Origin of the sequence: Citrobacter freundii complex sp. CFNIH4, assembly GCF_002934505.1 — a bacterium.
GTDB classification, from domain to species: Bacteria; Pseudomonadota; Gammaproteobacteria; order Enterobacterales; family Enterobacteriaceae; genus Citrobacter; species Citrobacter freundii.
In genome coordinates this window covers 115,343-346,028 of sequence record NZ_CP026231.1, presented here as the reverse complement: position 1 = coordinate 346,028, position 230,686 = coordinate 115,343, and the positions used below count along the sequence as shown (strand labels likewise).

At 52.6% G+C, this 230,686-nt stretch carries 201 protein-coding genes, 4 tRNA genes, 3 rRNA genes, 3 pseudogenes and 1 riboswitch (2 of these 212 cut by a window edge); of the genes and pseudogenes, 82 read left to right on the top strand and 129 right to left on the bottom strand.

The window, feature by feature from the left end; translation table 11 throughout:
* The 6 genes in view from C2U41_RS01680 to C2U41_RS01655 are tightly spaced (at most 42 nt apart) and all read left to right on the top strand, a layout consistent with a single transcriptional unit that may run on beyond the window.
* Nucleotides 1-607, top strand: the 3' portion of a protein-coding gene (locus C2U41_RS01680) for a hypothetical protein (protein WP_103849083.1). Its footprint begins 125 nt before the window's first position; 607 of the gene's 732 nt are visible here — the last part of the coding sequence; its start codon lies beyond the left edge, outside the window; it ends in the stop codon at nucleotides 605-607.
* Complete coding sequence (locus tag C2U41_RS01675; RefSeq protein ID WP_103849082.1) at nucleotides 604-762, top strand: DUF1317 family protein; 159 nt, start codon at nucleotides 604-606, stop codon at nucleotides 760-762. Before C2U41_RS01680 ends, C2U41_RS01675 begins: the two co-directional genes overlap by 4 nt.
* Nucleotides 759-3,329, top strand: coding sequence for a Dam family site-specific DNA-(adenine-N6)-methyltransferase (locus tag C2U41_RS01670; protein WP_103849081.1), 2,571 nt, complete (start codon nucleotides 759-761; stop codon nucleotides 3,327-3,329). The genes C2U41_RS01675 and C2U41_RS01670 overlap by 4 nt, the downstream gene beginning before the upstream one ends.
* Nucleotides 3,330-3,331: 2 nt before the next feature.
* The gene (locus C2U41_RS01665; protein ID WP_029139424.1) at nucleotides 3,332-3,571 is read left to right on the top strand and encodes a DUF4060 family protein; all 240 of its coding nucleotides are present in this window, start codon (nucleotides 3,332-3,334) and stop codon (nucleotides 3,569-3,571) included.
* Nucleotides 3,572-3,613: 42 nt separating this feature from the next.
* Complete coding sequence (locus C2U41_RS01660; protein WP_074147367.1) at nucleotides 3,614-3,961, top strand: helix-turn-helix domain-containing protein; 348 nt, start codon at nucleotides 3,614-3,616, stop codon at nucleotides 3,959-3,961.
* Nucleotides 3,844-5,001 carry a site-specific integrase gene (locus C2U41_RS01655; protein ID WP_230133458.1) on the top strand — a complete coding sequence of 386 codons (1,158 nt, stop codon included), beginning with the start codon at nucleotides 3,844-3,846 and terminating at the stop codon, nucleotides 4,999-5,001. The genes C2U41_RS01660 and C2U41_RS01655 overlap by 118 nt, the downstream gene beginning before the upstream one ends.
* A gap of 14 nt (nucleotides 5,002-5,015) precedes the next feature.
* On the opposite strand, the gene C2U41_RS01650 is transcribed toward C2U41_RS01655, so the two are convergent.
* The 3 genes from C2U41_RS01650 to C2U41_RS01640 form a co-directional block, all read right to left on the bottom strand.
* Nucleotides 5,016-5,091: transfer RNA gene (locus C2U41_RS01650), tRNA-Thr, on the bottom strand.
* Nucleotides 5,092-5,255: 164 nt separating this feature from the next.
* Nucleotides 5,256-5,585: a methyltransferase family protein gene (locus tag C2U41_RS01645; protein ID WP_230132418.1), complete on the bottom strand. Its 330-nt coding sequence runs from the start codon at nucleotides 5,583-5,585 to the stop codon at nucleotides 5,256-5,258.
* 327 nt (nucleotides 5,586-5,912) lie between these two features.
* Nucleotides 5,913-7,361: an EAL domain-containing protein gene (locus C2U41_RS01640; protein ID WP_016149624.1), complete on the bottom strand. Its 1,449-nt coding sequence runs from the start codon at nucleotides 7,359-7,361 to the stop codon at nucleotides 5,913-5,915.
* Nucleotides 7,362-7,448: 87 nt separating this feature from the next.
* Between C2U41_RS01640 and C2U41_RS01630 the strand changes: the two genes are divergently transcribed.
* Nucleotides 7,449-8,146, top strand: a protein-coding gene (locus tag C2U41_RS01630) for an IS1-like element IS1B family transposase (RefSeq protein ID WP_095033700.1) whose coding sequence is annotated in 2 segments (ribosomal slippage) — nucleotides 7,449-7,698 and nucleotides 7,698-8,146 — 699 coding nt in all. Because the reading frame shifts where the segments join, the coding sequence is not laid out codon by codon here.
* 218 nt (nucleotides 8,147-8,364) lie between these two features.
* On the opposite strand, the gene C2U41_RS01625 is transcribed toward C2U41_RS01630, so the two are convergent.
* The 3 genes from C2U41_RS01625 to proB all read right to left on the bottom strand — a co-directional run bounded on the left by C2U41_RS01625 (nucleotide 8,365) and on the right by proB (nucleotide 11,723).
* The gene (locus tag C2U41_RS01625) at nucleotides 8,365-9,084 is read right to left on the bottom strand and encodes a Crp/Fnr family transcriptional regulator (RefSeq protein ID WP_103849131.1); all 720 of its coding nucleotides are present in this window, start codon (nucleotides 9,082-9,084) and stop codon (nucleotides 8,365-8,367) included.
* A gap of 270 nt (nucleotides 9,085-9,354) precedes the next feature.
* The gene (proA, locus tag C2U41_RS01620; RefSeq protein ID WP_003031370.1) at nucleotides 9,355-10,608 is read right to left on the bottom strand and encodes a glutamate-5-semialdehyde dehydrogenase; all 1,254 of its coding nucleotides are present in this window, start codon (nucleotides 10,606-10,608) and stop codon (nucleotides 9,355-9,357) included.
* An 11-nt stretch (nucleotides 10,609-10,619) separates the two neighbouring features.
* Nucleotides 10,620-11,723 (bottom strand): glutamate 5-kinase, encoded by a 1,104-nt coding sequence (gene proB, locus C2U41_RS01615; RefSeq protein ID WP_003031373.1) that lies wholly within the window; start codon nucleotides 11,721-11,723, stop codon nucleotides 10,620-10,622.
* 289 nt (nucleotides 11,724-12,012) lie between these two features.
* On the opposite strand from proB, the gene phoE reads away from it, so the two are divergent.
* On the top strand, nucleotides 12,013-13,068 hold the full coding sequence (phoE, locus tag C2U41_RS01610; protein WP_003843783.1) for a phosphoporin PhoE: 1,056 nt from the start codon (nucleotides 12,013-12,015) through the stop codon (nucleotides 13,066-13,068).
* Nucleotides 13,069-13,123: 55 nt separating this feature from the next.
* Here the strand turns inward: phoE and crl are convergent, their stop codons facing one another.
* From crl to gpt, 3 genes are all read right to left on the bottom strand, one after another.
* Nucleotides 13,124-13,525 carry a sigma factor-binding protein Crl gene (gene crl / locus C2U41_RS01605; RefSeq protein WP_003031376.1) on the bottom strand — a complete coding sequence of 134 codons (402 nt, stop codon included), beginning with the start codon at nucleotides 13,523-13,525 and terminating at the stop codon, nucleotides 13,124-13,126.
* A gap of 57 nt (nucleotides 13,526-13,582) precedes the next feature.
* Nucleotides 13,583-14,827: an esterase FrsA gene (gene frsA / locus C2U41_RS01600; protein ID WP_032937059.1), complete on the bottom strand. Its 1,245-nt coding sequence runs from the start codon at nucleotides 14,825-14,827 to the stop codon at nucleotides 13,583-13,585.
* 100 nt (nucleotides 14,828-14,927) lie between these two features.
* On the bottom strand, nucleotides 14,928-15,386 hold the full coding sequence (gene gpt / locus C2U41_RS01595; protein WP_003031380.1) for a xanthine phosphoribosyltransferase: 459 nt from the start codon (nucleotides 15,384-15,386) through the stop codon (nucleotides 14,928-14,930).
* A 261-nt stretch (nucleotides 15,387-15,647) separates the two neighbouring features.
* Between gpt and pepD the strand changes: the two genes are divergently transcribed.
* Nucleotides 15,648-17,105, top strand: coding sequence for a cytosol nonspecific dipeptidase (gene pepD, locus C2U41_RS01590; RefSeq protein WP_003031381.1), 1,458 nt, complete (start codon nucleotides 15,648-15,650; stop codon nucleotides 17,103-17,105).
* Nucleotides 17,106-17,205: 100 nt separating this feature from the next.
* Here the strand turns inward: pepD and dinB are convergent, their stop codons facing one another.
* From dinB to lafU, 3 genes are all read right to left on the bottom strand, one after another.
* Nucleotides 17,206-18,261 carry a DNA polymerase IV gene (dinB, locus tag C2U41_RS01585; RefSeq protein WP_016149619.1) on the bottom strand — a complete coding sequence of 352 codons (1,056 nt, stop codon included), beginning with the start codon at nucleotides 18,259-18,261 and terminating at the stop codon, nucleotides 17,206-17,208.
* Between the two features lie 66 nt (nucleotides 18,262-18,327).
* The gene (locus C2U41_RS01580) at nucleotides 18,328-18,969 is read right to left on the bottom strand and encodes a hypothetical protein (RefSeq protein WP_003838789.1); all 642 of its coding nucleotides are present in this window, start codon (nucleotides 18,967-18,969) and stop codon (nucleotides 18,328-18,330) included.
* A 56-nt stretch (nucleotides 18,970-19,025) separates the two neighbouring features.
* Nucleotides 19,026-19,940 (bottom strand): putative lateral flagellar export/assembly protein LafU, encoded by a 915-nt coding sequence (lafU, locus tag C2U41_RS01575; protein ID WP_197090006.1) that lies wholly within the window; start codon nucleotides 19,938-19,940, stop codon nucleotides 19,026-19,028.
* On the opposite strand from lafU, the pseudogene C2U41_RS01570 reads away from it, so the two are divergent.
* Nucleotides 19,852-21,570, top strand: a pseudogene (locus C2U41_RS01570) (flagellar biosynthesis protein FlhA); the annotation flags it as partial. The gene lafU and the pseudogene C2U41_RS01570 overlap by 89 nt on opposite strands.
* A 37-nt stretch (nucleotides 21,571-21,607) precedes the next feature.
* Here the strand turns inward: C2U41_RS01570 and C2U41_RS01565 are convergent.
* Nucleotides 21,608-22,369, bottom strand: a complete 762-nt coding sequence (locus C2U41_RS01565) for a C40 family peptidase (protein ID WP_032937061.1) — start codon at nucleotides 22,367-22,369, stop codon at nucleotides 21,608-21,610.
* Nucleotides 22,370-22,718: 349 nt separating this feature from the next.
* On the opposite strand from C2U41_RS01565, the gene dpaA reads away from it, so the two are divergent.
* On the top strand, nucleotides 22,719-23,459 hold the full coding sequence (dpaA, locus tag C2U41_RS01560; protein ID WP_003031387.1) for a peptidoglycan meso-diaminopimelic acid protein amidase: 741 nt from the start codon (nucleotides 22,719-22,721) through the stop codon (nucleotides 23,457-23,459).
* Here the strand turns inward: dpaA and C2U41_RS01555 are convergent.
* Both C2U41_RS01555 and lpcA read right to left on the bottom strand, forming a co-directional pair.
* Nucleotides 23,430-24,197 (bottom strand): class II glutamine amidotransferase, encoded by a 768-nt coding sequence (locus C2U41_RS01555; RefSeq protein ID WP_044702507.1) that lies wholly within the window; start codon nucleotides 24,195-24,197, stop codon nucleotides 23,430-23,432. The two genes, dpaA and C2U41_RS01555, sit on opposite strands and share 30 nt — an antisense overlap.
* Before the next feature lie 111 nt (nucleotides 24,198-24,308).
* Nucleotides 24,309-24,890 (bottom strand): D-sedoheptulose 7-phosphate isomerase, encoded by a 582-nt coding sequence (gene lpcA / locus C2U41_RS01550; RefSeq protein ID WP_003031390.1) that lies wholly within the window; start codon nucleotides 24,888-24,890, stop codon nucleotides 24,309-24,311.
* 239 nt (nucleotides 24,891-25,129) lie between these two features.
* On the opposite strand from lpcA, the gene fadE reads away from it, so the two are divergent.
* The 3 genes from fadE (at nucleotide 25,130) to C2U41_RS01535 (ending at nucleotide 29,042) form a co-directional block, all read left to right on the top strand.
* The gene (gene fadE, locus C2U41_RS01545; RefSeq protein ID WP_044702510.1) at nucleotides 25,130-27,574 is read left to right on the top strand and encodes an acyl-CoA dehydrogenase FadE; all 2,445 of its coding nucleotides are present in this window, start codon (nucleotides 25,130-25,132) and stop codon (nucleotides 27,572-27,574) included.
* A 110-nt stretch (nucleotides 27,575-27,684) separates the two neighbouring features.
* Nucleotides 27,685-28,452 carry an amidohydrolase gene (locus C2U41_RS01540; RefSeq protein ID WP_032937062.1) on the top strand — a complete coding sequence of 256 codons (768 nt, stop codon included), beginning with the start codon at nucleotides 27,685-27,687 and terminating at the stop codon, nucleotides 28,450-28,452.
* A gap of 179 nt (nucleotides 28,453-28,631) precedes the next feature.
* Entirely contained in the window at nucleotides 28,632-29,042 is a 411-nt protein-coding gene (locus tag C2U41_RS01535) for a Spy/CpxP family protein refolding chaperone (RefSeq protein WP_003838871.1), read from the top strand.
* Nucleotides 29,043-29,057: 15 nt separating this feature from the next.
* On the opposite strand, the gene C2U41_RS01530 is transcribed toward C2U41_RS01535, so the two are convergent.
* From C2U41_RS01530 to C2U41_RS01475, 11 genes are all read right to left on the bottom strand, one after another.
* Nucleotides 29,058-29,777 (bottom strand): EAL domain-containing protein, encoded by a 720-nt coding sequence (locus tag C2U41_RS01530; RefSeq protein WP_003838873.1) that lies wholly within the window; start codon nucleotides 29,775-29,777, stop codon nucleotides 29,058-29,060.
* Between the two features lies 1 nt (nucleotide 29,778).
* The gene (locus C2U41_RS01525; RefSeq protein WP_103849133.1) at nucleotides 29,779-31,446 is read right to left on the bottom strand and encodes an O-antigen ligase family protein; all 1,668 of its coding nucleotides are present in this window, start codon (nucleotides 31,444-31,446) and stop codon (nucleotides 29,779-29,781) included.
* A 1-nt stretch (nucleotide 31,447) separates the two neighbouring features.
* Entirely contained in the window at nucleotides 31,448-31,990 is a 543-nt protein-coding gene (locus C2U41_RS01520) for a fimbrial protein (RefSeq protein WP_049001902.1), read from the bottom strand.
* 9 nt (nucleotides 31,991-31,999) lie between these two features.
* Nucleotides 32,000-33,064: a fimbrial protein gene (locus C2U41_RS01515; RefSeq protein WP_003838878.1), complete on the bottom strand. Its 1,065-nt coding sequence runs from the start codon at nucleotides 33,062-33,064 to the stop codon at nucleotides 32,000-32,002.
* A complete protein-coding gene (locus C2U41_RS01510) occupies nucleotides 33,061-33,666 on the bottom strand; it encodes a fimbrial protein (protein ID WP_032948581.1) in 606 nt (201 codons plus the stop codon). Before C2U41_RS01510 ends, C2U41_RS01515 begins: the two co-directional genes overlap by 4 nt.
* Before the next feature lie 12 nt (nucleotides 33,667-33,678).
* Nucleotides 33,679-34,455, bottom strand: a complete 777-nt coding sequence (locus C2U41_RS01505) for a fimbrial biogenesis chaperone (RefSeq protein WP_003838882.1) — start codon at nucleotides 34,453-34,455, stop codon at nucleotides 33,679-33,681.
* 26 nt (nucleotides 34,456-34,481) lie between these two features.
* Nucleotides 34,482-36,953, bottom strand: coding sequence for a fimbria/pilus outer membrane usher protein (locus tag C2U41_RS01500; RefSeq protein ID WP_103849134.1), 2,472 nt, complete (start codon nucleotides 36,951-36,953; stop codon nucleotides 34,482-34,484).
* A 41-nt stretch (nucleotides 36,954-36,994) separates the two neighbouring features.
* Nucleotides 36,995-37,543 (bottom strand): fimbrial protein, encoded by a 549-nt coding sequence (locus C2U41_RS01495; protein WP_003838886.1) that lies wholly within the window; start codon nucleotides 37,541-37,543, stop codon nucleotides 36,995-36,997.
* 69 nt (nucleotides 37,544-37,612) lie between these two features.
* Nucleotides 37,613-38,062, bottom strand: coding sequence for a fimbrial protein (locus C2U41_RS01490; RefSeq protein ID WP_233901283.1), 450 nt, complete (start codon nucleotides 38,060-38,062; stop codon nucleotides 37,613-37,615).
* Between the two features lie 123 nt (nucleotides 38,063-38,185).
* Nucleotides 38,186-39,166 (bottom strand): IS5-like element ISKpn26 family transposase, encoded by a 981-nt coding sequence (locus C2U41_RS01480; protein ID WP_032170067.1) that lies wholly within the window; start codon nucleotides 39,164-39,166, stop codon nucleotides 38,186-38,188.
* Nucleotides 39,167-39,211: 45 nt separating this feature from the next.
* Nucleotides 39,212-39,361, bottom strand: coding sequence for a hypothetical protein (locus C2U41_RS01475; RefSeq protein ID WP_233901282.1), 150 nt, complete (start codon nucleotides 39,359-39,361; stop codon nucleotides 39,212-39,214).
* A 750-nt stretch (nucleotides 39,362-40,111) separates the two neighbouring features.
* On the opposite strand from C2U41_RS01475, the gene C2U41_RS01470 reads away from it, so the two are divergent.
* The gene (locus C2U41_RS01470) at nucleotides 40,112-40,795 is read left to right on the top strand and encodes a winged helix-turn-helix domain-containing protein (protein ID WP_225624048.1); all 684 of its coding nucleotides are present in this window, start codon (nucleotides 40,112-40,114) and stop codon (nucleotides 40,793-40,795) included.
* A 1-nt stretch (nucleotide 40,796) separates the two neighbouring features.
* Nucleotides 40,797-41,315, top strand: a complete 519-nt coding sequence (locus C2U41_RS01465; RefSeq protein WP_003838893.1) for a hypothetical protein — start codon at nucleotides 40,797-40,799, stop codon at nucleotides 41,313-41,315.
* Between the two features lie 157 nt (nucleotides 41,316-41,472).
* Here the strand turns inward: C2U41_RS01465 and C2U41_RS01460 are convergent.
* Nucleotides 41,473-41,549 (bottom strand) — tRNA-Asp (locus C2U41_RS01460).
* A 134-nt stretch (nucleotides 41,550-41,683) separates the two neighbouring features.
* Nucleotides 41,684-42,412, bottom strand: a complete 729-nt coding sequence (gene dnaQ, locus C2U41_RS01455; RefSeq protein ID WP_003031410.1) for a DNA polymerase III subunit epsilon — start codon at nucleotides 42,410-42,412, stop codon at nucleotides 41,684-41,686.
* Between dnaQ and rnhA the strand changes: the two are divergent.
* Nucleotides 42,366-42,944, top strand: a pseudogene (rnhA, locus tag C2U41_RS01450) (ribonuclease HI). The gene dnaQ and the pseudogene rnhA overlap by 47 nt on opposite strands.
* Here rnhA and C2U41_RS01445 read toward each other — a convergent pair.
* Nucleotides 42,941-43,663 (bottom strand): class I SAM-dependent methyltransferase, encoded by a 723-nt coding sequence (locus tag C2U41_RS01445; protein ID WP_079935334.1) that lies wholly within the window; start codon nucleotides 43,661-43,663, stop codon nucleotides 42,941-42,943. The pseudogene rnhA and the gene C2U41_RS01445 sit on opposite strands and share 4 nt — an antisense overlap.
* Nucleotides 43,664-43,696: 33 nt before the next feature.
* On the opposite strand from C2U41_RS01445, the gene gloB reads away from it, so the two are divergent.
* Together gloB and mltD are read left to right on the top strand one after the other, a co-directional pair.
* On the top strand, nucleotides 43,697-44,452 hold the full coding sequence (gloB, locus tag C2U41_RS01440; RefSeq protein ID WP_103849136.1) for a hydroxyacylglutathione hydrolase: 756 nt from the start codon (nucleotides 43,697-43,699) through the stop codon (nucleotides 44,450-44,452).
* Between the two features lie 71 nt (nucleotides 44,453-44,523).
* Nucleotides 44,524-45,882 (top strand): murein transglycosylase D, encoded by a 1,359-nt coding sequence (gene mltD / locus C2U41_RS01435; protein WP_003031421.1) that lies wholly within the window; start codon nucleotides 44,524-44,526, stop codon nucleotides 45,880-45,882.
* 49 nt (nucleotides 45,883-45,931) lie between these two features.
* Here the strand turns inward: mltD and C2U41_RS01430 are convergent, their stop codons facing one another.
* From C2U41_RS01430 to C2U41_RS01420, 3 genes are all read right to left on the bottom strand, one after another.
* Entirely contained in the window at nucleotides 45,932-46,702 is a 771-nt protein-coding gene (locus C2U41_RS01430; protein ID WP_048216822.1) for a class I SAM-dependent methyltransferase, read from the bottom strand.
* Between the two features lie 75 nt (nucleotides 46,703-46,777).
* Complete coding sequence (locus C2U41_RS01425) at nucleotides 46,778-47,578, bottom strand: endonuclease/exonuclease/phosphatase family protein (RefSeq protein ID WP_003031427.1); 801 nt, start codon at nucleotides 47,576-47,578, stop codon at nucleotides 46,778-46,780.
* Nucleotides 47,579-47,709: 131 nt separating this feature from the next.
* Nucleotides 47,710-48,885, bottom strand: a complete 1,176-nt coding sequence (locus C2U41_RS01420; protein ID WP_103849139.1) for an MFS transporter — start codon at nucleotides 48,883-48,885, stop codon at nucleotides 47,710-47,712.
* Between the two features lie 104 nt (nucleotides 48,886-48,989).
* On the opposite strand from C2U41_RS01420, the gene yafC reads away from it, so the two are divergent.
* On the top strand, nucleotides 48,990-49,904 hold the full coding sequence (yafC, locus tag C2U41_RS01415) for a DNA-binding transcriptional regulator YafC (protein ID WP_103849137.1): 915 nt from the start codon (nucleotides 48,990-48,992) through the stop codon (nucleotides 49,902-49,904).
* A 21-nt stretch (nucleotides 49,905-49,925) separates the two neighbouring features.
* Here yafC and dkgB read toward each other — a convergent pair whose 3' ends face one another.
* From dkgB to gmhB, 7 genes are all read right to left on the bottom strand, one after another.
* Nucleotides 49,926-50,729, bottom strand: a complete 804-nt coding sequence (gene dkgB, locus C2U41_RS01410; RefSeq protein WP_103849138.1) for a 2,5-didehydrogluconate reductase DkgB — start codon at nucleotides 50,727-50,729, stop codon at nucleotides 49,926-49,928.
* 164 nt (nucleotides 50,730-50,893) lie between these two features.
* Nucleotides 50,894-50,970, bottom strand: a tRNA-Asp gene (locus tag C2U41_RS01405).
* A 55-nt stretch (nucleotides 50,971-51,025) separates the two neighbouring features.
* Nucleotides 51,026-51,141 (bottom strand): 5S ribosomal RNA (rrf, locus tag C2U41_RS01400).
* Nucleotides 51,142-51,232: 91 nt separating this feature from the next.
* Nucleotides 51,233-54,139, bottom strand: a 23S ribosomal RNA gene (locus tag C2U41_RS01395).
* A gap of 219 nt (nucleotides 54,140-54,358) precedes the next feature.
* Nucleotides 54,359-54,434 (bottom strand) — tRNA-Glu (locus tag C2U41_RS01390).
* 84 nt (nucleotides 54,435-54,518) lie between these two features.
* Nucleotides 54,519-56,060 (bottom strand): 16S ribosomal RNA (locus C2U41_RS01385).
* Together the 16S, 23S and 5S rRNA genes with 2 tRNA genes alongside form the textbook arrangement of a ribosomal RNA operon.
* A gap of 366 nt (nucleotides 56,061-56,426) precedes the next feature.
* A complete protein-coding gene (gene gmhB / locus C2U41_RS01375; RefSeq protein WP_003829138.1) occupies nucleotides 56,427-56,993 on the bottom strand; it encodes a D-glycero-beta-D-manno-heptose 1,7-bisphosphate 7-phosphatase in 567 nt (188 codons plus the stop codon).
* A 189-nt stretch (nucleotides 56,994-57,182) separates the two neighbouring features.
* Here gmhB and metN point away from each other — a divergent pair, with 189 nt between their 5' ends.
* The 6 genes from metN to proS all read left to right on the top strand — a co-directional run bounded on the left by metN (nucleotide 57,183) and on the right by proS (nucleotide 62,777).
* A complete protein-coding gene (gene metN, locus C2U41_RS01370) occupies nucleotides 57,183-58,214 on the top strand; it encodes a methionine ABC transporter ATP-binding protein MetN (RefSeq protein ID WP_003018468.1) in 1,032 nt (343 codons plus the stop codon).
* On the top strand, nucleotides 58,207-58,860 hold the full coding sequence (locus C2U41_RS01365; RefSeq protein WP_003018471.1) for a methionine ABC transporter permease MetI: 654 nt from the start codon (nucleotides 58,207-58,209) through the stop codon (nucleotides 58,858-58,860). Before metN ends, C2U41_RS01365 begins: the two co-directional genes overlap by 8 nt.
* A gap of 44 nt (nucleotides 58,861-58,904) precedes the next feature.
* Nucleotides 58,905-59,720 (top strand): methionine ABC transporter substrate-binding lipoprotein MetQ, encoded by an 816-nt coding sequence (metQ, locus tag C2U41_RS01360; protein ID WP_003018474.1) that lies wholly within the window; start codon nucleotides 58,905-58,907, stop codon nucleotides 59,718-59,720.
* A 116-nt stretch (nucleotides 59,721-59,836) separates the two neighbouring features.
* Nucleotides 59,837-60,241, top strand: coding sequence for an Rcs stress response system protein RcsF (gene rcsF / locus C2U41_RS01355; RefSeq protein ID WP_003018477.1), 405 nt, complete (start codon nucleotides 59,837-59,839; stop codon nucleotides 60,239-60,241).
* On the top strand, nucleotides 60,238-60,945 hold the full coding sequence (gene tsaA / locus C2U41_RS01350) for a tRNA (N6-threonylcarbamoyladenosine(37)-N6)-methyltransferase TrmO (RefSeq protein WP_048233859.1): 708 nt from the start codon (nucleotides 60,238-60,240) through the stop codon (nucleotides 60,943-60,945). The genes rcsF and tsaA overlap by 4 nt, the downstream gene beginning before the upstream one ends.
* A gap of 113 nt (nucleotides 60,946-61,058) precedes the next feature.
* The gene (proS, locus tag C2U41_RS01345) at nucleotides 61,059-62,777 is read left to right on the top strand and encodes a proline--tRNA ligase (RefSeq protein ID WP_016149584.1); all 1,719 of its coding nucleotides are present in this window, start codon (nucleotides 61,059-61,061) and stop codon (nucleotides 62,775-62,777) included.
* Nucleotides 62,778-62,821: 44 nt separating this feature from the next.
* Here proS and nlpE read toward each other — a convergent pair whose 3' ends face one another.
* From nlpE to C2U41_RS01330, 3 genes are read right to left on the bottom strand one after another with little or no spacing between them, the layout of a single operon-like run.
* The gene (nlpE, locus tag C2U41_RS01340; protein WP_085951559.1) at nucleotides 62,822-63,520 is read right to left on the bottom strand and encodes an envelope stress response activation lipoprotein NlpE; all 699 of its coding nucleotides are present in this window, start codon (nucleotides 63,518-63,520) and stop codon (nucleotides 62,822-62,824) included.
* Nucleotides 63,521-63,550: 30 nt separating this feature from the next.
* Nucleotides 63,551-63,973, bottom strand: a complete 423-nt coding sequence (arfB, locus tag C2U41_RS01335) for an alternative ribosome rescue aminoacyl-tRNA hydrolase ArfB (RefSeq protein WP_003018489.1) — start codon at nucleotides 63,971-63,973, stop codon at nucleotides 63,551-63,553.
* Complete coding sequence (locus C2U41_RS01330) at nucleotides 63,970-64,515, bottom strand: YaeQ family protein (protein WP_003018497.1); 546 nt, start codon at nucleotides 64,513-64,515, stop codon at nucleotides 63,970-63,972. The genes arfB and C2U41_RS01330 overlap by 4 nt, the downstream gene beginning before the upstream one ends.
* Nucleotides 64,516-64,703: 188 nt before the next feature.
* Here C2U41_RS01330 and C2U41_RS01325 point away from each other — a divergent pair, with 188 nt between their 5' ends.
* Complete coding sequence (locus C2U41_RS01325) at nucleotides 64,704-64,904, top strand: YaeP family protein (RefSeq protein ID WP_003018499.1); 201 nt, start codon at nucleotides 64,704-64,706, stop codon at nucleotides 64,902-64,904.
* A complete protein-coding gene (rof, locus tag C2U41_RS01320) occupies nucleotides 64,891-65,151 on the top strand; it encodes a Rho-binding antiterminator (protein ID WP_003018503.1) in 261 nt (86 codons plus the stop codon). Before C2U41_RS01325 ends, rof begins: the two co-directional genes overlap by 14 nt.
* A gap of 62 nt (nucleotides 65,152-65,213) precedes the next feature.
* Here rof and tilS read toward each other — a convergent pair whose 3' ends face one another.
* From tilS to rpsB, 20 genes are all read right to left on the bottom strand, one after another.
* On the bottom strand, nucleotides 65,214-66,506 hold the full coding sequence (gene tilS / locus C2U41_RS01315) for a tRNA lysidine(34) synthetase TilS (RefSeq protein ID WP_086529519.1): 1,293 nt from the start codon (nucleotides 66,504-66,506) through the stop codon (nucleotides 65,214-65,216).
* Nucleotides 66,507-66,567: 61 nt separating this feature from the next.
* Nucleotides 66,568-66,957, bottom strand: a complete 390-nt coding sequence (locus C2U41_RS01310; protein WP_003018507.1) for a VOC family protein — start codon at nucleotides 66,955-66,957, stop codon at nucleotides 66,568-66,570.
* Nucleotides 66,958-67,023: 66 nt separating this feature from the next.
* The gene (gene ldcC, locus C2U41_RS01305; RefSeq protein WP_003018509.1) at nucleotides 67,024-69,162 is read right to left on the bottom strand and encodes a lysine decarboxylase LdcC; all 2,139 of its coding nucleotides are present in this window, start codon (nucleotides 69,160-69,162) and stop codon (nucleotides 67,024-67,026) included.
* A gap of 99 nt (nucleotides 69,163-69,261) precedes the next feature.
* A complete protein-coding gene (gene accA / locus C2U41_RS01300; protein ID WP_003018513.1) occupies nucleotides 69,262-70,221 on the bottom strand; it encodes an acetyl-CoA carboxylase carboxyl transferase subunit alpha in 960 nt (319 codons plus the stop codon).
* A 12-nt stretch (nucleotides 70,222-70,233) separates the two neighbouring features.
* Nucleotides 70,234-73,716: a DNA polymerase III subunit alpha gene (gene dnaE, locus C2U41_RS01295; RefSeq protein ID WP_003018516.1), complete on the bottom strand. Its 3,483-nt coding sequence runs from the start codon at nucleotides 73,714-73,716 to the stop codon at nucleotides 70,234-70,236.
* Nucleotides 73,717-73,740: 24 nt separating this feature from the next.
* The gene (gene rnhB, locus C2U41_RS01290) at nucleotides 73,741-74,337 is read right to left on the bottom strand and encodes a ribonuclease HII (protein ID WP_003845817.1); all 597 of its coding nucleotides are present in this window, start codon (nucleotides 74,335-74,337) and stop codon (nucleotides 73,741-73,743) included.
* A complete protein-coding gene (gene lpxB / locus C2U41_RS01285; RefSeq protein ID WP_003018522.1) occupies nucleotides 74,334-75,482 on the bottom strand; it encodes a lipid-A-disaccharide synthase in 1,149 nt (382 codons plus the stop codon). Before lpxB ends, rnhB begins: the two co-directional genes overlap by 4 nt.
* The gene (gene lpxA / locus C2U41_RS01280; protein WP_103849122.1) at nucleotides 75,482-76,270 is read right to left on the bottom strand and encodes an acyl-ACP--UDP-N-acetylglucosamine O-acyltransferase; all 789 of its coding nucleotides are present in this window, start codon (nucleotides 76,268-76,270) and stop codon (nucleotides 75,482-75,484) included. The genes lpxB and lpxA overlap by 1 nt, the downstream gene beginning before the upstream one ends.
* 3 nt (nucleotides 76,271-76,273) lie before the next feature.
* Nucleotides 76,274-76,729 (bottom strand): 3-hydroxyacyl-ACP dehydratase FabZ, encoded by a 456-nt coding sequence (fabZ, locus tag C2U41_RS01275; protein WP_003018528.1) that lies wholly within the window; start codon nucleotides 76,727-76,729, stop codon nucleotides 76,274-76,276.
* Nucleotides 76,730-76,832: 103 nt separating this feature from the next.
* Nucleotides 76,833-77,858, bottom strand: coding sequence for a UDP-3-O-(3-hydroxymyristoyl)glucosamine N-acyltransferase (gene lpxD, locus C2U41_RS01270; protein WP_003018531.1), 1,026 nt, complete (start codon nucleotides 77,856-77,858; stop codon nucleotides 76,833-76,835).
* Between the two features lie 3 nt (nucleotides 77,859-77,861).
* Entirely contained in the window at nucleotides 77,862-78,347 is a 486-nt protein-coding gene (skp, locus tag C2U41_RS01265; protein WP_003018533.1) for a molecular chaperone Skp, read from the bottom strand.
* A gap of 122 nt (nucleotides 78,348-78,469) precedes the next feature.
* A complete protein-coding gene (bamA, locus tag C2U41_RS01260) occupies nucleotides 78,470-80,893 on the bottom strand; it encodes an outer membrane protein assembly factor BamA (protein WP_003018536.1) in 2,424 nt (807 codons plus the stop codon).
* Between the two features lie 29 nt (nucleotides 80,894-80,922).
* Nucleotides 80,923-82,275, bottom strand: coding sequence for a sigma E protease regulator RseP (gene rseP / locus C2U41_RS01255; protein WP_044714937.1), 1,353 nt, complete (start codon nucleotides 82,273-82,275; stop codon nucleotides 80,923-80,925).
* A gap of 11 nt (nucleotides 82,276-82,286) precedes the next feature.
* Nucleotides 82,287-83,144 carry a phosphatidate cytidylyltransferase gene (gene cdsA / locus C2U41_RS01250; RefSeq protein WP_003018541.1) on the bottom strand — a complete coding sequence of 286 codons (858 nt, stop codon included), beginning with the start codon at nucleotides 83,142-83,144 and terminating at the stop codon, nucleotides 82,287-82,289.
* Between the two features lie 12 nt (nucleotides 83,145-83,156).
* The gene (gene ispU, locus C2U41_RS01245) at nucleotides 83,157-83,915 is read right to left on the bottom strand and encodes a (2E,6E)-farnesyl-diphosphate-specific ditrans,polycis-undecaprenyl-diphosphate synthase (protein WP_003018543.1); all 759 of its coding nucleotides are present in this window, start codon (nucleotides 83,913-83,915) and stop codon (nucleotides 83,157-83,159) included.
* 187 nt (nucleotides 83,916-84,102) lie between these two features.
* Nucleotides 84,103-85,299 carry a 1-deoxy-D-xylulose-5-phosphate reductoisomerase gene (gene ispC, locus C2U41_RS01240; protein ID WP_048233869.1) on the bottom strand — a complete coding sequence of 399 codons (1,197 nt, stop codon included), beginning with the start codon at nucleotides 85,297-85,299 and terminating at the stop codon, nucleotides 84,103-84,105.
* Nucleotides 85,300-85,409: 110 nt separating this feature from the next.
* Nucleotides 85,410-85,967, bottom strand: a complete 558-nt coding sequence (frr, locus tag C2U41_RS01235) for a ribosome recycling factor (RefSeq protein WP_003018547.1) — start codon at nucleotides 85,965-85,967, stop codon at nucleotides 85,410-85,412.
* 139 nt (nucleotides 85,968-86,106) lie between these two features.
* Nucleotides 86,107-86,832, bottom strand: coding sequence for a UMP kinase (pyrH, locus tag C2U41_RS01230; protein WP_003018549.1), 726 nt, complete (start codon nucleotides 86,830-86,832; stop codon nucleotides 86,107-86,109).
* Nucleotides 86,833-86,977: 145 nt separating this feature from the next.
* The gene (gene tsf / locus C2U41_RS01225) at nucleotides 86,978-87,829 is read right to left on the bottom strand and encodes a translation elongation factor Ts (protein ID WP_003018551.1); all 852 of its coding nucleotides are present in this window, start codon (nucleotides 87,827-87,829) and stop codon (nucleotides 86,978-86,980) included.
* Nucleotides 87,830-87,965: 136 nt separating this feature from the next.
* Nucleotides 87,966-88,691, bottom strand: coding sequence for a 30S ribosomal protein S2 (gene rpsB, locus C2U41_RS01220; protein WP_003018553.1), 726 nt, complete (start codon nucleotides 88,689-88,691; stop codon nucleotides 87,966-87,968).
* A 324-nt stretch (nucleotides 88,692-89,015) separates the two neighbouring features.
* On the opposite strand from rpsB, the gene map reads away from it, so the two are divergent.
* The 4 genes from map (at nucleotide 89,016) to C2U41_RS01200 (ending at nucleotide 93,948) form a co-directional block, all read left to right on the top strand.
* Nucleotides 89,016-89,810: a type I methionyl aminopeptidase gene (gene map / locus C2U41_RS01215; protein WP_003018555.1), complete on the top strand. Its 795-nt coding sequence runs from the start codon at nucleotides 89,016-89,018 to the stop codon at nucleotides 89,808-89,810.
* 113 nt (nucleotides 89,811-89,923) lie between these two features.
* On the top strand, nucleotides 89,924-92,596 hold the full coding sequence (gene glnD, locus C2U41_RS01210) for a bifunctional uridylyltransferase/uridylyl-removing protein GlnD (RefSeq protein ID WP_071696626.1): 2,673 nt from the start codon (nucleotides 89,924-89,926) through the stop codon (nucleotides 92,594-92,596).
* Between the two features lie 31 nt (nucleotides 92,597-92,627).
* Nucleotides 92,628-93,452, top strand: a complete 825-nt coding sequence (gene dapD, locus C2U41_RS01205) for a 2,3,4,5-tetrahydropyridine-2,6-dicarboxylate N-succinyltransferase (protein WP_003837532.1) — start codon at nucleotides 92,628-92,630, stop codon at nucleotides 93,450-93,452.
* 109 nt (nucleotides 93,453-93,561) lie between these two features.
* A complete protein-coding gene (locus C2U41_RS01200) occupies nucleotides 93,562-93,948 on the top strand; it encodes a DUF3461 family protein (protein WP_003018562.1) in 387 nt (128 codons plus the stop codon).
* A gap of 87 nt (nucleotides 93,949-94,035) precedes the next feature.
* On the opposite strand, the gene cdaR is transcribed toward C2U41_RS01200, so the two are convergent.
* The 3 genes from cdaR to dgt all read right to left on the bottom strand — a co-directional run bounded on the left by cdaR (nucleotide 94,036) and on the right by dgt (nucleotide 98,421).
* Nucleotides 94,036-95,193 carry a DNA-binding transcriptional regulator CdaR gene (cdaR, locus tag C2U41_RS01195; RefSeq protein WP_103849121.1) on the bottom strand — a complete coding sequence of 386 codons (1,158 nt, stop codon included), beginning with the start codon at nucleotides 95,191-95,193 and terminating at the stop codon, nucleotides 94,036-94,038.
* Nucleotides 95,194-95,340: 147 nt separating this feature from the next.
* Entirely contained in the window at nucleotides 95,341-96,774 is a 1,434-nt protein-coding gene (gene degP, locus C2U41_RS01190) for a serine endoprotease DegP (protein WP_003018567.1), read from the bottom strand.
* A 129-nt stretch (nucleotides 96,775-96,903) separates the two neighbouring features.
* Nucleotides 96,904-98,421: a dGTPase gene (gene dgt / locus C2U41_RS01180; protein ID WP_103849120.1), complete on the bottom strand. Its 1,518-nt coding sequence runs from the start codon at nucleotides 98,419-98,421 to the stop codon at nucleotides 96,904-96,906.
* 83 nt (nucleotides 98,422-98,504) lie between these two features.
* Here dgt and mtnN point away from each other — a divergent pair, with 83 nt between their 5' ends.
* Genes mtnN through C2U41_RS01165 form a run of 3 tightly spaced genes read left to right on the top strand, consistent with a single transcriptional unit; the run spans nucleotide 98,505 to nucleotide 100,657 of the window.
* Nucleotides 98,505-99,203 (top strand): 5'-methylthioadenosine/S-adenosylhomocysteine nucleosidase, encoded by a 699-nt coding sequence (gene mtnN / locus C2U41_RS01175; RefSeq protein ID WP_003018572.1) that lies wholly within the window; start codon nucleotides 98,505-98,507, stop codon nucleotides 99,201-99,203.
* Complete coding sequence (btuF, locus tag C2U41_RS01170) at nucleotides 99,196-99,996, top strand: vitamin B12 ABC transporter substrate-binding protein BtuF (RefSeq protein ID WP_003837527.1); 801 nt, start codon at nucleotides 99,196-99,198, stop codon at nucleotides 99,994-99,996. Before mtnN ends, btuF begins: the two co-directional genes overlap by 8 nt.
* Before the next feature lie 37 nt (nucleotides 99,997-100,033).
* Nucleotides 100,034-100,657 (top strand): TRIC cation channel family protein, encoded by a 624-nt coding sequence (locus C2U41_RS01165; protein WP_003018578.1) that lies wholly within the window; start codon nucleotides 100,034-100,036, stop codon nucleotides 100,655-100,657.
* Between the two features lie 119 nt (nucleotides 100,658-100,776).
* Here C2U41_RS01165 and erpA read toward each other — a convergent pair whose 3' ends face one another.
* The 3 genes and pseudogenes from erpA to clcA form a co-directional block, all read right to left on the bottom strand.
* Nucleotides 100,777-101,121, bottom strand: coding sequence for an iron-sulfur cluster insertion protein ErpA (erpA, locus tag C2U41_RS01160; RefSeq protein WP_003018581.1), 345 nt, complete (start codon nucleotides 101,119-101,121; stop codon nucleotides 100,777-100,779).
* Nucleotides 101,114-101,179: pseudogene (gene yadW / locus C2U41_RS29435) on the bottom strand (small protein YadW). Before yadW ends, erpA begins: the two are co-directional and overlap by 8 nt.
* 23 nt (nucleotides 101,180-101,202) lie before the next feature.
* On the bottom strand, nucleotides 101,203-102,624 hold the full coding sequence (gene clcA, locus C2U41_RS01155) for a H(+)/Cl(-) exchange transporter ClcA (protein ID WP_049002729.1): 1,422 nt from the start codon (nucleotides 102,622-102,624) through the stop codon (nucleotides 101,203-101,205).
* A 168-nt stretch (nucleotides 102,625-102,792) separates the two neighbouring features.
* Here clcA and hemL point away from each other — a divergent pair, with 168 nt between their 5' ends.
* Entirely contained in the window at nucleotides 102,793-104,073 is a 1,281-nt protein-coding gene (hemL, locus tag C2U41_RS01150; protein WP_103849119.1) for a glutamate-1-semialdehyde 2,1-aminomutase, read from the top strand.
* 114 nt (nucleotides 104,074-104,187) lie between these two features.
* Here hemL and fhuB read toward each other — a convergent pair whose 3' ends face one another.
* The 6 genes from fhuB to C2U41_RS01120 all read right to left on the bottom strand — a co-directional run bounded on the left by fhuB (nucleotide 104,188) and on the right by C2U41_RS01120 (nucleotide 112,213).
* Nucleotides 104,188-106,170, bottom strand: a complete 1,983-nt coding sequence (fhuB, locus tag C2U41_RS01145; protein ID WP_003018589.1) for a Fe(3+)-hydroxamate ABC transporter permease FhuB — start codon at nucleotides 106,168-106,170, stop codon at nucleotides 104,188-104,190.
* A complete protein-coding gene (fhuD, locus tag C2U41_RS01140; RefSeq protein ID WP_046670960.1) occupies nucleotides 106,167-107,057 on the bottom strand; it encodes a Fe(3+)-hydroxamate ABC transporter substrate-binding protein FhuD in 891 nt (296 codons plus the stop codon). Before fhuD ends, fhuB begins: the two co-directional genes overlap by 4 nt.
* Complete coding sequence (fhuC, locus tag C2U41_RS01135) at nucleotides 107,057-107,854, bottom strand: Fe3+-hydroxamate ABC transporter ATP-binding protein FhuC (protein WP_003845793.1); 798 nt, start codon at nucleotides 107,852-107,854, stop codon at nucleotides 107,057-107,059. Before fhuC ends, fhuD begins: the two co-directional genes overlap by 1 nt.
* 46 nt (nucleotides 107,855-107,900) lie before the next feature.
* Nucleotides 107,901-110,150 (bottom strand): ferrichrome porin FhuA, encoded by a 2,250-nt coding sequence (fhuA, locus tag C2U41_RS01130; protein WP_044714923.1) that lies wholly within the window; start codon nucleotides 110,148-110,150, stop codon nucleotides 107,901-107,903.
* 210 nt (nucleotides 110,151-110,360) lie between these two features.
* On the bottom strand, nucleotides 110,361-111,362 hold the full coding sequence (locus tag C2U41_RS01125) for a fimbrial protein (protein WP_224769938.1): 1,002 nt from the start codon (nucleotides 111,360-111,362) through the stop codon (nucleotides 110,361-110,363).
* 35 nt (nucleotides 111,363-111,397) lie between these two features.
* Nucleotides 111,398-112,213: a fimbria/pilus outer membrane usher protein gene (locus C2U41_RS01120; RefSeq protein WP_374755696.1), complete on the bottom strand. Its 816-nt coding sequence runs from the start codon at nucleotides 112,211-112,213 to the stop codon at nucleotides 111,398-111,400.
* A 25-nt stretch (nucleotides 112,214-112,238) separates the two neighbouring features.
* On the opposite strand from C2U41_RS01120, the gene C2U41_RS01115 reads away from it, so the two are divergent.
* Together C2U41_RS01115 and C2U41_RS29915 are read left to right on the top strand one after the other, a co-directional pair.
* Nucleotides 112,239-113,219 carry an IS5-like element ISKpn26 family transposase gene (locus tag C2U41_RS01115; protein WP_104427089.1) on the top strand — a complete coding sequence of 327 codons (981 nt, stop codon included), beginning with the start codon at nucleotides 112,239-112,241 and terminating at the stop codon, nucleotides 113,217-113,219.
* A complete protein-coding gene (locus tag C2U41_RS29915) occupies nucleotides 113,201-113,386 on the top strand; it encodes a hypothetical protein (protein WP_308457687.1) in 186 nt (61 codons plus the stop codon). The genes C2U41_RS01115 and C2U41_RS29915 overlap by 19 nt, the downstream gene beginning before the upstream one ends.
* 499 nt (nucleotides 113,387-113,885) lie before the next feature.
* Here the strand turns inward: C2U41_RS29915 and mrcB are convergent, their stop codons facing one another.
* Nucleotides 113,886-116,423 (bottom strand): bifunctional glycosyl transferase/transpeptidase, encoded by a 2,538-nt coding sequence (gene mrcB, locus C2U41_RS01100; RefSeq protein ID WP_003837501.1) that lies wholly within the window; start codon nucleotides 116,421-116,423, stop codon nucleotides 113,886-113,888.
* Nucleotides 116,424-116,600: 177 nt separating this feature from the next.
* Complete coding sequence (hrpB, locus tag C2U41_RS01095; protein WP_103848363.1) at nucleotides 116,601-119,030, bottom strand: ATP-dependent helicase HrpB; 2,430 nt, start codon at nucleotides 119,028-119,030, stop codon at nucleotides 116,601-116,603.
* A gap of 73 nt (nucleotides 119,031-119,103) precedes the next feature.
* On the opposite strand from hrpB, the gene thpR reads away from it, so the two are divergent.
* The 9 genes from thpR (at nucleotide 119,104) to panD (ending at nucleotide 126,263) form a co-directional block, all read left to right on the top strand.
* Entirely contained in the window at nucleotides 119,104-119,634 is a 531-nt protein-coding gene (thpR, locus tag C2U41_RS01090) for an RNA 2',3'-cyclic phosphodiesterase (protein WP_016149571.1), read from the top strand.
* A 15-nt stretch (nucleotides 119,635-119,649) separates the two neighbouring features.
* Nucleotides 119,650-120,354, top strand: a complete 705-nt coding sequence (gene sfsA, locus C2U41_RS01085; protein WP_003837495.1) for a DNA/RNA nuclease SfsA — start codon at nucleotides 119,650-119,652, stop codon at nucleotides 120,352-120,354.
* A 177-nt stretch (nucleotides 120,355-120,531) separates the two neighbouring features.
* Nucleotides 120,532-120,987 (top strand): RNA polymerase-binding protein DksA, encoded by a 456-nt coding sequence (gene dksA / locus C2U41_RS01080; RefSeq protein ID WP_003018625.1) that lies wholly within the window; start codon nucleotides 120,532-120,534, stop codon nucleotides 120,985-120,987.
* A gap of 70 nt (nucleotides 120,988-121,057) precedes the next feature.
* Nucleotides 121,058-121,954 (top strand): tRNA glutamyl-Q(34) synthetase GluQRS, encoded by an 897-nt coding sequence (gene gluQRS / locus C2U41_RS01075; protein WP_003837490.1) that lies wholly within the window; start codon nucleotides 121,058-121,060, stop codon nucleotides 121,952-121,954.
* Between the two features lie 71 nt (nucleotides 121,955-122,025).
* A complete protein-coding gene (gene pcnB / locus C2U41_RS01070) occupies nucleotides 122,026-123,423 on the top strand; it encodes a polynucleotide adenylyltransferase PcnB (protein ID WP_203237415.1) in 1,398 nt (465 codons plus the stop codon).
* On the top strand, nucleotides 123,420-123,899 hold the full coding sequence (gene folK, locus C2U41_RS01065) for a 2-amino-4-hydroxy-6-hydroxymethyldihydropteridine diphosphokinase (protein ID WP_103848362.1): 480 nt from the start codon (nucleotides 123,420-123,422) through the stop codon (nucleotides 123,897-123,899). Before pcnB ends, folK begins: the two co-directional genes overlap by 4 nt.
* 120 nt (nucleotides 123,900-124,019) lie before the next feature.
* Entirely contained in the window at nucleotides 124,020-124,811 is a 792-nt protein-coding gene (gene panB, locus C2U41_RS01060) for a 3-methyl-2-oxobutanoate hydroxymethyltransferase (RefSeq protein ID WP_032937574.1), read from the top strand.
* A gap of 121 nt (nucleotides 124,812-124,932) precedes the next feature.
* Entirely contained in the window at nucleotides 124,933-125,787 is an 855-nt protein-coding gene (gene panC / locus C2U41_RS01055) for a pantoate--beta-alanine ligase (RefSeq protein ID WP_003018638.1), read from the top strand.
* A 95-nt stretch (nucleotides 125,788-125,882) separates the two neighbouring features.
* Nucleotides 125,883-126,263 (top strand): aspartate 1-decarboxylase, encoded by a 381-nt coding sequence (panD, locus tag C2U41_RS01045; protein ID WP_003018640.1) that lies wholly within the window; start codon nucleotides 125,883-125,885, stop codon nucleotides 126,261-126,263.
* Between the two features lie 6 nt (nucleotides 126,264-126,269).
* On the opposite strand, the gene C2U41_RS01040 is transcribed toward panD, so the two are convergent.
* The 4 genes from C2U41_RS01040 to C2U41_RS01025 all read right to left on the bottom strand — a co-directional run bounded on the left by C2U41_RS01040 (nucleotide 126,270) and on the right by C2U41_RS01025 (nucleotide 129,798).
* Entirely contained in the window at nucleotides 126,270-127,499 is a 1,230-nt protein-coding gene (locus C2U41_RS01040) for a polysaccharide deacetylase family protein (protein ID WP_032937603.1), read from the bottom strand.
* Between the two features lie 61 nt (nucleotides 127,500-127,560).
* Nucleotides 127,561-128,001 (bottom strand): PTS sugar transporter subunit IIA, encoded by a 441-nt coding sequence (locus tag C2U41_RS01035; protein WP_003018644.1) that lies wholly within the window; start codon nucleotides 127,999-128,001, stop codon nucleotides 127,561-127,563.
* A gap of 103 nt (nucleotides 128,002-128,104) precedes the next feature.
* Entirely contained in the window at nucleotides 128,105-128,875 is a 771-nt protein-coding gene (locus tag C2U41_RS01030; RefSeq protein ID WP_003018647.1) for an ABC transporter permease, read from the bottom strand.
* The gene (locus C2U41_RS01025) at nucleotides 128,872-129,798 is read right to left on the bottom strand and encodes an ABC transporter ATP-binding protein (RefSeq protein WP_003837480.1); all 927 of its coding nucleotides are present in this window, start codon (nucleotides 129,796-129,798) and stop codon (nucleotides 128,872-128,874) included. The genes C2U41_RS01030 and C2U41_RS01025 overlap by 4 nt, the downstream gene beginning before the upstream one ends.
* A gap of 108 nt (nucleotides 129,799-129,906) precedes the next feature.
* Between C2U41_RS01025 and can the strand changes: the two genes are divergently transcribed.
* Nucleotides 129,907-130,569 (top strand): carbonate dehydratase, encoded by a 663-nt coding sequence (can, locus tag C2U41_RS01020; protein WP_003018654.1) that lies wholly within the window; start codon nucleotides 129,907-129,909, stop codon nucleotides 130,567-130,569.
* A 93-nt stretch (nucleotides 130,570-130,662) separates the two neighbouring features.
* Here the strand turns inward: can and hpt are convergent, their stop codons facing one another.
* The 3 genes from hpt to cueO all read right to left on the bottom strand — a co-directional run bounded on the left by hpt (nucleotide 130,663) and on the right by cueO (nucleotide 134,910).
* The gene (gene hpt / locus C2U41_RS01015; RefSeq protein ID WP_003018658.1) at nucleotides 130,663-131,199 is read right to left on the bottom strand and encodes a hypoxanthine phosphoribosyltransferase; all 537 of its coding nucleotides are present in this window, start codon (nucleotides 131,197-131,199) and stop codon (nucleotides 130,663-130,665) included.
* Between the two features lie 251 nt (nucleotides 131,200-131,450).
* Complete coding sequence (tcp, locus tag C2U41_RS01010) at nucleotides 131,451-133,106, bottom strand: methyl-accepting chemotaxis citrate transducer (RefSeq protein WP_003837476.1); 1,656 nt, start codon at nucleotides 133,104-133,106, stop codon at nucleotides 131,451-131,453.
* 184 nt (nucleotides 133,107-133,290) lie between these two features.
* Nucleotides 133,291-134,910: a multicopper oxidase CueO gene (cueO, locus tag C2U41_RS01005; protein ID WP_003845765.1), complete on the bottom strand. Its 1,620-nt coding sequence runs from the start codon at nucleotides 134,908-134,910 to the stop codon at nucleotides 133,291-133,293.
* Between the two features lie 153 nt (nucleotides 134,911-135,063).
* Here cueO and C2U41_RS01000 point away from each other — a divergent pair, with 153 nt between their 5' ends.
* Complete coding sequence (locus C2U41_RS01000; RefSeq protein ID WP_003018667.1) at nucleotides 135,064-135,411, top strand: YacC family pilotin-like protein; 348 nt, start codon at nucleotides 135,064-135,066, stop codon at nucleotides 135,409-135,411.
* Between the two features lie 30 nt (nucleotides 135,412-135,441).
* On the opposite strand, the gene C2U41_RS00995 is transcribed toward C2U41_RS01000, so the two are convergent.
* The 6 genes from C2U41_RS00995 to acnB form a co-directional block, all read right to left on the bottom strand.
* Nucleotides 135,442-136,209, bottom strand: coding sequence for a DeoR/GlpR family DNA-binding transcription regulator (locus C2U41_RS00995; RefSeq protein WP_008786221.1), 768 nt, complete (start codon nucleotides 136,207-136,209; stop codon nucleotides 135,442-135,444).
* A gap of 9 nt (nucleotides 136,210-136,218) precedes the next feature.
* Nucleotides 136,219-137,202 carry a D-threonate 4-phosphate dehydrogenase gene (locus C2U41_RS00990; RefSeq protein ID WP_103848361.1) on the bottom strand — a complete coding sequence of 328 codons (984 nt, stop codon included), beginning with the start codon at nucleotides 137,200-137,202 and terminating at the stop codon, nucleotides 136,219-136,221.
* Complete coding sequence (gene dtnK / locus C2U41_RS00985; RefSeq protein WP_103848360.1) at nucleotides 137,192-138,463, bottom strand: D-threonate kinase; 1,272 nt, start codon at nucleotides 138,461-138,463, stop codon at nucleotides 137,192-137,194. Before dtnK ends, C2U41_RS00990 begins: the two co-directional genes overlap by 11 nt.
* Nucleotides 138,460-139,413 carry a 2-keto-3-deoxygluconate permease 1 gene (locus C2U41_RS00980; protein ID WP_103848359.1) on the bottom strand — a complete coding sequence of 318 codons (954 nt, stop codon included), beginning with the start codon at nucleotides 139,411-139,413 and terminating at the stop codon, nucleotides 138,460-138,462. The genes dtnK and C2U41_RS00980 overlap by 4 nt, the downstream gene beginning before the upstream one ends.
* A 181-nt stretch (nucleotides 139,414-139,594) precedes the next feature.
* Complete coding sequence (yacL, locus tag C2U41_RS00975; protein WP_020996227.1) at nucleotides 139,595-139,957, bottom strand: protein YacL; 363 nt, start codon at nucleotides 139,955-139,957, stop codon at nucleotides 139,595-139,597.
* A 174-nt stretch (nucleotides 139,958-140,131) separates the two neighbouring features.
* Nucleotides 140,132-142,729, bottom strand: coding sequence for a bifunctional aconitate hydratase 2/2-methylisocitrate dehydratase (gene acnB / locus C2U41_RS00970; RefSeq protein ID WP_003829483.1), 2,598 nt, complete (start codon nucleotides 142,727-142,729; stop codon nucleotides 140,132-140,134).
* Nucleotides 142,730-143,177: 448 nt separating this feature from the next.
* Between acnB and C2U41_RS00955 the strand changes: the two genes are divergently transcribed.
* Both C2U41_RS00955 and C2U41_RS00950 read left to right on the top strand, forming a co-directional pair.
* Nucleotides 143,178-144,770 (top strand): DUF3300 domain-containing protein, encoded by a 1,593-nt coding sequence (locus C2U41_RS00955; protein WP_103848358.1) that lies wholly within the window; start codon nucleotides 143,178-143,180, stop codon nucleotides 144,768-144,770.
* A gap of 10 nt (nucleotides 144,771-144,780) precedes the next feature.
* Nucleotides 144,781-145,575, top strand: a complete 795-nt coding sequence (locus C2U41_RS00950) for a DUF2950 family protein (protein WP_016149562.1) — start codon at nucleotides 144,781-144,783, stop codon at nucleotides 145,573-145,575.
* A 63-nt stretch (nucleotides 145,576-145,638) separates the two neighbouring features.
* Here the strand turns inward: C2U41_RS00950 and traT are convergent, their stop codons facing one another.
* The 5 genes from traT to pdhR all read right to left on the bottom strand — a co-directional run bounded on the left by traT (nucleotide 145,639) and on the right by pdhR (nucleotide 153,660).
* Nucleotides 145,639-146,370 carry a complement resistance protein TraT gene (gene traT, locus C2U41_RS00945; RefSeq protein WP_003837465.1) on the bottom strand — a complete coding sequence of 244 codons (732 nt, stop codon included), beginning with the start codon at nucleotides 146,368-146,370 and terminating at the stop codon, nucleotides 145,639-145,641.
* Between the two features lie 194 nt (nucleotides 146,371-146,564).
* The gene (lpdA, locus tag C2U41_RS00940; protein WP_003018686.1) at nucleotides 146,565-147,989 is read right to left on the bottom strand and encodes a dihydrolipoyl dehydrogenase; all 1,425 of its coding nucleotides are present in this window, start codon (nucleotides 147,987-147,989) and stop codon (nucleotides 146,565-146,567) included.
* Nucleotides 147,990-148,164: 175 nt separating this feature from the next.
* Nucleotides 148,165-150,054 carry a pyruvate dehydrogenase complex dihydrolipoyllysine-residue acetyltransferase gene (gene aceF / locus C2U41_RS00935; protein ID WP_003018689.1) on the bottom strand — a complete coding sequence of 630 codons (1,890 nt, stop codon included), beginning with the start codon at nucleotides 150,052-150,054 and terminating at the stop codon, nucleotides 148,165-148,167.
* A gap of 14 nt (nucleotides 150,055-150,068) precedes the next feature.
* The gene (gene aceE, locus C2U41_RS00930) at nucleotides 150,069-152,732 is read right to left on the bottom strand and encodes a pyruvate dehydrogenase (acetyl-transferring), homodimeric type (protein WP_003837462.1); all 2,664 of its coding nucleotides are present in this window, start codon (nucleotides 152,730-152,732) and stop codon (nucleotides 150,069-150,071) included.
* A gap of 163 nt (nucleotides 152,733-152,895) precedes the next feature.
* Nucleotides 152,896-153,660 (bottom strand): pyruvate dehydrogenase complex transcriptional repressor PdhR, encoded by a 765-nt coding sequence (gene pdhR, locus C2U41_RS00925; RefSeq protein ID WP_003018699.1) that lies wholly within the window; start codon nucleotides 153,658-153,660, stop codon nucleotides 152,896-152,898.
* A 564-nt stretch (nucleotides 153,661-154,224) separates the two neighbouring features.
* On the opposite strand from pdhR, the gene aroP reads away from it, so the two are divergent.
* The 3 genes from aroP (at nucleotide 154,225) to C2U41_RS00910 (ending at nucleotide 158,112) form a co-directional block, all read left to right on the top strand.
* Nucleotides 154,225-155,598: an aromatic amino acid transporter AroP gene (gene aroP, locus C2U41_RS00920; protein WP_085951556.1), complete on the top strand. Its 1,374-nt coding sequence runs from the start codon at nucleotides 154,225-154,227 to the stop codon at nucleotides 155,596-155,598.
* A 157-nt stretch (nucleotides 155,599-155,755) separates the two neighbouring features.
* Nucleotides 155,756-157,162 (top strand): glycoside-pentoside-hexuronide (GPH):cation symporter, encoded by a 1,407-nt coding sequence (locus C2U41_RS00915; protein WP_003845756.1) that lies wholly within the window; start codon nucleotides 155,756-155,758, stop codon nucleotides 157,160-157,162.
* Entirely contained in the window at nucleotides 157,162-158,112 is a 951-nt protein-coding gene (locus tag C2U41_RS00910) for a glycoside hydrolase family 43 protein (protein WP_003845754.1), read from the top strand. Before C2U41_RS00915 ends, C2U41_RS00910 begins: the two co-directional genes overlap by 1 nt.
* A 92-nt stretch (nucleotides 158,113-158,204) precedes the next feature.
* Here C2U41_RS00910 and ampE read toward each other — a convergent pair whose 3' ends face one another.
* Both ampE and ampD read right to left on the bottom strand, forming a co-directional pair.
* A complete protein-coding gene (gene ampE / locus C2U41_RS00905; protein ID WP_103848357.1) occupies nucleotides 158,205-159,059 on the bottom strand; it encodes a beta-lactamase regulator AmpE in 855 nt (284 codons plus the stop codon).
* Nucleotides 159,056-159,619 carry a 1,6-anhydro-N-acetylmuramyl-L-alanine amidase AmpD gene (gene ampD, locus C2U41_RS00900; RefSeq protein WP_003018719.1) on the bottom strand — a complete coding sequence of 188 codons (564 nt, stop codon included), beginning with the start codon at nucleotides 159,617-159,619 and terminating at the stop codon, nucleotides 159,056-159,058. Before ampD ends, ampE begins: the two co-directional genes overlap by 4 nt.
* Nucleotides 159,620-159,706: 87 nt before the next feature.
* On the opposite strand from ampD, the gene nadC reads away from it, so the two are divergent.
* From nadC to hofC, 4 genes are all read left to right on the top strand, one after another.
* Nucleotides 159,707-160,600: a carboxylating nicotinate-nucleotide diphosphorylase gene (gene nadC, locus C2U41_RS00895; RefSeq protein ID WP_003837454.1), complete on the top strand. Its 894-nt coding sequence runs from the start codon at nucleotides 159,707-159,709 to the stop codon at nucleotides 160,598-160,600.
* A gap of 243 nt (nucleotides 160,601-160,843) precedes the next feature.
* Nucleotides 160,844-161,281, top strand: coding sequence for a prepilin peptidase-dependent pilin (ppdD, locus tag C2U41_RS00885; RefSeq protein ID WP_003018724.1), 438 nt, complete (start codon nucleotides 160,844-160,846; stop codon nucleotides 161,279-161,281).
* Between the two features lie 9 nt (nucleotides 161,282-161,290).
* The gene (gene gspE, locus C2U41_RS00880; protein ID WP_103848356.1) at nucleotides 161,291-162,673 is read left to right on the top strand and encodes a type II secretion system protein GspE; all 1,383 of its coding nucleotides are present in this window, start codon (nucleotides 161,291-161,293) and stop codon (nucleotides 162,671-162,673) included.
* On the top strand, nucleotides 162,663-163,865 hold the full coding sequence (gene hofC / locus C2U41_RS00875; RefSeq protein WP_032948529.1) for a protein transport protein HofC: 1,203 nt from the start codon (nucleotides 162,663-162,665) through the stop codon (nucleotides 163,863-163,865). Before gspE ends, hofC begins: the two co-directional genes overlap by 11 nt.
* A gap of 56 nt (nucleotides 163,866-163,921) precedes the next feature.
* On the opposite strand, the gene C2U41_RS00870 is transcribed toward hofC, so the two are convergent.
* Nucleotides 163,922-164,965 carry a GMP reductase gene (locus C2U41_RS00870; RefSeq protein ID WP_103848355.1) on the bottom strand — a complete coding sequence of 348 codons (1,044 nt, stop codon included), beginning with the start codon at nucleotides 164,963-164,965 and terminating at the stop codon, nucleotides 163,922-163,924.
* 225 nt (nucleotides 164,966-165,190) lie between these two features.
* On the opposite strand from C2U41_RS00870, the gene coaE reads away from it, so the two are divergent.
* From coaE to yacG, 3 genes are read left to right on the top strand one after another with little or no spacing between them, the layout of a single operon-like run.
* The gene (coaE, locus tag C2U41_RS00865) at nucleotides 165,191-165,811 is read left to right on the top strand and encodes a dephospho-CoA kinase (RefSeq protein ID WP_016149556.1); all 621 of its coding nucleotides are present in this window, start codon (nucleotides 165,191-165,193) and stop codon (nucleotides 165,809-165,811) included.
* Complete coding sequence (gene zapD, locus C2U41_RS00860; protein WP_003837445.1) at nucleotides 165,811-166,554, top strand: cell division protein ZapD; 744 nt, start codon at nucleotides 165,811-165,813, stop codon at nucleotides 166,552-166,554. Before coaE ends, zapD begins: the two co-directional genes overlap by 1 nt.
* 9 nt (nucleotides 166,555-166,563) lie before the next feature.
* Entirely contained in the window at nucleotides 166,564-166,758 is a 195-nt protein-coding gene (gene yacG, locus C2U41_RS00855; RefSeq protein WP_003018740.1) for a DNA gyrase inhibitor YacG, read from the top strand.
* Between the two features lie 88 nt (nucleotides 166,759-166,846).
* On the opposite strand, the gene mutT is transcribed toward yacG, so the two are convergent.
* From mutT to leuO, 23 genes are all read right to left on the bottom strand, one after another.
* Nucleotides 166,847-167,236 (bottom strand): 8-oxo-dGTP diphosphatase MutT, encoded by a 390-nt coding sequence (gene mutT, locus C2U41_RS00850; protein WP_032950785.1) that lies wholly within the window; start codon nucleotides 167,234-167,236, stop codon nucleotides 166,847-166,849.
* Between the two features lie 56 nt (nucleotides 167,237-167,292).
* The gene (secA, locus tag C2U41_RS00845) at nucleotides 167,293-169,998 is read right to left on the bottom strand and encodes a preprotein translocase subunit SecA (protein ID WP_003018746.1); all 2,706 of its coding nucleotides are present in this window, start codon (nucleotides 169,996-169,998) and stop codon (nucleotides 167,293-167,295) included.
* Nucleotides 169,999-170,058: 60 nt separating this feature from the next.
* Nucleotides 170,059-170,565 carry a secA translation cis-regulator SecM gene (gene secM, locus C2U41_RS00840; RefSeq protein WP_003018748.1) on the bottom strand — a complete coding sequence of 169 codons (507 nt, stop codon included), beginning with the start codon at nucleotides 170,563-170,565 and terminating at the stop codon, nucleotides 170,059-170,061.
* Nucleotides 170,566-170,849: 284 nt separating this feature from the next.
* On the bottom strand, nucleotides 170,850-171,767 hold the full coding sequence (gene lpxC / locus C2U41_RS00835) for a UDP-3-O-acyl-N-acetylglucosamine deacetylase (protein ID WP_003018750.1): 918 nt from the start codon (nucleotides 171,765-171,767) through the stop codon (nucleotides 170,850-170,852).
* Between the two features lie 100 nt (nucleotides 171,768-171,867).
* Complete coding sequence (gene ftsZ, locus C2U41_RS00830) at nucleotides 171,868-173,019, bottom strand: cell division protein FtsZ (RefSeq protein WP_003018753.1); 1,152 nt, start codon at nucleotides 173,017-173,019, stop codon at nucleotides 171,868-171,870.
* A gap of 62 nt (nucleotides 173,020-173,081) precedes the next feature.
* On the bottom strand, nucleotides 173,082-174,344 hold the full coding sequence (ftsA, locus tag C2U41_RS00825; protein ID WP_003018755.1) for a cell division protein FtsA: 1,263 nt from the start codon (nucleotides 174,342-174,344) through the stop codon (nucleotides 173,082-173,084).
* Nucleotides 174,341-175,174 (bottom strand): cell division protein FtsQ, encoded by an 834-nt coding sequence (gene ftsQ / locus C2U41_RS00820; protein WP_003018758.1) that lies wholly within the window; start codon nucleotides 175,172-175,174, stop codon nucleotides 174,341-174,343. Before ftsQ ends, ftsA begins: the two co-directional genes overlap by 4 nt.
* Before the next feature lies 1 nt (nucleotide 175,175).
* Nucleotides 175,176-176,096: a D-alanine--D-alanine ligase gene (locus C2U41_RS00815; RefSeq protein ID WP_032937536.1), complete on the bottom strand. Its 921-nt coding sequence runs from the start codon at nucleotides 176,094-176,096 to the stop codon at nucleotides 175,176-175,178.
* Nucleotides 176,089-177,564, bottom strand: a complete 1,476-nt coding sequence (gene murC, locus C2U41_RS00810) for a UDP-N-acetylmuramate--L-alanine ligase (protein ID WP_003018763.1) — start codon at nucleotides 177,562-177,564, stop codon at nucleotides 176,089-176,091. Before murC ends, C2U41_RS00815 begins: the two co-directional genes overlap by 8 nt.
* A gap of 51 nt (nucleotides 177,565-177,615) precedes the next feature.
* The gene (murG, locus tag C2U41_RS00805; protein WP_032937534.1) at nucleotides 177,616-178,683 is read right to left on the bottom strand and encodes an undecaprenyldiphospho-muramoylpentapeptide beta-N-acetylglucosaminyltransferase; all 1,068 of its coding nucleotides are present in this window, start codon (nucleotides 178,681-178,683) and stop codon (nucleotides 177,616-177,618) included.
* Nucleotides 178,680-179,924 carry a cell division protein FtsW gene (gene ftsW / locus C2U41_RS00800; protein WP_003018770.1) on the bottom strand — a complete coding sequence of 415 codons (1,245 nt, stop codon included), beginning with the start codon at nucleotides 179,922-179,924 and terminating at the stop codon, nucleotides 178,680-178,682. Before ftsW ends, murG begins: the two co-directional genes overlap by 4 nt.
* Nucleotides 179,924-181,240 (bottom strand): UDP-N-acetylmuramoyl-L-alanine--D-glutamate ligase, encoded by a 1,317-nt coding sequence (gene murD, locus C2U41_RS00795; RefSeq protein ID WP_016149555.1) that lies wholly within the window; start codon nucleotides 181,238-181,240, stop codon nucleotides 179,924-179,926. Before murD ends, ftsW begins: the two co-directional genes overlap by 1 nt.
* Before the next feature lie 2 nt (nucleotides 181,241-181,242).
* The gene (mraY, locus tag C2U41_RS00790; protein ID WP_003018774.1) at nucleotides 181,243-182,325 is read right to left on the bottom strand and encodes a phospho-N-acetylmuramoyl-pentapeptide-transferase; all 1,083 of its coding nucleotides are present in this window, start codon (nucleotides 182,323-182,325) and stop codon (nucleotides 181,243-181,245) included.
* A complete protein-coding gene (gene murF, locus C2U41_RS00785) occupies nucleotides 182,319-183,677 on the bottom strand; it encodes a UDP-N-acetylmuramoyl-tripeptide--D-alanyl-D-alanine ligase (RefSeq protein WP_003018777.1) in 1,359 nt (452 codons plus the stop codon). The genes mraY and murF overlap by 7 nt, the downstream gene beginning before the upstream one ends.
* Nucleotides 183,674-185,161, bottom strand: a complete 1,488-nt coding sequence (gene murE / locus C2U41_RS00780) for a UDP-N-acetylmuramoyl-L-alanyl-D-glutamate--2,6-diaminopimelate ligase (protein WP_003845734.1) — start codon at nucleotides 185,159-185,161, stop codon at nucleotides 183,674-183,676. The genes murF and murE overlap by 4 nt, the downstream gene beginning before the upstream one ends.
* Complete coding sequence (gene ftsI, locus C2U41_RS00775; RefSeq protein ID WP_003018783.1) at nucleotides 185,148-186,914, bottom strand: peptidoglycan glycosyltransferase FtsI; 1,767 nt, start codon at nucleotides 186,912-186,914, stop codon at nucleotides 185,148-185,150. The genes murE and ftsI overlap by 14 nt, the downstream gene beginning before the upstream one ends.
* A 15-nt stretch (nucleotides 186,915-186,929) precedes the next feature.
* Nucleotides 186,930-187,295, bottom strand: coding sequence for a cell division protein FtsL (ftsL, locus tag C2U41_RS00770; RefSeq protein WP_000625651.1), 366 nt, complete (start codon nucleotides 187,293-187,295; stop codon nucleotides 186,930-186,932).
* A complete protein-coding gene (rsmH, locus tag C2U41_RS00765) occupies nucleotides 187,292-188,233 on the bottom strand; it encodes a 16S rRNA (cytosine(1402)-N(4))-methyltransferase RsmH (protein ID WP_003018789.1) in 942 nt (313 codons plus the stop codon). Before rsmH ends, ftsL begins: the two co-directional genes overlap by 4 nt.
* Before the next feature lies 1 nt (nucleotide 188,234).
* On the bottom strand, nucleotides 188,235-188,693 hold the full coding sequence (gene mraZ / locus C2U41_RS00760) for a division/cell wall cluster transcriptional repressor MraZ (RefSeq protein ID WP_003018792.1): 459 nt from the start codon (nucleotides 188,691-188,693) through the stop codon (nucleotides 188,235-188,237).
* Between the two features lie 613 nt (nucleotides 188,694-189,306).
* Complete coding sequence (cra, locus tag C2U41_RS00750) at nucleotides 189,307-190,311, bottom strand: catabolite repressor/activator (protein ID WP_003018794.1); 1,005 nt, start codon at nucleotides 190,309-190,311, stop codon at nucleotides 189,307-189,309.
* Nucleotides 190,312-190,491: 180 nt separating this feature from the next.
* Nucleotides 190,492-190,983, bottom strand: a complete 492-nt coding sequence (gene ilvN / locus C2U41_RS00745; protein WP_003829566.1) for an acetolactate synthase small subunit — start codon at nucleotides 190,981-190,983, stop codon at nucleotides 190,492-190,494.
* Nucleotides 190,984-190,985: 2 nt separating this feature from the next.
* Nucleotides 190,986-192,710, bottom strand: a complete 1,725-nt coding sequence (ilvI, locus tag C2U41_RS00740; RefSeq protein ID WP_020996230.1) for an acetolactate synthase 3 large subunit — start codon at nucleotides 192,708-192,710, stop codon at nucleotides 190,986-190,988.
* A 318-nt stretch (nucleotides 192,711-193,028) separates the two neighbouring features.
* Nucleotides 193,029-193,976, bottom strand: a complete 948-nt coding sequence (leuO, locus tag C2U41_RS00735; protein WP_003837423.1) for a transcriptional regulator LeuO — start codon at nucleotides 193,974-193,976, stop codon at nucleotides 193,029-193,031.
* A 653-nt stretch (nucleotides 193,977-194,629) separates the two neighbouring features.
* On the opposite strand from leuO, the gene leuL reads away from it, so the two are divergent.
* From leuL to leuD, 5 genes are all read left to right on the top strand, one after another.
* Nucleotides 194,630-194,716 carry a leu operon leader peptide gene (gene leuL / locus C2U41_RS00730; RefSeq protein ID WP_048998978.1) on the top strand — a complete coding sequence of 29 codons (87 nt, stop codon included), beginning with the start codon at nucleotides 194,630-194,632 and terminating at the stop codon, nucleotides 194,714-194,716.
* A gap of 91 nt (nucleotides 194,717-194,807) precedes the next feature.
* Complete coding sequence (gene leuA / locus C2U41_RS00725; protein WP_003837421.1) at nucleotides 194,808-196,379, top strand: 2-isopropylmalate synthase; 1,572 nt, start codon at nucleotides 194,808-194,810, stop codon at nucleotides 196,377-196,379.
* Nucleotides 196,379-197,470 carry a 3-isopropylmalate dehydrogenase gene (gene leuB / locus C2U41_RS00720; RefSeq protein WP_003837420.1) on the top strand — a complete coding sequence of 364 codons (1,092 nt, stop codon included), beginning with the start codon at nucleotides 196,379-196,381 and terminating at the stop codon, nucleotides 197,468-197,470. Before leuA ends, leuB begins: the two co-directional genes overlap by 1 nt.
* A 2-nt stretch (nucleotides 197,471-197,472) precedes the next feature.
* Nucleotides 197,473-198,873, top strand: coding sequence for a 3-isopropylmalate dehydratase large subunit (leuC, locus tag C2U41_RS00715; RefSeq protein ID WP_016149551.1), 1,401 nt, complete (start codon nucleotides 197,473-197,475; stop codon nucleotides 198,871-198,873).
* 10 nt (nucleotides 198,874-198,883) lie between these two features.
* Nucleotides 198,884-199,489: a 3-isopropylmalate dehydratase small subunit gene (gene leuD, locus C2U41_RS00710; protein WP_016149550.1), complete on the top strand. Its 606-nt coding sequence runs from the start codon at nucleotides 198,884-198,886 to the stop codon at nucleotides 199,487-199,489.
* A 45-nt stretch (nucleotides 199,490-199,534) separates the two neighbouring features.
* On the opposite strand, the gene idnR is transcribed toward leuD, so the two are convergent.
* From idnR to sgrT, 5 genes are all read right to left on the bottom strand, one after another.
* Nucleotides 199,535-200,527 (bottom strand): DNA-binding transcriptional regulator IdnR, encoded by a 993-nt coding sequence (gene idnR, locus C2U41_RS00705; protein ID WP_044699207.1) that lies wholly within the window; start codon nucleotides 200,525-200,527, stop codon nucleotides 199,535-199,537.
* An 82-nt stretch (nucleotides 200,528-200,609) separates the two neighbouring features.
* Nucleotides 200,610-201,893 carry an MFS transporter gene (locus C2U41_RS00700; RefSeq protein WP_003837412.1) on the bottom strand — a complete coding sequence of 428 codons (1,284 nt, stop codon included), beginning with the start codon at nucleotides 201,891-201,893 and terminating at the stop codon, nucleotides 200,610-200,612.
* Nucleotides 201,894-201,951: 58 nt separating this feature from the next.
* Nucleotides 201,952-202,716, bottom strand: coding sequence for a gluconate 5-dehydrogenase (gene idnO, locus C2U41_RS00695; RefSeq protein WP_016149547.1), 765 nt, complete (start codon nucleotides 202,714-202,716; stop codon nucleotides 201,952-201,954).
* Nucleotides 202,717-202,994: 278 nt separating this feature from the next.
* On the bottom strand, nucleotides 202,995-204,173 hold the full coding sequence (locus C2U41_RS00690) for a sugar efflux transporter (protein ID WP_032948516.1): 1,179 nt from the start codon (nucleotides 204,171-204,173) through the stop codon (nucleotides 202,995-202,997).
* Between the two features lie 373 nt (nucleotides 204,174-204,546).
* Nucleotides 204,547-204,675, bottom strand: a complete 129-nt coding sequence (gene sgrT, locus C2U41_RS00685; protein WP_003018817.1) for a glucose uptake inhibitor SgrT — start codon at nucleotides 204,673-204,675, stop codon at nucleotides 204,547-204,549.
* A gap of 99 nt (nucleotides 204,676-204,774) precedes the next feature.
* Here sgrT and sgrR point away from each other — a divergent pair, with 99 nt between their 5' ends.
* From sgrR to thiQ, 4 genes are all read left to right on the top strand, one after another.
* Nucleotides 204,775-206,430, top strand: a complete 1,656-nt coding sequence (sgrR, locus tag C2U41_RS00680) for an HTH-type transcriptional regulator SgrR (RefSeq protein WP_003018820.1) — start codon at nucleotides 204,775-204,777, stop codon at nucleotides 206,428-206,430.
* A gap of 33 nt (nucleotides 206,431-206,463) precedes the next feature.
* A riboswitch (TPP riboswitch) is annotated at nucleotides 206,464-206,587 on the top strand.
* Between the two features lie 30 nt (nucleotides 206,588-206,617).
* Complete coding sequence (gene thiB, locus C2U41_RS00675; protein WP_032937529.1) at nucleotides 206,618-207,601, top strand: thiamine ABC transporter substrate binding subunit; 984 nt, start codon at nucleotides 206,618-206,620, stop codon at nucleotides 207,599-207,601.
* Entirely contained in the window at nucleotides 207,577-209,187 is a 1,611-nt protein-coding gene (gene thiP / locus C2U41_RS00670; RefSeq protein WP_048216839.1) for a thiamine/thiamine pyrophosphate ABC transporter permease ThiP, read from the top strand. The genes thiB and thiP overlap by 25 nt, the downstream gene beginning before the upstream one ends.
* A complete protein-coding gene (thiQ, locus tag C2U41_RS00665; protein WP_032937527.1) occupies nucleotides 209,171-209,869 on the top strand; it encodes a thiamine ABC transporter ATP-binding protein ThiQ in 699 nt (232 codons plus the stop codon). The genes thiP and thiQ overlap by 17 nt, the downstream gene beginning before the upstream one ends.
* 44 nt (nucleotides 209,870-209,913) lie before the next feature.
* Here thiQ and C2U41_RS00660 read toward each other — a convergent pair whose 3' ends face one another.
* Both C2U41_RS00660 and araC read right to left on the bottom strand, forming a co-directional pair.
* The gene (locus tag C2U41_RS00660) at nucleotides 209,914-210,681 is read right to left on the bottom strand and encodes a DedA family protein (RefSeq protein WP_003837398.1); all 768 of its coding nucleotides are present in this window, start codon (nucleotides 210,679-210,681) and stop codon (nucleotides 209,914-209,916) included.
* 119 nt (nucleotides 210,682-210,800) lie between these two features.
* Nucleotides 210,801-211,646: an arabinose operon transcriptional regulator AraC gene (gene araC, locus C2U41_RS00655; protein ID WP_003018834.1), complete on the bottom strand. Its 846-nt coding sequence runs from the start codon at nucleotides 211,644-211,646 to the stop codon at nucleotides 210,801-210,803.
* A 339-nt stretch (nucleotides 211,647-211,985) separates the two neighbouring features.
* Here araC and araB point away from each other — a divergent pair, with 339 nt between their 5' ends.
* The 3 genes from araB (at nucleotide 211,986) to araD (ending at nucleotide 216,001) form a co-directional block, all read left to right on the top strand.
* Complete coding sequence (gene araB / locus C2U41_RS00650) at nucleotides 211,986-213,695, top strand: ribulokinase (RefSeq protein WP_048241533.1); 1,710 nt, start codon at nucleotides 211,986-211,988, stop codon at nucleotides 213,693-213,695.
* A gap of 10 nt (nucleotides 213,696-213,705) precedes the next feature.
* Entirely contained in the window at nucleotides 213,706-215,208 is a 1,503-nt protein-coding gene (araA, locus tag C2U41_RS00645) for an L-arabinose isomerase (RefSeq protein ID WP_016149540.1), read from the top strand.
* Between the two features lie 97 nt (nucleotides 215,209-215,305).
* Entirely contained in the window at nucleotides 215,306-216,001 is a 696-nt protein-coding gene (araD, locus tag C2U41_RS00640; protein WP_032937523.1) for an L-ribulose-5-phosphate 4-epimerase, read from the top strand.
* 40 nt (nucleotides 216,002-216,041) lie between these two features.
* On the opposite strand, the gene C2U41_RS00635 is transcribed toward araD, so the two are convergent.
* Entirely contained in the window at nucleotides 216,042-216,425 is a 384-nt protein-coding gene (locus tag C2U41_RS00635; protein ID WP_032937521.1) for a DUF4751 family protein, read from the bottom strand.
* A 596-nt stretch (nucleotides 216,426-217,021) separates the two neighbouring features.
* Between C2U41_RS00635 and polB the strand changes: the two genes are divergently transcribed.
* The 3 genes from polB (at nucleotide 217,022) to rluA (ending at nucleotide 223,082) form a co-directional block, all read left to right on the top strand.
* A complete protein-coding gene (gene polB / locus C2U41_RS00630; RefSeq protein ID WP_044712949.1) occupies nucleotides 217,022-219,373 on the top strand; it encodes a DNA polymerase II in 2,352 nt (783 codons plus the stop codon).
* 131 nt (nucleotides 219,374-219,504) lie between these two features.
* Nucleotides 219,505-222,411, top strand: a complete 2,907-nt coding sequence (gene rapA, locus C2U41_RS00625) for an RNA polymerase-associated protein RapA (RefSeq protein ID WP_048216841.1) — start codon at nucleotides 219,505-219,507, stop codon at nucleotides 222,409-222,411.
* 11 nt (nucleotides 222,412-222,422) lie between these two features.
* Entirely contained in the window at nucleotides 222,423-223,082 is a 660-nt protein-coding gene (gene rluA, locus C2U41_RS00620) for a bifunctional tRNA pseudouridine(32) synthase/23S rRNA pseudouridine(746) synthase RluA (RefSeq protein WP_048216842.1), read from the top strand.
* A gap of 95 nt (nucleotides 223,083-223,177) precedes the next feature.
* On the opposite strand, the gene djlA is transcribed toward rluA, so the two are convergent.
* Nucleotides 223,178-223,993, bottom strand: a complete 816-nt coding sequence (gene djlA, locus C2U41_RS00615) for a co-chaperone DjlA (RefSeq protein ID WP_003845702.1) — start codon at nucleotides 223,991-223,993, stop codon at nucleotides 223,178-223,180.
* Between the two features lie 275 nt (nucleotides 223,994-224,268).
* On the opposite strand from djlA, the gene lptD reads away from it, so the two are divergent.
* The 6 genes in view from lptD to apaH are tightly spaced (at most 53 nt apart) and all read left to right on the top strand, a layout consistent with a single transcriptional unit that may run on beyond the window.
* Nucleotides 224,269-226,626 carry an LPS assembly protein LptD gene (lptD, locus tag C2U41_RS00610; protein ID WP_048216843.1) on the top strand — a complete coding sequence of 786 codons (2,358 nt, stop codon included), beginning with the start codon at nucleotides 224,269-224,271 and terminating at the stop codon, nucleotides 226,624-226,626.
* A gap of 53 nt (nucleotides 226,627-226,679) precedes the next feature.
* Entirely contained in the window at nucleotides 226,680-227,966 is a 1,287-nt protein-coding gene (gene surA / locus C2U41_RS00605; protein ID WP_003018860.1) for a peptidylprolyl isomerase SurA, read from the top strand.
* Nucleotides 227,966-228,958 (top strand): 4-hydroxythreonine-4-phosphate dehydrogenase PdxA, encoded by a 993-nt coding sequence (gene pdxA, locus C2U41_RS00600; protein ID WP_032948498.1) that lies wholly within the window; start codon nucleotides 227,966-227,968, stop codon nucleotides 228,956-228,958. The genes surA and pdxA overlap by 1 nt, the downstream gene beginning before the upstream one ends.
* A complete protein-coding gene (gene rsmA / locus C2U41_RS00595) occupies nucleotides 228,951-229,772 on the top strand; it encodes a 16S rRNA (adenine(1518)-N(6)/adenine(1519)-N(6))-dimethyltransferase RsmA (protein ID WP_003018865.1) in 822 nt (273 codons plus the stop codon). The genes pdxA and rsmA overlap by 8 nt, the downstream gene beginning before the upstream one ends.
* Nucleotides 229,773-229,774: 2 nt before the next feature.
* Nucleotides 229,775-230,152, top strand: a complete 378-nt coding sequence (gene apaG / locus C2U41_RS00590; protein WP_003018867.1) for a Co2+/Mg2+ efflux protein ApaG — start codon at nucleotides 229,775-229,777, stop codon at nucleotides 230,150-230,152.
* Nucleotides 230,153-230,162: 10 nt separating this feature from the next.
* A protein-coding gene (gene apaH, locus C2U41_RS00585; protein ID WP_044699010.1) for a bis(5'-nucleosyl)-tetraphosphatase (symmetrical) ApaH crosses the window boundary here: on the top strand, nucleotides 230,163-230,686 show its 5' portion. Its footprint extends 325 nt past the window's final position; the window shows 524 of its 849 coding nt (coding positions 1-524); the start codon lies at nucleotides 230,163-230,165; its stop codon lies beyond the right edge, outside the window.

The window sequence follows — 230,686 nt, the reverse complement described above, 5'->3', positions numbered from 1 at the left end:
CTTCGGGAAAGATGGCAGCCAGTCCCAGGCGCTCGAACTGAGCCTGGACTCGAACGGGGCAAAAGCCAATTACCTACGCATTAACTTCCTCGGAAAGGACGGTCAGCAGACGTTCGGCATGGGGCTGGTATCAGCGCTGATGTGGGTCGCCCAGGTCAAACAGGCGCAACCACAGCAGGTACAGGGTCAAAACGGCCTCGAATGGCACTGCCCGGCGCTGGTTGGCAAAAAGGTGGGCCTGTTCCTCCAGAAGGTGCTGTACACCAAAAACGACGGCGGCGACGGCTACAAGTTCGAAGTGCGCCACGTTTTCCATCCGGGAACGCGTAAGACCTACGCCGAGCACGCTGAGAATGCCCCAGCAGAAGCGATCGCCGCGCTTGAACTGTCGATGAAGGATAAGGACGAACGTATTCACGGCGGCGCGCAGTTCTCTGGACCACGCAACGCCCAACATGGCGGTAACCCTTATTCAAATCAGACAGGGGGCGCACCGCAATCGCGCTTGCAGCAGAACAGTGGTCAGCCGCCTGTGGACTTCGACGACGATATCCCGTTCGCGCCGATCGGCCTTCCGTTCCCTTCTCACTCTATCTATGCGCTATGACACACGCACATGACGAAATCAGGGTTGGCGCGGTGCGCCTTCCCTGGCTCAAAGAGAAAAACGGATGGTTGCTGCCGTGGGGTGAAGTCGTTACCAACCCACTGAAGGCGCAACGACTGGCTGAAGAATTTAACGAAAAGCAGGTAGCAGCATGAGATACGGATCTGTTTGCAGTGGGATTGAAGCCGCCAGCGTCGCATGGGAGTCGCAGGGATGGCAACCAGCATGGTTTGCTGAGATTGAAGCGTTTCCGTCTGCTGTCCTGGCTCATCACTGGCCGCAGGTGGCGAATCTCGGCGACATGACAAAAATCGCCGCTGCGGTGCGAGCTGGTGATGTTGCGGCACCAGATGTGCTGGTGGGCGGCACGCCGTGTCAGGCTTTCAGTATTGCTGGCCTGCGTAATGGTCTGGACGACGAGCGCGGACAGTTAACCCTTTCTTACGTGGAATTAGCGAATGCAATCGACGACAAACGCCGCGAGCGCGGAGAAGATGAAGCGATCATCGTCTGGGAAAACGTCCCGGGCGTCCTCAGCAGCAAAGATAACGCCTTTGGTTGCTTTTTGGCAGGACTTGCCGGAGAAAGCAGCGAGTTGCAGCCAGCAGGGGGAAAATGGACGCACGCAGGTTGTGTGTCTGGACCACAAAGGATTATCGCCTGGCGCGTCCTTGATGCTCAATTTTTCGGAGTGGCCCAACGCCGCCGCCGTGTGTTCGTTGTCGCAAGTTCTAGAAAAGACTTCGATCCCACAGCGGTACTTTTTGAGCTCAACAGCGTGCGCCGGGATACTCCGCCGCGCCGAGAAACGCAACCGGAAATTGCCAGCTATGCTGGAAAACGCTCTGATGGCGGTAGTCACTGGGACAACCCAGCAAATCCACACCCAACCCTGAACCAGTCCAACAATATTGGTGGTATTGGCGCCAGCAATCAGGAAATTTTCAGCCAGCGCGGATCTGGACTTGTATCAGACGCTTATTCCGATATTTCCCGCACATTGTTGGCGAAAGAAAACGACAGCACCGCAGAAGATTTGGACACCTACGTTTTGGCGTATGGCGGAGGCAATACTGGCGGAAGTATCGACGTAGCAACCGCATGCACCGCCCACGGTGTGAGAATGGACTTTGACACAGAGACCTTCGCTGTCCATGGCACGCAAGATCCTGACACTAATCACGAGTTGGCTCATACGTTGGGACGTAATCATGGTCAGGAAAACGCCGTGTGTTATGGGTTTAAACCCGGTCAGGGCAGTAAAGCCGGTGGCATTGGTTGGGCTGAAGAACAAGCCCCTACGCTGACTTCAGCACAATCAGGCACCAATCTGGCCCCAGCCATTGCTTTCGCGGAGAACAGTCGTGGTGAGATTCGTTTGCAGGGCGGCGACGGGCAAATAGTCGGCCCTCTATCCACTGGTGGAGGTAAACCAGGACAAGGCTTCCCGGCAATAGCTTTCAGCTACAAAGACCATGGCGCTGATGTGACCGTGGATATGTCACCAACGCTGAGAGCCGGTAATCACGATACCAGCCATGCAAACAGCGGTCAGCCGCCCGCTATTTGCATCCAGCACGCGTCTATTGGTCGCCACGATGCTGCTGGCCCTCAAGGTAAAGGCTATCAGGAAGACGTGGCCTTTACGCAGGATTCGCGTGCATCTGCTGACGTCGTTCAGTTTGGCATGCAGGTTCGCCGCCTAACGCCCGTTGAATGCGAGCGACTCCAGGGTTTTCCCGATAACCACACTCTGATTTCGTGGCGCGGAAAAGCTGCGGCTGATTGCCCGGACGGGCCACGCTATAAAGCGATCGGCAACAGCATGGCCGTCCCGGTAATGCGCTGGATTGGTGAACGTATCGCGGCAGCACTGCCCATAGCAGAACCTACGCCGCGCAGCTGGCAGCGACCGTTCCTAAAATGGGCTGGCGGTAAATATTCGCTGCTGCCGGAACTGGATCGCCTGATCCCCGCTGGTAAGCGCCTCATCGAGCCTTTTGTGGGTGGCGGCTCGGTGTTCCTAAACTCGGACAAGCACGAACGCTTCCTTCTGGCTGACGTCAACGCTGACCTGATTAACCTGTATCAGATGCTGGCGGTGGTCACCGACTCGGTGATCTATGAGGCAATGAAGGCATTCAGCCATCTGAATGATGCCGAAAACTACACGGTAATTCGTGAAGCTTTCAACGCGCAGCGGCTGGATTCGGTCGAGCGCGCAGCAGCGTTCCTTTACCTCAACCGGCACTGCTTCAACGGGCTGATCCGTTATAACCTGGACGGTTTTTTTAACGTCGGCTTTGGGAAATATAAAGCGCCATATTTCCCGGAAGAAGAGATCAGGGCATTTAAGCGGAAGGCTCACGCATGCGTATTCATGAATGCAGGCTTCAGGCGCACGCTCGCGCTGGCAGGTGATGGTGACGTCGTTTACTGCGATCCGCCTTATGAACCGCTGCCCGGCACCGCTGGTTTCACTAACTACGCGGCTGGTGGGTTCTCATGGGATAGCCAGGTAGAGCTTGCGGAAAGCTGTGTGGCAGCCCACCAGCGAGGTGCAAAAGTGGTGATCAGCAATTCTACCGCTCCGCGCGTAATTGAACTTTACGAACAGCACGGCTTCACGCTGCACCGCGTCAATGCTCGCCGGTCTATATCCAGCAAAGGCAGCACCCGCGAAACAGCGAGTGATGTCGTAGCCACTTTGGGAGTGCAGTGATGATGAAGCTGATTAATCGCAGTAAGCAATCACCTATCGGTCGCCGCGCTTGCGATGTTGCGCTGGCGGCGCACCACGCAAAATATGGCGATTATGGCAGGCAGAAACACCAGACAAATTACACCGTTGAGGTTGATGGTATGAAGGTCACTGTCGAAGTCGTCAACCGGGCAACCAGCTATGTCGCCACAGCAATGATCGGCGTTCGTAAACTTCGAAACCTGCCAGCACAGGCACACTGATTAACAATGACGGCCCCGGCTGGGGGCCACTGGAGAACATCGATGGAAGAAGAAGTATTTACCAGAGATGAGGCCGCCGCCTTCCTAAAAGTGGATAAAGGCACGATTGCCCAGTGGATAAAGTCCGGTCGCCTGGCTGCCACCCGAAAAAATCCACATAAGAAAAAAAGCCCATATCTGATCTGCAAAACAGACTGTATTGCGGCAGTGAAGAACCCGATCCACAATCAACCCGTGAATGCGGTTGATGTGCAGGAGGATAAAGCATGTCAATCAAACAACGTGCCGGTACGTGGCACTGCGACTTCGTTACGCCTGGTGGAAGTCGAATTAGACGGTCTCTTGGGACAACGGACAAAAGGCAAGCGCAGGAGCTCTATGATCAGCTGAAAGCTGAAGCATGGCGAGTTGATAAGATGGGGGAGTTTAAACCGCGAACGTTCGATGAAGCATGCGTTCGCTGGCTTAACGAAAAGCAGCACAAGAAAAGCCTGGACGATGACAAAAGCCGGATCGGATTCTGGAGGATGCACTTCAAAGGAATGGACCTGTCAGCAATCACGGAAGACAGGATCTTGTCGGCGGTGAGTTCGATGGTTAATCGCAAACATCGAATGAACTGGGAGGCTAAACGGGACAGCCTGCTGCGAAGAGGTAAGCCGGTTCCTGAATTTAAGGATAAACCAGCGTCGCTGGCGACGAAGGCGACGCACCTTGCTTTCATCCGGGCGCTGTTACGATGCGCGGCCAACGAATGGCGATGGATAGCCAAAGCGCCGAACATCAAATGCCCGGTGCCGAAAAATAAGCGTATTCGCTGGCTAACCAAAGAGGAAGCGGCGAACCTGATCCGGGAGCTTCCCGAGCATATGAAGCCAGTTGTTATTTTTGCACTGGCGACAGGACTGCGCAGGTCGAACATCACCGATCTGGAGTGGTCACAAATTGATATGCAGAGGAAGGTCGCGTGGATTCACCCCGAGGACGCGAAAGCAGGAAGGGCGATTGGGGTCGCCCTGAACGAATCGGCCTGTAAGGTGCTACGGGAGCAACTGGGGAAACATAACCGGTGGGTCTTTGTTCACACTGAATCATCCGTTCGCCCGGATGGAACGAGAACAAAGGCGGTGCGCAAAATGCGGTCTGATGCTAACACGGCATGGCGCGCGGCGTTAAGGCGGGCGGGAATAGAAAATTTCCGTTTCCATGACCTGCGGCACACCTGGGCAAGCTGGCTTGTACAGTCCGGCGTGCCACTCAGTGCGCTACAGGAAATGGGCGGGTGGGAAAGTATCGAGATGGTGCAGCGTTATGCACATCTGGCACCGAATCACCTGACGCAGCACGCCATGCAAATCGACTCATTCCTGGCGGGGAATGGCACAAATATGGCACAAGGCGCTTTTGCTGGACTGGTGAATATCGCGTGAACCCGCGTGGTTAGTGGTGCCGATAATAGGAGTCGAACCTACGACCTTCGCATTACGAATGCGCTGCTCTACCAACTGAGCTATATCGGCCCTGAAAAGGACATGTCCACGAATGTGAGCACGGGGTAGAAGGTTAAAACTAACCGGGCGACGCGTCAATGGCCTTGCGAATCAAACGCCTATTTTTGCATCATCCGGATTCAATTACGCACGAATCGTGTCGTCACAGGCATCCTGTACGCAGCAAGGGAACGCTATAACCAGCGGCGAACACGCTGCTCATAGTGTTTCCATTCCAGCCCGAAATGTTTTCGCAGTTGTTCCTCTTCAAAATCAATGTGCAATCTGGCAACCGCCAGCATAAACAGTGGTGCAACCAATATTCCAATCAGGCTACCGACGTAGAGAGCAAAAGCTAACTGGAGTCCACTCATTCCAAGATAGATTGGATTGCGGCTCCAGGCATAACATCCGCCAGTAACAAGCGTGGTCGATTTCTCTGCATGCAGTGGGTTTAGCGTCGTACGTTTCTTCCGCATCTGCCACGCGGTATGCAGTATCATCGCCAAACTGGCGCTAGCCAACAATGCACTTATTACAATAGTCGCCGCGCCAAATGTGAAACGCGGGATCGCCGTCAACGCATCCGCGATGAGGAATAATATTAAGATGAGTGGTGGTGGAAGCCAGACTCTTAATTTTGTCAGGAAATGACGCATGGCTATAGACTAACCTCGGAAGCGGTTTGATTAACGCTGATACCGCTATAAATACCCTGTAAAAGACACATAAACAAACAATGTTTCACTCAGAACAGGCTATCGTCTTCACCAGACAGGCAGGATCTGTAGTACTAACCTCGGCAAAAAAACCGGCATCAGAGGCATCCGCCCCTGATGTTCCCGACAAGTTTACGCTGAAAAAGTTGAATCCGACGCTGATTCAAACAGCCCTACAGACTGCTTGTAAAAACGCATAAAATCATCAAACATCACTGGCGGTAAAAATTGATAACCCTGCAGGTAATCCACATTATTTTTCCGCAACCATTGCTGCTGATAGCCATATTCAACGCCTTCCGCCACCATGCGTAACCCCAGGAGTCCGGAAAGATGAATGATTGACTCGAGCATAGGGATATGTTGCTCAACTTCTTTAATAGCCTTGATGAACGTTTTATCAATTTTGATTACATCCAGGTCTAACTCATTGAGATAGCAGAGATTAGCGTATCCCGTGCCAAAATCATCTAAAGCAAACAGCACCCCTCTGTTTCGCAACGATCGTATCAGCTCTTTGAGAGCTGGAGTGATAGTTAGAGTCTGATTTTCGGTTATTTCAATCATTAATTTTATCGGTAGTCTTTGCGTTATCTCCATAAAGTTAAGGCATTCCCAATAAAAAACAGGATTACTTAAACCTGATGGACTGACATTAAAGGAGACGAATAGCGTTTTATTAATATCCTCGCTTCCGTCGACCAGATTACGCGCGACGGTGGTCATTAAATAGCTCGTTAACTCATTCATTAAGCCACTTTTTTCAGCCAGAGGTATAAACTCACGCTGAGAAATCGCATAATTATGGCCCTGTGGCCACCGAGCTAAAACCTCAACACCACAAACGTCCCCATTGATATTTACGATGGGCTGAAAATAAGGAATGATTTCTTCATTCCTTATTGCCATACTCAGTCGGCCAGAATCTGAAACATCATATGCATCGCCATAAATTACATTCTCACCAGAATGACTGCTTGTCGGGTAGCCTTCATGCAATAAATTATTCCTGGTTAAAAAAATGATAGTTTCATTAAAATGAGAAAATCCCAGACGAGCGGTTATCCGCTCCCGATATCGATAAACTGACTTAGTTGTTAGTGAGTTAGCAATACAAAAGTCGTGCAATTTTTCTTTTGTGAATGATGAATACAACATTTCCTCTTCAAATTCAGTCAAATGAAAATTAAAAATCGTCGAACCTTTAGTGACCTCCACAACCTCATTGGGTGCCATTAAATTGGCTCTTAGCTGAGAAATCAATTGATCAGATAATTCTCGTCCATTAATGAAAGCATACTCCTCGTATCCTCGATTAACAGAACGAGTTTCATTCATCCGAAGAACAATACAGTTGATGTTGATAAACTGCGTGCTATTTCTCTGAAACCATTTCCTGACCAGTAGCAATGGTAACCGGTTATCGATCACCAGCAAACAGGACGGGTATCGTGGAATAACTGACTGTGTACCAGAAATAAATGATCGCGCATCAACCAGTACCAGATTTGGCAGCCACGCTTTTATCCCTGAGAAAAGAAAAATATCATAACTGAGCAGAAAAACCTTTTTCGTATTCATAGTTACCACCAACTTAAATTTATGGCATAGCAGGTGATGCTGCCAACTTACTGATTTAGTGTATGATGGTGTTTTTGAGGTGCTCCAGTGGCTTCTGTTTCTATCAGCTGTCCCTCCTGTTCAGCTACTGACGGGGTGGTGCGTAACGGCAAAAGCACCGCCGGACATCAGCGCTATCTCTGCTCTCACTGCCGTAAAACATGGCAACTGCAGTTCACTTACACCGCTTCTCAACCCGGTACGCACCAGAAAATCATTGATATGGCCATGAATGGCGTTGGATGCCGGGCAACCGCCCGCATTATGGGCGTTGGCCTCAACACGATTTTCCGCCATTTAAAAAACTCAGGCCGCAGTCGGTAACCTCGCGCATACAGCCGGGCAGTGACGTCATCGTCTGCGCGGAAATGGACGAACAGTGGGGATACGTCGGGGCTAAATCGCGCCAGCGCTGGCTGTTTTACGCGTATGACAGGCTCCGGAAGACGGTTGTTGCGCACGTATTCGGTGAACGCACTATGGCGACGCTGGGGCGTCTTATGAGCCTGCTGTCACCCTTTGACGTGGTGATATGGATGACGGATGGCTGGCCGCTGTATGAATCCCGCCTGAAGGGAAAGCTGCACGTAATCAGCAAGCGATATACGCAGCGAATTGAGCGGCATAACCTGAATCTGAGGCAGCACCTGGCACGGCTGGGACGGAAGTCGCTGTCGTTCTCAAAATCGGTGGAGCTGCATGACAAAGTCATCGGGCATTATCTGAACATAAAACACTATCAATAAGTTGGAGTCATTACCGCAATTATGCTAATTTTTTAACTTCACAAGAAAATTCTCATGAAATATTCATATGAGGGGGAATATTCTTATAAAATAATCGCCAAGCTGGAGGATTAGTATTCGAATTGATAATTATTTCATATAAATAAAACCAGGAATTTTCCATATAAAAAGAATATTCCTGGAATATCAAGAGTTATATAACGCTCAACAGGAGAGATTTAGCTGAAACCTTTTAATCCCAAATAACTATTAAGTGTTACCGTTCGCACCCGATGTAGGGTAATCAAATTTTGTTGTTCGAGGGATTTAAATGACCGGCTAACGGTTTCAATTTTAAGGTCGAGATAACTGGCAATTTCCTCCCGGGAGAATGGCAAGTGAAGCGTCGTTTCTGGCCTGCCAATACGTAAATGCATCTCGTAAAACTCCACCAGAAAAGCAGCGATCCTGGCCTCAGCATGTTTATTCGCATAGCGCCGCAGTTTTTCAACAATGAATCCATTGTCCCTGCAGAGAAACTTGATGACTGCGGCAGCAACCGACGGATCCTTTTCTGCTACTTTGAACAACCGCGCAATATCGATATGACATACCTCCGCAGCCGTTGCCGCCTTAATCGTTGTCAGGTACTTCCCCCCTTCGACAGCATCCAGCGCCATGATATCTCCCGGAACATAAAAGCGACTGATAAAATCGTTATCACCGTATTCCACGCTAGACTTGCAGTATCCCTCGTGAATAACAAAAAGCATGTTTGCGGCTTCATCCTGCCGGGCGAGTATCTCCCCTGCTTTAAACCTTCTTCTTTTGTCTATTAATCGGTGTTGATTATCACGATCAATTGCCGCTCCCTTTGGACACAGCGAACAATGGCGGGGGGGAAACGGGTTGCCGAGCGGCACTACAGGAATGCGATGTTTGTGAATATCCGATTTCACGCAACAACTCCTCATAAAAATGAGACTGATTCTAATAGATCGGGCCATGGGAACAATACGTGAACTGAAGACCAGGAAAATTCATGCTGGCAGGGAAAATTCTGTGATACATCGCCTTTCTGGCACAGGGACGCATGGGTCAAAACCAGACTGATGATGTTAAAACGCAGGATAGAAAAATGTGGCAGTGGAGTGAAGGTTGGAATTAACAGGGCGATGCCTTAATAGCCTTGAAAATCAGAGTGCTATTATGGAATCGCCCGTTTTCAATTACGCACGGATCGTGTCGTCGCCGAAGCCAACCCATTTGTATGTAGTCAGTGCTTCCAGCCCCATTGGGCCACGCGCGTGCAGTTTTTGCGTACTTACCGCCACTTCCGCGCCCAGTCCAAACTGGCCGCCATCGGTAAAACGAGTAGAGGCGTTAACGTACACAGCTGAAGAATCGACTTCATTCACAAAACGATCGGCGTTGCGTAGCGTACGCGTCAGGATCGCATCGGAATGCTGGGTGCCATGCTCGCGGATGTGGGCGATGGCATCATCCAGACTGGTGACGATTTTCACGTTCAAATCCAGCGACAGAAACTCGTCGTCATACTCTTCAGCTTTCACCGCAACCACATTAGCAGGTCCTGCCTTCAATGTAGCCAGTGCCATTTCGTCTCCGTGCAGAGTGACGCCGCTTTGTGCCATCTGCTGGCTCAATGCTGGCAGAAAACGCGCGGCGATATCCTGATGCACCAGCAGAGTTTCTACGGTGTTGCAGGTGCTCGGACGCTGGGTTTTGGCATTGACGATAATCTTCAGGGCCGGGGCGATCTCCGCGGTATCATCAACATAGATATGACATACGCCAATGCCGCCGGTGATGACCGGGATAGTCGACTGCTCACGACACAGCTTGTGCAGGCCCGCGCCACCACGAGGGATCAGCATATCGATGTACTTATCCATCCGTAGCATCTCAGCGACCAGTGCGCGGTCCGGGTTATCAATCGACTGTACGGCAGCCGCGGGTAAACCGCAGGCTTCCAGCGCTTTTTGGATAACCGCCACGGTGGCGGCGTTCGTCCGGTAGGTCTCTTTCCCACCGCGCAGGATCGCGGCATTGCCGGTTTTCAGGCACAGGGAGGCAACGTCAACGGTGACGTTTGGGCGCGCTTCATAAATTACGCCAATCACGCCCAGCGGGACGCGACGACGCTCCAGACGCAGACCGCTGTCCAGCAGCCCACCGTCAATCACCTGCCCGACCGGGTCGGCGAGATTACACACCTGGCGTACATCGTCAGCAATCGCTTTCAGACGCGCTGGCGTCAGAGCCAGGCGGTCGAGCATCGCATCGCTCAGGCCGTTGGCTCGCGCCTGCTCAACATCTTGTACGTTCGCGCTGAGGATGCTTTCGGTTTGCGCTTCCAGCTCATCAGCAATGGTTTCCAGTACGCGATTTTTTTCGCGACTGGAGAGCAGCGCCAGCTTATATGACGCGGCTTTGGCAGCAATGCCCATTTTTTCCAGCATATGCCTGTTCCTTAACGGGTGATCATGTCGTCACGATGGACAGCGACCGGGCCGTATTCGTAGCCCAGGATGGTGTCGATCTGTTGTGAGTGATGTCCGGCAATACGGCGCAGCGCATCGCTGTTATAGCGGGTGACGCCGTGGGCAATATCGCGCCCTTCGAGATTGCAGATGCGGATCACTTCACCACGAGAGAAGTTGCCTGTCACGCTTTTAATGCCTTTTGGCAATAATGAGCTGCCGCGTTCCAGAATCGCTGCGGTAGCGCCCTCATCAACAGTAATTTCTCCGGCAGGCGGCGCGCCGAAGATCCAGCGTTTACGGTTCTCCAGTGGAGATGCCTGAGCATGAAAACGCGTCCCAACGGAAACGCCTTCCATCACGTCGCCAATGACGCCCGGTTTGCTGCCTGCGGCAATTATGGTGTCGATCCCGGCGCGGCACGCGACATCGGCGGCCTGCAGTTTTGTTCCCATCCCGCCGGTTCCCAGACCCGAGACGCTGTCTCCGGCAATGGCGCGCAGCGCATCATCAATACCGTGCACGTCTTTGATCAGCTCCGCCTGCGGATTGGTGCGCGGATCGGCGGTGAACAGGCCCTGCTGATCGGTCAACAGCAGCAGCTTATCGGCTCCAGCCAGAATTGCCGCCAGCGCTGAGAGGTTGTCGTTATCACCCACTTTAATTTCAGCGGTCGCCACCGCATCGTTCTCATTAATGACCGGAACGATGTTGTTATCCAGCAGCGCGCGCAGCGTATCGCGGGCATTGAGGAAGCGCTCTCTGTCTTCCATATCCGCACGCGTCAGCAGCATCTGCCCGATATGAATACCGTAAATCGAGAAAAGCTGTTCCCATAGTTGAATCAGTCGGCTCTGCCCTACCGCTGCCAACAGCTGTTTCGAGGCTATCGTTGCCGGGAGTTCAGGGTAACCAAGATGCTCACGTCCGGCGGCAATCGCGCCTGAGGTAACGATAACAATACGATGCCCTGCGGCATGGAGCTGCGCGCACTGGCGAACCAGTTCTACGATGTGGGCGCGGTTCAGGCGGCGGGATCCGCCCGTTAACACACTGGTGCCAAGTTTTACCACCAGCGTCTGGCTGTCACTCATGATTCTCTGCCATTCAAAATTGGGGAAAATGATATCAAACGAACGTTTTAGCAGGACTGGCCCCGGTTGCCAACAACCAGCGCACAAAGCATGAAATTTTATTGCGCAGGATCAGCAAGCGTAGCGGCAGATTTTGACGCATTTATTACAGAAACAAAAAAACATCCTTTTTTAAAAATATTCTTACTTTGTCATAAAACGTTCATTGCCAGACGTTAAAAACCCTCCTGTCTTTTAACGGGGATCACACCCAGTGAATATTAGCGCGTACTTTTAATCAGGAATGAAAATGAAAAAGAGCACTCTGGCATTAGTGGTGATGGGAATTGTTACGTCGGCATCCGTACAGGCAGCGGAAGTGTATAACAAGAACGGTAATAAGCTGGACTTATACGGCAAAGTAAAAGCCATGCATTACATGACGGATTATGACAGCAAAGATGGTGACCAAAGCTATATCCGTTTAGGTTTTAAAGGCGAAACGCAAATTAACGATCAACTGACCGGTTATGGTCGTTGGGAGGCTGAATTCGCCGGCAATAAAGCTGAAAGCGATTCTAACCAACAAAAAACACGTCTGGCCTTCGCCGGTGTGAAATTAAAAGATTTTGGCTCGTTTGATTATGGTCGTAACCTGGGTGCGCTGTATGACGTGGAAGCATGGACCGATATGTTCCCGGAATTCGGCGGCGACTCCTCCGCACAAACCGATAACTTTATGACCAAACGTGCCAGCGGCCTGGCAACTTACCGTAACACCGACTTCTTCGGCGTCGTGGATGGCCTGGATCTGACCCTGCAATATCAGGGTAAAAACCAGGACCGCGATGTGAAAAAACAGAACGGCGACGGTTTTGGTACTTCCGTTACCTATGACTTTGGCGGCAGCGACTTTGCGGTGAGCGGCGCTTATACCAACTCCGATCGTACTAACCAGCAGAATCTGCAAACTCGCGGTACAGGCGATAAAGCAGAAGCCTGGGCAACTGGCTTAAAATATGATGCTAACGATATTTATATTGCAACGTTCTATTCTGAAACGCGCAATATGACGCCAATTTCCGGTGGCTTTGCTAATAAAACACAGAACTTCGAAGCGGTCGTTCAGTACCAGTTTGACTTTGGTCTGCGTCCGTCACTGGGTTATGTGCTGTCTAAAGGGAAAGATATTGAAGGCGTCGGCAATGAAGATCTGGTGAATTATATTGATCTCGGCGCAACGTACTATTTCAACAAAAATATGTCCGCGTTTGTCGATTATAAAATCAACCAGCTCGATAGCGATAATAAGCTGGGCATCAACGATGATAATATCGTTGCCGTCGGTATGGTCTACCAGTTTTGATATAGCATAAAAAAGCCGGATGGGGTTGCGCCGCCATCCGGCTTTTCACTGTTCATTATGCCGTTAACTTAACCGGTTCATCCTTAAAGTCGTCAGCAGGCTCCAGCGCCAGATTCAGCGTCGTTAACAAGCCAAGTAATTTTTCATGGAATTCACGTAAGGTGTATTCCAGTCGCTCTACCACTTCAGTCTCTTTCACCGGCACCGCAGTCCAGTTACCGTCTTTATCAAACAAACCAAACTGATAACTATACGTGAAGCGTTTTTCCTGCGCCTCCAGTTCCATCCACCAGCCCCAGAACTCGCGTTTCTCAGGGGCGGGTTTCACGTTGACGCAAACAGCCAGACAATCGAAAAAAAATCGATTATCTTCGCACTGCCCTTCCCGGATGTACGGGCCAAGCGCGGTGAATTTCTTGATCAATCTACTTTTCGGATGCCCACTCGGTAACGTCATTACGATCTCCTTAGGTGAAGCACCTGTTTTACCAAATCGATAAAATTTAGCAAACTTTTAACACAATCTCTGATTGATCCAACTGGTTATTTCCTGCAACCCTTTGTCAAAATTGCGATACACCGGATTGAAGGGGATCTCCAGTAGCTTACCGTCTGAGGATGAAGATGTGATTAAACGTGACTCTTCTTCCGGGCTAAACGGGTCGTTCTTCCAGAACCCCGAAAGCATTGGCGTCGGGCAGCGTCGCCCCAGCAGGCCCTGCACTTTTAATGAATAGCGATTAAGCTCAACGCGCAGCGCTTCATCGGAGGCGTCATGCATCCCCAGGCGGCTAGCCAGTACATCAAGATACATTTCCGGGACGCTCGCCTGACGTTGCGGGTCACTGAGCAGCGCATGAACCACTGGTCCCAGACAGGCCACCGCCTTCAGGCGTGATGATTCCAGATATGCCAGACGTACCGCTACGTTAGCGCCAAAGCGGAAACCAAAGGCCGCCACGCGAGTGTGATCCACCCAGGGAACATTAGGCAGCGCTTTTAATACATGCTGATGCAGCAGGCTGGAATCCTGAGTCAGTTTCCATTTTGATGAGAACCCAACCGACGGCATATCCAGCGTCAGCATGGCAATGCCACGTGGAGCAAAGTAGCGCTCATACAGACTGTAATAATCCGTTTGCATGGAATCGAGGCCACCGCACATCAGCACCATCGGGAACGGACCGTCGCCTTTTGGCATATGCAGGAATCCAGTGATTGGCGCGCCGCCGGTAACGGCAAATTCCATCTCGCGCAATGTCCCCGGCAGTCGCTGCGCGGCCTCTTCATAGGCGCGATTGGCCAAAGCCTGTGCCTGTTCTGCCAGCTCATCGCCTTTCAGGTGTGGGTAAGCGGCAATGTTGTACAACGTAGACGCATGCAGCCAGTGGCGTCCGCTCACCTGCGGATCCTCTTCCATAGACGCTTTCTGTTGCCAGTCCATCGCCTGCTTCGCCCACTCATAGATCCAGTTCCCACCGCGATAGCCGATAACCGTATCGTAGAGTTCTTTATCCGTACGCTCGGCTTCGCTCATCACGATACGTGCCTGCACCTCAAGGATTTCACGCGGGTCGACGCCACGCCAGATCCACATCAGACGATTCACCATGCGATACCAGTGGGGAATGGTTTTACCATCCAGGGCAGATTGTACGGACGGCTGCGCGCCGTGATTAAAACGACGAACCAGCGTTGACGTTTCAGGGTGTTTGAAGCGGGGTTTAAACAGGACTTCGCTGAGGTTAGCCTGTGACATGATTGCAGCCTCCATGAGTACTCACTAAGGCATAGTGTAACCTGACACTGCACAAAAAGAACAACGCCCGGCAGTTGCCAGGCGTTGAAAACTTTTTAGATTAGCGACCAGAGATCGGCGGGACGAACACCACGCCCATATCCCACGGCTGCTCAATCCAGGTATCCTGAGGGATATCAACAACATAATCATTCACCAGCGGGCGACCTGCCGGCTTAGCGAAGATAGTAACGAAATGCGCTTTAGGATACATTTCGCGGATCGCAACGGCGGTACCACCGGTGTCAACCAGGTCATCGATTACGATGAAACCTTCACCGTCGCCTTCGGCACGTTTCAGCACTTTCAGTTCGCGCTGGTTGTCGTGATCGTAGCTGGAGATGCATACGGTATCGACATGACGAATACCCAATTCACGCGCCAGCAATGCGCCCGGTACCAGACCACCACGGCTAACGGCAATAATGCCTTTCCATTGTTCAGAAGGCATCAGGCGGCTTGCCAGTTTACGTGCATGGATCTGCAACATGTCCCAGGTGACGACGTATTTTTCGCTCATGTGAAGTGTCCCAGCCTGTTTATCTACGGCTTAAAAAGTGTTCGAGGGGGAAATAGGTTGCGCGAGATTATAGAGATCTGACGCACTAAAAACCAGTGTTTCGCGGAATCCGCGCCTCTTTTTGCATGCTTTATGCTAGCCGTCAGCGGAGAAAGTGGTATTCTCAATCGCATCGCGCAAGCCTGACTTGTGATGTTTTTAATTCTGCTAACCCCGTGGCCTGCAAGCAAGTTTTGTAGGACATCGCCAAGGAGACTCAACGTGTCTGAACTGTCTCAATTATCCCCGCAACCGTTATGGGATATTTTTGCCAAAATCTGTTCTATTCCTCATCCGTCCTATCATGAAGAGCAGCTCGCTGAACACATTCTGAGCTGGGCCCAGGAAAAAGGTTTCCACGTCGAGCGCGATCAAGTCGGTAATATCCTGATTCGCAAACCCGCTACCGCAGGCATGGAAAACCGTAAACCGGTCGTTCTGCAGGCGCACCTGGATATGGTCCCGCAGAAAAACAACGACACCGTTCACGACTTCACCAAAGATCCTATCCAACCTTATATTGATGGCGAATGGGTAAAAGCCCGTGGCACCACGCTGGGTGCGGATAACGGTATCGGTATGGCGTCCGCTCTGGCCGTTCTGGCTGATGACAGCGTGGTACATGGTCCTCTGGAAGTGCTGCTGACCATGACCGAAGAAGCAGGTATGGATGGCGCGTTTGGTCTGCAGGCTAACTGGCTGCAGGCAGATATCCTGATCAACACCGACTCAGAAGAAGAAGGTGAGATCTACATGGGTTGCGCAGGCGGTATCGACTTTACCTCTAACCTGCCGCTGTCCCGTGAAGCAATCCCTGCTGGCTTCCAGAGCTTTAAGCTGACGTTAAAAGGCCTGAAAGGCGGCCACTCCGGCGGCGAAATCCACGTGGGTCTCGGTAACGCGAACAAGCTGCTGGTACGCTTCCTGGCGGGCCACGCTGAAGAGCTGGATCTGCGTCTGGTTGATTTCAACGGCGGTACGCTGCGTAACGCAATTCCGCGTGAAGCCTTTGCCACCCTGGCCGTGGCTGCAGATAAAGTTGATGCGTTAAAAGCGCTGGTCAACACCTATCAGGAAATCCTGAAAAACGAACTGGAAGCCAAAGAGAAGAACCTGGCTCTGCTGCTGGATGCCGTTACTCAAGACAAAGCCGCGCTGACCGCTGAGTCTCGCGACAGCTTTGTGCGTCTGCTGAACGCCACCCCGAACGGTGTAATCCGCAACTCCGACGTCGCCAAAGGCGTGGTAGAAACTTCCCTGAACGTCGGCGTTGTAACCATGACTGACGACAACGTTGAAATTCACTGCCTCATCCGTTCTCTGATCGACAGCGGTAAAGACTACGTGGTGAGCATGCTGGATTCACTGGGTAAACTGGCTGGCGCGAAAACCCAGGCAAAAGGCGGATACCCTGGCTGGCAGCCGGATGCCAACTCTCCGGTTATGCACCTGGTTCGTGAAACCTATCAGCGTCTGTTCAACAAAACGCCTAACATCCAAATCATCCACGCCGGTCTGGAATGTGGTCTGTTCAAGAAACCGTATCCAGATATGGACATGGTTTCCATCGGGCCAACCATCACCGGCCCGCACTCCCCGGATGAACAGGTTCATATCGAAAGCGTCGGCCATTACTGGACGCTGCTGACTGAACTGCTGAAGTCTATTCCGGCGAAGTAAGTCTGCGCTAAACGCCGGATGGCGCTGTGCTTATCCGGCCTACATGCTGATTTGTAGGCCGGATATAGTTTTTACGCAGCCATCCGGCAATACATCAACATCACAGCCCCAACAGTAGTTGCCTTTCCAGCTGTGGATCCAACAGCGTGACGTGTAATCCCACCAGCCTTACGCCCCGCCCTCCCCGACGTTCATTCCAGGTTTTGCGCGCCGTCGCAATTAAGTCATCTTTACTTAAGCGCGGCCAGACGTGCTCCTGAGTGGTTTGCTGAAAATCATTAAACTTGAGTTTTACTCCCTGCCGGGCGATCAACAGATCCGGTTTTACCTTGGCCAGACGTCGTTCCAGTTCGGGATATAGCCGCTCAATAATCTCCTCACATTCAGCCCACTCATGAATATCTTCTGCCAAAGTACGCTCGACGCCGACTGATTTGCGCAGTCTGTCATTGTTGACGTCGCGCTCATCAATGCCCTGGCTACGTTCCCACAACACGCGACCAAACTTACCAAAACGTTTGAGCAACATGGCCAGGTCGTATTTCTGAACATCCTCGCAGGTTCGCAACCCCATCGCTTCCAGCTTAGCGGCAGAGACTTTGCCAACGCCGGGAATTTTGCCTAACGGTAATGTTCTGAGAAATTCAGGAACATCGGCAGGGGTAATCACATATTGCCCATTGGGTTTGTTGAGATCGGAGGCTATTTTTGCCAGAAATTTGACCGGCGCAATTCCGGCAGAGGCGGTTAACTGTAGCTCGGCAAAAATTGTCTGGCGGATCTCCTGAGCGATCAGCGTAGCTGAGCCATGGCAGTGAGTGCTGTCAGTCACATCCAGATAGGCTTCATCCAGCGAAAGCGGTTCTATCAGCGAGGTATAGCGGGAGAAAATAGCCTGAATCTGGCGGGAGGCTTCTTTATAGGCCTCGTAACGACCAGGTAATAACGTGAGATGCGGGCACAGTTTTAACGCCATTCCGGTTGGCATTGCGCTGCGTACGCCAAATTTACGCGCCGGATAATTGGCCGTGCTGATAACCCCCCGGCGTTCACGACTGCCGCCGATAGCAATGGGAATATCACGCAAGGCGGGGTTGTCGCGCATTTCCACCGCCGCGAAAAAGCAGTCCATATCGACATGTATGATTTTGCGCATGACTCACCTCTCATAACACTGTTTAAGTATACAGTATTTTTATGTTGTGAGAAGTCTGTTTATGCCTTAGGCCGGACCATTCATGACGAAGCGTGCATCGCACAGGTAACGCACGATGTCCGTGATCTTATGTTCTGCGGGATTACCCGCCGTACTGACAAAAAGTTTATTCACTTTGCGAATCTTTGCCCGCAGCAATTTTTCGATCGTCATCAGGCGAAATGCATCATTTTCCACGCAGAAAAGCTCATAGTCGCCCAGACGTTCTCCACAAATTTCACAATGATTCATCCAGTAACGTAGCCCGGTAGTTTTACTTTTATCCAAATAGTAATTGCTGGCTTTGATGTTCTTTTGTATCTCTTCAGGCAGAGAATTAATGTGGAACAGAAAGGTATTCCGTCGAATAGATTGCCAGCCTTTGCCATCCTGATCTTTTCTGATAAAGCGGGTAAACATCACCCCGTGAATATGGGTGAGCTGGTGGCAGCTCCAGCAGTGCATCTTCGAGGTAATCACCAGATAGTACGGCGCAACGATGTTAAAACTGTCGGTGTTGTAGACATAGTCACGAAGCCCCTCATTTAACACATGAGGCTCGGTGTACCAGATACCTGAAACCGGGTCGAAATGCGCGCCCTGACAAGCCCCATCAGTGACGTTATCAGTATGAATATCCAATGGAATAATATGGGTTACATCTATCACATTACCTTCCTGAGGGATAATTTGCCCCCACGTTGCGTGGGGGGCGGAAAACAGAATTAATGAGTGACGGGAACAGAGGGCTGACGTAAAGAGGCCACCTGCTTTTGTTTGTCCAGCTTATCAACCAGTGGCTGAACCACTTTCTCGCCGTGCTGACCAAAATATTGATACAGCGTATCGGAAGCACTTTGCGTTAACACCATGATCTCAATACGGCGGTTGCCTGCGCTTTCCGGGTTTTTCGCATCCAGCAGCATTTGGTCCGCCATGGCGCTAACCTGCATGACTTTATCCTGCGGCATGCCGGCATCTTCCAGCACGCGTCGTGCTGACAAAGCACGGTCGCCGGAGAGGTTCCAGTTGTTGTAAATGTTGCTCTTATAGCTCATCGCATCCGTATGTCCGGTAATAATGAGCTTGTTGTCCAGCGAGTCAAACACGGGGGTCAGCTCAACCAGCAGCGATTTAAAGAACGGCATAATTTTGGCGCTGCCGCGTTCAAACATATTCCGGTTCTGGTCATCTTTAATCAGTACGCGCAACCCCTGAGGAACAATCTCCATCTCGAGGTTGGTTTCCATATGTGCGTTGCGGGCAATGACGTTAATATCGGTCGCCAGCTCGCCCAATTCACGCGCTGATTTTTGCTTCAGCAACACCGCTTTTTCATTTACATCCAGCGCTTTTTTGGCGTTATCTTCTGTGATCTTCGCCGTCTCTTGCGGGGTAACCGTTTTATCCAGCTTGTTGCGCGTGACGTTTTTCTTCTGCGCACCCGGCGCTATCGGCTGCTTGCCCAGCTTGTTTAAAGGTGCCATACCGCCACCATTAAAGATTGACTGGCCGTGCAGCGCCGCCACAATATTTTCTCGGTCAGCCTTGCTGACGCTGTTCACAATTAACTTTATCGTGGTGACCAAAGGTGCGGAGCGTATCTCCGAAGTTTCTGCCCGCTTTACGCTGGACGCCATGCCCGGTAAGCAGATGGCGATCGACGCCGATCTGAACGCAGGACTGATTAATCAGGCGCAGGCGCAAGCGCGACGTAAAGACGTAGCGGGCGAAGCGGATTTCTATGGCGCGATGGATGGTGCGTCAAAGTTCGTGCGCGGCGATGCCATCGCCGGGATGATGATCCTGGCTATCAACCTGATCGGCGGCGTCTGTATCGGGATCTTTAAATACGATTTAAGCGCCGAAGCCGCCTTCCAGCAATACGTACTGATGACCATCGGTGACGGCCTGGTCGCCCAGATCCCTTCTCTGCTGTTGTCGACAGCAGCAGCGATCATCGTCACCCGCGTAAGCGACAGCGGCGATATTGCCACGGACGTACGTAGCCAACTGCTGGCCAGCCCCTCCGTGCTGTATACCGCCACCAGCATTATGTTTGTGCTGGCAGTGGTGCCGGGGATGCCGCATTTCCCCTTCCTGATTTTCAGCGCCCTGCTGGGATTCACCGCCTGGCGCATGAGCAAGCGACCGAAGGTGGCTGAGACCGAAGAGAAAAATCTCGAAACGCTGACCAAAACCATCGCTGAAACCACCGAGCAGCAGGTCAGTTGGGAAACTATCCCCTTAATAGAACCTATCAGCCTGAGCCTGGGATATAAGCTGGTGTCGTTGGTCGATAAATCCAAAGGGAATCCGCTCACTCAACGCATTCGCGGTGTGCGACAGGTGATCTCAGACACGAACGGCGTACTGCTGCCGGAAATTCGCATCCGCGAAAACTTCCGCCTTAAACCGACCCAGTACGCCATTTTTATCAATGGGATCAAGGCCGATGAAGCCGATATTCCCGCAGATAAGCTGATGGCGCTGCCCTCCAGTGAAACCTATGGCGAGATCGACGGTGTTTTAGGCCACGATCCAGCCTATGGTATGCCGGTCACCTGGATTGTTCCGGCGCAAAAAGCTAAAGCGTTAAATATGGGGTACCAGGTTATTGATAGTGCCAGCGTCATTGCGACGCATGTGAATAAGATCATTCGTAACTATATTCCAGAGCTATTTAATTACGATGATATTACGCAGTTGCATAACCGCCTCTCTTCTATGGCGCCACGTCTGGCGGAAGATTTGAGCGCAGCGCTGAATTACAGCCAGCTCTTGAAAGTGTACCGGGCGCTGCTTATCGAAGGTGTGTCATTGCGCGATATCGTCACCATAGCCACCGTACTTGTCGCCAGTAGCACCGTGACCAAAGATCATATTTTGTTAACGGCAGATGTGCGTCTGGCGCTACGTCGCAGCATTACCCACCCGTTTGTGCGCAAAGATGAGCTGGCCGTATATACGCTGAACAGTGAACTGGAGAATCTGCTGGCGAATGTGGTGAATCAGGCTCAACAAAGTGGAAAAGTGGTGCTGGATAGTGTGCCGGTCGATCCCAATATGCTGAATCAGTTTCAGACCAATATGCCGCAGATAAAAGAACAGATGAAAGCGGCGGGGAAAGAGCCTGTGCTGCTGGTCGCACCGCAGTTACGTCCTTTGCTCGCGCGCTATGCGCGCCTGTTTGCCCCGGGCCTACAGGTGTTGTCTTATAACGAAGTTCCGGATGAACTGGAATTAAAGATCATGGGGGCGTTAAGTTAACGCCTGCCGAGGCGGTGTCATTACACCGCCTTTTTGATTACAGAATCGTATTTTCCGTAAGAATACGACGAGCGCCTAGATAATGATCCTGCCAGAAGTCATCGGATAAATTGCTCACCCGAATTGTTTCTCCTGTCCGTGGTGATTCAATAAATTGTCCCTGCCCCAAATAGACGCCCATATGATCGGCAATATCCCGGCTGTGAATATGAAAGAACACTAAATCACCACGGCGAAGATCGCGGTTAGCGACAATAGTAGCCCGTCGATAGTGATACATTTCATTCGCTGTCCGGGGCAATTTTGCCGCCAGGATTTTGTTGTAGGCATAAAAAATCAGCCCGCTACAGTCAAACCCTTCATCCGGATCGGTACCGCCCCACAAATAGGGTTTACCGAGCTGTTGCTCAAGTCGGTGGATGGCCACTTCAGTGATATTGTGTAGATGATTGCTACTGAGAAAATGGTCATTCTCAGCCAGTTCCTGCCAGCGATGGTCGCTGGCTTTTAGTGGGCCAGGGAACCACTCCGGGTGCTGTTTAATCAGCGCCCGGTTCTGCTGGCGCAGCGCGCTTTTACTTTCTGCGTTGCCTTCCACCACGTAGCTTGCCTGCTTTTTTACCTGCGCGTGATACTGCTTCAGCAGCCGGGCGCGGTTACGCATCCGCAAGTGCGCCGCATAGCTTAAATGGGCGTCAGATAAGTGGGGCTGAACTTTGGCGACAGACGGTAAAGACAGCACAACATACAAAGACAGCAGACCCGGCAAGAAGCAACGGGGTGCAGAGACAAAAAACATGAAAAGAAGAATACCTGGTCAAACACGTTCGCCGCAGTCTACCGCTATTGCCCATCATTCCTTTTTAATATTCGATTATTAAATAATTAATTTTTTAAATTCAATAGAATAGACATTCTTCACTAATAAGACGAAATGCAGTGTGCTAACCAGCAAAACAAGCCAGTGTCTGACTGCCTTTAAGCACAATTTTCCGTATAAAGGAAAACTAAAGTGTAAACGCCGCACGAGAGACTTGCGAAAAACTCTCTTGGTGCTAATGTGAGCGCTCCAGATCCAGATTTATCCGATTTGGGGACTCTTTTTGCCGTCCTGGCGTGTGTAATCGTTTTATCAAGGAATAAGCAGTATGCGTAAAATCGCATTTTTTCTTGCGATGCTTTTATTGCCGTGCGTTTCATTTGCCGGTTTGCTGAGCAGCAGCAGCCCGACTACGCCTGTCAGCAAAGAATATAAGCAGCAATTAATGGGCTCCCCCGTTTATATCCAGATCTTCAAAGAAGAGCGAACGTTGGATCTGTACGTCAAGATGGGCGAACAGTATCAATTGCTCGACAGTTATAAGATCTGTAATTATTCCGGTGGCTTAGGGCCGAAACAGCGTCAGGGTGATTTCAAAAGTCCGGAAGGATTTTACAGCGTTCAGCGTGGACAGCTGAAACCGGATAGCCGCTTCTATAAAGCGATTAACATTGGTTTCCCTAATGCCTACGATCGCGCCCACGGTTATGAAGGTAAATACCTGATGATCCACGGCGCCTGCGTTTCCGTCGGCTGCTATGCGATGACCGACAACGGCATTGATGAGATTTTCCAGTTTGTCACCGGCGCGCTGGTGTTCGGACAATCCAGCGTACAGGTGAGCATTTACCCGTTCCGCATGACCGATGCCAACATGCAGCGCCATAAGTTCTCGTATTACAAAGAGTTCTGGTCGCAGCTAAAACCGGGATACGATTACTTCGAACAAACGCGTAAGCCACCGACCGTTTCCGTCGTCGATGGCCGTTACGTCGTCAGCAAGCCGTTGAGTCACGAAGTGGTTCAGCCGCAACTGGCATCAAACTACGCGCTCCCCGAGACAAAATAATGCCCACTCGCCTGGCATAATCTTTTGCCAGGTTTCATTGCCGGTTAACGGTTGAGTGGCAATCACGGTGACCACATCATTGGGTGTGGTCTCTGAGCTAAAATCAATCTCCACATCCTGATCCAGCAATGTCGCCACGCCAAACGGCGCACGCCGCGTGATCCAAAACAAATTGGTCGAGCAGAAGGCCATCACATAACGTCCGTCAGACAACAGCATGTTGAAGACGCCCTTCTCCCGCAGTTCTCCTGCCAGCATCGCGATATATTTAAACACCGCCGCCATATTGCCAGGCGTGCGCGGATAACGCTCCGTCAGCTTGTGGAGCAGCCAGCAGAAGGCTTTTTCGCTGTCGGTTTCACCGACCGGGCGGAAATTACCGGTCTCCAGTGATTTATAACCGCTGAGTTGCCCGTTATGGGCATACGTCCAGTTACGTCCCCATAGTTCACGGGTAAATGGATGGGTATTTTCCAGCGCTACTTCTCCACGATTCGCCTGACGAATGTGGGCAATCACGGAACAGGATTTGATGGGATAGTCTTGTACCAGTTTGGCGATAGGCGAATTAAAGCTGGGTTGCGGATCTTTAAACGTACGGCAGCCCTTACCTTCATAAAACGTAATACCCCAGCCGTCTTTGTGCGGCCCGGTACCTCCGCCGCGCTGGACCAGCCCGGTGAAGCTAAAGCAGATATCGGTTGGCACATTGGCGCTCATCCCGAGCAGTTCGCACATACATCACCTACCTTAAAACCGTGAACTGCCTGATGGCGCTGCGCTTATCAGGCCTACGTGGCGCTCATGTAGGCCGGATACGGCTTCAGCCACCATCCGGCAATCGTCTTCTTATGGTTTAACCATCTCTTTTTCGATCAACTGGATCAGGATATGAATCACTTTGATATGAATTTCCTGAATACGATCAGCGTAGCCAAAGTGCGGCACGCGAATTTCGATATCCGCGCTGCCCGCCATTTTGCCGCCATCTTTACCGGTCAGGGTGATAACTTTCATCCCTTTCTCACGCGCTGCGGCAATCGCTTTAATTACGTTACCGGAATTACCCGAAGTCGAGATGCCTAACAGGACATCTCCCTCACGACCCACGGCTTCTACGTAGCGAGAGAACACATAATCGTAACCGAAATCGTTGCTGACGCAGGAGATATGGCTGACGTCAGAGATAGCGATAGCAGGGTAACCAGGACGGTTTTCACGATAGCGTCCGGTCAGCTCTTCGGCAAAGTGCATCGCGTCGCAATGGGAACCGCCGTTACCGCAAGAAAGTACCTTACCGCCGGCTTTAAAGCTGTCTGCCAACAGGACCGCCGCGCGCTGAATGGCGTGAATATTGGCGTCATCTTTAAGAAAATTAGCCAGCGTTTCCGCCGCTTCGCTCAGTTCGTTACGAATAAGATCCTGGTACATGAGGATATCCTTCAGCATGAATGTAAATGACAAGGTGCAGTGTACCGGATAGCGCTACCAGCGAGAAGTACAAGCCACAGGAATGGCTACGGCTTTTGATTTTTTGTGCCGGTTAAAACAACAACAATGTGAGCTTTGTTGTAATTATTTTGTAAACACATTGCTAAAAGAATTTACATCCACTACAACCATATCATCACAAGTGGTCAGACCTCCTACAAGCAAGGGAGCTTTTCGTTATGATGATTTTGAGTATTATCGCTACGGTTGTTCTGCTCAGCGTTCTGTTTTATCACCGCGTGAGCTTATTCCTCAGCAGCTTAATTTTGCTCGCCTGGACGGCCGCGCTTGGCGTGGCTGGCCTGTGGTCAGTCTGGCTGCTGGTTCCTCTGGCCATTATTCTCGTACCGTTTAACTTTACGCCGATGCGCAAATCTATGATCTCTGCACCGGTGTTCCGCGGTTTCCGTAAAGTCATGCCGCCGATGTCGCGTACTGAGAAAGAAGCGATTGATGCCGGTACGACCTGGTGGGAAGGTGATCTGTTCCAGGGCAAGCCTGACTGGAAAAAACTGCATAACTATCCTCAGCCGCATCTGACTGCTGAAGAGCAAGCGTTTATTGATGGTCCAGTGGAAGAAGCGTGCCGCATGGCGAACGACTTCCAGATCACTCACGAACTCGCGGATCTGCCGCCGGAACTGTGGGCATATCTGAAAGAACACCGCTTCTTCGCGATGATCATTAAGAAAGAGTACGGCGGGCTGGAATTCTCAGCATATGCTCAGGCTCGCGTTCTACAGAAACTCTCCGGCGTTTCCGGGATCCTGGCAATCACCGTTGGCGTGCCTAACTCATTAGGCCCAGGCGAACTGCTGCAACATTACGGCACCGAAGAGCAGAAAAATCATTACCTGCCGCGTCTGGCTCGCGGTCAGGAGATCCCATGCTTTGCTCTGACCAGCCCGGAAGCCGGCTCCGACGCAGGCGCGATCCCTGATACCGGCGTAGTTTGTATGGGCGACTGGCAGGGCCAGCAGGTGCTGGGTATGCGCCTGACCTGGAACAAACGCTATATCACGCTGGCGCCTATCGCTACCGTGCTGGGTCTGGCATTTAAACTCTCCGACCCGGAAAAACTGCTGGGGGGCGAAGAAGATCTTGGCATTACCTGTGCGCTGATCCCAACCTCAACGCCAGGTGTACAAATTGGGCGTCGTCACTTCCCGCTGAACGTGCCGTTCCAGAACGGTCCGACACTGGGCAAAGATGTGTTTGTACCAATTGATTACATCATCGGTGGTCCGAAAATGGCCGGTCAGGGCTGGCGCATGCTGGTGGAATGCCTGTCTGTGGGACGTGGTATTACCCTGCCATCTAACTCGACGGGCGGCGTGAAATCGGTCGCGATGGCCACCGGCGCGTATGCGCACATTCGTCGCCAGTTCAAAATCTCTATCGGCAAGATGGAAGGTATTGAAGAGCCGTTGGCACGTATTGCCGGTAACGCCTACGTGATGGACGCTGCGGCATCACTGATTACCTACGGCATTATGCTGGGTGAAAAACCGGCGGTGTTGTCGGCCATCGTGAAATATCACTGTACCCACCGCGGGCAGCAGTCAATCATCGATGCGATGGATATCACTGGCGGTAAAGGCATTATGCTTGGCGAAAGTAACTTCCTCGCCCGTGCTTATCAAGGTGCGCCAATCGCTATTACCGTTGAAGGTGCCAACATTCTGACCCGTAGCATGATGATCTTCGGTCAGGGTGCGATTCGCTGCCATCCGTATGTTCTGGAAGAGATGGCTGCGGCACAGAGTAACGATGTGAATGCGTTCGACAAGCTGCTGTTCAAACACATCGGTCACGTCGGCAGTAACGAAGTGCGTAGCTTCTGGCTTGGCCTGACGCGTGGTTTAACCAGCAGCACGCCAACTGGCGATGCGACCAAACGTTACTACCAGCACCTGAACCGTCTGAGCGCCAACCTGGCCCTGCTTTCAGATGTGTCGATGGCTGTACTGGGCGGTAGTCTGAAGCGTCGTGAACGTATCTCCGCACGTCTGGGCGATGTGTTAAGTCAGCTGTATCTGGCCTCCGCGGTGCTGAAGCGTTATGACGACGAAGGCCGTCATGAAGCGGACCTGCCGTTGGTTCACTGGGGCGTTCAGGATGCGTTGTACAAAGCGGAACAGGCGATGGACGATCTGCTGAAGAACTTCCCGAACCGTCTGGTCGCGGGCTTGCTGAATGTGGTTATCTTCCCTACCGGTCGCCACTACCATGCACCGTCTGACAAATTGGATCATAAAGTCGCGAAGATTTTGCAGGTTCCGAGCGCTACTCGTTCTCGTATTGGTCGCGGTCAATATCTGACGCCAAGCGAGCATAACCCGGTTGGTTTGCTGGAAGAGGCGCTGCTGGACGTGATTGCAGCCGACCCAATCCACCAGCGGATCTGTAAAGAGTTGGGTAAAAACCTGCCATTTACCCGTCTCGACGAACTGGCGCACAATGCGCTGGCGAAAGGTCTGATTGATAAAGATGAAGCCGCGATTCTGGTGAAAGCCGAAGCGAGCCGCCTGCGCAGTATCAACGTGGATGACTTTGAACCCGAGGAGCTGGCGACTCAGCCGGTAAAGCTGCCAGAGAAAGTGCGTAAAGTCGAAGCAGCATAACGACACTCGCACGACGTTTAGCCCCGCTTAATGCGGGGCTTTTTATTGCCACATTTTCATTAATGCTCATGCTACAGTGTCAAAATGTTGTTCAACGAGGAGCCTCGATCGTGCCTGGTTTGAAAATTACTCTGCTGCAACAACCATTGATCTGGATGGATGGTCCGGCCAACCTGCGCCATTTTGACCGACAACTGGAAACCGTCGCCGGACGTGATGTCATTGTATTGCCTGAGATGTTTACCAGCGGATTTGCCATGGAAGCGGCAAATAAATCGTTGCCGCAAGAAGAAGTTGTAAGCTGGATGCGTAGCAAAGCGCAGCAGACAAATGCCCTGATAGCAGGTAGCGTGGCGATACAGTCTGAACGGGGGCCGGTGAATCGTTTTTTGCTGGTTGAACCCGAAGGTAATGTGCATTTCTACGACAAGCGCCATCTGTTCCGCATGGCGGATGAGCACCAGCATTACCAGGCGGGTGACGCGCGCGTTATTGTTGAATGGCGCGGCTGGCGCATTCTGCCGTTGGTCTGTTATGACCTGCGTTTTCCGGTATGGTCGCGCAATCGCAACGATTACGACCTTGCGTTGTATGTTGCCAATTGGCCGGCGCCGCGTTCTCTGCACTGGCAGGTTCTGCTTGCCGCACGGGCGATTGAGAACCAGGCTTATGTAGCAGGATGTAACCGCGTGGGCACTGACGGTAACGGGCATCATTATCGCGGTGACGGCCGGGTGATTAATCCGCAGGGTGAGATTATAGCCACCGCCGAGCCGCATCAGGCCACACGCATTGACGCAGAACTGTCTCTCTCAGCGCTGCGTGAATATCGCGAGAAATTTCCCGCCTGGCAGGACGCCGACCCATTCACACTATAACTATCGCCTTCACTCCCGCTGCATAACGTTTTTCCGTGGCGGGATTGTTTCACTCCGTAACCAACCGCAAAACAAATTCGCGTGGCGACATGCGGTGGGCATCGTATCCTGCAAAAGATAATCACTCGTAACCAGCGAGTGACTGACAATGTTAATAATTCCCTTATCAGGATCTCGACATGAAGAACTTCTTACGCATGACTTTGCTGGCAGTTACCGTGGCTGGCGCTTCTTTTAGCACCCTTGCAGCAACCACATCTAATGTTCCGGCTCCAGCCCAGGATCCGATAGTACAACATCTTAAGTTGAGCACTGACCAGATTGCGCAGATTAAAAAACTGCACCAGCAGCTTGAAACCAACGTAAGCCAGATTTCGGTGAAGGATGTTAAAGACGGCGCGTTGATTGACGTCATCAAGTCCGGGAAGTGGGATGAAACAGCCGTCAAAAAACAGCTTTCGGCATTCAGCAACATCGAACAGCAGGCGCGTTATTATCGCGTGAAATACTATTTTGACCTGAACAAAGTGCTGACTCCAGAACAGCGCCAGCAGGTGCAAAAAGACATCGCACAGACGCTAAGCGAGTAATTGTCAGAGCCTGGATCAGCAATGATTCAGGCTTTTCGGTAAAATCGCCTGTTCAAACAGAAAACCCTGTACAGCATCTGCGCCGCTCATACGGCAAATGGCATAATCCTGTGGCGTTTCTACCCCCTCAATGACAACCCGTTCACCCAGCCCACGAAACTGATTGACCAGAACCCTCAACTGCCACTCCGATGTTCTGAACTGATGAAACATTCCACTTTCAATTTTGATGGCATCGAAACGGATGCCCGACAGCCGCCAGACAAAAAATAGCTCAGGTGAAACATCATCCAGCCACACGCGAAACCCGTGACGCACCAGCGTTTTTACGGCGATGCATACGGCCTGCTGCTCTGCCTTCTCCAGCCGCATCATGGAGCCCGGATCCTGAATCTCAATAACAATCCGCCCCTGATGCACCTGCTTTGTGAGACGCGTGACCCATGACAGACAGGTCAGCATCCTGACGGATAAATTCAACGAATAGCTTCCAGAAAGAGCCAGCACCCGTTGCATTTGCCATAGAAAAAGCTGCTGTTTTGCCGCAATTGAAAGGTGCTTGAAAAACAAATCCAGTGGGAGCGGAGTGCGTACCTGACTTAACACTTCACAGACATCCAGCGATACGTCATCAAAAAAATGAATGCGCTGCAAACGGATCCCAGTGATCTGCAGCAGTTCGGCGTTGCGGGGAAGTTCTGGCACATAACGGGCCTGTTCGCTGAATCTGTTCATATCATTCCATTATTTTATTAAAAGGACGTCGTGCATCCTGCAGCCACGGGATACGGCGATCGTTCGGGTATATCAGGCAAAAGCGCGTCGCCAGACGATGCGCCTCGACAAGGTCGCGCTGTTGCAACGCCAGCAAGATTTGCGTGAAGGAGACATTAGGGTCTGGGTGAACGCGCACATAGTCAGGCGCCCAGCGGCGAACCGCCTCCAGCCAACGAGCGTCCCGGGTACGCTGATACCGTTGCAGATACCCCATCTGAACATCAAACCGATAGCGACTGGTAAGAAGCCAGCCTCCTACAGGGAGCGATTCGGCAAGATGCCACTGCGATGACTGCCTTTCCGCCAGCGTCAGTTGCTGTTGCGTATGCAGCGTGAGAAGCAGCAATGGCGCGACGGTCAGTAGCGAGATAACCCCTGGCGCGCGAATCAGCCACGTCGACGTAAGCACCAGGCGTATTCCAGCTCGGTCGCTGTCTGCACATCGAAGCAACAGGATCAGCAGTAGCCAATGCGGCGTTGACTGCCTGACGGGGTATTCCGTCAGCATATGAATCACCACCGGCAGCGTCGCCACCAGACAGGCGCGACGCCAACGATTTCCATGCATCCAGAGCCAGAAACCACTCGCAATAAAACACAGCGCTCCCACCAGCCCAACCAGACCGCCCTCCACCAGCCATAACACCAGTTCATTGTGCGGATGCGAGATGCTGCTCAACCCCAACGGTCCCGCACGTTCGAGAAACACGGCGGCAAAACTGCCCACGCCCCACCCCGTCCACGGGCGTTCGGCAAATAATGCCAACGACGTTTTGAGTACCGTCCAGCGCACCTGGGAAGTGGTGAAGTGATCGACCGTTGCAACGGACAAAAAATGGCGAACGAGCGACCCCGCCGCCATGCCTGACGCCAACGGCAACAGGAGTAGTAACAACGTACGCCGTTGCGCCGGGAAAACCGCCAGCAGCAGCACTTCACCGACTACCAGAGACAGGTAACCGGTTTGCGACTGGGATTCATGCAGCACAAATCCCATCATCACCAGGCCAACCCCGATGACAATTCGATACCCGTCGCGCAGCCGTAAAAAGAGCGTGGCTGACAGCAACACGCCACAGGCCGTAAAGCTGGCCAGCAGGTTGACCTGCTGAAAAATGCCGTAAGGCCGTGTACCACGTCGCCAGGCAAACTCCCAGTAATCCACGCCCGGCAAATGCCAGTACTGATAGACAAACACCAGACATTCAATCACGCACGCCCCCCATAGCAGGGCCAGCAGTGCCGTCAGGGTGTTTGCCGTGAGAGGAATTTGCAATGTGACCAGATAGACGCTCACACCTCCCAGTAACGCCCCCGCCACCAGTAGTGCCTCGGCCTGCCTGACGTCAGGTGTTAGCAGGCAAAGCAACGCCAGGATGAACGCCCCGACCGTAAAACCCGCAGCTGGCACAGTGATGCGCCAGCGTTGACGAGGCGCCAGCATCAATACGCTTGCAGCCAGTACAACAGCGTAGATCCAGCTCGTAATATTAAGCGGCAACGACAGACCGCTGCCGCCGTTGTTCGGCCAGTAGAGATGCATGGCCCCACACCAGAAAAACAGACTAATACCGAGCAATAATTTCTGCGCAGGCAGCGGCGCAATCCGATTCAGTACGTTCATCATGCTACTGGTAGTTCAACGTCCAGGTCCCGCTGGCGCTGAACGGACCGTATTCGAGAGACTGATTTTTTATCGCCGATGGCTCCGCTGCGACCCACGCAAAAAAATTCAGCGTCATCGAACCTTCTGTTATCTCTTTGACTGATGTGCTCTCATCAAGGCGGATTGCCGTGCCGTCCTCTTCGCTCATCCCAATCCCGATCCCTGACGCGCCGCCTTGTTCACTGCTATCCAGCGCCAGATGATCTGCCAGCTCCGCATCCTCACGACCGCTGAAGGTAACCGAGATCCCACGGAAAACCTCAGGATTGCAGTCGCGTAACTTGATGCTGAATTTTTCCGGCTTACTGCGCCCCGAGAGATAGAGATCCTGCGTCGCGATTTGCTTGAAATCGACCTCGATTTTGTCGCCACCCGGTGCAAGGCTGCAGGCCAGTGCTCTGATGGTGCCGTGAAAATACATATCGCCGCCGACCAGTTTGGTGTCGGCCTGTGCCATGCTGCCAAGCAGTAACATACCGGTCGCGAATAACGCCGAGAATCTCATGACATCCCCCTACTGAAACTGCGCGACAACGGTGGCAGAGGCTTCAAATTCACCTTCCTTCACACTTCCCACGCCCGGCTTTGCCACCGGCGCGGCGGTGAGATTCCAGTCGCCCTGATTCTGGTAAAACCCCTTCACGTTGTAAAATTGATTGGGCACAACGGTGCCACCACTCTCGTCTTTAAGCATAATGCCGAGATCGTCGCGTTTTTGTCCGCCGCTTAACGTGCCGAGGAGATTACCGTTAAATCCCGCCGTGCCTGACGCCGTGGTCGTTTGCACGCCAAGATTGATATTCAGCGCGCCCTGATCGAAGCTGCCGCCCTCACACACCACATGTATAGGGATTGGCTTACTATAGTTAGTGCCGTTGAGCCGGGCAGCGGATCCTGGCAAATCGCCAAACTCAATGCTGATTTTGTCTCCCCGGTTGAAGGTGCATTTGTCCGGTACGGTAATCAGCCCGGATTTAATCACCACGCGGGAAATTGGCGTTGTCGGCGTAGGACCAGCATCCCCTAAGCGCCCAGCAACCTCCACCAGCGACTGGGAGGTAATATTGATGCCATTAATAATGGGTTTTGTGACAATAAACGTCACTTTCCCTTTTGAACCACTTTCTATGTTGGTAGCCCGCTCGTAACCTTTGCGCTTTTTGCAGCTATGATCGTTATAACGATTTGAAAAATTGGTAAAAGGTGCCTGAACGTAGTTGTTATAACGACCGGCGACCCACACCTGAACTTCCACATCCAGATACTCGTTTAGACGAAAACGGTTCGCTCCCTGATTGGAAGGCGGCATCGTGGTCGTGGTGGTGTAGTAAATCGGTTGTCGGGAGATGTCAGCCTGTTCGCAGTGAAAATCCACTACATACCAACTGCCAAGATTCCAGGGGAACGGCTCCGTTCTGCCGCCCACGTGGTTTTTGCTGACATCCAGCGAGTTCAGTTCAATATCGTACTGATGCGGCGACCCACCTTCCGGCTCACCTTCTCCCTGTGTAAATGCCTGCCCGGCCAGAGGACAGCCTGCCAGCACCGCCCACAGCAGCATTTTGCGCAATACGCTCATAGATACTCCAGCTTAAGTCTGACCAGACCGTTAAATTCTCCGGCGGTCACCTCTCGCCCAAAAGATTCCAGCGCGGCAAGAAAATGAATGGCGTTATCGCCCGGTTTGAGGATCCACATGCGTTGCGGTTGATTCAGGTGGATCAACTGCTTACGTTCAGTCAGTAGCCGGATGCCCGCGCCGCGAACATCGCCACGAATGCGCCCCAAATCGCTGTTTTCCGGTGCGCCTTCAGCCATCATCGTCATCGAAACACCACGCTCCACCGTGCTGTAAGCAAGCTCAGGCATCTCACTGGTCTGCCCGGGAAAATCCCTTAAGGTATGACCGGAGCCCTTTAAACAGCCGTTCAGATACAGCGTGACCAATACCGGATCGCTGCGATCGCCGCCCTGGCGAAATCGGCTGGCGGAAATATCACCAAGATCGATAGTCTGATCGCGGGAGGCCATATCCAGCACGCACGGCGAAACGAATACCCGACCATGAAAGCGGACATTGCCATACTCACCGGACACGTTGCTCATATCCTGGCGACCGCTTGTGGCCTGAACCGAGCAGGCCATGCCCGCCATCAGCAGAGCGCAAAGCATCTTTTTCATTTACGAATCCTGTTACCGGGGCTGTTGCTCCATTGGCAATGCTTTACACACATTGCCTGTGCAGCTGAATTTCAATTCGGGATGACCGCCAAAATCGTTCACATACATCATGCTGAACTGGCTAACGCTGCCGTCGGTCACGCTGAAATCGCGAGATGACTTTGGTGAAACCATAACCCCAGGGAAGTCAGTCAGCCTGTCGCCGCCCTGAGCTTCAGGTTTGCGGCTTAAGCCGATCAAGGTGACGAAGTACGGCGTTGGGTTATCCACACTCCAGCGCAGGCCCTGCTTATGAAAGACCAGTTGGTTTTGCCACACGGCGCCCGGTGTTTCCGGCACGATGGCGGTCGGACGGTAGAACAGTTTGATACGCGACTGCATCGCCAGCTGCAGCACGTTCGGCTTATCCGGCTTGGGCGGAATTTCGCGCACGTTCAGGTAGAACAGACTTTCTCGATCCTGTGGCAGAGCGTTAATACCGCTGGTTTTCGTCACACGTGCAATGCCCTTTTGCCCGCCGTTAATCCGTTGTAGCGGCGGTAAAACCATCAGCGGCGAAGTAATTTTTGTTCCATTGGCGTCTTCCACCCACGACTGAGCCAGAAACGGAATGCTCGGACTGGTGTTGGTTAAGTTCGCGCTGACAGAGCGCGCATCACCGGTGATGATCAGGCGGGTACGGTCAAGTGCGATACCCGCCCATGAGGCGTTGATCTCTGCAATAAAAAGCAGACCGCAGGCCACGGGTTTCAGCCAACGCTGCACGGAGTAAAAAGCTTGATTTTTCATGACAAAATTCATTCAGGTTATTGAAATTATTCACAAGGCAACAGCACGTTACCTTCCGGGTTGATTTGTTGCGGCACCTGTAAGTGACACTGAGCACGACCGCCCCAGGCAACAGAAAGACGCTCAGCTGGATTCACACCCGCAATCCAGGCCATGCCGTTTTCCATCACCATGGCGACGCTGACACCGTTGGCGTTAAACACTTCGGCACCAAACGGCGGTACAGAGCCATCCTTCAGGCGCAGCAGCGCCATCATTTTTTGCCCCTGCGCCACGGCGAAGCGCTGATAACCAATCGCGCCTTCCGTCAGGGTGTTGGTGACGATGGCTTTGGTCGCGGAAATTTCCTCGTCCATTGCGTCCACATCGATACGGGTATCAAAGCTGTGATAGCTGACGACGTCCGGTACGACGGCAATACCGAAGCGGTTTGAGTGCGCCTGTTCACCGTTCAGCGGTACATTCGCCACACCGTCGGTATCAACCATCACCCTGGCGGTATTCATTGACGCCTGGCTGTTATGCAGCGCCGCGCCGTGACGCGTTGCGGTAAAGCCGCCGCGCATCGTGCCGCCAACGGAGAAATAACGTGATTGCTGCCAGCTGACGTTAGACTCAAGCTCAGCCATCATGCTGCGATGCTTGTAGTAACCATCAAACGCGGTGTTCCCTTCACCGGAAACCCCTGCGCGCAGTCGCCATGGATTGTTACGGTCGCGGTTATCGGAATACGAAACCATCTGACTGGTCTGGTTGCCGCTGTTTTGCACTTCATAATCCATGGAGCGGCCATCGCTCCATGGCACAGAAATGGACAGCGAAAGGCTGTCGTCCCGTTTGCCCTGATACTCAGAGCGGTAAGCAGCAAGGTTGGCGCTGATCCCCTGAATGCCTGCGAACGAAAAGCTGTGTCCCATCGACAACCCGTAACGATCCTGAGAGCCACGATCCCAGTAATTCTGGTGGGTATAGGTCAGGTACAGCGTGGTCGCTAATTGCGGGTCGTCAGCAAAAAAGGTCTTGTTACCGGTGATGGTGTACATCTCTTTTTCGTTGCCGGCGCTGTTGTTATTTTCATACTGCTCGTCAAGGAACTGCGAGAAGGTGCGGAAGTTACGCTGTGAAAAGCGGTAACCAGCAAAGGTGATGGCGCTGTTGTACTCATCAAAGGTTTTGGCATAGCTGAGCTTAAAGGACATCCCTTTTTGTTCAGTCTGATGCTTCACCCGACTCACGGATTGCGTAGCGTCAGCCGACAGCGCACCCAGCCAGCTCAAATCCCGCCCAATCCCCATCGACCAGGCATTATAACGATCGCCAGTGAGCAACGCGCCGCCATACAGCGACCACGCATTGCTGACCCCCCAGGAAAAATCACCGCTATAAAACGCAGGCCCCTGGACGTCGTGGTTATAACGCGATGGCTTACCGACCGCGGCGTTGTATCGAACATAGCCCGGGCGTGTCAGGTAAGGAATATCGGCCGTATTGACCTGAAAGGTTTGTACACTGCCATCCTGCTCTTCGACGCGAACATCCAGCGTGCCGCGTACCGAGCCGTGCAGATCCTGAATATTAAATGGCCCCGCAGGAACGGTGGTTTGATAGATAACACGCCCCTGCTGACTGACAGTGACCTTCGCATTGCTGCGCGCGATGCCATGTACTTCGGGCGCGTAGCCCTGCAAATTCGGCGGCAGCATGCGTTCGTCGCTGGCGAGGTTCGCCCCGGTGAAACGTACCGAATCAAAAACCTGAGAATTCAGGTAGATTTCGCCGAGCGTCAGTTTTGCCGCCTGCATCGGTAACGGGCGATAGGCATAGATCTGATCCCAATCGATTCGCCCTCGGTTCTCATCCGAAGCGTAATTGGCTTGGTACTGGCCACGAAAACGCCACGCGCCGAGGTTAAAGCCAGTCAGTCCATAGCCAGACAGAGAGCGATAACGATCGCCGCCCTGCTCGTAATGTGTGGCCTGGCCTGAAACGCTGTAGTCAAAAATCAGCCCTGCGACACCGTTATCCCAACGCTCCGGCGGCGTCCAGTCTGGATCGGTATATTTCATCCATGCCTGAGGCACGGTAATGTCCAGTACGCCGGCGCTATTATTCAGCACCACACCCGGCAGGCGGGAAATGTCATAGCAGGCCGCGCTGATCGGGTGAATATAGGTCAGCGCCTCTTCTTTGAGCGCCAGTAATTCAAGTTGTTGTGGCGTCAGACAGGCTATGGATTTATGCGGGTTGGCAGGGTCGACGATATAACGAATCGACTGCTGAGGGATCTCCTGGCTGTTAATACGAACATCCAGCAGATATTCTCCGGGAGTCACAAAGTTGCCTTCGGAAAAACGCTGCAAATCGACATTGTGCCTGTCGCTGGCATCCAGTACGTCGGTATTAAATTCAATGGCCTCATCCGCTTCAACACATGAAGAGGCACAGACCAGAGCAATAAAAAGCGCCAGACGTTTTTTATCTGTTTTCAGCGTGATCATTTTCGTTCGCAAACCTTCAGATACCCGAATTGCAGTGCAGCTCAGAGATAATTCACAACAAAATGCGTGACCGCAGTAAATTCGCCGGATGTCATTCTTCCGTCGCGGGAGATCAAATAAGCCGTAAAATTGAGCGTGTTTTTCCCTGGGTTAAGCGCATAGTCCGGTGATGGCTCACCCAGATGAATTTGCTGTCCTTTGCCGTCATATATTTCTATCGCTAAATTTTCAGTTTCCGATTGCACGCTCAGATAATCAGGATTGTCACTATCGGGTGCGCCGGAAAAGGTAATATTAGCGCGTTGAAACAGACTCCCCGGATGTTGAGAATCCCCAAGGGAACATCCCAGCAAATGAATGCTGAAATCATGCGCAGATACTTTTTCAGGTTTACCGGAAATATCTCTGGCTGAGAGATCATCAAATTCAACCAGTAGCGACCGGTCGCGCGGATCGACATAACAGGCAGCTTCAATAATATTTCCCCGCATGCGCATTTTGCCGGGCGTACTGACAAGACGATGAGTGTCAGCCAAAACCCATGCAGGCGATATAAAGATAAAAAGCAGTAAAATACGCCATCCAGGCATCACCGCATTTCCTTTCAGTTATTCGCAGGAAGGGTTAGGCAGGCGCATAATTGCGCCTGCTGCAGATCGTTACTGGTAGTCGATCTGGAAATTAACGGTAGATTCGAAATCACCCGGAGTTACCGCTGCAGATGCGTTGTTTGCCTGCAGGTAAGCGACGAAATCAATGTCGGTTTCGCCATCGGTAATGTTGGCCTGAGAGGCGGCTTTGCCCCATTCCACGTCCTGGTTGCCGCTGTCAACCATACCGATGCCCGCACCCTTTGCAGTACCCGAGGTGAACGCGGCCAGCGCGTTGTTATCTGAATCAATTGTTGCCGGGGTATAGGTCACAGTAGCCGTTTTCGCGACGGTCGTATCACAGCCCTGCAGCACGATTTTGGCATGCTTAACGCCAGCACGTTGGTTGTCTTTTAACTGAGAGGTTGGGATTTCACCAAAATTTACCTGCACCGGGCTGGATTCTGGGGCCAGACCGCATGCGGAATTAACTAGGGAAGGTGCGAATAAGCAGGTCATTTCTTCCCAAGCTGACTCGCTGATTAAAATTTCGCGGATCTGGGCCGATTTTTTTCCCGCAAACACATCGAATCAGCCTATTTAGGCTATTTTTTCCACCATTTCTGGCGTTATTTCCGGTTTTTACTGAGATCTCTCCCACTGACGTATCATTTGGTCCACCCGAAACAGGTTGGCCAGGGTGAATAACATCGCCAGTTGGTTATCGTTTTTCAGCAGCCCCTTGTATCTGGCTTTCACGAAGCCGAACTGCCGCTTGATGATGCGAAACGGGTGCTCCACCTTGGCACGGATGCTGGCTTTCATGTATTCGATGTTGATGGCCGTTTTGTTCTTGCGCGGATGCTGCTTCAAGGTTTTTACCTTGCCGGGACGCTCGGCGATCAGCCAGTCAACATCCACCTCGGCCAGCTCCTCGCGCTGTGGCGCTCCTTGGTAGCCGGCATCGGCTGAGACAAATTGCTCCTCTCCATGAAGCAGATTACACAGCTGATTGAGGTCATGCTCGTTGGCCGCGGTGGTAACTAGGCTGTGGGTCAGGCCACTCTTGGCATCGACACCAATGTGGGCCTTCATGCCAAAGTGCCACTGATTGCCTTTCTTGGTCTGATGCATCTCCGGATCGCGTTGCTGCTCTTTGTTCTTGGTAGAGCTGGGTGCCTCAATGATGGTGGCATCCACCAAAGTGCCTTGGGTCATCATGACGCCTGCTTCGGCCAGCCAGCGATTGATGGTCTTGAACAATTGACGGGCCAGTTGATGCTGCTCGAGCAGGTGGCGGAAATTCATGATGGTGGTGCGATCCGGCAGGGCGCTATCCAGGGATAATCGGGCAAACAGGCGCATGGAGGCGATTTCGTACAGGGCATCTTCCATGGCACCGTCGCTCAGGTTGTACCAATGCTGCATGCAGTAAATACGCAGCATGGTCTCCAGCGGATAGGGCCGTCGGCCATTGCCCGCCTTGGGATAAAACGGCTCGATGACAGCGGTCATATTCTGCCATGGCAGAATCTGCTCCATGCGGGAGAGGAAAATCTCTTTTCGGGTCTGACGGCGCTTAGTGCTGAATTCACTATCGGCGAAGGTGAGTTGATGGCTCATGATGTCCCTCTGGGATGCGCTCCGGATGAATATGATGATCTCATATCAGGAACTTGTTCGCACCTTCCCTAGAGAACCAGTGAAGTGAATTTTACCGTTAGTCGGTTCAACATTTTTTGCAGCATAAGCAGAAGATGCAGTAAAAGCCATTCCCGCCATCAGCGCACAGGCCACAGCCACGTTTTTCATTTTCATATTACTACTTAACCTTATATCTGTTTTTTGGTTATTCCGGCGATCTATTTCCGCAGACAATTAATGCAAGGGAAATCCTGATCTGCAGGTGGCGATAGTGCATATCCTTGCAAACAATCCATCTCAAGCCACCCCGTATTTTGAACTTCATTGGTATTCCATCCGAAATACCGTCCACAGGTGTTTACGCTGTTTCGGGGCTTATATTAAGTCGACGAAAAAATGACACAATGCAAAAATCCGGTATTAATCAAACTCAGGGAATCGTGTTGTAACACTGTCTGTCTAGCGATCGTTTACCTAAAAAACATCCAAAAAACATACCACACCCAGTGTTAATTGCTATTATTTATGGTTTTTATAGAGTTTTTATCTATCAAATATTTTTTTATTTAGCCAGAAGAACAGGCAAAATGTATTTATGAAAGTTTTGTAAAAATGAAATTAGGTATCAAAAGCGAGTAATGACAATAAGATAGTGAAAGAGAGGAAGGACATAGGAGGATTCTATTAGATATATTAATAGATTGTTATGTAAATATTAATAAAGAGTTCTATAGTACAATCATTTTTTATAAATGAATTATGTTATGCTATTGCTTCCCCCACTCGAATGCGAGATATCCTGCTTTAAAGGAGACATCAGTGATTTCTCATATACCAATAAACAAAATCAAATCCGTAATTATTGGTGATGGCTTAGTTTTCAGACCACATAAAAATACCCTAAAAGACCTGGCGTCTGGTGAAATGGCCACATTGAATAATGTGGCAACACAATTACTGCTCTATCTGTTGCAAAATGGTAAAGAGATATCCTCGCGCGATGAAATTCTGCAGAATGTTTTCCAGCATAATGGCGCCAGAGCGACGGATGCTAATCTCAATCAGCACATTTCATTTCTGCGCAAGGCAATAACGTCTACGGGCCATCCTGCAGAACTGATCGTCACCATTCCGCGAATAGGATTTCGGATGGGCGACGCCAGTATCAATATTCAGCAACTGGAGGAAGCACAAGCACCCACCAGAATAGCCAATGTTGCATTGATGCCCAGGAAAAAGAAACGAAACCTGTGGCCTGTCACGATAACAACGTTAATTACCGGCATCGCCGTGCTGGCGACAGCGTGGTTAACATGGATACCCAATAAAATCGCTATGACGGACGCGGCGATCCTGCGGACTATCGACTACGAGCAGTGCCGTGTGCATATATTAGGAAACGCCCTCACCGACACCATTACCGAAAAAAAAGCGCTGGATATTTTCAAGTCCGTGGGTATTAACCCTAACTGTTCGTATCCAAAAGATCTGTATCTCAATACCTGGGCGAGCAACCATAATCTGGTTGAGTGGTCATTTGCCGCTGAATGCGGGCTAAACCTCGGCTATTACCATTGCATCAGCCAGTATCGCCATCATGAGGAATGATATGAAGCAGGAAAGCGATCACTCTCCTTTACTATGGTCAGTCGTGATTGCCATTTTTGGGCTGGCGACTATCGCTTTTTTTATTATCGCCGGGAATGCGAAAAAACAAGAAATCAGTTTTTCCTGTTCCTCGGAATTCACGTCGATACTCGACATCCAAAACACCAAAAAGGAACTCCACGGAATAATGCTGATCACCAGCTACAACTCTGGACACCTCTCATTGTCAGTACAAGGGAAACTCAAAAGTGATGATGGCGAGTTTGCTGTTAACCGAAAACTGTTCTTTCGCTATGCCCGACCACTCGGCCATACCGCCGGCGTTTTTATGCTCACCCCCGACGGACGCGAAAAATCCCCGGATGATGAAGCAACGGATGCTATAGATTATCTTTTCTTTGACGCTTACGAACGTGCCGACAAGCTGTATATGCTAAAGCACCTGAATGAGGAAACGGTTCTTATTGGCGATAACTTTTCACCCCGCTTCGCCTGCGTGATGAATCACTTCGCAAGTTAATCGCCTTCTGGATATGCGTCGGGTTAAGGATGACCTGATGTGTTGCCCACCCGAAAGCACGGGCGCGGTCGATAGAACGTGAGAATGAGATTATTATTTTTGGCGGGTTAATAACGATGAAAGCCTGAATCATTTCTGATTCAGGCTTTCTGAATAGTGGCGGAATGGACGGGACTCGAACCCGCGACCCCCTGCGTGACAGGCAGGTATTCTAACCAACTGAACTACCACTCCGCGTTGTGTTCCGCTTGGGAACGAAGCGAATATTACGGATTGCCTCGCACCTCGTCAACGCTTTTTCTCACGTTTTTTAATCGTTTGCTGCAAAAATCACCCGAATGGCCATTTTCATACGGTAAATGTACAAACTATGCCCGCCAGAGGCAACTTCCGCCTTTCTTCTGCACCAGGTCAAGGCGTGACTCATGGGCCGCTAACTCTTCATCAGTGGCGAAAACAACACGTAGTTTGCTGGACTGGCGCACAATACGCTGGATCCCCGTGTCATTCCTCTGCTGGCTGTCGCCTTCCATTGAAAACGCCATCGTGGTCTGCCCGCCGGTCATCATCAGATAAACGTCGGCCAGAATCTGGGCATCAAGCAATGCGCCGTGCAGGGTTCGTTTACTGTTGTCTATCTCATAGCGCGAGCACAACGCATCAAGGCTGTTTCGCTTGCCAGGAAACATTTTCCTCGCCAGCGCCAGGCTATCGGTTATTTTGCAGAATTCGTTCGTCTTCGGAATATCCCGCTTGAGCTTCGCGAATTCGTAATCCATAAAACCGATATCGAACGATGCGTTATGGATGACCAGCTCCGCGCCGCGAATGTAGTCGAGAAATTCGTCGGCTACATCAGCAAACGTGGGTTTATCAAGCAGGAATTCGTCTGCGATTCCGTGTACGCCGAACGCTTCCGGGTCCACCAGCCGATCCGGCTTCAGATAAACATGGAAGTTATTGCCGGTCAGGCGGCGGTTCACCACTTCAACCGCACCGATCTCAATGATCTTGTGGCCTTCATAGTGGGCGCCAATCTGGTTCATACCGGTGGTTTCGGTATCGAGGACGATCTGTCGTGTAATTCCAGTGCTCATAACGGTCATTTATGTCAGACTTATCGTTTGATTTCGATTTGCTAAAACAGGAAGTCTACCAGAGATGCTTAAACAGGTAGAAATTTTCACCGATGGTTCTTGCCTGGGAAATCCAGGACCGGGTGGTTATGGGGCGATTTTACGCTATCGCGGGCGCGAAAAAACCTTTAGCGAAGGCTACAACCTTACAACTAATAATCGCATGGAGCTGATGGCAGCAATCGTTGCGCTGGAAGCACTGAAAGAACAGTGTGAAGTGATACTCAGCACGGACAGCCAGTATGTGCGCCAGGGCATTACGCAGTGGATCCACAACTGGAAGAAGCGTGGCTGGAAAACAGCAGATAAAAAACCAGTGAAGAACGTCGATCTGTGGAAGCGTCTCGATGCCGCTTTGGGCCCTCATCAAATCAAATGGGAATGGGTTAAAGGCCATGCGGGCCATCCGGAAAACGAACGCTGCGATGAGCTTGCGCGCGCCGCGGCCATGAGCCCGACTCAGGATGATATTGGGTATCAGACTGAGGCTTAAGCGTCCGGTTTACGGTATTGCCGGGTCGCGCCAACGGCATGACGGATAGGCGTTTTGCTTTTATTTTGTTTCATCGGGTTGAGTGTAAGCGGAATGGTTCGCTTGCGCGCAACCACCAGCTGTAAACAGCCCAGCGCGGGGATATGGGCGCTTAACATTTTCCCGCCCTTCTTATTCCAGGGCAGAACATGAAAACGACTATAGTGCAGCACTTCAAAATTCAGTAATGATAGCCAGTCCAATTGACGCATGAGGGTAAACATCCGACTGTTATAGGGCGATGTCTTACGCAATACGGGCACCAGTTTACGCAAACCCATCAGGCTTACCGGGTTAAAACCGCTCAAAATCAACCAACCGTCATCAATCAACACGCGATCGGCTTCACGCAGTAGGCGATGCGGATCGGAACACCACGGTAACGTATGGGCCAATAAACAGACATCCACGGACTTATCGGCAAAGGGAAGATGCAAAGGATCGGCCGTCACCTGCATGGGAGAACCCTGCAAAGAAACATTTACCTGATGAGAAACCGCGCACGCTTCGGAATCGATTTCTGCGCTTAAATTACCAACCTTAAGCAGATGAAAACCGTACATTTTTGCGAACCACGGGTTAAGCTGATACTCCAGCGCCTCACGATAGTGTTCGCCCCAGGGCAGATCATCCCAGCTAACGGGCGCTACGACAGTTTGAGGGATCCTTGCCGGTTTCATCACAACCTTCCGTTACGCATTTAGAGGTAATATATGAATCTTAACAGTATTCCTGCATTTCAGGACAATTACATCTGGGTCTTGTCAAATAATGACCAGCATTGTCTGATTGTGGACCCGGGTGAAGCGGCTCCTGTTCTGAAAGCCATTGCAGAGCATAACTGGGTGCCTGAAGCCATTCTGCTAACCCATCATCATCAGGATCACGTGGGCGGAGTGAAAGAACTTCTGCAGCATTTCCCACAAATAGTGGTATACGGACCGGCTGAAACGCAAGATAAGGGAACGACACACATAGTCGAAGATGGCGATATTGCACTCGTTTTGGGGCATGAATTTAGGGTAATTGCTACTCCGGGTCACACTTTAGGACATATCTGTTACTTTAGCCATCCTTACTTATTCTGTGGTGACACACTCTTTTCTGGCGGTTGCGGTCGACTTTTTGAAGGCACCGCAACCCAAATGTATCAATCACTTAAAAAAATCGACGCCCTTCCTGACGATACATTAATTTGTTGCGCACATGAGTACACATTAGCAAACATGAAGTTTGCCTTAAGCATTCTCCCGCACGATTCGTTCATAAATGAATATTATCGTAAAGTTAATGAGTTACGCGTAAAAAAACAAATGACACTACCCGTAATTCTGAAAAATGAGCGGCGAAATAATCTTTTTTTAAGAACAGAAGATATTGATTTAATTAATGAAATTAACAAAGAAACAATATTGCAACAACCTGAGGAGCGTTTTGCCTGGTTAAGGTCAAAGAAAGATACGTTCTGACAATTCCGGGTTGCCTTTTGAAAACTTCGCCGTTATGATCGGTCGTCTTTTAAGCAACTATTGACACACACATGAAGGCAAAAGCGATATTACTCGCCTCTGTCCTGCTTGTTGGGTGCCAGAATACTGGTAACGTCCAACAACACGCACAGAGCCTTTCTGCAGCTGGTCAAGGGGAAGCAGGAAAGTTTACAAGTCAGGCGCGATGGATGGACGACGGAACATCTATCGCTGCTGATCAAGATTTGTGGGCTTTCATTGGTGACGAGCTAAAGATGGGAATTCCGGAAAACAGCCGGATTCGCGAACAGAAACAGAAGTATTTACGCAATAAGAGCTATCTCCACGATGTAACTTTACGGGCAGAGCCGTATATGTACTGGATAGCCGGGCAAGTTAAGAAACGTAACATGCCTATGGAACTGGTACTACTACCCATAGTGGAGAGCGCTTTTGATCCTCACGCAACGTCTGGCGCCAATGCCGCAGGTATTTGGCAGATCATTCCGAGCACGGGGCGCAATTATGGTTTAAAACAGACCCGCAGTTATGATGCACGTCGCGACGTTGTGGCTTCCACCACCGCCGCGCTGGACATGATGCAGCGTCTGAACAAGATGTTTGATGGCGACTGGCTGCTGACCGTTGCTGCTTATAATAGCGGTGAAGGTCGTGTCATGAAGGCAATCAAAACGAACAAGGCTCGTGGTAAACCCACTGACTTTTGGTCGTTGCCATTGCCTCAGGAAACGAAGCTATACGTGCCCAAAATGCTGGCATTGAGCGATATACTCAAAAACAGCAAACGCTATGGCGTACGTCTGCCAACAACAGACGAAAGCCGCGCGTTGGCACGTGTTCGCCTGAGTAGCCCGGTTGAGATGGCTCAGGTTGCCGATATGGCAGGTATTTCCGTCAGCAAGCTGAAGACCTTCAATGCAGGCGTGAAAGGTTCCACGTTGGGTGCCAGCGGCCCGCAATATGTGATGGTGCCAAAGAAGCATGCTGAGAAGCTGCGTGAGTCTCTGGCTTCAGGCGAAATTGCAGCCGTGCAGTCAACGCTGGTCGCGGATAACACGCCGCTGAACAGCCGTAGCTACAAAGTTCGCTCTGGCGATACGCTTTCTGGCGTTGCTTCACGTCTTGGCGTGAGCATCAATGACCTTAAGCAGTGGAATAATCTGCGCGGGTCGTCGCTGAAAGTAGGCCAGAATCTGACGGTGGGCGCTGGTAGCAGCGCACAGCGACTGGCGAACAACAGCGATAGCATCACCTATCGTGTGCGTAAAGGCGACTCGCTCTCGAGTATTGCCAAACGCCACGGGGTTAACATCAAGGATGTGATGCGCTGGAACAGCGATACGAATAATCTACAGCCAGGCGATCAGCTAACGTTGTTTGTGAAAAACAACGACATGCCGGACTCCTGATAGCATTGTAGAAATGAAGGCACTGGTTTCCCCCCAGTGCCTTTTTTATTTATCCCGCTTTATGTGCCTCAACCATTATCGTGTCGCTGGTAAACGAGCCATCTTCCTGTAACGCAAAGTAGTCTTTCACTTGTGCAGAAGCACTTTGTTGGTAGGCACGAATCGCGTCGCTCAACGCTGCAGGCGTACGCATCCGCGCCACCCACGAACTGAATTCCAGCGCCAGACGATCGGTTAACAAGGTATCGGCAATCAGATTGGCGTCATTGATTAACAACAACCACTCTCCGCTGGAATAGTTGCGTACGTGTGAGGTATCGCGTAACGCCTCCACGGTTTGCAACCAGATATCACGTACTGGGTGGCCAGGCGACATCACATCCATCACAATCAGTACACCACCGGGCTTCAGAACGCGGTTCACTTCCCGCAGCGCGCGCCCGACATCATGCCAGTGATGCGCGGAATAGCGGCTAATCACCACATCAAATACGTTATCTTCAAATGGCAGGCTTTCAGCATACCCCTGCCGTGTGGCGATATTATCCAGACCTCGGTCTTTTGCCGCCTTAGCAACCACTTCAAGCATCTGCGACGATAAATCATAAGCCACGACCTGCTTTACGTGTTGCGCGGCCACAAAGCTGGCGTGCCCTGCTCCGCATCCCATATCCAATACGCGAGCCTGTGGAAATGCCGACAACCTTTCCCCCAGACGTTGCAAGTCACGGCCAGAGGCGTGCACCGTACTGGTTAAATAGGCATTAGCCTGAGAGCCAAACTGTTTTTCGACGTTGTCATGGTGAGAGCGTGTTGTCATTGTGTTGTCCTTCGGTTGTTGAGAAATATGAAGGCAACCATCACAGGCCTGCCCTATGGCAGACCTGACACACCGTTATTGTTCAGGTTTGCCGGGACTGAATTCAACGAGTAGCGGGTTGTGATCGGATGCACGGGTGACCAGCACAGAGGCTTCACTCACGTTCAGACCGCGATAGAACACAAAATCGAGAGGGCGACCAAAGGCACGGCGGCGCTGATCGTCAGTAAAGCGAACCTGGCGCAGCGACATTTCACGCGCAAAGCGGTACAGCGCATTCATCCGTCGACGGCTCCAGGCATTAAAATCGCCGGCCATGATCACCGGACCGCTGTGATGAGCAATCTGATCGCCAATGGGAAGTAACTGCTTACTATAGACATCAACGCCAAGACTAAAGTTAACCGCGTGGATATTCACCACCATTAACAGCCGAGTGTCAGGCAACGGGTACACCGTCACCAGCGCCGATTTCGCCAGCCGTAAAATAGGCTCACGCTCGCGCAATGGACAGCAGTAAACAGGATGAGCAGCAGAGAGCGTCATGACACCAGAGGGATGCTGAGGCAGCACAAAGGCCGGAACCTGATCGGCAGCAAGATAGTTAGCGGTCGCAAACTGCACCAGTTCTGGCGTGGTTTGTGCTTCCTGCAATAACACCAGATGCGCATCTTTGCCAAAATTCTTCAGCACCGACTGCCATTCTGCGCGCTGCTGTTTAAAAATATTCCATACCAGCACGCGTATGCGATCTTCACTGCTTAACGGAACGCCTGCGGGTAATGCCTGGCCAATATGCGCAAACGACCCCGGCGGTAAAATCCGCTCGGCGGGTTGTCCGGCAACATAACGCATGGCATAGGTGTTTTTTCGCACTTTAGACTTTCAAACCTCTGTAACGTCAACCAGTCCGCAGCCGGACTGGTTCTTCTGTTATAGGGATTTTAGCACTCACTTTCAACGAACAATTGCAGTTTGTTTTGTAAGTGGGCGCTTACATCAATGATTTACCCCAAAGCAACGCGCGCGGGCTTATCAAGACGACCGCTGAGTCCCATCAGCAGGAAAGCAACCAGGACAATAAGTGCGCCAATCCACGGCGTCTGCGCCAGACCATAATGCTCGACCGTTTGTCCACCAATCACTGAACCCAGTGCAATGCCAATGTTAAACGCCGCAATGTTCAACCCTGACGCCACATCTACAGCATTAGGCGTAAATTGTTCCGCTTTCTGTACCACATAGACCTGCAACCCCGGTACGTTACCAAAGGCAAAGATCCCCATTACCAGGATGGTAGCCAGCGCGGCATACTGCGTAGAAGCCGTCAGTTGGAAAACCATCAGCAGAACAAACAGCGCGGCGAAAATGAATTTCAGCGCAGGAACGGCACCATGCTTATCCGCCAGCTTACCACCCCAGATATTACCGATAGCCACTGAAACACCGTAACCCAGTAAGATCCAGCTTACTGCTGCCGGAGAGAATCCCGCCAGATCCTGCATCATCGGTGCCAGGAAGGTGAATGCCGTGAATACACCGCCGAAGCCCAGTGCCGTAACGGCATAAATCAACAACAGACGGGGATGAGTCAGCACTTTCACCTGGTCGCGAATGCTGGCGGCTGCACGACCGGGAATGTTGGCGGGGATCAACAACTGGCTACTGATCAGTGCAATCACGCCTAACATTGATACCGCAAGGAAAGTCTCGCGCCAGCCAAAGTGTTGACCAATAAACGTTCCCAGCGGCACGCCGGTTACCAGCGCCACCGTTAAGCCACCAAACATAATAGCGATGGCGGAGGCCGCTTTCTCTTTCGGCACCAGACTTGTCGCGATGGTAGAACCAATCGAGAAGAATACGCCGTGTGCCAGCCCAGTCAGCAGACGAGCGACAATGAGTGTCATATACCCGGGAGCCTGCCATGCCAGCAAATTCCCCGCCGTAAACAGAACCATCAGCGCAACCAGTAACTGTTTACGTGGCAGGCGTCCGGTCAAAGCGGTCAGTACCGGTGCGCCAATCGCCACACCCAGCGCATAGATGGAAACCAGCATCCCGGCGGAAGGTAACGAGATCGCCAGTTGTTGAGCGATGGCCGGCACCAGACCAACAATCACAAACTCAGTAGTGCCTATAGCGAAGGCACTAATTGTTAGTGCAAATAAAGCGAGAGGCATAAATAACTCCGTAACATCAGTAATCAGATGACACGCAGTATGCCTGGATGTTTTAATGACAAAAATATTCAAAATCTCAATATAATTTTGCGTCAGGTGCAAAAATGAAAGCAACCTCTGAAGAACTTGCGATTTTTGTAGCGGTAGTGGAAAGCGGTAGCTTTAGCCGGGCGGCAGAACAGCTTGGACAAGCCAATTCCGCGGTCAGTCGGGCAGTAAAAAAGCTGGAGATGAAACTGGGCGTCAGTTTGCTTAATCGAACGACCCGACAGCTAAGTCTCACTGAGGAAGGAGAGCGCTACTTCAGGCGGGTGCAGCAGATACTGCAAGAGATGGCTGCAGCAGAAACGGAAATCATGGAGTCGCGTAATACTCCGCGCGGCCTGCTGCGCATCGACGCAGCAACACCGGTGATGTTGCATTTCCTGATGCCGCTAATCAAACCGTTCCGGGAGCGGTATCCCGAGATGACGTTGTCTCTCGTCTCCTCGGAAACATTCATCAATCTTATTGAACGAAAAGTGGATGTTGCTATACGAGCGGGTACACTGACTGACTCGAGTCTACGTGCGCGTCCGTTATTTACCAGCTATCGCAAGATTATTGCCTCACCGGAGTACATTGCCCGTTTTGGTAGACCAGAGACCGTCGAGGAGTTAAAACAGCATCTGTGTCTGGGGTTTGCCGAACCGGTTTCGCTCAATACCTGGCCGATTGCCTGTAGCGACGGACAGCTGCATGAGGTCGAGTGTGGAATTTCTTCCAACAGTGGGGAAACGCTAAAACAGCTTTGCCTGAACGGCAACGGCATCGCCTGTCTTTCAGATTATATGATAGATAAAGAGATCGCGCAGGGAGAGCTAGTGGAACTGCTGGCCGATAAACGTCTGCCGGTAAAAATGCCTTTCAGCGCCGTTTACTACAGCGATCGTGCGGTCAGTACACGTATTCGTGCATTTATAGACTTTTTAAGTGAATATATAAGAACAGCTCCCGAAGGAGCTGTGAAAGAGGGTTAAAGGGTACAGAAGGTCAGGCAATTAATCCCAGGCAGGGGCCAGGCCTTCCGGGCTGACCAGACGATCGTTGCAGTCCATTGCCGCGATCATTTTTTTATCTTCGGCATCCAGATGCAGTTCCAGCGCCAGCAGGTTGCTTGCCAGGTTTTCACGTTTGGTAGAAGAAGGAATTACGGAGTAACCTTCCCCCATTGCCCATGCCAGAATAACCTGCGCCGGGGTCGCGTTATGTTTAGCGGCAATGTGCGCAATCACTTCATCTTTCAGCGCGTTACCGTAAGCCAGCGTCATGTAAGAGGTGATGTGGATACCGTGTGCTTTCGCCCAGTCAACCACCTTACGGCTCTGAAGATACGGAGAAAGCTCAATCTGGTTGGTCGCAATATTGTCTGCGCCTACTGCGGCAATGGATTTTTCCATCAGCGCAATGGTGAAGTTTGAGATACCAATTTCACGAGTCAGTCCCTGCTGTTTTGCTTCGAGCAGCGCCAGCATGAATTCCTCAACAGATACAGCATTTCCTGGAGATGGCCAGTGGATCAGCACCAAATCAACATAATCTGTACGCAGTTTCTTCAGGCTTTCTTTCAGACTTGGGATCAGTTTTTCTTTGCTGAGATTTTCAATCCAGATCTTGGTGGTGATGTACAGTTCGTTACGCGGTACGCCACTTTCGGCAATCGCCTGACCAACAGCCGCTTCATTATCATAGATTTGCGCAGTGTCGACAGCACGGTAGCCCAGCTCAAGCGCCGTTTTAACAGAAGCGATAACCACGTCGTCTTTCAGGCGGAAAGTACCCAAACCGAATGCAGGGATAGCCATAGAATTCCTCTTTTTAATCACTATGTTCATTAACTAAGAGGATTATGACTTCCAGCTCTTTATAGAAAAAGAGTGATAAATGCAGAGGATTTTTGCGGATGTAGCAATAATTAAATTGCAGGCAAAAAAAAAGCCCTGAGCTAATGCTCAGGGCTCTTAATAAGTGGCGGAACGGACGGGACTCGAACCCGCGACCCCCTGCGTGACAGGCAGGTATTCTAACCAACTGAACTACCGCTCCACCGAATTTCTTTGTCACTACCCGGATTCTTCATCCCGGTTTACTGCAATTTGATGCCTGGCAGTTCCCTACTCTCGCATGGGGAGACCCCACACTACCATCGGCGCTACGGCGTTTCACTTCTGAGTTCGGCATGGGGTCAGGTGGGACCACCGCGCTACAGCCGCCAGGCAAATTCTGTTTATCAACACGCTTTTGCATGTCGATATAATCTGTAATCAAGCTGAATGTCGTCTCTTCGCCAAAACATCTTCGGCGTTGTAAGGTTAAGCCTCACGGTTCATTAGTATCGGTTAGCTCAATGTATCGCTACACTTACACACCCGACCTATCAACGTCGTCGTCTTCAACGTTCCTTCAGGAGACTTATAGTCTCAGGGAGAACTCATCTCGGGGCAAGTTTCGTGCTTAGATGCTTTCAGCACTTATCTCTTCCGCATTTAGCTACCGGGCAATGCCATTGGCATGACAACCCGAACACCAGTGATGCGTCCACTCCGGTCCTCTCGTACTAGGAGCAGCCCCCCTCAATTCTCCAGCGCCCACGGCAGATAGGGACCGAACTGTCTCACGACGTTCTAAACCCAGCTCGCGTACCACTTTAAATGGCGAACAGCCATACCCTTGGGACCTACTTCAGCCCCAGGATGTGATGAGCCGACATCGAGGTGCCAAACACCGCCGTCGATATGAACTCTTGGGCGGTATCAGCCTGTTATCCCCGGAGTACCTTTTATCCGTTGAGCGATGGCCCTTCCATTCAGAACCACCGGATCACTAAGACCTGCTTTCGCACCTGCTCGAGCCGTCACTCTCGCAGTCAAGCTAGCTTATGCCTTTGCACTAACCTCCTGATGTCCGACCAGGATTAGCTAACCTTCGTGCTCCTCCGTTACTCTTTAGGAGGAGACCGCCCCAGTCAAACTACCCACCAGACACTGTCCGCAACCCGGATTACGGGTCCACGTTAGAACACCAGCCATTAAAGGGTGGTATTTCAAGGATGGCTCCATGCAGACTGGCGTCCACACTTCAAAGCCTCCCACCTATCCTACACATCAAGGACCAGTGTTCAGTGTCAAGCTATAGTAAAGGTTCACGGGGTCTTTCCGTCTTGCCGCGGGTACACTGCATCTTCACAGCGAGTTCAATTTCACTGAGTCTCGGGTGGAGACAGCCTGGCCATCATTACGCCATTCGTGCAGGTCGGAACTTACCCGACAAGGAATTTCGCTACCTTAGGACCGTTATAGTTACGGCCGCCGTTTACCGGGGCTTCGATCAAGAGCTTCTCCTTACGGATAACCCCATCAATTAACCTTCCGGCACCGGGCAGGCGTCACACCGTATACGTCCACTTTCGTGTTTGCACAGTGCTGTGTTTTTAATAAACAGTTGCAGCCAGCTGGTATCTTCGACTGATTTCAGCTCCATGAGTAAATCACTTCACCTACATATCAGCGTGCCTTCTCCCGAAGTTACGGCACCATTTTGCCTAGTTCCTTCACCCGAGTTCTCTCAAGCGCCTTGGTATTCTCTACCTGACCACCTGTGTCGGTTTGGGGTACGATTTCGTGTTACCTGATGCTTAGAGGCTTTTCCTGGAAGCAGGGCATTTGTTACTTCAGCACCGTAGTGCCTCGTCATCACACCTCAGCGTTAAAAAGGTACCGGATTTACCTGGAACCTCCGCCTACATGCTTAAACCGGGACAACCGTCGCCCGGCTAACATAGCCTTCTCCGTCCCCCCTTCGCAGTAACACCAAGTACAGGAATATTAACCTGTTTCCCATCGACTACGCCTTTCGGCCTCGCCTTAGGGGTCGACTCACCCTGCCCCGATTAACGTTGGACAGGAACCCTTGGTCTTCCGGCGTGCGGGTTTTTCACCCGCATTATCGTTACTTATGTCAGCATTCGCACTTCTGATACCTCCAGCATACCTCACGATACACCTTCAACGGCTTACAGAACGCTCCCCTACCCAACAACACATAGTGTCGCTGCCGCAGCTTCGGTGCATGGTTTAGCCCCGTTACATCTTCCGCGCAGGCCGACTCGACCAGTGAGCTATTACGCTTTCTTTAAATGATGGCTGCTTCTAAGCCAACATCCTGGCTGTCTGTGCCTTCCCACATCGTTTCCCACTTAACCATGACTTTGGGACCTTAGCTGGCGGTCTGGGTTGTTTCCCTCTTCACGACGGACGTTAGCACCCGCCGTGTGTCTCCCGTGATAACATTCTTCGGTATTCGCAGTTTGCATCGGGTTGGTAAGTCGGGATGACCCCCTAGCCGAAACAGTGCTCTACCCCCGAAGATGAATTCACGAGGCGCTACCTAAATAGCTTTCGGGGAGAACCAGCTATCTCCCGGTTTGATTGGCCTTTCACCCCCAGCCACAAGTCATCCGCTAATTTTTCAACATTAGTCGGTTCGGTCCTCCAGTTAGTGTTACCCAACCTTCAACCTGCCCATGGCTAGATCACCGGGTTTCGGGTCTATACCCTGCAACTTAACGCCCAGTTAAGACTCGGTTTCCCTTCGGCTCCCCTATACGGTTAACCTTGCTACAGAATATAAGTCGCTGACCCATTATACAAAAGGTACGCAGTCACCCCATAAAGAGGCTCCCACTGCTTGTACGTACACGGTTTCAGGTTCTTTTTCACTCCCCTCGCCGGGGTTCTTTTCGCCTTTCCCTCACGGTACTGGTTCACTATCGGTCAGTCAGGAGTATTTAGCCTTGGAGGATGGTCCCCCCATATTCAGACAGGATACCACGTGTCCCGCCCTACTCTTCGAGTTCACAACCTGTGCATTTTGGTGTACGGGACTATCACCCTGTACCGTCGGACTTTCCAGACCGTTCCACTAACACACAAGCTGATTCAGACTCTGGGCTGCTCCCCGTTCGCTCGCCGCTACTGGGGGAATCTCGGTTGATTTCTTTTCCTCGGGGTACTTAGATGTTTCAGTTCCCCCGGTTCGCTTCATTACGCTATGTATTCACGTAATGATAGTGTGACGAATCACACTGGGTTTCCCCATTCGGAAATCGCCGGTTATAACGGTTCATATCACCTTACCGACGCTTATCGCAGATTAGCACGTCCTTCATCGCCTCTGACTGCCAGGGCATCCACCGTGTACGCTTAGTCGCTTAACCTCACAACCCGAAGATGTTTCGTAAAACACCATCGTGTTGCGAAAATTTGAGAGACTCGAACACACCGCTTTTCATTTCTTATTACGGAGAAATGAAACAGTGTGTCGTTTCAATTTTCAGCTTGATCCAGATTTTTAAAGAGCAAATATCTCAAACGTCACCCGAAGGTAAGTTTTGAGATATTAAGGTCGGCGACTTTCACTCACACATACCAGCAAGTGGCGTCCCCTAGGGGATTCGAACCCCTGTTACCGCCGTGAAAGGGCGGTGTCCTGGGCCTCTAGACGAAGGGGACGTGAAGTCTCAATCGCAAGACGCCTTGCTATTTACTTTTCATCAGACAATCTGTGTGAGCACTACAAAGGCAGGTTCTTTAAGGTAAGGAGGTGATCCAACCGCAGGTTCCCCTACGGTTACCTTGTTACGACTTCACCCCAGTCATGAATCACAAAGTGGTAAGCGCCCTCCCGAAGGTTAAGCTACCTACTTCTTTTGCAACCCACTCCCATGGTGTGACGGGCGGTGTGTACAAGGCCCGGGAACGTATTCACCGTGGCATTCTGATCCACGATTACTAGCGATTCCGACTTCATGGAGTCGAGTTGCAGACTCCAATCCGGACTACGACATACTTTATGAGGTCCGCTTGCTCTCGCGAGGTCGCTTCTCTTTGTATATGCCATTGTAGCACGTGTGTAGCCCTACTCGTAAGGGCCATGATGACTTGACGTCATCCCCACCTTCCTCCAGTTTATCACTGGCAGTCTCCTTTGAGTTCCCGGCCGAACCGCTGGCAACAAAGGATAAGGGTTGCGCTCGTTGCGGGACTTAACCCAACATTTCACAACACGAGCTGACGACAGCCATGCAGCACCTGTCTCAGAGTTCCCGAAGGCACCAAAGCATCTCTGCTAAGTTCTCTGGATGTCAAGAGTAGGTAAGGTTCTTCGCGTTGCATCGAATTAAACCACATGCTCCACCGCTTGTGCGGGCCCCCGTCAATTCATTTGAGTTTTAACCTTGCGGCCGTACTCCCCAGGCGGTCGACTTAACGCGTTAGCTCCGGAAGCCACGCCTCAAGGGCACAACCTCCAAGTCGACATCGTTTACGGCGTGGACTACCAGGGTATCTAATCCTGTTTGCTCCCCACGCTTTCGCACCTGAGCGTCAGTCTTTGTCCAGGGGGCCGCCTTCGCCACCGGTATTCCTCCAGATCTCTACGCATTTCACCGCTACACCTGGAATTCTACCCCCCTCTACAAGACTCTAGCCTGCCAGTTTCGGATGCAGTTCCCAGGTTGAGCCCGGGGATTTCACATCCGACTTGACAGACCGCCTGCGTGCGCTTTACGCCCAGTAATTCCGATTAACGCTTGCACCCTCCGTATTACCGCGGCTGCTGGCACGGAGTTAGCCGGTGCTTCTTCTGCGAGTAACGTCAATCATTAAGGTTATTAACCTTAATGCCTTCCTCCTCGCTGAAAGTACTTTACAACCCGAAGGCCTTCTTCATACACGCGGCATGGCTGCATCAGGCTTGCGCCCATTGTGCAATATTCCCCACTGCTGCCTCCCGTAGGAGTCTGGACCGTGTCTCAGTTCCAGTGTGGCTGGTCATCCTCTCAGACCAGCTAGGGATCGTCGCCTAGGTGAGCCGTTACCCCACCTACTAGCTAATCCCATCTGGGCACATCCGATGGCAAGAGGCCCGAAGGTCCCCCTCTTTGGTCTTGCGACGTTATGCGGTATTAGCTACCGTTTCCAGTAGTTATCCCCCTCCATCGGGCAGTTTCCCAGACATTACTCACCCGTCCGCCACTCGTCACCCAAGGAGCAAGCTCCTCTGTGCTACCGTTCGACTTGCATGTGTTAGGCCTGCCGCCAGCGTTCAATCTGAGCCATGATCAAACTCTTCAATTTAAGTTTGATGCTCGTGAATTAAACTTCGTAATGAATTACGTATGTTCACTCAGAGACTTGGTATTCATTTTTCGTCTTGCGACGTTAAGAATCCGTATCTTCGAGTGCCCACACAGATTGTCTGATAAATTGTTAAAGAGCAGTTGCGACGCGCTTTAGCGCTCTGTCGCGAGGTGGCGTATATTACGCTTTCCTCTTTCAGAGTCAACCCTCATTTTCAGGTTTTTCTCTTCAACCGAACCGGCTGTTTGTGTGAAGTGATTCACATCCGCCGTGTCGATGGAGGCGCATTATAGGGAGTCGACTCAGGAAGACAAGCGGAAAAATGCATTTTTATTTCAACCGCTCACCTTTTGCCCACAACGCTTACTTTTGCTGCTTTTTTATCGCCATTGGCAGGTCTGCCAGACTATTTATGACCAAATCTGCCGCATTTTCTGCTTCCGGTGTGACGGGTTTGCCTGTGCGCACCAATACCTTTGTGCCAACATTCGCAGCTGCCGCCGCCTGCATATCTTCAATTTTGTCGCCTACCATATAAGAAGCGGCCATATCGATGTGCAAGAAGTCTCGGGCGGAGATAAACATGCCAGGATGCGGTTTACGACAGTCGCAGACCTGACGATACTCTTCCACGGTGCCCTGTGGGTGATGCGGGCAGTAGTAGATGCCATCCAGCTCAACATCGCGATCGGCCAGCGACCAGTCCATCCATTCGGTCAACGTTTCAAACTGCGCCTCAGTAAATTTACCACGCGCGATACCAGACTGGTTCGTCACAATAATGAGCGCGTAACCCATCTTTTTAAGTTCACGCATGGCATCAATAACGCCGTCGATAAACTCAAACTCGTCGATCTCATGTACATAACCGTGGTCCACATTAATGGTACCGTCACGGTCGAGAAAAATTGCGGGTACAGACTTTGCCACCTTTTATAGCTCCTGAATAAGGCATGTGGCTCTAGTATCGCATGTTTCAGCGGGCAAGAAAGTGCTCATCGCGCAAAGCCTGATTGATTTAGACGTCTGGATGCCTTAACATCCATCTTGTTGACGGCTTCGACCGTACCTGACAGACGAAAATGCCACGGCTAACTTAATTACGATAATAAATAACCAATGATTAAACTTTCGAATATCACCAAAGTGTTCCAGCAGGGGACTCGCACCATTCAGGCGTTAAATAACGTCAGCCTGCATGTTCCTGCCGGGCAGATTTATGGCGTTATTGGCGCCTCCGGTGCCGGTAAAAGTACGCTCATCCGCTGCGTTAACTTACTTGAACGCCCAACCGAAGGCAGCGTTCAGGTCGGCGGTCAGGAACTCACGACGCTTTCTGAGTCAGAGCTGACCAAAGCTCGCCGTCAAATCGGCATGATTTTCCAACACTTTAACCTGCTCTCTTCCCGCACCGTGTTTGGCAACGTCGCGCTGCCGCTGGAACTGGATAACACGCCAAAAGAAGAGATCAAACGCCGTGTAACAGAACTGTTGGATTTGGTTGGTCTTGGTGACAAGCACGATAGCTACCCGGCCAATCTTTCCGGTGGACAAAAACAGCGTGTGGCGATCGCCCGTGCGCTGGCAAGCAATCCCAAAGTGTTGCTGTGCGATGAAGCCACCAGCGCACTCGATCCGGCAACGACCCGCTCGATTCTTGAATTATTGAAAGACATTAACCGTCGTCTGGGACTCACCATTCTGCTGATTACCCACGAGATGGACGTTGTAAAACGTATTTGTGACTGCGTGGCAGTCATCAGTAATGGTGAACTGATTGAGCAAGACACCGTCAGCGAAGTGTTCTCACACCCGAAAACGCCGCTGGCACAGAAATTTATTCAGTCCACGCTGCACCTGGATATCCCGGAAGATTACCTGGAACGGTTAAAAGCCGAGCCAGAAGCAGACAGTGTGCCGATGCTGCGTATGGAATTCACCGGTCATTCGGTCGATGCGCCGCTACTTTCTGAGACGGCCCGTCGCTTTAACGTTAATAACAACATTATTAGCGCGCAGATGGATTACGCCGGCGGTGTGAAATTCGGCATCATGCTGACTGAAATGCACGGCACACAGGAAGATACACAAGCAGCCATCAACTGGTTGCAGGAACACCATGTAAAAGTAGAGGTACTGGGTTATGTCTGAGCCGATGATGTGGCTGCTGGTTCGCGGCGTATGGGAAACGCTGGCAATGACCTTTGTGTCCGGTTTTTTTGGTTTTGTGATCGGTCTGCCGGTTGGCGTGTTGCTGTACGTAACGCGTCCGGGGCAAATCATTGAGAACGCGAAGCTCTACCGTACGCTCTCTGCGCTGGTGAACATTTTCCGTTCCATCCCGTTCATCATCTTATTGGTGTGGATGATTCCGTTCACCCGCATGATCGTAGGCACCTCTATCGGACTGCAGGCCGCTATCGTCCCGCTGACCGTCGGCGCCGCACCGTTTATCGCCCGTATGGTGGAAAACGCGCTGCTCGAAATCCCGACCGGGCTGATAGAAGCCTCTCGTGCGATGGGCGCCACGCCCCTGCAAATTGTACGTAAGGTATTACTGCCAGAAGCGCTGCCAGGACTGGTCAATGCGGCCACCATCACCCTTATCACGCTGGTTGGTTACTCCGCGATGGGTGGCGCCGTTGGTGCCGGTGGTCTTGGACAGATTGGTTATCAGTACGGTTACATTGGTTACAACGCTACAGTAATGAATACAGTACTGGTATTGCTCGTCGTTCTGGTTTATTTAATTCAGTTATCCGGCGATCGCATCGTCCGGGCTGTCACGCACAAATAACGTTGCACACAACACTAAAAACTCATTAAGAAAAGGAAATAAGCATGGCGTTCAAATTCAAAACCTTTGCGGCAGTTGGAGCCCTGATCGGTTCTCTGGCACTTGTGGGTTGCGGTCAGGATGAAAAAGATCCTAATCACATCAAAGTGGGCGTTATTGTTGGCGCAGAGCAGCAGGTTGCAGAAGTCGCGCAGAAAGTAGCTAAAGAAAAATACGGTCTGGACGTTGAGCTGGTCACGTTTAACGATTACGTTCTGCCTAACGAAGCGCTGAGCAAAGGCGATATCGATGCTAACGCCTTCCAGCACAAACCGTACCTGGATCAGCAGATCAAAGATCGCGGTTACAAGCTGGTTGCTGTAGGCAATACTTTTGTTTACCCGATTGCGGGCTATTCCAAAAAAATCAAATCACTGGATGAGCTGCAGGACGGTTCACAGGTCGCGATTCCAAACGACCCGACTAACCTTGGCCGTTCCTTGCTGCTGCTGCAAAAAGTGGGCTTAATCAAGCTGAAAGACGGTGTTGGCCTGCTGCCGACCGCGCTGGACGTGATTGAAAACCCGAAAAACCTGAAGCTGGTTGAACTGGAAGCGCCGCAGCTGCCGCGTTCTCTGGACGATGCTCAAATCGCACTGGCGGTCATCAACACCACCTACGCCAGCCAGATCGGCCTGACGCCGGCAAAAGACGGTATCTTTGTTGAAGATAAAGATTCTCCGTACGTAAACCTGATCGTGACGCGTGAAGACAACAAAGATGCTGAGAACGTGAAGAAATTCGTTCAGGCGTATCAGTCTGATGAAGTGTACGAAGCAGCAAACAAAGTCTTCAACGGCGGTGCTGTTAAGGGCTGGTAATTTTAGGCTGTTTACAGAATATGTAATATCATCAGGACGGGCGCTTGCCCGTCTTGTCATTTATGCAAGCACCTGATTCAATATCTGACGTTTAGATCATTCATTGAGGAAATATTATGCGTGCTTTACCGATCTGTTTAGTAGCACTCTTGCTGAGCGGCTGTTCTATGTTAAGCAGATCCCCTGTTGAACCCGTTCAAAGCACCGCAACCCCGCCGAAAGCGGAGCCGGAAAAACCGAAAGCACCGCGCGCGACGCCGGTAAGAATCATTACTAACGCTGAAGATTTAGTAGGCAAGCCGTTCCGCGATCTTGGCGAAGTTAGCGGTGAATCCTGCCAGGCATCCAACCAGGATTCCCCTCCGAGCATTCCAACCGCGCGCAAACGCATGCAGATTAACGCATCAAAAATGAAAGCTAATGCGGTATTGCTGCACAGTTGCGAAGTGACCAGCGGAACACCGGGTTGCTATCGTCAGGCGGTTTGCATCGGTTCTGCACTGAACATTTCGGCGAAATGAGCCATTTTCAGTTCGAGCAAATAGGCGTTATCCGCTCACCATATAAAGAAAAGTTCGCCGTTCCACGCCAGCCAGGTCTGGTGAAGAGCGCCTGCGGTGAACTGCATTTGCTCGCACCTTATAACCAGGCCGATGCCGTTCGCGGCCTGGAAGCCTTCAGTCATTTGTGGGTGATTTTTGTTTTTCACCAGACAATCGAAGGTGGATGGCGTCCGACCGTGCGCCCTCCCCGTCTTGGTGGCAACGCCAGAATGGGTGTCTTTGCCACACGTTCAACGTTTCGTCCTAACCCTGTTGGCATGTCGTTGGTAGAGCTGCGGGGCATCCGCTGCCATAAAGAGCACGTAATCCTCGAACTCGGTGGACTGGACCTTGTTGACGGAACGCCAGTAGTGGATATTAAGCCGTATCTGCCGTTTGCCGAATCGCTGCCTGATGCTCGCGCCAGCTATGCCCAGGACGCACCTCAGGCCAGCGTCGAGGTGACGTTCAGTGAAGATCTCGCGGAGCAGCTACCAAAGCTCGAACAACGTTACCCGCGTCTTCGTCAGTTTATTACCGAAGTGCTGGCGCAGGATCCGCGTCCTGCCTACCGTAAAAATGAGGAAGAAGGCAAAACCTACGCCGTCTGGCTGCTGGACTTTAACGTCCGCTGGCGCGTCACACCGTCAGGATTTGAGGTCTTTGCTCTGGAAGCCCGCTAATTTGCGTCGCGTACTCTTTTGACATCCCTTTCTCGCTGGTAAACTAAACCACTTTTGTTTTGTGCCAGGCTCGTTTTGAGCCTGTTCGATCGTTCAACTGGAACCGTAACAACATGCGTACTAGCCAATATCTGCTCTCCACTCTGAAGGAGACACCTGCCGACGCCGAAGTCATCAGCCACCAGCTGATGCTGCGCGCCGGGATGATCCGCAAGCTGGCCTCCGGGTTATATACCTGGCTGCCGACCGGCGTGCGCGTCCTGAAAAAAGTCGAAAATATCGTGCGTGAAGAGATGAACAACGCCGGTGCGATCGAGGTGTTGATGCCGGTCGTTCAGCCTTCTGAACTGTGGGAAGAGAGCGGCCGTTGGGAACAATACGGCCCGGAACTGCTGCGTATTGCTGACCGTGGCGATCGTTCGTTCGTCCTCGGCCCAACGCATGAAGAAGTGATCACCGACCTGATCCGTAACGAGCTGAGCTCTTACAAACAGCTGCCGCTGAACTTCTATCAGATCCAGACCAAATTCCGTGACGAAGTCCGTCCGCGCTTCGGCGTGATGCGTTCCCGCGAATTCCTGATGAAAGATGCCTACTCTTTCCACACCTCTCAGGAATCCCTGCAGGAAACCTACGATGCGATGTACGCTGCGTACAGCAAAATTTTCAGCCGTATGGGGCTGGATTTCCGTGCAGTACAAGCGGATACCGGTTCTATTGGCGGCAGCGCCTCTCACGAATTCCAGGTGCTGGCACAGAGCGGCGAAGACGATGTGATCTTCTCCGACTCCTCCGATTATGCGGCGAACATCGAATTCGCCGAAGCCGTTGCGCCGAAAGAGCCGCGCGCAGCAGCAACTCAGGAAATGACGCTGGTTGATACTCCGAACGCCAAAACCATCGCCGAACTGGTTGAGCAGTTCAACCTGCCTATCGAAAAAACCGTGAAAACCCTGCTGGTGAAAGCGGTTGAAGGCAGCAGCTACCCGCTGGTCGCCCTGCTGGTTCGTGGCGATCACGAGCTGAACGAAGTCAAAGCGGAAAAACTACCGCAGGTTGCCAGCCCGCTGACCTTTGCCACCGAAGAAGAAATTCGTGCGTTGGTAAAAGCAGGTCCAGGCTCGCTCGGTCCGGTGAATATGCCGATTCCGGTGGTTATCGACCGTACCGTTGCAGTAATGAGCGATTTCGCTGCCGGTGCCAACATCGACGGTAAACACTATTTCGGTATCAACTGGGATCGCGACGTAGTCACCCCGGAAGTTGCAGACATCCGTAACGTGGTCGCCGGCGACCCGAGCCCGGACGGCAAAGGTACGCTGATGATCAAACGCGGTATCGAAGTCGGCCACATCTTCCAGTTGGGTACCAAGTACTCTGAAGCGATGAAAGCCGCCGTACAGGGCGAAGATGGTCGTAACCAGATCCTGACCATGGGTTGCTACGGTATCGGGGTCACTCGCGTGGTTGCTGCTGCTATCGAACAGAACTATGACGATCGCGGCATCGTATGGCCAGACGCCATTGCCCCGTTCCAGGTCGCGATTTTGCCGATGAACATGCACAAGTCCTACCGCGTGCAGGAACTGGCTGAAAAACTGTACGCTGAGCTGCGCGCTCAGGGCATTGAAGTGCTGATGGACGACCGTAAAGAGCGTCCGGGCGTGATGTTTGCCGATATGGAACTGATCGGTATTCCGCACACTATCGTGCTGGGCGACCGTAACCTCGACAACGACGATATCGAATACAAATACCGTCGTAACGGCGAGAAAGAGCTGATTAAAACCGGCGACATCGTCGACTTCCTGGTCAAAGCCATTAAAGGCTAATACCAACAAAAAGGCCCTGATTATCAGGGCCTTTTTTCTATCGATTAATTACACGCTTTACCGGGGATAAATTTCGCGTCTTTATCCGCCATCAACGTTTTCACTTTCTCACCCGTATCCGGGTTTGACTCCAGCGTGAAATGCGCCTCAAGCGTCAGCAATACGGACTGTCCGTTTTCTGCACGCGCAGCTAAATAGTCACGTTCAAGCTGAGCATTATTCGCCACCGGCATCCGTTTACCCGTTGCGCAGTCGGTAAAGATTGCCGCGTCAGCCATATAGAAATACATGCCTCGCATCGGCATTGGCGTCACCGGTAAGCTGGCGGAAACTGGCTGGAGCGTGTAGTTAAACTGTGACTCAATCGGGTTACCTTCACGATCGAGCATTTCCAGCGCCTCGCCTTTAGCCCGGTAGTACGACTTTTCACCTTTGCTGTCGGTCAGCACCAGCTTGTCGGCAGTGCGCGCCCATGTGCCATAAGAGGCAAACGAAGACGGTTCATCCCGCACGCCCTGATAACGTTCGTTCATCACCCATGTACCGTCTTTTTCCAGAAACAGAGAGGTTTCAATCCCTTCACAGTCCGCGCAAGGTAAGATGCCACGCCAGCTTTGCTGCATCGGTTTTAATTCTGCCGCCCGCGTCGGCTGTAGTACTTCAACTTCAGTACGGTTATTACAGCCGATCAAGGAAAAAAGCGTGCATGCAGCGACTACGGACAATATTGCTGTTTTCACTATCAATTCCTTATAAATTTTTATTCCCGCTCGTCAGTCTTGCGTTCGACGAACTCTCCCACGCAGTGCTTTCACTGTGGATTTTTGCGCCTTCGATGACAACCTGCGCTCTTTCGAGGCGCGTGTAGGGCGAGTTGCCTGTCGGCTTTTTTGCACTGCGGTTAATTCTTTTATCACCGCTACCAGCCGGGAGATTGCCGCTTCCCGATTAAGTTCCTGGCTACGGTATTCCTGCGCCTTAATGATAATCACGCCATCACCGCTAATCAGATGATGGCTGGCGGCAAGCAAACGTTCCTTGTAATACTCTGGCAGGCCAGAGGCCCGAATGTCAAAGCGCAAATGGATAGCCGTCGAGGTCTTGTTAACGTGCTGACCGCCCGCGCCCTGCGCCCGAATCGCCGTGATTTCCAGCTCATTATCAGGGATAGAGACGTTTCGGGAGATAACAATCATGAACGCGGCTGCCACGCGGTCAGATGAATTTCCAGATTGTTCTGAGAGTCAGACAGCCAGATAGCACCGTCCTGGATAGTTGCCTGCAGCGCCATTGTACGACCTGCGAAATCACTCAGTTGCGCCAGTTGTTCATCATCCAGATACCACACGGTCAGATTTTTAAACTGCGCGCACTTGTTCTGATTTTGTTGCCACCAGATCTGAGCCGCACGGCTGTTGTAAGCAAACAGGGCAACCTCTCCAGACTGGGTACAGGCTTTTTTAATACGGCGCTCATCCGGCAGACCCAGCTCAATCCAGAGATCGATACCCAGATGGTCGTTACGCAGCCATGCTTCAGGCTCGTCTTCCGCACTCAGGCCACGCGTGAACTGCAGGCGTTCATCGGCATATTTGATCCAGGCCAGCAGGCGCAACATCATGCGCTCCTGGGTTTCAGAGGGGTGACGCGCCAGCGTCAAGGCCGCGTCAAGGAACTGGTTGCGGTCAAGATCCGCTACGTTGACGACGGCTTTATAAATTGTCGCTTTAAGCGCCATGAGAGAACTCCTTTCGAATCAGGCGCACATTGTAGCGAAAACTGCGGCAAAAGGCTGCTAACTGCTCCTCTATCAAGGCGCTGATATTGCTTGAATGAGTATGGTATAGTCACCTTGCTAAACAGAGTTTATCTTCGTAGGCTTAGACTTGCATCCACGGTTAAGTCAGAGTGCTGACAGGAGGGCATGTGGAAAAATATTGTGAGTTAATACGCAAGCGGTACGCGGAAATCGCCAGCGGAGACTTAGGGTATATCCCGGATGCGCTGGGTTGCGTATTGAAGGTGCTTAATGAAGTGGCGGCAGACAGCGCCCTTCCAGAGTCGGTCAGGGAAAAAGCGGCGTATGCTGCCGCGAACTTACTGGTGAGCGATTATGTCAATGAATGAAACGTATCAACCCATCAACTGCGATGATTACGACAATCTTGAACTCGCCTGCCAGCACCATTTGTTACTGACGCTGGCGCTAAAAGATGGCGAAGTTTTGCAGGCGAAAGCGAACGACCTGGTTTCACGCAAAAACGTGGAGTATCTGGTCGCAGATGTCGCAGGTGAAACCCGGGAGCTTCGTCTCGACAAAATTGCCAGCTTCAGCCACCCGCAGATCGGTACCGTGGTGGTCAGCGAATCTTAACTTTTTTCGCCTTATCCGGCCTACTTTCCATGTGAAACGTAGGCCTGATAAGCGCAGCGCCATCAGGCATGCCATACCAGACTTACGCCTTCTTCACCTTCTGCCGTCCCCTCACGCGTCACGAAAACACCCGCAGCCGAAATCAACGTTTCGCCGTAAAACAGCAGCGGTGTGGTATCTCGTCGCCAGGGCGGGATCCCCTGCTCCTGCCAGATTTTCTTTAATTTCCGTCCGCCGTTACGCCCGACAATATGCAATAACCCTGGCGCTTTAAAACGGATACTGACGACTTCGTCCGCTTGTGGCAAGCGCAAATCACCCGCAGAGATTAACTGAACCGAACCCAATCCGGCAGGCAGCGTCAACGGTGTTTTCCACTCTAACCACGGGATAACAGTTTCGCTTTGCCCATCGACTGACTTCACCCACCACAGCTGTGACTGATAACGACGGACCTCGTACTCCCCGAGGCGAAAACTTGGTGACGCATCTTCCCGCGCCAGCGCCACTTCCTGCCAGATACGTTCCAGCCCATCACGGGAAGGCATCGGCGCATTTAACCCCGCCAGCCAGCGACGAAGCAGCGCGGCACGACGCACGCCACTCATCATCATTAATGGCGTCAGTAACAGTGTTCCACGGGATGTGATGCAATCGGCTAAATCGCTGGCCAGCAGTTCATCCAGTAAACTCTCCTGCTCAGCGCACAGCGCAGCGCTGCGGGCAACGGCTTGCGCGAAGTGCGGCCAGCGCTGTTGGAGCAATGGGGTAACGCGCAATCTGAGGAAATTGCGATCGTAGGTATCATCCTGATTGCTTTCATCTTCAATCCAGCATAATTCATGCTGCCGTGCCCATGCTTCAAGCGCCTCTCGCGTTTGCGCCAGCAGCGGTCGAATCAGCTGGGTTCCGGCAAACGGAGAGCTTTCCCCCATGGCGGAAAGTCCGGCAGGACCACTGCCGCGTTTAAGCGCCAGCAGAAAGGTTTCACACTGGTCATCGAGATGCTGTGCTGTCATCAGCACCTCGCCCGGTAGTAAGGTCTGCGCAAACGCCTGATAGCGCGCGCGTCGCGCCTGGGCTTCGATGCCCAGACCATCATCCTCAAGGTGTACCCGCTCAACCACCAGCGACACCTGCCACTGCGCGCATACCGACTCACAGTGCTGTACCCAACTGTCTGCGTGTGGGCTTAATCCGTGATGAATGTGGATTGCGCGTAAAGCAACATCAGGATGCAGCGCTCGCCACTGCACCAACTGATGCAGCAATACGGTGGAATCCAGCCCGCCGCTAAAGGCGACCAGAATCGATTGAGAATTCAGCAGCGAAGTGTTCAGCGTGAGTGTCGTCATGATGGTTACTTACAATGGCATTGCCCGGCACGTTACCGGGCTAACACCACAATGACAAGCCTTACAGCTCGTACAGTTCGAGGGGTAATCCGTCCGGATCGTTAAAAAACGTAAAACGTTTGCCGGTAAACGGATCGATTCGTACCGGCTCGCATTTCACATCATGGCTTTCCAGATGAATTATCGCCTTTTCCACGTCATCTACGCTGAACGCCAGATGACGCAAACCACAGGCTTCCGGTCGGCTCGGACGGCAAGGTGGAAACGGGAAAGAAAAAAGCTCAATCACATACTGGCCGTTCAATGCCAGATCGCCTTTCCACGAGTCTCTCTCTTCCCGATAGGCTTCGCTCATCAGTGTAAAGCCAAGCACATCGCAGTAAAATGCCTTACTCGCCGCGTAGTCTGTCGCAATAATGGCAATATGGTGAACCTGTTTTAATCCCAGCATAGCGTCATCGCCTCTTTCATTTTTCTGTCAGAACGTTACTCGAACGTCTTGGGGTCAGGCAAGTCGTTATGCCATTTTTAAGACTCTCACGCGATACAGGCCATCCTCGCCCAGTTTAGCGCCATGGATATCGGTTTCAAATCCAGGGTAGCGCTGCCCTACCGAGCACAGCATCAGAAGAAAATCGAGGACAGCCCGGCTTTTGGCAGTGATCATTTCCCCGGGCATCAAAAGCGGCACACCGGGAGGATAAGGCAGGATCATATTGGCAGAAACGCGCCCCACCAGTTGATCAAGTGCTACCGTTTCGACCTCACCTTTGATCTGCCGCTGCCAGGCCTGGTGCGGCGTCATTTTCATTTCCGGCAAGGTATCAAATGCCCGCAGCATCAACCCGGAGAGATCATGCTGGCGGATCAACTGATGGATCCCCTGCGCCAGATCCTGAATACGCATATTGCGATAGAAATCGGGATCTTCAGCATATAGATCCGGCAGCATATTTTTCACACGTAAATTCAGATCGTACGAGCGCTTAAATTCCGTCAGGCCACGTAGCAGCCCCATCGCCCGGGTTTTATCAATACCAATGCTGAACAGGAACAACAGGTTATACGGTCCCGTCTTCTCGACTACGACACCGCGTTCATCAAGGAATTTCGCCACCAGCGCCGCGGGGATCCCCTCTTCGCTCATATTTCCCTGTTCATCCATTCCCGGCGTCAAAATCGTGACCTTCACCGGGTCAAGGAACATGTGGTCGGCATCAGCATCAACAAATCCGTGCCAGTCTTCACCTGGCGCTACCGGCCAGCACTCTGCTTCATCTACCTTTTCCGGCTGCCAGATATCAAAGAACCAACCATCCGACTCTTCACGCAGACGTTGCACTTCTTTACGGAAATGCAGCGCCCGTTCCACCGAACGATTGATTAACCGCTTGCCTGAATTGCCACGCAGCATTGCCGCCGCCGTTTCTATCGACGCCACTATCGGATAGCTCGGAGACGTAGAGGTGTGCATCATAAAGGCTTCGTTGAACGTGTCTTCATCATAGTCGCCCTTAATGTGGATCAGCGAAGCCTGTGACAACGCCGCCAGCATCTTGTGGGTGGACTGGGTTTCAAAAATCACCTTTCCCGGTACCCGTTCGCCGCTCATCCCGCTTTTCCCCTGATAGATCGGATGAAAATGGGTATACGGCACCCAGGCTGAATCAAAATGGATGGAGGGCACATCCAGCGTTTGTTTGATCCAGTTGGTGTTATACAACAGGCCATCATAGGTGGAGTTGGTGATCACCGCGTGGACCGGCCATTGCGCCTGATTGGTTTCCTCAACTTTGCGTTCAATGCTTGCGTGGGTAAATTCCCGACGGGGTATACCGCCGAGGATCCCCAGCGCGTTACGCGTAGGCTTCAGCCAGATTGGCACCACATCACTCATCATCAGCAAATGCGCCAGTGACTTATGGCAGTTGCGGTCAATCAGGAGCGTACTGCCTGCAGGTGCAGCATACATACCGACAATCTTGTTCGATGTCGAGGTGCCGTTGGTCACCATATAGCTCTGCTCGGCACCAAAAGTACGCGCGATGTACTCCTCCGCTTCCAGGTGCGGACCGGTATGATCAAGCAATGAGCCCAGTTCGGTTACGGAAATGGACACGTCGGCTTTCAGCGTATTTCCGCCAAAAAAATCATAGAACAGGCAGCCGACCGGACTTTTCTGGTACGCCGTTCCCGCCATGTGCCCAGGCGTGCAGAAGGTATACTTCCCTTCCTTCACATAGGTAAACAGCGCTTTGGTGAAAGGAGGCGTGATGTTATCGAGGTATTCGCTGGTGTACTGGCGGATGCGGGTGGCAATGTCTTCAGACTGCCCCAGCGCATACTCAAAAAACCACAGCGCCATGCGCAGGTCGTGCGCACTGACATCCATCGTCGAATGGGTATTAATAAAGGCGTAGAGCGGGAGATACTCGTTGAGCTGGTTGATGTCGCTGCACAGTTCCAGACTGTATTCATCCCAGTCAAAAATGACGCCGCAAATTCGCGGGTTATGTTCGATAAACTTCAGCAGGTCGACGCTATTCTGCGGCCAGATAATCTGAAACCCCTGCTGCTGCAGCGCACGTTCAAGTTCCTTGATGGGCTCATCTTTATAAAAGACGCCATGCGGTCCCATGATGGCAATGATATTCATGCGTTCCTCCTGGAAAAACCTTAGTTAATCATAGCCTGGCCAAACCACAGGTAAAAAAAAGGGCCACAGCATTGTGGCCCTTTTCAGAATTAATGCAGTTTACGCGTAACCGTAGCTCATCAGACGCTGGTAACGACGGTTTTTCAGATCATCTTTGCTTAACACGTCGAGATCGGCGAGATCGGCCAGCAGCTGTGCCTTCAGGGACGCAGCCATTACTTCAGGGTTGCGGTGCGCGCCGCCCAGCGGTTCCGGGATGATAGAGTCAATCAGCTTCAGCTCTTTCAGACGCGGCGCGATAATTCCCATTGCTTCTGCGGCCAGCGGCGCTTTGTCGGCGCTTTTCCACAGAATGGAAGCACAACCTTCCGGGGAGATAACGGAATAGGTGCTGTACTGCAGCATATTCACTTTATCGCCCACACCGATAGCCAGCGCGCCGCCGGAACCACCTTCACCGATAACGGTGCAGATTACCGGCACGCTCAGACGTGACATTTCGCGCAGGTTGCGCGCAATCGCTTCTGACTGACCACGTTCTTCCGCGCCCACGCCCGGGTAAGCCCCTGGGGTGTCGATGAAGGTAATGATCGGCATGTTGAAGCGCTCGGCCATTTCCATCAGGCGCAGCGCTTTGCGATAGCCTTCCGGCGCTGGCATGCCGAAATTACGGCGAATCTTTTCTTTGGTCTCACGGCCTTTCTGATGACCAATGATCATCACCGGACGGCCATCCAGACGCGCGATACCGCCGACAATAGCTTTATCATCCGCATAGGCTCGATCGCCCGCCAGCTCATCAAATTCATCAAACGCCAGTCGGACATAATCCAGGGTGTACGGACGCTGTGGATGGCGCGCCAGTTGGGCTACCTGCCATGCGCCAAGATCGGCGAAGATTTTACGCGTCAGTTCTACGCTTTTTTCACGCAGACGATGCACTTCTTCATCGATGTTAATATCCAGTTTCTCATCCTGACGGCTAACCGCAGTCAAAGAATCGATTTTTGCTTCCAGCTCTGCAATCGGCTGTTCAAAATCAAGGAAATTCAGACTCATAGTATTCCTGTATTAGTCAAACTCCAGTTCCACCTGCTCCGAACCAATAAGGCCACGGAGATCGTTTAGCAAACGATCGCTCGGAGAGACACGCCACGTCGCGCCAAAACGCAACCGCGCACGTGCATCCGCCCTCTGATAGTAGAGATGTACTGGAATTGTCCCCGAGCGGTGGGGTTCCAGAGACTGACGGAGTCGGTTTAAAAGCTGGTCATCAATTTGCCTGTCCGTCAGCGAGATAGCAAGCCCGCGAGCATATTTTTCCCGGGCTTCGTCAATATCCATGACTTCACGGGCCATCATTTTAAGCCCGCCACTGAAGTCATCAAAGCTGACCTGTCCGCTGACGATAAGTATGCGGTCTTTTTCCAGCAATTGCTGGTATTTATCCAGAGCATCGGTAAACAACATAACCTCCAGACGTCCGGAACGGTCATCCAGTGTACAGATGCCGATACGATTGCCGCGCTTGGTGACCATTACCCGCGCAGCAATGACGAGCCCCGCAGCCGTGGTGACTTTACCACGTTCTGTCGGATGCATGTCTTTCAGCCTGTAGCCTCCGACATAGCGCTCAATTTCTTTTAAATACTGGTTGATGGGGTGTCCCGTCAGGTAAAGCCCCAACGTTTCACGCTCACCGTCTAATACCACCTGCTCCGGCCACGGTTGACAGCTGGCATAGGATTGTTCAATTTGCTCCGGTTCTTCCGCCAGCACGCCAAACATATCGGCCTGACCAATAGCTTCGGCTTTTGCATGCTGATCGGCGGCTTTTAGTGCGTCGTTGAGCGAATTCATCAACGCTGCACGATGCGGGCCAAGGCGATCAAACGCCCCGGACATGATTAGCTTTTCCAGCACCCGGCGGTTAAGTTTTTTGATATCCGTGCGCGCGCAGAGATCAAACAGCTCACGGAAGTAGCCGCCTTCGTTACGCGCCTCAATAATAGCTTCAATTGGCCCTTCACCCACGCCTTTTATCGCGCCGATGCCATAAACAATCTCGCCATCATCATTCACGTGAAAATGGTAAAGCCCGGAGTTGATATCCGGCGGCAGGATTTTGAGCCCCATGCGCCAGCATTCATCCACCAGTCCGACGACTTTCTCGGTGTTATCCATATCGGCGGTCATTACCGCCGCCATAAACTCGGCAGGATAATGCGCCTTCAGCCACAGAGTCTGGTAAGAAACCAGCGCATAGGCAGCGGAGTGCGATTTGTTAAATCCGTAACCGGCGAATTTCTCCACCAGGTCAAAGATTTTCATCGCCAGTTCGCCGTCTACGCCGCGCTTTTTCGCCCCTTCTTCAAAGGTGCCGCGCTGCTTGGCCATTTCTTCCGGCTTTTTCTTACCCATCGCACGACGCAGCATATCCGCGCCGCCAAGGGTATACCCGGACAACTCCTGGGCAATCTGCATAACCTGTTCCTGATACAGGATAATGCCGTAGGTCGGCTCCAGTACCGGTTTCAGACACTCATGCTGCCATTGTACATCCGGATAGGAAATCTCTTCGCGACCATGCTTACGGTCGATAAAGTTATCTACCATCCCCGACTGTAGCGGGCCAGGGCGGAACAGAGCCACCAGTGCGATCATATCTTCGAAGCAGTCAGGCTGCAGACGTTTGATCAGGTCTTTCATGCCGCGGGATTCAAGCTGGAATACCGCCGTGGTCTCCGAGCGTTGCAGCATATCGAAGCTTTTCTTGTCATCCAGCGGGATAGCCGCAATATCCAGCGGTGGCTCACCGTTCTTTTCACGGCGCGCGTTGATCATTTCCAGCGCCCAGTTGATGATGGTGAGCGTACGCAGACCGAGGAAGTCGAACTTCACAAGACCGGCATATTCCACATCGTTCTTATCAAACTGAGTAACCGGGTGCAGCCCCTGTTCATCGCAGTACAGCGGAGCAAAATCAGTAATTTTGGTCGGTGCGATAACCACACCACCGGCGTGCTTACCGGCGTTACGCGTGACGCCTTCCAGCTTACGCGCCATATCGATCAGCGCTTTAACCTCTTCATCTGCCTCATAGATTTCCGGCAGTTGGGGTTCGGCTTCAAAGGCTTTTGCCAGCGTCATGCCCGGATCGGGCGGCACCAGCTTCGAAATACGGTCAACGAAGCCGTACGGATGCCCCAGTACGCGGCCCACGTCGCGGATAACCGCTTTTGCTGCCATCGTACCGAAGGTAATAATCTGCGAAACCGCATCACGACCGTACATTTCCGCCACGTGCTCGATGACCTGGTCGCGTTTCTCCATACAGAAGTCAACGTCGAAGTCGGGCATTGAGACACGTTCCGGGTTAAGGAAACGTTCGAACAGCAGGTCAAATTCCAGCGGGTCGAGATCGGTAATTTTCAGCGCATAGGCAACAAGTGAGCCAGCACCTGAACCACGTCCCGGGCCTACCGGTACGCCGTTATCTTTCGACCACTGGATAAATTCCATAACGATCAGGAAGTAGCCCGGGAATCCCATCTGGTTGATAACTTTAAGTTCAACTTCCAGACGTTCATCGTAAGGTGGGCGCTTCTGCGCACGAACTTCAGGGTCAGGGAACAAAAATTCGAGACGTTCTTCCAGCCCTTCGCGTGATTTCGCCACAAGGAAATCTTCGGTGGTCATATCGCCGGTCGGGAACTGCGGCAGGAAATACTCGCCCAGACGCACCGTCACGTTGCAGCGTTTAGCTATCTCGACGGTGTTTTGCAGTGCTTCCGGAATATCGGAGAACAGCTCGCACATCTCATCTTCGCTGCGCATGTACTGCTGCGGCGAATAGTTACGCGGGCGTTTCGGATCATCAAGGGTAAAGCCGTCGTGGATCGCTACGCGGATTTCATGCGCATCGAAATCTCCGGTTTCAAGGAAGCGGACATCGTTAGTCGCCACCACCGGTAGACCACGCGTTTCGGCCAGTGCTACGGCTGCGTGCAGATAATTTTCTTCATCTTGCCTGCCGGTGCGAATCAGTTCGAGGAAATAGCAATTGGGAAAATGTTCTTCGTAAAACGCCACGCACTCGTCAACCAGTGCGTTATTGCCGCGCAGCAGACTTCGTCCGACATCACCCATGCGACCGCCGGAGAGCAAAATCAAACCTTCTTTTAACTCGACCAACCAGTCCCGGTCGATAACCGGTCCTTCTGCGCCATAGCCGCGCTGATAGGCTTTCGAAATCAACAACGTCAGGTTCTGATAGCCGGTATTATTTGCGGCCAGCACGGTAAGCTGCGTGAGTTCATCACCCAACAGCTCACTGCGGACATGAAAATCTGCGCCAACTATCGGCTTGATACCCGCGCCATGGCCCGCTCCGTAAAACTTCACCAGACCACACAGGTTGGTAAAATCGGTGATCGCCAGCGCAGGCATGCCTAATGCGGCCGCCTTTTTTACCAGCGGTCCGGTTTTCGCCAGCCCATCGATCATGGAGTAGTCGCTGTGCACCCGTAGGTGGACGAAACGTGGTTCAGACATCTTCAGATTCCTTCGACACAAGAATCAGGACGAGAGTCCCAGTGCGCGTTTGACGGGGCCAAAGCTGCGGCGATGGTGCTCAGTCGCACCATGCAGTGCCAATTTTTCCAGATGAAATGCGGTTGGATAACCTTTGTGCTGTGCAAAACCATACTGTGGAAAAACCGTATCCAGCGCCGCCATTTCAGCGTCACGGGTCACTTTTGCCAGAATCGATGCGGCGCTAATCTCCGCCACGCGGCTATCACCTTTGACCACCGCCATCGACGGTACCGGTAATGCCGGGCAACGATTGCCGTCAATCAGCACGTATTCGGGCACAATATGCAGACCCGCAACCGCACGCTGCATGGCCAGCATGGTAGCATGCAAAATGTTCAGTTCGTCGATTTCATGCGGTTCTGCCCGACCCAGGCTCCAGCTTAACGCCTTTTCTTTAATTTCATCAAACAGCGCCAGGCGACGTTTTTCTGACAGTTTTTTTGAGTCGTTAAGACCGATAATAGGGCGAGCCGGATCCAGAATGACGGCAGCAGTGACGACCGCGCCGACCAAAGGGCCGCGTCCGACTTCATCCACACCCGCCACTAAATGCGTATGCGGATACACAAATTCAATCATTGCGCTAACTCCAGGACCGCATCCGCTGCCTGCTCATCAGCATTGCAACGGATCTGCTGGTGCAGTTCACGGAATGTGTCGTGCATCGCATGGCTGGTTTTACCCTTCGCCAGCAACGGCAACAGCGCTTGCGACAGCGCCTGCGGTTCACACTCTTCCTGCAACAGCTCTTTAACCAGTTCTCTTCCCGCCAGCAGGTTAGGTAGCGAAACGTAATCAGTCTTCACCAGACGCTTCGCCAGCCAGAAGGTGAAGGGTTTCATACGGTAGCCAACCACCATCGGGCATTTTGCCAGCATACATTCCAGCGCGGCGGTACCTGAAGCCAGCAGTGCGGCGTCGCTGGCCACCATTGCTTCACGTCCCATACCATTGAGCAGATGTACGGAAAGCTCCGGTGCAACTTCCGCTTTAATGCGTTCAAACTGCTCACGACGTTTGGCATTCACCAACGGCACCACCACTTCGAGATCCGGATAATGCTGGCGTAATAGCTGCGCCGTTTTCAGAAAATCGGCGCTGAGCATCTCCACTTCTGCACCACGGCTTCCCGGCAGTAGCGCCAGGCAGTGAGCGTCATGAGGAATGCCCAGAATATCACGTGCCGCGTTTTTATCCGGGTCCAACGGCATGGCATCCGCCATGGTATGACCTATAAAGCGGCACGGGACGTTAAATTTGTCATAAAACGCTTTTTCGAAAGGCAGAAAGGCCAGCACCATGTTGGTGGATCTGCCTATTTTGAAAACGCGTTTCTGTCGCCACGCCCAGACGGACGGACTGACATAATGAATGGTTTTAATGCCCTGTTTTTTCAAGTTCCCTTCGAGGGTAATGTTGAAATCAGGTGCATCAATGCCAACGAAAACATCCGGCTTTAAGTCGGTGAATCGGCGAGTGAGGTCGGCACGAATATGCAGTAAACGGCGCAGACGTCCGAGCACTTCAACAATGCCCATGACCGCCAGCTCTTCCATTTCGTACCAGGCTTCACAGCCTTCGGCCTGCATCAGCGGACCCGCCACACCAACAAAACGCGCATTGGGAACGCGAGCCTTGAGTGCACGGATTAACCCTGCACCAAGAATATCGCCGGAGGTTTCTCCGGCGACGAGGGCAATCGTTAAAGGACGCTGTTCAGTCATTAACGAATCAGGCCACGCGTTGAGCGCTCAAAGAAGTCGCTGAAAGCCTGAACTTCGGGGTACTGTTTCGCCAGTTCCGCGATTTCTGGTTTCACTTCTTCCAGCGTTTTACCACTACGGTACAACGCTTTGTAGGCGTTACGAATCGCGGTAATCGCTTCGCGAGTGAATCCACGACGCTTCAGACCTTCGATATTGACGCCAAACGGCGTCGCGTGGTTGCCCTGGGCGATAACGTACGGAGGCACGTCCTGGGCTACACCAGAACAGCCACCAACCATCACATGAGCACCGATGATGCAGAACTGATGCACCGCAGTCATGCCGCCGATGATAACAAAATCATCCAGCGAAACATGTCCGGCAAGCGTGGCGTTATTCGCCAGAATACAGCGGTTTCCTACCGTACAATCATGCGCGACGTGCGCATTAATCATCAGTAAGTTATCGCTGCCCACCTTCGTCACTCCACCGCCCTGCACTGTGCCACGATGAATGGTGACGCTTTCGCGGATGCGGTTGCGATCGCCAATTTCCACACGGGTCGGTTCGCCAGCATATTTAAGATCCTGGTTAACTTCACCGATGGAGGCAAACTGATAGATCTCGTTATCGCGACCAATTTTTGTATGGCCATTCACGACAACGTGAGACTTCAGTACGGTACCCTCACCAATTTCAACATGGGGTCCAACAATACAAAATGGGCCAATGTGAGCATTGGCACCAATGCTGGCGCCCTCTTCTACAATGGCGGTCCGGTGAATAAAGGCGGATTTATCAATCACGTATCAGGCCTCCCGGCTACGGGCACACATCATCGTTGCTTCGCACACAACTTTACCGTCGACCAGCGCAACCCCTTTAAAACGGGTCAGGCCACGGCGCGTTTTCTCGAAAGTCACTTCCATGATCATCTGATCGCCAGGCACGACAGGACGCTTAAAGCGTGCTTCGTCAATACCCGCGAAATAATACAGTTCGCCTGGTTCCAGTTTTCCTACGCTTTTAAACGCAAGGATACCGGTAGCCTGTGCCATCGCTTCCAGAATCAATACGCCAGGGAAAATAGGTTTACCCGGGAAGTGGCCCTGAAAGAAAGGCTCGTTAACGGATACATTTTTCACTGCGCGCAGAAAACGACCTTCTTCAAAATCCAGCACGCGATCAACCAGCAGAAACGGAAAACGGTGCGGCAGAAGTTCTAAAATCTCTTCAATATGCAGAGTATGAGTGTTAGTAGTCAAAATACTCTTCCTGTCAAAATATACTAAAAGGCAATAATAACACGGCCTGTCGCAATCGTATGAATGGGACAGGCCGAAAAGTCAGACATGCAAAAACGGTGCTTTAGTCTTGTTGATTAACCTTGCGCTCAATCGCTTTGAGGCGCTTGCTCATATCATCAATATTCATCACCAGTGCAGCTGTTTTACGCCATACCTTATTGGGTTGTAGCGGAATGCCTGAGGAATAGACGCCAGGTTCGGTGATAGGACGCATCACCATACCCATGCCAGTCACCGTGACTTTGTCGCATATTTCCATATGCCCATTGATCACGCTGGCGCCGCCAATCATGCAGTAACGGCCAATCTTCAGGCTTCCCGCCATAATGACGCCACCGGCTACTGCCGTATTGTCGCCAATCACAACGTTATGCGCAATCTGGCACTGGTTATCAATGATAACACCATTACCGATCACAGTATCGTCCAGAGCACCACGGTCAATGGTGGTACAAGCGCCGATCTCGACGCGATCGCCGATAATCACGCGACCAAGCTGCGGGATCTTTACCCAGTTACCGCGATCGTTCGCGTAACCAAATCCATCAGATCCAACGACAGTGCTTGACTGGATCAGGCAATTCTCACCGATCTGAATGTCGTGGTAAATCGTCACATTCGCCCACAAGCGTGAACCTGCACCGATTTTAGTATTTTTTCCGACGAAGCAGCCTGCGCCGATAACGACGTTATCACCCAGTTCTACGCCAGACTCAATGACCGCATTTGCGCCCACAGAGACATTATTACCAAGCTTCGCCGTTGCATCGATCACTGCACTCGGTGCAATGTTCTGTGCAGGCTGAGGCGTGGTATCTAAAATTTGCGCCATACGTGCATAGGTCAGGTAGGGATTCTTCACTACCAACGCGGCACTTTTAGCAAAAGGAAGATCGTCCTGCGTCATTACTACGGCAGAAGCCTGGCATACGCCTAAGTGTTCACGGTACTTAGGATTCACCATGAACGTGATATTGCCAGTTTGCGCAGATTGCATGGACGCTACGCCGGTGATGACGATATCGCCATCACCGTGTAATTCTGCATCCAACTGCTCTGCTAAATCAGCCAGTCGAATTGAAGGCATTACTTATTTAACCTGTTTCAGTACGTCAGCGGTGATGTCTTTTACATCGCTGCTGTTGTATGCAACGGTGTTTGCGTCAACGACCAGATCGATGCTCTGGCTGCTGGCAACAGATTTCACAGCAGTCTGGATACGAGTAACCAGTTTGCCACGTTCTTCGTTGGAGCGACGCGCACGATCCTGCTCAAAAGCCTGAGCTTTCTGAGAGAAAGTCTGGCGCTGAGCCATAACGTCTTTTTCCAGCTTGGTACGATCGCTACCTGCTTTCATTGATTGCAGACGCTGCATCTTAGATTGCAGATCGGATTCCATACGCTGCAGTTCGCTGGCACGGCCTTTGAACTCGTTTTCCAGCGTAGCAGAAACACCTGTCTTCTGTGCAACCTGTTGGAACAGGCTACCCATGTTGACGATTGCAATTTTGTCAGCCGCTTGTGCGGACGTTGCCATCGCTAAACCGAGACCTGCAGCTAATAACCACTTTTTCACAATTAACTCCTTACCATCCCATTTGCACCCGAAGGTGCAGTTCTTTGCGTGGCCAGGCGATCCCATGCAAGATCGCCTAAAGTCATCGCTACACTACCACTACATTCCTTTGCGAAGAACAATTACCAGGTTTTACCAATGTTAAACTGGAACTGTTCCGCTTTGTCTCCATCGTACTTCTTGAACGGCTGGGCGTAGGAGAAAACCAACGGCCCCAATGGGGACATCCATTGTAAAGCGATACCCGCTGACATACGGATATTACTTGGATCACTGTAGTCCGGCACACCTATAGCACGTGTTTGAGCGCTATCCTGCCAGTTAGTATCCCAAACGGTACCCATGTCCCAGAAGAACGAGGTACGAACCGAGTTGGCATACTTATCGCTAATGAATGGCGTTGGGGTAATAAACTCCAGGCTGGCGACAGCCATGGCGTTACCGCCCACTGCGTCATCCGATTTACAGTCCTTACCGTCTGCGTTGGAACACTCTTCGTAGTCACTATTATCAGAACCACTGGCGTAAGCACCGTTTTTGTAGACTGCTTTTGGACCGATAGTATTCGACTGGAAGCCACGCACGGTGCTGGAACCACCTGCATAGAAGTTCTCATAGAACGGCATTTCTTTGCTGCCAATACCGTCGCCATAGCCTACCTTCGTACGTCCTAAAACCACCCACTTGTGATCGTCATCGATCGGCACATAGGTCGCGGTATCCATCGACACTTTGTAGTATTCGTTATCAGAGCCCGGAATGGTCACTTTACCGTTCAGGTTGACGCGTGTACCGTCCGTTGGGAAATACCCACGGTCCAGTTTGTTGTACGTCCAACCGTAGTTAAAGGTGAAGTCATCAGCGGCAAAGCTGTTGGTATTGGTCTCGCCCATTGACTCAAGATAACGATCCATCGCAACCTGCGGCTGCATGTTGGACAGTTTGTTATGTACATAACCCAGGCCGGCACGCAACGTGTTGTATTCGTTTACCGGGAAGCCAAGCGTTACGTCTGTACCATAACTTTTGTTGGTATAGTCGGACAGATCCGCATCATTCGCTTCAAAGTCGTTATAGAAGACACGGCCACCCAGGCTCACACCATCAACGGTGAAGTACGGGTTAGTCACAGACAACTCAGTATAGGTCTGGTAGTCGTTTTTGGTGCCGTTGATGCCAACAGAATAACCGGTACCTAACCAGTTATCTTGCTGAACGCCAGCCTGGAAGCTCACGCCGCTCTCGGTACCGTAACCGACGCCGAAGTTAAAGCTACCGGTGTTACGCTCTTTGACCTTGTAGACTACATCAACCTGATCCGGTCTGCCCGGAACACGCTGAGTATCGGTATCAACTGTTTCAAAGTAACCCAGACGGTTCAGACGCTCTTTACCCTGGTCGACCAGATCGCTGCCCAACCATGCACCTTCCATCTGACGCATTTCGCGACGCAGAACGGAATCTTTAGAGGTGTCGTTACCTTCAAAGCGAATCTTACGCACATAGAAACGGTTACCCGCATCCACGTTTACGCGTAATTTAACGGTTTTGTCAGCGTCGTTGATTTCAGGCTGCGACTGTACGCGCGGATAGGCATAGCCATAGCGACCCAGGAGCTTCTTGATATCATCTTCCATTTTGGTCACTTTGGTGCCGTTATAGAGTTCACCTGGCTCGATCTTCGTCAGGGTCTCAATTTCGGCGGAGTGCCCGGCCAGGTTACCGCTCACCTGAACCCCAGAAAGCTTGTACTGCTCGCCTTCTGTGATGTTAACGGTGATGTAGATACCTTTTTTATCCGGCGTCAGGCTGACCTGAGTGGAATCGATATTGAAGCGAGCATAACCGCGATCCAGATAGTAACTGCGCAGGGTTTCAAGGTCGCCCGCCAGTTTCTGTTTCTGGTATTTGCGATCGCCCACCACGTTCCACCACGGTACTTCATCACGCAACTGGAAGTGAGAGATAAGTTCGTCAGTCGTGAAGGCATGGTTGCCGACGATATTGATCTGTTGGATCTTCGCCGAAACACCTTCCTGGAAGACCAGCTTGAGGTCAACGCGGTTACGCGGCAACGGCGTCACCACCGCTTTCACACTGGCGCTGTACTTACCGACGCTATAGTAGAAATCTTCCAGGCCTTTTTCGATATCGGCAAGCGTGGTGCGATCCAGAGACTCGCCAACACGCACACCAGACGCCTCGAGGTTTTGCTTGAGCATGTCATCTTTCACCGATTTATTACCGGAGAAAGTGATGCTGGCAATCGTCGGACGCTCTTTTACCTGAACCAGAAGGGTATCACCATCGCGCAGGACGCGGACATCCTCAAAGTTACCGGTGGCGAACAGAGCACGAATGGTATTACTGATGTCTTCATCATTAACCGTGTCGCCTGTGCGCACCGGCATACTGAGGAGAGCCGCACCAACGGCGACTCGCTGTAGGCCTTCGAAATGAATGTCCTTCACTACGAACCCTTCAGCACCGTATACGGTGGCGCTGCTAAACAGCAGCGACGCTATGAGCAACTTTTTCATCGCCATCGTTATTATGCGTTCTTCCTAACACTCTCTTACAACCGAGAGAAATCATTGAAAAGTGCAAGCCCCATTAACAACACCAGCAAGATAGAGCCAATGCGATAACTAAAGTCTTGAACCCGCTCGGATACCGGACCGCCCTTCAGCTTTTCTATCGCCAGGAACAGCAGATGCCCCCCGTCTAGAACGGGCAACGGAAACAGGTTAATTATCCCTAAGTTCACGCTGATAAGCGCAAGGAACATCAGGTAATAAATAATCCCGAATTCCGCTGACATCCCAGCCCCCTGGGCAATAGAAATCGGCCCACTGAGGTTGTTCAGTTTTACATCACCGGTAATCAATTTTCCCAGCATACTGACCGTCAGCTTCATCAACTGCCACGTTTTATCCGAGGCTTCGAGGACGGCGCTGAATGGCCCATACTGGCGTACAGTCTTATACTCATCAGGCAGAGGAATAACTTTAGGCACCACGCCCGCAAAACCTTCTGCCTTCCCGTTAACCTGTTTTGAATCTGGGGTTAACGTTAAAGACAAGGAACTTCCTTGTCTTTCAATATCTAGCGCTAACGGCTTATCCGGATTATCGCGCACCAGCGTCACAAACGTCATCCATTGCGTCAGCGGCTGACCATTGACTTTAACGATCCTGTCGCCTGCTTGCAAACCTGCCTTACTTGCAGCGGAGTTAACCTGCACTTCTGACAGCACCGGTTCAATCTGCGGACCGCGCGGACGAATCCCTAAACTGGAGACGGGATCCTCTTTGTCTGGCTCAAATGCCCACTGACGTAAATCCAGCGTTTTGTCCTGACGCTGGTTACTGCCAAACTGCGCTACGCTGAGAGTCGTATGCTCATCGCCAATTTTGGCTACCAGTTGCAATCTCACGGCATCCCAATCAGGGGTTTCGATACCATCAACCGCTTTTAGTTCCGTACCCGGCTGAATTTGCGCCTGCGCGGCAATCGAGTTGGGTGTTATTTCACCAACAACCGGACGAACGCCAGGGACACCGATGATAAACACCAGCCAGTAAGCGAAAATAGCAAAAAGGAAGTTTGCAATCGGACCTGCAGCGATGATGGCTGCGCGTTGTCCAACCGTTTTATTGTTGAAGGCGTAATGGCGCAACTCCGGTGCGACTGGTTCAGCGCGCTCATCCAGCATTTTGACGTAACCGCCGAGGGGAATCAGGGCGATAACGTATTCCGTACCTAATTTATCGGTACGCCGCCAAAGCGCTTTTCCAAAACCAATGGAAAAGCGTTCGACGCGGACTCCGCAGCGCCGCGCAACCCAGAAATGACCAAATTCATGCACGGTGATAAGCACACCAAGTGCGACAATGAATGCAGCCAGATTCCAGAGAATACTCAGCATAAGACCATCCGTTAGAGCGTCCTGAATACCAGTAACAACAGGCAGGCAAAGACCGGTACCGCAGCCGTCAGGCTATCAATACGGTCCAGAATACCGCCGTGTCCTGGAATTAAGTGACCACTGTCCTTAATACCTGCTTCACGCTTAAACATACTCTCGGTCAGGTCACCCAGCACGGAGGCCAGGGCTGCAACGATGGAGCAAATGAGCAAGGTGACAGGCGCAACTTCAAGATTCGCCCACATGCCATAACCCCATGAGATTACGGCCGCAGTGGCGAGTCCGCCAATAAAACCCTGCCAGGTTTTACCAGGAGAAACCTTCGGTGCCAGCTTATGTTTGCCAAACAGCTTACCAAACATATACGCACCCGAGTCCGCTCCCCAAACGAGGATCATGACATACAGCAGCCATAGCGCGCCACTATAATGATTCTCATCATAATGCCATGCACGTAGCGCCAGCATTCCCCAAAAGAACGGAACAATGGTTAACACGCCGAAAATTATGCGTAATGTTTTGGAATTACGCCAGACCGACGCAGAGCCGGGATAAAACAATACCAGCAACAGCGCCACGACCCACCAGCCCAGCGACGCCCACAGCGATACTTCAACCAGCGGCTGATGAATATTGCGATGGTATTCCGGCAGTAAGAACAGCATTAGCGCCAGCAATAGCCCGCACAAAACCGCCAGCCAGACTCGCTGTGTACGCGTGGTAAAACCGCTTAACTGTCCCCATTCCCAGGCGGCCAGCATACAAACGACCAGCGTGACAATGGCGAACCCCACCGGCGGCAGCAAAAACAGCGCCGCGATGACAACGGGTATTAAAACAAAAGCAGAAATCAGGCGATACTTCAGCAAAAGCGACCCCCATCAGGCTTTTTCATCACCGGGCTCGGTGCCGCCGAAACGACGCTCACGATTAGCAAAGGCATGCAGCGCACCTTCAAAGTCTTGTTCATCGAAATCGGGCCAGAGAACATCCGTAAAGTAAAGTTCGGCATAGGCAATTTGCCACAACAGAAAATTACTAATTCGATGCTCTCCCCCAGTCCTTATCACTAAATCCACAGGAGCCAGTTCATGCATACAAATTTGCTGCCCAAGCATCTCTTCATCGATTTGCTCTGGACGCAGCAGACCATCCTGCACCTGTTGTGCCAGTTGCCTGACCCCCTGGACTATATCCCACCGTCCACCGTAATTCGCTGCAATATTCAGCGTCAACCCGGTATTCTGGGCAGTAATCGCTTCTGATTTGCGAATCCGTTCTTGCAAACGAGAGTTAAATCGACTGATATCCCCGATAATACGCAGACGTACGTTATGGCGGTGCAGGTTTTTCACTTCACTATCAAGTGCCCACACAAACAGTTCCATTAACGCGCTCACTTCCTGCGCAGGTCGGTTCCAGTTCTCACTGCTAAAGGCATACAGCGTTAACGCATCAATACCGTTATTGGCAGCAAAAGAGACAGCCCGGCGGACGGATTTTGCTCCGGCCTTATGCCCAAAGGCGCGAATCTTCCCTTGCTTTTTCGCCCAGCGGCCATTGCCATCCATGATAATTGCGACATGGCGACAACCATGTGCTGGCAAATTTTCGCTTAATGGTTTAGTTGCAGACAACATAACGCGTTATTAGTCCCTGAAAGGATTTACGGTACTCAGGAATACTGAAGCCCATCCACAAAAAAGCCGTGTCAAACCACGGCTTACCCGACCGAAAAAAAGCAAATACCCGCGATCGGGTGGCGCAGACTATATCACTGAAGCCCAACGCTAACAAATAGCACGATTCTCCGTAGAGGGATTATCATCAGCTTGAGAGTCGCATCACTTCTTTTCTGGCGACGTCCCGCGCGATGGCATCAACCTTCAGCACGTCATCAACGCTCTGCGGCTCCTGCAAATCCATCTTATCCAGCACGGATAAATTCAGGTCAGCAATATCGGTAAATCGGATCTGCTGCGCCAGAAACGCGGCAACGGTAATTTCATTCGCGGCATTAAGTGCAGTCGTCGCCGCCTGCCCTTGCTCAAACGCGTCCATCGCCAGCTTCAGGCACGGATAACGCTGGTAATCAGGTGCTGAAAACGTCAGCGCACTGAGTTTGCAAAAATCGACAGGCTTAACACCGGACGTCACTCGTTCTGGCCATGCCATGGTATGGGCAATAGGTGTACGCATGTCCGGTTCACCCAACTGCGCCAGAACACTACCATCCTGATAACGGACCATCGAATGAATAACCGACTGCGGGTGAATCAGCACTTCCATCTGGCTTGCACTGGCATTAAATAACCAACGCGCTTCAATGTATTCCAGACCTTTGTTCATCATGGTGGCGGAATCGACAGAGATTTTTCGTCCCATCGACCAATTCGGATGACGACATGCCTGATCGGGGGTCATAGAGACCAGATCGCGCAATGGCGTTTCACGGAATGGGCCACCAGACCCGGTAAGCAGAACTGACATAACGCCGTTTTGCTCAAGGTCAGCGTATCCCAGATTGTGTTGGATAGGTTGCGGTAAACTCTGAAAAATCGCGTTATGCTCGCTATCTACCGGCAAAAGCTGCGCTTTGTGGCGTTTCACGTCGTCCATAAACAGACGACCGCAGGTCACCAGAGACTCTTTGTTCGCCAGTAAAATACTTTTGCTCGCACGAATTGCCGCCAGCGTTGGCAATAAGCCCGCTGCGCCGACAATTGCAGCCATGACCTGATCAACATCATCCAGCGCAGCCATATCACAGGCAGCCTGCTGACCGCTCATGACCTCTGTGCGACTGCCCTGCTCCAGCAGAGCTGCTTTTACCAACGCAGCGCTTTTTTCATCGTCCATTACCGCATAGCGAGGAGAAAACTCCAGGCATTGCTCTACCATGCGGGCGACATTTTTACCCGCCACCAACGCAGTAACACGAAATTTTTCCGGGTTATGGCGTACTACATCCAGCGTACTGCAACCAATGGAACCGGTTGATCCCAGGATGGTTAATTGCTTCATGAGACATCCAGAAGAATTTTACCCTTTAAGGTATATAGACAGAAAAAAGCAAAACGCCGCCATCCAGCCTTCTCAGGCCTTCTAAGCGGCGTTTTTAGCGTACAGGCGAATCAGAACTGCATCAGTTCCGCTTCTTTCTCTGCCAGCGCCGCATCAACTTTCTTGATTGCAGCGTCAGTCAGTTTCTGTACGTCGTCCTGAGAACGGCGATCGTCATCTTCGCTGATCTCTTTTTCTTTCAACAACGCTTTCACTTTGTCGTTTGCATCGCGGCGTACATTACGTACCGCAACACGCGCGCCTTCAGCTTCGCCACGCACGATCTTGGTCAGATCTTTACGACGTTCTTCAGTCAGCGGCGGCAGCGGAACGCGGATGTCGGAACCCGCAGAGCTTGGATTCAGACCGAGGTCGGAAGCCATGATGGCTTTCTCAACGGCTGGCCCCATAGAACGGTCAAACACGTTGATTTTCAGGGTACGGGAATCTTCAACCGTTACGCTTGCCAGTTGGCGCAGCGGAGTCGGTGTGCCGTAATATTCCACGACAATACCATCCAGCAGGCTAGGAGAAGCACGACCCGTGCGAATTTTGCTGATTTGGTTTTTGAACGCTTCGACGCATTTGTCCATGCGTACTTCAGCATCTTTTCTGATATCGTTGATCACGTTACGAATCCTTGAAAGCTTGTTTCAGTCAGACCATACCCGCCGCGCAAGATGTGACAAGTATAGTCTTGATTAATTTTGAGGGACGTATCCCGCGACATTAAAGCGGAATATTACCTGCATTTAGCCGCAACGGGAATTATTCCGTGATTAACGTGCCTTCTTTTTCACCCATAACAACACGGCGCAGTGCACCTGGTTTGTTCATGTTAAAGACACGAATCGGTAATTTGTGGTCACGAGCCAGCGTGAACGCAGCCAGATCCATGACTTTCAGCTCTTTATCCAGTACTTCAGTGTAGGTCAACTGTTCGTACATGGTCGCCGTTGGATCTTTAGCCGGGTCGGCAGTAAATACGCCATCGACTTTAGTGGCTTTCAGTACCACATCCGCTTCAATTTCAATACCACGCAGGCAGGCTGCTGAATCGGTGGTGAAGAACGGATTACCGGTACCCGCAGACAAAATAACAACGCGGTTGTTACGCAGCAGGCTAATAGCTTCAGCCCAACTGTAGTTATCACACACGCCGTTCAGAGGAATTGCGGACATCAAGCGAGCGTTCACATAGGCGCGGTGAAGCGCATCGCGCATCGCCAGACCGTTCATTACGGTGGCTAACATGCCCATGTGGTCGCCCACAACGCGGTTCATCCCTGCTTTCGCCAGACCAGCGCCACGGAACAGGTTACCACCACCAATCACTACGCCAACCTGAATACCCAGCTCAACCAGCTCTTTGATTTCCTGAGCCATACGGTCAAGGATGCTTGCATCAATACCGAAGCCTTCTGAACCTTGCAGAGCTTCGCCACTTAACTTAAGCAGAATACGTTTGTAGACGGGTTTTGCATTGGTAGCCATGTTTCTTTCCTGAGACTGTCAACGAATGAGATGAGTTAATTCCAGCGACATTGTATGTCGCTTTTCAGCAGGACCACTATAGCGGTTCGCTGAATTTACAAGCCAGACACAAAAAGAAGCCGCCCTCAGGCGGCTCCTTTCAAAATTAAGACTGCTTGGACATCGCAGCAACTTCTGCTGCAAAGTCAGTCTCAACTTTCTCGATGCCTTCACCCACTTCAAAGCGGATGAAGCCTGTTACGTCAGCGTTATGCTCTTTCAGCAGCTGACCAACAGATTTGCTCGGTTCCATGACGAAAGGCTGACCGGTCAGAGAAACTTCGCCGGTGAATTTCTTCATGCGGCCTTCAACCATTTTCTCTGCGATTTCTTTCGGCTTGCCAGACTGCATAGCGATGTCCAGCTGAACCTGGTATTCTTTTTCTACCACTTCAGCGGAAACGTCTTCCGGCTTAACGAATTCTGGTTTGCTTGCAGCAACGTGCATTGCCAGCTGTTTAACCAGTTCTTCGTCAGCGCCAGTTGCAGCAACCAGAACACCGATACGAGCACCATGCTGGTAGTTACCCAGAACTTCGCCTTCCAGGGAAGCAACGCGACGGATGTTGATGTTCTCACCGATTTTAGCAACCAGAGCAACACGTTCTTCTTCGAACTGTGCTTTCAGAACTTCAACGTCAGTGATTTTGCCAGCAACGGCAGCGTCCAGTACTTTGTCAGCAAATGCCTGGAAACCAGCATCTTTAGCAACGAAGTCAGTCTGGCAGTTAACTTCCAGAATGAAAGCGATATTGCCGTCGATTTTGGTTTTGATTACGCCGTCAGCAGCAACGTTGCCTGCTTTTTTCGCCGCTTTGATTGCACCGGACTTACGCATGTTTTCGATTGCCAGCTCGATGTCGCCATTAGCTTCAGTCAGTGCTTTTTTGCAATCCATCATGCCTGCGCCAGTACGCTCACGCAGCTCTTTTACCAGGGATGCGGTAATTTCAGCCATTCTAAAATCCTCGGAAGATTTGATCTGCCCGGCATGAAACCGCACAGATTTAAAAGTGAAAAAGGGGGCCATATACAGGCCCCCTAACCAAACGTGATACTACCTGGTCTATAAGGGCTCTAACGAGCGTGCCTTATTATTCAGCTTCTACGAAGCTTTCTTCCGCCTGGGAAGCCAGATCCTGAGAACGGCCTTCACGAACGGTAGTAGCTACAGCGCCTAGGTACAGGGTCACAGCACGGATTGCGTCGTCGTTACCCGGGATAACGAAGTCAACACCGTCCGGATCAGAGTTGGTATCAACGATTGCAAATACTGGGATACCCAGGTTGTTTGCTTCTTTGATAGCAATGTGCTCGTGGTCAGCATCGATTACGAACAGAGCGTCCGGCAGACCGCCCATGTCTTTGATACCGCCCAGGCTGTTTTCCAGTTTCTCAAGCTCACGAGTACGCATCAGCGCTTCTTTCTTGGTCAGCTTTTCGAAAGTACCGTCCTGAGACTGAGTTTCCAGATCTTTCAGACGTTTGATGGACTGACGAACGGTTTTCCAGTTAGTCAGCATACCGCCCAGCCAGCGATGGTTCACGAAGAACTGGTCGCAGCTGTTAGCAGCTTCTTTCACCGCTTCGCTTGCAGCGCGTTTAGTACCAACGAAAAGGATTTTACCTTTACGAGCAGAGATCTTGTTCAGTTCAGCCAGAGCTTCGTTGAACATCGGTACAGTTTTCTCAAGGTTGATGATGTGAACTTTGTTACGCGCACCGAAGATGAACGGCTTCATTTTCGGGTTCCAGTAACGGGTCTGGTGACCGAAGTGAACACCAGCCTTGAGCATGTCGCGCATGGAAACAGTTGCCATGATTAAAACCTCTATATATAAAAGTTGGGGTTAAGCCTCCACGCATCCCATATTACCGACCCCAAAGGGCACCCCGGAATATGTGCCGATACGTGTGTGTTGTTACACAAAGTGAGATTTGTCGCTCCCGTCCATCGTGTGTAGTCTTCGAATGGATCGGAAGTCCGGCGCGCTTTATACCACAAATACGCCATAGACACCAATAATTGTTGGCACTGTGTGCTGTTAATGATTCTCAATTTGGCAGCACGTATGCGGGACTGATACCATTGGCAGCACTTAAACAATTATTGCCGATATCATCGGCACTGATGGACAGAATTCATGGCTATCTCAATCAAGACCCCTGAAGAAATCGAAAAAATGCGCGTCGCTGGCCGCCTGGCCGCTGATGTACTGGAAATGATCGAACCGTTTGTTAAACCGGGCGTCAGCACCGGCGAACTGGATCGTATCTGTAATGACTATATCGTGAATGAGCAGCAGGCCATTTCCGCCTGCCTGGGTTACCACGGCTATCCGAAGTCCGTGTGTATCTCTATTAATGAAGTAGTGTGCCACGGGATCCCGGACGACGCCAAACTTCTGAAAGACGGCGATATCGTCAACATCGATGTGACTGTGATTAAAGACGAGTACCACGGCGACACCTCGAAAATGTTTATCGTCGGCAAACCTACTATTCTGGGCGAGCGTCTGTGCCGCGTCACGCAGGAAAGCCTGTATCTGGCGCTGCGGATGGTGAAACCGGGCATTCGCCTGCGCACGCTGGGCGCTGCAATTCAGAAATACGCGGAAGGTGAAGGTTTCTCTGTCGTTCGTGAATACTGCGGTCACGGTATCGGTCGCGGCTTCCATGAAGAGCCGCAGGTTCTGCACTACGATGCAGACGACGGCGGTGTGGTACTGCAGCCGGGCATGACGTTCACCGTAGAACCGATGCTGAATGCCGGTGATTACCGCATCCGCACCATGAAAGACGGCTGGACGGTGAAAACCAAAGACCGGAGCTTGTCTGCACAGTACGAGCATACTATTGTAGTGACGGAAAACGGCTGTGAGATTCTGACGTTACGCAAGGATGACACCATCCCGGCGATCATCACACACGGCGAATAATGTTTTGCCTGATGGCGATGCATTCGCATCTTATCAGGCCTACAAATTGTACTACTTAGTAGGCCGGGTAAGGCGTTCACGCCATCATCCGGCTTTTTAATGGGTGGCGCATAATGAATACTCTTCCTGAACAGCACGCAAATACTGCCCTCCCCACCCTGCCTGGCCAGCCACAAAATCCTGGGACATGGCCACAGCACGACCTCAACTGCACCGGTATTAAAGCGCATATCGACACCTTCCAGAGCTGGTTAGGCGAAGCGTTTGACAGTGGAATTTCCGCAGAACAGCTCATTGAGGCCCGCACCGAATTTATTGATCAGTTGCTTCAGCGCCTGTGGATTGAAGCCGGTTTCGGTCAAATTGCCGACCTGGCGCTGGTTGCCGTTGGCGGCTACGGGCGCGGCGAACTGCATCCGCTCTCCGATATTGATCTGCTGATCCTCAGTCGTAAAAAACTACCTGATTCGCAGGCAGAAAAAGTCGGTGAGCTGTTAACGCTGCTATGGGACGTGAGGCTGGAGGTTGGGCACAGCGTGCGTACGCTGGAAGAGTGTCTGCTGGAAGGATTGTCAGATTTAACCGTCGCCACTAACCTGATTGAAACACGCCTGCTTATCGGCGATGTCGCGCTGTTTCTTGAGCTGCAAAAGCATATTTTTAGCGAAGGTTTCTGGCCGTCCGATAAATTTTACGCCGCCAAAGTGGAAGAGCAAAATCAGCGCCACCAGCGTTATCACGGCACCAGCTACAACCTGGAGCCGGATATCAAAAGCAGTCCCGGCGGCCTGCGCGATATCCATACTCTGCAATGGGTGGCCCGCCGCCATTTTGGCGCCACCTCGCTGGACGAAATGGTCGGCTTCGGCTTTTTGACGCTGGCAGAACGCGCCGAGCTGAATGAATGTTTACATATCCTGTGGCGGATTCGCTTTGCCCTGCATCTGGAGGTCAGCCGCTACGATAACCGTCTGCTGTTTGACCGTCAGCTCAGCGTGGCGCAACGGCTAAACTACGGTGGCGAAGGCAACGAGCCTATCGAGCGGATGATGAAAGACTATTTCCGGGTCACGCGACGGGTCAGCGAACTGAACCATATGCTGTTGCAACTGTTCGACGAGGCGATCCTCGCCCTGCCAGCCGATGAAAAACCGCGCCCGATTGATGACGATTTTCAACTGCGCGGCACATTGATCGATCTGCGCAACGACGACCTGTTTATCCGTAAGCCCGAAGCGATACTGCGGATGTTTTACATCATGGTGCGTAACAGCGCGATCAGCGGGATTTACTCCACCACGCTGCGCCATTTGCGCCATGCCCGCCGTCATTTAACCCAGCCGCTATGCTACATTCCGGAAGCGCGTTCGCTGTTTCTCAGTATGTTGCGCCATCCGGGCGCGGTGAGTCGCGGCCTGCTGCCGATGCATCGGCACAGCGTTTTGTGGGCCTATATGCCGCAATGGTCGCACATTGTCGGCCAAATGCAGTTTGACCTGTTTCATGCCTATACGGTGGATGAGCACACTATCCGTGTGATGCTCAAGCTGGAGAGTTTTGCTAACGAAGAGACCCGCCCGCGCCATCCGCTGTGCGTGGATCTGTGGCCGCGCTTGCGACAGCCGGAGCTAATTCTGATTGCCGCGCTGTTCCACGATATCGCCAAAGGTCGAGGCGGCGATCACTCGGTTCTCGGCGCCCAGGACGTGCTCAAATTCGCCGAACTGCACGGTCTGAACTCACGTGAAACGCAGCTGATCGTCTGGCTGGTGCGTCAGCATTTGCTGATGTCGGTGACCGCTCAGCGCCGTGATATTCAGGATCCGGAAGTGATCAAGCAATTCGCTGAAGAAGTACAAACGGAACATCGTCTGCGCTTTTTAGTGTGCCTGACCGTCGCGGATATTTGCGCTACTAACGAAACGCTGTGGAATAGCTGGAAGCAAAGTCTGCTGCGCGAGCTGTACTTTGCGACGGAAAAACAACTACGTCGTGGGATGCAAAACACGCCAGATATGCGCGAACGCGTTCGCCATCATCAGCTTCAGGCACTGGCGCTACTGCGTATGGACAACATTGATGAAGAAGCGCTGCACCACATCTGGTCGCGCTGTCGCGCCAACTATTTCGTGCGCCACAGCCCAAATCAACTGGCCTGGCATGCGCGTCATCTGCTGCAGCACGATCTCAGTAAGCCGCTAATCCTGCTCAGCCCGCAGGCCACGCGCGGCGGAACGGAAATTTTTATCTGGAGCCCCGATCGCCCTTACCTGTTTGCCGCCGTCTGCGCCGAACTGGACAGGCGCAATCTAAGCGTCCACGATGCGCAGATTTTCACTACCCGCGATGGGATGGCGATGGATACGTTCATCGTGCTGGAACCGGACGGCAGCCCGCTGTCTTCAGACCGACACGAAGCGATCCGTTTTGGACTGGAACAGGCGATCACGCAGCGCAGCTGGCAGCCACCGCAACCACGTCGTCAGCCGGCAAAATTACGCCACTTTACCGTCGATACCGAGGTTACTTTCCTGCCGACCCACACCGACCGAAAATCATTCCTTGAGCTTATCGCTCTCGACCAGCCTGGACTGCTGGCGCGGGTCGGGCAGATTTTTGCCGATCTGGGAATTTCGCTGCATGGCGCCCGAATTACAACCATTGGCGAGCGAGTAGAAGATTTATTCATAATCGCCACCGCCGACCGGCGCGCCCTTAATAATGAGCTGCAGCAGGAAGTGCATCAACGGTTGACAGAGGCCCTCAATCCAAACGATAAAGGGTGATGTTTTTATTTATTATGGAAAGAGTTTAACAATGCAGCAGTTACAGAACGTTATTGAGTCCGCTTTCGAGCGCCGTGCCGACATTACTCCGGCAAATGTAGATACCGTAACCCGCGAAGCGGTGAATCAGGTTATTGCTTTACTGGATTCCGGTGCACTGCGCGTCGCAGAAAAGATTGAGGGTCAGTGGGTCACGCATCAGTGGCTGAAAAAGGCGGTCCTGCTCTCTTTCCGTATTAACGATAATCAGGTTATCGAGGGTGCGGAAAGTCGTTACTTCGATAAAGTGCCGATGAAATTCGCCAACTACGACGAAGCACGCTTCCAGAAAGAAGGTTTCCGCGTGGTTCCGCCAGCGGCCGTACGCCAGGGTGCGTTTATCGCCCGTAACACCGTGCTGATGCCGTCTTACGTGAACATCGGCGCTTATGTGGATGAAGGTACGATGGTTGATACCTGGGCGACCGTGGGTTCCTGCGCGCAAATTGGTAAAAACGTTCACCTGTCCGGCGGCGTTGGCATCGGTGGCGTACTGGAGCCGTTACAGGCTAACCCGACCATCATCGAAGACAACTGCTTCATCGGCGCACGTTCTGAGGTGGTTGAAGGCGTGATCGTCGAAGAAGGCTCTGTTATCTCTATGGGCGTGTACATTGGTCAGAGCACCCGTATTTACGATCGTGAAACCGGCGAAGTGCATTATGGTCGCGTTCCGGCGGGCTCTGTGGTTGTCTCCGGCAACCTGCCGTCGAAAGATGGCAAATACAGCCTGTACTGCGCGGTGATTGTGAAGAAAGTCGATGCCAAAACGCGTGGCAAAGTAGGAATCAACGAACTGTTACGCACCATCGACTAACAGTGATTTGAAAAAGCGGGCTTAGCCCGCTTTTTTTACATCTGCGAGTGGCATAAACAAGGCTTTTCGTTAATTATTCAATGGTTATGGTGAGCTTAAGGGTACCGCTATGTATGACAATCTGAAAAGTCTGGGCATTACTAATCCTGAAGAAATCGATCGTTACAGCCTGCGGCAAGAAGCCAACAACGATATCCTGAAAATCTATTTCCAGAAGGATAAAGGCGAGTTTTTTGCCAAGAGCGTGAAGTTCAAATATCCCCGTCAGCGTAAAACGGTTGTCGCCGATGGCGTCGGCCAGGGTTACAAAGAAGTGCAGGAGATCAGTCCCAACCTGCGCTATGTGATCGACGAACTGGATCAGATCTGCCAGCGCGATCGCAGCGAAGTCGATCTTAAACGCAAGATCCTTGATGATTTACGTCATCTGGAAAGCGTCGTGACCAACAAGATCAGCGAAATTGAAGCCGATCTGGAAAAACTAACGCGTAAATAACCGCGAGTGAATGTGTTCGTAGGCCGGGTAAGGCGAAGTCGCCCCCCGGCATTTTACCTGATAAGCGTAGCGCCAACAGACAAGGAATTAATGCTGCTCATCCAGTTGTAGCGCGACATACAGCAGCAGTCGGTCGTCAAAATTCCCTAAATCCAGCCCGGTCAGCTCTGAAATTCGGTTCAGGCGATATTCCAGCGTATTACGGTGGATAAATAACGCTTTTGAGGTCGCCAGCGGCTGAACGTTATGCCGAAACCACGCCGCTAATGTTCGACGCAGTAAGCCGTTGTTATCCATTGCTTTCAGCCGTACCAGCGGACGCGCCAGCTCGTTGGCCTGCCAGCCGCCGCGCAGGCTGTCCAGCAGAACTGGCAGCATCAAATCCTGGTAGAAATAGCAACGGCTTTCCGGCATCCGTTGCTTGCCGACCATCATGGTCGTGCGCGCCGTACGATACGAACGGGCAATACTGCCTGGCCCGGTAAAATAGTTGCCCAGCGACACGCGAAAACGCAGCTGTCCGTTCTCTTTCATGCGAGCAATGAGCTGCTCAACACGCTTGCGGTGATCTTCCGCGTCCCAGCGACCAAACTGATTGAGCGCCGGTTTCAGCACCACCATCTCGGTCAGGGAAACAATCGCAATCAGATTATTACGTTCAGGCGTAGTCAACGCGTTCTGCAATTGCTGTAGCTCCGCCATCGCGCTGTCAACGCCAAGCTGGCCACTATCAACCTCTACCACTGCCACCACGCGCGGCTGGTTCAAATCAATGCCTAAACGTTGCGCCCACTCCATCAGCGCCGGGGTATTCTCTTCCGCCTGAATCAGATTCATCACCAGCTCTTCACGCAGGCGGCTATCCTGCGCTAACAGATGCATCAGGCGCGACTGCTCCAGCATCATTTCGGCTGTCATGCACACCAGCTCGCCGTATTTACGTAGATGTTCCGGTTCACCGGTAAGCCCGATAACGCCAACGATTTCGCCTTCCAGACGCAACGGCAGGTTTATCCCCTGACGCACGCCGTGCAAATGCCTCGCCACTGCATCGTCAATGTCCACCACCCGGCCCTGCGAAAGCACCAGCAGCGCACCTTCGTGCAATTCACCAATGCGTTCGCGATCGCCACTGCCAATGATCCGCCCACGGGCATCCATTACGTTGATATTGGTATCAATGATGCGCATGGTTCGCGCCACGATATCCTGCGCCATTTTGGTATCAAGATGCCAGCCAGCCATAAACCCCTCCTGTGAGCAGAGCTCAAGCATAGGGAAGATAATAAGCGGCGACATTGTGCAAATGCACAAAGCGGAAGGGAGAAATATGGAGTTGTGGGAGCTATCACAAAAAGAACCCCTTCCTGTACAGGAAGGGGTTGAGGGAGATTACTGCATCAACAGATAGATGGAGCTGTCGCCACGCTGAATGTTCAGCGCCAGTACAGCGGGTTTGCTGTCGAGGATTTTGCGCAATTCGGCGATGTTTTTCACCGGCTGCTGATTCGCACCGATAATCACATCCCCTTTCTTCAGGCCGATCTGTGCAGCCGGAGAATTCGGTTTCACGTCGCTTACCACGACACCTTTATCCTGGCCTTTGTTGCTCATATCGGCACCTTCAATGCCTTTGAAGATAGAGCTGGAATCAACCTGAGTCTGGCTGCTCTGCTGCAATTCCAGGTTCACGGTGACCGGCTTACCGTCACGCAGCAGACCCAGGGTGATTTTGCTGCCGACCGGCATCGTACCCACCTGCGCACGCAGGGCGGCGAAGCTGCTGATAGGTTTGCCGTTCAGGGAGGTAATCACATCCCCGGCTTTAATACCGGCTTTCGCTGCGGAAGAGTTCGGCATTACCTGGCTGACGAATGCGCCACGCTGAGCGTCAACTTTCATCGCTTTCGCCAGCTCAGAGCTCAGTTCGGTCCCCATAATACCCAGCTCACCACGTTTAACCTGACCAAACTCAACCATCTGTGAAGTCAGGTTTTTCACCATGTTGCTTGGGATTGCAAAACCGATACCGATGTTACCGCCGTCCGGCGCGAGGATCGCGGTGTTAATGCCGATCAGCTCACCGTTCAGATTGACCAGCGCGCCACCGGAGTTACCCCGGTTGATCGCAGCATCCGTCTGAATAAAGTTTTCATAGTTCTCCGCATTCAGGCCGCTACGGCCCAGAGCAGAAACGATGCCGGAGGTCACGGTCTCACCGAGGCCAAACGGGTTACCGATTGCTACGGTGTAATCCCCCACGCGCAGCGCGTCGGAGTCTGCCAGCTTAATCGCCGTCAAGTTTTTCGGATCCTGAATTTGGATCAGCGCGATATCGGAGCGTGGATCTTTGCCCACGATCTTCGCGTCAAATTTACGGCCATCGCTCAACTGAACCTTAATTACCGTAGCGTTATCCACCACGTGGTTGTTGGTCACGACATACCCTTTCGCAGCATCAATAATTACGCCGGAACCCAGCGCCATAAATTTCTGCTGCTGGCCGCCGCCGTTACCAGCGCCCGGTGCGCCGCCCTGGCAGAACGGTGAACTCTGGAACGGAGATCCGTCCTGGCAGAACGGTGAATTATCACCAAAGAACTGCTGGAAATTACGCGGCATACGCGGCGTATTCACCGTCGTGCTCCCCTCGACGTTAATACTTACCACCGATGGCATCACTTTTTCGAGCATCGGGGCCAGGCTTGGCATCTGTTGGGCGGTCATTGCTGAAGACGACGTCTCAGCCGCAGTTGCAGACAGGGGGGACAACGCCAAACCTAAACTCAGAGCCAGTGCACTCATTGCTAATGTGGTTTTTTTCATGTGTTTCGTTCTCGATTAACAGGTAACGCAAAATTGCTGTCTACGTCAGAGTCGTTTTATAACGCTAAGTTCCAGAATTGAGTTTAAGGAAAAAGTAAAATTTTATTGGCCGTCTTTACAAATGAGTATTTATTGTTCTACGGCCATCAAGCGACGATATTCATCCCAGGCATACAAATCTGTCATCCCGCTGATATAATCCTGGATCAACCGGCAGCGATAATAATATTCCAGAACCGAATACTCAGCGCACTCCGTCGATATTTTACTAACCGCCTCAACATACGCAAGACGATGGCGGGTAGACAACTTCTGAAATAAACGGGACTCGATAGGAAAACGTTTTACTCTTTCATTGTCGACCAGTTCAGTAAAATCTGACTGAGACATTTTCAATAACGGTTGATAGATCTCCAGCAACCCGCTGATCACCCGATAGCCCTGTAATTCCAGTTGCTCAACATCCGGATGGCTAAACACATGTTTTACCGCCACATTCTTATAAACGCCCAGTAACTGGCTGAAGCTACTGGCATCTTCTAACAGCGCATGATTAAAGCTGCCTTCATAAATCTGCGGCAAATTATCAATAAACCGCTGGGCCGCATACGGAACCAGTTTATTCAGCGTATTGACGCGTAAATACATAAAGAACTGATCTTCGGTGCTGCGACTTAATGTATTTGAACGTGATTTTTCCCAGGCGTTCTCAACAACCTGACTAAACAGAGAGCCTTTTTCGTGATGCCCCCACGCTTCATGCAGATGATGGTAAAGTTGCTCGACACTAAAGATTCTTTTCTCAACGGCATCTTCCAGGTCGGCCACGCAATATGAGATATCATCGGCAGCTTCCATAATCCAGGTTAATGGAAAACGACTGTAAGGTGCTAATGATAATTCTTTACGTAACCGCTCAATATACGGTTCCTCGGAAAGGTAATAACCAGGCTTCTTCATTAAATAGTTGTGCGTCTCGGGTGCACTGCCGCGCCACCATGCCGGACGGGTATATTTTAAAATACCGCCAACCTGCGCCCAGGTAAGGTTCATACGCATCAAAGTATGCACCAGACGAATACCCTGCGCATTGCCTTCAAAATGACACAAGTCCTGGCGTACCTTGCGGCGAATATCATTCAGCGACTCTTCACCTTCACGCAAACGTAATGCCGTCACCTGGCAGCGGTCATCACTCAGGGGCTGACTTTCCGCGTCGGCGGGATACAACCGTTGGCGAAACCAGTCATTAATCGCCGCTTCGCCAAAATGACCAAACGGCGGATTACCGATGTCATGCATCAGGCACGACATTTCGACAATACTCTCAAACGGTCCCGTCAGTTCATCCAGACCATACTGATCCAGCAGCTTTAGCTCTTTCAGTCGGCTGAGGATCTCTTTCGCGATATAGCGCCCAACCTGCTGCACTTCCATCGAGTGCGTCAGACGCGTACGCACCGCTGCATTACGCTCCAGCGGAAAGACCTGGGTTTTTTGTTGCAGCCGGCGAATAGCCGGAGAATTGATAATACGTCCACGATCGCTTTCAAAAATTCGCAGGATCTCATGCTCCGTCTTCACGCCCTGCGGCGAACGGTAACGGCGATGCCAGTTTATTTTTTTTCGGAAATCGATCTGTACCATATCCTCTCCCGCCTGAGAAATGCGCTACCCCTTAAGCGCATGATAGACTATGCCCTCAAATCTGGCTTATCGCGAGTAAATCTATGAAAATCGGCATCATTGGTGCAATGGAAGAAGAAGTTACGCTGCTGCGTGACAAAATCGAAAACCGTCAGACCATCACGCTCGGCGGTTGTGAAATTTACACCGGCCAACTGAACGGTACTGAGGTTGCGCTTCTGAAATCAGGTATCGGTAAAGTGGCTGCGGCGCTCGGCGCTACGCTGCTGCTTGAACGCTGCAAGCCGGACGCCATCATTAATACCGGTTCCGCGGGTGGCCTGGCCTCTACGCTGAAAGTCGGCGATATCGTAGTTTCTGATGAAGCGCGCTATCACGACGCCGACGTCACTGCCTTTGGTTATGAATTTGGTCAGCTACCGGGTTGCCCGGCTGGTTTTAAAGCCGATCCTGCGTTGATTGCAGCCGCAGAATCTTGCATCGCCGAACTCAATCTGAACGCTGTTCGCGGACTTATCGTCAGCGGCGATGCATTCATTAATGGTTCCGTGGGGCTGGCTAAAATTAAGCATAACTTCCCGCAGGCGATTGCCGTTGAGATGGAAGCGACCGCAATTGCGCACGTTTGCCACAACTTTAAGGTGCCATTTGTCGTGGTTCGCGCTATCTCTGACGTTGCCGATCAGCAGTCCCATCTCAGCTTTGACGAATTCCTGGTGGTTGCCGCGAAGCAGTCAAGCCTGATGGTTGAAACGCTGGTGCAGAAACTGGCGCATGGCTAAATTATTCTCCAGGGCGCTGGTCGCCCTGCTTTTCACTCTCCCGGCGTTCCTTTACGCCGCACCGCGTGTTGTAACGCTTTCTCCTGCCAATACCGAACTCGCTTTTGCCGCAGGCATTACCCCAGTTGGCGTCAGCAGCTACTCAAACTACCCGCCAGAAGCCAAAAATATTGAAGAGGTCTCAACATGGCAAGGTATGAATCTTGAGCGTATTGTGGCGCTGAAGCCTGATTTGGTCATCGCCTGGCGCGGGGGAAATGCTGAGCGGCAGGTGAATCAACTGACCTCCCTGGGAATTAAGGTCATCTGGGTGGACGCCGTTACCATTGAGCAGGTTGCCGATGCGCTACGCCAGTTGGCTGCGTGGAGCCCCAAGCCTGAACAAGCTAAACAGGCGGCGCAAACCATGCTTGATGACTATGCTTTACTTAAATTTCAGTATGCCAACAAACCGAAAAAACGCGTGTTTCTCCAGTTTGGTGCCAATCCTCTGTTTACCAGTGGAAAAGGTTCTATTCAGCACGAAGTTCTTGAGGTATGCGGCGGAGAAAACATCTTTGCCGGTAGTCGGGTTCCCTGGCCGCAGGTTAGCCGTGAGCAGGTCCTAGCACGAGCCCCCCAGGCTATTGTTGCAACCGGCGGTCCGGGCGAAACTCTGAAAATTGAGCAATACTGGGGAAACCAGCTAAAAATACCCGTTATTACACTTAATAGTGACTGGTTCGAACGCGCGAGCCCGCGTATTATCCTCGCCGCAAAACAACTCTGTAATGCGCTTTCACAGATAAATTAGCGCCTGCCCCCACCAGGTCTGTTGTGAGGATTTAAAAATGCTCGTCTATTGGCTTGATATTGTCGGCACCGCGGTATTTGCAATCTCTGGCGTATTACTGGCCGGAAAATTACGTATGGATCCGTTTGGCGTCCTGGTCCTCGGCGTGGTTACCGCCGTCGGAGGTGGCACGATCCGCGATATGGCGCTGGATAATGGACCGGTTTTTTGGGTTAAAGATCCAACCGATCTGGTCGTGGCGATGATCACCAGCATGCTGACGATCCTGTTGGTACGGCAGCCAAGACGCCTGCCGAAATGGATCCTTCCGGTGCTGGATGCCGTTGGCCTGGCGGTGTTCGTGGGTATTGGCGTCAACAAGGCCTTTCTCGCAGGAACAGGCCCGTTGGTGGCGATTTGTATGGGGGTGATTACCGGCGTCGGCGGTGGGATCATTCGCGATGTATTAGCACGTGAAGTCCCGATGATTTTGCGTACCGAGATCTACGCCACAGCCTGTATTATCGGCGGGATCGTGCATGCGACGGCGTTTTATACCTTTGATGTTTCACTGGAAAACGCCAGTATGATGGGGATGATTGTCACCCTGCTGATTCGGCTTGCCGCCATTCGCTGGCATTTGAAATTACCGACGTTTGCGCTGGATGATAACGGACGTTGACATGATGATGCAGAATATGTAGGCCGGATAAGGCGTTTACGCCGCCATCCGGCACATTGCCCGGTGGCGCTACGCTTACCGGGCCTACACCATCAGACCACTGGTATTACAGACAGCAATCAGATGCTGAAAGAAGAACCACACCCGCAGGTGCTTTTCGCATTCGGGTTAGTCACAACGAAGCGGGAACCTTCCAGACCTTCGGTATAGTCAACCGCGCCGCCCACCAGATATTGCAGGCTCATCGGGTCAACCACCAGACCAACACCTTGCTTCTCAATGGTCATATCACCATCGTTCACCTGATCGTCAAAGGTGAAACCGTACTGGAAACCGCTGCAACCACCGCCGGTGATATACACACGTAATTTCAGATTCGGGTTATCTTCGTCAGCGATCAGGCTTTTTACTTTATTGGCTGCTGCTTCAGTAAATTGCAGTGGCAGCGCTACGTCATCACTCATATTTTGCTCCAAACGACATTGGCAATTGGGCAAATTATAACCCAATGGTTAAGGCCATTATCTAATACCCTGGTATTTCGTTCAAGTATTCTCGCCAGCGGCTGTACCCTGGCTTTTAGCCGCCTGCTCCGCTTCCTGTTTTGCCAGCGTACGGGCAAGGATAGTCGAGTATAGCGGCTTTCCGCCCATAAATTGGGCTAATAGTGTTGCGCCAAGACAGGTAATAATCATTGGCAAAATGAGCTGATAGTTATCGGTCATTTCCAGTACCAGTATAATGCCCGTTAACGGCGCGCGCACCGAGGCCGCCAACAATGCCCCCATTCCGGCGATGGCGAAGGTCCCGGCCTCCAGATGATAATGCGGAAAAGAGGCCGCTGCCGCCATACCGAACGCGGTGCCAAGCAACGTGCCTAATGCCAGCATCGGGGCAAATATCCCGCCGGGCGCGCCGGACGAGAAGCACAGCAGCGTAGTAATGACGCGGGCAATAAAGATAAACAGCAGTAAACCAACGCTGAAATTCCCTGCCGCAGCGATAGGTATCAGGTTAAACCCGCCTCCAGCCGCTTCAGGTGTAATTAAGCCAAGGATCCCGCACAGACCGCCGATCGCACCGCCCATCAGCACCCATTTTTTGAGATCGCCTCCGTGGAAACGCTGGAACATATCCTGGGTCCGCAACACCATGGTGTTGAACAACGGTCCGACACAGCCAAAAATAACCCCCAGGACCAGATACAACCACAGCGTGTTCACCGGTGCATTGGAGAGCTTCCCAACTTCAATAAGCGGTGCCTCGCCGTTGAAAACACGAAACACAATGCTCGACATGATGACGCCGGTAAACACGGCTTTGATCGAGACAAGGTTATAGCGAAACTGCGGGCGCATCTCTTCAATAATGAACAGGATCCCCGCCAGCGGAGCGTTAAACGCCGCCGAAAGGCCCGCTGCCGCACCGGTCGCCAATAAGGTATGCCGCGCTTCTGCGCTACGCATGCGGAAAATATCCAGCACCATGCGCCCGAGGTTACCACCGATCTGCACGGTCGGTCCTTCTCGCCCGAGCACCATACCGGCACCCAGCGTACCCATACCGCCGAAAAATTTCACCGGCAGTACGCGCCACCAGCGCACAGGCCGAAGTTCTTCCAGCGCGCCTTCAATCTCTGGGATCCCCGAACCACCGGCTTCCGGCGCAAACTTACGCACCAGGAAATAGCCGACCATCGCCAGCAACGCAGAGAGAATAAATGCCAGCGGCCACAGCAGAATGGCATGGTCCGCAACCTGAGCCAGCGCGCCAATGCGCTGATTCTGCACCCAGGTCACCGCTTTCTCAAATGCCACGCCAACAAACCCTGTCACTGTACCCACTACGGCAGCCATCAACAGGATCGCCAACGGCGTTTTGTCTCGTTCCAGGAGTCGACGGATTTGATCCCTGCGGCGTAAACGCACAATTTGTTGTGCTTCAAAAGAGGGAGTGTCTGTCTTCATCAGATGATCATTAATTGGTAATACAAATACGGAATCGGCATTCTACTCGCACATTTCACGAAAATCCCCTGCAAATCGTATTGTTTCAAATGCGTAAAACTTTCATAACCTTCTCTGAATAACTAGAATAGCGGGCATTTACTTTTTCTACGAACCAGGACCCCATCCATGAGTAAGTCTGAAAATCTCTACAGCGCAGCACGCGAACTTATCCCTGGCGGCGTTAACTCCCCCGTTCGCGCCTTTACTGGCGTGGGTGGTACTCCGCTGTTTATCGAAAAAGCCGACGGCGCGTATCTGTACGATGTCGATGGTAAAGCCTATGTTGACTACGTCGGTTCCTGGGGACCGATGGTGCTGGGCCATAATCACCCGGCAATCCGTAATGCGGTGATTGAAGCTGCGGAGCGCGGTTTAAGCTTTGGCGCACCGACCGAAATGGAAGTGAAAATGGCGGAGCTGGTCACTGAACTCGTGCCGACCATGGACATGGTGCGCATGGTGAACTCCGGCACGGAAGCGACGATGAGCGCAATCCGTCTGGCGCGCGGTTTCACCGGTCGCGATAAGATCATCAAATTTGAAGGCTGCTACCACGGTCATGCCGACTGTCTGCTGGTCAAAGCGGGTTCCGGCGCGTTAACGCTGGGTCAGCCGAACTCCCCGGGCGTTCCGGCTGATTTCGCGAAACACACCCTGACCTGCACCTATAACGATCTCGCTTCAGTACGTGCGGCATTTGAACAATATCCGCAGGAGATCGCCTGCATCATTGTTGAGCCGGTCGCAGGCAACATGAACTGCATCCCACCGCTGCCGGAATTCCTGCCGGGCCTGCGTGCGCTATGCGATGAGTTTGGCGCGCTGTTGATCATCGATGAAGTGATGACCGGCTTCCGCGTGGCGCTGGCCGGCGCACAGGATTATTACGGCGTCGTGCCGGATCTGACTTGTCTTGGCAAAATCATCGGTGGCGGAATGCCCGTTGGCGCATTCGGTGGCCGTCGCGATGTGATGGACGCCCTTGCACCAACCGGACCGGTTTACCAGGCGGGTACGCTTTCCGGTAACCCGATTGCGATGGCGGCAGGCTTCGCCTGTCTGACCGAAGTCGCCCAGCCGGGTATTAATGAAACGCTGAACGAACTGACGACGCGTCTGGCGGAAGGTCTGCTGGAAGCTGCTGAAGAAGCGAATATTCCGCTGGTAGTTAATCATGTAGGCGGGATGTTCGGGATTTTCTTCACCGATGCAGAAACCGTAACCTGCTATCAGGATGTGATGGCATGCGACGTTGAACGCTTCAAGCGTTTCTTCCACATGATGCTGGATGAAGGAATTTATCTGGCGCCGTCCGCGTTCGAAGCAGGCTTTATGTCCGTGGCGCACAGTGAAGAAGATATCAATAACACCATCGACGCCGCGCGCCGGGTGTTTGCGAAACTGTAAAGGAGAACGTCCAGAAGCAACGTAGGCCGGGTAAGGCGAAGCCGCCACCCGGCTTTTTTATTGCCGGATGGCGACGCAAAGCGTCTTATCCGGCCTACATGAAAAGAATCAGCCTCAGCGGCTCTGCTTTCTCAACAAATAGATAAAGTACGGCGCGCCAATAAACGTCGACAGTAATCCCGCCGGGATCTGATACGGAAACAACACCATCCTGCCGCACCAGTCAGCAAAAACCAGCAACACGCCACCCGCCAGCGCTGAAATCAGCATATGCGGCATCGCCCGACGAAAACCCATCATCCGGGCAATATGCGGCGCCATCAGCCCGACAAAGCTCAACGGTCCAATGGTCATAGTGGCTGTCGCCGTCAGCCCTGCCGCCAGCAGCAGTAACCCCACGCGTGATGGCGTAATAGCCATACCGACAGCCCGTGCCGTATCGCCGCCGAGCGGTAAAATTGTCAGCCAACGGCGGCACAGCGGCGTCATCGCCAGCAGGATAACCATTACAATCCCGGTGCGCAGCACCTGTTCGCCACTCGCGTTATAGGTTGAGCCGGAGATCCAGGTTAGCACCCCCGCCATACGCGGATCGCCGCTGGCCTGCAGCATCATCAGCAGCATTGTAAACGCCGTGCTGAGCGCCATCCCTGCCAGCAACATGCGGTGCGGTGAAAAGCCCCCGCGCCCGGCGGCAATCATAATGATAAGCAAGGTGGCTGCCGCACCGAGGCTCCCGGCCGGCAGCAGCCAGCCAAAGGCATTGCCAGGGACCAGAAATAACATTAGCACCACGCCAAATGCCGCCCCGGAGCTAATTCCTAATACTTCCGGACTGGCCATTGGATTTCCGGTCAGACGCTGAATAATACAGCCAGCTACCGCTAACATTACCCCGGCAATCAGCGCTGCCAGAACACGTGGCCAGCGCCAGGGCATGAGCTCATCCAGCATCGCGCCGCTGGCCCATGTCCAGCCGTGCGCATCGCGGCCAAACGCGAGCGCCACAATAACGGTAAGCAGCAATATCGCCCCGCCCGCCAGGGCAAACATCAGTACATTCTGCCGCTCAGCAGCGATGCGGTTACTGGCATTCATATCCGGCGCGCTCATACTTCTAAGGCGCGGCAACAGCCACAGCAGCAATGGCGCGCCAATCAGCGCCGTCACCGAACCAGTGGAGACTTCCATCCATACGCGGGTCAGCCACAGAATAATTTGGTCGGAGAGCCAGAGGATCAACGCACCAATCAGCGGGGCCAGCATCAGACGCGCCAGCAGACGACGCGCGCCGAGCATTTTCGCCAGCAGCGGTGCAAACAGGCCAATAAAGCCGATAATCCCAACCGCGTTAACCAGTAAGGCGCTGATAACAATGGCCAGCGATAACGCCGCCAGACGTGCCAGCGACAGCGCCAGACCGAGGTTACGCGCCACGCCGTCATCCAGTCCCATCAGCGTCATTGGGCGTAATAACAACAGCGTCAGCATCACACCGCCCAGCAGTTGCGGCCACAGACGCTGTACGCCGCTCCAGTCGGTCTGCGTTAGCGTACCGCTGCTCCATAAAAACATGCTTTGCAGTTGATCGTGATGGAAGATAACCATCAACTGGTTAATTGCCCCGCAGTACAGGCTGACCACCAGCCCGGCAAGGATTAACGTCACCGGAGAAAGACGTTTGCCCCAGGCAACGCCAAACACCAGAGCCCCAACAACACATGCTCCCGCCAGCGCCGCAAATTGCGTGGTCAGCGCACCGGGAATAGCCCACAGCGTGGTAACCGTAATGCCCAACTGCGCCCCGGTTGCGACACCTAACGTAGTGGGTTCTGCCAGTGGGTTACGCAGCACCTGCTGAAACAAGACACCGACCAGCCCCAGCCCGGCACCGACCAACAGCGAAATCGCCAGCCTCGGCAGCAGACTGTAGTGGAAAACCATCTGCTCAATAGCATTGATATCCGGTGACCAGATAGCCTGTTGCCACTGACTGCGCGGTAGCGCAACAGAGAAGTTAACCCAGGTCAGCCAACAGGCAGCGACAAACAGAACCGCCAGAAGAAGCGTTGGGAACAGCGCAATTCGTTTACTCACGCTTTGACTCCCAGCGCATTATCCAGAATGCGGGCAAAATGCATCGCCGAGAGCGTGGCACCATAGAACCAGACGGCAGGCACACGCTGAAAACGTCCGCTGCGGACAAACGGCATCGCCTGCCATAATGGCGTAGACATCAGCGCAGCCATCTCTTTATCGTTGCCGTGGTCAAAACACAGCACATCGACATCCTTATAAGCAGCCAGACGGTCAATACTCACGGCAGTGCTGCCCCAAAAGTTTGTCTCGCCCTGCCAGGCGTTGGGGATCCCATAATCATCCAGCACGTCCTGAAACAGGCTGTTTGGGCCAAACACCAACATATGTCGCGAATCAAGCAGGGAAGTGAGAAGTACAGGGCGCGCGCCGCGTTGAATGAAGCGCGGTTTCAGGCTGGCGATAAAACGATCGTACTCGGTCAGATGGCGTTCAGCAGAGGCTTGCAGATTGAACAATTGCGCCATTTCCTGCAGCGATTGTCGCGCAACGGCCAGCGGCTTTTTACCGTCACTGAAGTTAAATCCCCGGCCAGGTGCAATCCGCGCCAGCTTTTCAGGGGAAGGACCATAGCCTGCCGACCACAGCAAAAACGAGGGTTTCATTTCGGTCAACAGTTCGAGATTGGGCTCCGTACGTAGCCCGACATCAATCACAGAATCCGGCAACGGGGGCTCACTGACCCACAGCTTGTAGTTAGGGATATCGGCAATGCCATACGGCGTAATACCCAGCGCCAGCAATAGCTCTACCGGTAGCCATTCCAGCGCCACAATGCGCTGCGTATCAACCGCCGCAGCGTGCGCCGTATTCATCCGCCACAGCAGCGGCGACAGCGCCATCGCCGCAAGCAGCCGCCGACGGGTAATATGATGTAATTCAATCATTAATAGACAAAACTCACGGGTGCGGCACCGGCCGGATGCGGCAAAATGCCCATCGGGATACCGTAAATCTGTTCCAGAGTTTCACTGCGCATCAGTTCAGCAGGCGTCCCTTGTGCAATCATTTCACCACCGCGCAGCGCAACTAAGTAATCACAGTAGCGGGCCGCCATGTTGATATCATGCAGCACCGCAATCACCGTCAGCCCGCGCTGCTGACTTAAGCGATGCACCAGTGCCAGTACGTCAACCTGATGAGCGATATCCAGCGCGGAAGTCGGTTCATCAAGCAGCAGACAGCGGCTGTCCTGCGCTACCAGCATGGCAATCCACGCGCGCTGGCGTTCTCCGCCGGACAGACTATCAACCAAACGGTGCGCCAGCGGTTTTAAGCCAACCAGCGAAATCGCCTCTTCTACTTTCTCTCTGTCGGCAACGCCAAAACGTCCCAGCGCTCCGTGCCACGGATAGCGGCCAATCGCCACCAGTTCGCGCACAGTCATCCCTTCGGCCTGCGGCAACTGCTGCGGCAGATAGGCGACCTTGCGGGCAAACGCTTTACTGCTCCAGTTCTCCAGCGGCTGTTCGTCGAGCAGGATTTCACCTTCTGACGGCGGCTGATGACGTCCCAGCATTTTCAATAACGTCGATTTTCCGGAACCGTTGTGGCCGATAAGGCCGGTCACTTTACCCACAGGAAAAGTTAATGAGAGAGGATGCAAAAGCGTGCGGCCAGGCACACGAAAGGAGACATTACGCAACGCAAAAGTAGTGTCGGGATGGGATCTGTTTTCCTGCATAGCAGCCAACTTGTAAAACGGGCACGCAAAGCGTGCCCAATAGAAATTAGAAACGGAAGGTTGCGGTTGCAACGACCTGACGTTCTGCGCCCCAGAAGCAGCCATAGGTATTGAAGCAGCTGGCGACGTATTCACGGTCAAACAGGTTGTTCACATGCAGCGCCACGTTGGAGCCCGCCATGCCGACGCGCGCCAGATCGTAACGTACTAACGCATCCACCAGCGTATAGCTCCCCACTTTAAAGGAGTTTGCCGGATCGCCATAACTGGAACCAGTATAACGAACGCCAGTACCCAACGTCAGCCCAGAAAGCGCGCCGTCATAAAGGGTGTAATCGCCCCACAATGATGCCATGTGTTTTGGCACCTGCGCAGGCGTATTGCCCTTGTAGTTGGTGTCGGTGGTGTATTCCGCGTCGGTGTAGGTATAAGAACCCACTACGTTGACGCTGGCAGACAGCGCCGCTTTCGCTTCAATTTCCACTCCGCGAGAACGAATTTCACCACCTTCAACTGACCAGAACGATCCGTTCGGATCGGCCATCAGATTGTTGGTTTTAGTCAACTGATAGACAGCACCGGTGATCACGATTGGACGATCGTTCGGCACATACTTCACGCCAGCTTCGTACTGCTTACCTTTGGACGGCGCAAAGATATTACCGCTTGCACCCGTCTGAGAAGCCGGTTCAAACGACTCGCTGTAGCTGAAATACGGGGTTACGCCGTTGTCGAACAGGTAGTTAACACCGCCACGCCAGGTGAATTGCTTATCATCGCGGGAATCCGTTACACCAGAAACACGGTTCAGAGAGTCCTGTTTAGCCCAGTCGTAACGACCGCCCAGAGTAACCAGCACCTTATCCCATTGCGCCTGATCCTGAACATACAAGCCAGTCTGCTTCTGTTTGTTCAGCACTTTGTAAGGACCTGAAGGGCCTGGGTGTGAGCCAAAATCGAAGTCGCTACGGTCGAGGTTATAGATATCGGACGGCGCAACAGAGCCCGCATAGCCAAACCAGGAGTTGATATCGTTCCGCATACGCATAAAGTCAACGCCGGTCAGCAGCGTGTGATCTACGTCGGCAGTAGCGAACTTGCTTTGCAGCTGAGTATCGACGGAGAAGTTCTGCAATTTCTCATTATCGATAACATACTGACGCGTCAGCGTATGATCCCAGTCGGCCTGAGGAACGCTGGCACAAGGGCTGTTAGCCGGATCCTTGGTATAGAGCGGATCGGAGCACATACCGTAGCCATACACGCTGTTCTGCGAGACTTTATTTTGCGCGTAACGCAGGTTCTGACGCACGGTAAAGGTGTCGTTAAATTCATGATCGAAGCTGTAGCCCACCATCTTCTCGTTACGAGAATAGGTATTGTTGTTCGCCCCTTCGTTGAAATCGGTAGGCAGACGCTTGCCATTCGGCAACTCAGTCACCGTCCCTTCTTTCGGCAACCAGCCGTAATAACCTGTTTCCGGCTCGTTCTGGAAGTAGGAGAGGAAGGTGAAGTTTGTCTTATCGTCCGGACGCCATGAGAAAGATGGCGCGATGGCATAGCGTTGTTCTTCTGCGCCCTGCTGCTGCGCATTGGCGGAACGCGCCAGGCCAGTTAAGCGGTAAGAGTATACGCCGTCATCATCCAGCGCATCGCTGAAATCAAAACCGGTCTGGAACAGGCTGTCAGTGCCCATCTTGAACTGAATTTCTTTCAACGGTTCTGTGGTCGGGCGTTTGCTGACCATATTCAACAACCCACCTGGGTTGCTCTTTCCGTACAGAACGGAAACCGGACCACGCATCACTTCGGCGCGTTCCAGCATATAAGGGTCGATCACCGCATCATTGTAGAAGTTACCCTGCATCTTCAGGCCATTCAGATAGTTATTCTGACTTTGGCCATCGGCAGCGAAGCCACGGATGATCAGGTAATCATAGGTATTGGACGCACCACGCGTACCCACGGCAACGCCCGGGGTGTAGCTAAGCGCCTCTTTGACCGATTTTGGCTGATGCAACGCCATCTCTTCGGCGGTGACCACTGAAATAGACTGAGGAACTTTTTGAATCGGAGTGTCGGTTTTGGTCGCCGTAGCAGACTGTCGTGCGGCGATGGTTGCCGCTGGCCCCCATGCGCTTTCCTGCGGAGCAGGAGCTGCAGTTACGGTGATGGTTTCTTCTTTCGGGTCAACCGCCGCCTGTGCATAGACAGACATGCCGCTAACCGCTGTGGCTACCACTACTGCGATTTTACGCAGTGATGAACTTGGCTGAGCAGTTTTAAGACGCGCCATTGGTATTTCTCTGATGAAAGTGAATGATAACGTAAACGAGAATTATTATTATAACGGCAGCATAATATTCGAAACTCTGGCGAGATAGCAAGCAATACGCGCCCCTACTAAAACTGAGGGGTTAAGAAATAACCAGATGAAAAGAAAGGGTTAATAAATTAGGCTGGAATGTTAGAGCGCTGACAACCCGCCGCAGCGGGTCGCAAGGCGTTAGCGGTAAAAGACCTCAAAAGTCGCGACGGCGTCCACTTTCCCGGCTTTGACATTGCCGGTTTTGGCATAGCGTGCCTTCAGCGGAATTTCTGCCACTTCGTTAGCGCTGGTGCTGCTCACAGCGGTATAGGTTTGATCAAAACTCAGCACATTATTGTTCGTGTCCAGAATCTGGATACCGACACCGCTGGCAGAGCTGTCTCCACTGGCGATAGCCAAAATATTGCCATCCGTAACGCCTGTCGAACCAGCACTGTTGAACTTATAATCGATTTGGGTACCTGCCCGACAATCAGAAATCTCGATTTTGAAACTGTTATCGGTGAGTACTTCTGAAAATTGACTGTCAAAGTTATCGACATTAATCGTCTTCAGCGGCACGTAGATATTTTTATCCTCCAGGTTACAGGTATTAGTCTGGATATGAATGCTGGTGGGAGATACCAATATCTGAGCTATCACATCATTACCCCACTTCTCTTGCGCTGTCAGCCGGGAGGTATCAAGATAACCATCCTCGACGTCGCCCGTCACAACCAACTGCATTGACGCATGGTACTTTGTATGAATACTGTTCCATCCGCTTGCTCCATAGCTATAAAAATGCATGGGTGTGACGATATCCTCAGAGGTAAAGGTAGGTGTTCGTTCTTCCGCTTCAGCCATGCGGATACCTATACCTGGAACGCTAGTCTGATAAACGCCTTCCAGCACTCCATTGCGGGCATCGGCATCCGTTAACACTGCGTAACCTTTGTATTTGTTGCCAGTATCCTGGCAATCCATATCGATTTGGCCGCTCTCAATGCTTCCCTCATAAATAACCGTACCAACTGATACGTCAGGTTCCACAGTGATGCTTGCCGGTAGCTGAAAGGTCATTGCGCCATTTTCCGGGTAATTTCCGGTACATGTGGCGGCATAAACAGGTGCCGCAGATCCAGCTAAAATCAATATGATCAACATAGCCCTGAAAATGTTTATGTTCCTTTTACTCATATCTGACAATTTCCGTATTCATAAGCCATATTCCATTATTGGCAATTAACCGTAGCTGAGAGAATTCCCGTACCCATGTTCACAGGTACGCTTACGCTGCCCGTACATTTCGTCTGTGCGGTATTTCCCCATTGCACCTCAATGCGCTGTGTTCCTTTTAGCCCAGTGACATACACTTCACCGTCGTCACCCACGATCGATGTCGTACCGTCCATACTTAACAGAGCACCAAAAGGAACCACGCTCTGACCATGTTTTAAGGTAAGTAATGCACGCTTACCTGAACGCGCCGTGAAGTCAGCTTTCAGGGCGGCCCCTTTTGTCGGAACCACATCCAGAGAAGCATCCTGAATATCAATATCATCACGTCCCTGAGTATTCACAGTAATAGTATTACGGCGATAATTGGTTAAAGTTGGCACAATGGCATTGCCCCAATAATCGGTGTAAACCCCCCGGGAATTTTGTATTTTTACATTATCGCCATCGGTAATGTGCACAATGGCAAAAGCATCCTGAATGGATTGTCCAAGCGTTATTCCCTGCGAATGCGCAACAACGGAACCCTGGGCGCCATAGCCCCACTGTTTACTGTCTTTTTGATAACTGTAATTGGCGCTGAACTCGCCAACCGATGTCCGATACCGGGAAGAGAGATAGGCACCATAACCGACATCGTTATCGGTGTAGGTTTGCTGAAGGTTATAATTTAAATTGTTATCTTCCAGTAGCGTTCCACTGACGCCAACCTGATGTGCACTATTATCATTTTTTGAACTTGTCAGAGTATATGTTCCCCAGGCATTAGGGAAGGTGCGAACAAGTTCCTGATATGAGATCATCATATTCATCCGGAGCGCATCCCAGAGGGACATCATGAGCCATCAACTCACCTTCGCCGATAGTGAATTCAGCACTAAGCGCCGTCAGACCCGAAAAGAGATTTTCCTCTCCCGCATGGAGCAGATTCTGCCATGGCAGAATATGACCGCTGTCATCGAGCCGTTTTATCCCAAGGCGGGCAATGGCCGACGGCCCTATCCGCTGGAGACCATGCTGCGTATTTACTGCATGCAGCATTGGTACAACCTGAGCGACGGTGCCATGGAAGATGCCCTGTACGAAATCGCCTCCATGCGCCTGTTTGCCCGATTATCCCTGGATAGCGCCCTGCCGGATTGCACCACCATCATGAATTTCCGCCACCTGCTCGAGCAGCATCAACTGGCCCGTCAATTGTTCAAGACCATCAATCGCTGGCTGGCCGAAGCAGGCGTCATGATGACCCAAGGCACTTTGGTGGATGCCACCATCATTGAGGCACCCAGCTCTACCAAGAACAAAGAGCAGCAACGCGATCCGGAGATGCATCAGACCAAGAAAGGCAATCAGTGGCACTTTGGCATGAAGGCCCACATTGGTGTCGATGCCAAGAGTGGCCTGACCCACAGCCTAGTTACCACCGCGGCCAACGAGCATGACCTCAATCAGCTGTGTAATCTGCTTCATGGAGAGGAGCAATTTGTCTCAGCCGATGCCGGCTACCAAGGAGCGCCACAGCGCGAGGAGCTGGCCGAGGTGGATGTTGACTGGCTGATCGCCGAGCGTCCCGGCAAGGTAAAAACCTTGAAGCAGCATCCGCGCAAGAACAAAACGGCCATCAACATCGAATACATGAAAGCCAGCATCCGTGCCAAGGTGGAGCACCCGTTTCGCATCATCAAGCGGCAGTTCGGCTTCGTGAAAGCCAGATACAAGGGGCTGCTGAAAAACGATAACCAACTGGCGATGTTATTCACCCTGGCCAACCTGTTTCGGGTGGACCAAATGATACGTCAGTGGGAGAGATCTCAGTAAAAACCGGAAATAACGCCAGAAATGGTGGAAAAAATAGCCTAAATAGGCTGATTCGATGTGTTTGCGGGAAAAAAATCGGCCCAGATCCGCGAAATTTTAATCAGCGAGTCAGCTTGGGAAGAAATGACCTGCTTATTCGCACCTTCCTTAACACAGAGGGGAAATAGACAATGGCTGGAGATGTGCTGGAATATAAAACCAACAACATCATAGATATAATATATCTTTATCAACTCATTCAGTTTAAAACATTCCCTTGTGTCATCTATTCTACGTACCATAATGAATAAAAGCTAATCAACGCATTCACCAAAACTAAAGAAACAACATACAACATCTTGTTTTAGCAGAACAATTTATGAAAATAATATTTTCTTAATGGTGATTTTAGTCAGCGTGAACATATTCATAAAAACAATATTACTCACATATGCATACGGGAAGATAATAAAAAAACGCAGAAAAAATAGAATAAAATCAACCAACCGATGATATATACAAAAAAATAATATATTGAATTTATGATTAAACGGAAAATATAGGCAGGAAACACCATCACTGTTCACCCTATCCTGAGCTTGCTATACAGACCGAAATGCGAATACCACAAGAGGGAGAATTCCCCCACATCAGCAGGCACCGATGCGGGGGAGGACAGCTAAAAAATCAGTTACCGCCAAACATATCTTTTATCCAACCAGCCACGCCATCGCTGTCTTTCTTCTCTTGCTGCGGCGGTTGCTGCTGTTGAGGCTGCTGCTGCGGCTGTTGAGAAGATTGATCAAACGGATTCCCCGACTGCTGCAGCATTTCACCCTGCTGACACAGCGAATCAGGATCGGTGGTCCATACCGGAAGCGTGCGCATCCCGCCGCTACAAACGAAGTTACCGTCGTAGTCTACGCCCATATCCACCACATCCTCCGGTGGCGTCAGCACCAGCGGTGTTGGCGTCTGGTTAGCCAGATAACGCTGATAAATCGACATCGCGCCGCTGGCACCGTACAGCTTGGTTGGCTGGTTGTTATCGCGGCCCACCCAGGTGATGGTCACCTGGCTGCCGTCGATCCCGGCAAACCAGGTATCCACGTTGTTGTTGGTGGTCCCGGTTTTCCCTGCCAGATGCAAGCCAGGATATTTCGCGCCAAGCTGACGACCCGTACCACGCTGAACCACCTGCTGCATGGTCCACAGCGTCATATACGCCGCCTGCGCCGGAACGGCACGCTCAGCCTGCGGGAAGCTCTGGTACAGCACGGTACCATCTTCGGCAATCACCGAACGCAGCGCCGACAACGGTGCACGGTTCCCGCCGCTGGCGATAGTCTGGAACGCCTGCGCCACTTCGATCGGCGTCAGGTTCAACGCCCCGAGCAGCATGGCCGGAACCGGGTTAAGCTGATCTTTCGGCGCGCCCAGCTTCAACCAGGTATCAGTCACGGCAGGCAAGCCCAGCGCCATCCCCAGATTTACCGTCGGTACGTTCATGGAGCGGGTTAACGCATCCACCAGCATCACTTTTCCGCTTTCGCTATAACGACGATCATCGTTCTGTGGCGACCAGACCTGACCGTTCGGCTGACGTAGTGCAATCGGCGCATCAGCAATCCAGGTATTCAGGCGGTAAAGTTTCGGCTGGCTGAGCGCAGTCAGATAGGTCGCCGGCTTCGCCAGAGAACCAATCGAACGACGCGCCTGCATCGCACGGTTATAGCCCGCAAACTGCGGCTCTGCCCCGCCAACCATGGCGCGAACTTCGCCACTGAATCGGTCAACCACCACAATCGCGGTTTCCAGATCGCTCAGCTTACGCTGTTTCTTCAGCACCGGAATGCCTTCCACCGCCGCTTTTTCCGCAGCGTCCTGCGCCACGGAATCAAAGGTGGTGAAAATTTTCACGCCGGAGAGATCTTTAACTTTATCGCCCAGCTTCGCCTGAAGCTCCTGACGCACCATCTGCATAAAGGCTGGCTGTGGCGAGATCACTCCACCACGCGGCTGTACGCCTAACGGACGCGCGCTCAGCATGTCATACAGATCCTGATCGATGATCTGCTGCTGTTGCAGCAAACGCAGCACGAGGTTACGACGCTCCAGCGCCAGCTTCGGGTTACGCCATGGGTTATAGATTGACGCCCCTTTAACCATCCCCACCAGCAACGCCTGCTGGTCGAGACTCAGTTCTTCCACCGGACGACCGAAATAATAGAGGCTCGCCAGCGGGAAGCCGCGAATTTCATTATCGCCGCTTTGACCGAGATAGACTTCGTTCATGTACAGCTCAAGAATGCGATCTTTGCTGTAACGCGCATCCATCAGCAGCGCCATGTAAGCTTCGTTGGCCTTACGCCAGTAAGAACGTTCGCTGGACAGGAACAGGTTCTTCACCAGTTGCTGAGTCAGCGTACTCGCCCCCTGCACCGTGCGACCGGCCGTCAGGTTGGCCAGCACCGCACGACCAATCGAGTAGAGGCTGACGCCATCATGCTCATAGAAGTGACGGTCTTCGGTTGCCAGCAGCGTATCTACCAGCAGATCCGGGAATCCACTGCGCGGGACAAACAGGCGCTGCTCGCCGTTAGGTGAAGAGAGCATGGTAATCAGGCGTGGATCGAGACGGAAGAAACCGAACTGGCGGTTGTTATCCATATTCTCGATAGTGTCCAGATGATCGCCATCAAAGGTCAGACGTGCGCGCACCTGCCCTTCTTTACTGTCCGGGAAGTCAAACGGACGACGAATCATCTCAATGCTCTTCGCCTGTACGGTGAATTCGCCCGGACGCGTCATCTTCGAGACCTGACGATACTGCGTGGCCTCTAGCAGCTTCACCATCTCGTTCTTGCCGATGGGCATTTCTGGCTCAAGGTTAACCATGCGGCCATATACTGCCGCCGGAAGCTGCCAGACTTTACCGTCGATACGGCTACGGATTTTTTGGTCCAGATAGACGCCGTAAATGGCGATCAGCACCAAAAAAACAATCGACAGTTTTACCAGCAGCCAGAACCAGCCGCGTTTACCACGAGGCTTACGCCCTTTGCCTTTACCCTTACGCGGCATCGGTTCTTCATCCTCATAGTCATCATCATCATAATCGTCGTCATACTCTTCATCTCTGAGTTGACGACGGCTCACCTTTTGTTTCACCGGACGTGAGGGTTTCCCTTTACGTCCAATTGGCTCGCGGTCATTCCCCGCCATGCTTTTTCTCCGCAACATTCAGGCGCAAAGGCCCGATTCTCTGTTCTTCCGTCCTGCGACAGAAGAAGAAATCTCTCAATTTTCAGCTGTATTTATGCCGGATGGCGGCGTAAAACGCCTTATCCGGCCTACGTTCGCCCTGATAAGCGCAGCGCCATCAGGCAACCACGCATACAGCTATGAATACTTTTTGGTGCGCCGCGTTGGCGCGGTATTCGCCGGATCGTCCGGCCAGACATGTTTGGGGTAACGCCCTTTCATCTCTTTTTGCACCTCGCGGTACGATCCCTGCCAGAACGCACTCAAATCACTCGTCACCTGTAGCGGTCTTTGGGCCGGAGACAACAGCTCGAGTACCAGCGGCACGCGTCCCTGGGCGATAGTCGGGGTGTTTGCTTCACCAAACATTTCCTGCATCCGAACGGCCAATACAGGAGGATTATCCTCATGATAGCGAATGGCAATCCGGCTTCCCGTTGGCACAGTGTAATGCGCTGGCAGTTCACTATCCAGACGTTGCAGCATTGACCAGTCCAGCAAACCGCGCAATGCCTGACCCACATTGAGTGCTTTTAACGCGCGTAAAGAGTGCACACCGCTCATGTGTGGCAACAGCCAGCGCTCCAGCGTCTTCAGCAGAGAATCCTCATCTACCGCAGGCCAGTCGTACTCCGGTAACCAGTTTGCCGCACATTGCAAACGCAGCCGAAACTGCTCGGCCTCCGGCGTCCAGTTGAGCACACTTAGCCCTTTATCGCGAATACCATTCAGCATCGCCTGATGCAACTCTTCTTCCGAGGGCTTGGCTAGCGGCTGTACTTTTACCGTCAACTGGCCGATACGCGACCGACGCAGTGCTTTTAACGTTCCCTGGGCTTCATCCCATTCGATGGTGTCGGACTGTTGCAGCAGTTCAGGACACGTCTGCATCAACGCTTCAATATCCAGCGGCAACGCTAACAAAATACGCGCATCTGGCGATGCGCTACCCTGCAGTAACAGCGGCGCTATCAGCCACTCATGGCGCCCCAGGGCGTCATCAGCATCCAGCATCGCGCCCATACCGTTGGCCAGTTGATAGCGCCCTTCTTGTCCACGTCGACGGGCGATCCGATCGGCGAACGCTTGCGCCAGCAACAAAGGGAGCAACGCGATGTCGGGCTGCCCGCTGCGTACGTTAAGCCGTTTCAATAATTGTTGACTGCGCTGCTGCCAGGCGGGCTGATTTCGTGAAAACGCCACAGCTAAATCGGTGCTGCCCCCGCGCGGCGGCTCTTCCAGAATTGCGGCCAGTTTTGCGGCCGATGCCGCTTCATCGTCATTTTTGGTGCTAACCAGCATAGCCGCTAAACGGGGATCATTACCCAATGCCGCCATTTTCTGCCCACGGGCACTGAGCCTGTCGCCCTCAAGCGCCCCCAGCATCTGCAACAGCCGTTTTGCCGCCTGCAGGTTGATAGCGGGCGGCGTATCCAGCCAGTTCAGTTGCTCAGGATCGGTACATCCCCATTGCAGCAGCTCCATCAGTAGTCCGGACAGATCGCTCTGTAATATCTCAGGCTCTCCCTGCGCCGCCGCTCTTTCCGCCTGCTCTTTGGCAAGCAAATGTAGGCAGATACCTGGCTCCAGACGACCTGCACGCCCGGCTCGCTGTGTCATCGATGCCTGGCTAATGCGCTGGGTAATCAACCGCGTTAAACCGGTACGCGCGTCATAGCGCGCCAGGCGCTCCTGGGCGCAGTCCACCACCAGCCGGATACCTTCAATCGTTAAGCTGGTTTCGGCAATATTGGTCGCCAGCACCACTTTGCGCTTACCTTGCGGCGCGGGCAAAATCGCCTGACGCTGCTCAGCCAGCGTCAACGCGCCGTACAATGGACATAACACAACATCGCCGCCCACACGCGTTGCCAGTTGTTCCTGCACGCGCAGGATTTCCCCAACGCCCGGTAAAAACAGCAGCAGCGACCCGCTTTCATGGCGCAGTAGCTCCGCCGTCGCTATCGCCACCGCTTCGTCAAAACGCAGATGTGCCGCCAGCGGCTGATACCGTCGCTCGACCGGGAATGTGCGGCCTTCAGAGATAATCATGGGCGCATCGGGCAATAACTGCTGCAAGCGCCCGTTATCGAGCGTTGCGGACATGATCAATAGTTTCAGATCGTCACGAAGACCTTGCTGTACATCCAGCAACAGCGCCAGCGCCAGGTCGGCCTGCAGGCTCCGTTCGTGAAATTCATCGAGGATCACTAACCCGACGCCAGTGAGTTCGGGATCGCGTTGGATCATGCGCGTCAGGACGCCTTCCGTCACCACTTCCAGCCGGGTCTGCGACCCCACGCAGCTTTGCGCGCGCATGCGATAACCCACGGTCTCACCGGGCTTTTCGTTCAGCAACTCCGCCAACCGCTGCGCCACGTTGCGTGCCGCCAGACGACGCGGCTCCAGCAAAATAATCCGCCCCTTGATGCCACCATGTTCAAGCAGTCGCAACGGCAGCCAGGTCGATTTCCCGGCACCGGTCGGCGCGGTCAGCAGCACCTGCGGCGAGGCATCAAGGGCGGTAAACAGTTCAGGCACTACGGCGGCAACGGGCAACGACGTCACAAATAGCTCCAGAGGGTTAACATTCTTCGCGCTGCATTGTAGCATCGCGTTAATTCATAACCGAGTATCCATCATGTCTGAGCCAAAAAGGCTGTTCTTTGCGATTGAATTGCCTGGCGGGGTTCGGGAGCAGTTAATCCACTGGCGAGCCGCGCAGTTCCCTCCTGAAGCAGGCCGTCCCGTCGCCGCCGAGAATCTGCATCTGACGCTGGCCTTTTTAGGTGATGTCAGCGCAGAGAAGCAACAGGCTTTGTCGCAACTAGCCGGACGCATTCGCCAGCCAGGTTTTACGCTCAAACTGGATGATGCCGGGCAATGGCTGCGTTCGCGGGTCGTGTGGCTGGGGATGCGTCAGCCACCGCGCGGACTGTTACAACTCGCGAATATGCTGCGGGCGCAGGCCGCACGCAGCGGGTGTTATCAAAGCCCGCAGCCGTTTCACCCACATATCACGCTGCTGCGCGATGCCGGACACGCGGTTCCCATCCCCCCACCGGGCTTTGGCTGGTCATTTCCGGTCACGGAGTTCGCACTTTACTCCTCTTCATTCGCACGAGGACGCACGCGTTATACGCAGCTGCAACGCTGGACGCTGACTGAATAATTAAAGGGACTGTTTATGCAATTTTCTCCACCTTTACAACCTGCAACGCTCATCCAGCGCTACAAGCGTTTTTTAGCGGATGTAATCACACCGGATGGCTCAACGTTAACGTTACACTGCCCAAATACTGGCGCGATGACCGGATGCGCCACCCCGGGTGATACCGTCTGGTATTCGACATCAGAAAATACTAAACGGAAATATCCACATACCTGGGAATTAACGCAAACCCAATCCGGGGCATTTATTTGTGTTAACACGCTGTGGGCCAATAGATTAACGAAAGAGGCGATTCAGCAGTCGTTAATTTCAGAAGTTTCAGGCTACAGCGTCTTGAAAAGTGAAGTAAAATACGGCGCCGAAGGGAGCCGTATCGACTTTTTGTTACAGGCAGATTCCCGACCTGACTGCTATATTGAAGTGAAATCAGTCACGTTGGCGGAAAAAGAGCAGGGTTATTTTCCCGATGCCATCACTGAACGAGGTCAGAAGCATCTTCGGGAATTGATGAGCGTAGCGGCTGAAGGCAAGCGGGCAGTGATATTTTTCGCCGTGCTGCATTCAGCTATTACACGGTTTTCACCCGCGCACCATATCGATGCAAAATATGCGCAATTATTAGTTGAAGCACAGCTTAAGGGGGTAGAAATTCTGGTTTATAAAGCGGAACTTTCTGCCCATGGCATGACTCTTAAAGAGCCGTTGCCCATTACCTTGTAATGGTGTAAACATTTGGTTAATTAGTATTCTGGGCGCGTGGGCAAATACGCTTTTCCTCACAGGGTTGTCAAGTGTTACGTTTAGATAATTGCTATCCGGAAAAGCATCTGCTATTTATAGCGACCTGATTTTTCCCCCGAACATGGGGATCGATAGTGCGTGTTAAGGAGAAGCAACATGCAAGAAGGGCAAAACCGTAAAACATCGTCCCTGAGTATTCTCGCCATCGCTGGGGTGGAGCCGTACCAGGAGAAACCGGGCGAAGAGTATATGAACGAAGCCCAGCTGTCGCACTTCAGGCGTATTCTTGAGGCATGGCGTAATCAACTTAGGGATGAAGTTGATCGCACCGTATCTCATATGCAAGACGAAGCGGCTAACTTCCCTGATCCGGTGGACCGCGCCGCGCAGGAAGAAGAATTCAGCCTTGAGCTGCGTAACCGTGACCGTGAACGCAAACTGATCAAAAAGATCGAGAAGACGCTGAAGAAGGTAGAAGACGAAGATTTCGGCTACTGCGAATCGTGCGGCGTAGAAATTGGTATTCGCCGTCTGGAAGCGCGTCCGACAGCCGATCTGTGTATCGACTGCAAAACGCTGGCAGAAATCCGCGAAAAACAGATGGCAGGTTAATTCCGGTCATTTTTACCACGTTTACTACAGGCGGGAGTTTCTCCCGCCTTATTATTTGTCAGTCCGTAAAATGAGCGATTCACACTATATTGGCCGCTTCGCCCCTTCCCCCTCCGGCGAACTGCACTTCGGTTCACTGATTGCCGCCCTCGGCAGTTACCTGCAGGCTCGTGCCCGGCGCGGAATCTGGCGAGTACGCATTGAAGATATTGATCCCCCTCGTGAAGTTCCCGGTGCTGCAGATACGATCCTGCGTCAGCTGGAACATTACGGCCTGCACTGGGATGGCGATATTTTGTGGCAATCCCAACGCCACGAAGCCTACCGCGAGGCGCTTACCTGGCTGCATCAGCAAGATCTGAGCTATTACTGCACCTGCACGCGAGCGCGTATTCAAAGCGTCGGCGGTATTTACGACGGTCACTGCCGTGAGTTACGCCTCGGGCCAGAACAGGCGGCCGTCCGTATTAAACAACGCCATCCCGTGATGCAGTTTACTGACCGGCTACGCGGTGTGATTCAGGCTGACCCGCAACTTGCTGGTGAAGATTTTATCATCCACCGCCGCGACGGGCTGTTTGCCTATAACCTCGCCGTGGTAGTTGATGACCACTTTCAGGGCGTAACGGAGATTGTTCGCGGCGCCGATCTCATCGAACCCACGGTGCGGCAAATCTCTTTGTATCAGCAGTTTGGCTGGCAAGCGCCTGACTATATTCATCTTCCGCTGGCGCTCAACGAACAAGGCGCTAAACTTTCAAAACAAAATCATGCACCTGCGCTACCACAAGGCGATCCGCGCCCGGTGATTATTGCCGCGCTACGCTTTCTCGGCCAGCGTGCCGATATCCCGTGGCAGGAGATGCGTGTGGACCAGATCCTGGAGTTTGCCGTTGAGAACTGGCGTCTGACAACAGTGCCAGAATCAGCGATCTTAAATCCGGCATTCTCAAATGCGCCACGCTGAGCTATGATTAGCCGCTATTTTTACACAGCAACACTTGTTCTGATTGAAGTTTGACACTACCGAGGTGCACTATTTTTACCCGAGTCGCTAATTTTTGCCGCAAGGTGCTAAGCCGCGAGGAGCGCGAGGCTGAGCTCGCCGTCGCCCGTCCACATATGACGGTAATTCCGCGTGAGCAGCACTCTATCTCCCGCAAAGATATCAGTGAAAATGCCCTGAAGGTAATGTACAGGCTCAATAAGGCCGGATACGAGGCATGGCTGGTTGGCGGTGGTGTACGCGATCTTTTGCTGGGCAAAAAGCCGAAAGATTTTGATGTCACTACTAACGCAACGCCGGATCAGGTGCGTAAACTGTTTCGTAACTGTCGCCTGGTCGGTCGCCGTTTCCGTCTGGCTCATGTCATGTTCGGTCCAGAAATTATCGAAGTGGCGACGTTCCGCGGCCATCATGAAGGCAGCGAAGCCGATCGTACCACGTCGCAACGCGGGCAAAACGGTATGTTGCTGCGCGACAACATCTTCGGCTCCATTGAAGAAGATGCCCAACGTCGCGATTTCACGATAAACAGCCTGTATTACAGCGTGGCCGATTTCACCGTGCGTGATTACGTCGGCGGTATGCAGGACCTCGAAGAGGGCATCATTCGCCTGATCGGTAATCCGGAAACGCGCTATCGCGAAGATCCCGTGCGTATGCTGCGCGCAGTGCGCTTTGCCGCCAAGCTCGACATGCGTATCAGCCCGGAAACCGCAGAGCCGATCCCGCGTCTGGCAACGCTGCTGAACGACATTCCTCCTGCACGCCTGTTTGAAGAAGCACTTAAGCTGTTACAGGCGGGCTATGGGTATGAAACCTATAAAAAACTGCGTGAGTACAGCCTGTTCCAGCCGCTGTTCCCAACCATTACACGCTACTTCACCGAAGACGGTGACAGCCCGATGGAACGCATTATCGCTCAGGTGCTGAAGAATACCGATAACCGCATTAACAATGATATGCGCGTTAACCCGGCGTTCTTGTTCGCCGCGATGTTCTGGTATCCGTTACTGGAAGCCGCGCAGAAAATTGCGCAAGAAAGCGGTTTGGCCTACTACGACGCTTTCGCGCTGGCAATGAACGACGTGCTGGACGAAGCCTGCCGCTCGCTGGCGATCCCGAAACGTCTGACCTCGCTAACCCGCGATATCTGGCAGTTGCAATTACGTATGTCCCGTCGTCAGGGTAAACGCGCCTGGAAGCTGATGGAACATCCAAAGTTCCGCGCAGCTTATGACCTGTTAGCACTGCGTGCCGAAGTAGAACACAACGCTGAACTGCAACGACTGGCGAAATGGTGGGGTGAATTCCAGGTTTCCGCGCCGCCGGAACAAAAAGGCATGCTGAACGAACTGGATGAAGAGCCTGACGTACGCCGCCGCCATCGTCGCCCGCGTAAGCGTGCACCGCGTCGCGAAGGTAGCGCGTGACCGTCGTTTATATCGCCATCGGCAGTAATTTAGCTTCTCCCCTGGAGCAGGTGAATGCTGCCGTGCAAGCGATCGGCGAAATCCCTGACAGCCGTATCGTTGCGGTTTCTTCGTTTTATCGTACCCCCCCGTTGGGTCCACAGGATCAGCCCGACTATCTGAACGCCGCTGTGGCGCTGGATACCGCTCTCGCCCCCGAAGCGTTGCTGGATCATACCCAACGAATTGAACTGCAACAGGGCCGGGTGCGCAAAGCTGAACGCTGGGGACCGCGAACACTGGACCTCGATATTATGCTGTTTGGCGACGAAGTGATTAACACCGAACGCCTGACCGTGCCGCACTACGACATGAAAAACCGTAGTTTTATGCTGTGGCCGTTATTCGAAATTGCGCCTGAGCTTATTTTTCCGGATGGTATCAGTCTGCATCAGCACCTCACCCATCTTGGTACTGCAAAACCTGCACACTGGTAAAGTATCTCCTCCCCTTTAGCGTTTACTGCTTTAGCGCCAAACGATTGCTTAAAACAATTGCCCCCCTGAATGTGACTGTTAGAATGCCGATAAATATGACTTTCATCATCAGGAAATGTTATGAAACCCACTACCATTTCACTGCTGCAGAAATGCAAGCAAGAGAAAAAACGCTTCGCGACAATTACCGCCTACGACTACAGCTTTGCCAAACTGTTCGCCGATGAAGGCATCAACGTGATGTTGGTTGGCGACTCACTGGGCATGACGGTTCAGGGACATGACTCCACCCTACCCGTTACCGTTGAAGATATCGCTTATCATACCCGTGCCGTGCGCCGTGGCGCTCCGGGCTGTCTCCTGCTCGCCGACCTGCCGTTTATGGCTTATGCCACACCGGAACAGACGTTTGAAAACGCCGCGGTGGTTATGCGTGCGGGCGCCAACATGGTCAAAATTGAAGGCGGCGCGTGGCTGGTTGATACGGTGAAAATGCTCACCGAACGCGCCGTACCGGTTTGCGGCCATCTGGGGTTAACCCCGCAGTCGGTGAACGTGTTTGGCGGCTATAAAATTCAGGGCCGCGGCGATGCCGGACAAGTGCTGCTGGATGACGCGCTGGCCTTAGAAGCCGCTGGCGCTCAGCTGTTGGTGCTGGAGTGCGTGCCGGTTGAGTTGGCGAAGCGCGTCACTGAAGCACTGTCTATTCCGGTTATCGGTATTGGCGCAGGTAACGTCACGGACGGGCAAATTCTCGTCATGCACGATGCGTTTGGCATTACCGGTGGTCATATCCCGAAATTTGCAAAGAATTTCCTCAATGAAGCAGGCGACATGCGCGCCGCAGTGCGGCAGTATATGACTGAAGTGGAGTCCGGCGTTTACCCGGGCGAAGAACACAGCTTCCATTAATTTATCCGCCAGCACGCCATTACGCCGGATGGTGACGCTACGCGCCTTATCCGGCCTACATCTTCACGCGTAGGCCTGATAAGCGAAGCGCCATCAGGCATCGTATTTAAGGAGTCTTGTTGTGTTAATTATTGAAACCCTGCCGCTGCTGCGCCAGCATATTCGTCGTCTGCGTCAGGAAGGTAAACGCATCGCACTGGTTCCCACCATGGGAAATCTGCACGACGGCCATATGAAGCTGGTCGATGAGGCAAAAGCCCGGGCTGATGTGGTAATCGCCAGCATTTTCGTCAACCCGATGCAGTTTGACCGACCGGACGATCTGGTGCGTTATCCGCGCACACTGCAGGAAGATTGTGAAAAGCTGAACAAGCGCAAAGTCGATTATGTTTTTGCACCAGCCGTTGAGGAAATCTATCCACAGGGTCTGGAAGGCCAGACTTTTGTTGAGGTTCCCGGTCTCTCCACCATGCTGGAAGGCGCCAGCCGTCCGGGCCATTTCCGTGGCGTTTCCACTATTGTCAGCAAGCTGTTCAACCTTATCCAGCCTGACCTCGCCTGCTTCGGCGAGAAAGATTTCCAACAGTTGGCGCTGATCCGCAAAATGGTGGCGGATATGGGTTATGACATTGAGATCGTTGGCGTGCCGATTATTCGCGCCAAAGACGGCCTGGCGCTTAGCTCACGTAACGGTTATCTGACCGCAGAACAGCGTAAAATTGCGCCGGGTCTGCACAAAGTGATGAATAGCATCGCAGAAAAACTGATTGCGGGTAATCGTGAGTTGCAGGAGATTATTGCTATTGCCGAGCAGGAGCTGAATGAAAAAGGCTTCCGCGCCGACGATATTCAGATTCGTGATGCCGACACGCTGCTGGAGCTGACGGAAACCAGCAAACGCGCGGTGATTCTGGCTGCCGCCTGGCTGGGTCAGGCGCGTCTGATCGATAATCAAAGCGTTACATTAGCCCAGTAGACAGGGGTTAAAAATCGGGCAATACTGCCTGAGAATTTCTCAAAGCAGGCCAGTTTCGTCTGCTTAGCCAAGGTAAACGACAGGGTATAGAAGTTATGATTCGCACCATGCTGCAAGGCAAGCTCCACCGCGTAAAAGTCACGCAGGCGGACCTGCATTACGAAGGCTCCTGCGCCATCGACCAGGATTTCCTCGATGCCTCAGGTATTCTGGAAAACGAAGCTATTGATATCTGGAACGTAACCAACGGTAAACGTTTCTCAACCTATGCAATTGCGGCTGAACGCGGCTCCAGAATCATCTCGGTGAACGGAGCAGCGGCGCATTGCGCTGATGTTGGCGATATTGTAATTATCGCCAGCTTCGTCACCATGTCTGACGAAGAAGCCCGCACCTGGCGTCCGAAAGTGGCCTATTTTGAAGGCGACAACGAGATGAAGCGCACCGCGAAAGCTATTCCGGTACAGGTTGCCTGACAGTACTTACCCCTGCGGCTGATTGACTATCAGCCGCGACATCGTCTCCAGCGAATCCGTCCTTAAAATATAAAGCCTTTTCAATAAGAACCGATTATCTCCCGGCTTAACCTTCCCTCTCACCGTAGTGACCGCCATGTGGAATCCCGCGTCGCCTGCTGCTTTTACCGCCGTGGCGTTATAACCCCCAAACGGATACGAAAGATACAGAACGTGAGGATTAAACTGGGACAATGCCCGGCGCGAACGGGCGAAATCGAACAGAATATTATGATAGCTGCGACTCAGTAGGATCGGCCGGCGATTCGCATCAACCCGATGCAAAAAATGGGTATGCGACTGGAAGTCGAACACGTCCCGGATCTCGTTCAGTTCAGAGAGACTCATAAACTGCAGCGATTTCGGATCCCACTTCTGCGGGTGGCGCTTGATGCGTGAGGAGATGATAAACGCCGTGGCCTTCATGCCGTGCTGCTTCAAAATGGGGTAAGCATAACGACTCACCGACTTGAGACCATCATCAAAGGTCAGCACCACCGCCCGCGCCGGGAGATTCATTTTATTCTGCACGTAGCCTTCCAGTTGATACATCGTCAACGTGGTGTAGCCGCGATCCTGGAGCCAGGCCATCTGGTTGCTGAAAGCGCGTACGGAGGTTGTAGTGGAGGTATGGCGAAAGCGGGTATTCTCTTCATCGCGCAAAATATGATGATAGGTTAACACCGGGATGCCGTTGTCTTCCTGCGCATCCAGCGCGCTAACATAGGCCAGTCGGCCACCAATGCGGATCTGGTACCAGGTCTGGTTGAGTCGGTCTTTAAGCTTGCTGATGACCGGATAACGCAGATTATCCGCCAGCACGCCAAACGGGGCGCTACCGACATCCGGAGCGTTATAAACTGGCGTATCTTTCCAGGTTACCAGGCTTTGGTTGCTGAGCGGTTTATTGAGATCGCCCAGACCATCATCGACTTTCTGCCGCCCCTGAACGGGCTCCAGATGCCCCTTATCAATAAACCCGGTGCCAAAGCCGAAGGTAAATTCGTAATAGTCTGCGGCAATTGGCTCAACGGCGAGGATCTGCCCGGCGCGAATATTCCCAACCGTCACCATTTTATTGCCAATCTGCGCCCATACGGCGGCGGCTTCGGTGGTTTGCATATAACGAGCAGGCAAAGCCGCAGCGACGCTGCCAGAAAACAGGAGCAATAAAACAAGCAGAACGCGCATAACCATATGAGATAACCGAGGCGAGAAACCTCGGCTATTGTAGCAAAAGCGCCATCAATACCAATGATTAATACTCATACAAATCATGCTTCAACACGAAGGGGGGATTTTTTTGTTGCTGATGCCAGAGACTGGAGACTTCGGGGCCGCCAAGTGCGACGATGCAATCGCGAAACGCTGAACTGCTCATAGATTCCCGAGACGAAATCATTCGCTCAAGTAATGGATAGCTGATGCCAGAAATCACTTCACACTGGGGATGTTTATGGCTCATTAACGAAGCCACGCGGTAAGGCGCGGCCCCGGCCATATCCGTCAGGAATATCACGCCCTCGCCTGAGTCTGTGGCATGCAGGGCGTGACACATCATGCGGCTTAGCATATTCGAGCTGAGTCCACGCCAGAAACTTACCGCCTGACATTGGGCCAACGGGCCGTACTTTTTCTCCAGACGATGCAGCATATCCTGTGCCTTATCGTCATGACAGGTAATTACCCAACCTAACATTGCCTACCTCCTTAGCAGGCAAGTAGTTTATCAGTGTGATAAATCCGTAATGGTGACAAGCATCAAAAGTCTTCCTCTCCCAGGCAAGGAGAGGAAGAAAGAATTAGCTGCGCAGGCCGCGTCCGCGCTGAATCAGGTACCAGCACAGCAAATAAAACGCAGCGATAAACACCACCAGCACACCAAACGTGGTGACTAGCGGAACATCATGAATCCCCAGGAAGCCGTAGCGGAAACCGCTAATCATGTAGACAATCGGGTTCAGATGCGACAGCCCCTGCCAGAACGGTGGCAGCAGCGTTAGCGAATAGAACACGCCACCCAGATAGGTCAGTGGTGTCAGTACGAAGGTTGGGATCAGGCTGATATCGTCAAAGGTTTTAGCAAAGACTGCGTTCAGCAAACCGGCCAGCGAGAACAGTACCGCCGTTAACATCAGCGTAAGCGCCACAAAGACCCAAGAATGCACCTGGAAAGGCACGAAGAACAGTGAAATAGCCGTTACCAGAATGCCTACGCACAAGCCACGTGCCACGCCGCCGCCGACGAAACCGGCGATGATCACGTGCGTTGGTACCGGGGCGACCAGCAGCTCTTCAATATTGCGTTGAAACTTAGCGCTGAAGAATGACGATGCCACGTTCGCGTACGAGTTGGTGATCACCGCCATCATAATCAGCCCCGGCACGATAAACTGCATGTAGCTAAAACCATGCATTTCGCCGATACGCGAGCCGATCAGGTTACCAAAGATAATAAAATAGAGCGTCATGGTGATGACGGGGGGAACCAGAGTCTGAACCCAGATACGCATAAAGCGGTGGATCTCTTTCGCCCAGATGCTTTTCAGCGCCACCCAATAAAGCTGCATCATGCGCGATCTCCTTGTTTTTCATGAACCAGAGAAACAAACAGTTCTTCCAGTCGGTTCGCTTTGTTACGCATACTCAATACCTGAATGCCCTGCGCGCTCAGCTGAGAGAAGACGCTGTTAACCCCCTGTTCACGCAGCACCTCCACTTCCAGCGTGGAAGTGTCTACCAGCCGGTACTGATAACCGTCCAGTTTCGGCAACGGGCTTTTCGGCGCCAGATCGAGGATAAAGGTCTCGGATTTCAGCTTGGAGAGCAGACCCTTCATCGAGGTGTTTTCCACCAGCTCGCCGTGCTGAATAATGCCGATATTGCGACACAGCATTTCTGCTTCTTCGAGGTAGTGAGTGGTCAGAATAATGGTGGTGCCTTTGTCGTTTAAATCCTTTAAAAAGCCCCACATTGAACGACGCAGTTCAATGTCGACACCCGCCGTTGGTTCATCCAGGATGAGTAATTTTGGTTCGTGCATCAGAGCACGAGCAATCATCAGACGGCGTTTCATCCCGCCGGAAAGCATGCGTGCACGCTCGTTACGTTTTTCCCATAAATCGAGCTGCTTTAAATATAATTCGCTGCGTTTGACCGCCTCTTTATGCTCAACGCCGTAGTAACCGGCCTGGTTGACCACGATCTGCTGCACGGTTTCAAACGGGTTAAAGTTAAACTCCTGCGGTACCAGACCAAGCTGGCGTTTCGCGTTAACCGTATCTTTTTCGAGATCGTATCCGAAGACGCTCACCCGCCCGGAGGTTTTGTTCACTAGCGAGCTGATTATTCCAATGGTGGTGGACTTTCCTGCGCCATTCGGTCCCAAAAGCGCATAAAAATCACCCGCTTCGACTTGCAAATCTATCCCGCGTAACGCTTGAACGCCACCGGGATAGGTTTTTTTAAGTTGTTGAAGTTCCAGAGCAATGGTCATGGTTTTTTACTTACCTTACGTTCTGACATTTTATATATAGTTTAATTAATGCTGGAGTTACCCTATATTAGCCCATCGAATTTATCTGGCTTCGGGTCGTACAACTCCATGAAAGACATAGATACACTCATCAGCAACAATGCACTATGGTCAAAGATGCTGGTAGAAGAGGATCCCGGATTTTTTGAAACGCTGACGCATGCACAGAATCCGCGTTTTCTATGGATTGGATGTTCCGATAGCCGCGTTCCCGCTGAACGATTAACCGGTCTTGAACCGGGCGAATTATTTGTTCACCGCAATGTTGCCAATCTGGTTATTCACACTGACCTGAACTGTCTCTCAGTCGTTCAGTATGCGGTGGATGTGCTGGAAGTGGAACATATTATTATATGCGGCCACTACGGATGCGGCGGCGTCCAGGCGGCGATTGAAAATAAAGAACAAGGGCTGATTGATAACTGGTTACTGCACATCCGCGATATCTGGTTCAAACACAGCTCACTGCTGGGCGAAATGCCGCAGGAACGTCGCATGGACACCCTATGCGAACTGAATGTCATGGAGCAGGTCTACAACCTCGGCCACTCAACCATTATGCGTTCAGCCTGGAAGCGCGGTCAGAAAGTTACCATTCACGGCTGGGCTTACGGTATTCATGACGGTCTATTGCGCGATCTCGACGTCACCGCCACCAGCCGCGAAACGCTGGAGCAGCGCTATCGCCAGGGGTTGTCTAACCTGAGTCAGAAACACAGCAACCATAAATAATGTGACATTGCCGGGAGGCGGAGACGCCTTACCCGGCCTACAAACCTACGCCGTAGGTCTGATAAGCGAAGCGCCATCAGGCGCTCCCGCCAATTACTCGTCCAGCAGCACCACTTTGCCAACATACGGCAGATGGCGATAACGCTGGGCATAGTCAATGCCGTAACCGACCACAAACTCATCTGGAATAGAGAATCCGATAAACTCGACCGGAACATTCACTTCACGACGAGAAGGTTTGTCCAGCAGCGTGCAGATAGCCAGGGATTTCGGCTCGCGCAGGCTCAGAATTTCACGCACTTTGGACAGCGTATTGCCGGAGTCGATGATGTCTTCGACAATCAGCACGTCTTTGCCACGAATGTCTTCATCCAGGTCTTTCAGGATCTTAACATCACGCGTAGTAGACATTCCGCTGCCATAGCTGGATGCCGTCATGAAATCGACTTCGTGGGAGACATGCACTTCACGGCACAGATCCGCCATAAACATAAATGAGCCACGTAACAGACCAACCAGCACCATATCGCTGCCGCTGTCTTTGTAACGTTCGTTAATCTGGCGCCCCAGTTCAGCAATACGCGCTTTGATCTCCGCTTCCGGGATCATCACTTCAACAGTATGTTTCATAAACCCTATAACTCACTGATTTTTATCAGTTGACACATCATGCAGATCGAAAGAAAGCGCTTACGTTGATACACCGACTGACAGACGGCGACCCGCTCTAACCACAAAACTTGCGACAGCATACAAACAATTCAGTTGATGAAGTATACCAGTAAAGAGAGCGGGTTCCTCTGATAGTTCACAGGAGAACCCGTTTGCGTCGTTTTTTGTATGCTTATTAATCAAAACCAGGTTCGCACGACAGCATGCGGCTAAAACGTTTCCCAATGCGGGTCTTGTGTCGTACTCCCTGCAGAGGTTGCTTGCGGAGCATCCTTAGGCGGTTTCCGATGCTCACTGTTGGAGGTATCGCGAGTGATGCGAAATGCTGCCACGGCCAGGCGTAACTGTTCAGCTTGTTGTTCCAACGAAGCGGCGGCAGCGGCAGACTCTTCTACCAGCGCGGCGTTTTGTTGTGTAACACTGTCCATCTGCGAGACCGCGAGACTCACCTGCTCAATCCCCCGACTCTGTTCCTCTGAGGCTGAGGCGATTTCCCCCATGATGTCCGTCACGCGGGTGACCGCAGCGACAATCTCTTTCATCGTTTTACCCGCGTCCGACACCTGCTGAGATCCCATCCCCACGCTGTGAGTTGAGTTATCAATCAACGCTTTGATCTCTTTGGCTGCCTGAGCGCTACGGCTTGCCAGAGTACGGACTTCACCCGCTACAACAGCAAATCCTCGTCCCTGCTCTCCTGCTCTGGCTGCCTCAACCGCCGCGTTGAGCGCCAGGATATTGGTCTGGAAAGCAATACTGTCGATGACGCTGGTGATCTGCGCAATTTGCTGTGAACTACCGGCAATTTCACTCATCGTGTGCACGACAGTATCAACAACCCGTCCACCACGCGCGGCAGTATCAGACGCATTCTTAGCCAATTGAGTCGCCTGTTTCGCATTGTCCGTATTTTGCTTCACGGTTGCAGTAAGCTGTTCCATGCTGGCGGCAGTCTCTTCAAGTGAAGCAGCCTGTTGTTCGGTACGCGAAGACAGATCGTTGTTACCTGACGAGATTTCCGCTGCACCGCTATGAATCGTTTCTGAGCTGTTACGCACCGACGTGACTGTCGAAATCAGCGACTGTCGCATTTCATCTAACCCCGTCGCCAAACGCCCCATTTCATTACGTCCCTGGACGTCGAGTTGATGGGTCAAATCACCACGGGTAATAATGCGAATATGCTCCATAATCTGCGCCAGGGGTTTAAGCAGCATATGCTGCAACCCACTCCAGATCATGCCCAGAACGATGAGCACAGCGACGACAATTGCCCCTAATGTCCATTGCATGCGGGTAAAGCTGTGCTGATTCTCCGCCGCCGCGTGCTGAAGCAACGCGTTATTTTCGTTACGCCACTGGTCATAGCTGGCTTCCATTTCATCTTGCGCCTTCTGAGCATCAAGATCGCCATAGGCCTGATAGTTATTCGCGCGCAGATACTCTATCGATAACGCCATCACGTCGTGCATCTGCCGATACTGTTTTTCCATTTCAGATGCAATTTGCGGATTCTGCCCCGACACCTGCGGCAATGACTGATAATGCGCGAAGTATCCTTCAGCCTTCTTCATCGACTCACTCGCCGTTTTTAGCAAAGTATCAATTGCCGCCAGTGAGGCCGGATCGCGTTGGTTCTTTAAGAAACGAATTGCTACGCGGGTTACCGTTACCCGGGTTTTAATCAGCGTATTGACGCTATCACTCAGATTTTCCTGTTGAGCATTCAGGGTGCCTGAGTTCTGGAAATTATGGCGATCATTGTTTACTGCAGAATAAAAAAAACTTCCTGTCACGGCCTGTAGCAAACAGAAAATGGCGAGAACCAGAAGAATGCCGGTAATAACGCGCACATTTTTAATCATAGTATTTCATCCATTGAACTCACATTGGGTACCCAATGATTATCGGCTCTAAAGGCGATTACTTTATGTGCAATAGCAGAATTAGCAGGAGGAGGGAGTCGTGCGATGAAACGCTGTAAAGAGACTGTGTCTCATCCGGCTTACGAGAGATTTCTGTAGGCCGGATAAGCGCAGCGCGATTTTTTTAGACGGTGAAGCCGAGCATCATCCCGGTATCTTCATGCTCTAACAGATGGCAGTGCGCCATATAGGCATGCTCTTTTGGCGCGTCATGGTCAAACTTAACCAATACCTCGCTCACGCCGCCTTCTACCCGCACCGTGTCCTTCCATCCCGCACGGTGTGCGGCAGGCGCTTTGCCATTCTCAGACAGAATGCGGAACTGCGTGCCGTGAATGTGGAACGGATGCAGCATCATGTCGCCCTGACCAGAAATCACCCAGCGTTCATGCTGCCCTTTTGCCGCGGCAAACATCGGTTTATTCATATCAAACGCCTGACCATTAATCCGGTTGGCATTATGGAAATCAAACGATCCGCCATGCTTCATGTTGCCCATGTTGCCATGCTGCATATTCCCCATCTCACCGTGGTTCATATTGCCATGATTCATATTGCCGTGGTCCATATTGTCATTATTCATATGGCCCATCATCTTTCCATGATCCATACCCGCCATGGCCTGACCGCCGAATTTCTTCATCAGCATTTGCATGCCCATCATATCGAGCATCGGATCCATCGACAGCTGCAGCTTGCGCACCGTCAGACCTTCCAGTGACGGCAGCGATGGCATGGATGTCAGCGTATCCGGCAGCGTGCCGGAAGCGGTAATCAGCAGCGGCTGAACACGCATCACCGGGTGCGGCTTATCAAATGGCGCAATTGCCATCCCCATCTGGCTGACTGGCAGAGTTACCAGATCAAAAGCTTTGCCGTCACTGACATCCACCAGCACTTCAAAGCGCTCGCCCATCAGCATAGGAAGCTCGGTCACTTTTACCGGCTCCGCCAACAGCCCACCGTCGCTGGCAATGACGTACAAAGGACGATTGTCGCTGGCCGCAATGTTCAGCGAGCGCGCGTTACAACCATTCAACAGACGCAGGCGCAGCCAGCCGCGCGGTGCGGCATGCTGAGGATAAATCGCCCCATTGGTCAGCAGCGTATCGCCAAACCAGCCGACTGCGGCGGTCATGATGTCCAGTTGATAATCAACCTGCCCATCAGCAGAGAACTGTTTGTCCTGAATAATTACCGGCACATCATCAATTCCCCACTGCTTAGGCAGCATCAGCTTGCGAATCTCTTCGTCTTCAATCAGCACCAGTCCGGCCAGCCCCATCGCTACCTGATGACCGGTCTTTCCATGCTGATGAGGGTGGAACCAGCAGGTTGCCGCGCGCTGATCCGGCGTGAAGGTCACTGAACGTTTCCCGCCCGCCGGGATTATGCCTTGCGGCCCACCGTCGACTTCACCGGGGATTTCCAGCCCGTGCCAGTGCAACGTCGTCTCTTCGGCAAGCTGGTTATGGATATCCACGTTCACCGATTGCCCTTTGTTCAGCTTGACCGCCGGTCCGAGCAGATTGCCGTTATATCCCCAGGTCGTGGCCGTCTTACCGGCAAAGTTTGACTGCCCGGCTTGCACGATCAGCTGGATGCGATTCGAAGCATCGGCGGTTAACAGTTCAGGAATGGGTAAGGCGGGACGGTCGGCGGCAAATACGCTCCGGCTCCACAGAGGTAACGCTGACGCGACACCCAGTGCCACGGAGTACTTTAAAAAGTCACGACGTTGCATTCTCTCTTCCTTATATTCAGCAGCTTAAGCAGGCTATCTTTTAAGCATAAGCCTTCCCCTTACGGGAAGGTCAAGTGAACGGCTAATAATAAAGGTCGTCGCTTCGCTCGCAGTATGCTAACGTTTAAATTCCGTGATGCAGTGGTAGAAGCAATGAAGACGTTTTTCAGAACAGTTTTGTTCGGTAGCCTGATGGCCGTATGCGCAAACAGCTACGCGCTTAGCGAGTCCGAAGCCGAAGATATGGCCGATTTAACGGCAGTTTTTGTTTTTCTGAAAAATGACTGTGGATACCAGAATTTGCCTAATGGGCAGATTCGTCGCGCACTGGTCTTTTTTGCCCAGCAAAACCAGTGGGATCTGAGTAATTACGACACCTTCAATATGAAAGCGCTGGGTGAAGACAGCTACCGCGATCTCAGCGGTATCGGCATCCCCACGGCAAAGAAATGCAAAGCACTGGCGCGTGATTCTCTGAGCCTGTTGGCCTACGTTAAATAATTTCCGGCGCAATCAGTATTGAGAGAGCCGTTACTCTGGCTGTACCAGCGTCAGGGCAACGGATTGCGCTTTTAATTCAGTCTGCGCGTTTGGCGGTAGATTCACATCGGTAACAACATCGGTAAAGCAACTAAGCGGCGCGACGTTAAATAATGAATGTGCACCATACTTACTGCTATCCGCCAGTAATACCTTCCGTTGGGCATTCGCAATAATTTCCTGCTTTAATCCCGCTTTGTCTTCCGTTGGCGTGGTTACACCCTTTTCCATACTCCAGGTATTACAACTCATAAAAGCGATATCGGGATAGACACTACGCAACATTTTCCGGCCAAACTCACCAATACAGGACTGGCTGCTGTCATCGATGCGCCCACCGACAATCGTCACCTCTATCTGACGGAATTCTGACAAAAACAGGGCAATGTGCAGATCAACGGTAATCACTCGCAGCGGCAAATGCGTCAGACATTTTGCCAGCTCCAGCATTGTGGTACCGGCATCAAGCACCACGGCATCGCCCGCACGCACCATTGAGGCGGCAAAACGCGCAATCGCCCGTTTCTCAGCAGGCGATCGCAGTTGCTTTTCGTTCGTGGTCGGCTGCGCCGCTTCAAAGCGCCGTAACGCAACACCGCCGTGGCTGCGGCTGATCACGCCCTGCTCATCCAGTTTGATGAGATCGCGCCTGATCGTTGCTGGAGAGGCGTCAACCGCGTCAACCAACTGTTCCACGGTAACCAGCGTATGATTTTTCAAATACGCCACAATCTTATCCAGACGATGTTGCCCTTTCATAACAGTAAATTACGCCAGTTGCATTGCCAGTTTGATCGATACGGCCATGCTCTCAGATTTTGCTTTTCCCGTCCAGGCGATATCAAATGCCGTACCGTGATCGGCAGAGGTACGAATAAACGGCAAACCTGCTGTGATATTTACACCGTCATAGAAACCAAGCAATTTCAGCGGGATATGCCCCTGATCGTGGTACATCGCCACCACCATGTCATATTGACCTTCATAAGCCTGTAAAAACACGGTATCCGGCGGGCACGGACCGTAAACATTCATCCCTTTCGCTTTCATATTCTCAATCGCGGGTCCGACAATACGAATTTCCTCATCGCCAAACAAACCATTCTCTCCGGCATGTGGATTCACCCCCGCAACGGCAATACGTGGATGTGCAAAGCCTACGCGCTTCAGGAAGGTATCCGCGATACCAATCACCGTTTCGACACGTTGCCCATTGAGCGTATCAAGGAATTTGCGCAGTGCGATATGCGTCGAAACATGGATAACTTTCAGCTTATCGGTGTACAGCACCATCGCGTAGTCACGGCTTTCGGTCAGCGTTGCCAGCAGCTCGGTATGTCCCGGATAATTGTGTCCGCCGAGATGCAGCGCCTCTTTGTTCAACGGCGCGGTCGCGATGGCATGCACATCCCCCTTCATCGCCAGTTCAGTCGCCCGTTTCACACAGCGATAGGCCAGATCGCCCGCCTGGGCCTGTACTTTTCCGGGAACAAGTTCTTCGGGTTGTGCCAACGGCTCATCAATCACATGAATCGTATCTGGCGTAAATCGGGCATCAGCAACCTGTTCGATTGCGCGAAATGTTACTCCGTCAGCCAACCCCTGAGCCTGCAATCGCTGCAGCGTTTTCAGGCACCCGACCACCACCAGCGGTGCACCATTAAGTTCATCTTCGCGTAGCGCTTTAACAATAATTTCCGGACCAATCCCCGCCGGATCTCCCATCGTAATCGCAATTGTTTTAGTTACCACGGTACATCTCCTCAATAAAATACAGCGCATCGCAAAGGGTCGTATCAGAACCGAATCCACCCGCTTTGGTAATTACCGGCAAGTCGTCAATCTCGCTATTCACAAACGTTCCGCACGGAATACAGGGGGCAACCTCACTGTGGATGCGATACCCTTCAGCACCCAACGCACTGGCGACCGCCGTGGCAATATCGCCTCCGGTCAGGAACAAACCGCCGATACGTGCTTGTTCAATAATGCGCAGCGTTGTCTCCCCAAGACGCTGACTCAGCAGTTCTCCCAACTGCTGGCGACTCATCCCCACGTTGAAGCACAGCGTGTCGATCATGTCCCGGTCTTCTGCACACCGACTGGTACGCAGGATTGTGTGTTGCTGCTGGCTCAACTGCGCGCAAGCCTGTTCAATAACAGAGTCCATTTCCGGTGCAAATGACGATGCAACCAACCGCGCGGCATCGATATCAACAACTTTTGCCCGGCCCTGACACACTGCTTTTTCCACCTGACGTCGCGTTGCCTCACTCATTGAGCCAGCCACAACCAACACCGGTAATTCCTGCTTCTCTTGCATAAACATTCCGGCCGGTAATGCATTGGCCAGCCCTGCCGCCCCTACGAGCAGCGGCATCTTTTTTTGCTCACAAACTGCCTGTGCAATGAGCGCGAGATCTCGCTCCTCCACAGCATCCACCACCACCATACATTCGCCGGCTTTTGCAAAAGCGCTCAGCAGCGCACTCAAACTTCCCCGACGCACATCCACCAGCGACACCTCATGTACAGGGATATCGCTTTGCAGCGCGACCAGTTCAGCTATACGCGAAGAGTGAATAGGCGTTTTTGGATCGTTGGAGAATTCCGTTTCCAGCAGCGGTACACCATGGACCAGGCACAAGCCATCCTGCGTGGTGCGCCCGGCAGCAGGAATCGCCGCCGCAATCACGGCCAGCGTCCGACCGGCTGTACGCATGGCTGCAGTGACTTCAGCGCCCACATTGCCACGGAATGTCGAGTCAATTTTTTTGTATACCAGCGGTGTTGTTACGTCCCCACACCATGGCGCTAACGCCTGTTGTACAGCCGTAGCGGCCTGCATTGCTGGCATCGCCCGGCTTTCCGTATTGATGACCAGAACATCGGCGCGGCGCGACGGTTTCTGCGCTGGGGTCAGCATTACTTCGGTACGCGCCCCTTTTTTCGCCAGTTGTACGCCGGTATCGTTAGAGCCCGTAAAGTCATCGGCGATAACGATCATTTTCATGCTTTCTTCTCCTGCACGGTCTGACGCGCCTGTTTTTTCGCGACCCACGACGTAAGAATTGGCGTCAGGATGGCGGTTGTAATGACTGACGCAGCGATCAGCGGCGCTGCCGCAGCGGCAACCTCTGCCAGCGAGGGATCGGCCTGTGCTATGGCCAGTGGCGTCGCGACGGCGTTCCCCGCCGTACTGGATGCCGCAGCACCAGCAATACCACTCCCGCCAACCAGACGATCGGCACGAATGTTAAAGAAGCCGCCCACAAAGGTGGTCAGCACGCCCAGCAGAATGCCCGCCAAACCGCCTTGCAGCAGCATTTTCAGGTTAATACCGGCTCCAAGGGCAAACGCAAAGAAAGGAATGAGCAGTGGGCCGCCTTTCGTCAGGAAGTCACGCATGTTGGCGTCGAGGTTGCCAAGGATCATGCCAACCACCAGCGGAACAAGAACCGCCACCAGCGCCATGATAGGAATATTTGCCATACCCGCCGCGCCCAGCGCTATCATGGTAAAGAAAGGTCCGTCATTCAGAGACAAAATGGAGATCGCGCCGACATCGCGTTCATTGCCAAACTCACCAACCAACGCCGCGTAAAGCCCACCATTGGAGTTACTCATTGCCGCAATAATGGCGACACCACTTAAGCCAAAGATGCCTTCCGCGCCAAACAGGTGTTCAACCCCGAGACCAATCGCAATCGCGACCAGTAACTTGGTCAGCGTAATCGTGCCGCCTTGTAGCAAAGCTTGCGGCGCGGCCTTTACACTAATTCCCGCACCCATACAGAGCAGGAACGCGCCAATCAAGGGAGCCGCGCCATTTTTAAATAAAGCAGTGGTGAATCCACCGATCTGCAACGCCTGCGGGGCAAAAGTGTTGATAATGGCACCGATAACCAACGGCACAACCATCATGCCGCCGGGTACGCGTTCTATTGCCTTCTTGATGTTCATGGTCTTCCCGCCTGTTGTTATGTTGTGATTAAATAAAATCATAAAGATTATATTTAATCAAAATAAGATCACAAACGCGCCAGATCACAGTTTTTTAATGATTAATAAAAATCAAACAATCATTCCAGGCGAAAAAAAAGCCGGGGTTGTCTCACCCGGCTTCATTGATATCTGAAATATCTCAGGATTGATGCACAAATTCGCGGTATGCCGCCACAACCTGAAGAAAGTCCTCTACACCACAAAGCGAAAAACTTTCTTCGTCGTAATAGCTCATCCCCTCTTCCATCTCATCTCCAGAGAACTCCAACTGATTAGCGCGAACCATCACTTCTTCGCCATCCAGCCAGAGCGTGTATTCATGCCCTGCTCGCTGCCAGGAGCGCTCACTGCCCTTAACCGCACGCGCCGCCTGCTCCACTTCATCAAGTAAGGCCAGGTTTTCTTTCACTTCTTCATTAAACCAGTGCCCCACCACCTCGTGGCCCATGGACATACGCACTTTTACCACCCCGGTAATATCGCGCAGAAATTCGTAATCCATAATGTCTTCCTCTACTCCCGGCAATGCGCCAATACCGCATCGCGCCTTGCTGTAATTATCGCAGCAGCGCGGCAGAAAAAAAGCGTAGTGGGTATAAGGAATAGAAATAAAAATGCCCGGAGAAGCAGACTTCTCCGGGCATTGATGTGTTTTTACACAAAACGCGTTAGCGCATTACACCGCGGTCTGGAAAATCACACCATCGGCTTTCTCCGTATACTGAGACAGCTGGTCGAAGTTCAGATAACGGTAAGTATCCACGGCAGTTTTATCCACCTGCGCCACATAGGTCTGGTACTCTTCCGCCGTCGGCAGTTTGCCGATCAGCGCCGCAACCGCCGCCAGCTCCGCAGAAGCCAGGTAGACGTTTGCCCCGGTACCTAAACGGTTCGGGAAGTTACGAGTAGAGGTCGAGACCACCGTTGCGCCGTCGGCGACACGCGCCTGGTTACCCATGCACAGAGAGCAGCCTGGAATTTCGATACGCGCACCGCTCTTACCGAACACGCTGTAATAACCTTCTTCGGTCAGCTGTGCCGCATCCATACGGGTTGGCGGAGCCACCCACAGACGCGTCGGCAGTTGGCCTTTGTGCGCATCCAGCAGCTTACCTGCGGCACGGAAATGGCCGATGTTAGTCATACAGGAGCCGATGAACACTTCGTCAATCTTCTCACCCTGTACGTCAGACAGCAGACGCGCGTCGTCCGGATCGTTCGGTGCACACAGGATTGGTTCTTTGATGTCAGCCAGGTCAATGTCGATCACCGCCGCGTATTCTGCGTCAGCGTCGGCTTCCAGCAACTGCGGATCCGCCAGCCATTTTTCCATGCCCTGCACACGACGTTCCAGCGTACGACGGTCGCCGTAGCCTTCCGCGATCATCCACTTCAGCAGAACAATGTTAGAGTTCAGATACTCAACGATCGGCTCTTTGTTCAGCTTGATGGTACAGCCCGCAGCAGAACGCTCTGCGGAAGCATCGGTCAGTTCGAACGCCTGCTCCACTTTGAGATCCGGCAGACCTTCGATTTCAAGGATGCGGCCAGAGAAGATGTTCTTCTTACCTTTCTTCTCAACGGTCAGTAGACCCTGTTTGATCGCGTACAGCGGAATGGCGTGAACCAGGTCACGCAGAGTGATACCCGGCTGCATTTTACCTTTGAAGCGCACCAGTACCGATTCCGGCATATCCAGCGGCATCACGCCGGTCGCTGCAGCAAACGCCACCAAACCAGAACCTGCCGGGAAGGAGATCCCGATAGGGAAACGGGTATGGGAGTCACCACCGGTACCTACGGTATCCGGCAGCAGCATACGGTTCAGCCAGGAGTGGATAACGCCGTCGCCCGGACGCAGGGAGACACCGCCACGGTTCATGATGAAGTCTGGCAGCGTATGGTGCGTATTGACATCCACCGGCTTCGGATAGGCAGCGGTGTGACAGAAGGACTGCATCACCAGGTCAGCTGAGAAGCCCAGGCACGCCAGGTCTTTCAGTTCGTCACGGGTCATTGGGCCGGTGGTATCCTGAGATCCCACGGAGGTCATCTTCGGTTCGCAGTACGCGCCCGGACGGATACCTTTCACGCCGCAGGCGCGGCCAACCATTTTCTGTGCCAGGGAGAAGCCACGGCTGCTTTCCGCCACGTCTTTCGCCTGACGGAAGACGTCTGAGTGCGGCAGACCCAGCGCTTCGCGCGCTTTGGTGGTCAGGCCACGACCGATGATCAGCGGAATACGACCACCGGCACGTACTTCGTCGATCAGGACTTCGGTTTTCAGCTCAAAGCTGGCCAGCAGTTCGCCTGTTTCGTGGTTGCGTACTTCGCCTTTGAACGGGTAAACGTCAATCACGTCGCCCATGTTCATGTTCGACACGTCCACTTCAATCGGCAGTGCGCCCGCATCTTCCATGGTGTTGAAGAAGATAGGTGCAATTTTGCCGCCGAGGCACAGGCCGCCGCCGCGCTTGTTCGGCACATGAGGAATGTCGTCACCCATGAACCACAGCACGGAGTTGGTCGCGGATTTACGCGAAGAACCGGTACCAACAACATCACCCACATAAGCCAGCGGGTAACCTTTTTTCTGCAATTCTTCGATCTGTTTGATCGGGCCAACTACACCCGGTTGATCCGGTTCGATACCTTCACGGGCGTTTTTCAGCATCGCCAGCGCGTGCAGCGGGATATCCGGGCGGGACCATGCGTCCGGTGCCGGAGAGAGGTCATCGGTGTTGGTTTCACCGGTCACTTTAAAGACGGTAACGGTGATTTTTTCAGCCAGAGCCGGACGGTTCAGGAACCATTCGGCATCGGCCCAGGATTGCATTACCTGCTTCGCATATTCGTTGCCCGCTTTGGCTTTTTCTTCCACATCGTAGAAGTTATCGAACATCAGCAGCGTTGAAGAGAGCGCTTTGGCGGCAATCGGTGCCAGTTTGGCGTCATCCAGCGCGTCGATCAGCGGATGAATGTTGTAACCACCCTGCATGGTGCCCAGCAGTTCAATGGCTTTTTCTGGGGTAACCAGCGGGGAGGTGGTGTCGCCTTTCGCGACGGCAGCGAGAAAACCGGCTTTAACATAAGCGGCTTCATCTACGCCAGGAGGAACACGGTTGATCAACAGGTCTAACAGGAATTCTTCTTCGCCCACAGGCGGGGTCTTCAGCAGCTCGACAAGTGCGGCCATTTGGGTTGCGTCTAAAGGTTTTGGCACAATCCCCTGGGCAGCACGCTCAGCTACGTGCTTACGGTATTCTTCTAGCACGACGATATCTCCTCGCTCTCATTGTCATAATGCGGCGCTTTTGTAGATGGGCGATTCTCTTCACGCTCCTGTGAGACAGTAGTTAGTAGGGTAAATGCCCGGTACCGCATAAGGCACAATAACAGGATTTTCATTAAGTGTTAATCCGTTTACAAAAAAGCAACATAAAAAATTGGCTGAATCGTTAAGAATGGTGTAGCGGCAAGGAGGAACGCAATTCAGGCTACCTAAAACCACCCTGAAACAGTTGATTTTCAAGCGCGAGATGCTGAATTTTCCAGCGACTTTTCAGCCATCAGATATAATTGTGTAATAAATCCTCACACTCTTTTTCCGGACCTACCGGGTGAATCCCCAATAAAAGTCAAAACTGTCTAACACGGGTGAATAATACTCGCGGCAACAGGAACGCCTCACGGCACAGCGCTTGTCTCGTTGGAGTCATTTTATGAAGTTGCCCCTTAAGCCACATCTGCTTGTCCTTTTGTGCAGTGTCGGGCTGTTTGCCGCCTCAGGCGTGATGTTCGTTAAAAGTCGTGCTACGGAGCCTGCGGCTCCGGCCCCCGTTGCACAGCAACCGTCAGCACCGGCTCCAGCGCCAATAGCGGCCCCTGCCCCGGCCGACCAAACAGCGCCCGTCGTGGCACCAACCTACTCGGCAGCACAAATCGATCAGTGGGTTGCACCTATCGCACTCTATCCAGACTCGCTGCTGTCGCAAATTTTGATGGCCTCAACCTATCCGGCTAACGTCATCCAGGCCGCACAGTGGTCAAAAGACAATCCCAAAATGCAGGGCGATGCCGCCATTCAGGCCGTTGCCAGCCAGCCCTGGGATCCCAGCGTGAAATCGCTGGTCGCCTTTCCCCAGTTGATGTCGCTGATGGGTGAAAATCCGCCGTGGGTACAAAGTCTGGGCGATGCTTTCCTTGCGCAGCCAAAAGATGTTATGGATTCCGTTCAACGCCTGCGTGCACTGGCGCAACAGACCGGTGCGTTGCAATCGACACCGCAGCAGACAGTCACCACGAGTGTGAAAAATGTGCCTCCTCCTCGTACCCAAACTCAAGAAGGAGTAACAGTTCAATCGACGGCCCCACCGGCTCCAACGGTAATCAAAATTGAATCCGCCGATCCGCAGGTGGTGTACGTTCCTACCTATAACCCGAATACGGTTTACGGTACCTGGCCGAACACCGCCTATCCGCCAACCTATCTGCCGCCAACGCCCGGTGAGCAGTTTGGTAACAGCTTCGTTAATGGTTTAGGCTTCAGCCTCGGTGTTGCAACAACCTATGCCATCTTCAGCAACATCGACTGGGATGACGACGACGATCACCATCATAATGATGACTGGGATAACCATGGCGGCTATAACCGTAATGGTGATAACAACATCAATATTAACGTTGATAACTTTAATAAAATCAGTGGACAACGACTGACAGACGCCAACCGTACCTGGCAGCACAACCCGGCCTATCGTGAGGGTGTGCCATACCCAAATAACCAGCTCAATAACCGCTTCCACTCCACTAACACGGCTACAGGTTTAAGTTCAACCCAGCAAAGACCGGTCAACCGTGATAGCCAACGCCAGGCTGCGATGAGCCAAATGGAAAAATCAACGGGAAAAACATTCCCGCAGACGGCGCGTACGGGCACGAAAGACGCCCAGCGTCAGGCATCCAGCCAACAGCTGAAGCAAATTTCCCAACGTAATAACTACCGTGGTTACGATACCAAACCGCAAACCGCGAAACGGACAAGCATACAGCAACGTGAAAATCGTCAGGCAGTCGCCCAGCGACAGGAGAAACGGGTCACGCAACCGGCGCAGCAACGCAATGTGCAACAGCGCAATCTTCAACAACGGACCAGCCAGCCACGCGCCAATGCGCTGAGCGGGAACGACAGTCGCTCCGCCAACTGGCAGGCGCAGCAACAGCGAGGGGCACAGAGCCGGCAGGTCGCCCGTAATCGGCCATCGCGCCAGCCTTCTGGCGGGCGTGCTGAACACCGTGAATTCCGTCATCGTTAAGGGAGCCGACATGAAAAATAAACTACTCAGTGGAATGGTGTTGTTCATGGTTTCGGCTGCCGCGATGGCACAACAATCCTTCAGCACACCAGACCAGGCGACCGATGCGCTGGCAAACGCGATTAGTGAGCAAAATGAAAGTGCAATGAGCAACCTGCTCGGGGAAAACTGGCGTGATTTTCTACCGCCAGAAGGCGTCGATCCTGATGCGGTTGATCGTTTCCTGCGCGACTGGAAGGTTCGCCATAATACCGTTGTCGACGGCAATACCGCGCATTTGGTGGTCGGGGATAGCGACTGGCAATTGCCAATCCCGGTCGTCAAAAACGCTTCAGGCTGGCAATTTGATATCAAGGAAGCGGCCGAAGAGATCCTGACCCGTGAGATTGGACGAAACGAACTCGCGGCTATCGAGGCGTTACACGCTTATGTAGATGCCCAGCAGAGCTATTTTGCGATGAACCAGAAATACGCGCAAAAGATTGTCAGTTCTGAAGGGAAAAAAGATGGTCTGTACTGGCCTGTTTCACCCGGCGAAGCGCCAAGCCCGCTCGGCCCGGCCTTTAGTCCACAGGAACCTGGCACGGGCTATCACGGCTATCATTTTCGTATCCTTCCCGACAAAACCAGCGGTTTTGCCATGGTGGCCTGGCCTGTTAGCTATGATCACACCGGCGTGATGAGTTTTATGATTAACGGTGATGATAAAGTCTATCAGGCCGATCTCGGCGTTGATTCTCAGCAAAAAGCACAGGCGTTAACCACATTCCATCCGGATAAAACCTGGCAGCCCGTAGCGCCCTGATACCAATTCGAAAGATTAGTTGGCCGGGTAAGGCGTAGCCGCCCCCCGGCAACCCACAGCAAATTACAGGATGTTAGCGACAGATTTCGCCAACTGAGCTTCCAGAACCGGCTTCGCTTCTTCGAACTTCAGATTCACTTTGTTAGCATTAGACACGACGCGAGTCTGATATTTTGCACGATCGCCTTGCGCGCTGCTGGTTTGCAACTTGATACCGGATGTCCCTTGACGCAACGCCGCAACGTTATCCGTTGTCACTTTCGCTTTGCTGCGTTCAGAGATCTGCAGGTCAGTGACCATGGTGTAGTTTACATCTTCCACCATCGCATCCGCAGCCATGCCGATCAGCCCCGCCGCGATACCAACACCCAGCGCCGCACCAGAGGAGTTGCTATTGTAGGCGGTAATCCCCGCACCCAACGCTGCGCCCATCGCGGCACCTTCATAACCCGTTTTCAGGAAGCCCTGAGCTTCACGCAGATCCATTTTGTCCGCTTTCAATACGTTCGCCTGTACCCAGTAATAAGCGCTGTCTGGTGAGCTGGTCACCTTATAACCTTTCGCGGACAGGTCATTTGCCAGCAGAGTTTGCAGGTTACTCATGTCTTTGTCAGAGGTATTTTTTACCTGAATGTAGACGGTCTTCTCGCTGGAAGGCTCCAGCCAGATGGTTTCACTCATCTGCGTTTTCACTTCAAGGTTACGTTTTTTAACGGCGGTGGTCATCGCGCCACAACCGGTCAGTGTCATTGTCGCGACAATCATGCCAACAACCGCGATTTTTTTTAAAGACATGTATTTTCCTTTTTTCGTGTAATAGAGAGTCCAGAGCCTCTTAACCGCGCGGCCAGTAGCCACACAATGGCGAAAAAAGTATCGGCAGTTGCGCAATTTTTTTTAGTGGAGATATCAATAAGATGACTACCAGAACTGGTAGCTTTCGGGAAAAAAAACGCCTCCGAAGAGGCGTTTTCACAAAAGCGGGAAAATTACTTTTTCTTCGCTTTCGGGTTCGGCAGGTCGGTGATGCTACCTTCGAACACTTCAGCTGCCAGACCAACGGACTCGTGCAGAGTCGGGTGAGCGTGGATGGTCAGCGCGATGTCTTCAGCGTCACAGCCCATTTCGATCGCCAGACCGATTTCACCCAGCAGCTCGCCGCCGTTGGTACCGACAATCGCACCACCGATCACACGGTGAGATTCTTTGTCGAAAATCAGTTTGGTCATACCGTCTGCGCAGTCAGAAGCGATAGCACGGCCAGAAGCAGCCCACGGGAAGGTGGCCGTTTCGTAGCTGATGCCTTTTTCTTTCGCTTCTTTCTCAGTCAGGCCAACCCATGCAACTTCTGGTTCAGTGTACGCGATGGATGGAATAACTTTCGGATCGAAGTAGTGTTTCTTACCGGCGATAACTTCAGCGGCAACGTGACCTTCGTGAACACCTTTGTGCGCCAGCATCGGCTGACCGACGATATCGCCGATAGCAAAGATGTGCGGCACGTTGGTGCGCAGCTGTTTGTCAACGCGGATGAAGCCACGGTCATCAACTTCAACGCCAGCTTTGCCCGCGTCGAGGTTTTTACCGTTCGGTACACGACCGATCGCTACCAGCACAGCATCGTAACGCTGAGCTTCGGCAGGGGCTTTTTTGCCTTCCATGGAAACGTAGATACCGTCTTCTTTCGCTTCAACGGCAGTCACTTTGGTTTCCAGCATCAGGTTGAATTTCTTGCTGATGCGCTTGGTGAAGACTTTAACCACGTCTTTGTCGGCAGCTGGGATAACCTGGTCGAACATTTCAACCACGTCGATCTCTGAACCCAGTGCATGGTACACGGTACCCATTTCCAGACCGATAATACCGCCGCCCATAACCAGCAGGCGCTTAGGAACAGTTTTCAGTTCCAGCGCGTCAGTGGAGTCCCACACGCGCGGATCTTCGTGCGGAATGAACGGCAGTTCGATCGGACGGGAACCCGCCGCGATGATCGCGTTGTCGAAGTTGATTACGGTTTTGCCGTTTTCGCCTTCAACTTCCAGGGTGTTCGCCCCGGTAAATTTACCCAGACCGTTAACCACTTTCACTTTACGGCCTTTGGCCATACCAGCCAGACCGCCAGTCAGTTGAGTGATAACTTTTTCTTTCCAGGTACGAATCTTGTCGATATCGGTTTTCGGCTCGCCAAAAACGATACCGTGTTCAGCCAGCGCTTTGGCTTCTTCGATAACTTTTGCTACGTGCAGCAACGCTTTAGAAGGGATACAGCCGACGTTCAGACAAACACCACCGAGGGTGCTGTAACGTTCTACTATGACGGTCTCCAGACCTAAATCTGCGCAACGGAAGGCAGCAGAGTAACCTGCAGGGCCTGCCCCAAGTACCACGACCTGAGTTTTGATTTCAGTGCTCATCATGACCTCTTAATTTATACCCGTCGTCCACCGGGTCGTTCTATCCGCCCGTATTTTACAAAATTGTTAACAATTTTGAAACAACAAACGGCAACCGATTTGTCTTTCGCACAATAACCTCACTGACTTCATGAGATTACCAGAAAAAAGCCGGCCGTCGGGCCGGCTTTTTCGCTTACATCACCAGGCGGCGAATGTCAGACAGCATGTTGTTGATGATGGTGATAAAGCGCGCACCATCCGCACCGTCAATTACACGGTGGTCGAAGGAGAGCGAAATCGGCATCATCAGACGCGGCATAAACTCTTTACCGTTCCACACTGGCTCCATAGAGGACTTGGAGACACCGAGGATAGCCACTTCCGGCGCGTTCACAATCGGCGCGAAGTGGGTAGTACCCAGGCCACCGATGCTGGAGATGGTGAAGCAACCGCCCTGCATTTCGCCAGCAGTCAGCTTGCCATCACGCGCTTTCTTGGAGATCACGGTCAGTTCACGAGACAGCTCGGTAATGCTCTTCTTGTTCACGTCTTTGAAGACCGGAACAACCAGACCATTCGGAGTATCAACCGCTACACCGATGTTGATGTATTTCTTCAGGGTCAGGCGCTGACCGTCTTCAGACAGGGAGCTGTTGAAGCGCGGCATCTGTTCCAGAGCTGCGGCAACGGCTTTCATGATGAAGACTACTGGGGTGAATTTCACGTCCAGTTTACGTTTTTCAGCTTCGGCGTTCTGCTGTTTACGGAACGCTTCCAGATCGGTGATATCGGTCTTATCGAAGTGAGTAACGTGTGGGATCATCACCCAGTTACGGCTCAGGTTAGCACCAGAGATTTTCTGGATACGGCCCAGTTCCACTTCTTCGATTTCACCAAACTTGCTGAAGTCCACTTTCGGCCAAGGCAGCATGCCCGGGATACCGCCGCCTGCTGCTGCAGCCGGAGCCGCTTCAGCACGCTTGATAGCGTCTTTCACGTAAGCCTGAACGTCTTCACGCAGGATACGACCTTTACGGCCAGAACCTTTCACTTTCGCCAGGTTCACACCGAATTCGCGCGCCAGGCGACGAATCAGCGGTGTTGCATGAACGTAAGCGTCGTTTTCAGCAAACTCAGATTTGCCTTCCGCTTTCGCGGCCGGAGCTGCGGCTTGCGCAGGCGCTGGTGCTGCGGCCGGAGCCGGAGCAGCTGCTTGTGCTGGAGCGGCTGCAGGTGCTGCGCCTTCGACTTCGAAGACCATAATCAGAGAACCGGTTTTAACTTTGTCACCAGTGCTGATTTTGATTTCTTTCACGGTGCCCGCGAACGGTGCCGGAACTTCCATTGACGCTTTATCGCCTTCAACGGTGATCAGTGACTGCTCAGCGGCAATTTTATCGCCCACTTTAACCATCACTTCAGTGACTTCGACTTCGTCACCGCCGATATCCGGTACGTTAACTTCTTTCGAGCCGGAAGCAGCCGGAGCCGCCGCTGCTGCTGGAGCAGCCGCCTGAGCCGGTGCTGCAGCAGGCGCTGCGCCCGCTACTTCGAAGACCATAATCAGGGAACCGGTAGACACTTTGTCGCCGGTGTTGATTTTGATCTCTTTAACGGTACCTGCGAACGGTGCCGGAACTTCCATTGACGCTTTGTCACCTTCAACGGTGATCAGAGACTGTTCAGCCGCAACGGTGTCACCCACTTTAACCATGATCTCGGTAACTTCAACTTCGTCGCCGCCGATGTCCGGTACGTGTACGTCTTTCGCCGCCGCAGCAGCAGGTGCTGCTGCCGGAGCCGCTTCTTTCTTCTCTTCTGCCGGAGCAGGTGCAGCTGCTGCTGCACCGTCGGCGGAATCGAAAATCATGATCAGTTTGCCGGTCTCAGTTTTATCGCCAACAGAGACTTTGATCTCTTTAACGATACCAGCCTGAGGAGACGGAACTTCCATAGAGGCTTTGTCGCCTTCTACGGTGATCAGCGACTGTTCAGCTTCAACTTTGTCGCCCACTTTGACCAGGATCTCGGTGATTTCAACTTCATCAGCCCCGATGTCCGGTACATTGATTTCGATAGCCATTATTCTTTTACCTCTTACGCCAGACGCGGGTTAACTTTATCTGCATCGATGTTGAATTTGGTGATTGCGTCTGCAACCACTTTCTTATCGATTTCGCCACGTTTAGCCAGTTCGCCCAGGGCCGCTACAACCACGTAGGAAGCATCAACTTCGAAGTGGTGACGCAGGTTTTCACGGCTGTCAGAGCGACCGAAACCGTCAGTACCCAGTACGCGATAATCATCAGCCGGTACATAAGTACGAACCTGTTCGGCAAACAGTTTCATATAGTCAGTAGATGCTACTGCCGGAGCGTCGTTCATCACCTGAGCGATGTACGGAACGCGCGGAGTTTCCATCGGGTGCAGCATGTTCCAGCGCTCACAATCCTGGCCATCACGCGCCAGTTCAGTGAAGGAGGTTACGCTGTAAACGTCAGACCCTACACCGTAGTCGTTCGCCAGGATCTGTGCTGCTTCACGGACGTGACGCAGGATAGAACCGGAGCCCAGCAGCTGAACTTTACCTTTCTTACCTTCGAGGGTTTCGAGTTTGTAGATACCTTTACGGATACCTTCCTCGGCACCTGCTGGCATTGCCGGCATGTGGTAGTTTTCGTTCAGCGTGGTGATGTAGTAGTAAACGTTCTCTTGTTTCTCACCGTACATACGCTCCAGACCATCGTGCATGATGACCGCAACTTCGTACGCGTAAGACGGATCGTAAGAGATACAGTTCGGGATAGTCAGAGACTGAATATGGCTGTGACCATCTTCGTGCTGCAGACCTTCACCGTTCAGCGTCGTACGACCGGAAGTACCACCAATCAGGAAGCCACGAGCCTGTTGGTCGCCTGCCTGCCAGCACAGGTCACCGATACGCTGGAACCCGAACATGGAGTAGTAGATGTAGAACGGAATCATCGGCAGATCGTTGGTGCTGTAAGAGGTCGCAGCAGCCAGCCAGGATGCGCCAGCACCCAGTTCGTTGATACCTTCCTGCAGGATCTGACCTTTCTCGTCTTCTTTATAGTAAGCAACCTGCTCACGGTCCTGCGGGGTGTACTGCTGACCGTTCGGGCTGTAGATACCGATCTGACGGAACAGACCTTCCATACCGAAAGTACGTGCTTCATCAGCGATGATCGGAACCAGACGATCTTTGATCGACTTGTTCTTCAGCATCACGTTCAGGGCACGAACGAAAGCGATAGTGGTGGAGATTTCTTTGTTCTGCTCTTCCAGCAGCGCACCGAAGTCTTCCAGAGCCGGCAGTTCCAGCTTCTCAGTGAAGTTCGGCTGACGAGCTGGCAGGTAGCCATGCAGTTTCTGACGCTGAGCGTGCAGATAAGTGTGCTCTTCAGAACCTTCCGGGAAGGTGATGTAAGACAGGTTTTCAACCTGCTCATCGGTCACAGGAACGTTGAAACGGTCGCGGATATAACGCACGCCGTCCATGTTCATTTTCTTAACCTGGTGAGCGATGTTTTTACCTTCAGCGGTGTCACCCATGCCGTAACCTTTGATGGTATGGGCGAGGATTACAGTTGCTTTGCCTTTGGTTTCCTGCGCTTTTTTCAGTGCAGCGTAAACTTTCTTCGGATCGTGACCACCGCGGTTCAGAGACCAAATCTGCTCATCAGTCCAGTCAGCAACCAGTGCTGCGGTTTCCGGGTATTTACCGAAGAAGTGCTCACGTACATATGCGCCATCTTTGGATTTGAAGGTCTGGTAGTCGCCGTCAACGGTTTCGTTCATCAGCTGGATCAGTTTACCGCTGGTGTCTTTACGCAGCAGCTCATCCCAACGACCGCCCCACATGACTTTGATAACGTTCCAGCCAGCGCCCGCGAAGATGCCTTCCAGTTCGTTAACAATCTTGCCGTTACCGGTTACCGGGCCGTCAAGACGCTGCAGGTTACAGTTGATAACAAAGACCAGGTTGTCCAGTTTTTCACGGGTCGCGATGGTGATCGCACCTTTTGATTCTGGCTCATCCATCTCGCCGTCGCCCAGGAAGGCGTAAACGGTTTGTTTAGAGGTATCTTTCAGACCACGGTGTTCCAGATATTTCAGGAATTTAGCCTGGTAGATAGCACCGATTGGGCCCAGACCCATAGATACGGTCGGGAACTGCCAGAATTCTGGCATCAGTTTCGGGTGCGGGTAGGAAGACAGGCCTTTGCCATGTACTTCCTGACGGAAGTTGTTCATCTGCTCTTCAGTCAGACGACCTTCCAGGAATGCGCGTGCGTAGATGCCCGGAGAGATGTGACCCTGGAAGTACACCAGATCGCCGCCATCTTGCTCGTTGCGTGCACGGAAGAAGTGGTTGAAGCAAACATCATATACCGTTGCGGAGGACTGGAAGGATGCCATGTGGCCACCCAGCTCGAGGTCCTTTTTAGACGCGCGCAGTACGGTCATGATGGCGTTCCAACGGATAGCAGAACGAATACGACGTTCCAGCTCCAGATTGCCCGGGTATTCCGGTTCATCTTCAACGGCAATAGTGTTTACATAATTGCTGGCCCCTGCACCTGCCGCTACTTTCACGCCGCCTTTGCGGGCTTCTGAAAGCAGTTGGTCGATCAGATACTGAGCACGCTCAACACCTTCTTCACGGATGACCGATTCGATCGCCTGTAGCCAGTCGCGAGTTTCGATCGGATCCACGTCATTTGGGAAACGTTCTGACATGGGGGTATTCCTTATCTATCTAATACGTTGAGTTATCTGGAACCTGTCCCATTACGTTCTCGCCAGAGAGCGTAATAAGACAGGTTCTGCGTTTAGTTGCCGCGCACTTTATATGGCGCTTGATTTACAACATCTTCTGGTTAACGTTCTGCCAGAAAAATCACTAATTCTTTCGTTGCTCCAGACGACGTAAGGCGCGTTCACGACGGCTTTCCTCACGGCTTCTGTCCAGCAGAATCTCTTCGATAAACGCCAGGTGACGGTGGGACGCTTCACGCGCCTCTTCCGGCTTCCCGGCAATAATTGCTTCAAAAATACGGGTACGGTGACTGCTAACCAGTGGCAGCATTTCACGACGCGCATACAGCAATTCGAAGTTTTGCCGAACGTTCTGGGCCAGCATCGGCTCCATACACCTTAGCAAATGGAGCAGCACCACATTATGTGCCGCTTCGGTGACAGCAATTTGATACTGGAGTACTGCATCAGATTCACCGTCAAGATCGCCGGACTGTTGAGCAAGCTCGATCGCATGGTGGAGTTCACGGATACGCGTTTTGTCTTCATCCGTGCTGCGCAGTGCAGCGTAATAAGCTGCAATACCTTCCAGCGCATGGCGCGTCTCAAGCAGGTCAAACTGGGATTCAGGATGGTCGGAGAGCAGCTCTACCAGTGGGTCGCTAAAGCTCTGCCACAGGCTGCTCTGAACAAAAGTGCCACCGCCCTGACGACGAAGCAGTAACCCCTTCGCTTCAAGGCGTTGGATCGCCTCGCGTAAGGAGGGGCGGGAGACGTCGAACTGTTTTGCCAGCTCGCGTTCCGGTGGGAGTTTTTCTCCGGGGCGAAGTGTCCCCTCAAGAATTAAAAACTCCAGCTGCTGCTCAATCACATCGGAGAGTTTTGGTTGGCGGATTTTGCTGTAGGCCATGATTTCCTGTCTTAAGCCATTTGCCCGGAGTCAATTGGTCTTACCAATTTCATGTTCTTGACGCTAAAGTAACAAAGTATTCACCTTCTGTCCATACAGGTTTTGATTGAAATCAGTAAAGGGGGCATATTTTAACAACATTACAGAAATAACGTTTCAAACATGTAACTATGCACAAATGTTAAATTTACCCACCTCGAGGTAGTTTTAACGGAATAGAAACGAAAAATTATCTCATCTGAACCGATTCACCTGCTTATTTATCGATACTTAAACCACTATTAATGAATAGAAATTCAAAATGGAAATTTTGTGGTAGATAAACTCGCATTTACAAATGGTTTCTTTTTATTCAACTCGTCATCTTCCCCGCATAAAGCAGGTGCATTCGCGCTCGCATATCATTATTCTGATCAAGACAAAAGTATTAAGGCAACATTTTATCAAAAGCATCTGTAAACAAATTAATACAACAAACGGAATTGCAAACTTACACACGCATTGCTGCGTAGTTCAAAAAATAAGTACTCGAAATATGAAGAGTAAAACCACACACGAGGTTTCATGATGGAAAGTCAACAGCATGGCGATCAGCTCAAGCGCGGTCTTAAGAACCGCCATATACAGCTAATCGCACTGGGTGGCGCGATTGGTACCGGGTTATTCCTCGGTAGCGCATCCGTTATCCAGTCTGCAGGACCGGGGATTATTCTGGGTTACGCTATTGCCGGCTTTATCGCCTTTTTGATTATGCGTCAGTTAGGTGAAATGGTGGTTGAAGAGCCGGTAGCAGGCTCCTTTAGCCACTTTGCTTATAAATACTGGGGCAGTTTCGCGGGTTTTGCCTCTGGCTGGAACTACTGGGTACTGTACGTGCTGGTTGCCATGGCTGAGCTGACTGCAGTCGGTAAATATATCCAGTTCTGGTACCCGGAGATCCCAACCTGGGCCTCTGCTGCAGCCTTCTTCGTGATTATCAACGCCATTAACCTGACCAACGTGAAAGTGTTTGGTGAGATGGAGTTCTGGTTCGCCATTATTAAAGTCATTGCTGTCGTCGCGATGATCATCTTCGGCGGCTGGCTGCTGTTCAGCGGCAACGGCGGGCCGCAGGCCAGCGTCAGCAACCTGTGGAACCAGGGGGGCTTCCTGCCGCATGGTTTCACCGGTCTGGTGATGATGATGGCGATTATCATGTTCTCTTTCGGTGGACTGGAGCTGGTTGGGATCACCGCAGCAGAAGCGGATAACCCGGAGCAAAGCATTCCCAAAGCAACCAACCAGGTTATCTACCGTATCCTGATTTTCTATGTGGGTTCGCTGGCGGTTCTGCTTTCCCTGATGCCGTGGACGCGCGTTACGGCTGATACCAGCCCGTTTGTCCTTATTTTCCACGAGCTGGGCGACACGTTTGTTGCTAATGCCCTGAACATCGTGGTGCTGACTGCTGCCCTTTCTGTCTATAACAGCTGTGTGTACTGCAACAGCCGTATGCTGTTCGGTCTGGCACAGCAGGGCAATGCGCCGAAAGCGCTGATGAACGTCGACAAACGCGGCGTGCCGGTGAACACCATTCTGGTTTCCGCACTGGTGACGGCTCTGTGCGTGCTGATCAACTACCTGGCGCCAGAATCTGCCTTTGGCCTGTTGATGGCGCTGGTAGTTTCCGCACTGGTGATCAACTGGGCAATGATTAGCCTTGCGCACATGAAGTTCCGCAAAGCCAAACAGCAGCAGGGCGTTACCACCCGCTTCCCGGCGCTGCTCTATCCGCTGGGTAACTGGGTGTGCCTGATTTTCATGGCTGCAGTATTGGTGATTATGCTGATGACGCCGGGCATGGCGATCTCGGTGTACTTAATCCCGGTATGGATTGCTATTCTTGGCATTGGTTACCTGTTCAAACAGAAAACGGCCGGCACGGTTAAAGCACATTAATTTTTCCTCCCCCACCTACGCCAGGTGGGGGTTGTTACCTGCCTCACATTTTCCCACTCACGACTGTTTAGTCCATATCAGCGGCGTTATCCTGCAACGCAAAAACACCGGTACCAGACAATAATTCTCTCCATATCTCATTCATGGAGTGCAGTTGATGGAAACCAGTAAGCTCACGGTGAAAGAAAAGATTGGCTATGGAATGGGCGACGCCGGATGCAACATCATCTTTGGCGCCATCATGTTGTTTGTTAACTATTTTTACACAGACATTTTTGGACTCGCGCCTGCACTGGTCGGCGTATTACTGCTCTCAGTACGCGTTATCGATGCCGTTACCGACCCTATAATGGGCGCAATGGCCGACCGCACCCGCAGCAAATATGGTCGATTTCGTCCATGGCTTTTGTGGATGGCTTTCCCGTACGCATTATTCAGCGTACTGATGTTTACCACCCCTGAGTGGACATATAACAGCAAAGTTATCTATGCCTTTGTTACCTATTTCCTGCTCTCAATTACCTATACGGCGATCAATATCCCCTATTGCTCTCTCGGCAGCGTCATCACCAACGATCCGCAAGAACGCGTCGCCTGCCAGTCATATCGCTTTGTATTGGTAGGAATTGCAACTCTGCTGCTCTCCCTTACCCTGCTCCCCATGGCCGACTGGTTCGGCGGGGAAGACAAAGCCAAAGGGTATCAAATGGCGATGGCGGTACTGGCATTCATCGGCATGTGTATGTTCCTGTTCTGCTTTGCAACCGTCCGTGAGCGTGTCCGTCCTGCTGTCCAGACCAATGACGATTTAAAAGCCGATCTGAAAGACGTATGGAAGAACGATCAATGGGTAAAAATCCTGCTATTAACCTTGTGCAACGTCTGTCCGGGTTTTATTCGCATGGCTGCCACCATGTACTACGTGACCTGGGTTATGCAGCAGAGTACACAATTTGCGACGTTGTTTATCAGCCTTGGCGTTGTAGGCATGATGATCGGCAGCATGTTGGCGAAGGTGTTAACCGATCGCTGGTGCAAACTGAAAGTGTTCTTCTGGACCAATATCATCCTGGCGATTTTCTCCGCCGCGTTTTACTTCTTCGATCCGAAAGCCACCATGATGATTATGGTGCTCTACTTCCTGCTCAACATCCTGCATCAGATCCCATCTCCGCTGCACTGGTCGCTGATGGCGGATGTCGATGACTACGGCGAGTGGAAAACCGGTAAACGCATCACCGGGATCAGCTTCTCCGGCAACCTGTTCTTCCTGAAACTGGGCCTGGCGATTGCCGGAGCGATGGTTGGCTTCCTGCTCTCCTGGTACGGCTACGACGCTGGGGCGAAAACGCAAAGCGACTCCGCCATTAACGGTATTATGCTGCTGTTTACCATCATACCTGGCGCAGGCTACCTGATTACTGCAGGCGTGGTTCGTCTGCTGAAAGTTGACCGCGAGTTTATGCAGCAAATCCAGACAGATTTAGAAAAGCGCCGCGCCAACTACCGTGAACTGAATGAATACCACGATATAAAAACGACTGAAACCGTAAGGAAAGCCTAATGAATCAGTGGCCAAATCCCTTTATTGAACAGCGTGCCGATCCGTTTATCTTACGTGACGGTAGCCACTACTATTTCATTGCTTCAGTACCTGAATATGACCGGCTGGAGATACGCCGGGCCGACTCGCTGGAAGGGTTGCGCACTGCCGCCCCGGTTATCATCTGGCGCAAGCCAGAAAGCGGCCCCATGAGCCAACTCATCTGGGCGCCCGAAATCCATCATCTGGCAGGCAAGTGGTACATCTATTTTGCCGCCACCCACACACAGTCGCTCGACAAGCTGGGGATGTTCCAGCATCGCATGTTTGCGCTCGAATGTGCCGACACCGATCCGCTGACCGGAAAGTGGACGGAGAAAGGTCAGATTAAAACGCAGTTTGATACCTTTGCGCTCGATGCCACCACCTTTAACCATCAGGGAAAACAGTGGTATCTATGGGCGCAGAAATCGCCCGATATCGCCGGAAACTCCAATATCTATCTCGCAGAACTGGAAAATCCATGGACGATTAAAGGCGAGCCGGTCATGCTAAGCCATCCTGAATATGACTGGGAATGCCGGGGTTTTTGGGTCAACGAAGGTCCTGCCGTCATGGTTCACGGCGACAAGTTGTTTATCAGCTATTCCGCCAGCGCTACCGATGAGAACTACTGTATGGGATTATTGTGGATTGACTTAGACGCAGATCCGCTCAACCAGCAGAACTGGCACAAATCACCGCGCCCGGTCTTTACCACCAGCTATGAAAACCGCCAGTTTGGGCCGGGACACAACAGCTTTACGCAAACGCCAGAAGGTGAAGATGTGCTGGTGTATCACGCGAGAAATTACACCGAAATCGAGGGCGATCCGCTGTACGACCCAAACCGCCACACTCGTCTGAAGCTCGTGCGTTGGGACGAAAACGGCATGCCAGATTTTGGCATCCCGCCTGCTGATACGAACTAAACCGTTGCACTGCCCGGTGGCGCTAACGCTTACCGGGCCTACACGTTTTTCCATTGTAGGCCGGATAAGCGTTAGCGCCATCCGGCACAACGCTATACTAATGCCCCATAAATGGTCAGCAACGCAATAATCACCACCACCACAAATGAGGTCTTCTTCGCCATCGAAACAGCCGCTTTTGGCGTTTCGACTTTATCGGTATGAGGTTCGCGCGCCAGCGAGAACTGCGCCAGACGCGTAAGCACCTGATATTGCGAAGTATGCAGATCAGCAAGCGACGTAAACCAGGCTGGCAACGCCTTCTCGCCGTGTCCCAGCAGCGCATAGACCACGCCCGCCAGACGCACCGGGATCCAGTCCAGCACATGCAGGATCGCATCAATACCCGATTGCAGACGCTGGTGCGGTGTCTGATAGCGCGCCAGCCAGGACTGCCAGGCACGTAAAAAGGCATAACCAACCAGCGTCACAGGTCCCCACGGGCCACCGACAATCAGCCAGAATAACGGCGCCAGGTAAAAGCGAAAGTTGTTCCATAACAGCGCGTTCTGCAGTTCACGCAGGAACTCACGCTCGTCACAGTCCGGCGGAACACCATGGATAAGCGTCAGCTCGCTGGCCATCGCCTCACGAGCGTGAGCGTCATCGCGAGCGGCCGCGTTCAGGTAAGCGTGATAGTGAAGGCGCGCCTTGCCTGCGCCGATGCACAGCAAGCCAATTAAGATCCACGCCACCAGCAACGGAACGTTAAACAGCAGCCCATGAAGTGCGCGCAGTAGCAGAAACGTCACTCCCATCGCAATAAGAGTCATGCCTACCGTACGCATCATCGAGAAATGCTTAATCCGGCGGAAAAAAGCTTCAACCCGGTGATCAAGCTGCCAGTGCTCACCCAGCTTAAACAGGCGTTCAACAATCAACACCAGTAATGTTGTAAACAGCGTCATGTCATCTCCTTGTGCGACGAGGGGGTGACCAGGGCGCGAAACCTTGCCCAGTCAAATGAGGGCCCGGGATCGGTCTTACGCTCGGGCGCAATATTGCAATGTCCTGTCATATTGTTAGCAATAGCCGGATAACGCGTAATCAGGGCATTGGTCACGGCTGCCAGTTGCTGGTACTGCGCGTCGGTATAGGCCAGCGTATCCGTCCCTTCCAGCTCAATACCAATTGAGAAATCATTACAGCGTTCACGGCCCTGATAGCTCGAGACGCCGGCATGCCAGGCGCGTTTATCAAAGGGGACATACTGCACGATTTCACCATCACGGCGAATTAAACAATGGGCCGAAACGCGCAAATGGGCGATTCCGGCAAAATAAGGATGGGCGTTGGGATCAATCGTGCCAGTGAACAGCGCGTCTATCCACGGGCCGCCAAACTCGCCGGGCGGCAGGCTGATATTATGCACCACCAGCAGAGAAGGGTTTTCGTCATCCGGGCGGCAATCGTAATGCGGAGAGGGAACGCGTCGCGCCTCTGCCAGCCAGCCCTCGTCTAACAACATGCAGAATCTCCTTATTGGTGGTGCTCATATCAGGTTCAGGGTAGCATGTTTCCACCTTATGATTCGTTAGCAATTTGGAGTTTTATCATGCCGCCTCGCCGCTATAACCCTGACTACCGACGTGACGCGCTGTTGGAACGCATAAATCTCGATATCCCTGCCGCTGTCGCTCAGGCGCTGCGTGAAGATTTAGGCGGAGAAGTTGATGCCAATAACGATATCACCGCACAGCTTTTACCCGAAGACATGCGCTCCCACGCTACCGTAATTACCCGCGAAGATGGCGTTTTTTGTGGGAAACGTTGGGTGGAAGAGGTCTTTATTCAACTGGCTGGCGATGATGTAAACATCACCTGGCATGTCGAAGATGGCGACAGCATTAAGGCTAATCAGCCACTGTTTGAACTGGACGGCCCTTCCCGCGTGTTACTGACCGGTGAACGTACCGCGCTTAATTTTGTGCAGACGCTTTCAGGTGTAGCAAGCGAGGTGCGTAAATACGTCGACCTGTTAGCTGGGACCAAGACCCAACTGCTGGATACGCGTAAAACCCTGCCAGGACTGCGTACCGCGCTAAAATACGCCGTATTGTGCGGCGGCGGCGCGAATCATCGTTTGGGGCTGTCCGACGCTTTCCTGATTAAAGAAAACCACATTATTGCTTCCGGCTCGGTACGTCAGGCCGTAGAAAAAGCATTCTGGTTGCACCCGGATGTGCCGGTTGAAGTCGAAGTAGAAAGCCTGGATGAGCTGGACGACGCGCTGAAAGCCGGGGCCGACATCATCATGCTCGATAACTTCGAAACCGACCAAATGCGCGAAGCGGTAAAACGCACCAACGGCCAGGCGCGTCTGGAAGTCTCGGGCAATGTCACCCATGAAACGCTGCGCGAATTTGCCGAAACCGGCGTGGATTTCATCTCTGTTGGCGCGCTGACCAAACATGTTCGCGCTCTCGATCTCTCCATGCGTTTTCGCTAATTGCTGATTGTATTGCCCGATGATGCTTCGCTTATCGGGCCTCCTACACAGGTTTATTCTGTAAGCCGGATACGGCATTTACGCCGCCATCCGGCAGTTTCTTCGAGCCTCTTAGCAAATACATTGTCTGATTCTGTAATTTCGTAAAAGTCCTCGGAATCCGCCTTCCCATTCTGTTTTTTGTCTCTCGCCGTCCTCCCGTCGGTTTGCCAAAGTAGCGCCAGCAAACTCAAGGAGTGAACAATGAACAAGCAACGAGGCTTTACGCTTATCGAACTCATGGTGGTGATTGGCATTATTGCCATTCTTAGCGCCATCGGTATTCCGGCATATCAAAACTATCTGCGCAAGGCCGCGCTGACAGACATGCTGCAAACCTTTGTCCCCTATCGCACAGCGGTTGAGCTCTGTGCACTGGAACATGGAGGAACAGATACCTGCGATGCCGGAACGAATGGTATTCCCACTCCAACAACTACCCGTTACGTCTCAGCCATGAGCATTGAAAAAGGCGTTGTCAGTCTTAGTGGGCAGGAAAGCCTGAACGGGTTAAGCATCACCATGACGCCGGCTTGGGACAATGCCAACGGCATTACCGGTTGGAACCGTAACTGCATCATCCAGAACGACAGCGCATTGCAGCAGGCCTGTGAAGATGTTTTCCGCTTCGATACCCACTAAGGAACAGAGATGAATACCACCCAGCTTACAGCGCTATGCCAACGTTATCAGGGAATATTACTGGATGCAGACAATGAAGTGGTGCATATCGCCGTCGTAGACGCCCCATCACACGAACTGCTGGATGCACTGCATTTTGCCACCACCCGGCGCATCGACATTGTCTGCTGGACACGTCAGCAAATGGAAGGCCACACGCATACACCGCAGAAAATGCTCCCTGCAGTAGTCACAAAAAGCAGCGCCAGCGCAGCAGACTTGCTGAATCAGACGTTTCATTCCGCTCTGGAGAAACGGGCTTCTGATATTCATTTTGAGCCAGCGGAAAATCACTATCGGATCAGATTACGTGTGGATGGAGTACTCCACGCGTTACCGGAAATCACGACCGAGATGGGCATTGCCATCACCGCAAGGTTAAAAGTATTGGGCAGTCTGGATATTGCCGAGCATCGGCTTCCACAAGACGGACAATTTACCGTTGAGATTTCAGGAGAACCTATCTCGTTTCGCATCGCCACCCTGCCCTGTCGCTACGGCGAAAAAGTCGTGTTGCGGCTACTTCATCAGGTCGAGCAGTCACTGGAGATCGCCGCACTGGGAATGCAAGACGCGCAACTGGCCGCATTTTCGCAAGCCTTGCAGCAGCCTCAGGGGCTGATTCTGGTTACCGGGCCTACCGGAAGCGGTAAAACGGTCACACTGTACAGTGCGCTGCAAACCCGAAACACGCCAGATGTTAATCTCTGTAGCGTAGAAGATCCGGTAGAGATCCCGATCGCAGGCATCAACCAGACGCAAATTCACCCACGCGCCGGTTTGACTTTTCAGGGAGTCTTACGTGCTCTGTTGCGTCAGGATCCCGACATTATCATGGTGGGTGAAATCCGCGATGGAGAAACAGCAGAAATAGCCCTTAAAGCCGCACAAACCGGTCATCTGGTTCTTTCTACGCAGCATACCAATTCCACCAGTGAAACGCTGGTGCGTCTGCAACAAATGGGGGTTGCACGCTGGATGATCGCCTCCGCGCTGACGCTCGTCATTGCACAGCGATTGGTCAGAAAGTTGTGCCCCCATTGCCGACAACGTCAGAGTACGCCTATCACACTCCCGAAAGCTGTCTGGCCTACACCACTACCGAATTGGCAGGCCCCTGGCTGCAAACATTGTTATCACGGATTTTATGGCCGTACGGCATTGTTTGAAGTACTCCCTGTTACTCCGGCATTACGTCAGAGTATTGCCAGTGGCGCCCCCGTAGACGGAGTGGAACCTGATGCTCAGCTATCAGGGAGAACGCTTTTCGAGAATGGCTGTCAGGCCGTCGAGCAAGGATTAACGACATTTGAAGAGCTGATTCGTGTACTGGGCATGCCTCATGTCCGCTAAACAGCTTTGGCGCTGGCAAGGCATTAACAACAAAGGTAAATCGCTGGAAGGTACACTATGGGCCGATACCCGACCGTCATTAATGCTGGCTCTTGAGAAACAACAGATTACGCCGCTACGCATTAAACGTATGCGTGTCAAAACCTCGCACTGGAGCCGTACAAGAAGTGCCGAAACCATACACCAGTTGGCGACATTGCTAAAAGCAGGGTTAACGCTCTCAACAGGGCTAGCTCTGCTTGCTGAACAGCATCCCAGCAGTCAATGGCAGGCGCTACTGCGTACGCTGGCTTACGATATGGAACAGGGCATTACCCTCTCCACCTCACTATCACAATGGCAACACGTTTTTCCGCCCCTTTACCAGGCAATGATCCGCACCGGAGAGCTTACGGGTAAGCTGGACGACTGCTGTTTTGAACTCGCCTACCAGCAAAAGAAACAACAGCAACTTGCTGATAAAGTTAAAAAAGCCCTGCGTTATCCGCTTATCATCATCACAATGGCGGTGTTGGTCGTATTTGCGATGTTGCAGTTTGTACTCCCTGAGTTTGCCGCCATCTACCAGACATTCAACACCCCGCTACCGGCCCTCACTCAGTGGATTATTACCATCGCACACTATAGCAGCCAATGGGGATGGCTGGCGGTAGCACTTGGCCTGGTAGCGGTTGCGGCACATCATTTGATAAATCAGAAACCGTACTGGCTCGTTCTGCGCCAGAAATTGCTGCTCAGCCTCCCGGTCATAGGGCCGATGGTGAGAGGGCAAAAGCTCACGCAGATCTTCACCGTTCTGGCGTTAACGCAAAATGCGGGCATTCCCTTTTTGCAGGGTCTTGAGAGCGTTACCGAAACGCTGGCTAACCCTTTCTGGTCGCAGCGTTTAGCGCTGGTTCAGCACGACATTAGCGCCGGAAAGCCGGTCTGGTTAGCGCTTAAAAATAGCGGTGAATTCAGCCCATTGTGCATACAGCTGGTCCGAACTGGTGAAGCTTCCGGCTCGCTGGATGCAATGCTGCGCAATCTCGCGCATCACCATGGTGAGAAAACCCTGGCTCAAGCTGAGAATTTGGCTGCATTACTTGAGCCTGCGTTGCTGGTCATCACGGGGCTTATCATCGGTACGCTGGTTGTCGCGATGTATTTACCGATTTTCCATTTGGGAGATGCGATGAGCGGAGTGGGATAAATTCAAATGCCGGATGGCGACGTAACGCCATCCGGCATTTCACAGAACGACCTGTTTTACAGGCTATTGAATACGCGGTTCTCTTGTTCCTGTACACGAATAAACGTTGTACGTTTGGTCAGCTCTTTCAGACGGGATGCGCCTACATAGGTGCAAGCAGAACGCAAACCGCCGAGAATATCGCGAGCGGTATTATCAACCGGGCCGCGCAGTGGCAGCTTGACGGTTTTACCTTCTGCAGCGCGGTACTGTGCAACACCACCAACGTGACGCGTCATGGCAGATTCTGAGCTCATACCGTAGAAAAGCATGAATTTCTCACCGTTTTCTTCAACAATTTTGCCGCCGCTTTCTTCGTGACCGGCAAACATACCGCCGAGCATAACGAAGTCTGCGCCGCCGCCAAACGCTTTTGCAACGTCACCCGGCATTGTGCAGCCGCCGTCGCTGACAATCATGCCGCCCAGACCGTGGGCTGCATCCGCACATTCAATAACCGCAGAAAGCTGTGGATAGCCAACGCCGGTTTTTACACGCGTGGTGCATACAGAACCCGGGCCAATACCTACTTTGACAATATCAGCACCGGAGAGCACCAGCTCTTCACACATTTCACCGGTGACCACATTGCCCGCACAAATCGTTTTTGTCGGCCATGCTTCACGCGCTTTCGACACAAACTGAACAAAATGCTCTGAGTAGCCATTTGCCACATCAATGCAGATAAAATTCAGCGCTGGGTTGAGCGCCAAAATCTGTTTGGTTTTTTCGAAGTCTGCGTCAGACGTGCCAGTTGAAACCATTACGTGTTTGAGTACATCGGCAGAGCTCTCTGCGATGAAGGCGGCCCAGTCTTCAACAGAATAGTGTTTGTGCACAGCGGTCAGGATGTCGAAGGATGCCAGCGCCGTTGCCATGGCAAACGTCCCGACAGTGTCCATGTTCGCGGCAATAATAGGTACGCCGGACCAGGTCTGACCTGAATGCTTAAAGGTAAATTGACGTTCCAGCTCAACATCGGAACGGCTTTTAAGAGTAGAACGCTTAGGGCGGATAAGAACGTCTTTGAAACCTAACTTCAGATCTTCTTCGATACGCATGTGCGGATTCCTGGGGTTAATGGCGAAAAATCGAAACTCACAACTCCAGTGACGCTATCATACGCACTAATCAATGCCGCGCAAGACTGCGAAATTCTCTTTTTTTACGCTACAATCCCATAAATTTACCTGGCGAATAGTAGGTTAATCCTGCAGCAGCCTCGCCTTCGCACGCTTAACTTTTAACTGTTTGATAATCAAACTTAAACTCCAGGATCGGCATCTATGAGGTATACGGTAGCCTTAACCGGCGGCATTGGCAGTGGTAAAAGCACCGTTGCAAATGCGTTCGCTGACCTCGGAATAAACATCATTGATGCAGATATTATTGCGCGCCAGGTGGTTGAACCCGGCACACTTGCTCTTAAGGCGATCGAAGAACATTTTGGTTCCGAGGTTATCGCCGCAGACGGATCGTTGCAGCGGCGCATTTTACGCGAACGCATTTTTTCCGCCCCAGAGGAGAAAAGCTGGCTGAATGCCCTGCTCCATCCGCTTATTCAGCAGGAAACGCAGCGCCAGTTTCAGCAAGCGACCTCACCTTACCTGTTATGGGTTGTCCCTTTGCTGGTGGAAAATTCGCTGTATAAAAAAGCCGACCGCGTACTCGTGGTGGATGTCACGCCCGAAACCCAGCTCAGACGCACCATGCAGCGTGATGACGTCACACGTGAGCATGTTGAACAAATTCTTGCTGCCCAGGCAACGCGTGAAGCGCGGCTGGCCGTGGCAGACGATGTTATTGATAATAATGGCGCACCGGAAGCCATCGCCTCGGATGTCGCCCGCCTGCACGCGCTCTATTTGCAATGCGCGTCGCAGTTTGTCTCACAGGAAAAACCGTAATGCACACCCAGGTCCTTTTTGAACACCCTCTCAATGAGAAGATGCGTACATGGCTGCGCATTGAGTTTTTAATCCAACAGCTCTCCGTTAATTTACCCATTGCTGACCATGCCGGCGCTCTGCATTTTTTCCGCAATATCGGAGATTTACTGGATGTATTTGAACGCGGCGAAGTCCGTACCGAACTCCTCAAAGAACTGGAGCGACAGCAGCGTAAACTCCAGGCCTGGGTCGAAGTTCCCGGCGTCGATCAAAGCAGAATCGACTCTTTGCGCCAGCAGTTAAAAAGTGCAGGCAGCATTCTGATTTCTGCCCCGCGTATTGGACAGACGCTGCGCGAAGATCGTCTGATTGGTCTCGTACGTCAACGTTTAAGTATTCCTGGCGGGTGCTGCAGTTTCGATCTGCCGACTCTGCATATCTGGTTACACCTGGCGCAATCGTATCGTGACGCGCAGGTTGAAACCTGGCTTGCCAGCCTGAATCCGCTCAATCAAGCGCTGTCGCTGGTGCTGGATTTAATTCGCAACTCAGCGCCGTTTCGTAAGCAAACCAGCCTGAATGGTTTTTATCAGGACAACGGCGAAGATGCAGATCTGCTGCGCTTGCAGCTGCCGCTAGATTCGCAGCTTTATCCGCAAATTTCTGGTCATAAGAGCCGTTTTGCCATCCGCTTTATGCCGCTGGATAGCGAGAATGGTCAGGTGCCTGAGCGCCTCGATTTTGAACTGGCGTGCTGTTAAGGAGTCAACATGTCTGAACAAACCATCGTCAACTGCCCAACCTGTGGCAAGCCTGTAGTATGGGCTGAAGTCAGTCCGTTTCGCCCATTCTGCAGCAAGCGCTGCCAGTTAATCGATCTGGGAGAGTGGGCTGCAGAAGAGAAACGCATCCCAAGCTCAGGCGATCTGTCGGAAAGCGACGACTGGAGTGAGGAGCAGAAGTAATTGTGCTAATACGTAGGGCGGGCAAGCGTAGCACCCCCGCCATAATTTGCCGGATGGCGGTGTTGCCTTATCCGGCCTACGAACACCATTATCCAGTAATCAGCTTTTCAATGACCGGTGCATTCGCCGGCGGGAAATCTTCCGCATTCAGAGCATATTGCGCAATCCACTGCGCCGGTTGCCCCTCTTTTCCCCACGGCTCGCCTTCCCAGCTTTCAACCAGCCAGAACCACAGAGTGATATGCCTGTCCGGAAACTGATACTCCAACTTTTCGAACAATGAACTTTTAGTCGGCGTGATCCCTACTTCTTCCTGTAGTTCGCGAATCAGCGCCTGCTCCGGCGTTTCGCCCGCTTCAATTTTCCCGCCGGGGAACTCCAGCTTATTGGCCATGTGGGCATCAGCCGCACGCTGGGTGATAAAAATTTCATTGTGCTGATTACGAATAATCCCGACGGCGATCTGCAATATTTTCATTTTCATCGTCCATAAAAAAGGCGCAGAAGTCTGCGCCTTTTCAATAAGTTATTTTCTTAGCTCAGACGGCCATGACACTGTTTGTATTTCTTGCCGGAACCGCAAGGACACGGATCGTTACGACCCACTTTACGATCGCCAGTTTGTGCCGCCAGCTCTTCTGCCGCAGCAGAATCATCACCTTTATGGCTCAACTGCTGCATCTGCGCTAAACGCTCAGCTTCTTCGCGACGCTGCTGCTCCATCGCTTCTACTTCTTCAGGCATACGCACCTGAACTTTGCTCAGAGTGCTGATCACTTCGTACTTCAGAGATTCCAGCATTGATGCAAACATAGAGAAGGATTCACGCTTGTATTCCTGCTTCGGATCTTTTTGCGCATAACCACGCAGGTGGATACCCTGACGCAGGTAATCCATCGCAGCCAGGTGCTCTTTCCACAAAGAGTCGAGCGTTTGCAGCATCACGCCTTTTTCGAAGTGACGCATCATCTCCGCGCCCACAACTTCTTCTTTGCGCTGATAAACTTCTACTGCGTTTGCCAGAATACGTTCGCGCAGCGTTTCTTCGTGCAGCTCAGGTTCTTTATCCAGCCACTCTGAAATCGGCATATCCAGATCGAAGTCGTTTTTCAGACGTTCCTGCAGACCCGGAATATCCCACATTTCTTCCAGAGACTGCGGCGGAATATAGGCATCAATCGTCGCTTTGAATACGTCTTCGCGAATGCTGTTAATGGTTTCGCTAACGTCAGTTACGTCCAGCAGTTCGTTACGCTGGGTGTAGATAGCACGACGCTGGTCGTTGGCAACATCATCATATTCCAGCAACTGCTTACGAATATCGAAGTTGCGGCTTTCCACTTTACGCTGCGCGTTAGCAATTGCTTTGGTCACCCATGGGTGTTCAATGGCTTCACCAGGCTTCATACCCAGTTTACGCATCATGCCGGACACGCGGTCAGAGGCAAAAATACGCATCAGCGCATCTTCCATCGACAAATAGAAACGAGAAGAACCCGCATCCCCCTGACGACCAGAACGACCACGCAGCTGGTTATCGATACGACGAGATTCGTGACGCTCAGTACCGATAATATGCAAACCACCAGCAGCTAATACCGCGTCATGGCGAACCTGCCACTCGGCTTTGATCTGCGCGATTTGTTCCGGAGTTGGGTTTTCCAGCTCGGCAACTTCTGCCTGCCAGCTACCGCCCAGCACGATATCGGTACCACGACCCGCCATGTTAGTAGCGATTGTCACGGCAGACGGGTAACCCGCCTGTGCGACGATATCCGCTTCGCTGGCATGGAACTTGGCGTTGAGGACGTTATGTTTGATACCTGCCTTGGTCAGCTCGTTAGAGACCACTTCAGATTTTTCAATGGAGATAGTACCCACCAGCACCGGCTGGCCATTTGCGGTACGCTCTTTAATATCTTCAATGATCGCCTGAATTTTTTCCGCTTCGGTCATGTACACCAGATCCGGTAAATCCTTACGGATCATCGGACGGTTAGTTGGTACAACTACGGTATCCAGCTTGTAGATGGAGCTAAATTCAAAGGCTTCGGTATCTGCTGTACCGGTCATACCGGCCAGTTTTTCGTACAAACGGAAGTAGTTCTGGAAGGTAATAGATGCCAGCGTCTGGTTCTCGTTCTGGATCTCTACGCCTTCTTTAGCTTCAACAGCCTGGTGCAGACCATCAGACCAGCGACGCCCCTGCATGGTACGGCCGGTGTGTTCATCAACGATGATAACTTCGCCGTCTTTCACGATGTAGTCAACATCGCGGGTAAACAGCACGTGTGCACGCAGTGCGGCAGTCACGTGGTGCATCAGCATAATGTTGCCTGGAGAGTACAGAGACTCACCCTCATCCATAATGCCTTCGTTAACCAACAACTCTTCAATCAGTACCAGACCACGTTCGGTCAGGTTAACCTGGCGCGCTTTCTCATCAACAGAGAAGTGGCCTTCCCCCTGGAACGTGTCGGAATCTTCCTTCTCCTGACGGATCAGGTGTGGGATGATTTTGTTCACTTTTTTATACATTTCCGAGCTGTCTTCAGCCGGGCCGGAAATGATCAGCGGCGTACGCGCTTCATCGATCAGGATGGAGTCAACTTCATCGACCAGCGCATAGTGCAGTTTACGTTGAACACGCTCTTCCGGACTAAACGCCATGTTGTCGCGCAGGTAGTCAAAGCCGTATTCGTTGTTGGTACCGTAAGTAATATCGGCGTTGTAGGCTTCACGCTTGGCTGGCGCTGGCAGGCCAGACATGTTGATACCAACGGTCATGCCGAGGAATTCAAACAGCGGGCGGTTATTTTCGGCATCACGCTGAGCCAGGTAGTCGTTCACGGTAACCACGTGTACGCCCTTCCCGCTTAATGCGTTCAGGTAGGCTGGCAGCGTCGCGGTCAGGGTTTTACCTTCACCAGTACGCATTTCCGCGATGCAGCGATCGTTAAGCACCATACCGCCCAGCAGCTGAACGTCGAAGTGGCGCATACCGAACACGCGTTTACTCGCTTCACGCACCACTGCGAACGCTTCCGGGATCAGGCTCTCAACGCTGGCACCTTTTTCCAGACGGGCGCGGAATTCAGCGGTCTTCGCTTTCAGTTCATCATCGGAGAGTTTTTCCATCTCCGGTTCCATTGCGTTGATGACATTGACCACTTTACGCATACGACGCAGCGTACGCTCGTTACGGCTACCGAATACTTTGGTTAATAATTTGATTAGCATAATAAAATCTCAAACGCCCCGCGATGCGGAGTCAAAAATTATAAGTTGGAAGGTTCTTTTTTAGCTGAGGCGTTGAGGACCAGCGCGGATACCCTGCAGCTGGCTGATCCAGACCGGAACGCTAAATGCGGCCTGAGAAGTAAAGTGGGCGTATGTCACGCGACTTACTGTCGCGGGCGGAGTGCCTTCTTGCGTCAGCATCGCGCTGAGCGTATTCAGTAACGCAAGATGGTGCGCCTGGATTGGCAACGGCTCTTCGGCAACAGGCAACGCCTGAGGCGCCATGGCAAAAGAAAGATGGCGGATAACCGTACGAATGGCATGTTGATGCCAGTAATCGACGGTAAAATTTGGGCGGCGATTAGTCGCTTCCAGCAAAGCAAGCTGGCTAAAGTTAACTTTAGCGGATTGATCGTGATTGCTGGCGGTCGCCTTCGCGGGGGTATTGGGTTCAGCAGCATTACCGAGCGCGGGCAGGCCAAAACTCGCCGCGACCATCCCCAACAGGAGATGCGGCCAGAAGTACCGTCTGCCTAACTGTCGCCAACGCGTCAGTATTCCACTCACGTTTTTGCCACCTGATATACCCTGCGTTTGGGGTTACGAATGCAAAACATTTTTTTTTGCGCACGAATCTTATCATTAAAGCGTACGCTCCACAGCAGTAATGACAACCGGCCATGGGTAAATATGCTCAAGAAAGCAGCGATCGCACACTATTTTAACCTAGTGACAGGGAAATATTTGCGTTGGAAAATGCTGCGCTAATGAGTACATAAAAAAACGACTGGCTCACCTGGCCGGAGAGAGTGCCAGATTTACCAGTCGAATTTATACGACAGTGTATGTCGTTATGCCAGTACGGTCGAAGGTGCTTTGAACGCCAGAGGCAGTTCTGCATCGTCCTGGAAGGTCACATATTCCCAGGCTTCCTGTTTTGCCAGGACCGCCTGCAACAGTTTGTTATTCAATGCATGACCGGATTTATACGCGGTGAATGCACCAATAATGTTGTGACCACACATGAACAAGTCACCAATCGCGTCGAGCATTTTATGACGAACGAATTCGTCTTCAAAACGCAGACCGTCTTCGTTCAATACGCGATAATCGTCAACAACGATGGCACAATCGAAGCTGCCGCCCAAGGCCAGGCCACGGGACTGCAGATATTCGATATCACGCATGAAGCCGAAAGTACGCGCACGGCTGATCTGACGCATGAACGCATCTGCAGAGAAGTTCATCGCGTAGCGCTGCGTGCTGGCATCAATCGCTGGATGGTTAAAGTCGATGGTAAAATCCAACGAGAAACCATTAAACGGTTTGAATTCAGCCCACTTATCGCCATCTTCGACACGAACGGTCTCTTTGATGCGAACAAATTTCTTAGCGCTGTTCAGTTCTTCAATACCCGCATCGAGCAGCAGGTATACGAATGGAGCAGCACTACCATCCATGATCGGGATTTCCGGGGCGTTAACCTCAATAACAATGTTATCGATACCTAAGCCCGCCAGAGCAGCATTCAGGTGCTCTACGGTTGAAATCCGTACATCATGCTCATTGACCAGACACGTACAGAGCATGGTATCACGCACAGATTTGGCATCGGCCGGGAAATCTACCGGAGGATTCAAGTCGGTGCGACGATAGATGACCCCGGTGTTGGCCGGCGCAGGGCGTAGCGTCAGCGTGACTTTTTTGCCGGTATGTAAACCGACGCCAGTCGCCTGAACGATACGTTTAAGTGTCCTTTGTTTGATCATCGTATAATCTCGCCAAATTAACTATCCAACCGAAGTGTACTATACATTCGGCGGGCCAGTTTAGCACAAAGAGCGCAGATTCCCAAATTCCAGCTAATTCTTAATCAGCTTGCTTACGCAGGAATGCAGGGATATCCAGATAATCCGGCTCTTTAGTGGTTTGCGGCGTATTGTCGTTAACCACTTTCGCTACCGGCTTCTGTTCTTGCGTCAACGGCGCCATGCCGTGTTGCTGGTAACGATCCATTACCGGCTGCTGTACCTGCTTGTTGGTTACCAGAGTGATTTCAGGACGCTTGTCCATACCAATTCCAGTCGCAACAACGGTCACACGCAGTTCGTCGTTCATATCCGGGTCCAGAGAGGTACCGATTACCACGGTCGCGTTATCCGATGCAAAGGCACGGATGGTGTTACCCACGGTTTCGAACTCATCCAGACGCAGGTCGAAGCCCGCAGTAATGTTGACCAGCACACCGCGTGCGCCGGACAGATCGATGTCTTCCAGCAGCGGAGAAGAGATAGCCATTTCAGCCGCTTCTTCTGCACGGTCTTCACCGCTTGCCACGCCGGAGCCCATCATCGCGTAGCCCATTTCGGACATCACGGTGCGCACGTCTGCAAAGTCGACGTTCATCAGGCCCGGACGAGTAATCAGTTCAGCGATACCCTGAACCGCGCCTTTCAGCACGTCGTTAGCTGCGCCAAACGCATCCAGCAGGGAGATACCGCGACCCAGTACTTTCAGCAGTTTGTCATTCGGAATAGTAATTAGAGAGTCCACATGTTTGGACAGCTCGGTGATACCCTGCTCCGCGAATGCCATACGCTTCTTGCCTTCAAAGTTGAAAGGCTTAGTCACGACAGCAACGGTCAGAATACCTAAATCTTTTGCTACTTCAGCAACCACTGGCGCTGCACCGGTACCGGTACCGCCGCCCATGCCTGCTGCGATAAACACCATGTCTGCCCCGTCAAGCGCTGCACGCAGAGCTTCACGATCTTCGTCTGCCGCATTACGGCCGACTTCCGGGTTCGCACCCGCGCCCAGACCTTTGGTGATGCCGCTACCAATCTGAATGGTCTGTCCAACCGCCGTTTTACGCAACGCCTGAGCGTCGGTATTCACCGCGAAGAATTCAACACCTTCGATGCGCTCGCGCACCATGTGTTCAACGGCATTACCGCCACCGCCGCCGACGCCGATGACTTTAATCACCGCGTCATTGGTAAGTTCCATAGGTTCAAACATAGTTTCTCTCTCCGTTGTGCCTGTCGCCTGAGACCGTTAATGTGCGTTAGTCTCTTTAAAAATTAAAACTCTTTTCGCAGCCAGCTATTGAGTCGTTTGATCCACGAGCCAACTGATGCCGTTACGCGTTTTTCTACTTCAGCCTCACCACTCAAATGGGATTCTTTTCCGTAGTGAAGCAGCCCCACTGCCGTTGAATAATACGGCTCCTGAGCATAATCCGTCAGACCAGTGATATTCAGCGGCGCGCCAATACGTACTTGCGTATGGAACACGCGCTGTGCGCAGGCCGCAAGACCTTCAATTTGCGCAGCACCACCGGTTAACACAATCCCCGCCGCCAGATGATGTTTCACACCCTGCTGGCGAAGCTGTTCTTGTAATTGCAAAATTTCTTCGTTGACCAGGTTGAGCAGCTCGGTATAACGCGGCTCAATGACTTCTGCCAGGGTCTGACGTTGCAGGCTACGCGGTGGACGACCACCTACGCTTGGCACTTCAACGCTTTCGTCTTTACCCACGATGGACCCCAGCGCACAGCCATGGCGCACTTTAATGGCTTCAGCATCGCTCGGCGGCGTACCAAAGGCATACGCGATATCACTGGTCACTACATTCCCTGCATAAGGGATAACTTTAGTGTGGCGCAACGCCCCGCCAGTATAAACGGCGATGTCCATTGTACCACCACCAATATCAACCACGCAGACACCCAGCTCACGTTCATCTTCCGTCAACACGGAATAACTGGCTGCCAACCCGGCAAAAATCAGTTGGTCAACTTTCAGACCACAACGTTCAACAGCTTTGACAATGTTCTTCGCCATGTCGTTGTGGCAGGTAATAAGGTGGACTTTTGCCTGCATACGTACGCCGGAAAGACCTACCGGATTTTTAATGCCTTCCTGGTAGTCAATGGCGTATTCCTGCGGAATAACGTGCAGAACACGATGTTCATCGCGAACGCGTACGGATTTTGCCGTATGTACCACGTTTTCCACATCTTCCTGCGTCACTTCCTCTTCGGAAATGGGCACCATACCAATTTCATTTTGACAGCTAATATGTTTACCGGAAAGTGCCAGATACACCGAGGAAATCTGGCAATCTGCCATCAGTTCAGCCTGGTCAATGGCGCGCTGTACGCACTTCACCACTGACTCAAGGTCATTCACCCCGCCTTTATCCATACCTCGCGATGGGCAACTGCCCACGCCAATGATATTGACCATACCGTCGGGCAGAACTTCCCCTACTAAAGCGGCTACCTTCGCGGTGCCAATCTCCAGTCCAACTACCAGTTTTCTGTCCGTCGCCTTGATCATTGTTGTTCTGCCTGTGCCTGATTCTGTTGCTGATTAGATTCCTCAGGAGGCAAGGGAACCCAGCCTACTGCCGCTCCTGAGTCATAACGCAAATCAACGTAGCTAATCCGTTTGCCATCGGTTTGCGCCTGCTGCTGTAAAACCGGGTAGAGTTCCACAAAGCGAGCCAAACGTTTTATCGTATCGCCCCTGCCCAGATTGAGCTTAATATCGTTATTCAGCGTCAACTGCCAGGAACGACGAGCGGTCATCGCCGCTTCCTTCAGGGTGAATCTATCCTTAGCCAGCACCTGCCCCATATCACGGAACCCTTGCAACACTTCACTTGCGCTGCCTTCCGGTCCGTACAACATAGGTAATACCTGCTTATTGGCCCGACCGGTTGGGACGCTGAACGTATTGCCTTCGGCATCCACCATATGCTGGTCATTCCAACGCGCAATGGGCACATATTCAACCAGATGAATCTTCAATTCATCGGGCCATTGCTTTCTGACGCTCGCCTGTTTAATCCAGGGGAGACGTTCAATTTGACTCTGAATGATGTTCACATCCTGAGTCATAAAGGTTCCCGGAGCGCCCAGAGCCAGAATGGACTGACGAATATCGTCATTGCGCGTGTAATGCCGTTCGCCGGTTAACACCAGCTTTGACAATGGCAACCGCTGCGCATCTTCCATCCACCCCAACACTACCCAGCCGCTGACAAACACGGTGCACAGCACTGTCAGCAGGAACAGTATTCCTGCAAGACGCGTTCCATTATTGCGGCGTGAGGAGTTTACTTCTTCTTCATCACCGTTTCGCGTGTTCAGCGCAGCCTGCGACATATCAGTCCGCCAACTCCAGAATTCTTACCACCAACTGCGAGAAGCTCAGGCCAGCCTGACGTGCCGCCATCGGCACCAGGCTGTGGCTGGTCATACCCGGAGAGGTATTCGCTTCCAGCAGATAAAACTGGCCATCGCTGTCCAGCATGACGTCAATGCGACCCCAACCTTTACAGCCCAATGCGGTCCATGCTTTCAGGACTAATTCCTGCAAACGGGCCTCTTGTTCAGCTTCCAGACCTGCAGGGCAGAAATATTGTGTCTCATCAGAGAGATACTTCGCCTCATAATCATAGAAGGTTCCCGCGGGTTGGATACGTATTGACGGTAAAATTTCTTCACCAAGTATCGCAACTGTAAATTCCGGGCCACTGAGCCATTTTTCGATCAGTACTTCTTCATCATGCTGAAAAGCCAATGCTAATGCACCCTGCAAAGCATTTTCTTCTTCAACTTTTGACATCCCTACGCTGGAGCCTTCACGGCTTGGCTTCACAATCAGCGGCAAACCTAACGCAGAGATTTTTGTAACCGCTTCATCGCTAAGACCTTTTTCGAACTCAGAGCGGGTCAATGCAACCCAGGGCGCGACGGGTAAACCTGCGCCCTGCCACAGCAGCTTGCTGCGCAGTTTGTCCATCGAAATTGCGGACGCCATGACGCCGCTGCCGGTATATGGCAGGCCAATTTGCTCCAGCATGCCCTGCAACGTGCCATCTTCCCCGCCACGACCGTGCAGCGCAATAAACACCTTCTGAAAACCCATAGATTTCAGAAGAGTGACATCAATATCTTTAGGGTCAACCGGATGGGCATCGACACCACCTTCGCGTAACCCTGCCAGTACGGCCGCGCCGGAATTCAGCGAAACTTCACGCTCTGTGGAGGTTCCTCCTAACAGGACCGCGATTTTATCAGCCATGTTGTTCTTCCTCCGGGTTTTGCGGCTTCAGTTTGATTTCAGCTAAGGAACGTGCGATTTTGCCGATATTTCCAGCGCCCTGCACCAAAATCAGATCATTGCCGGTTAATACCGGCGCCAGCATGTCTGCCACCTGAGCCGGATCGGATACCAGAATCGGGTCGATCTTACCGCGACCACGGATCGTACGGCACAGCGAACGGCTGTCAGCCCCCGGAATCGCGGCTTCACCCGCGGCGTATACATCCAGCATCAACAGCGCATCGACCTGAGTCAGCACGTTGGCAAAGTCGTCATACAGATCGCGTGTACGCGTAAAGCGGTGCGGCTGGAACAGCATTACCAGATTTTTGTCCGGCCAGCCCGCGCGTGCAGCTTTAATCGTGGCATCCACTTCCGTTGGATGATGGCCATAATCATCAACCAGCATCGCCGTCCCGGCTTTACCGTTTACCGGCTCAAGCGGAAATTCGCCGAGGAAGTCAAAACGGCGTCCGGTGCCCTGGAAACTTTCCAGCGCGCGCAGAATTGCGTCGTCTTCAATGCCTTCTTCTGTTGCAACTGCCACCGCCGCCGCCGCGTTCAGCGCATTGTGACGGCCCGGTGCGTTCAATGTCACACGTAAATCGGCCATCCCCTGACGCAGCAGCGTGAAGTGCCCTTGTGGACCAATCTGCTGGTAATCTTCAACGCGCACATCAGCATCATCGCTGAAACCATAGGTTGTGGTTTGACGACCGACGCGCGGCAACAACTCGCGGATCACCGGATCGTCAACGCACATCACCGCACGACCATAAAACGGTAAGTTATGCAGGAAATTAATAAACGTCTGCTTTAAATTTTCGAAGTCGCCATGGTAGGTATCCATATGATCGGCTTCGATATTGGTAACAATCGCCACCATCGGCTGCAAATGTAGGAACGACGCATCGCTCTCATCCGCCTCCGCAATTAAATAACGGCTATGACCCAGACGCGCATGGACGCCTGCAGCCTTCACCAGACCGCCGTTGACAAACGTCGGATCCAGCCCCGCTTCCGCGTAGATACTGGAGACCATCGCTGTGGTCGTGGTTTTACCGTGCGTCCCGGCAATGGCGATACCGTGACGAAAACGCATTAATTCAGCCAACATTTCAGCACGACGGATCACCGGAATACGTGCTTCATGCGCCGCAACAATTTCCGGGTTATCCGCAGAAATGGCGCTGGATACCACCACCACGCTCGCATCACGCACGTTTTCCGGGCGATGGTTGAAGAAAATCGTGGCGCCCAGATTCGTCAACTGCTGAGTCACCGGATTCGGCGCCAGGTCAGAACCGCTGATCTGATAACCTTCGTTGGCCAAAACTTCGGCAATACCGCCCATACCAGCACCACCGATGCCGACAAAGTGAATGTGCCGAACGCGACGCATTTCGGGCACTATGGAACGCAGTTTTGCCAGTTGTTGTGTATTCATTCTTTAGCCATTAACTTCTTAGTTCATGCGATGCAAAAGGCATCACCACAATTACGCCCGGGCAGCCCGGCTCACTTCATTAGCAACACGCTCTGTGGCATCCGATATGGATGCGGCGCGCGCACGTTCTGCCATGGTTAATAAGGTTTCTCGCGACCACCCGGAAAGGGTGTTAGCGACGGCATCCACAGTAAACTGCGGCTGCTCAAGAATTTTGGCGGCGCCCGCTTTCTCCAGCGGCAGCGCATTCCAGTACTGCTGTCGGTCTTTGTGCTGGAAAGGCACAAACAGCGCAGGCAAACCTGCGGCAGCAATTTCACTTACCGTCAGCGCACCTGAGCGACAAACTACGACATCCGCCCACGCGTAGGCGGCTGCCATATCATCAATAAACTCAGTGACCTTGTGCTGTGGTTGTCCCGCGTCAGCATATGCCTGTTCAACGGTTTGCTGCGCACCTTTGCCGCTCTGATGCCAAATAGTCACCGCGTCACCAAGCTCTGCGGCAACCTGCGGCATCGTCTGGTTCAATACGCGTGCACCCTGAGACCCCCCGACGACCAGCACGCGAACCGGGCCTTCACGCCCTGCCAGACGTACTTCGGGCGACGGCAGCGCCAGAACGTCGGTGCGTACCGGGTTACCCACCACTTCCGCATTCGGGAAAGCGCCAGGAAAAGCCTGCATCACCGTAGTGGCAATTTTCGCCAGCCACTTGTTGGTTAATCCCGCAATGCCATTCTGCTCATGCAGTACAACCGGAATGCCTAATGACCAGGCTGCCAGACCGCCAGGGCCGGACACGTAGCCGCCCATACCCAGCACCACATCAGGCTTAAACTGCTTCATGATGGCCCGCGCCTGACGCCAGGCATTAAAAATACGCACGGGGGCGGCAAGCAGAGCGTTGACACCTTTGCCACGCAAACCGGAGATGCGAATAAAGTCAATTTCAATGCCATGCTTCGGCACTAAGTCCGCTTCCATACGATCGGCGGTGCCCAGCCAACGAACTTGCCAGCCCTGAGCCATTAAATGATGCGCGACCGCCAGCCCCGGGAACACATGCCCGCCGGTACCGCCTGCCATCACCATTAACCGCTTCGGTTGACCACTCATCGTGCACCTCGTGTAAACGCCTGGGCTTTTTCCAGACGCGTTTCATAATCAATACGTAACAAAAACATGATGGCCGTCGACATAATCAACAAACTGGAACCACCATAACTGATCAGCGGTAACGTCAGACCTTTGGTTGGCAGCATACCAGCTGCCGCACCGACGTTTACCAGCGCCTGGAAGCTAAACCAAATCCCGATGGAGCAGGCTAAAAAGCCTGAAAAACGGTGGTCAATTTCCAGCGCTTTGCGGCCAATCGACATCGCGCGAAAAGCGACGAAGAATACCATTAAAAGTGCCAATACCACACCGATATAACCCAGCTCTTCCCCAATGATGGCGAAGATGAAGTCGGTGTGCGCTTCCGGTAAATACTCCAGTTTTTGCACCGAATTACCTAACCCCTGCCCCCAAATCTCACCGCGACCAAAAGCCATCAGCGATTGCGTTAACTGGTAGCCGCTGCCAAACGGATCTTCCCATGGGTTCCAGAAGGAGGTTACGCGGCGAATACGATACGGTTCGGCAAGGATCAGCAGCACCACCGCCGAAATCCCCATACCGATAATGGCAATGAACTGCCACAGTTTCGCTCCAGCGAGAAAGAGCATCGCCAGCGTCGTGACAAACAGCACCACTACCGTACCAAGGTCAGGCTGCGCCAGCAGCAAGATTGCCAGCACCAGAATCACACCCATCGGTTTTAAGAAGCCGCGCAGGTTGTTACGCACTTCATCGACTTTACGCACCAGGTAGTTGGCGAGATAACAGAACAGCGACAGCTTGGTGAATTCCGCAGGCTGAATACGCAGTGGACCCAACGCGATCCAGCGCGATGCCCCGTTAACGGAGCTCCCCACCACCAGAACGATCAACAACATGATGATCGAGGCGATCAGCATCGTCGTGCTGTACTTTTGCCAGAACTCCATCGGCAGACGTAGCGTCACCATCGCCAGACAGAACGCGAGGAAGATATACAGCGCGTCACGTTTAGCGAACAGGAAGGGATCGCCTGCCAGGCGTTGCCCTACGGGCATCGATGCCGATGTCACCATCACAAAACCGATCGCTGCCAGACCAAAAGTCAGCCACAGCAGCATGCGGTCATACATGATCAGGCTGTCCGCGTCTTTATCACGCGAAGCCATCACCCAGCCTTTAAGTGCCGCGAAGATCCACGCCAGGACACCCAGTCCCGGTACGCGCGGCATTTTCAGACGAGGGAGAGAGAAGCGCATCAACCCAACTCCTTCGCCAAACGGGTAAAGACGTCACCACGTTGCTCAAAGTTCTTGAACTGGTCAAGGCTGGCACAGGCTGGCGACAGCAGCACCATATCACCCGACTTCACACGCGGTGCGAGCAGACGCATTGCCTGCTCCATGGTTTCAGTGTGTTCCGCAACCTCAGGACGCAGAGCGGCAAGCTGTGCGCCATCGCGACCAAAGCAGTACAGACGAATGTTGTCGCCAGTCAGGTAACGTTGCAGCGGCATAAAGTCGGCGGATTTCCCGTCACCGCCCAGCAGCAGGTGCAGCGTACCCTCAACGTGCAGACCATTCAGTGCCGCTTCGGTGCTGCCGACGTTGGTGGCTTTTGAATCGTTGATCCAACGCACACCGTTATGATTCAGTACCAACTGGAAACGATGCGCCAGACCGGTAAAGGTAGTCAGCGCTTTCAGGCTGGACGCCCGCGGCAGACCCGCAGCATCCGCCAGCGCCAGCGCCGCCAGGGCGTTGGTATAGTTATGCTGGCCGGTAAGCGTCATCTCTTTCACGTTCAGGACTTTTTCACCCTTCACCCGCAGCCAGGTTTCACCCTGCTGACGATTGAGATGATAGTCACCCATATTGATGCCAAAGCTCACGCAGCGCTCATCCGCCCCGCGAATCGGCATGGTCAGCGCATCATCAGCATTGACCACACACACTTTCGCATTCTCATAGACACGCAGTTTGGCCGCACGGTACTGCTGCAAGCCAAACGGATATCTGTCCATATGATCTTCGGTGACGTTCAAAATGGTGGCGGCTACGGCCTGTAAGCTGGAGGTTGTCTCCAGTTGGAAGCTCGACAGCTCCAGTACATACAGCTCGCGTTCGTCATCCAGCAGCATCAACGCGGGCAGGCCAATATTTCCGCCAACACCGACGTTCACGCCGGCTGCTTTCGCCATCTCGCCGACCAGCGTAGTGACGGTACTTTTCCCGTTGGAACCGGTGATCGCGACGATCGGTGCCTGTGCTTCGCGACAAAACAGCTCAATGTCGCCAACAATTTCAATCCCTGCATCAGCGGCGGCGCTCAGCGAAGGATGCGCCAGGGCAATACCAGGGCTGGCGACGATGAGATCGGCGGCCAGCAGCCAGTCATCATTCAGGCTGCCAACATGACGCTCAACCGCTTCCGGTAATTTATCCAGACCAGGCGGCGTCGCACGGGTATCCATTACGCGCGGCGTCACGCCACGCGCCAGGAAGAAATCCACGCAGGACAGTCCGGTCAACCCCAGACCGATAATGACGACTTTTTTACCCTGGTAATCAGCCATGATTAACGTACCTTCAGCGTTGCCAGGCCAATCAGCACCAGCATCAGCGAAATAATCCAGAAGCGCACAATGACGCGCGGTTCCGGCCAGCCTTTCAGTTCATAGTGATGGTGAATCGGCGCCATACGGAAGATGCGCTGTCCGCGCAGCTTAAAGGAGCCAACCTGCAGAATGACCGACAGCGTTTCTACAACAAATACGCCGCCCATGATTACCAGCAGGAACTCTTGACGCAGCAGCACGGCAATAATGCCCAGCGCGCCACCCAGCGCCAGCGAACCGACGTCACCCATAAAGACCTGCGCCGGATAGGTGTTAAACCACAGGAAACCTAATCCCGCGCCGACAATCGCCGTACAGACGATCACCAGTTCGCCTGCATGGCGTAAGTAGGGAATGTGCAGATAGTTGGCAAAGTTCATGTTACCGGTAGCCCATGCCACCAGCGCAAAACCCGCTGCTACGAACACGGTCGGCATAATCGCCAGACCATCCAGGCCATCGGTGAGATTGACCGCGTTGCCGGTCCCCACAATCACGAAGTAGGCCAGCAGAACATAGAACAGACCCAGTTGCGGCATCACGTCTTTAAAGAACGGCACCACCAGCTCGGTAGCCGGGGTGTCTTTACCAGCGAGGTACAGCGCAAAGGCTACACCCAGCGCAATCACCGACATCCAGAAGTACTTCCAGCGGGCAATCAGGCCCTTGGTATCTTTGCGCACCACTTTGCGGTAGTCATCGACAAAACCGATAATGCCGTAGCCAATCAATACCACCAGCACGCACCATACGTACGGGTTCGACGGATATGCCCACAGCAGTACGGAGATAACTATCGCGGTGAGGATCATGATCCCCCCCATGGTTGGCGTACCGCGTTTACTGAAGTGCGATTCCGGACCGTCGTTACGTACGACCTGTCCAAAGGACATTTTTTGTAAGCGGGCAATCATGCGCGGTCCCATCCACAAAGAGATGAACAGCGCGGTCAGCAGGCTGACGATGGCGCGAAACGTCAGATAGGAAAAGACGTTAAAGCCGGAATAATATTTGACCAAATGTTCGGCCAGCCAAACTAACATGTCCCATTCTCCTGTAATGCGCGTACTACCTCTTCCATGGCGGCACTACGTGAACCCTTCACTAAAATCGTCATGACCTGATGTTCTGCAATCAATGCCTTAAGATGCGCGGCCAGCGCACTTTTATCCGCAAAATGTTCGCCAACGCCACTGGCGTCGCTAATTGCCTGACTCAGTTTTCCCGTACTCAGTACACGGTCGATGCCTGCGGCTTTCGCAGCAACACCCACCTGTACATGGCATGCTTCGCTTTCTGCGCCAAGCTCTGCCATATCACCAACGACCAGTACGCGATAGCCCGGCATTTCAGACAGCACCTGCACCGCTGCGGTCATCGAACCGACGTTCGCGTTATAGGAGTCGTCCAGCAGCAGCTGATTTTCCGCGAGTTGAATCGGGAACAGACGCCCCGGTACCGCTTGCAGATCCTTCAACCCCGCTTTGATCGCCTCGTGCGTCGCGCCTACCGCCATAGAGAGCGCCGCCGCCGCAAGGGCGTTAGCGATATTATGGCGACCCGGTAACGGCAGCAGGACATCAATGCTTCCGGTCGGCGTTTGCAGAGAAAATTCCGTGCCATGCGAGGTCACATGAACGTTGGTCGCCGAAAAGTCGCTATTGGCTGCATTCGGGGAGAAACGCCAGACTTTGCGATCGCCGATGATGCTTTGCCAGTTCAGCCAGTCGTTGTTGTCGGCATTCATAATGGCGATACCGTTCGCTGACAGACCGGTAAAAATCTCACCTTTTGCCTTCGCAACGCCCGCCAGAGAGCCGAAGCCTTCCAGGTGCGCGGCGGCCAGGTTGTTCACCAGCGCCGCTTCCGGACGCGTCAGGCCGACGGTCCAGGCGATTTCGCCCTGATGGTTGGCACCGAGCTCAATCACGGCATAGTCGTAATCGTTGTTTAAGCGCAGCAGCGTCATCGGTACACCGATGTCGTTATTCAGGTTGCCCGCGGTATATAGGGTGTTACCACACTGGCTCAGAATGGCAGCCGTCATCTCTTTGACGGACGTTTTACCGGATGAGCCGGTCAGCGCGACAACGCGCGCCGGAACCTGGGCGCGAACCCACGCAGCCAGTTCACCAAACGCCAGACGCGTATCGTTAACAATCAGCTGCGGCAGGTTGGTGTCCAACGGGCGGCTGACCAACAGCGCACCGGCCCCGCTCTCTTGCGCTTTGTCTGCAAAATCATGGGCATCAAAGCGTTCGCCTTTCAGTGCCACAAACAGGCAGCCCGGGGTCACTTTACGCGTATCGGTTGTTACGGCATCAAGGGTCAGATCGGCCCCTTTCAATTCGCCACGGAGGATCTCCGCCAGTTGGCTGAGCGTTACGCTAATCATGCGATAACCCCCAGCAGACGCGCTGCCGTGACGCGGTCAGAATAATCGAGGCGCTGTGAACCAACGATCTGGTAGTCTTCATGACCTTTACCGGCCACCAGCACCACATCATTTTCTTTCGCCTGCATAATGGCGTTTGTCACCGCTTCTGCGCGACCTTCCATCACCTTCGCCTGTCCGGCATCCAGCATCCCCGCCAGAATGTCGTTAATAATGGCGCGTGGCTCTTCGGTACGCGGGTTGTCATCAGTCACCACGACAACATCTGCAAACTGCTCGGCAATTGCGCCCATCAACGGACGTTTGCCTTTATCGCGATCGCCGCCGCAGCCAAAGACGCACCACAGTTTGCCAGTACAGTGCAAACGTGCCGCCTGTAGCGCTTTTTCCAGCGCATCTGGCGTATGGGCGTAATCAACAACCACGGTAGTTTTACCCGGCGCACTGAACACTTCCATACGCCCGCAAACCGGCTGCAATTGTGTCGCCGTTTTCAGTAAATCAGCTAACGGATAGCCCAGTGCCAGCAGCGTTGCCAACGCCAGCAGCAGATTACTGACGTTAAACGCCCCCATCAGGCGGCTTTCAATTTCGCCGTCGCCCCATGAGGAGGTAAAACGAATCGTTGCCCCGCTGTCGTGATACTTCACGTCAACCGCTTTTAACCAACGACCGTGACAGTTCGGGTTGATGTGGTCTTCCATCGAAACGGCAACCGCATCCGGGAGTTTCGCCAGCCAGCGACGACCGACTTCATCATCCGCATTGACGATGGCCTGACCGCAATGGTGCGTGGAATACAGCAGCCATTTCGCGGCTTCGTAATGTTCCATGTCGCCGTGGTAGTCGAGATGGTCACGGCTTAAGTTAGTAAATACTGATGCGGAAAACTTCAGCGCCGCCACGCGATGCTGAACCAGACCGTGTGAAGAGACTTCCATTGCGCCAACCGTTGCGCCCTGCGCAACCAGCCCCGCCAGCACATGCTGGACATCAACGGCTGAACCGGTGGTATTTTCCGTCGGGATCACTTTGCCCAGCAGGCCATTGCCTACTGTTCCCATCACCGCGCTGGTTTCGCCAAGCAGTTGGCTCCACTGTGCCAGCAGTTGGGTGGTGGTGGTTTTACCGTTAGTCCCGGTCACACCGACCAGACGCATTTTCTCAGAAGGCTCGTGGTAAAAACGGCCTGCCAGTGCAGATAAACGTTCGTTAAGCTGACTAAGATAGATGACCGGAACGCCGTGCATTTCACGGATTTCACCATCAGTAGCTTCATCTTTCGCTTCTGCAATAATGGCAGCCACACCTTGCGCTATCGCCTGCGGGATATACCGACGCCCGTCCGCCTGATGACCTAATACTGCGACAAAGAGATCGCCCGATGCAGCCACACGGCTGTCAAGCGTCATCTCCCGCAGTGCTCGCTCCGGTGCACCCGGCACCCATGGAGCAAGAAGGTCGCGCAAATTACGATCTGCCACCTGTTGCCTCGCCTTGATTATTCACAAATTCATTTTTATCGCCCGTTGTCAGCGCATCCGGCTCGATGTTCATGGTACGCAGTACGCCGCCCATGATGGCACCAAAGACCGGCGCGGAAACGGCGCCACCGTAGTATTTACCCGCCTGCGGATCGTTGATAACAACAACCAGCGCGAAGCGCGGCTGACTCGCAGGCGCAACACCTGCGGTATAAGCAATGTATTTGTTGATGTAGCGGCCATCCGGCCCTACTTTTTTCGCTGTACCGGTTTTAATGGCGATACGATAACCTTTAATCGCCGCCTTCACGCCGCCGCCGCCGGGCAGCGCCACGCTTTCCATCATGTGCACCACGGTACGTACGGTCGCTTCCGGGAAGATACGCTCGCCCGGAACTGGAGGGTCAACTTTAGTAATCGACAGTGGACGATAAACGCCGTAACTGCCGATCGTTGCATAGACTCGCGCTAACTGTAACGGCGTTACCATTAGCCCGTAGCCGAAAGAGAAGGTGGCCCTCTCTATGTCAGACCACCGTTGTTTTTGAGGATATAAGCCACTGCGTTCTCCGACCAACCCCAAATTGGTCGCTTTTCCCAGCCCAAAACGTGAGTAAGTATCTACTAACGCTGAGGACGGCATCGCTAACGCCAGCTTGGAAACACCGACGTTACTCGACTTCTGCAAAACCCCGGTGAGGGTTAATTCGCTATAACGTGCCACGTCTTTGATTTCGTGACCATTAATTCGGTAAGGGATAGTGTTGAGGACCGTATTTTCGCGTACCACACCGCGCTGCAGCGCGGTCATCACCACCATCGGTTTAACGGTAGAACCCGGTTCAAACACGTCGGTAATGGTGCGGTTACGCATCGCGTCTTTTGGCGTACCGGTGAGATTGTTCGGGTTGTAGGACGGACTGTTGGCCATTGCCAGCACTTCACCGGTGTTCACATCCACCAGTACCGCACTGCCTGACTCCGCCTTGTTGAACGCCACGGCGTTATTCAGTTCACGGTAGACCAGTGCCTGTAAACGCTCATCAATGCTCAACGCGAGGTTATGCGCCGCCTGGCTGTCGGTAGAGGAGATATCTTCAATGACGCGGCCATACCGGTCTTTACGTACAATACGCTCGCCCGGTTGTCCGGTGAGCCACTTGTCGAAGCTCTTCTCAACGCCTTCAATGCCCTGGCTGTCGACGTTCGTAAATCCGATGAGGTGAGCAGTCACTTCCCCGGAAGGGTAGTAACGGCGGGATTCTTCGCGCAGATGGATACCTGGCAGCTTCAGTTTTTTGATGTAATCAGCCATGTCAGGGTTTACCTGACGCGCCAGATAGATAAAGCGCCCTTTCGGATTCGCGTTAATGCGGGAAGCCAGTTGATCGAGCGGGAGATTCAGCGCGGTTGACAGCGCTCTCCAGCGTTCGCCAACGCTCACTCCGCCGGCATCATGTACTTCTTTCGGGTCGGCCCATATAGCTTTAACCGGAACACTCACCGCCAGCGGACGACCAGAGCGGTCGGTAATCATTCCGCGCGATGTAGACACTTCCTGGACGCGTAGAGAGCGCATATCACCCTGACGCACCAGCATGTCCGGCGCGATGATTTGCAGCCAGGCAACGCGACCCAGCAGAAAACCCAGTGCCAGCAAAATACAGCCGCACAGTAACGCAAAACGCCAACTGATAAAGTTGGCTTGTTCTTCCTGGCGTTTTGGTTTGTGCGTTTTTGCCGCTGCTTTCATGCGTCGCGTTTATCCTTATTTTTGTACTACGATATTTTCTTGTGAGGGATCGACATGCTGCATTTGCAGCTTTTCCGTTGCGATCCGTTCAACACGGCTATGGTCGCCGAGCGCGTTCTCCTCAAGGATCAAGTTACGCCATTCGATATCCAGCGCATCTCGCTCCAGGACCAGCTGCTCACGCTGCGCAGTCAGTAACCGCGTATGGTGCGCTGTTGTCACGACGGTAACCGCCGTCAAAATAATGCAAATGAACAGGCAGAGTGGCAGCTTCCCAAACCGCAAAAGATCGTCACCGATCACGCCAGGCAATGCATGGCGCTCGTTGCTTCCTATCGATCCTTTAACTTTACTGAGGGCTTCTGTCACTCTGCTGATCATGCGTTCGTCCTCTCTGCAATACGCAGAACTGAACTACGGGCACGAGGATTCTCAGCGACCTCTTCTTCACCCGGCATCATCTTGCCTAGTGCTCTTAACTCACGGCCGCCCAGTTTTTTGATCTGCGCTTCGGTCATCGGTATTCCAGCCGGTACCTGAGGGCCACGGCTTTGTTCACGCATAAAGCGTTTCACAATGCGGTCTTCAAGCGAATGGAAACTGATGATCGAAAGGCGACCACCTGGAGCCAGCACGCTGAGCGAGCTTTTTAGCGCCTGCTCTATCTCCTCCAGTTCACTGTTCACCCAAATGCGCACCGCCTGGAAGGTACGGGTCGCGGGATGTTTGAATTTGTCCTTCACCGGCATTGCCGCCGCAATAACTTCCGCCAGTTCTTTGGTGCGGGTCATCGGTTCGATGCGGTTACGCTCCACGATGGCTCGGGCAATGCGTTTGCCGAAGCGCTCTTCGCCAAAGGTTTTAATCACCCAGGCAATGTCTGCTTCATCGGCGGTTTGCAGCCATTCGGCCGCTGACTGACCGCGTGTTGGGTCCATACGCATATCTAACGGACCGTCACGCATAAACGAAAAACCGCGCTCTGCGTCATCGAGCTGCGGTGAAGAAACGCCCAGATCGAGAAGAATCCCGTCGATCTTACCGGTCAGTCCACGCTCGGCGACATAGTCAGCCAGCGCAGAGAAAGGTCCATGTACGATGGAGAAGCGAGGATCGGTAATCGTTTTAGCAACGGCAATAGCCTGCGGATCGCGATCGATTGCCAGTAAACGCCCCTCTTCGCCAAGCTGGGAGAGGATCAGACGTGAGTGACCACCGCGACCAAATGTCCCGTCAATGTAGATGCCGTCTGGACGAATATTCAGGCCGTTTACGGCTTCATCCAGCAACACCGTTGTATGTTTATAATTTTCCGTCATTTTATAGAGACAAATCCTGCAATCGTTCCGACAACGCGCCAGTAACAGACTGCTCAGCGTCGATATCTTCCTTGACCTGTTGATACCAGGTCGTTTCATCCCACAGCTCAAACTTATTGAACTGCCCAACCAGCATCACTTCTTTCGTTAGCCCTGCGTGTTGCCGCAGAATGGGCGCTATCAGTAATCGACCAGCGTTATCCATCTGACATTCGCTGGCATGACCCAACAATAAGCGCTGTACGCGACGCTCAACTGGATTCATGCTCGACAGACGCGATAGCTTCTGCTCGATTATTTCCCATTCAGGCAGGGGGTACAGCAGCAGGCACGGGTGATGGATGTCAATGGTGCAAACCATTTGACCGGTAGCGCTCTCAAGCAGTTGATCCCGATAACGGGTAGGCACGGATAAGCGCCCTTTACTGTCGAGATTAACTAACGTTGCTCCCCGGAACATGCCAGTCTCACCCCCGATTACCACTTTATCCCACAAATTCCCACTTAAAGGAGTTTACGGAGCGGAGGAAAACCTTGTCAAGCAAGTCGCGGCGCTTAGCGGAGCAAAAAACCCATTGTTTACGGCTAATATCAGCGTTGAACAAAATCCGTACAGCAAACGAAGCAAATTAACGTCATGAATATTTGTAAGAAAAAAATCCAACAACTCATCATTGTTTAAAACAACTGAATATCATCAGAAGAAAATATAAAGTGTCAGTTTGCGACGCGAGCGGCATTTTAGGACAATATGCAGCGAGTTAACAGTACCAGTTAATCGGTCTGTACGCCGCGCAGGACCAAGGTAAGCACCAGATGGCCGCAATACGAGAGCAAAGTGTTTGTTAATTCGGCAAATCCACACATGCATGTAACAAAATAATACAACCGTAACGCGTCGTTACGTATCAATAACCCAAAAATGGATAGTTGCATTTTTAATTCGGGGTATTTCAAGAATACATTTCAGATAATTCTAAAGAATATTCTTAAATATAATGCGGTTATTTCTGAGAATAGAAAAACTGAAGACGTCAGAGGCTTATCCCGCCGACGCCATCAATTGAGGAAACTTAGTTACGGCTGAGAATACCGCGACGGTACAGATTACGCCGTATACGCGTTAAACCTGGTTTTGGTTTACGCGGTTCGTCCAGGCTTGCCAGTACAATCTCCAGCACGCGTTCCGCGACATCACGATGGCGCTGTGCCACTGCCAGAACAGGGCACTGCAGGAAGTCGAGCAGTTCGTGATCGCCAAAAGTCGCAATCGCTAAATCAGACGGCAACTGCCCATCACGACGCAGGGTCACATCCATCACCCCCTGCAACAGAGCAAACGACGTGGTAAACAACGCCTGAGGCATTGGGTGCGTTTCCAGCCATTTATCAAACAGCTGCGCTGCAGCTTCCCGCTCATAGCTGTTGGCGTACAGGAAATGGACCTCACGCGGATCGTCCTTCCACGCGGTACGAAAACCCTGTTCGCGCAGGAAACTGACAGATAATTCAGGAAGCGCGCCCAGATAGAGGACGGTTTCAGCAGGGAATTTGCGTAACTCTTCCGCCAGCATTTCCGCATCATCCTGATCTGCACCCACAACGCTGGTAAAATGTTCGCGATCCAGTGCACGATCCAGCGCCACAATCGGGAATGAACTGTTTGCCCAGCGTTGGTAGAACGGATGTTCAGGCGGCAAGGAAGTCGACACAATAATGGCATCGACCTGGCGCTGTAAAAGATGCTCAATACAGCGCATTTCGTTATCTGGCTGATCTTCAGAGCAGGCAATCAACAGCTGATACCCACGTTGACGCGCCTGGCGCTCCAGATAGTTTGCGATCCGGGTATAGCTCGTGTTCTCAAGATCCGGGATCACCAGCCCGATAGAACGTGTGCGTCCAGCACGCAGCCCGGCCGCCACGGCATTCGGGTGGTAATTATGCTCGCGCACCACCGCCATGACTTTTTCAACCGTTTTGTCGCTTACGCGATATTGCTTTGCTTTGCCATTAATAACGTAGCTTGCAGTCGTTCGCGAAACGCCGGCCAACCGAGCGATTTCATCCAGTTTCACAATTGCCCCTTGCGTAAAATGTACAAACCATAACCTTTGTGATGGCATGGGTTAAATTTATTAACATCTAAGCGCAGAATAATGACTCCGGCAACCGCTTTTGTCTCTGGTTACCGCTGATTTCGCAAAAAAAAGCCCAACCTGAGTCGTTGGGCTTGCGAATTAAGAACCCGATCATGATTAACGCATGATTTTATCGCCGCGGGAAAGCCCCACCACGCCGGAGCGAGCAACTTCCACAATTTTAGCGACTTCACGCAACGTTGCCAGAAACGCATCCAGCTTATCGCTGGTGCCCGCCAGTTGTACGGTGTAGATAGACGGCGTGACATCGATGATTTGCCCGCGGAAAATCTCCGTGTTGCGTTTCACTTCTTCCCGGCCATAACCGCTGGCCTGGATTTTCACCAGCATGATTTCTCGTTCAACGTGAGCGCCCTGCCCCAGCTCGCTAACGCGCAGAACATCCACCAGTTTGTGGAGCTGCTTTTCGATCTGCTCAAGGACTTTCTCATCCCCTACCGTCTGAATCGTCATCCGCGATAAGGTCGGATCGTCGGTCGGCGCGACGGTCAGGCTTTCAATGTTGTAACCACGCTGGGCGAAGAGGCCAATCACACGCGATAATGCACCTGACTCGTTTTCAAGCAATACTGATAATATCCGGCGCATAATCAGGTCCTCTCCGTTTTGCTTAACCACATTTCATCCATCCCACCCCCACGAATCTGCATCGGGTAGACATGTTCACTACCGTCGACGGTGACATCGACAAACACCAGACGATGGTTACGCACATGTTCCAGCGCTTCGCCCAGCTTGCTTTCTAATTCGTCTGGATGATTAATCTGGATACCGATATGCCCATAAGCCTCAGCAAGGCGCACGAAATCGGGCAGCGACTGCATGTAAGACTGTGAGTGACGCCCGGAGTAGATCATGTCCTGCCACTGTTTGACCATGCCGAGATAACGGTTATTAAGGTTGAGTACCAGCACCGGCAGTTCATATTGCAGCGCCGTCGACAGCTCCTGGATATTCATCTGAATGCTGCCATCCCCGGTGACGCACACTACTGTTTCATCCGGCAAAGCCATTTTCACCCCTAACGCCGCAGGTAAACCGAATCCCATAGTGCCGAGGCCGCCTGAGTTAATCCAGCGACGCGGTTTATCGAACGGATAGTAAAGTGCGGCAAACATCTGATGCTGGCCAACGTCAGAGGTCACATACGCCTCCCCTTTCGTCAGACGCCAGATGGTTTCAATCACCGCCTGCGGCTTAATACTTTCGCTTTGCGTGTCGTATTTCAGACACTGACGGGCGCGCCAGTGCTCAATCTGTTGCCACCAGTCACGATTATCATCCAGCGGCTGCTGAGATTTCTCCTGCTCCAGCAGTTCGAGCATCTGATCCAGCACCAGGCGGGCATCCCCCACAATCGGAATATCCGCAGTAACGGTTTTGGAAATAGAGGTCGGATCGATATCGATATGCAGCACGGTCGCATTCGGACAATATTTTGCCAGGTTATTCGTCGTTCGATCGTCAAAGCGAACGCCGACAGCAAAGATCACATCGGAATGATGCATGGTCATATTGGCTTCGTAAGTACCGTGCATGCCCAACATGCCCAGCGCCTGACGATGCGTGGCCGGAAACGCGCCCAACCCCATAAGCGAGGAGACAACCGGCAGATTCAGCGCTTCAGCAATCTGAGCTAACTGCTCATGGCAAGCGGCATTGACCGCGCCACCGCCCACATAGACAACCGGTTTCTTCGCCGCGACCAGCGTCTGCAACGCCCGTTTTATCTGTCCTTTATGTCCCGTCGTCGTCGGATTATACGAGCGCATACTCACCGAGTCCGGCCAGCTATAAGGCAGTTTCTTCGCCGGATTCAGAATATCCTTCGGCAAATCCACCACCACTGGCCCCGGACGACCGCTTGCTGCCAGCCAGAAGGCTTTTTTCAGCACCTGCGGGATATCTTCCGTTTGTTTGACCAGGAAGCTATGTTTCACCACCGGGCGGGATATACCTACCATGTCGCACTCCTGGAAGGCATCGTAGCCAATCAGCGACGTTGCGACCTGTCCGGAGAGGATCACCAGCGGAATGGAATCCATGTAAGCCGTTGCGATCCCGGTAATCGCGTTGGTCGCCCCCGGCCCGGAGGTGACCAATACGACCCCCACTTCTCCCGTGGCACGCGCAAGGCCATCAGCCATATGTACCGCCGCTTGTTCATGGCGGACCAGCACATGATCAATACCGCCGACCGTATGCAGGGCATCATAAATATCGAGGACGGCCCCCCCGGGATAACCGAATACCTGCTTCACACCCTGATCGATGAGCGATCGGACGACCATCTCGGCTCCAGACAACATCTCCATGGCTTGCCTCACTCTTATAATGAATTGCGGTTTAACAACACATTAACCGCTGACGATGACGCATGGCAATTGACTCCGAAGGGGTGGCACTGGAGTAAATAAGAATAAAAAGGAGGAAAGACGCGAATAAACGGAGAATTAAACCAGCATAAGCAATCAGTATGATAAATAATCGCTTAAAAATGGGAACTTACAGCAATTACTCTATTTTTTGACACTTTTGGACAGACGTAAAAAATAGAGTTCAGCATAAAATTTCAGTTATAAAGTTAAAAGCAGAATAAACAGGATGCGCCGTCCGGTTTACTCTGCTAAATGCTACTGCTTACAAACGGAGACTAACAACTCTTCCATCCATTGATGTCCTTTATCCCGGCCTGCGGCTTCATGCCATGAAAGATAGCATGTGCGGCTGTTCAATTTTAACGGTAAAGGCAAGATCTGTAGTTCTAAAGAATCGGCAAATTCTTCTGCTAACCAACGTGGCGCAATAGAGACCAAATGCGTTTGCGACACAATATTAAGAACGCTAATTAATGCCATGCCCTGATAAGCCACTGAGGATTGTTTATCCGGTGTGTCATACCACGGTTGGCTGAATGATGCGAAGCGATCAAGTGACACCACCGCATGCTGTTCATTATAGACATTGCTTTCCAGTAAAGGACCACTAATGCGCGGATGCTTTTTACTTGCCACTAACACCATTTCGTCATTGAATAACGGAATACTGGTAAATTCAGGACGTCGGAACTCTTCATAGCTAATAACGAATTCAGTTTCCTGGTAACGTAATTGATGCTCTGTATTTTGATTGAGTGAAGATTTAAATACGACATGAATGTTTGGTGCAACTTGCTCAACCCTATTATAAATCAACGAGGTCAGAATATTATCCAATGGGCTGCATACGCAAAGATTGAATACGCGCTCGCTGCTGGCTGGCTCAAAACCCGATCCAGGCAGTTCATTCTGCACTAATTGCAATGCCTGGCGAACAGAACCAAATAGCTGAAAGGCTCTTGCTGTCGGCTGGATACCGCGTCCATAACGAACAAAAAGCTCATCATTAAACATAATTTTCAGGCGCGCGACCGCATTACTGACAGCAGGTTGCGACATCCCCAAAGTATGCGCGGCACGGGTGATGTTTTGTTCTTGCATCACCGCATCAAAGACGGTTAATAAATTAAGATCAACCATGCGAAGCTGTGGTTTCCCAATATCTATAATATTTGTTTTATCTGTTATTTTTACTTCTGGCATATTTAACTCCACTGTCACTCTAAACTCCCTTTTCCCAGACGGAGTGAAGAAATAATCTCCGTTAATATGATTTACCATACATATAAGATGAGAAAAAGAAAAAACATTAAAATTAGGAAAACATAAAGGCACAAACCTAAATGAACAAAAGACCAATGCGATCGCAGTGTGGCAGTGTCACTGCACGGTGATTCATATGTTTAAATTTCAAAAACAATATAACCATAAGCATGGCGAATATACAATCATACGTATAGTGAATGTGTATTTAAGTTTTAATTAAATGTTTATATTATTAATACATTAAAAGTTAACATTATTTTATCAATTTTGTGGTGTTACACCACCCATAGCCATTCATAATTACTATAAAAACAGATAAATCATCAAGATATGAAATTCCAAGAGCGATTTTTCCTTCAGTTCGCCGTTACAATAAATGCAAATAACTATGCTCAAATATGTCAAAACATGAAAATTATGTACAACCATCAACTGATTAATTTTATGTAGCCCGAAAAATTCAGCACAATTCGCTTAAGTTTTGCAGAAACTTCCCCCCTCTAACGAGGCATTTGCTGGAGTGAGGGTTGACATCAGTCTTCATATCCAGTACCACTAAAAGCATATCGCATTCGCCTGGAGCTTAATTGATGACTTACATTGCTCGTTTCAACGGTCTACTACTACTAAACGCATCTTCGTTGCGCGGTAGACTGGTGGACGACATTCAGCATTAAGTCAGCTCCAGTTAAGACAAAAAACCCGCGCCGTTGCGCGGGTTTTTTTATGCTCGAAGCAAGGCGCCCTAAGAAACCAAGGACCTAAACCATGAGCCAGCAAGTCATTATTTTCGATACCACCTTACGCGATGGTGAACAGGCGTTACAGGCAAGCCTGAGTGTGAAAGAAAAACTGCAGATTGCGCTGGCCCTTGAGCGTATGGGCGTTGACGTGATGGAAGTGGGTTTCCCCGTTTCTTCACCGGGCGACTTTGAGTCAGTTCAGACTATCGCTCGTCAGGTTAAAAACAGCCGCGTTTGTGCCTTAGCTCGCTGCGTAGAAAAAGATATCGACGTTGCCGCAGAATCTCTGAAAGTCGCTGAGGCTTTCCGTATTCATACGTTTATCGCCACCTCGCCGATGCACATCGCGACGAAATTACGCAGTACGCTGGATGAGGTCATTGAGCGCGCGGTCTACATGGTTAAGCGTGCGCGTAATTATACCGATGACGTGGAGTTCTCCTGCGAAGATGCAGGCCGTACCCCTATCGCCGATTTGGCTCGCGTGGTTGAAGCTGCCATTAACGCGGGAGCCAAAACCATTAACATCCCCGATACCGTCGGTTACACCATGCCTTTCGAATTTGGGGCAATCATTTCTGGCCTGTATGAACGCGTACCAAATATCGATAAAGCCATCATCTCCGTACACACCCATGATGATTTAGGTTTGGGCGTAGGCAACGCACTGGCAGCCGTTCACGCCGGAGCGCGTCAGGTGGAAGGCGCGATGAACGGTATCGGCGAACGCGCCGGTAACTGCTCACTGGAAGAAGTGATCATGGCGATCAAAGTGCGTAAAGATATCCTGAATGTACAGACCCGCATCAATCACCAGGAGATCTGGCGCACCAGTCAATTAGTCAGCCAAATCTGCAACATGCCTATTCCTGCTAACAAAGCCATTGTCGGTAGTGGTGCCTTTGCCCACTCTTCCGGCATCCATCAGGACGGCGTACTGAAAAATCGTGAAAACTACGAAATCATGACGCCTGAATCCATCGGCCTGAACCAGGTACAGCTGAACCTGACGTCCCGTTCCGGACGTGCCGCGGTGAAACACCGTATGGACGAGATGGGATATAAAGAAAATGAATACAGCCTGGACAACCTGTACGACGCATTCCTGAAACTGGCGGACAAAAAAGGTCAGGTATTTGATTACGACCTGGAAGCGCTGGCCTTCATTAATAAACAGCAGGAAGAACCGGAGCATTTCCGTCTGGATTACTTCAGCGTGCAGTCCGGCTCAAACGACATCGCCACCGCCTCCGTCAAGCTGGCCTGTGGTGAAGAAGTCAAAGCCGAAGCGGCGAACGGTAACGGTCCGGTCGATGCCATTTATCAGGCAATCAACCGTGTAACTGAGTACAACGTCGAACTGGTGAAATACAGCCTGACCGCCAAAGGGCACGGTAAAGATGCGCTGGGTCAGGTGGATATCGTTGCCAACTATAACGGTCGTCGTTTCCACGGCGTCGGTCTGGCGACAGATATCGTCGAATCTTCCGCTAAAGCAATGGTTCATGTGCTGAACAACATCTGGCGCGCCGAAGAAGTCGAAAAAGAATTGCAACGCAAAGCTCAGAACAACGAGAACAACAAGGAAACCGTGTGATGTCGAAGAATTATCATATTGCTGTTTTGCCGGGTGACGGTATTGGCCCGGAAGTGATGGCGCAAGCCCTGAAGGTACTGGACGCAATCCGCAACCGCTTTAACATGCGCATTACCACCAGCCACTACGACGTGGGTGGTGCCGCTATCGATAACCACGGTCAGCCGCTGCCGCCTGCAACGGTTGAAGGCTGTGAACAAGCTGACGCCATTCTGTTTGGCTCCGTTGGCGGCCCGAAATGGGAAAATCTGCCGCCAAACCAGCAGCCAGAGCGTGGCGCGCTGCTGCCATTGCGTAAGCACTTCAAATTATTCAGCAATCTGCGCCCAGCTAAGCTCTATCAGGGTCTGGAAGCGTTTTGCCCTCTGCGCGCAGATATTGCCGCGAACGGTTTCGACATCCTGTGCGTACGCGAACTGACTGGCGGAATTTACTTCGGTCAACCAAAAGGTCGCGAAGGCAGCGGACAACATGAAAAAGCCTTTGATACCGAGGTTTATCACCGTTTCGAGATCGAACGTATTGCGCGTATCGCGTTTGAATCCGCCCGTAAACGTCGCCGTAAAGTCACGTCGATTGATAAAGCTAACGTACTGCAAACGTCTATTCTGTGGCGCGAAATCGTCAATGAAATTGCTAATGAATACCCAGACGTTGAACTGGCGCATATGTACATCGACAACGCGACGATGCAATTGATCAAAGATCCTTCCCAGTTCGACGTGTTGCTGTGCTCTAACCTGTTTGGCGACATTCTGTCTGACGAGTGCGCCATGATCACCGGTTCAATGGGCATGTTACCGTCCGCCAGCCTGAATGATCAGGGCTTCGGTTTGTACGAGCCTGCTGGCGGCTCCGCTCCTGACATCGCCGGGAAAAACATTGCCAACCCTATCGCCCAAATCCTGTCGCTGGCGCTGCTGCTGCGCTACAGCCTGGATGCCAATGATGCGGCAACCGCAATTGAGAGCGCCATCAACCGCGCATTAGAAGAAGGCATCCGCACCGGTGACTTAGCCCGTGGCGCTGCCGCAGTCAGTACCGATGAAATGGGCGACATCATTGCCCGTTACGTCGCAGAAGGGGTGTAATCATGGCCAAAACGTTATACGAAAAATTGTTTGATGCGCACGTCGTCTTTGAAGCGCAAAACGAAACCCCGCTGTTGTACATCGACAGACATCTGGTGCATGAAGTGACCTCTCCGCAAGCGTTTGATGGCCTGCGCGCGCATGGCCGTCAGGTACGCCAGCCGGGTAAAACCTTTGCCACCATGGATCACAACGTCTCTACCCAGACCAAAGACATCAACGCGTCGGGTGAGATGGCACGCATCCAGATGCAAGAGCTGATTAAGAACTGTAACGAATTTGGCGTCGAGCTGTATGACCTGAACCATCCGTATCAGGGTATCGTTCACGTGATGGGGCCAGAACAAGGCGTGACGTTGCCGGGTATGACCATCGTCTGCGGCGATTCCCACACCGCTACACACGGCGCGTTCGGCGCGCTGGCGTTTGGTATTGGCACCTCTGAAGTTGAACACGTTCTGGCGACGCAGACCCTGAAACAGGGGCGCGCCAAAACCATGAAGATTGAAGTCAACGGTAAAGCAGCCCCTGGCATTACCGCCAAAGATATTGTGCTGGCGATTATCGGTAAAACCGGTAGTGCAGGCGGTACCGGACACGTAGTTGAGTTTTGTGGCGAAGCCATCCGCGCGCTGAGCATGGAAGGCCGCATGACCCTGTGCAACATGGCGATCGAATTGGGCGCGAAAGCGGGCTTGGTCGCGCCAGACCAGACCACCTTCAACTATGTCGAAGGCCGTCTGCATGCACCGAAAGGCAAAGACTTTGACGACGCGGTCGCCTACTGGAAAACCCTGCAAACGGATGAAGGCGCCACTTTCGACAGCGTCATCACCCTGCAAGCGGAAGAGATTGCGCCGCAGGTCACCTGGGGAACAAACCCGGGTCAGGTCATTTCGGTGAACGATAATATTCCCGACCCGGCATCCTTTGCCGATCCCGTTGAGCGCGCATCGGCTGAAAAAGCGCTGGCGTATATGGGGCTGAAGCCAGGTATTCCGTTAACGGAAGTGGCTATCGATAAAGTGTTCATCGGTTCCTGCACCAACTCGCGTATTGAAGATTTACGCGCCGCGGCGGAAATCGCCAAAGGACGTAAAGTTGCGCCAGGCGTACAGGCACTGGTGGTGCCGGGCTCTGGCCCGGTGAAAGCGCAGGCGGAAGCAGAAGGTCTGGACAAGATCTTTATCGAAGCAGGATTCGAATGGCGTTTACCAGGCTGTTCCATGTGTCTGGCCATGAACAATGACCGCCTGAATCCGGGCGAGCGCTGCGCATCCACCAGCAACCGTAATTTTGAAGGCCGTCAGGGCCGCGGTGGTCGCACGCATTTAGTCAGCCCGGCCATGGCCGCCGCTGCCGCCGTTACCGGTCATTTTGCCGACATTCGCAGCATCAAATAAGGAAACCACCATGGCAGAGAAATTTACCCAGCATACCGGCCTGGTTGTCCCACTGGATGCCGCCAACGTTGATACCGACGCAATCATTCCCAAACAGTTTTTGCAGAAGGTTACGCGTACCGGTTTTGGCGCTCATCTGTTTAACGACTGGCGTTTTCTGGACGAAAAAGGACAACAGCCAAATCCTGAGTTCGTTTTGAACTTCCCGGAATATAATGGGGCATCAATTCTGCTGGCGCGCGAAAACTTCGGCTGCGGTTCGTCACGTGAACATGCGCCTTGGGCGTTGACCGATTACGGTTTTAAAGTGGTGATTGCCCCAAGCTTCGCCGACATCTTCTACGGCAACAGTTTCAATAACCAACTGCTGCCGGTGACTCTGAGCGACGCGCAGGTAGATGAAATGTTTACCCTGGTGAAAGCCAATCCGGGCATTAAATTTGAAGTGGATCTGGAAGCGCAGGTGGTGAAAGCGGGCGATAAGTCCTACAGCTTTAAAATCGACGACTTCCGCCGCCACTGCATGCTGAACGGTCTGGACAGCATCGGGCTGACGCTGCAGCATGAAGCAGCCATCACCGAGTACGAAGACAAGCAGCCAGCATTTATGCAGTAATCTCTCCCGCTGGTCACCGCACGGTGGCCAGCCTCTACTCTTCGCCTACAGCGTATCGCCGTAATAGATTTGGTAGCCAAGATTAACGCTGCCCGGCGCATCCTTCCCGCCAAGACGTTTAATCAAAATATCCGCCGCCGTTTTGCCAATCTCAAAGCGTGGTGTAATCACGCTGGCGATTTTTTGCAGCCGCGCACGGCCAATTTCCAGCCCGTGGAAACCGGCAATCGCCATTTTTCCCGGCACATCGTACTGCTGTGCCTGACACTCCAGCAGCACGCCAACCGCCAGGTCATCGTTGGTACAGAAAATAGCGTCAATATCCGGCTTTTCCGCCATCGCCTGCTGGAACATTTTGCGCCCCAGCGCTACCGACGAAATCGTTTTTGGCGCCAGGTGATACGCCTCCAGCCCCTGCGCAGCCAGCGCATTCTCGGTACCGCGGTAACGACTCAAATCGCGAGGGTCGTCCATTGATCCAAAGAACGCAATGTGACGTTTTCCACTGTCGATAAACGCCTGGGTCATCTCGAAGGCCGCTTTTTCGTTATCGAAACCGACCTGTATATCCAGATACTGGCCGCTAATATCCATCAGTTCCGCCACAGGTACGCCGCTGGCGCGCACGTACTGGATCATCCGCTCGGTATGCAGCTTTCCGGTGAGGATCAAGCCGTCGATATTGTAAGAGAGCAGATTCAGAACCTCGCGTTCTTCACGCTCGGCGTCATATTCGTAGTTGGCGATCAGCGTCTGGTACTGGCAAGCCGAGGTGACGGATTCAATTCCCGCCAGCACGTCGGCAAAGATCTGATTACGAAACGAGGGGATCAGCACACCAATAGTTTTGCTACGTGCGTTGAGCAGAATTTCCGGAGCGCGGTTAGGAATGTAGTTGTTCTCTTCCATGATTTTCGAAATCAATTCACGGCTGCGTTGCGACACCTGATTCGGGTCACGCAGATAACGGCTGACCGTCATCTTATTCAGACCGGCCAGATTAGCGATATCCTGTAATGTCATCCGATTGTTTTTCATGAGGTTCTCTACGACCAACATCCCATTATGCTCGCAGAGAACCTTATCACAGCCGGTTAGCGACTGCACTCCTCGCTCAACCTTAACGCGTTACCATCTCAGCCGACGGCGACGTGGTTTCATTTTGCGCACGAACGCAGTACATCAGCACCACCGATGACAGCAGAGCAATCGCCATGAAGGTGTAGGAGACGCCCGGCCCGCCGGTCACGCCGTTGAGGTAACCCACCAGCCACGCGCCGAGGAATGCCCCTAACGCGCCAAAACTGTTGATCATTCCCATCGACACGCCGGAGACGTTGCGCGGCAGCAGTTCGGGGATCAGCGCGAAGAACGGTCCGTAAGGCGCATACATACAGGCAGCGGCAACGACCAGCAGCGCGTAAGAGAGCCAGAAGGACTGGTTGCCCAGCATCCACGAGGCAAAGAACGCAATGGCAGCAATCAGCAGCAGCGGCCAGATAAACAGCTTACGGTTCTGGTATTTATCGGACAGCCAGGAAACCGTCAGCATCAGGCAGATCGCCGCCAGATACGGCACTGCCGCCAGCCAGCCCACCGCCACAATATCCATCTGCGCCGCGTTTTTCAGAATCGACGGCATCCACATCATGAAGCCATACACCCCGATGCTCCACAGCGCATGCACCGCGCAAAGCATAATGACGCTGCGTGAACGCATCGCTTCACCGTAGTTGCGCATCGGTTTGATGTCCCGCTGCTCGCGGTCCATCGCCTGCTGTAACGCCTGTTTCTCCTGCTCGCTCAACCAACCCGCATCCGCCGGTTTGTCGCGCACCAGAATCACCCAGCAGAAAGCCCAGATCACCGCAGGAATACCTTCAATGATAAACATTTCACGCCAGCCCCAGGCTTCAATCAGGTAGCCAGAGACAATCGACATCCACAGCACTGTGACCGGGTTACCGAGAATTAAAAAGGTGTTGGCGCGCGAGCGTTCAGTTTTGGTAAACCAGTTGCTGATATAAATCAGCATCGCGGGCATCACCGCCGCTTCGACGATGCCGAGAATAAAGCGGATCGCCATAAGCGTTGGGATATTGCTGACAAAGCCGGTCGCCGCGGCACAAAGCCCCCAGAGGATCAGGCTGTAAAAAATCATTTTACGGACGCTATGTTTAACGGCATACATGGCGCCAGGCACCTGGAAAAAGAAATATCCCAGGAAAAAGAGCGCGCCAATCAGCGAGGCCGTGCCCTGGGTGATCCCTAAATCGTGTTCGATACCAGCGGCAGCGGCAAAGCCGTAATTGGCGCGGTCGAGATAAGCTAAGCTGTAGGTAATAAAAATAATCGGCATTAAATACCACCAGCGACGCGCTGGCAGTTTTGCGAGCATATTCATACTCACTCCTTGGATTATCATTAAAGGATGAGGTTGCTTCCCGCGGCCTCGTTAGCGATCAAACAGCGGCCAGCATGCCGCCATCGACAAACAGAAGATGCCCATTCACAAAGTCAGAGGCGGGCGCAGCGAGATAAACCGCCGCGCCGATCAACTCTTCCGGGTTACCCCAGCGAGCAGCGGGCGTGCGCTGGAACAGCCAGGCGGAGAATGCTTCATCGTTAACCAGCGCGGTGGTCATGTCGGTAGCGAAATAGCCGGGAGCAATACCGTTGACCTGAATATTGTATTCCGCCAGTTCCACGCACATGCCACGGGTTAACATTTTGACCGCGCCTTTTGACGCCGCGTAGGGGGTAATGGTTTTACGACCTAATTCACTTTGCATTGAGCAGATATTAATAATCTTCCCGCGGCGGCGTTGCACCATGTAGCGGGAAACCTGCTGTGATACCAGAAAGACCGATTTCTGGTTTACATCAATCACTTTGTCCCATTCAGCCTCCGGGAATTCGGTGAAGGGATAACGACGCTGGATTCCGGCGTTGTTAATTAAAATATCAATGGCCCCAACGTCCTTTTCAATTTGCGCGATGGCGCACGCCACCTCTTCCCCGCTGGTAACATCAAATCCATAGCCAACAGCGCGATAGCCTTCGGCCACCAGTTTGTCCGCCGCCGCCTGCGCCCGCTGCTGGGTAATGTCGTTAATAACAATCTCAGCACCGTGCGCCGCCAGACCGCTGGCCAGCAGGTTACCAATGCCCTGAGCGGAACCGGTAATCAGCGCGCGTTTACCGGTCAGGTCGAATAGGTTTTTCATGAAAAAACTCCTTTTTTGATAACTGTTACGCGTAACTGTATACGCGTAACAGTAGAAAAAAGAAGATCCAGAAAGAGGAAAATGATCGTTATGTGATCAACGTTACATTTACGTGCAAGATAAAAAAAGAGGGATAGGCCTGATAAGCGTAACGCGTTCAGGCCGTAGGGACAGGTTGCCTGATGGCGGCGTAAACGCCTTATCCGGCCTACAAAAACGACAAAAACTAATGCAAAATATCGCCAGTCCGGGCACTGCGACGCCAGGACTGCGCCGGACTAAACGTCCTTCACCCGCCCGGTCATCCACAGCGTAACCACCGAAATCACCGCAATCACCCAATAGACGGCATAGTGACCGTAGCTTTGCGCAACTGCCCCCTGAATCACCCCTGCCAGAATGACTCCCGTTGAAATACTGTTGGTAAATAATGTGGTCGCTGACCCCGCACGTCCGGGCATCAGATCCTGAAACCACAGCATGCCTATCCCGGCGATAATACCGATAAATACCGCGTTAAACAGTTGCAGCACCAGCAGCGCCGTACGGCTGTGAAAGAAGATCAAACCAATATAAAACAGCACGCCTGCCGCTACGGCCGCGATCATCATTCGCCGTTTACCAAAGCGCTTCACGTAATAGCCTGCCAGAATCATCGCCGGAATTTCCAGCCCAGCCGCCGTCCCCATCAGGATCCCGGCCAGCTTGTCCGGCAAGCCCAGTTCAAGACTTATCCACAGTGGCATATCAATGATGTACATGGTGTTGCAGGTCCACATCAGCGTGGAGGCAATAAACAACATACGCACATTTTTGTCCTGCCAACCGCCGGTCTGTTCCAGCGGCACGTCTACAGGCTGCTCCACCCGCGCGACAGACGGCAGTATCAGCGCAATCAGCACCAGGCTAATGGCAAAAATCCCTGCGGCAATGGAAAACATCGCCGTAAAGCCGTAATTCAGCGCCAGCATGAATGCCAGTGGCGGTCCTATCACCCAGGCCAGCGAAAGCTGCGCACGCATCACCGAGCTAAACATCACCACTTCACGCGCGGAGTTATCAGCATATTCTCGCGCCAGCGCAAACAGCTGCGGCATGGCGGTGTTCGCCAGCGAGGCCAGCAGCACACCGCAGGTGATCAGCGTGAGATAGTGGCGATTAAAGGCAAACAGCAGCGCATTGCCAATTGCCATCAGACAGCAGAACATGATCAACTTACGCCGATCGCCCTGGCTGTCGGATCGTTTCGCCAGGCCAAGGCTGACGACGATCCCGACAATCGCATTGACGGTGTAAAACAGCCCGACCCAAAATGGCTGCGCCCCGACTTCACGGCTCAGGAACAGACTCAGAGTGGGTGCCTGCAATGCCCCCGCCACGCCCATCATAAAAGCGACCAGCATAAATGCCGCGTAAACGCCGTTGAGGCGCCGTCCCATGGTCATAATCCAGAGCATATCTTTCCTTTTAAGCGCAGCTGAAACGAAAAAAGCCAGCAGATAATACCTGCTGGCGGGTGAACGAGGCTGTATCCTGCCATTATATCTGGCATCGACGCTGGGTAAAAAACGCATAATCCAGGCGGAGGGCGCTGGGTATAGAAATCTATTCCCAAGCCTGACAACGCAGAGTATGCGTTTTTTACACGCGTCCCGGAGGGCTGGGGCCATTTTTTCACATAGCTGTGTTGCTCACACCCTATTTGGTTCACCAAATTTCACTGTTCGCGCCTTGCCATGTGAAAAAATAGCCACCAGCGATGCTCAGATATAATGGCAGGATACAGCCTGCACCAATACTCAGTCACACATGATGTCTGCAATTTCCAATTCAGGAGTCAGATGTCATCTCCCACTGCATCAGCTCTTCGAGCATCTTTAAGCGCTGCGGTGCGCTCAGGCAAGCCAACCAGGACGATTTTTCCGTCGTGGTAAAGTACTTCAACCAGAACTGACGCATAGATGACCCCTTCGTTGTCTCATCGCTTCATCGGAATCTATTATTGGCTTAATATAGGGATTATAAAATTGCTGAGTTTTCCGCAGGAGTTCCCCTTTTATGTCTTCTGGTCGTTTGCAACAACAGTTCATCCGTCTGTGGCAATGCTGTGACGGCAAAACGCAAGACACGACGCTCAACGAGCTGGCGGATCTGCTGAGCTGCTCGCGCCGCCATATGCGTACGCTGCTTAATACCATGCAGGATCGCGGCTGGTTAACGTGGGAAGCTGAAGTTGGACGAGGTAAACGCTCGCGCCTGACATTCCTCTATACCGGGCTGGCGCTCCAGCAGCAGCGCGCGGAAGACCTATTGGAACAGGATCGCATCGATCAACTGGTGCAACTGGTCGGTGACAAAACGGCCGTACGGCAAATGCTGGTCTCCCATCTGGGTCGCAGCTTTCGCCAGGGTCGGCATATCATGCGCGTTCTCTATTACCGCCCCATGCACAACCTGCTCCCCGGCACGGCATTACGCCGCTCCGAAACCCATATCGCCCGGCAAATCTTCAGCGCCTTAATTCGGGTAAATGAGGAAAATGGGGAACTGGAAGCGGACATTGCCCATCACTGGCAGCAAATTTCACCTTTACACTGGCGATTCTTCCTGCGTCCGGGGATCCATTTTCATCATGGCCGCGAGCTGGAAATGGCAGATGTTATCGCCTCACTGATGCGCATTAACAGCCTGCCGCTGTACTCACACATCACGCAGATCGTCTCTCCCACGGCCTGGACGCTGGATATCCATCTGGCCCAGCCAGACCGCTGGCTTCCCTGGCTATTGGGGCAGGTCCCCGCCATGATCCTGCCGCGAGAATGGGAAACGCTAAACAACTTCTCCAGTCACCCGATTGGTACCGGTCCGTATGCGGTAATACGAAACACCAATAACCAACTGAAAATTCATGCATTTGATGATTACTTTGGCTACCGGGCCCTGATCGACGAAGTTAACGTTTGGGTATTACCCGACATCGGAGAAGAGCCTGGCGGCGGGTTGACGCTAAAAGGTCCCACAGAGGATGAAAAGGCGATCGAAAGCCGCCTCGAAGAAGGTTGCTACTACCTGCTGTTTGATGCGCGTAGCCACCGTGGAGCTAACCAGGAGGTCCGCGAATGGGTAAGCCGCATTCTCTCGCCAACGAATTTAATCTGCCACGCCGACGAACAGTACCAGCGACTGTGGTTTCCCGCGTATGGTTTACTCCCCCGCTGGCATCACGCAAAACCCGGCCATGGTGAAAAACCCGCCGGGCTGGAAACGCTGACTATCACTTACTATCGCGATCACATCGAACACCGGATTATCGCGCAGATAATGAAGACATTGCTCGCGCAGCATCAGGTGCAGTTGAATATTCAGGAGATCGACTACGATCAATGGCATGCAGGTGAAATCGTCAGCGATATCTGGCTCAACAGCGCCAACTTTACCCTACCGCTCGACTTCTCACTGTTCGCCCATTTGTGCGAAGTCCCGTTGCTGCAAAACTGTATCTCGCGGGACTGGGAAAACGATGCGGCTCGCTGGCGAACGGGCGAAATGAGCCTGGCTGCATGGTGCCAACAGCTGCTCGCCACAAAGGCCATTGTGCCATTAATCCACCACTGGCTGATCATTCAGGGACAGCGCAGTATGCGCGGGCTGCGCATGAATACCCTCGGCTGGTTTGATTTTAAATCGGCGTGGTTTGCTCCGCCGGATCCTTAATTGCTGCTAAGCAACAAAATCATTACACTAACGCCGTTCTCAACGGGGTGCTAAATAAAAACATACACAAAATCATTCGATCTGCGTATGGGCTGAGAGATACCCGTCGAACCTGATCCGGATAATGCCGGCGAAGGGATTTGAGGCTTATCTCAAGTCCTTTGCCACCCAACTCTTGAGGTGCAAAGTGTTTAAAAAATGTCTTCCGCTTTTACTGCTGTGCGCAGCGCCTGTCTTCGCCAAACCTGTACTGACCGTCTATACCTACGACTCGTTCGCAGCTGACTGGGGCCCGGGCCCAACAATCAAAAAAGCCTTTGAAGCTGACTGCAATTGCGAGCTGAAACTGGTCGCGCTGGAAGATGGCGTCTCGCTGCTTAACCGCCTGCGCATGGAAGGAAAAAACAGCAAAGCCGACGTCGTGCTGGGTCTGGATAACAACCTTCTGGAAGCCGCCACACAAACCAAACTGTTTGCCAAAAGTGGTGTAGCAAACGACACCGTTAACGTACCCGGCGGCTGGAAAAACGATACCTTCGTGCCGTTTGACTACGGTTATTTCGCCTTCGTTTATGATAAGAACAAGCTGAAGAATCCGCCCAAAAGCCTGAAAGAACTGGTAGAGAGCGACCAAAAATGGCGCGTCATTTATCAGGATCCACGCACCAGCACGCCAGGTCTGGGTCTGCTGCTATGGATGCAGAAAGTCTATGGTGATAAAGCGCCAGAGGCGTGGCAGAAACTGGCAGCCAAAACCGTCACCGTCACCAAGGGCTGGAGCGAAGCCTACGGCCTGTTCCTGAAAGGTGAAAGCGATCTGGTGCTCAGCTACACCACCTCTCCGGCCTATCACATCATCGCCGAGAAAAAAGACAACTACGCCGCCGCTAATTTTAGTGAAGGCCACTATTTGCAGGTGGAAGTCGCCGCCCGCACCGCGGCCAGCAAGCAGCCGGAACTGGCCGAGAAATTCCTGAAGTTCATGGTGTCTCCGGCATTCCAGAATGCGATTCCGACCGGCAACTGGATGTATCCCGTGACGCAAGTCGCCCTGCCGTCAGGATTCGAGCAACTGAATAAACCGACCACCGCGCTGGAATTTACGCCACAGCAGGTTGCGGCTCAACGTCAGGCATGGATTAGCGAATGGCAACGCGCCGTCAGCCGTTAATCCCCGGCTGGCTGGTTCCAGGGCTTACCGCCGCCACGCTGATGGTGGCCGTTGCCCTGGCCGCGTTTCTGGCACTGTGGTTTAACGCCCCGCAGGGAGAGTGGTTCTCGCTGTGGCAAGATGACTACCTGTGGCACGTGGTGCGCTTTTCTTTCTGGCAGGCTTTTCTATCCGCTGTGCTGTCGGTTGTCCCGGCGATTTTCCTTGCCAGAGCGCTCTATCGCCGCCGTTTTCCAGGACGTCTGGCGCTGCTGCGCCTGTGCGCCATGACATTAATCCTGCCGGTGCTGGTCGCGGTCTTCGGTATTCTTAGCGTCTACGGTCGCCAGGGTTGGCTGGCCTCACTCTGGCATGTCTTCGGGCTGGAATGGACCTTTTCGCCTTACGGTTTGCAGGGCATTCTGCTGGCTCACGTCTTTTTCAATCTGCCGATGGCCAGCCGCCTGCTGTTACAATCGCTGGAGAGTATTCCCGGCGAACAGCGGCAGTTAGCCGCTCAGTTGGGTATGCGTGGCTGGCATTTCTTCCGTTTTGTTGAATGGCCGTGGCTGCGTCGTCAGATCCTGCCCGTCGCAGCACTCATCTTTATGCTGTGCTTCGCCAGCTTCGCCACCGTTCTGTCGCTGGGCGGCGGGCCACAGGCCACGACCATCGAGCTGGCTATCTATCAGGCGCTGAATTTTGATTACGATCCTGCCCGCGCAGCCATGCTGGCGTTGATCCAGATGGTTTGTTGTTTGGCGCTGGTGCTTCTCAGTCAACGTCTGAGCCGCGCGATTGCTCCCGGTGCTACCCTGGTACAAGGCTGGCGCGATCCTGACGATCGCCTGCACAGCCGACTGACTGACGCAATCCTGATTATTCTGGCCCTGTTGCTGTTGCTGCCGCCGCTGCTGGCGGTGATTGTCGATGGCTTAAACCGCCATGTTCTGGATGTACTGATGCAGCCAGTGCTGTGGCAGGCGCTGGGAACCTCGCTGCGCATCGCATTAGCAGCAGGAGCGTTATGCGTCATACTCACCATGATGCTGTTATGGAGCAGTCGTGAACTTCGTGCACGACAGCAGGTGCTGGCAGGTCAGATGCTGGAACTGAGCGGCATGATGATCCTCGCCATGCCGGGTATCGTGCTGGCAACCGGCTTCTTTCTGCTGCTCAATAACACTATTGGGCTTCCCGAATCTGCCGACGGCATTGTCATTTTTACCAATGCGCTGATGGCGATCCCTTATGCATTGAAGGTGCTGGAAAACCCAATGCGTGACGTCACTGCGCGCTATAGTATGTTGTGCCAATCGTTGGGCATTGAGGGATGGTCGCGCCTGAAAGTGGTTGAACTGCGCGCCCTGAAGCGCCCGCTGGCACAGGCGATGGCGTTTGCCTGCGTGCTGTCGATTGGCGATTTTGGCGTAGTGGCGTTATTTGGTAATGAGGATTTCCGCACCCTGCCGTTTTATTTATATCAGCAGATTGGCTCTTATCGCAGTCAGGATGGCGCAGTTACGGCGTTATTACTGCTGATCCTGTGCTTTACGCTGTTTACCGTTATTGAGAAATTGCCGGGTCGAAATGTTAAAACTGATTGATATCACATGGCTTTATCACCATCTGCCCATGCGCTTTACGCTGTCGGTCGCGCGCGGTGAGCAGATAGCGATACTCGGGCCCAGCGGCGCCGGGAAAAGTACGCTGCTGAATCTGATTGCCGGCTTTCTCACGCCTGCCAGCGGTAACATGGTGATTGACGGTGAAGATCACACCACGACACCACCCTCGCGCCGTCCTGTTTCTATGCTGTTTCAGGAAAACAACCTGTTCAGCCATCTGAGCGTACAGCAAAATATCGGCCTGGGCCTGAATCCTGGATTGAAGCTTAACGCATCGCAGCGGGAGAAAATACTCCACATCGCCCAGCAAATGGGGATCGACTCTCTGCTGGAACGCCTCCCCGGTGAGCTTTCCGGCGGACAGCGGCAGCGCGTGGCGCTGGCGCGTTGTCTGGTGCGGGAACAACCTATTTTACTGCTTGATGAACCGTTCTCTGCACTTGATCCCGCGCTGCGCCAGGAGATGCTAACGCTGGTGGCCGAAGTCTGTCGCGAGAAGCAACTGACGTTACTGATGGTTTCCCACAGCGTAGAAGATGCGGCGCGAATTGCGCCCCGCTCGATTGTGGTCGCCGACGGGCGCATCGCCTGGCAGGGCGATACGGACGATCTGTTAAGCGGCAACGCTAGCGCCTCGGCGCTATTGGGCATTAAAGCATAATGCGTTGCCGGATAAGGCGAAGCCGCCATCCGGCAAAAGATTCGTCAGTAACCCACGACTTTACGCAGAATATCGATATACACCGGCATCAGTGGATGGCGCAGTAACGCCACCAACGCAACCACACCGATCCCGAGCGTCAACGGCGCCAGATACAGCAAACGGCTGCGGGGGAAATACGCCGTTAAGCGATCAACAGCCGCTTTGCCACTGCGCCATAGCCGCCAGCAAAACCAGCCGCCCACCCAGAGCAACACCGCCGTCGCCAGCAGCAACCATTTGAAATCCCCGCTCTGCATATCAGAAGGAATATCAATTGCCGCCCCCGCCAGGATCCCCGGCAGGAAGTAGAACGGTGGCCACAGCACGCAGCCGATAATATTCGGGACGATAAATTTAGCGACAGGCAGATCCAGCATGCCTGCTACCATCGGCACCAGCGGACGCGTCGGTCCGACAAAACGCCCCACCAGAATAGTAAACATGCTGTGCTGATGCAGGGCGTGCTCGGTTTTATCCAGCAACGCCTTGTTCTTTTTCATGAACGACCAACGGTGCAATGGCTTTTTAAAGCGCCAGCCCAGCCAAAAAGAGATCCAGTCCCCCAATAAGCAACCTATAATGCCCGCAAGCCAGGCATGCCAGAAGTTCAGTTCGCCGCTGCCAATCAGCGCCCCCAGCCCCGCCATCATCACGGTCCCGGGTAGAATCAGGCCAACCAGCGCCAGCGACTCCAAAAAAGCCACCAGAAGTACGGCGATCAGAGAGTACAGGGCGGACTGGAGAATAAAGTGTTCCAGCAATGCTTGCATAATGTGTCCGTCAAATTTACGAAGCAGGGATTTTGATAACCCCTCTCAACTTCGTCAAGCCATCAATTGTCTGAATAGATTGCGAGTTATGACAACTTTCAGGATACATCATTCACTTTTTATTCACATCCAGCGCGAAACTCGCTCGGACTGGCGCCGGTACATTTTTTGAAAACACGAGAGAAATAGAGCTGGTCGTCAAAACCAACATTGCGACCTACGGTGGCAATGGGCATACGTGTGGTACTCAGTAATAGCTTCGCCTGGCTGATGCGCTGGTCCTCGCGCCAGCTTAATACGCTGATACCTAACTGCTGACGGAACAGATGCGACAAACGGGAAGGCGACAGGCAGACGTGCTGCGCGACGCTGGCGATATCAAAATTGCTGTCCGCCAGGTGATCGCTGATGTACTGGCAGGCATCGCGGACGCGGTTGTCCATGGGCGGGTGTAGCGATTCATTGATGGCTTCCATACGTCGGAGCAACAACTGTTCCAGTAAATTAATCGCCAGCAGTTCGGAATAACGACCTTCTCCCTGCCCGGCGTTAATTATCTGCCCAAACAGCTCGTTAAAATGCGGCTGATGCGCTTCATCCGGGCGGAAAAAACCGGTCTGGGCAAAAATGGCTGGCCAGGTCAGCCACTCCTGCCAGTAGGCGCGCGGGCGAAAGTAAACCCACTGGTGATACCACTCGCTGGCGTCAGGGTGGCGTCCGTAGTGGTGAATTTCTCCTGGTGGAAACAACAGAATATCGCCAGGCCGACAGACAAACTGCTTGCCCTGATTATTGATAACCCCTTCACCACGGATGGTGAGATTGAGGATATAACCCTTCATACCCAGCGGCCTGTCGATAAAAAAATCCAGGTATCCGTTCGCCTCAATGGGGGTTAATCCGGCCACCAAATGCGCGTTAAACGAATAACCTGGCAACAGGGGATCGTTTTGCGTTTCAGCCATAATTTCAATACTCCCTATGTCCTGCCAAGAAACAATTTGTCCATATTACGCCAGACATCATCGCTGTCGCCCCTGCGGGCCGCTGTATTTGCGGTAATGGACCACCAATCCCGCTTGTGAAAAGCTCTTTGTAAAAAACATGTACTACGCCAACGTCAAAATCGGCTAACAAAAGTGTCTATAACTACGGCAGAAATGTCCACATTGATTATTTGCACAGCGTCACACTTTGTGATGCCACAGCATTTTAATCCATAAGATTAGCGGATCCTGCCTGACGGTTTTTATCGCTACTCACTACTGTTTATCCATACCCGTATTTTTGGATGGAGTAAGACGATGGCGATTGCAATTGGCCTCGATTTTGGTAGTGATTCAGTACGCGCTTTGGCGGTGGAATGTGCCACCGGCGAAGAGATCGCCACCAGCGTTGAGTGGTATCCACGTTGGCAGGAAGGGCAGTATTGCGATGGCCCAAACAACCAGTTTCGCCATCATCCGCGCGACTACATCGAATCCATGGAAGCGGCGCTGAAAACCGTATTAGCCGAACTGAGCGCTGAACAGCGCGCGGAAGTGGTCGGGATCGGCGTTGACAGTACCGGCTCAACCCCGGCGCCCATCGATGCAGACGGTAACGTACTGGCACTGCGTCCGGAGTTCGCGGAAAACCCGAATGCAATGTTTGTCCTGTGGAAAGATCACACCTCAGTAGAAGAAGCCGAAGAAATCACCCGCCTGTGCCACACACCGGGCAAGATCGATTACTCCCGCTATATCGGTGGTATTTATTCCAGCGAATGGTTCTGGGCCAAAATCCTGCATGTAACTCGTCAGGACCATGCGGTAGCCGAAGCTGCGGTCTCGTGGATTGAGCTATGCGATTGGGTTCCGGCCCTGCTCTCCAACACCGTACGCCCACAGGATATTCGTCGCGGTCGCTGCAGCGCCGGACATAAATCCCTGTGGCATGAAAGCTGGGGTGGTCTGCCGCCAGCCAGTTTCTTTGACGAACTCGACCCCATCCTCAACCGCCATCTGCAATACCCAATGTTTACTGATACCTTCACCGCGGATCTGCCGGTTGGCACCCTGTGCGCCGAGTGGGCACAGCGCCTGGGGCTACCGGAAAGCGTGGTGATTGCAGGCGGTGCTTTTGACTGCCATATGGGCGCGGTTGGCGCAGGCGCACAGCCTAACACGCTGGTGAAAGTCATCGGCACGTCGACCTGCGACATTCTGATTGCCGACAAACACAGCGTTGGCGAACGCGCGGTGAAAGGCATTTGCGGCCAGGTTGATGGCAGCGTAGTGCCTGATTTTATTGGCCTCGAAGCTGGCCAGTCCGCATTCGGCGATATCTATGCCTGGTTTAGCCGCGTGCTGAGCTGGCCTCTGGAACAGCTTGCCGCACAGCATCCGGAACTGCAGCCCCAGATTAAAGCCAGTCAAAAACAGCTGCTGCCTGCACTCACTGAAGCCTGGGCTAAAAATCCATCACTGGAGCATCTCCCGGTGGTGCTCGACTGGTTCAACGGTCGCCGTACGCCCAATGCCAACCAGCGTTTGAAAGGGGTAATTACCGATCTGAACCTGGCAACTGACGCGCCAGCGCTGTTCGGTGGGCTGATTGCCGCCACGGCCTTTGGCGCACGCGCCATTATGGAATGCTTCACCGAACAAGGCATTGCGGTTAACAACGTAATGGCGCTTGGCGGTATCGCGCGCAAGAACCCGGTCATCATGCAGGCCTGCTGTGACGTGTTGAACCGCCCGCTACAGATTGTCGCTTCAGACCAGTGCTGCGCACTCGGTGCGGCTATCTTCGCTGCCGTTGCCGCGAAAGTACACGTCGATATCCCAGCCGCTCAGCAGCAAATGGCAAGCGCCGTGGAAAACACGCTGCAACCTCGCCCAGAGCAGGCTCAACGTTTTGAACAACTCTACCGCCGCTATCAGCACTGGGCGGTAAGCGCTGAACAACAATACCTTCCGACTGCCGCTCCGGCGCAACAAACCCCGGTAGACCTGGCAACCCTGACACATTAAGGACACGACAATGACGATTTTTGATAACTATGAAGTGTGGTTTGTGATTGGTAGCCAGCATCTGTATGGCCCTGAAACCCTGCGTCAGGTAACCCAACATGCGGAGCACGTCGTTAACGCACTGAATACTGAAGCCAAACTGCCCTGTAAGCTGGTATTAAAACCGCTGGGCACTTCCCCTGACGAGATTACCGCTATCTGTCGTGACGCTAACTACGACGATCGCTGTGCAGGGATGGTGGTCTGGCTGCATACCTTCTCCCCGGCCAAAATGTGGATCAACGGCCTGACTATCCTTAATAAACCGCTACTTCAGTTCCACACCCAGTTCAACGCCGCCCTGCCGTGGGACAGCATTGATATGGACTTTATGAACCTGAACCAAACCGCGCACGGCGGTCGTGAGTTCGGCTTTATCGGCGCACGTATGCGTCAGCAGCACGCCGTGGTCACCGGTCACTGGCAGGATAAACAAGCGCATGAACGCATTGGCTCCTGGATGCGCCAGGCCGTGTCCAAACAGGATACCCGCCACCTGAAAGTCTGCCGCTTTGGCGACAACATGCGCGAAGTTGCGGTCACAGATGGCGATAAAGTCGCTGCGCAGATCAAGTTCGGCTTCTCGGTAAACACCTGGGCCGTGGGCGATCTGGTGCAGGTCGTGAACGCAATTAGCGACGGCGAAATCAACGCGCTAATCGATGAGTATGAAAGCACTTACACCATGACGGCGGCGACGCAAGTCCACGGTGAAAAACGTCAGAACGTCCTGGAAGCTGCCCGTATTGAACTGGGGATGAAGCGCTTCCTGGAACAGGGTGGATTCCACGCCTTCACCACCACATTTGAAGATTTACACGGCCTGAAACAGCTTCCGGGTCTGGCCGTACAGCGTCTGATGCAGCAAGGCTATGGCTTTGCGGGTGAAGGCGACTGGAAAACCGCCGCTCTGCTTCGCATCATGAAGGTGATGTCAACCGGTCTGCAGGGCGGCACCTCATTTATGGAGGATTACACCTACCACTTCGAGAAAGGCAACGATCTGGTACTCGGTTCGCACATGCTGGAAGTTTGCCCGTCCATCGCGGTGGAAGAGAAACCGATCCTCGACGTACAGCACCTCGGCATTGGTGGTAAAGACGATCCCGCCCGTCTGATCTTCAACACCAAAGCCGGCCCGGCCGTGGTTGCCAGCCTGATCGATCTCGGCGATCGTTTTCGCCTGCTGGTTAACTGCATCGACACGGTACAAACACCGCACTCCCTGCCGAAACTGCCTGTAGCTAACGCGCTGTGGAAAGCTCAACCGGATCTGCCAACCGCATCTGAAGCATGGATCCTGGCCGGTGGCGCGCACCACACCGTGTTCAGCCACGCGCTGGATCTGAACGATATGCGCCAGTTCGCTGAAATGCACGATATCGAGATCGCTGTGATCGATAACGATACCCGCCTGCCGGCCTTTAAGGACGCGCTGCGCTGGAACGAAGTGTATTACGGGTTCAAACGTTAATTGTCGAAACGGATTGCCCGGTGGCATTTCATTTACCGGGCCTACAAATCACCGTAGGCCGGATAAGCGAAGCGCCATCCGGCATTCAGGAGTTAACATGCTAGAAGATCTTAAACGTCAGGTACTGGAAGCCAATCTGGCGTTGCCTAAGCACAATCTGGTCACCCTGACCTGGGGGAACGTCAGCGCCGTCGATCGCGAGCGCGACGTGTTTGTGATTAAACCTTCCGGGGTCGATTACAGCGTAATGACCGCAGACGATATGGTGGTAGTCAGTATCGCCACGGGTGAAGTAGTCGAAGGCCAGAAGAAGCCCTCTTCCGACACCCCAACGCACCGACTGCTGTATCAGGCATTCCCGACCATTGGCGGTATTGTTCATACCCACTCGCGTCACGCGACAATCTGGGCGCAGGCGGGTCAGTCGATTCCGGCCACGGGTACCACCCATGCGGACTATTTCTACGGTTCGATTCCCTGCACACGGAAAATGACCGACGAAGAAATCAACGGCGAATATGAATGGGAAACCGGCAATGTGATCGTTGAAACCTTTGAGAAACAAGGTATTGGCGCCTCGCAGATGCCTGGCGTGCTAGTGCACTCTCACGGTCCGTTTGCCTGGGGAAAAAATGCCGAAGATGCAGTGCATAACGCCATCGTGCTGGAAGAAGTCGCCTACATGGGGATCTTCTGTCGCCAGCTCGCGCCGCAATTGCCAGATATGCAACAAACCCTGCTAGATAAGCATTACCTGCGTAAACACGGTGCTAAAGCCTACTACGGGCAGTAACCTTTATATAAGCGCGTTTTGATCGTCGCGCGCTTTATTTCTACTCGGCTATATATTCAGCAAAAGCACTTTGATAAACACAGTTATTAGAAGAAACATACTCAATCACATTGTCATAATTCCCATGAGTTTCCTCTCCTTCCAGTGAATGGAAGAAAATATAATCTGTTATCGTTGACTGCCATTTCTGCCCACACAACAAATAATTAATTACCGTATCACGATGACCATTTCTTCTGTCATGCCCCTGCCAGTGAAAAAAAGCGTTTCCACTTTCAATTATTTCAGTCCGCCAAATTTGTCCGGTCCATGTTTTGCACTCAATATATTTGCTCACAGTTTTAATTAATGGGTTTGATAGCTGAGTATTAACAAATAGATAGTGCTGGTATCCAGGCAAAATTGCCTGAGTATAAACATTCATAAAAACTCCATCTCATCACTTTCCCGGATATGTATTAAGAAGCACCCGAACAGTAAGCTGAAAATAAATTATATCCCGAGATAAAAACCAAATTCTACAGAGAGATTCCCGACGAATTCGAACTGAAAATCCGTTTCTATTCGGCAATAAATACGATTAAATATATATTATATTTCAAACTCATATCCGGATGCTTCGAATAAAATCTTTACATCAACCATTAATAAACACAAATAAAAAAAGTAACTTTTCCTGAATCCGAGAAAGATGTAGCAAAAATAAATAAGTACAAATCCGAAAAACAGCAAACATCCGATAATGGACTTTATAATATCAATTCAATACATAACCCAGATGGACAATCGCCATTTAAAACAACAGCCACACCAATAAAATAGTTCACTGCAACTCGTCTTAGGCACGATATTCATATATTAAATACGAAGATAACCCAGGCTGACACAACACATTTTTTACTCAGAGACGCTTTTTACTCCAGCGGGTACCGCGTCTTACGCCGAATAACTGTACAAAATAACAGTACAATCATGTAAACCAGGCTATAATAGTGTCTGGCTTTTTGACGGATACACAGCGTGGCGCAGGCAGGCTTTATTCTAACCCGACACTGGCGGGACACTCCGCAGGGAACTGAGGTCTCATTCTGGCTGGCTACAGACGATGGGCCGCTGCAGGTCACGCTTGCGCCTCAGGAGTCAGTCGCGTTTATTCCCACCAGTCAGGTTCCTCGCGTCACGTCATTATTACGCACTGAAAACGGCTATCGCCTGACGCCTCTTCAGTTGCAAGACTTCCACCGCCAGCCCGTTTCCGGCCTGTATTGCCGCTCACATCGCCAGCTTATGCGGCTGGAAAAACTGCTGCGCGAAAACGCAGTCACCGTCTACGAAGCCGACGTACGGCCGCCGGAGCGGTATCTGATGGAGCGCTTTATCACCTCCCCTGTTTGGGTCGAAGGCGACAGACATGACGACATGCTGGTTAATGCCCGCCTGAAGCCGAACCCTGACTATCGACCACCGCTAAAATGGGTATCGCTGGATATCGAAACCACGCGCCACGGCGAACTCTACTGCATCGGTCTTGAGGGCTGTGGGCAGCGTATTGTCTATATGCTCGGCCCGGCAAACGGTGATGCCTCTGCGCTGGATTTTGAACTTGAGTACGTTGCAAGCCGCCCGCAGTTGTTGGAAAAGCTCAATGACTGGATTGCCCGTCACGATCCTGATGTGATAATCGGCTGGAACGTCGTGCAATTCGATTTACGCGTCCTGCAAAAGCACGCCGAACGTTACCGCATTCCCCTGCGTTTTGGTCGTGACAATAGCGAGCTGGAGTGGCGCGAGCATGGCTTCAAAAACGGCGTGTTCTTCGCGCAGGCTAAAGGTCGCCTGATTATCGACGGCATTGAGGCGCTCAAATCCGCATTCTGGAATTTCTCGTCATTTTCACTGGAGACGGTGTCGCAGGAGCTACTGGGCGAAGGGAAGTCAATTGATAATCCCTGGGACAGGATGGACGAAATCGATCGCCGGTTTGCCCAGGATAAGCCCGCGCTCGCCACCTACAATCTCAAAGACTGTGAGTTGGTCACGCGTATTTTTCATAAAACCGAGATCATGCCATTTCTGCTGGAACGATCGACGGTCAACGGTCTGCCGGTCGACCGGCACGGTGGTTCAGTTGCCGCCTTCGGACATCTCTACCTGCCACGAATGCACCGGGCGGGTTATGTGGCACCGAACCTGGGTGAAGTCCCCGCTCACGCCAGCCCCGGTGGCTACGTGATGGACTCGCGCCCCGGCTTATACGACTCGGTACTGGTGCTGGATTACAAAAGCCTGTACCCCTCAATAATTCGTACTTTTTTAATCGATCCGGTGGGGCTTATCGAAGGAATGGCGCAGCCGGATCCGGAGCACAGCACCGAAGGGTTCCTTGACGCCTGGTTCTCACGTGAAAAGCACTGCCTGCCGGAAATCGTGACCCGGATCTGGCATGGTCGCGATGAAGCAAAACGCCGCGGCAATAAGCCGCTCTCGCAGGCGCTGAAAATCATCATGAACGCATTTTACGGCGTGCTGGGAACCACCGCCTGTCGCTTTTTCGACCCGAGACTGGCCTCGTCCATTACCATGCGCGGTCATGCGATCATGCGCCAGACCAAAGCGCTGATTGAAGCTCAGGGCTACGACGTTATCTATGGCGATACCGACTCGACCTTTGTCTGGCTGAAAAAGGCGCACTCAGAAGACGATGCCGCCCGGATTGGCCGTGAGCTGGTGAGCTATGTCAACGACTGGTGGGCGCAGTCGCTGAAGCAACAAAACCTGACCAGTGCGCTGGAGCTGGAATTTGAAACCCATTTTTGTCGCTTTCTGATGCCGACCATTCGCGGTGCAGATACCGGCAGTAAAAAACGCTATGCAGGGATGATTCAGGACGGCGCTGAGCAACGTATGGTGTTTAAGGGACTTGAAACGGTACGAACCGACTGGACGCCGCTGGCCCAACAGTTTCAGCAGGAGCTATACCTGCGAATTTTTCGTAACGAACCTTATCAGGAGTTTGTTCGCGAGACTATTGACCGTCTGATGGCCGGTGAAATGGATGAACAACTGGTGTACCGCAAGCGCCTGCGCCGCCCGTTAAGCGAATACCAGCGAAATGTTCCACCACACGTGCGTGCCGCGCGCCTCGCCGATGAGCAGAATGTAAAGCTGGGGCGTCCACCGCAGTATCAAAATCGCGGAACCATAAAATATGTCTGGACGGTCAATGGCCCAGAACCTGTTGATTATCAGCTATCTGTGCTCGATTACGAGCATTATCTGACACGCCAGATCCAACCCGTTGCCGAGGGAATTCTTCCCTTTATTGACGATAATTTTGCTACACTACTCACAGGGCAACTGGGGTTATTTTGACGCGTGACGAAACCGTCGCCATCCAGTACCATAGCGCCCTTTCCATTCCTGGACCCCAATACACTTGCTGCCACTTTACTCTGGCAGAGGGTGAGTATTGCCTGCAACTAAAGATATAGAGCCGAACATATATGCCTTTTACACTTGGTCAACGCTGGATCAGCGATACAGAAAGCGAATTGGGACTTGGTACCGTTGTCGCCATGGATGCGCGAACCGTCACATTACTTTTCTCATCGACGGGCGAAAACCGTCTGTATGCGCGCAGTGATTCCCCCGTGACCCGCGTGATGTTCAATCCTGGCGATACGATAACAAGCCATGAAGGCTGGCAACTGCATGTCGATGAAGTAAAAGAAGAAAACGGCCTGCTTGCCTATATCGGAACCCGCCTGGATACCGAAGAAACCGGTGTCATGCTGCGTGAAGTACTACTCGACAGCAAACTGGTATTCAGCAAACCACAAGATCGCCTGTTTGCCGGCCAGATTGACCGCATGGATCGCTTTGCTCTGCGCTATCGCGCGCGTAAATTTCAGAGCGAACAATACCGTATGCCGTGGAGTGGTTTGCGTGGTCAACGTACCAGCCTGATTCCTCACCAGCTGAACATTGCCCATGATGTTGGCCGTCGTCATGCCCCTCGCGTTTTACTGGCAGACGAAGTGGGTTTAGGTAAAACCATTGAAGCCGGGATGATCCTGCATCAACAGCTGCTGTCAGGCGCCGCAGAGCGCGTGCTGATCATCGTCCCAGAGACATTACAGCACCAGTGGCTGGTCGAAATGCTGCGTCGCTTCAACCTGCGTTTTGCACTGTTTGATGATGAGCGTTATGCAGAAGCGCAGCACGACGCCTACAACCCGTTTGAAACCGAACAACTGGTCATCTGCTCGCTGGACTTTGCCCGTCGCAGTAAACAGCGCCTGGAGCATCTGTGTGACGCCGAATGGGATCTGCTGATCGTCGATGAAGCGCATCACCTGGTGTGGAGCGAAGACGCGCCCAGCCGCGAATATATGGCCATTGAACAACTGGCAGAACGTGTGCCGGGCATCCTGCTGCTAACCGCTACACCGGAGCAGCTGGGTATGGAAAGTCACTTTGCTCGTCTGCGCCTGCTGGACCCCAGCCGTTTCCACGATTTCGCCCAGTTTGTTGAAGAGCAAAAAAATTATCGTCCGGTCGCCGACGCCGTCGCTATGTTACTGGCAGGCAACAAGCTGAGTAATAGTGAGCTGAACATGTTAGGCGACATGATTGGCGAGCAGGACATTGAACCGCTATTGCAGGCGGCAAACAGCGACAGCGAAGATGCCCAGAGCGCGCGTCAGGAGCTGGTTTCGATGCTGATGGACCGCCATGGCACCAGCCGCGTGCTGTTCCGTAACACCCGTAATGGTGTTAAAGGCTTCCCAAAACGCGAGCTGCACACCATCAAGCTGCCGCTGCCGACCCAATACCAGACGGCGATTAAAGTCTCCGGCATTATGGGTGCGCGTAAAAGCGCGGAAGACCGGGCGCGCGATATGCTCTACCCGGAACAGATTTATCAGGAATTCGAAGGCGATACCGGCACCTGGTGGAACTTTGACCCGCGCGTGGAATGGCTAATGGGCTATCTGACCAGCCACCGCTCGCAAAAAGTATTAGTTATCTGTGCAAAAGCCACCACCGCGCTTCAACTGGAGCAGGTCCTGCGCGAGCGAGAAGGTATCCGCGCAGCCGTGTTCCATGAAGGGATGTCGATCATTGAGCGTGACCGCGCCGCAGCCTGGTTTAGCGAAGAAGATAGCGGCGCTCAGGTAATGCTGTGTTCTGAAATCGGCTCCGAAGGGCGTAACTTCCAGTTCGCCAGCAATCTGGTGATGTTTGACCTGCCGTTCAATCCGGATCTACTGGAACAGCGTATTGGCCGTCTGGACCGTATTGGTCAGGCGCATGATATTCAGATCCACGTCCCGTACCTGGAAAAAACCGCACAATCCGTGCTGGTGCGCTGGTACCACGAAGGTCTGGATGCGTTCGAACACACCTGCCCGACCGGCCGTACCATCTACGACACGGTCTATAACAATCTGATCGGCTACCTGGCTGAACCAGAAAATACCGATGGCTTTGACGATCTGATCAAAACCTGTCGCGAACAACATGACGCGCTGAAAGCTCAGTTGGAGCAAGGTCGTGATCGTCTGCTCGAGATCCACTCTAACGGCGGTGAAAAAGCGCTGGCACTGGCTGAGAGTATTGAAGAACAGGACGATGATACCAGCCTGATCGCCTTCGCCATGAACCTGTTTGATATCGTTGGTATTAATCAGGATGACCGTGGTGACAATTTGATCGTGCTGACACCGTCCGATCATATGCTGGTGCCAGATTTCCCTGGATTGCCGGAAGATGGCTGCACCATTACGTTTGAGCGTGATGTCGCTCTGTCGCGTGAAGACGCTCAGTTTATTACCTGGGAGCATCCGTTAATCCGTAATGGTCTGGATCTTATCCTCTCTGGCGACACCGGCAGCAGCACCATTTCGTTGTTGAAAAACAAAGCATTGCCGGTTGGAACTCTGTTGGTTGAGCTGGTGTATGTGGTTGAAGCGCAAGCGCCGAAACAGCTGCAGCTGAACCGCTTCCTGCCGCCAACGCCGGTACGTATGCTGCTGGATAAAAACGGCAATAACCTCGCTGCACAGGTTGAGTTCGAAACCTTTAACCGCCAGCTCAGCGCCGTTAACCGCCACACCGGCAGTAAACTGGTCAACGCCGTGCAGCAAGACGTTCATACTATTCTGCAACTCGGTGAAGCGCAGGTGGAAAAATCAGCCCGCGCGCTGATCGACGCGGCGCGTAAAGAAGCGGACGAAAAACTGACTGCGGAACTCTCCCGTCTGGAAGCGCTGCGTGCCGTTAACCCGAACATCCGTGATGACGAACTCAGCGCAATTGAAAGCAACCGTCAGCAGGTGATGGAAAGCCTGGATCAGGCGGGCTGGCGTCTGGATGCCCTGCGCCTGATCGTCGTGACGCATCAGTAACGGAGCCATACATGGGGATGGAAAACTACAATCCGCCGCAGGAACCCTGGTTGGTCATCCTGTATCAGGATGAGCACATTATGGTGGTCAACAAGCCGAGCGGTTTGTTGTCTGTGCCGGGTCGTCTGGATGAGCACAAAGACAGCGTGATGACGCGTATTCAGCGCGACTATCCGCAGGCTGAATCCGTCCATCGTCTGGATATGGCCACCAGCGGCGTGATTGTAGTCGCGCTAACCAAAGCGGCAGAGCGCGAGCTAAAACGCCAGTTTCGCGAGCGCGAACCGAAAAAACAGTATGTGGCACGCGTCTGGGGGCATCCCGCTCCGGCCGAGGGTCTGGTTGATTTACCGCTGATTTGCGACTGGCCGAACAGGCCAAAGCAAAAAGTGTGTTATGAGACCGGGAAATCAGCGCAGACAGAGTATGAAGTAGTGGAGTTCGCGGCGGATAACACCGCCCGGGTCGTGCTTAAACCGATTACTGGACGCTCCCACCAGCTGCGTGTGCATATGCTGGCGTTAGGGCATCCAATCCTCGGCGATCGCTTCTATGCTACGCCCGAAGCGCTGGCGTTGGCACCCCGCCTGCTGCTGCACGCCGAGATGCTAACCATCACGCATCCCGAATACGGCAACAGTATGACGTTTAAAGTCCCGGCGGATTTTTAAATTCTGAGCCAATTTATGCCGGGGGCGCTTCGCTTGCCCGGCCTACATTCATTACCGTAGGCCGGATAAGGCACTAGCCGCATCCGGCATAATTATTATTTAAAGCCTTTTTGTTCTTTGATTAACTCGTAAGCCTTCTGGATTTCCTGCGCTTTTTGCTTCGCCATTTCCATCATCTCTGGCGGCAGACCTTTCGCGACCAGTTTGTCCGGATGGTGCTCGCTCATCAGCTTACGGTAAGCGCGCTTTATGGTAGTCGCATCATCGGTCGTTTTCACACCCAGCACATTACAGGCGTCTTCCAGCGTCGGGCCGCGTTGCGCCTGCTGCCAGCCACCGCCGCCAGACTGCTGCTGATATCCGCCGCCAAACTGTGCGCCGCCCTGCATCATGCGCAGGAACTGATCAAATTGGGTACGTGAGATCCCCAACTCTTCAGCAATCACATACAGCACTTCACGCTCATTAGGATGTAACGACCCATCGGCAAATGCCGCCTGGATTTGAATTTCCAGAAACATGCGGATCAGATCGAATCGACCAAAACAGACGCTGCGAAACTGACGCATCTTTTCACGTAATGGATAATTATCCGATTTTCCTACCCGGAAGGCGTGTTGTGCAGCCGTTCGCGAGTCACCGTGCAAATTCATCCGATCCATCAACTGGCTGGCGATATGAATATCGGCTTCCGTGACGCGACCTTTGGATTTGGTCAGATGTCCCATCACCTCAAAAGTGGTGGCAAAAAACAGCGCCTGGCGTTCACGTTGGTTGGCAAACCACGCCATTTTGCGCATGCGGGCTTTGTCGAACATGTGGCCAACTAACAGCCCCAGAACCACACCCCAGAAGCCGCCACCCATCATTAAGGCCACGGCTACACCAATTATCTTTCCCCAATACTGCATAGACTCCCCAAATCTTTATGCTCTCAGCCAGGCTATGTCCCACAATATCAGGCTATGTCCCACAATATAAGGTGCTTTTACCGATTTACGGCTGCGGTCAATTGTGGGACATCGCCTATAATTTGCATTATCATACCTGTCATTCAATGCCGTGCCTAACACCACGGATGCCTAAATGGGCAGGATTAACACTAGCGCAGTGAAGATGAGATAAGTTAGGCTGTGACCGTTTGTCACGCGCGACGCTACTGATGATGGAACAATAAATACAACGTATGAAAAAACGTATTCCCACTCTTCTGGCCACCATGATTGCCAGTGCCCTCTATAGCCATCAGGGCCTGACAGCCGATCTCGCCTCACAGTGTATGCTGGGCGTGCCGAGCTATGACCGTCCTCTGGTACAGGGCGAGACTAATGAATTACCCGTCACCATCAATGCCGACAACGCTAAAGGGAATTATCCCGATGACGCGGTGTTTACCGGCAACGTGGACATCGCACAGGGTAACAGCCGCCTGCAGGCCGACGAAGTACAGCTTCATCAGAAGCAGGCTGAAGGCCAGCCGGAGCCAATACGTACCGTCGATGCGCTGGGCAATGTCCATTATGATGACAATCAGGTTATTCTGAAGGGGCCGAAGGGTTGGTCGAATCTGAATACCAAAGATACCAACATCTGGGAAGGTGATTACCAGATGGTGGGCCGTCAGGGACGCGGGAAAGCCGATCTGATGAAACAGCGTGGGGAAAACCGTTATACCATTCTGGAAAACGGTAGCTTTACCTCCTGTCTGCCAGGTTCCGATACCTGGAGCGTCGTCGGTAGCGAGGTGATCCACGACCGTGAAGAACAGGTCGCAGAGATCTGGAACGCCCGTTTTAAACTGGGTCCGGTTCCGGTCTTTTACAGTCCTTATTTACAGTTACCCGTCGGCGATAAGCGCCGTTCCGGTTTTCTGATCCCGAACGCAAAATATTCCACCAATAACTATTTTGAGTTCTACCTGCCGTATTACTGGAACATTGCGCCCAACATGGACGCCACCATCACGCCACATTATATGCACCGTCGTGGCGGGATCATGTGGGAAAACGAATTCCGCTACCTGACGCAAGCAGGTGCGGGCCTGATGGAGTTCGACTATCTGAACTCCGATAAAGTGTATGAGGACGAACATCCGAAGGATGACAATTCACGTCGCTGGCTGTTTTACTGGCAACACTCTGGGGTGATGGACCAGGTGTGGCGTTTCAACGTTGACTATACCAAGGTCAGCGACACCAGCTACTTTAATGATTTCGATAACAAATACGGTTCCAGTACCGACGGCTACGCCACGCAAAAATTCAGCGTCGGCTACGCGGTACAGAACTTTGATGCCACAGTTTCGACCAAGCAGTTCCAGGTCTTCGACGCGCAAAACAGTAACAGCTACTCTGCGCAGCCGCAGTTAGATGTCAACTACTACCAGAATGACGTTGGTCCGTTTGATACCCGTATTTATGGTCAGGCGGTGCACTTCGTTAACACCAACGACAACATGCCGGAAGCGACGCGCGTTCACCTTGAACCGACCATCAATCTGCCATTGTCGAACAACTGGGGAAGCATCAATACCGAAGCAAAACTGCTGGCAACGCACTATCAGCAGACTAATCTGGATTGGTACAACAGCAACCCGCAGAACACCAAGCTCGATGATTCAGCTAACCGCGTCATGCCGCAGTTTAAAGTTGACGGCAAGATGGTGTTTGAGCGCGACATGCAAATGCTGGCGCCGGGTTATACCCAGACGCTGGAGCCGCGTGCGCAGTACCTGTACGTACCGTATCGCGACCAAAGTCATATCTATAACTATGACTCGTCCCTGCTGCAATCCGACTATAGCGGCCTGTTCCGTGACCGTACCTATGGCGGTCTGGACCGCATTGCCTCCGCCAACCAGGTCACGACTGGGGTCACATCTCGCGTTTATGATGACGCAGCCGTTGAACGTTTTAATATATCCGTGGGTCAAATCTACTATTTCACCGAGTCTCGCACCGGCGATGACAACATTAAATGGGAGAATGATGACAAAACGGGCTCACTGGTATGGGCGGGCGATACCTACTGGCGCATCTCCGATCGCTGGGGGTTACGCAGTGGGATCCAGTACGATACCCGTCTGGACAGCGTTGCAACCAGTAGCAGCAGTATCGAATATCGTCGCGACGAAAACCGTATGCTGCAGTTGAACTACCGTTATGCCAGCTCGGAGTATATCCAGGCTACTCTGCCGTCTTACTACTCTACGGCAGAGCAGTATAAAAACGGGATCTCACAGGTGGGCGCAGTGGCAAGCTTCCCAATCGCCGACCGTTGGTCGATTGTTGGCGCTTACTACTTCGATACCAACGTGAACAAAGAAGCAGATTCAATGCTGGGGCTGCAGTACAACTCCTGCTGTTACGCCATTCGCTTCGGTTACGAACGTAAGCTGAACGGCTGGGATAACACCCAGAAACACGCGATTTATGACAACACGATCGGCTTTAATATCGAACTGCGCGGCCTGAGCTCCAACTACGGTCTCGGCACCAACCAAATGTTGCGTTCAAACATTTTGCCGTATCAAAGCTCTTTATGATCTGATTGATTTACAACGTAATCCGCATCGCGGTTAATTGAAATGGAAAAAGTATGAAGAACTGGAAAACGCTGCTTCTCGGTATCGCCATGATCGCGAATACCAGTTTCGCTGCCCCACAGGTAGTCGATAAAGTCGCAGCCGTCGTCAATAACGGCGTCGTTCTCGAAAGCGACGTCGATGGCTTAATGCAGTCAGTAAAACTTAATGCGGGTCAGGCTGGTCAGCAGTTACCGGACGACGCCACGCTGCGTCATCAGATCCTGGAACGTTTGATCATGGATCAAATCCTCCTGCAAATGGGTCAGAAGATGGGTGTTAAAATCTCTGACGAGCAGTTGGATCAGGCTATTGCCAATATCGCCAAGCAGAACAACATGACGCTGGATCAGATGCGCAGTCGTTTGGCACAGGATGGTTTAAGTTATTCGACCTATCGTAGCCAGATCCGCAAAGAGATGACCATCTCTGAAGTTCGTAACAACGAAGTTCGCCGTCGCGTCACTATCCTGCCTCAGGAAGTGGATGCCCTGGCGCAACAGGTAGGCAACCAAAACGATGCCAGCACCGAACTTAACCTGAGCCACATTCTGATCCCATTACCGGAAAACCCAACTTCCGACCAGGTTAACGCGGCTGAAAGCCAGGCACGCTCTGTTGTTGATGAAGCGCGTAACGGTAGCGATTTCGGCAAACTGGCTATTACTTATTCCGCTGACCAGCAGGCGCTGAAAGGCGGCCAGATGGGTTGGGGACGTATTCAGGAGCTGCCGGGTATCTTCGCCCAGGCGTTAAGCACTGCGAAAAAAGGCGATATCATCGGCCCAATTCGTTCAGGCGTCGGCTTCCACATCCTGAAAGTCAATGATATGCGTGGCCAAAGCCAGAGCATCTCCGTGACTGAAGTTCACGCCCGCCATATTCTACTTAAGCCGTCGCCGATCATGACCGATCAGCAGGCGCGTCTGAAGCTGGAACAAATCGCGGCAGATATTAAGAGCGGTAAAACTACCTTCGCGGCAGCCGCTAAAGAGTTTTCTCAGGATCCAGGCTCTGCCAACCAGGGCGGCGATCTGGGTTGGGCTGCAGCGGATATTTTCGACCCAGCTTTCCGCGATGCGCTGACCAAACTTCATAAAGGCCAGATGAGCGCCCCGGTGCACTCCTCTTTCGGTTGGCATCTGATCGAACTGCTGGACACGCGTAACGTTGATAAAACTGACGCGGCGCAGAAAGACAGAGCTTACCGTATGCTGATGAACCGTAAATTCTCGGAAGAAGCAGCAACTTGGATGCAGGAACAGCGCGCCAGCGCTTACGTTAAAGTTCTGAGCAACTAATGGCTCGTACTCAACGTGTTGTTATCACTCCCGGCGAACCCGCCGGGATTGGCCCGGACCTGGTGGTTCAGCTCGCCCAGCGCGATTGGCCTGTAGAACTCGTTGTCTGTGCGGATGCAGGACTTCTCAGTGACCGGGCAGCGATGCTCGGTTTACCGCTTTCACTCCTCCCCTACTCTCCAGATACCCCAGCCAGACCGCAATCAGCAGGCACATTGACGCTGTTACCGGTTGCGCTGCGGGCACCTGCTGTCGCGGGTCAGTTGGCGGTAGAAAACGGGCAATATGTAGTGGATACGCTGGCTCGCGCCTGCGATGGTTGTCTGCAAGGTGAGTTTGCGGCGTTGATCACCGGTCCGGTTCACAAGGGCGTAATCAATGACGCAGGCGTTCCGTTTACCGGGCATACCGAGTTTTTTGAAGAGCGCTCACAGGCAAAGAAAGTTGTTATGATGCTGGCGACCGAAGAGCTGCGCGTTGCCCTGGCAACCACGCATTTGCCGCTCAGAGCCGTTGCCGACGCCATTACGCCCGCCCTGCTTCAGGAAGTGATCGGCATTTTGCATCATGATTTACGCACTAAGTTCGGCATTGCCGATCCACATATTCTGGTGTGCGGTCTTAACCCGCATGCTGGTGAAGGCGGTCATATGGGAACGGAAGAGATAGACACCCTCATTCCGGTACTCGATGAACTGCGTGCGCAGGGGATGAAATTAAACGGCCCGCTGCCCGCAGATACGCTTTTTCAGCCCAAATATCTCGACCACGCGGATGCCGTGCTGGCAATGTACCACGATCAGGGTCTCCCCGTGCTAAAATACCAGGGATTTGGTCGCGGTGTGAATATCACGCTGGGCCTGCCCTTTATTCGCACATCCGTCGATCACGGCACCGCACTTGAACTCGCGGGCCGTGGACAAGCAGATGTCGGCAGTTTTATTACGGCGCTTAATCTCGCCATCAAAATGATTGTTAATACCAATGAATAATCGAGTCCATCAGGGCCATTTAGCCCGTAAACGTTTCGGGCAGAACTTCCTCAACGATCAGTTTGTGATCGAAAGTATTGTCTCTGCTATCAACCCGCAGAAAGGTCAGGCTATGGTCGAAATCGGCCCAGGCCTGGCGGCATTGACCGAACCAGTAGGCGAACGTCTGGACAAGCTCACGGTCATCGAACTGGACCGCGATCTGGCAGCACGCTTACAGACACACCCGTTTTTAGGGCCTAAGCTGACGATTTATCAGCAAGATGCCATGACCATGAACTTCGGCGAACTGGCACAAACGATGGGACAGCCGCTGCGTGTATTCGGCAACCTGCCGTACAACATCTCCACGCCGCTCATGTTCCATCTTTTTTCCTATACTGATGCCATTGCCGACATGCATTTCATGTTGCAAAAAGAGGTGGTCAATCGTCTGGTTGCAGGGCCAAACAGTAAAGCGTATGGTCGATTAAGCGTCATGGCGCAGTATTACTGCAATGTGATCCCGGTACTTGAAGTACCGCCTTCCGCATTTACGCCAGCGCCTAAAGTTGATTCAGCTGTTGTGCGTCTGGTCCCTCACGCGACGATGCCGTACCCGGTTAAAGATGTTCGTGTGCTGAGCCGTATTACCACCGAAGCGTTTAATCAGCGCCGTAAAACGGTACGTAACAGTCTCGGCAACCTATTTAGCGTTGAAGTACTGACAGAGCTGGGCGTTGATCCGGCGATGCGAGCGGAAAATATCTCTGTCGCGCAATACTGCCGGATGGCTAACTATCTGTCAGAAAACGCGCCATCGAAGGAGAGTTAAACATGATCAATTCGCCCCGAGTGTGCATTCAGGTACAAAGCGTCTACATTGAGGCGCAATCCTCACCTGATGATGAACGTTACGTTTTTGCTTACACCGTAACTATCCGCAATTTGGGGCGAGCGCCTGTGCAGCTATTGGGGCGTTATTGGTTAATCACTAATGGTCATGGCCGCGAAACAGAAGTCCAGGGTGAAGGCGTGGTTGGCGTCCAGCCCCATATCGAACCCGGCGAAGAGTACCAGTATACCAGCGGTGCGGTGATTGAAACGCCGCTGGGCACCATGCAGGGTCACTACGAAATGATCGATGAACAAGGCATCGCCTTTACCATCGACATTCCCGTATTCCGACTCGCCGTTCCAACACTCATTCATTAAAACAATAACTATGGCGACATACCTTATTGGCGACGTTCACGGTTGTTACGATGAACTGGTAGCCTTGCTGCATCAGGTAGACTTTAATTCCCAAAAAGACACCCTATGGCTCACCGGCGATCTGGTCGCTCGTGGGCCGGGCTCGCTGGACGTTTTGCGCTACGTGAAATCACTGGGCGACAGCGTACGGTTGGTATTGGGTAATCACGATTTACACCTGCTGGCCGTATTTGCTGGTATCAGTCGTAATAAACCTAAAGACAGGGTCACATCGCTGCTCGAAGCACCGGATGCCGACGAATTACTTAACTGGCTCCGCCGTCAACCGCTGTTGCAGGTGGACGAAGAGAAGAAGCTGGTGATGGCACATGCCGGTATCACCCCACAGTGGGACCTGCAGACGGCAAAAGACTGTGCTCGCGATGTTGAAGCCGTGTTGTCGAGTGACTCATATCCCTTCTTCCTTGATGCGATGTACGGCGACATGCCCAATAACTGGACCCCGGAACTGACCGGGCTGGCACGCCTGCGTTT

Bases quoted from the DNA above. Each gene is read 5' to 3' on its own strand.
- C2U41_RS01675 (WP_103849082.1), top strand. From the start codon at position 604: ATGACACACGCACATGACGAAATCAGGGTTGGCGCGGTGCGCCTTCCC.
- C2U41_RS01670 (WP_103849081.1), top strand. From the start codon at position 759: ATGAGATACGGATCTGTTTGCAGTGGGATTGAAGCCGCCAGCGTCGCA.
- C2U41_RS01665 (WP_029139424.1), top strand. From the start codon at position 3,332: ATGAAGCTGATTAATCGCAGTAAGCAATCACCTATCGGTCGCCGCGCT.
- C2U41_RS01660 (WP_074147367.1), top strand. From the start codon at position 3,614: ATGGAAGAAGAAGTATTTACCAGAGATGAGGCCGCCGCCTTCCTAAAA.
- C2U41_RS01640 (WP_016149624.1), bottom strand. From the start codon at position 7,361: ATGAATACGAAAAAGGTTTTTCTGCTCAGTTATGATATTTTTCTTTTC.
- proA (WP_003031370.1), bottom strand. From the start codon at position 10,608: ATGCTGGAAAAAATGGGCATTGCTGCCAAAGCCGCGTCATATAAGCTG.
- proB (WP_003031373.1), bottom strand. From the start codon at position 11,723: ATGAGTGACAGCCAGACGCTGGTGGTAAAACTTGGCACCAGTGTGTTA.
- phoE (WP_003843783.1), top strand. From the start codon at position 12,013: ATGAAAAAGAGCACTCTGGCATTAGTGGTGATGGGAATTGTTACGTCG.
- crl (WP_003031376.1), bottom strand. From the start codon at position 13,525: ATGACGTTACCGAGTGGGCATCCGAAAAGTAGATTGATCAAGAAATTC.
- frsA (WP_032937059.1), bottom strand. From the start codon at position 14,827: ATGTCACAGGCTAACCTCAGCGAAGTCCTGTTTAAACCCCGCTTCAAA.
- gpt (WP_003031380.1), bottom strand. From the start codon at position 15,386: ATGAGCGAAAAATACGTCGTCACCTGGGACATGTTGCAGATCCATGCA.
- dinB (WP_016149619.1), bottom strand. From the start codon at position 18,261: ATGCGCAAAATCATACATGTCGATATGGACTGCTTTTTCGCGGCGGTG.
- lafU (WP_197090006.1), bottom strand. From the start codon at position 19,940: ATGGCGTCCAGCGTAAAGCGGGCAGAAACTTCGGAGATACGCTCCGCA.
- C2U41_RS01565 (WP_032937061.1), bottom strand. From the start codon at position 22,369: ATGTTTTTTGTCTCTGCACCCCGTTGCTTCTTGCCGGGTCTGCTGTCT.
- dpaA (WP_003031387.1), top strand. From the start codon at position 22,719: ATGCGTAAAATCGCATTTTTTCTTGCGATGCTTTTATTGCCGTGCGTT.
- C2U41_RS01555 (WP_044702507.1), bottom strand. From the start codon at position 24,197: ATGTGCGAACTGCTCGGGATGAGCGCCAATGTGCCAACCGATATCTGC.
- lpcA (WP_003031390.1), bottom strand. From the start codon at position 24,890: ATGTACCAGGATCTTATTCGTAACGAACTGAGCGAAGCGGCGGAAACG.
- fadE (WP_044702510.1), top strand. From the start codon at position 25,130: ATGATGATTTTGAGTATTATCGCTACGGTTGTTCTGCTCAGCGTTCTG.
- C2U41_RS01535 (WP_003838871.1), top strand. From the start codon at position 28,632: ATGAAGAACTTCTTACGCATGACTTTGCTGGCAGTTACCGTGGCTGGC.
- C2U41_RS01530 (WP_003838873.1), bottom strand. From the start codon at position 29,777: ATGAACAGATTCAGCGAACAGGCCCGTTATGTGCCAGAACTTCCCCGC.
- C2U41_RS01525 (WP_103849133.1), bottom strand. From the start codon at position 31,446: ATGATGAACGTACTGAATCGGATTGCGCCGCTGCCTGCGCAGAAATTA.
- C2U41_RS01520 (WP_049001902.1), bottom strand. From the start codon at position 31,990: ATGAGATTCTCGGCGTTATTCGCGACCGGTATGTTACTGCTTGGCAGC.
- C2U41_RS01515 (WP_003838878.1), bottom strand. From the start codon at position 33,064: ATGAGCGTATTGCGCAAAATGCTGCTGTGGGCGGTGCTGGCAGGCTGT.
- C2U41_RS01510 (WP_032948581.1), bottom strand. From the start codon at position 33,666: ATGAAAAAGATGCTTTGCGCTCTGCTGATGGCGGGCATGGCCTGCTCG.
- C2U41_RS01505 (WP_003838882.1), bottom strand. From the start codon at position 34,455: ATGAAAAATCAAGCTTTTTACTCCGTGCAGCGTTGGCTGAAACCCGTG.
- C2U41_RS01500 (WP_103849134.1), bottom strand. From the start codon at position 36,953: ATGATCACGCTGAAAACAGATAAAAAACGTCTGGCGCTTTTTATTGCT.
- C2U41_RS01495 (WP_003838886.1), bottom strand. From the start codon at position 37,543: ATGCCTGGATGGCGTATTTTACTGCTTTTTATCTTTATATCGCCTGCA.
- C2U41_RS01490 (WP_233901283.1), bottom strand. From the start codon at position 38,062: ATGACCTGCTTATTCGCACCTTCCCTAGTTAATTCCGCATGCGGTCTG.
- C2U41_RS01480 (WP_032170067.1), bottom strand. From the start codon at position 39,166: ATGAGCCATCAACTCACCTTCGCCGATAGTGAATTCAGCACTAAGCGC.
- C2U41_RS01475 (WP_233901282.1), bottom strand. From the start codon at position 39,361: ATGAAAATGAAAAACGTGGCTGTGGCCTGTGCGCTGATGGCGGGAATG.
- C2U41_RS01470 (WP_225624048.1), top strand. From the start codon at position 40,112: ATGGCCACATTGAATAATGTGGCAACACAATTACTGCTCTATCTGTTG.
- C2U41_RS01465 (WP_003838893.1), top strand. From the start codon at position 40,797: ATGAAGCAGGAAAGCGATCACTCTCCTTTACTATGGTCAGTCGTGATT.
- dnaQ (WP_003031410.1), bottom strand. From the start codon at position 42,412: ATGAGCACTGGAATTACACGACAGATCGTCCTCGATACCGAAACCACC.
- C2U41_RS01445 (WP_079935334.1), bottom strand. From the start codon at position 43,663: ATGAAACCGGCAAGGATCCCTCAAACTGTCGTAGCGCCCGTTAGCTGG.
- gloB (WP_103849136.1), top strand. From the start codon at position 43,697: ATGAATCTTAACAGTATTCCTGCATTTCAGGACAATTACATCTGGGTC.
- mltD (WP_003031421.1), top strand. From the start codon at position 44,524: ATGAAGGCAAAAGCGATATTACTCGCCTCTGTCCTGCTTGTTGGGTGC.
- C2U41_RS01430 (WP_048216822.1), bottom strand. From the start codon at position 46,702: ATGACAACACGCTCTCACCATGACAACGTCGAAAAACAGTTTGGCTCT.
- C2U41_RS01420 (WP_103849139.1), bottom strand. From the start codon at position 48,885: ATGCCTCTCGCTTTATTTGCACTAACAATTAGTGCCTTCGCTATAGGC.
- yafC (WP_103849137.1), top strand. From the start codon at position 48,990: ATGAAAGCAACCTCTGAAGAACTTGCGATTTTTGTAGCGGTAGTGGAA.
- dkgB (WP_103849138.1), bottom strand. From the start codon at position 50,729: ATGGCTATCCCTGCATTCGGTTTGGGTACTTTCCGCCTGAAAGACGAC.
- metN (WP_003018468.1), top strand. From the start codon at position 57,183: ATGATTAAACTTTCGAATATCACCAAAGTGTTCCAGCAGGGGACTCGC.
- C2U41_RS01365 (WP_003018471.1), top strand. From the start codon at position 58,207: ATGTCTGAGCCGATGATGTGGCTGCTGGTTCGCGGCGTATGGGAAACG.
- metQ (WP_003018474.1), top strand. From the start codon at position 58,905: ATGGCGTTCAAATTCAAAACCTTTGCGGCAGTTGGAGCCCTGATCGGT.
- rcsF (WP_003018477.1), top strand. From the start codon at position 59,837: ATGCGTGCTTTACCGATCTGTTTAGTAGCACTCTTGCTGAGCGGCTGT.
- tsaA (WP_048233859.1), top strand. From the start codon at position 60,238: ATGAGCCATTTTCAGTTCGAGCAAATAGGCGTTATCCGCTCACCATAT.
- proS (WP_016149584.1), top strand. From the start codon at position 61,059: ATGCGTACTAGCCAATATCTGCTCTCCACTCTGAAGGAGACACCTGCC.
- arfB (WP_003018489.1), bottom strand. From the start codon at position 63,973: ATGATTGTTATCTCCCGAAACGTCTCTATCCCTGATAATGAGCTGGAA.
- C2U41_RS01330 (WP_003018497.1), bottom strand. From the start codon at position 64,515: ATGGCGCTTAAAGCGACAATTTATAAAGCCGTCGTCAACGTAGCGGAT.
- rof (WP_003018503.1), top strand. From the start codon at position 64,891: ATGTCAATGAATGAAACGTATCAACCCATCAACTGCGATGATTACGAC.
- tilS (WP_086529519.1), bottom strand. From the start codon at position 66,506: ATGACGACACTCACGCTGAACACTTCGCTGCTGAATTCTCAATCGATT.
- C2U41_RS01310 (WP_003018507.1), bottom strand. From the start codon at position 66,957: ATGCTGGGATTAAAACAGGTTCACCATATTGCCATTATTGCGACAGAC.
- ldcC (WP_003018509.1), bottom strand. From the start codon at position 69,162: ATGAATATCATTGCCATCATGGGACCGCATGGCGTCTTTTATAAAGAT.
- accA (WP_003018513.1), bottom strand. From the start codon at position 70,221: ATGAGTCTGAATTTCCTTGATTTTGAACAGCCGATTGCAGAGCTGGAA.
- dnaE (WP_003018516.1), bottom strand. From the start codon at position 73,716: ATGTCTGAACCACGTTTCGTCCACCTACGGGTGCACAGCGACTACTCC.
- rnhB (WP_003845817.1), bottom strand. From the start codon at position 74,337: ATGATTGAATTTGTGTATCCGCATACGCATTTAGTGGCGGGTGTGGAT.
- lpxB (WP_003018522.1), bottom strand. From the start codon at position 75,482: ATGACTGAACAGCGTCCTTTAACGATTGCCCTCGTCGCCGGAGAAACC.
- lpxD (WP_003018531.1), bottom strand. From the start codon at position 77,858: ATGCCTTCAATTCGACTGGCTGATTTAGCAGAGCAGTTGGATGCAGAA.
- bamA (WP_003018536.1), bottom strand. From the start codon at position 80,893: ATGGCGATGAAAAAGTTGCTCATAGCGTCGCTGCTGTTTAGCAGCGCC.
- rseP (WP_044714937.1), bottom strand. From the start codon at position 82,275: ATGCTGAGTATTCTCTGGAATCTGGCTGCATTCATTGTCGCACTTGGT.
- ispU (WP_003018543.1), bottom strand. From the start codon at position 83,915: ATGTTGTCTGCAACTAAACCATTAAGCGAAAATTTGCCAGCACATGGT.
- ispC (WP_048233869.1), bottom strand. From the start codon at position 85,299: ATGAAGCAATTAACCATCCTGGGATCAACCGGTTCCATTGGTTGCAGT.
- pyrH (WP_003018549.1), bottom strand. From the start codon at position 86,832: ATGGCTACCAATGCAAAACCCGTCTACAAACGTATTCTGCTTAAGTTA.
- tsf (WP_003018551.1), bottom strand. From the start codon at position 87,829: ATGGCTGAAATTACCGCATCCCTGGTAAAAGAGCTGCGTGAGCGTACT.
- rpsB (WP_003018553.1), bottom strand. From the start codon at position 88,691: ATGGCAACTGTTTCCATGCGCGACATGCTCAAGGCTGGTGTTCACTTC.
- map (WP_003018555.1), top strand. From the start codon at position 89,016: ATGGCTATCTCAATCAAGACCCCTGAAGAAATCGAAAAAATGCGCGTC.
- glnD (WP_071696626.1), top strand. From the start codon at position 89,924: ATGAATACTCTTCCTGAACAGCACGCAAATACTGCCCTCCCCACCCTG.
- dapD (WP_003837532.1), top strand. From the start codon at position 92,628: ATGCAGCAGTTACAGAACGTTATTGAGTCCGCTTTCGAGCGCCGTGCC.
- C2U41_RS01200 (WP_003018562.1), top strand. From the start codon at position 93,562: ATGTATGACAATCTGAAAAGTCTGGGCATTACTAATCCTGAAGAAATC.
- cdaR (WP_103849121.1), bottom strand. From the start codon at position 95,193: ATGGCTGGCTGGCATCTTGATACCAAAATGGCGCAGGATATCGTGGCG.
- degP (WP_003018567.1), bottom strand. From the start codon at position 96,774: ATGAAAAAAACCACATTAGCAATGAGTGCACTGGCTCTGAGTTTAGGT.
- dgt (WP_103849120.1), bottom strand. From the start codon at position 98,421: ATGGTACAGATCGATTTCCGAAAAAAAATAAACTGGCATCGCCGTTAC.
- mtnN (WP_003018572.1), top strand. From the start codon at position 98,505: ATGAAAATCGGCATCATTGGTGCAATGGAAGAAGAAGTTACGCTGCTG.
- btuF (WP_003837527.1), top strand. From the start codon at position 99,196: ATGGCTAAATTATTCTCCAGGGCGCTGGTCGCCCTGCTTTTCACTCTC.
- C2U41_RS01165 (WP_003018578.1), top strand. From the start codon at position 100,034: ATGCTCGTCTATTGGCTTGATATTGTCGGCACCGCGGTATTTGCAATC.
- erpA (WP_003018581.1), bottom strand. From the start codon at position 101,121: ATGAGTGATGACGTAGCGCTGCCACTGCAATTTACTGAAGCAGCAGCC.
- clcA (WP_049002729.1), bottom strand. From the start codon at position 102,624: ATGAAGACAGACACTCCCTCTTTTGAAGCACAACAAATTGTGCGTTTA.
- hemL (WP_103849119.1), top strand. From the start codon at position 102,793: ATGAGTAAGTCTGAAAATCTCTACAGCGCAGCACGCGAACTTATCCCT.
- fhuD (WP_046670960.1), bottom strand. From the start codon at position 107,057: ATGATTGAATTACATCATATTACCCGTCGGCGGCTGCTTGCGGCGATG.
- fhuC (WP_003845793.1), bottom strand. From the start codon at position 107,854: ATGCAGGAAAACAGATCCCATCCCGACACTACTTTTGCGTTGCGTAAT.
- fhuA (WP_044714923.1), bottom strand. From the start codon at position 110,150: ATGGCGCGTCTTAAAACTGCTCAGCCAAGTTCATCACTGCGTAAAATC.
- C2U41_RS01125 (WP_224769938.1), bottom strand. From the start codon at position 111,362: ATGAGTAAAAGGAACATAAACATTTTCAGGGCTATGTTGATCATATTG.
- C2U41_RS01120 (WP_374755696.1), bottom strand. From the start codon at position 112,213: ATGAATATGATGATCTCATATCAGGAACTTGTTCGCACCTTCCCTAAT.
- C2U41_RS01115 (WP_104427089.1), top strand. From the start codon at position 112,239: ATGAGCCATCAACTCACCTTCGCCGATAGTGAATTCAGCACTAAGCGC.
- mrcB (WP_003837501.1), bottom strand. From the start codon at position 116,423: ATGGCGGGGAATGACCGCGAGCCAATTGGACGTAAAGGGAAACCCTCA.
- thpR (WP_016149571.1), top strand. From the start codon at position 119,104: ATGTCTGAGCCAAAAAGGCTGTTCTTTGCGATTGAATTGCCTGGCGGG.
- sfsA (WP_003837495.1), top strand. From the start codon at position 119,650: ATGCAATTTTCTCCACCTTTACAACCTGCAACGCTCATCCAGCGCTAC.
- dksA (WP_003018625.1), top strand. From the start codon at position 120,532: ATGCAAGAAGGGCAAAACCGTAAAACATCGTCCCTGAGTATTCTCGCC.
- gluQRS (WP_003837490.1), top strand. From the start codon at position 121,058: ATGAGCGATTCACACTATATTGGCCGCTTCGCCCCTTCCCCCTCCGGC.
- panB (WP_032937574.1), top strand. From the start codon at position 124,020: ATGAAACCCACTACCATTTCACTGCTGCAGAAATGCAAGCAAGAGAAA.
- panD (WP_003018640.1), top strand. From the start codon at position 125,883: ATGATTCGCACCATGCTGCAAGGCAAGCTCCACCGCGTAAAAGTCACG.
- C2U41_RS01040 (WP_032937603.1), bottom strand. From the start codon at position 127,499: ATGGTTATGCGCGTTCTGCTTGTTTTATTGCTCCTGTTTTCTGGCAGC.
- C2U41_RS01035 (WP_003018644.1), bottom strand. From the start codon at position 128,001: ATGTTAGGTTGGGTAATTACCTGTCATGACGATAAGGCACAGGATATG.
- C2U41_RS01030 (WP_003018647.1), bottom strand. From the start codon at position 128,875: ATGATGCAGCTTTATTGGGTGGCGCTGAAAAGCATCTGGGCGAAAGAG.
- C2U41_RS01025 (WP_003837480.1), bottom strand. From the start codon at position 129,798: ATGACCATTGCTCTGGAACTTCAACAACTTAAAAAAACCTATCCCGGT.
- can (WP_003018654.1), top strand. From the start codon at position 129,907: ATGAAAGACATAGATACACTCATCAGCAACAATGCACTATGGTCAAAG.
- hpt (WP_003018658.1), bottom strand. From the start codon at position 131,199: ATGAAACATACTGTTGAAGTGATGATCCCGGAAGCGGAGATCAAAGCG.
- tcp (WP_003837476.1), bottom strand. From the start codon at position 133,106: ATGATTAAAAATGTGCGCGTTATTACCGGCATTCTTCTGGTTCTCGCC.
- cueO (WP_003845765.1), bottom strand. From the start codon at position 134,910: ATGCAACGTCGTGACTTTTTAAAGTACTCCGTGGCACTGGGTGTCGCG.
- C2U41_RS01000 (WP_003018667.1), top strand. From the start codon at position 135,064: ATGAAGACGTTTTTCAGAACAGTTTTGTTCGGTAGCCTGATGGCCGTA.
- C2U41_RS00995 (WP_008786221.1), bottom strand. From the start codon at position 136,209: ATGAAAGGGCAACATCGTCTGGATAAGATTGTGGCGTATTTGAAAAAT.
- dtnK (WP_103848360.1), bottom strand. From the start codon at position 138,463: ATGAAAATGATCGTTATCGCCGATGACTTTACGGGCTCTAACGATACC.
- C2U41_RS00980 (WP_103848359.1), bottom strand. From the start codon at position 139,413: ATGAACATCAAGAAGGCAATAGAACGCGTACCCGGCGGCATGATGGTT.
- yacL (WP_020996227.1), bottom strand. From the start codon at position 139,957: ATGGATTACGAATTTCTGCGCGATATTACCGGGGTGGTAAAAGTGCGT.
- C2U41_RS00955 (WP_103848358.1), top strand. From the start codon at position 143,178: ATGAAGTTGCCCCTTAAGCCACATCTGCTTGTCCTTTTGTGCAGTGTC.
- C2U41_RS00950 (WP_016149562.1), top strand. From the start codon at position 144,781: ATGAAAAATAAACTACTCAGTGGAATGGTGTTGTTCATGGTTTCGGCT.
- traT (WP_003837465.1), bottom strand. From the start codon at position 146,370: ATGTCTTTAAAAAAAATCGCGGTTGTTGGCATGATTGTCGCGACAATG.
- lpdA (WP_003018686.1), bottom strand. From the start codon at position 147,989: ATGAGCACTGAAATCAAAACTCAGGTCGTGGTACTTGGGGCAGGCCCT.
- aceF (WP_003018689.1), bottom strand. From the start codon at position 150,054: ATGGCTATCGAAATCAATGTACCGGACATCGGGGCTGATGAAGTTGAA.
- aceE (WP_003837462.1), bottom strand. From the start codon at position 152,732: ATGTCAGAACGTTTCCCAAATGACGTGGATCCGATCGAAACTCGCGAC.
- pdhR (WP_003018699.1), bottom strand. From the start codon at position 153,660: ATGGCCTACAGCAAAATCCGCCAACCAAAACTCTCCGATGTGATTGAG.
- aroP (WP_085951556.1), top strand. From the start codon at position 154,225: ATGATGGAAAGTCAACAGCATGGCGATCAGCTCAAGCGCGGTCTTAAG.
- C2U41_RS00915 (WP_003845756.1), top strand. From the start codon at position 155,756: ATGGAAACCAGTAAGCTCACGGTGAAAGAAAAGATTGGCTATGGAATG.
- C2U41_RS00910 (WP_003845754.1), top strand. From the start codon at position 157,162: ATGAATCAGTGGCCAAATCCCTTTATTGAACAGCGTGCCGATCCGTTT.
- ampE (WP_103848357.1), bottom strand. From the start codon at position 159,059: ATGACGCTGTTTACAACATTACTGGTGTTGATTGTTGAACGCCTGTTT.
- ampD (WP_003018719.1), bottom strand. From the start codon at position 159,619: ATGTTGTTAGACGAGGGCTGGCTGGCAGAGGCGCGACGCGTTCCCTCT.
- nadC (WP_003837454.1), top strand. From the start codon at position 159,707: ATGCCGCCTCGCCGCTATAACCCTGACTACCGACGTGACGCGCTGTTG.
- ppdD (WP_003018724.1), top strand. From the start codon at position 160,844: ATGAACAAGCAACGAGGCTTTACGCTTATCGAACTCATGGTGGTGATT.
- gspE (WP_103848356.1), top strand. From the start codon at position 161,291: ATGAATACCACCCAGCTTACAGCGCTATGCCAACGTTATCAGGGAATA.
- hofC (WP_032948529.1), top strand. From the start codon at position 162,663: ATGTCCGCTAAACAGCTTTGGCGCTGGCAAGGCATTAACAACAAAGGT.
- C2U41_RS00870 (WP_103848355.1), bottom strand. From the start codon at position 164,965: ATGCGTATCGAAGAAGATCTGAAGTTAGGTTTCAAAGACGTTCTTATC.
- coaE (WP_016149556.1), top strand. From the start codon at position 165,191: ATGAGGTATACGGTAGCCTTAACCGGCGGCATTGGCAGTGGTAAAAGC.
- zapD (WP_003837445.1), top strand. From the start codon at position 165,811: ATGCACACCCAGGTCCTTTTTGAACACCCTCTCAATGAGAAGATGCGT.
- yacG (WP_003018740.1), top strand. From the start codon at position 166,564: ATGTCTGAACAAACCATCGTCAACTGCCCAACCTGTGGCAAGCCTGTA.
- mutT (WP_032950785.1), bottom strand. From the start codon at position 167,236: ATGAAAATATTGCAGATCGCCGTCGGGATTATTCGTAATCAGCACAAT.
- secA (WP_003018746.1), bottom strand. From the start codon at position 169,998: ATGCTAATCAAATTATTAACCAAAGTATTCGGTAGCCGTAACGAGCGT.
- lpxC (WP_003018750.1), bottom strand. From the start codon at position 171,767: ATGATCAAACAAAGGACACTTAAACGTATCGTTCAGGCGACTGGCGTC.
- ftsZ (WP_003018753.1), bottom strand. From the start codon at position 173,019: ATGTTTGAACCTATGGAACTTACCAATGACGCGGTGATTAAAGTCATC.
- ftsA (WP_003018755.1), bottom strand. From the start codon at position 174,344: ATGATCAAGGCGACGGACAGAAAACTGGTAGTTGGACTGGAGATTGGC.
- ftsQ (WP_003018758.1), bottom strand. From the start codon at position 175,174: ATGTCGCAGGCTGCGCTGAACACGCGAAACGGTGATGAAGAAGAAGTA.
- C2U41_RS00815 (WP_032937536.1), bottom strand. From the start codon at position 176,096: ATGGCTGATAAAATCGCGGTCCTGTTAGGAGGAACCTCCACAGAGCGT.
- murC (WP_003018763.1), bottom strand. From the start codon at position 177,564: ATGAATACACAACAACTGGCAAAACTGCGTTCCATAGTGCCCGAAATG.
- murG (WP_032937534.1), bottom strand. From the start codon at position 178,683: ATGAGTGGTCAACCGAAGCGGTTAATGGTGATGGCAGGCGGTACCGGC.
- ftsW (WP_003018770.1), bottom strand. From the start codon at position 179,924: ATGCGCTTCTCTCTCCCTCGTCTGAAAATGCCGCGCGTACCGGGACTG.
- murD (WP_016149555.1), bottom strand. From the start codon at position 181,240: ATGGCTGATTACCAGGGTAAAAAAGTCGTCATTATCGGTCTGGGGTTG.
- mraY (WP_003018774.1), bottom strand. From the start codon at position 182,325: ATGTTAGTTTGGCTGGCCGAACATTTGGTCAAATATTATTCCGGCTTT.
- murF (WP_003018777.1), bottom strand. From the start codon at position 183,677: ATGATTAGCGTAACGCTCAGCCAACTGGCGGAGATCCTCCGTGGCGAA.
- ftsI (WP_003018783.1), bottom strand. From the start codon at position 186,914: ATGAAAGCAGCGGCAAAAACGCACAAACCAAAACGCCAGGAAGAACAA.
- ftsL (WP_000625651.1), bottom strand. From the start codon at position 187,295: ATGATCAGCAGAGTGACAGAAGCCCTCAGTAAAGTTAAAGGATCGATA.
- rsmH (WP_003018789.1), bottom strand. From the start codon at position 188,233: ATGACGGAAAATTATAAACATACAACGGTGTTGCTGGATGAAGCCGTA.
- mraZ (WP_003018792.1), bottom strand. From the start codon at position 188,693: ATGTTCCGGGGAGCAACGTTAGTTAATCTCGACAGTAAAGGGCGCTTA.
- ilvN (WP_003829566.1), bottom strand. From the start codon at position 190,983: ATGCGCCGGATATTATCAGTATTGCTTGAAAACGAGTCAGGTGCATTA.
- ilvI (WP_020996230.1), bottom strand. From the start codon at position 192,710: ATGGAGATGTTGTCTGGAGCCGAGATGGTCGTCCGATCGCTCATCGAT.
- leuO (WP_003837423.1), bottom strand. From the start codon at position 193,976: ATGCCAGAAGTAAAAATAACAGATAAAACAAATATTATAGATATTGGG.
- leuL (WP_048998978.1), top strand. From the start codon at position 194,630: ATGACTTACATTGCTCGTTTCAACGGTCTACTACTACTAAACGCATCT.
- leuA (WP_003837421.1), top strand. From the start codon at position 194,808: ATGAGCCAGCAAGTCATTATTTTCGATACCACCTTACGCGATGGTGAA.
- leuB (WP_003837420.1), top strand. From the start codon at position 196,379: ATGTCGAAGAATTATCATATTGCTGTTTTGCCGGGTGACGGTATTGGC.
- leuC (WP_016149551.1), top strand. From the start codon at position 197,473: ATGGCCAAAACGTTATACGAAAAATTGTTTGATGCGCACGTCGTCTTT.
- leuD (WP_016149550.1), top strand. From the start codon at position 198,884: ATGGCAGAGAAATTTACCCAGCATACCGGCCTGGTTGTCCCACTGGAT.
- idnR (WP_044699207.1), bottom strand. From the start codon at position 200,527: ATGAAAAACAATCGGATGACATTACAGGATATCGCTAATCTGGCCGGT.
- C2U41_RS00700 (WP_003837412.1), bottom strand. From the start codon at position 201,893: ATGAATATGCTCGCAAAACTGCCAGCGCGTCGCTGGTGGTATTTAATG.
- idnO (WP_016149547.1), bottom strand. From the start codon at position 202,716: ATGAAAAACCTATTCGACCTGACCGGTAAACGCGCGCTGATTACCGGT.
- C2U41_RS00690 (WP_032948516.1), bottom strand. From the start codon at position 204,173: ATGCTCTGGATTATGACCATGGGACGGCGCCTCAACGGCGTTTACGCG.
- sgrT (WP_003018817.1), bottom strand. From the start codon at position 204,675: ATGCGTCAGTTCTGGTTGAAGTACTTTACCACGACGGAAAAATCGTCC.
- sgrR (WP_003018820.1), top strand. From the start codon at position 204,775: ATGTCTTCTGGTCGTTTGCAACAACAGTTCATCCGTCTGTGGCAATGC.
- thiP (WP_048216839.1), top strand. From the start codon at position 207,577: ATGGCAACGCGCCGTCAGCCGTTAATCCCCGGCTGGCTGGTTCCAGGG.
- thiQ (WP_032937527.1), top strand. From the start codon at position 209,171: ATGTTAAAACTGATTGATATCACATGGCTTTATCACCATCTGCCCATG.
- C2U41_RS00660 (WP_003837398.1), bottom strand. From the start codon at position 210,681: ATGCAAGCATTGCTGGAACACTTTATTCTCCAGTCCGCCCTGTACTCT.
- araC (WP_003018834.1), bottom strand. From the start codon at position 211,646: ATGGCTGAAACGCAAAACGATCCCCTGTTGCCAGGTTATTCGTTTAAC.
- araB (WP_048241533.1), top strand. From the start codon at position 211,986: ATGGCGATTGCAATTGGCCTCGATTTTGGTAGTGATTCAGTACGCGCT.
- araA (WP_016149540.1), top strand. From the start codon at position 213,706: ATGACGATTTTTGATAACTATGAAGTGTGGTTTGTGATTGGTAGCCAG.
- araD (WP_032937523.1), top strand. From the start codon at position 215,306: ATGCTAGAAGATCTTAAACGTCAGGTACTGGAAGCCAATCTGGCGTTG.
- C2U41_RS00635 (WP_032937521.1), bottom strand. From the start codon at position 216,425: ATGAATGTTTATACTCAGGCAATTTTGCCTGGATACCAGCACTATCTA.
- rapA (WP_048216841.1), top strand. From the start codon at position 219,505: ATGCCTTTTACACTTGGTCAACGCTGGATCAGCGATACAGAAAGCGAA.
- rluA (WP_048216842.1), top strand. From the start codon at position 222,423: ATGGGGATGGAAAACTACAATCCGCCGCAGGAACCCTGGTTGGTCATC.
- djlA (WP_003845702.1), bottom strand. From the start codon at position 223,993: ATGCAGTATTGGGGAAAGATAATTGGTGTAGCCGTGGCCTTAATGATG.
- lptD (WP_048216843.1), top strand. From the start codon at position 224,269: ATGAAAAAACGTATTCCCACTCTTCTGGCCACCATGATTGCCAGTGCC.
- surA (WP_003018860.1), top strand. From the start codon at position 226,680: ATGAAGAACTGGAAAACGCTGCTTCTCGGTATCGCCATGATCGCGAAT.
- pdxA (WP_032948498.1), top strand. From the start codon at position 227,966: ATGGCTCGTACTCAACGTGTTGTTATCACTCCCGGCGAACCCGCCGGG.
- rsmA (WP_003018865.1), top strand. From the start codon at position 228,951: ATGAATAATCGAGTCCATCAGGGCCATTTAGCCCGTAAACGTTTCGGG.
- apaG (WP_003018867.1), top strand. From the start codon at position 229,775: ATGATCAATTCGCCCCGAGTGTGCATTCAGGTACAAAGCGTCTACATT.